192 protein-coding genes, 2 tRNA genes, 1 pseudogene and 1 riboswitch (1 of these 196 cut by a window edge) are annotated in these 228,734 nt (G+C 73.3%); of the genes and pseudogenes, 111 read left to right on the top strand and 84 right to left on the bottom strand.

Annotated elements, in window-relative coordinates:
- From mca to ACYP53_RS05075, 4 genes are all read left to right on the top strand, one after another.
- A protein-coding gene (mca, locus tag ACYP53_RS05090; RefSeq protein ID WP_189915486.1) for a mycothiol conjugate amidase Mca crosses the window boundary here: on the top strand, positions 1-451 show its 3' portion. The gene continues 455 nt to the left of window position 1, outside the view; the window shows 451 of its 906 coding nt (coding positions 456-906); its start codon lies beyond the left edge, outside the window; the stop codon is at positions 449-451.
- Positions 452-500: 49 nt separating this feature from the next.
- Positions 501-692 carry a hypothetical protein gene (locus tag ACYP53_RS05085; RefSeq protein ID WP_189915487.1) on the top strand — a complete coding sequence of 64 codons (192 nt, stop codon included), beginning with the start codon at positions 501-503 and terminating at the stop codon, positions 690-692.
- An 83-nt stretch (positions 693-775) separates the two neighbouring features.
- Positions 776-2,830: a thioredoxin domain-containing protein gene (locus ACYP53_RS05080; RefSeq protein WP_459646726.1), complete on the top strand. Its 2,055-nt coding sequence runs from the start codon at positions 776-778 to the stop codon at positions 2,828-2,830.
- Between the two features lie 78 nt (positions 2,831-2,908).
- A complete protein-coding gene (locus ACYP53_RS05075; protein ID WP_459646725.1) occupies positions 2,909-3,799 on the top strand; it encodes a GNAT family N-acetyltransferase in 891 nt (296 codons plus the stop codon).
- Between the two features lie 54 nt (positions 3,800-3,853).
- On the opposite strand, the gene ACYP53_RS05070 is transcribed toward ACYP53_RS05075, so the two are convergent.
- On the bottom strand, positions 3,854-4,786 hold the full coding sequence (locus ACYP53_RS05070) for a hypothetical protein (protein ID WP_189915827.1): 933 nt from the start codon (positions 4,784-4,786) through the stop codon (positions 3,854-3,856).
- A gap of 260 nt (positions 4,787-5,046) precedes the next feature.
- Here ACYP53_RS05070 and ACYP53_RS05065 point away from each other — a divergent pair, with 260 nt between their 5' ends.
- Both ACYP53_RS05065 and ACYP53_RS05060 read left to right on the top strand, forming a co-directional pair.
- Positions 5,047-5,739 (top strand): papain-like cysteine protease family protein, encoded by a 693-nt coding sequence (locus tag ACYP53_RS05065; protein ID WP_459646724.1) that lies wholly within the window; start codon positions 5,047-5,049, stop codon positions 5,737-5,739.
- An 8-nt stretch (positions 5,740-5,747) separates the two neighbouring features.
- Entirely contained in the window at positions 5,748-6,650 is a 903-nt protein-coding gene (locus ACYP53_RS05060) for a hypothetical protein (RefSeq protein ID WP_459646723.1), read from the top strand.
- A gap of 132 nt (positions 6,651-6,782) precedes the next feature.
- On the opposite strand, the gene ACYP53_RS05055 is transcribed toward ACYP53_RS05060, so the two are convergent.
- Both ACYP53_RS05055 and ACYP53_RS05050 read right to left on the bottom strand, forming a co-directional pair.
- Positions 6,783-7,439 (bottom strand): TetR family transcriptional regulator, encoded by a 657-nt coding sequence (locus ACYP53_RS05055; protein WP_189915493.1) that lies wholly within the window; start codon positions 7,437-7,439, stop codon positions 6,783-6,785.
- An 8-nt stretch (positions 7,440-7,447) separates the two neighbouring features.
- Positions 7,448-8,920 (bottom strand): MFS transporter, encoded by a 1,473-nt coding sequence (locus ACYP53_RS05050; RefSeq protein WP_459647953.1) that lies wholly within the window; start codon positions 8,918-8,920, stop codon positions 7,448-7,450.
- Positions 8,921-9,348: 428 nt separating this feature from the next.
- Between ACYP53_RS05050 and ACYP53_RS05045 the strand changes: the two genes are divergently transcribed.
- Positions 9,349-10,101, top strand: coding sequence for a hypothetical protein (locus ACYP53_RS05045; protein WP_459646722.1), 753 nt, complete (start codon positions 9,349-9,351; stop codon positions 10,099-10,101).
- Here the strand turns inward: ACYP53_RS05045 and trhA are convergent.
- Positions 10,072-10,764 carry a PAQR family membrane homeostasis protein TrhA gene (trhA, locus tag ACYP53_RS05040; protein WP_229928504.1) on the bottom strand — a complete coding sequence of 231 codons (693 nt, stop codon included), beginning with the start codon at positions 10,762-10,764 and terminating at the stop codon, positions 10,072-10,074. The genes ACYP53_RS05045 and trhA overlap by 30 nt on opposite strands.
- Before the next feature lie 284 nt (positions 10,765-11,048).
- Between trhA and ACYP53_RS05035 the strand changes: the two genes are divergently transcribed.
- Positions 11,049-12,890: a phosphoenolpyruvate carboxykinase (GTP) gene (locus tag ACYP53_RS05035; RefSeq protein ID WP_189915504.1), complete on the top strand. Its 1,842-nt coding sequence runs from the start codon at positions 11,049-11,051 to the stop codon at positions 12,888-12,890.
- Between the two features lie 232 nt (positions 12,891-13,122).
- Here the strand turns inward: ACYP53_RS05035 and ACYP53_RS05030 are convergent, their stop codons facing one another.
- Both ACYP53_RS05030 and ACYP53_RS05025 read right to left on the bottom strand, forming a co-directional pair.
- The gene (locus tag ACYP53_RS05030; RefSeq protein WP_459646721.1) at positions 13,123-13,686 is read right to left on the bottom strand and encodes an RICIN domain-containing protein; all 564 of its coding nucleotides are present in this window, start codon (positions 13,684-13,686) and stop codon (positions 13,123-13,125) included.
- Positions 13,687-13,869: 183 nt separating this feature from the next.
- Positions 13,870-15,084, bottom strand: a complete 1,215-nt coding sequence (locus tag ACYP53_RS05025) for a pyridoxal phosphate-dependent aminotransferase (protein WP_459646720.1) — start codon at positions 15,082-15,084, stop codon at positions 13,870-13,872.
- A gap of 276 nt (positions 15,085-15,360) precedes the next feature.
- Between ACYP53_RS05025 and ACYP53_RS05020 the strand changes: the two genes are divergently transcribed.
- Positions 15,361-16,101, top strand: coding sequence for a prepilin peptidase (locus ACYP53_RS05020; protein WP_459646719.1), 741 nt, complete (start codon positions 15,361-15,363; stop codon positions 16,099-16,101).
- 172 nt (positions 16,102-16,273) lie between these two features.
- Here ACYP53_RS05020 and ACYP53_RS05015 read toward each other — a convergent pair whose 3' ends face one another.
- The gene (locus tag ACYP53_RS05015; RefSeq protein ID WP_459646718.1) at positions 16,274-17,881 is read right to left on the bottom strand and encodes a chitinase; all 1,608 of its coding nucleotides are present in this window, start codon (positions 17,879-17,881) and stop codon (positions 16,274-16,276) included.
- Positions 17,882-18,328: 447 nt separating this feature from the next.
- Here ACYP53_RS05015 and ACYP53_RS05010 point away from each other — a divergent pair, with 447 nt between their 5' ends.
- The 4 genes from ACYP53_RS05010 (at position 18,329) to ACYP53_RS04995 (ending at position 24,134) form a co-directional block, all read left to right on the top strand.
- Positions 18,329-19,123 carry an isoprenyl transferase gene (locus ACYP53_RS05010; protein WP_189915514.1) on the top strand — a complete coding sequence of 265 codons (795 nt, stop codon included), beginning with the start codon at positions 18,329-18,331 and terminating at the stop codon, positions 19,121-19,123.
- Between the two features lie 365 nt (positions 19,124-19,488).
- Positions 19,489-20,823 carry a PhoH family protein gene (locus ACYP53_RS05005; RefSeq protein WP_189915516.1) on the top strand — a complete coding sequence of 445 codons (1,335 nt, stop codon included), beginning with the start codon at positions 19,489-19,491 and terminating at the stop codon, positions 20,821-20,823.
- A gap of 450 nt (positions 20,824-21,273) precedes the next feature.
- On the top strand, positions 21,274-22,011 hold the full coding sequence (locus ACYP53_RS05000; RefSeq protein ID WP_459646717.1) for an aggregation-promoting factor C-terminal-like domain-containing protein: 738 nt from the start codon (positions 21,274-21,276) through the stop codon (positions 22,009-22,011).
- A gap of 536 nt (positions 22,012-22,547) precedes the next feature.
- Entirely contained in the window at positions 22,548-24,134 is a 1,587-nt protein-coding gene (locus tag ACYP53_RS04995) for an AI-2E family transporter (protein WP_459646716.1), read from the top strand.
- A gap of 83 nt (positions 24,135-24,217) precedes the next feature.
- On the opposite strand, the gene ACYP53_RS04990 is transcribed toward ACYP53_RS04995, so the two are convergent.
- Both ACYP53_RS04990 and ACYP53_RS04985 read right to left on the bottom strand, forming a co-directional pair.
- A complete protein-coding gene (locus tag ACYP53_RS04990; RefSeq protein WP_189915527.1) occupies positions 24,218-24,760 on the bottom strand; it encodes an alkyl hydroperoxide reductase in 543 nt (180 codons plus the stop codon).
- Between the two features lie 3 nt (positions 24,761-24,763).
- On the bottom strand, positions 24,764-25,315 hold the full coding sequence (locus ACYP53_RS04985) for a peroxiredoxin (RefSeq protein WP_189915529.1): 552 nt from the start codon (positions 25,313-25,315) through the stop codon (positions 24,764-24,766).
- A 192-nt stretch (positions 25,316-25,507) separates the two neighbouring features.
- Between ACYP53_RS04985 and ACYP53_RS04980 the strand changes: the two genes are divergently transcribed.
- Positions 25,508-26,461, top strand: coding sequence for a LysR substrate-binding domain-containing protein (locus ACYP53_RS04980; RefSeq protein ID WP_459646715.1), 954 nt, complete (start codon positions 25,508-25,510; stop codon positions 26,459-26,461).
- A gap of 64 nt (positions 26,462-26,525) precedes the next feature.
- Here the strand turns inward: ACYP53_RS04980 and ACYP53_RS04975 are convergent, their stop codons facing one another.
- Positions 26,526-27,149 (bottom strand): TetR/AcrR family transcriptional regulator, encoded by a 624-nt coding sequence (locus ACYP53_RS04975; RefSeq protein WP_459646714.1) that lies wholly within the window; start codon positions 27,147-27,149, stop codon positions 26,526-26,528.
- 151 nt (positions 27,150-27,300) lie between these two features.
- Between ACYP53_RS04975 and ACYP53_RS04970 the strand changes: the two genes are divergently transcribed.
- A complete protein-coding gene (locus ACYP53_RS04970) occupies positions 27,301-29,484 on the top strand; it encodes an MMPL family transporter (RefSeq protein ID WP_459646713.1) in 2,184 nt (727 codons plus the stop codon).
- Positions 29,485-29,603: 119 nt separating this feature from the next.
- Here the strand turns inward: ACYP53_RS04970 and ACYP53_RS04965 are convergent, their stop codons facing one another.
- From ACYP53_RS04965 to ACYP53_RS04955, 3 genes are all read right to left on the bottom strand, one after another.
- Positions 29,604-31,508 carry a SpoIIE family protein phosphatase gene (locus ACYP53_RS04965; protein ID WP_459646712.1) on the bottom strand — a complete coding sequence of 635 codons (1,905 nt, stop codon included), beginning with the start codon at positions 31,506-31,508 and terminating at the stop codon, positions 29,604-29,606.
- An 80-nt stretch (positions 31,509-31,588) separates the two neighbouring features.
- Positions 31,589-32,353: a class I SAM-dependent methyltransferase gene (locus tag ACYP53_RS04960; protein WP_308437548.1), complete on the bottom strand. Its 765-nt coding sequence runs from the start codon at positions 32,351-32,353 to the stop codon at positions 31,589-31,591.
- 478 nt (positions 32,354-32,831) lie between these two features.
- The gene (locus tag ACYP53_RS04955) at positions 32,832-35,792 is read right to left on the bottom strand and encodes an AfsR/SARP family transcriptional regulator (protein WP_459646711.1); all 2,961 of its coding nucleotides are present in this window, start codon (positions 35,790-35,792) and stop codon (positions 32,832-32,834) included.
- 215 nt (positions 35,793-36,007) lie between these two features.
- Here ACYP53_RS04955 and ACYP53_RS04950 point away from each other — a divergent pair, with 215 nt between their 5' ends.
- Entirely contained in the window at positions 36,008-36,292 is a 285-nt protein-coding gene (locus ACYP53_RS04950; RefSeq protein WP_459646710.1) for a hypothetical protein, read from the top strand.
- A gap of 758 nt (positions 36,293-37,050) precedes the next feature.
- On the opposite strand, the gene ACYP53_RS04945 is transcribed toward ACYP53_RS04950, so the two are convergent.
- The gene (locus tag ACYP53_RS04945; RefSeq protein ID WP_189915541.1) at positions 37,051-37,254 is read right to left on the bottom strand and encodes a hypothetical protein; all 204 of its coding nucleotides are present in this window, start codon (positions 37,252-37,254) and stop codon (positions 37,051-37,053) included.
- Positions 37,255-37,391: 137 nt separating this feature from the next.
- Here ACYP53_RS04945 and ACYP53_RS04940 point away from each other — a divergent pair, with 137 nt between their 5' ends.
- Positions 37,392-38,150, top strand: a complete 759-nt coding sequence (locus ACYP53_RS04940) for a GntR family transcriptional regulator (protein ID WP_459646709.1) — start codon at positions 37,392-37,394, stop codon at positions 38,148-38,150.
- Positions 38,151-38,165: 15 nt separating this feature from the next.
- Here the strand turns inward: ACYP53_RS04940 and ACYP53_RS04935 are convergent, their stop codons facing one another.
- Both ACYP53_RS04935 and ACYP53_RS04930 read right to left on the bottom strand, forming a co-directional pair.
- Positions 38,166-38,384, bottom strand: coding sequence for a hypothetical protein (locus ACYP53_RS04935; protein ID WP_308437549.1), 219 nt, complete (start codon positions 38,382-38,384; stop codon positions 38,166-38,168).
- A gap of 94 nt (positions 38,385-38,478) precedes the next feature.
- Positions 38,479-40,146 carry a fumarate hydratase gene (locus tag ACYP53_RS04930; protein ID WP_189915545.1) on the bottom strand — a complete coding sequence of 556 codons (1,668 nt, stop codon included), beginning with the start codon at positions 40,144-40,146 and terminating at the stop codon, positions 38,479-38,481.
- 203 nt (positions 40,147-40,349) lie between these two features.
- Here ACYP53_RS04930 and ACYP53_RS04925 point away from each other — a divergent pair, with 203 nt between their 5' ends.
- On the top strand, positions 40,350-41,036 hold the full coding sequence (locus ACYP53_RS04925) for a DUF1707 SHOCT-like domain-containing protein (RefSeq protein ID WP_459647952.1): 687 nt from the start codon (positions 40,350-40,352) through the stop codon (positions 41,034-41,036).
- Between the two features lie 314 nt (positions 41,037-41,350).
- Positions 41,351-41,719: a WhiB family transcriptional regulator gene (locus tag ACYP53_RS04920; protein WP_373313704.1), complete on the top strand. Its 369-nt coding sequence runs from the start codon at positions 41,351-41,353 to the stop codon at positions 41,717-41,719.
- Positions 41,720-41,852: 133 nt separating this feature from the next.
- Here ACYP53_RS04920 and glpX read toward each other — a convergent pair whose 3' ends face one another.
- On the bottom strand, positions 41,853-42,893 hold the full coding sequence (gene glpX / locus ACYP53_RS04915) for a class II fructose-bisphosphatase (RefSeq protein WP_189915547.1): 1,041 nt from the start codon (positions 42,891-42,893) through the stop codon (positions 41,853-41,855).
- Between the two features lie 214 nt (positions 42,894-43,107).
- Between glpX and ACYP53_RS04910 the strand changes: the two genes are divergently transcribed.
- On the top strand, positions 43,108-43,644 hold the full coding sequence (locus ACYP53_RS04910) for a DUF4245 domain-containing protein (RefSeq protein ID WP_459646708.1): 537 nt from the start codon (positions 43,108-43,110) through the stop codon (positions 43,642-43,644).
- 85 nt (positions 43,645-43,729) lie between these two features.
- Here the strand turns inward: ACYP53_RS04910 and ACYP53_RS04905 are convergent, their stop codons facing one another.
- The 4 genes from ACYP53_RS04905 to ACYP53_RS04890 form a co-directional block, all read right to left on the bottom strand.
- Complete coding sequence (locus ACYP53_RS04905; RefSeq protein ID WP_189915551.1) at positions 43,730-44,332, bottom strand: malonic semialdehyde reductase; 603 nt, start codon at positions 44,330-44,332, stop codon at positions 43,730-43,732.
- Between the two features lie 109 nt (positions 44,333-44,441).
- Positions 44,442-44,699, bottom strand: a complete 258-nt coding sequence (locus ACYP53_RS04900; RefSeq protein ID WP_189915552.1) for an exodeoxyribonuclease VII small subunit — start codon at positions 44,697-44,699, stop codon at positions 44,442-44,444.
- Positions 44,700-44,761: 62 nt separating this feature from the next.
- A complete protein-coding gene (xseA, locus tag ACYP53_RS04895; RefSeq protein WP_459646707.1) occupies positions 44,762-45,994 on the bottom strand; it encodes an exodeoxyribonuclease VII large subunit in 1,233 nt (410 codons plus the stop codon).
- 10 nt (positions 45,995-46,004) lie between these two features.
- On the bottom strand, positions 46,005-47,360 hold the full coding sequence (locus tag ACYP53_RS04890) for an APC family permease (RefSeq protein WP_459646706.1): 1,356 nt from the start codon (positions 47,358-47,360) through the stop codon (positions 46,005-46,007).
- 109 nt (positions 47,361-47,469) lie between these two features.
- Between ACYP53_RS04890 and ACYP53_RS04885 the strand changes: the two genes are divergently transcribed.
- Together ACYP53_RS04885 and ppgK are read left to right on the top strand one after the other, a co-directional pair.
- Entirely contained in the window at positions 47,470-48,444 is a 975-nt protein-coding gene (locus tag ACYP53_RS04885; protein WP_189915555.1) for a 4-hydroxy-3-methylbut-2-enyl diphosphate reductase, read from the top strand.
- A gap of 189 nt (positions 48,445-48,633) precedes the next feature.
- Complete coding sequence (gene ppgK / locus ACYP53_RS04880; protein WP_189915556.1) at positions 48,634-49,380, top strand: polyphosphate--glucose phosphotransferase; 747 nt, start codon at positions 48,634-48,636, stop codon at positions 49,378-49,380.
- A 50-nt stretch (positions 49,381-49,430) separates the two neighbouring features.
- Here the strand turns inward: ppgK and ACYP53_RS04875 are convergent, their stop codons facing one another.
- Positions 49,431-50,045: a DUF6542 domain-containing protein gene (locus tag ACYP53_RS04875; RefSeq protein ID WP_189915557.1), complete on the bottom strand. Its 615-nt coding sequence runs from the start codon at positions 50,043-50,045 to the stop codon at positions 49,431-49,433.
- A gap of 231 nt (positions 50,046-50,276) precedes the next feature.
- Between ACYP53_RS04875 and ychF the strand changes: the two genes are divergently transcribed.
- Positions 50,277-51,350 (top strand): redox-regulated ATPase YchF, encoded by a 1,074-nt coding sequence (gene ychF / locus ACYP53_RS04870; protein WP_189915558.1) that lies wholly within the window; start codon positions 50,277-50,279, stop codon positions 51,348-51,350.
- Positions 51,351-51,460: 110 nt separating this feature from the next.
- Here the strand turns inward: ychF and ACYP53_RS04865 are convergent.
- Positions 51,461-52,605: pseudogene (locus ACYP53_RS04865) on the bottom strand (dihydrofolate reductase family protein).
- A gap of 164 nt (positions 52,606-52,769) precedes the next feature.
- On the opposite strand from ACYP53_RS04865, the gene ACYP53_RS04860 reads away from it, so the two are divergent.
- From ACYP53_RS04860 to ACYP53_RS04770, 19 genes are all read left to right on the top strand, one after another.
- A complete protein-coding gene (locus tag ACYP53_RS04860) occupies positions 52,770-53,588 on the top strand; it encodes a methyltransferase domain-containing protein (protein ID WP_189915561.1) in 819 nt (272 codons plus the stop codon).
- Positions 53,589-53,737: 149 nt separating this feature from the next.
- On the top strand, positions 53,738-55,222 hold the full coding sequence (locus ACYP53_RS04855) for a DUF4190 domain-containing protein (RefSeq protein ID WP_459646705.1): 1,485 nt from the start codon (positions 53,738-53,740) through the stop codon (positions 55,220-55,222).
- 167 nt (positions 55,223-55,389) lie between these two features.
- Positions 55,390-55,602 (top strand): hypothetical protein, encoded by a 213-nt coding sequence (locus tag ACYP53_RS04850; protein ID WP_189915563.1) that lies wholly within the window; start codon positions 55,390-55,392, stop codon positions 55,600-55,602.
- 18 nt (positions 55,603-55,620) lie between these two features.
- Positions 55,621-56,097, top strand: a complete 477-nt coding sequence (locus ACYP53_RS04845) for an NUDIX domain-containing protein (protein ID WP_189915564.1) — start codon at positions 55,621-55,623, stop codon at positions 56,095-56,097.
- Positions 56,098-56,291: 194 nt separating this feature from the next.
- Positions 56,292-59,051 (top strand): SpoIIE family protein phosphatase, encoded by a 2,760-nt coding sequence (locus tag ACYP53_RS04840; protein ID WP_459646704.1) that lies wholly within the window; start codon positions 56,292-56,294, stop codon positions 59,049-59,051.
- 259 nt (positions 59,052-59,310) lie between these two features.
- The gene (locus ACYP53_RS04835; protein WP_373313699.1) at positions 59,311-61,920 is read left to right on the top strand and encodes a SpoIIE family protein phosphatase; all 2,610 of its coding nucleotides are present in this window, start codon (positions 59,311-59,313) and stop codon (positions 61,918-61,920) included.
- 93 nt (positions 61,921-62,013) lie between these two features.
- A complete protein-coding gene (locus ACYP53_RS04830) occupies positions 62,014-63,759 on the top strand; it encodes an ABC transporter family substrate-binding protein (protein ID WP_459646703.1) in 1,746 nt (581 codons plus the stop codon).
- 275 nt (positions 63,760-64,034) lie between these two features.
- The gene (gene typA, locus ACYP53_RS04825) at positions 64,035-65,939 is read left to right on the top strand and encodes a translational GTPase TypA (protein ID WP_189915567.1); all 1,905 of its coding nucleotides are present in this window, start codon (positions 64,035-64,037) and stop codon (positions 65,937-65,939) included.
- A 432-nt stretch (positions 65,940-66,371) separates the two neighbouring features.
- A complete protein-coding gene (locus ACYP53_RS04820) occupies positions 66,372-68,012 on the top strand; it encodes a peptide ABC transporter substrate-binding protein (RefSeq protein ID WP_459646702.1) in 1,641 nt (546 codons plus the stop codon).
- A gap of 144 nt (positions 68,013-68,156) precedes the next feature.
- Positions 68,157-69,083 carry an ABC transporter permease gene (locus tag ACYP53_RS04815; protein WP_189915569.1) on the top strand — a complete coding sequence of 309 codons (927 nt, stop codon included), beginning with the start codon at positions 68,157-68,159 and terminating at the stop codon, positions 69,081-69,083.
- Positions 69,076-70,020, top strand: coding sequence for an ABC transporter permease (locus ACYP53_RS04810; protein ID WP_189915570.1), 945 nt, complete (start codon positions 69,076-69,078; stop codon positions 70,018-70,020). Before ACYP53_RS04815 ends, ACYP53_RS04810 begins: the two co-directional genes overlap by 8 nt.
- 19 nt (positions 70,021-70,039) lie before the next feature.
- Positions 70,040-71,089 carry an ABC transporter ATP-binding protein gene (locus tag ACYP53_RS04805; protein WP_189915571.1) on the top strand — a complete coding sequence of 350 codons (1,050 nt, stop codon included), beginning with the start codon at positions 70,040-70,042 and terminating at the stop codon, positions 71,087-71,089.
- Positions 71,082-72,098, top strand: a complete 1,017-nt coding sequence (locus tag ACYP53_RS04800) for an ABC transporter ATP-binding protein (protein WP_189915572.1) — start codon at positions 71,082-71,084, stop codon at positions 72,096-72,098. The genes ACYP53_RS04805 and ACYP53_RS04800 overlap by 8 nt, the downstream gene beginning before the upstream one ends.
- A 207-nt stretch (positions 72,099-72,305) precedes the next feature.
- The gene (locus ACYP53_RS04795; RefSeq protein WP_189915573.1) at positions 72,306-73,928 is read left to right on the top strand and encodes a peptide ABC transporter substrate-binding protein; all 1,623 of its coding nucleotides are present in this window, start codon (positions 72,306-72,308) and stop codon (positions 73,926-73,928) included.
- Positions 73,929-74,038: 110 nt separating this feature from the next.
- Positions 74,039-74,965, top strand: a complete 927-nt coding sequence (locus ACYP53_RS04790; protein ID WP_189915574.1) for an ABC transporter permease — start codon at positions 74,039-74,041, stop codon at positions 74,963-74,965.
- A 76-nt stretch (positions 74,966-75,041) separates the two neighbouring features.
- Positions 75,042-75,956, top strand: a complete 915-nt coding sequence (locus ACYP53_RS04785) for an ABC transporter permease (RefSeq protein ID WP_229928543.1) — start codon at positions 75,042-75,044, stop codon at positions 75,954-75,956.
- Positions 75,957-75,972: 16 nt separating this feature from the next.
- Positions 75,973-77,025, top strand: coding sequence for an ABC transporter ATP-binding protein (locus ACYP53_RS04780; RefSeq protein WP_229928508.1), 1,053 nt, complete (start codon positions 75,973-75,975; stop codon positions 77,023-77,025).
- The gene (locus ACYP53_RS04775) at positions 77,015-78,175 is read left to right on the top strand and encodes an ABC transporter ATP-binding protein (protein ID WP_459646701.1); all 1,161 of its coding nucleotides are present in this window, start codon (positions 77,015-77,017) and stop codon (positions 78,173-78,175) included. Before ACYP53_RS04780 ends, ACYP53_RS04775 begins: the two co-directional genes overlap by 11 nt.
- 165 nt (positions 78,176-78,340) lie before the next feature.
- Positions 78,341-79,390, top strand: coding sequence for an ABC transporter ATP-binding protein (locus tag ACYP53_RS04770; protein ID WP_459646700.1), 1,050 nt, complete (start codon positions 78,341-78,343; stop codon positions 79,388-79,390).
- Positions 79,391-79,432: 42 nt separating this feature from the next.
- Here the strand turns inward: ACYP53_RS04770 and ACYP53_RS04765 are convergent, their stop codons facing one another.
- From ACYP53_RS04765 to ACYP53_RS04745, 5 genes are all read right to left on the bottom strand, one after another.
- Complete coding sequence (locus ACYP53_RS04765) at positions 79,433-81,154, bottom strand: ABC transporter family substrate-binding protein (protein ID WP_459646699.1); 1,722 nt, start codon at positions 81,152-81,154, stop codon at positions 79,433-79,435.
- Between the two features lie 122 nt (positions 81,155-81,276).
- Positions 81,277-83,658 (bottom strand): peptidoglycan binding domain-containing protein, encoded by a 2,382-nt coding sequence (locus tag ACYP53_RS04760; RefSeq protein WP_459646698.1) that lies wholly within the window; start codon positions 83,656-83,658, stop codon positions 81,277-81,279.
- 243 nt (positions 83,659-83,901) lie between these two features.
- On the bottom strand, positions 83,902-84,360 hold the full coding sequence (locus tag ACYP53_RS04755) for a DUF6113 family protein (protein WP_229928510.1): 459 nt from the start codon (positions 84,358-84,360) through the stop codon (positions 83,902-83,904).
- Positions 84,357-85,265 (bottom strand): N-acetyl-1-D-myo-inositol-2-amino-2-deoxy-alpha-D-glucopyranoside deacetylase, encoded by a 909-nt coding sequence (mshB, locus tag ACYP53_RS04750; RefSeq protein ID WP_459646697.1) that lies wholly within the window; start codon positions 85,263-85,265, stop codon positions 84,357-84,359. The genes ACYP53_RS04755 and mshB overlap by 4 nt, the downstream gene beginning before the upstream one ends.
- A 31-nt stretch (positions 85,266-85,296) precedes the next feature.
- The gene (locus tag ACYP53_RS04745; protein WP_030062563.1) at positions 85,297-85,491 is read right to left on the bottom strand and encodes a DUF2304 family protein; all 195 of its coding nucleotides are present in this window, start codon (positions 85,489-85,491) and stop codon (positions 85,297-85,299) included.
- A gap of 311 nt (positions 85,492-85,802) precedes the next feature.
- Between ACYP53_RS04745 and ACYP53_RS04740 the strand changes: the two genes are divergently transcribed.
- The 5 genes from ACYP53_RS04740 to ACYP53_RS04720 all read left to right on the top strand — a co-directional run bounded on the left by ACYP53_RS04740 (position 85,803) and on the right by ACYP53_RS04720 (position 91,528).
- Positions 85,803-87,956, top strand: coding sequence for a S9 family peptidase (locus ACYP53_RS04740; RefSeq protein ID WP_459646696.1), 2,154 nt, complete (start codon positions 85,803-85,805; stop codon positions 87,954-87,956).
- Positions 87,957-88,137: 181 nt separating this feature from the next.
- On the top strand, positions 88,138-89,097 hold the full coding sequence (locus ACYP53_RS04735; protein WP_189915582.1) for an ABC transporter ATP-binding protein: 960 nt from the start codon (positions 88,138-88,140) through the stop codon (positions 89,095-89,097).
- The gene (locus tag ACYP53_RS04730; protein ID WP_459646695.1) at positions 89,094-89,816 is read left to right on the top strand and encodes an ABC transporter permease; all 723 of its coding nucleotides are present in this window, start codon (positions 89,094-89,096) and stop codon (positions 89,814-89,816) included. Before ACYP53_RS04735 ends, ACYP53_RS04730 begins: the two co-directional genes overlap by 4 nt.
- Before the next feature lie 8 nt (positions 89,817-89,824).
- Positions 89,825-91,099 (top strand): sensor histidine kinase, encoded by a 1,275-nt coding sequence (locus tag ACYP53_RS04725; protein WP_189915584.1) that lies wholly within the window; start codon positions 89,825-89,827, stop codon positions 91,097-91,099.
- Between the two features lie 78 nt (positions 91,100-91,177).
- Complete coding sequence (locus ACYP53_RS04720) at positions 91,178-91,528, top strand: hypothetical protein (RefSeq protein ID WP_189915585.1); 351 nt, start codon at positions 91,178-91,180, stop codon at positions 91,526-91,528.
- 7 nt (positions 91,529-91,535) lie between these two features.
- On the opposite strand, the gene ACYP53_RS04715 is transcribed toward ACYP53_RS04720, so the two are convergent.
- Both ACYP53_RS04715 and ACYP53_RS04710 read right to left on the bottom strand, forming a co-directional pair.
- Complete coding sequence (locus tag ACYP53_RS04715; RefSeq protein ID WP_189915586.1) at positions 91,536-92,021, bottom strand: GNAT family N-acetyltransferase; 486 nt, start codon at positions 92,019-92,021, stop codon at positions 91,536-91,538.
- Positions 92,015-92,968, bottom strand: a complete 954-nt coding sequence (locus ACYP53_RS04710; protein ID WP_459646694.1) for a MerR family transcriptional regulator — start codon at positions 92,966-92,968, stop codon at positions 92,015-92,017. Before ACYP53_RS04710 ends, ACYP53_RS04715 begins: the two co-directional genes overlap by 7 nt.
- Before the next feature lie 64 nt (positions 92,969-93,032).
- Between ACYP53_RS04710 and ACYP53_RS04705 the strand changes: the two genes are divergently transcribed.
- Positions 93,033-93,662, top strand: a complete 630-nt coding sequence (locus ACYP53_RS04705; RefSeq protein ID WP_459646693.1) for a response regulator — start codon at positions 93,033-93,035, stop codon at positions 93,660-93,662.
- 46 nt (positions 93,663-93,708) lie between these two features.
- Here ACYP53_RS04705 and ACYP53_RS04700 read toward each other — a convergent pair whose 3' ends face one another.
- Both ACYP53_RS04700 and ACYP53_RS04695 read right to left on the bottom strand, forming a co-directional pair.
- Complete coding sequence (locus ACYP53_RS04700; protein ID WP_459646692.1) at positions 93,709-94,617, bottom strand: transglutaminase family protein; 909 nt, start codon at positions 94,615-94,617, stop codon at positions 93,709-93,711.
- Positions 94,618-94,654: 37 nt separating this feature from the next.
- The gene (locus ACYP53_RS04695; protein WP_189915590.1) at positions 94,655-95,668 is read right to left on the bottom strand and encodes a GNAT family N-acetyltransferase; all 1,014 of its coding nucleotides are present in this window, start codon (positions 95,666-95,668) and stop codon (positions 94,655-94,657) included.
- A gap of 130 nt (positions 95,669-95,798) precedes the next feature.
- On the opposite strand from ACYP53_RS04695, the gene fdxA reads away from it, so the two are divergent.
- Positions 95,799-96,125 carry a ferredoxin gene (gene fdxA, locus ACYP53_RS04690; protein ID WP_030061559.1) on the top strand — a complete coding sequence of 109 codons (327 nt, stop codon included), beginning with the start codon at positions 95,799-95,801 and terminating at the stop codon, positions 96,123-96,125.
- Positions 96,126-96,151: 26 nt separating this feature from the next.
- On the top strand, positions 96,152-97,294 hold the full coding sequence (gene dapC / locus ACYP53_RS04685) for a succinyldiaminopimelate transaminase (protein ID WP_459647951.1): 1,143 nt from the start codon (positions 96,152-96,154) through the stop codon (positions 97,292-97,294).
- Positions 97,295-97,396: 102 nt separating this feature from the next.
- Here dapC and ACYP53_RS04680 read toward each other — a convergent pair whose 3' ends face one another.
- The gene (locus ACYP53_RS04680) at positions 97,397-98,200 is read right to left on the bottom strand and encodes a hypothetical protein (protein ID WP_459646691.1); all 804 of its coding nucleotides are present in this window, start codon (positions 98,198-98,200) and stop codon (positions 97,397-97,399) included.
- 303 nt (positions 98,201-98,503) lie between these two features.
- Positions 98,504-99,502 carry a hypothetical protein gene (locus tag ACYP53_RS04675; RefSeq protein WP_444542939.1) on the bottom strand — a complete coding sequence of 333 codons (999 nt, stop codon included), beginning with the start codon at positions 99,500-99,502 and terminating at the stop codon, positions 98,504-98,506.
- Between the two features lie 348 nt (positions 99,503-99,850).
- Here ACYP53_RS04675 and dapE point away from each other — a divergent pair, with 348 nt between their 5' ends.
- Positions 99,851-100,927, top strand: coding sequence for a succinyl-diaminopimelate desuccinylase (gene dapE, locus ACYP53_RS04670; protein WP_189915592.1), 1,077 nt, complete (start codon positions 99,851-99,853; stop codon positions 100,925-100,927).
- A 165-nt stretch (positions 100,928-101,092) separates the two neighbouring features.
- Positions 101,093-101,902: an LOG family protein gene (locus ACYP53_RS04665; RefSeq protein ID WP_189915593.1), complete on the top strand. Its 810-nt coding sequence runs from the start codon at positions 101,093-101,095 to the stop codon at positions 101,900-101,902.
- Between the two features lie 66 nt (positions 101,903-101,968).
- Here ACYP53_RS04665 and folP read toward each other — a convergent pair whose 3' ends face one another.
- Entirely contained in the window at positions 101,969-102,781 is an 813-nt protein-coding gene (folP, locus tag ACYP53_RS04660; RefSeq protein ID WP_189915837.1) for a dihydropteroate synthase, read from the bottom strand.
- 181 nt (positions 102,782-102,962) lie between these two features.
- On the opposite strand from folP, the gene ACYP53_RS04655 reads away from it, so the two are divergent.
- Both ACYP53_RS04655 and ACYP53_RS04650 read left to right on the top strand, forming a co-directional pair.
- Positions 102,963-103,439 carry a DivIVA domain-containing protein gene (locus tag ACYP53_RS04655; RefSeq protein WP_459646690.1) on the top strand — a complete coding sequence of 159 codons (477 nt, stop codon included), beginning with the start codon at positions 102,963-102,965 and terminating at the stop codon, positions 103,437-103,439.
- Positions 103,436-104,035, top strand: a complete 600-nt coding sequence (locus tag ACYP53_RS04650; protein WP_459646689.1) for a DNA-3-methyladenine glycosylase I — start codon at positions 103,436-103,438, stop codon at positions 104,033-104,035. The genes ACYP53_RS04655 and ACYP53_RS04650 overlap by 4 nt, the downstream gene beginning before the upstream one ends.
- 27 nt (positions 104,036-104,062) lie before the next feature.
- Here the strand turns inward: ACYP53_RS04650 and ACYP53_RS04645 are convergent, their stop codons facing one another.
- A complete protein-coding gene (locus ACYP53_RS04645; RefSeq protein WP_189915595.1) occupies positions 104,063-104,863 on the bottom strand; it encodes an enoyl-CoA hydratase-related protein in 801 nt (266 codons plus the stop codon).
- 299 nt (positions 104,864-105,162) lie between these two features.
- On the opposite strand from ACYP53_RS04645, the gene ACYP53_RS04640 reads away from it, so the two are divergent.
- Positions 105,163-105,330: a DUF3117 domain-containing protein gene (locus tag ACYP53_RS04640; protein ID WP_014137929.1), complete on the top strand. Its 168-nt coding sequence runs from the start codon at positions 105,163-105,165 to the stop codon at positions 105,328-105,330.
- Between the two features lie 165 nt (positions 105,331-105,495).
- Here ACYP53_RS04640 and ACYP53_RS04635 read toward each other — a convergent pair whose 3' ends face one another.
- Positions 105,496-106,128 carry an O-methyltransferase gene (locus ACYP53_RS04635; RefSeq protein ID WP_189915839.1) on the bottom strand — a complete coding sequence of 211 codons (633 nt, stop codon included), beginning with the start codon at positions 106,126-106,128 and terminating at the stop codon, positions 105,496-105,498.
- A gap of 288 nt (positions 106,129-106,416) precedes the next feature.
- Here ACYP53_RS04635 and sigE point away from each other — a divergent pair, with 288 nt between their 5' ends.
- The 4 genes from sigE to ACYP53_RS04615 all read left to right on the top strand — a co-directional run bounded on the left by sigE (position 106,417) and on the right by ACYP53_RS04615 (position 109,643).
- A complete protein-coding gene (gene sigE / locus ACYP53_RS04630; protein WP_459647950.1) occupies positions 106,417-107,148 on the top strand; it encodes an RNA polymerase sigma factor SigE in 732 nt (243 codons plus the stop codon).
- Positions 107,145-108,170 carry a zf-HC2 domain-containing protein gene (locus ACYP53_RS04625; protein ID WP_189915596.1) on the top strand — a complete coding sequence of 342 codons (1,026 nt, stop codon included), beginning with the start codon at positions 107,145-107,147 and terminating at the stop codon, positions 108,168-108,170. Before sigE ends, ACYP53_RS04625 begins: the two co-directional genes overlap by 4 nt.
- A 146-nt stretch (positions 108,171-108,316) precedes the next feature.
- A complete protein-coding gene (locus ACYP53_RS04620; protein WP_459646688.1) occupies positions 108,317-108,754 on the top strand; it encodes a sec-independent translocase in 438 nt (145 codons plus the stop codon).
- A gap of 220 nt (positions 108,755-108,974) precedes the next feature.
- Positions 108,975-109,643 carry a hypothetical protein gene (locus ACYP53_RS04615; RefSeq protein ID WP_189915598.1) on the top strand — a complete coding sequence of 223 codons (669 nt, stop codon included), beginning with the start codon at positions 108,975-108,977 and terminating at the stop codon, positions 109,641-109,643.
- Positions 109,644-109,834: 191 nt separating this feature from the next.
- Here the strand turns inward: ACYP53_RS04615 and ACYP53_RS04610 are convergent, their stop codons facing one another.
- From ACYP53_RS04610 to ACYP53_RS04595, 4 genes are all read right to left on the bottom strand, one after another.
- Entirely contained in the window at positions 109,835-110,995 is a 1,161-nt protein-coding gene (locus ACYP53_RS04610) for an Mrp/NBP35 family ATP-binding protein (protein ID WP_189915599.1), read from the bottom strand.
- 56 nt (positions 110,996-111,051) lie between these two features.
- Entirely contained in the window at positions 111,052-111,648 is a 597-nt protein-coding gene (locus ACYP53_RS04605) for a DUF1003 domain-containing protein (RefSeq protein WP_373313706.1), read from the bottom strand.
- 49 nt (positions 111,649-111,697) lie between these two features.
- Positions 111,698-113,011 carry a magnesium transporter MgtE N-terminal domain-containing protein gene (locus ACYP53_RS04600; RefSeq protein ID WP_189915600.1) on the bottom strand — a complete coding sequence of 438 codons (1,314 nt, stop codon included), beginning with the start codon at positions 113,009-113,011 and terminating at the stop codon, positions 111,698-111,700.
- A 138-nt stretch (positions 113,012-113,149) separates the two neighbouring features.
- Positions 113,150-113,689, bottom strand: coding sequence for a hypothetical protein (locus tag ACYP53_RS04595; protein ID WP_189915601.1), 540 nt, complete (start codon positions 113,687-113,689; stop codon positions 113,150-113,152).
- A 94-nt stretch (positions 113,690-113,783) separates the two neighbouring features.
- Here ACYP53_RS04595 and ACYP53_RS04590 point away from each other — a divergent pair, with 94 nt between their 5' ends.
- Positions 113,784-114,758, top strand: a complete 975-nt coding sequence (locus tag ACYP53_RS04590) for a DMT family transporter (RefSeq protein WP_189915602.1) — start codon at positions 113,784-113,786, stop codon at positions 114,756-114,758.
- A 67-nt stretch (positions 114,759-114,825) separates the two neighbouring features.
- Here ACYP53_RS04590 and corA read toward each other — a convergent pair whose 3' ends face one another.
- Positions 114,826-115,947 carry a magnesium/cobalt transporter CorA gene (corA, locus tag ACYP53_RS04585; protein ID WP_189915603.1) on the bottom strand — a complete coding sequence of 374 codons (1,122 nt, stop codon included), beginning with the start codon at positions 115,945-115,947 and terminating at the stop codon, positions 114,826-114,828.
- 429 nt (positions 115,948-116,376) lie between these two features.
- Between corA and ACYP53_RS04580 the strand changes: the two genes are divergently transcribed.
- Positions 116,377-117,018 carry a suppressor of fused domain protein gene (locus tag ACYP53_RS04580; protein WP_189915604.1) on the top strand — a complete coding sequence of 214 codons (642 nt, stop codon included), beginning with the start codon at positions 116,377-116,379 and terminating at the stop codon, positions 117,016-117,018.
- 142 nt (positions 117,019-117,160) lie between these two features.
- Here ACYP53_RS04580 and ACYP53_RS04575 read toward each other — a convergent pair whose 3' ends face one another.
- The 5 genes from ACYP53_RS04575 to ACYP53_RS04555 form a co-directional block, all read right to left on the bottom strand.
- The gene (locus ACYP53_RS04575) at positions 117,161-118,021 is read right to left on the bottom strand and encodes a PHP domain-containing protein (protein ID WP_459646687.1); all 861 of its coding nucleotides are present in this window, start codon (positions 118,019-118,021) and stop codon (positions 117,161-117,163) included.
- 94 nt (positions 118,022-118,115) lie between these two features.
- On the bottom strand, positions 118,116-118,754 hold the full coding sequence (locus ACYP53_RS04570; RefSeq protein WP_189915606.1) for a DUF6758 family protein: 639 nt from the start codon (positions 118,752-118,754) through the stop codon (positions 118,116-118,118).
- 307 nt (positions 118,755-119,061) lie between these two features.
- The gene (locus ACYP53_RS04565; RefSeq protein ID WP_157849739.1) at positions 119,062-119,220 is read right to left on the bottom strand and encodes a hypothetical protein; all 159 of its coding nucleotides are present in this window, start codon (positions 119,218-119,220) and stop codon (positions 119,062-119,064) included.
- 402 nt (positions 119,221-119,622) lie between these two features.
- Positions 119,623-120,498, bottom strand: a complete 876-nt coding sequence (locus tag ACYP53_RS04560; RefSeq protein ID WP_189915607.1) for an alpha/beta fold hydrolase — start codon at positions 120,496-120,498, stop codon at positions 119,623-119,625.
- Between the two features lie 398 nt (positions 120,499-120,896).
- The gene (locus ACYP53_RS04555) at positions 120,897-122,960 is read right to left on the bottom strand and encodes a DEAD/DEAH box helicase (RefSeq protein ID WP_459646686.1); all 2,064 of its coding nucleotides are present in this window, start codon (positions 122,958-122,960) and stop codon (positions 120,897-120,899) included.
- A gap of 696 nt (positions 122,961-123,656) precedes the next feature.
- Between ACYP53_RS04555 and ACYP53_RS04550 the strand changes: the two genes are divergently transcribed.
- Positions 123,657-124,388, top strand: a complete 732-nt coding sequence (locus ACYP53_RS04550) for a ferritin-like fold-containing protein (protein WP_189915609.1) — start codon at positions 123,657-123,659, stop codon at positions 124,386-124,388.
- An 18-nt stretch (positions 124,389-124,406) separates the two neighbouring features.
- Here the strand turns inward: ACYP53_RS04550 and ACYP53_RS04545 are convergent, their stop codons facing one another.
- From ACYP53_RS04545 to ACYP53_RS04535, 3 genes are all read right to left on the bottom strand, one after another.
- Positions 124,407-124,733 (bottom strand): hypothetical protein, encoded by a 327-nt coding sequence (locus ACYP53_RS04545; RefSeq protein ID WP_189915610.1) that lies wholly within the window; start codon positions 124,731-124,733, stop codon positions 124,407-124,409.
- A gap of 140 nt (positions 124,734-124,873) precedes the next feature.
- Positions 124,874-125,101 carry a DUF3107 domain-containing protein gene (locus ACYP53_RS04540; protein WP_189915611.1) on the bottom strand — a complete coding sequence of 76 codons (228 nt, stop codon included), beginning with the start codon at positions 125,099-125,101 and terminating at the stop codon, positions 124,874-124,876.
- A gap of 130 nt (positions 125,102-125,231) precedes the next feature.
- Positions 125,232-125,891, bottom strand: coding sequence for a TetR/AcrR family transcriptional regulator (locus tag ACYP53_RS04535; protein WP_189915612.1), 660 nt, complete (start codon positions 125,889-125,891; stop codon positions 125,232-125,234).
- Positions 125,892-126,109: 218 nt separating this feature from the next.
- Between ACYP53_RS04535 and ACYP53_RS04530 the strand changes: the two genes are divergently transcribed.
- The 5 genes from ACYP53_RS04530 to moeZ all read left to right on the top strand — a co-directional run bounded on the left by ACYP53_RS04530 (position 126,110) and on the right by moeZ (position 132,787).
- Positions 126,110-127,012, top strand: coding sequence for an alpha/beta fold hydrolase (locus ACYP53_RS04530; RefSeq protein ID WP_459646685.1), 903 nt, complete (start codon positions 126,110-126,112; stop codon positions 127,010-127,012).
- Positions 127,013-127,450: 438 nt separating this feature from the next.
- Complete coding sequence (locus ACYP53_RS04525; protein WP_459646684.1) at positions 127,451-129,124, top strand: DUF3492 domain-containing protein; 1,674 nt, start codon at positions 127,451-127,453, stop codon at positions 129,122-129,124.
- The gene (locus ACYP53_RS04520) at positions 129,124-130,212 is read left to right on the top strand and encodes a hypothetical protein (RefSeq protein WP_459646683.1); all 1,089 of its coding nucleotides are present in this window, start codon (positions 129,124-129,126) and stop codon (positions 130,210-130,212) included. Before ACYP53_RS04525 ends, ACYP53_RS04520 begins: the two co-directional genes overlap by 1 nt.
- A 144-nt stretch (positions 130,213-130,356) precedes the next feature.
- On the top strand, positions 130,357-131,376 hold the full coding sequence (locus ACYP53_RS04515) for an NAD-dependent epimerase/dehydratase family protein (protein ID WP_189915616.1): 1,020 nt from the start codon (positions 130,357-130,359) through the stop codon (positions 131,374-131,376).
- Between the two features lie 232 nt (positions 131,377-131,608).
- Entirely contained in the window at positions 131,609-132,787 is a 1,179-nt protein-coding gene (gene moeZ, locus ACYP53_RS04510) for an adenylyltransferase/sulfurtransferase MoeZ (RefSeq protein ID WP_189915617.1), read from the top strand.
- 76 nt (positions 132,788-132,863) lie between these two features.
- Here the strand turns inward: moeZ and ACYP53_RS04505 are convergent, their stop codons facing one another.
- Complete coding sequence (locus ACYP53_RS04505) at positions 132,864-135,611, bottom strand: flippase-like domain-containing protein (protein ID WP_459646682.1); 2,748 nt, start codon at positions 135,609-135,611, stop codon at positions 132,864-132,866.
- Between the two features lie 134 nt (positions 135,612-135,745).
- Here ACYP53_RS04505 and ACYP53_RS04500 point away from each other — a divergent pair, with 134 nt between their 5' ends.
- The 4 genes from ACYP53_RS04500 to ACYP53_RS04485 all read left to right on the top strand — a co-directional run bounded on the left by ACYP53_RS04500 (position 135,746) and on the right by ACYP53_RS04485 (position 144,651).
- Positions 135,746-136,123: an MGMT family protein gene (locus ACYP53_RS04500; RefSeq protein WP_189915618.1), complete on the top strand. Its 378-nt coding sequence runs from the start codon at positions 135,746-135,748 to the stop codon at positions 136,121-136,123.
- A gap of 82 nt (positions 136,124-136,205) precedes the next feature.
- Positions 136,206-139,733, top strand: coding sequence for an ATP-dependent helicase (locus ACYP53_RS04495; RefSeq protein WP_459646681.1), 3,528 nt, complete (start codon positions 136,206-136,208; stop codon positions 139,731-139,733).
- A gap of 206 nt (positions 139,734-139,939) precedes the next feature.
- Positions 139,940-143,272, top strand: coding sequence for a UvrD-helicase domain-containing protein (locus tag ACYP53_RS04490; protein ID WP_459646680.1), 3,333 nt, complete (start codon positions 139,940-139,942; stop codon positions 143,270-143,272).
- Between the two features lie 194 nt (positions 143,273-143,466).
- Positions 143,467-144,651 carry a PP2C family protein-serine/threonine phosphatase gene (locus tag ACYP53_RS04485; protein ID WP_189915621.1) on the top strand — a complete coding sequence of 395 codons (1,185 nt, stop codon included), beginning with the start codon at positions 143,467-143,469 and terminating at the stop codon, positions 144,649-144,651.
- On the opposite strand, the gene ACYP53_RS04480 is transcribed toward ACYP53_RS04485, so the two are convergent.
- Positions 144,648-145,619: an endonuclease/exonuclease/phosphatase family protein gene (locus ACYP53_RS04480; protein ID WP_189915622.1), complete on the bottom strand. Its 972-nt coding sequence runs from the start codon at positions 145,617-145,619 to the stop codon at positions 144,648-144,650. The two genes, ACYP53_RS04485 and ACYP53_RS04480, sit on opposite strands and share 4 nt — an antisense overlap.
- Before the next feature lie 97 nt (positions 145,620-145,716).
- Between ACYP53_RS04480 and ACYP53_RS04475 the strand changes: the two genes are divergently transcribed.
- The 6 genes from ACYP53_RS04475 to ACYP53_RS04450 all read left to right on the top strand — a co-directional run bounded on the left by ACYP53_RS04475 (position 145,717) and on the right by ACYP53_RS04450 (position 153,641).
- On the top strand, positions 145,717-146,346 hold the full coding sequence (locus tag ACYP53_RS04475; RefSeq protein ID WP_459646679.1) for a PadR family transcriptional regulator: 630 nt from the start codon (positions 145,717-145,719) through the stop codon (positions 146,344-146,346).
- Between the two features lie 68 nt (positions 146,347-146,414).
- Complete coding sequence (locus ACYP53_RS04470; protein ID WP_459646678.1) at positions 146,415-147,179, top strand: ABC transporter ATP-binding protein; 765 nt, start codon at positions 146,415-146,417, stop codon at positions 147,177-147,179.
- The gene (locus tag ACYP53_RS04465; RefSeq protein ID WP_459646677.1) at positions 147,176-150,046 is read left to right on the top strand and encodes an FtsX-like permease family protein; all 2,871 of its coding nucleotides are present in this window, start codon (positions 147,176-147,178) and stop codon (positions 150,044-150,046) included. The genes ACYP53_RS04470 and ACYP53_RS04465 overlap by 4 nt, the downstream gene beginning before the upstream one ends.
- A 134-nt stretch (positions 150,047-150,180) precedes the next feature.
- Positions 150,181-151,584, top strand: a complete 1,404-nt coding sequence (locus tag ACYP53_RS04460; RefSeq protein WP_459646676.1) for a dipeptidase — start codon at positions 150,181-150,183, stop codon at positions 151,582-151,584.
- A gap of 66 nt (positions 151,585-151,650) precedes the next feature.
- Positions 151,651-152,592 (top strand): NAD(+) diphosphatase, encoded by a 942-nt coding sequence (gene nudC / locus ACYP53_RS04455; protein WP_189915627.1) that lies wholly within the window; start codon positions 151,651-151,653, stop codon positions 152,590-152,592.
- Between the two features lie 209 nt (positions 152,593-152,801).
- Entirely contained in the window at positions 152,802-153,641 is an 840-nt protein-coding gene (locus ACYP53_RS04450) for a GntR family transcriptional regulator (protein ID WP_189915628.1), read from the top strand.
- Positions 153,642-153,668: 27 nt separating this feature from the next.
- Here ACYP53_RS04450 and ACYP53_RS04445 read toward each other — a convergent pair whose 3' ends face one another.
- A complete protein-coding gene (locus ACYP53_RS04445) occupies positions 153,669-153,926 on the bottom strand; it encodes a mycoredoxin (RefSeq protein ID WP_030236313.1) in 258 nt (85 codons plus the stop codon).
- Positions 153,927-154,088: 162 nt separating this feature from the next.
- Between ACYP53_RS04445 and ACYP53_RS04440 the strand changes: the two genes are divergently transcribed.
- The 4 genes from ACYP53_RS04440 to ACYP53_RS04425 all read left to right on the top strand — a co-directional run bounded on the left by ACYP53_RS04440 (position 154,089) and on the right by ACYP53_RS04425 (position 158,009).
- Entirely contained in the window at positions 154,089-156,356 is a 2,268-nt protein-coding gene (locus ACYP53_RS04440; protein WP_459646675.1) for an ATP-dependent DNA helicase UvrD2, read from the top strand.
- Between the two features lie 272 nt (positions 156,357-156,628).
- A complete protein-coding gene (locus ACYP53_RS04435; protein ID WP_459646674.1) occupies positions 156,629-157,075 on the top strand; it encodes a hypothetical protein in 447 nt (148 codons plus the stop codon).
- A gap of 170 nt (positions 157,076-157,245) precedes the next feature.
- Entirely contained in the window at positions 157,246-157,614 is a 369-nt protein-coding gene (locus ACYP53_RS04430) for a WhiB family transcriptional regulator (RefSeq protein WP_373313700.1), read from the top strand.
- Complete coding sequence (locus ACYP53_RS04425; RefSeq protein WP_189915632.1) at positions 157,611-158,009, top strand: hypothetical protein; 399 nt, start codon at positions 157,611-157,613, stop codon at positions 158,007-158,009. Before ACYP53_RS04430 ends, ACYP53_RS04425 begins: the two co-directional genes overlap by 4 nt.
- Before the next feature lie 100 nt (positions 158,010-158,109).
- Here ACYP53_RS04425 and ACYP53_RS04420 read toward each other — a convergent pair whose 3' ends face one another.
- Positions 158,110-159,570 carry an ABC1 kinase family protein gene (locus tag ACYP53_RS04420; RefSeq protein ID WP_189915633.1) on the bottom strand — a complete coding sequence of 487 codons (1,461 nt, stop codon included), beginning with the start codon at positions 159,568-159,570 and terminating at the stop codon, positions 158,110-158,112.
- Between the two features lie 251 nt (positions 159,571-159,821).
- Positions 159,822-160,544, bottom strand: a complete 723-nt coding sequence (locus ACYP53_RS04415; protein WP_459646673.1) for a TetR/AcrR family transcriptional regulator — start codon at positions 160,542-160,544, stop codon at positions 159,822-159,824.
- Positions 160,545-160,697: 153 nt separating this feature from the next.
- On the opposite strand from ACYP53_RS04415, the gene ACYP53_RS04410 reads away from it, so the two are divergent.
- The gene (locus ACYP53_RS04410) at positions 160,698-162,221 is read left to right on the top strand and encodes an MFS transporter (protein WP_189915635.1); all 1,524 of its coding nucleotides are present in this window, start codon (positions 160,698-160,700) and stop codon (positions 162,219-162,221) included.
- Positions 162,222-162,364: 143 nt separating this feature from the next.
- On the opposite strand, the gene ACYP53_RS04405 is transcribed toward ACYP53_RS04410, so the two are convergent.
- Entirely contained in the window at positions 162,365-163,453 is a 1,089-nt protein-coding gene (locus ACYP53_RS04405) for a TOMM precursor leader peptide-binding protein (RefSeq protein ID WP_189915636.1), read from the bottom strand.
- Between the two features lie 255 nt (positions 163,454-163,708).
- On the opposite strand from ACYP53_RS04405, the gene ACYP53_RS04400 reads away from it, so the two are divergent.
- Positions 163,709-164,434: a M48 metallopeptidase family protein gene (locus ACYP53_RS04400; protein ID WP_189915637.1), complete on the top strand. Its 726-nt coding sequence runs from the start codon at positions 163,709-163,711 to the stop codon at positions 164,432-164,434.
- A 79-nt stretch (positions 164,435-164,513) separates the two neighbouring features.
- Here ACYP53_RS04400 and ACYP53_RS04395 read toward each other — a convergent pair whose 3' ends face one another.
- Positions 164,514-165,101: an NUDIX hydrolase gene (locus ACYP53_RS04395; RefSeq protein ID WP_189915638.1), complete on the bottom strand. Its 588-nt coding sequence runs from the start codon at positions 165,099-165,101 to the stop codon at positions 164,514-164,516.
- Positions 165,098-166,630, bottom strand: a complete 1,533-nt coding sequence (locus ACYP53_RS04390; protein ID WP_459646672.1) for a zinc-dependent metalloprotease — start codon at positions 166,628-166,630, stop codon at positions 165,098-165,100. Before ACYP53_RS04390 ends, ACYP53_RS04395 begins: the two co-directional genes overlap by 4 nt.
- A 197-nt stretch (positions 166,631-166,827) precedes the next feature.
- Between ACYP53_RS04390 and ACYP53_RS04385 the strand changes: the two genes are divergently transcribed.
- The 4 genes from ACYP53_RS04385 (at position 166,828) to ACYP53_RS04370 (ending at position 170,188) form a co-directional block, all read left to right on the top strand.
- Positions 166,828-167,976, top strand: a complete 1,149-nt coding sequence (locus tag ACYP53_RS04385; protein WP_373313701.1) for an NAD-dependent epimerase/dehydratase family protein — start codon at positions 166,828-166,830, stop codon at positions 167,974-167,976.
- Between the two features lie 157 nt (positions 167,977-168,133).
- Positions 168,134-168,574, top strand: a complete 441-nt coding sequence (locus tag ACYP53_RS04380; protein WP_229928514.1) for a molybdenum cofactor biosynthesis protein MoaE — start codon at positions 168,134-168,136, stop codon at positions 168,572-168,574.
- Between the two features lie 267 nt (positions 168,575-168,841).
- Positions 168,842-169,033, top strand: coding sequence for a hypothetical protein (locus ACYP53_RS04375; protein ID WP_189915641.1), 192 nt, complete (start codon positions 168,842-168,844; stop codon positions 169,031-169,033).
- A gap of 42 nt (positions 169,034-169,075) precedes the next feature.
- On the top strand, positions 169,076-170,188 hold the full coding sequence (locus tag ACYP53_RS04370; protein WP_189915642.1) for a YlbL family protein: 1,113 nt from the start codon (positions 169,076-169,078) through the stop codon (positions 170,186-170,188).
- A gap of 38 nt (positions 170,189-170,226) precedes the next feature.
- Here the strand turns inward: ACYP53_RS04370 and ACYP53_RS04365 are convergent, their stop codons facing one another.
- Positions 170,227-170,799, bottom strand: coding sequence for a PPA1309 family protein (locus ACYP53_RS04365; RefSeq protein ID WP_189915643.1), 573 nt, complete (start codon positions 170,797-170,799; stop codon positions 170,227-170,229).
- A gap of 235 nt (positions 170,800-171,034) precedes the next feature.
- Here ACYP53_RS04365 and ACYP53_RS04360 point away from each other — a divergent pair, with 235 nt between their 5' ends.
- From ACYP53_RS04360 to ACYP53_RS04345, 4 genes are all read left to right on the top strand, one after another.
- On the top strand, positions 171,035-174,034 hold the full coding sequence (locus ACYP53_RS04360) for a UPF0182 family membrane protein (protein WP_189915644.1): 3,000 nt from the start codon (positions 171,035-171,037) through the stop codon (positions 174,032-174,034).
- Positions 174,035-174,098: 64 nt separating this feature from the next.
- A tRNA-Met gene (locus tag ACYP53_RS04355) sits at positions 174,099-174,172 on the top strand.
- Positions 174,173-174,322: 150 nt separating this feature from the next.
- Positions 174,323-174,396 (top strand) — tRNA-Met (locus ACYP53_RS04350).
- Positions 174,397-174,783: 387 nt separating this feature from the next.
- Positions 174,784-176,757, top strand: coding sequence for a tetratricopeptide repeat protein (locus ACYP53_RS04345; RefSeq protein WP_229928515.1), 1,974 nt, complete (start codon positions 174,784-174,786; stop codon positions 176,755-176,757).
- Between the two features lie 19 nt (positions 176,758-176,776).
- Here ACYP53_RS04345 and ACYP53_RS04340 read toward each other — a convergent pair whose 3' ends face one another.
- Positions 176,777-177,190, bottom strand: coding sequence for a Fur family transcriptional regulator (locus ACYP53_RS04340; RefSeq protein ID WP_189915645.1), 414 nt, complete (start codon positions 177,188-177,190; stop codon positions 176,777-176,779).
- A 106-nt stretch (positions 177,191-177,296) separates the two neighbouring features.
- Between ACYP53_RS04340 and ACYP53_RS04335 the strand changes: the two genes are divergently transcribed.
- Positions 177,297-178,775, top strand: coding sequence for a catalase (locus tag ACYP53_RS04335; RefSeq protein ID WP_189915646.1), 1,479 nt, complete (start codon positions 177,297-177,299; stop codon positions 178,773-178,775).
- A 330-nt stretch (positions 178,776-179,105) separates the two neighbouring features.
- On the opposite strand, the gene hisN is transcribed toward ACYP53_RS04335, so the two are convergent.
- From hisN to ACYP53_RS04310, 5 genes are all read right to left on the bottom strand, one after another.
- Entirely contained in the window at positions 179,106-179,903 is a 798-nt protein-coding gene (gene hisN / locus ACYP53_RS04330; RefSeq protein WP_189915647.1) for a histidinol-phosphatase, read from the bottom strand.
- Between the two features lie 259 nt (positions 179,904-180,162).
- Entirely contained in the window at positions 180,163-180,486 is a 324-nt protein-coding gene (locus ACYP53_RS04325) for a DMT family transporter (RefSeq protein ID WP_459646671.1), read from the bottom strand.
- 122 nt (positions 180,487-180,608) lie between these two features.
- On the bottom strand, positions 180,609-181,661 hold the full coding sequence (gene rsgA / locus ACYP53_RS04320; RefSeq protein ID WP_189915649.1) for a ribosome small subunit-dependent GTPase A: 1,053 nt from the start codon (positions 181,659-181,661) through the stop codon (positions 180,609-180,611).
- Positions 181,662-181,676: 15 nt separating this feature from the next.
- Positions 181,677-183,008, bottom strand: a complete 1,332-nt coding sequence (gene aroA, locus ACYP53_RS04315) for a 3-phosphoshikimate 1-carboxyvinyltransferase (RefSeq protein WP_189915650.1) — start codon at positions 183,006-183,008, stop codon at positions 181,677-181,679.
- A 66-nt stretch (positions 183,009-183,074) separates the two neighbouring features.
- Positions 183,075-183,797, bottom strand: a complete 723-nt coding sequence (locus ACYP53_RS04310) for a M50 family metallopeptidase (protein ID WP_189915651.1) — start codon at positions 183,795-183,797, stop codon at positions 183,075-183,077.
- A gap of 153 nt (positions 183,798-183,950) precedes the next feature.
- On the opposite strand from ACYP53_RS04310, the gene ACYP53_RS04305 reads away from it, so the two are divergent.
- The 8 genes from ACYP53_RS04305 to def all read left to right on the top strand — a co-directional run bounded on the left by ACYP53_RS04305 (position 183,951) and on the right by def (position 191,950).
- The gene (locus ACYP53_RS04305) at positions 183,951-184,703 is read left to right on the top strand and encodes an SOS response-associated peptidase (protein ID WP_459646670.1); all 753 of its coding nucleotides are present in this window, start codon (positions 183,951-183,953) and stop codon (positions 184,701-184,703) included.
- A 96-nt stretch (positions 184,704-184,799) separates the two neighbouring features.
- Positions 184,800-185,435 (top strand): alpha/beta hydrolase family protein, encoded by a 636-nt coding sequence (locus ACYP53_RS04300; RefSeq protein WP_189915653.1) that lies wholly within the window; start codon positions 184,800-184,802, stop codon positions 185,433-185,435.
- A 316-nt stretch (positions 185,436-185,751) separates the two neighbouring features.
- A complete protein-coding gene (locus ACYP53_RS04295) occupies positions 185,752-186,495 on the top strand; it encodes a sigma-70 family RNA polymerase sigma factor (RefSeq protein WP_308437554.1) in 744 nt (247 codons plus the stop codon).
- Positions 186,492-186,905, top strand: coding sequence for a mycothiol system anti-sigma-R factor (rsrA, locus tag ACYP53_RS04290; RefSeq protein WP_189915654.1), 414 nt, complete (start codon positions 186,492-186,494; stop codon positions 186,903-186,905). Before ACYP53_RS04295 ends, rsrA begins: the two co-directional genes overlap by 4 nt.
- 308 nt (positions 186,906-187,213) lie before the next feature.
- Positions 187,214-188,647: an HD-GYP domain-containing protein gene (locus ACYP53_RS04285; protein WP_459646669.1), complete on the top strand. Its 1,434-nt coding sequence runs from the start codon at positions 187,214-187,216 to the stop codon at positions 188,645-188,647.
- Positions 188,644-189,993 carry an HD-GYP domain-containing protein gene (locus ACYP53_RS04280; RefSeq protein WP_459646668.1) on the top strand — a complete coding sequence of 450 codons (1,350 nt, stop codon included), beginning with the start codon at positions 188,644-188,646 and terminating at the stop codon, positions 189,991-189,993. Before ACYP53_RS04285 ends, ACYP53_RS04280 begins: the two co-directional genes overlap by 4 nt.
- Positions 189,994-190,252: 259 nt before the next feature.
- Complete coding sequence (locus tag ACYP53_RS04275; protein WP_189915656.1) at positions 190,253-191,245, top strand: tetratricopeptide repeat protein; 993 nt, start codon at positions 190,253-190,255, stop codon at positions 191,243-191,245.
- Positions 191,246-191,296: 51 nt separating this feature from the next.
- Positions 191,297-191,950: a peptide deformylase gene (gene def / locus ACYP53_RS04270; protein WP_189915657.1), complete on the top strand. Its 654-nt coding sequence runs from the start codon at positions 191,297-191,299 to the stop codon at positions 191,948-191,950.
- 163 nt (positions 191,951-192,113) lie between these two features.
- On the opposite strand, the gene ACYP53_RS04265 is transcribed toward def, so the two are convergent.
- The 5 genes from ACYP53_RS04265 to ACYP53_RS04245 all read right to left on the bottom strand — a co-directional run bounded on the left by ACYP53_RS04265 (position 192,114) and on the right by ACYP53_RS04245 (position 200,248).
- Positions 192,114-193,130, bottom strand: coding sequence for a ribonucleotide-diphosphate reductase subunit beta (locus ACYP53_RS04265; protein WP_189915658.1), 1,017 nt, complete (start codon positions 193,128-193,130; stop codon positions 192,114-192,116).
- A complete protein-coding gene (locus ACYP53_RS04260; RefSeq protein ID WP_189915847.1) occupies positions 193,130-195,529 on the bottom strand; it encodes a ribonucleoside-diphosphate reductase subunit alpha in 2,400 nt (799 codons plus the stop codon). The genes ACYP53_RS04265 and ACYP53_RS04260 overlap by 1 nt, the downstream gene beginning before the upstream one ends.
- Positions 195,530-195,719: 190 nt before the next feature.
- A riboswitch (cobalamin riboswitch) is annotated at positions 195,720-195,849 on the bottom strand.
- 75 nt (positions 195,850-195,924) lie between these two features.
- Entirely contained in the window at positions 195,925-197,739 is a 1,815-nt protein-coding gene (locus ACYP53_RS04255) for a glycosyltransferase family 39 protein (RefSeq protein ID WP_459646667.1), read from the bottom strand.
- Positions 197,736-198,824, bottom strand: a complete 1,089-nt coding sequence (locus ACYP53_RS04250) for a glycoside hydrolase family 26 protein (protein ID WP_189915660.1) — start codon at positions 198,822-198,824, stop codon at positions 197,736-197,738. The genes ACYP53_RS04255 and ACYP53_RS04250 overlap by 4 nt, the downstream gene beginning before the upstream one ends.
- 5 nt (positions 198,825-198,829) lie before the next feature.
- Entirely contained in the window at positions 198,830-200,248 is a 1,419-nt protein-coding gene (locus ACYP53_RS04245) for a glycosyltransferase family 2 protein (RefSeq protein ID WP_229928551.1), read from the bottom strand.
- Positions 200,249-200,684: 436 nt separating this feature from the next.
- Between ACYP53_RS04245 and ACYP53_RS04240 the strand changes: the two genes are divergently transcribed.
- The 3 genes from ACYP53_RS04240 to ACYP53_RS04230 all read left to right on the top strand — a co-directional run bounded on the left by ACYP53_RS04240 (position 200,685) and on the right by ACYP53_RS04230 (position 205,257).
- On the top strand, positions 200,685-201,905 hold the full coding sequence (locus ACYP53_RS04240) for a ricin-type beta-trefoil lectin domain protein (protein WP_459646666.1): 1,221 nt from the start codon (positions 200,685-200,687) through the stop codon (positions 201,903-201,905).
- 107 nt (positions 201,906-202,012) lie between these two features.
- The gene (locus ACYP53_RS04235; protein ID WP_459646665.1) at positions 202,013-203,434 is read left to right on the top strand and encodes a LamG domain-containing protein; all 1,422 of its coding nucleotides are present in this window, start codon (positions 202,013-202,015) and stop codon (positions 203,432-203,434) included.
- 131 nt (positions 203,435-203,565) lie between these two features.
- Positions 203,566-205,257, top strand: a complete 1,692-nt coding sequence (locus ACYP53_RS04230) for a glycosyltransferase family 39 protein (protein WP_189915663.1) — start codon at positions 203,566-203,568, stop codon at positions 205,255-205,257.
- A gap of 40 nt (positions 205,258-205,297) precedes the next feature.
- On the opposite strand, the gene ACYP53_RS04225 is transcribed toward ACYP53_RS04230, so the two are convergent.
- From ACYP53_RS04225 to ACYP53_RS04205, 5 genes are all read right to left on the bottom strand, one after another.
- Complete coding sequence (locus tag ACYP53_RS04225; protein WP_459646664.1) at positions 205,298-205,792, bottom strand: GNAT family N-acetyltransferase; 495 nt, start codon at positions 205,790-205,792, stop codon at positions 205,298-205,300.
- Positions 205,793-205,933: 141 nt separating this feature from the next.
- Positions 205,934-206,758: a histidine phosphatase family protein gene (locus ACYP53_RS04220; protein ID WP_189915665.1), complete on the bottom strand. Its 825-nt coding sequence runs from the start codon at positions 206,756-206,758 to the stop codon at positions 205,934-205,936.
- 154 nt (positions 206,759-206,912) lie between these two features.
- Positions 206,913-208,523, bottom strand: coding sequence for a monocarboxylate uptake permease MctP (mctP, locus tag ACYP53_RS04215; RefSeq protein WP_459646663.1), 1,611 nt, complete (start codon positions 208,521-208,523; stop codon positions 206,913-206,915).
- Positions 208,520-208,783, bottom strand: coding sequence for a DUF3311 domain-containing protein (locus tag ACYP53_RS04210; protein ID WP_189915667.1), 264 nt, complete (start codon positions 208,781-208,783; stop codon positions 208,520-208,522). The genes mctP and ACYP53_RS04210 overlap by 4 nt, the downstream gene beginning before the upstream one ends.
- Before the next feature lie 307 nt (positions 208,784-209,090).
- Positions 209,091-209,882, bottom strand: a complete 792-nt coding sequence (locus ACYP53_RS04205; protein WP_189915668.1) for a GntR family transcriptional regulator — start codon at positions 209,880-209,882, stop codon at positions 209,091-209,093.
- Positions 209,883-210,219: 337 nt separating this feature from the next.
- Between ACYP53_RS04205 and ACYP53_RS04200 the strand changes: the two genes are divergently transcribed.
- The 7 genes from ACYP53_RS04200 to ACYP53_RS04170 all read left to right on the top strand — a co-directional run bounded on the left by ACYP53_RS04200 (position 210,220) and on the right by ACYP53_RS04170 (position 220,137).
- On the top strand, positions 210,220-211,509 hold the full coding sequence (locus tag ACYP53_RS04200; RefSeq protein WP_189915669.1) for an extracellular solute-binding protein: 1,290 nt from the start codon (positions 210,220-210,222) through the stop codon (positions 211,507-211,509).
- A gap of 89 nt (positions 211,510-211,598) precedes the next feature.
- Positions 211,599-212,627: a carbohydrate ABC transporter permease gene (locus ACYP53_RS04195; protein ID WP_459646662.1), complete on the top strand. Its 1,029-nt coding sequence runs from the start codon at positions 211,599-211,601 to the stop codon at positions 212,625-212,627.
- On the top strand, positions 212,624-213,451 hold the full coding sequence (locus ACYP53_RS04190; RefSeq protein ID WP_189915671.1) for a carbohydrate ABC transporter permease: 828 nt from the start codon (positions 212,624-212,626) through the stop codon (positions 213,449-213,451). Before ACYP53_RS04195 ends, ACYP53_RS04190 begins: the two co-directional genes overlap by 4 nt.
- A 6-nt stretch (positions 213,452-213,457) precedes the next feature.
- Positions 213,458-215,011 (top strand): glycoside hydrolase family 3 protein, encoded by a 1,554-nt coding sequence (locus tag ACYP53_RS04185; protein ID WP_189915672.1) that lies wholly within the window; start codon positions 213,458-213,460, stop codon positions 215,009-215,011.
- A gap of 476 nt (positions 215,012-215,487) precedes the next feature.
- Complete coding sequence (locus ACYP53_RS04180; protein ID WP_459647949.1) at positions 215,488-216,765, top strand: extracellular solute-binding protein; 1,278 nt, start codon at positions 215,488-215,490, stop codon at positions 216,763-216,765.
- 238 nt (positions 216,766-217,003) lie between these two features.
- The gene (locus ACYP53_RS04175) at positions 217,004-218,062 is read left to right on the top strand and encodes an SIS domain-containing protein (protein ID WP_459646661.1); all 1,059 of its coding nucleotides are present in this window, start codon (positions 217,004-217,006) and stop codon (positions 218,060-218,062) included.
- 554 nt (positions 218,063-218,616) lie between these two features.
- Positions 218,617-220,137, top strand: coding sequence for a sensor histidine kinase (locus tag ACYP53_RS04170; RefSeq protein WP_229928517.1), 1,521 nt, complete (start codon positions 218,617-218,619; stop codon positions 220,135-220,137).
- A gap of 509 nt (positions 220,138-220,646) precedes the next feature.
- On the opposite strand, the gene ACYP53_RS04165 is transcribed toward ACYP53_RS04170, so the two are convergent.
- Both ACYP53_RS04165 and ACYP53_RS04160 read right to left on the bottom strand, forming a co-directional pair.
- Entirely contained in the window at positions 220,647-220,898 is a 252-nt protein-coding gene (locus ACYP53_RS04165; RefSeq protein WP_014138019.1) for a WhiB family transcriptional regulator, read from the bottom strand.
- A 367-nt stretch (positions 220,899-221,265) separates the two neighbouring features.
- Complete coding sequence (locus ACYP53_RS04160; RefSeq protein WP_189915675.1) at positions 221,266-222,237, bottom strand: diacylglycerol/lipid kinase family protein; 972 nt, start codon at positions 222,235-222,237, stop codon at positions 221,266-221,268.
- A gap of 50 nt (positions 222,238-222,287) precedes the next feature.
- Between ACYP53_RS04160 and ACYP53_RS04155 the strand changes: the two genes are divergently transcribed.
- The gene (locus ACYP53_RS04155) at positions 222,288-222,716 is read left to right on the top strand and encodes a hypothetical protein (protein ID WP_459646660.1); all 429 of its coding nucleotides are present in this window, start codon (positions 222,288-222,290) and stop codon (positions 222,714-222,716) included.
- Positions 222,717-222,795: 79 nt separating this feature from the next.
- Here the strand turns inward: ACYP53_RS04155 and ACYP53_RS04150 are convergent, their stop codons facing one another.
- The 7 genes from ACYP53_RS04150 to ACYP53_RS04120 form a co-directional block, all read right to left on the bottom strand.
- Positions 222,796-223,734 (bottom strand): RNA polymerase sigma factor SigF, encoded by a 939-nt coding sequence (locus ACYP53_RS04150; RefSeq protein ID WP_373313707.1) that lies wholly within the window; start codon positions 223,732-223,734, stop codon positions 222,796-222,798.
- Between the two features lie 297 nt (positions 223,735-224,031).
- Positions 224,032-224,442, bottom strand: a complete 411-nt coding sequence (locus tag ACYP53_RS04145; RefSeq protein ID WP_189915678.1) for an ATP-binding protein — start codon at positions 224,440-224,442, stop codon at positions 224,032-224,034.
- A 216-nt stretch (positions 224,443-224,658) separates the two neighbouring features.
- Positions 224,659-225,147 carry a GNAT family N-acetyltransferase gene (locus ACYP53_RS04140; protein WP_189915679.1) on the bottom strand — a complete coding sequence of 163 codons (489 nt, stop codon included), beginning with the start codon at positions 225,145-225,147 and terminating at the stop codon, positions 224,659-224,661.
- A gap of 10 nt (positions 225,148-225,157) precedes the next feature.
- Entirely contained in the window at positions 225,158-225,541 is a 384-nt protein-coding gene (locus ACYP53_RS04135; RefSeq protein WP_189915680.1) for a nuclear transport factor 2 family protein, read from the bottom strand.
- Between the two features lie 89 nt (positions 225,542-225,630).
- Complete coding sequence (locus tag ACYP53_RS04130; RefSeq protein ID WP_189915681.1) at positions 225,631-226,623, bottom strand: ABC transporter substrate-binding protein; 993 nt, start codon at positions 226,621-226,623, stop codon at positions 225,631-225,633.
- A gap of 67 nt (positions 226,624-226,690) precedes the next feature.
- Positions 226,691-227,464, bottom strand: coding sequence for an ABC transporter ATP-binding protein (locus ACYP53_RS04125; protein ID WP_373313709.1), 774 nt, complete (start codon positions 227,462-227,464; stop codon positions 226,691-226,693).
- A gap of 134 nt (positions 227,465-227,598) precedes the next feature.
- Entirely contained in the window at positions 227,599-228,678 is a 1,080-nt protein-coding gene (locus tag ACYP53_RS04120; RefSeq protein WP_459646659.1) for a FecCD family ABC transporter permease, read from the bottom strand.
- Positions 228,679-228,734: the final 56 nt, after the last annotated feature.

Below are 228,734 nucleotides of genomic sequence, written 5' to 3'. Positions count from 1 at the left end.
GCTGGCGTTCGACGCCGCGGGCGACCCGGACGCCTACCCCGAGGCCGGCGAGCCCTGGCAGCCGCTGAAGCTGTACTACAACCACGGCTTCCCGATGGGCCGCATCCGCGCCCTGCACGCCTACCTCACCGAGCACGGCCAGGAGTCGCCGTACGGGGAGTGGATCGCGGGCTGGGAGAAGAGCGGCCGCAAGGAGCGCGAGATCACCACTCGGGTCCGCTGCGACGACTGGTTCGAGACCCGCGACCGCGCGCTGATCGCCCACGCCACCCAGATCGACCCGGACGGCCCGTGGTTCCGCGTGCCGCTGGAGGTCCAGCGCGAGGTCTGGCCCACCGAGGACTACGAGCTCGCCCGTACCCTGGTCGACGTGGACCTGCCGGAGGACGACCTCTTCGCCGGCCTGCGCACCCCCACCCTGGCGGCCGAGGCCGCCGACACGCGCGACTGAACCACCCCCCGATGGCCCGGCTCCTTGTGAGCCGGGCCACCATAGAGATATGAGCGCCTCCGTGAACCTCGTCCAGCTCGCCGCTGACCTCGCCGTCGACGACGCCAAGGTCACCCCCGGCCTCCTCGGCTTCGTCGTCTTCGCCGCCCTCGGTGTGGCGACCTGGTTCCTGGCCAAGTCGATGAACCGCCAGTTCAAGAAGGTCGACTTCGTGGAGGAGCCGGAGGCCCCGAAGGAGTGACCCCGGGGCGTGCCCGGTGATTCCCGCCGGGCACGCGACGCCCCGGCGCCCCCGCCGGCCGCCGATGCGCGAGGATGGGGGTCATGCCGAACCGTCTCGCGGACGCGACCTCGCCGTACCTGCTGCAGCACGCCGACAACCCGGTCGACTGGTGGCCCTGGGGGCCGGAGGCGTTCGAGGAGGCGCGGCGGCGCGGCGTGCCGGTGCTGCTGAGCGTCGGCTACGCGGCCTGCCACTGGTGCCACGTGATGGCGCACGAGAGCTTCGAGGACGCCGGGCTCGCCGGGTACCTGAACGAGCGGTTCGTGGCGGTCAAGGTGGACCGGGAGGAGCGCCCGGACGTCGACGCCGTGTACATGGAGGCGGTGCAGGCCGCGACCGGGCAGGGCGGGTGGCCGATGACGGTCTTCCTCACGCCCGACAAGGAGCCGTTCTACTTCGGCACGTACTTCCCCCCGCGGCCCCGGCACGGGATGCCGTCCTTCCGGCAGGTGCTGGAGGGCGTGGACGCCGCCTGGCGGGACCGCCGCGAGGAGGTCGCCGAGGTCGCCGGGCGGATCCGGGCCGACCTGGCCGAACGGGCCGCCGTCTACTCGGCCGGCGCCCACAACCCGCCCGGTGAGGCGGACCTGCACCAGGCGCTGGTGGCCCTCAGCCGGGAGTTCGACCAGGCCCGCGGCGGCTTCGGCGGAGCGCCCAAGTTCCCGCCGGCCATGGTGGTCGAGTTCCTGCTGCGCCACCACGCGCGCACCGGCTCCGCGGCGGCGCTGGAGATGGCCGTCCGCACCGGCGAGGCGATGGCCCGCGGCGGCATCCACGACCAGCTCGGCGGCGGCTTCGCCCGCTACTCGGTGGACGCCGACTGGGTGGTGCCCCACTTCGAGAAGATGCTGTACGACAACGCCCTGCTGCTGCGCGCCTACCTGCACCTGTGGCGGGCGACCGGCTCCGGCTCCGCGCGTCGGGTCGCACTGTCGACGGCGGACTTCCTGCTGCGCGAACTGCGCACCCCCGAGGGCGCGTTCGCCTCCGCGCTGGACGCCGACAGCCTGGACGAGGAGACCGGGCAGTCCGCCGAGGGCGCCTACTACGTGTGGGAGCCCGGCCAGTTGGTCGACCTGCTCGGCCCCGCCGACGCGGCCACCGCCGCCCGGCTGTTCACCGTCACCGCCGACGGCACCTTCGAGCACGGCACCTCCGTCCTCCAACTCCTCGCCGAGCCCGAGGAGTCCACCGAGGACTTCGCCGAGTACGAGTCGATCCGCGCCCGGCTGCTCCAGGCCCGGGCGGCCCGGCCCGCACCCGCCCGGGACGACAAGGTCGTCGCCGCCTGGAACGGCCTCGCCATCGCCGCGCTCGCCGAGACCGGCGCCCTGCTGGAGCGGCCCGACCTGGTCGAGGCCGCCGAGCGCGCCGCCGACCTGCTGCTCGCCGTCCACCTCACCTCCGACGGGCGGCTGCTGCGCACCTCCCGGGACGGCCGGGCCGGGGCCAACGCGGGCGTGCTGGAGGACTACGCGGACACCGCCGAGGGCTTCCTCGCCCTGTACGCCGTCACCGGCGAGGCCGAGTGGCTGCAACTGGCCGGCGGCCTGCTCGACACCGTCCTCAAGCACTTCACCGACGAGGCCTCCGGCGCGCTCTACGACACCGCCGACGACGCCGAGGAGCTGATCCGCCGCCCGCAGGACCCGACCGACAACGCCACCCCGTCCGGCTGGACGGCCGCCGCCGGAGCCCTGCTCGGCTACGCCGCGTACACCGGCTCCGACCGGCACCGGACGGCCGCCGAGCGCGCCCTCGGCGTGGTCGGCGCGCTCGCCGGACGGGCGCCGCGGTTCATCGGCTGGGGCCTGGCCGTCGCCGAGGCGCTGCTCGACGGGCCGCGCGAGGTGGCCGTGGTCGGCGCGCCCGGGGACCCGGCCACCGGCGCGCTGCGGCGGGCGGCGCTGCTCGCGACGGCCCCGGGCGCGGTGGTCGCGGTCGGCACGCCCGGGGAGACCGAGGTGCCGCTGCTGGCGGACCGGCCGTTGGTCGACGGGGCGCCCACGGCGTACGTCTGCCGGCACTTCGCCTGTGACGCGCCGACCACCGACCCGGCGGCGCTGGCGGCGCGGCTGGGCGTCGAGGTCGGGTAGCGGAGCCGGGTGGGGGACCGGGCAGCGGCGGCCGGATAACCGTTGGCGGGATCGGCCGGGTCAGGGTGAACATGGGCCATGACCTGGACCTTCAGTACCTCCCTCGACGATTTCCGCGACTGCGCGGGCGCCTTCCTCGCGGCCCGGCCGGCCGAGAACACCGTGCTGATCACCATCGCGCACCGGCTGGCCGAGTCCGGGCTGGACGTGTTCGGCGATCCGCCGGTCTTCGGCTGGTGGCGGGCCGGGGAGGGCGCTTCGGTCGAGGGCGGTCCGGTCGAGGACGGCCCGGTCGAGGGCGCCTTCCTGCAGACGCCGCCGTTCGACCCCCGGCTCTCCGCCATGCCGGAGACCGCCGCCGCCGAGCTGGCGGTCGCCCTGGCCGCGGCCGGCCCCGGGTTCACGACCGTGAACGGGATCGCCGGCGGCGCCGACGCCGTCCGGGCCTTCGCCACCGCGTGGACGGCGGCCACCGGCACCCGGCAGTCCGTCCGCTTCGACGAACGGCTCTACCGGCTCGGCCGGCTGACCGACCCGCCGCGCCCGGCCGCCGGCCGGCACCGGCTGGCCGGGCCGGCCGACCGCGAGCTGGCGATCCGCTGGTACGAGGCGTTCCTGGCCGAGGCCCGGGTCGAACTGCCGGACGTGCCCAGGGCGGTGGACGACAAGATCGCGGCCGGCGGCCTGCACCTCTGGGAGGCCGGGGGCGAGCCGGTCGCGCTGGCCGGCACCAGCCCGGTGCTCGCCGGGATGTCCCGGATCGGTCCGGTCTACACGCCGGCCGACCGGCGCGGCCACGGCTACGGCAGCGCCGTCACGGCGGCCGCCTCGGCCCATGTGCTGACCTGCGGCGCCGACGAGGTGCTGCTCTACACGGACCTGGCCAACCCGACCAGCAACTCCATCTACCGGCAGATCGGGTACCTGCCGGTGGAGGACTGCCTGATCCTGGACTTCGACGCGCCGTAGCGGGACCCGGGACCCGAGGCCCCACCCCGGTCCCGCGCCCGACCCCGGGGCCCGTCACTCCCAGTCCCAGCGGATCCCCAGGAGGCACGGCCGCAGCGCGGTGGCGACGAGGTGCACGCAGCGGTGGCCGTCGAGGGTCAGCTCCTCGGTCTCGTACGGGTCCCCGCCCGGCGCGTGCAGGGCGAAGCGGTGGCAGCGCACCGGGAGGGCGTCGGGGTGGAAGGTGACCTGGAGGACGTACTGGCCGGCGCCGGAGTTGAAGCCGCGGACGTACTCGCAGCTCGGGTCCGGGGAGGGCGCGTCGTCGAAGCCGTAGCCGAGCAGGTGGGTGTCGCCGGCGCGCAGCCGGCGGTCGAGGAGGAGTTCGGCGGCGAGCAGGTGGTGGGTCCGGTCGCGGCGGATGCGGCCGGGGCGGCAGTTCTCCTCGGCCCGGACGCCGACCCGCGTGATGTCGCTGCCCGGGTCGCCCTGGTAGAGCGCGAGGTAGCGGTCGATGCCGTCGCGGTGGGCGCGCAGCGCGTGCTGGGAGTCGCGGCTCGCCTGCTGGCGGTCGGGGCCGATCCGGATGCGCTCGATGTGGGTGACGGTGTGCAGGCCGCTGTCGCGCGGCCCGGAGAGCGCGGTGAGCAGGTCGTCGACGGCGGCGGCGGGGGAGATGAGGTCGCGGTACGGCCGCACCGGCGGGCCGGTCGGGGCGGTGCCGACGGCCTTGCGCGGGCCGAGCAGCCGGGTGAGGGAGTGTTCGGGCAGGTCGAGGACGTCCTCCAGGGCGGTCACGGCGCGCAGTGACTCGGGGCGTTCGGGGCGGCGACGGCCCTGCTGCCAGTAACTGAGGCTGGTGAGGCCGACGTTGACGCCGCGCAGCGCGAGGTGGCGGCGGATCCGGTGCAGTGCGAGGCCCCGGGTGGCGATGGCGGTGCGCAGGGCGTGGTGGAACGGGCCGGTGCGCAGGGCGGCGGCGAGCTCGGCTGGGTCGCTCCGGTGGATGGCGGCCTCCTGAGGGGCGCGGGCGGACCGGCTTTTGACCGTGAATATTCACACCGGCACGGCGGTTTGTCACCGGTCCGGGCCCGTCGCGCGGGGGTTTCCCGGACGGTGTTCACACCTGCGCCCGGGCGTTCACACCGCGACCGGGGCCCCGCCGGACCCCGTTGACCGCCTCCGGGAGGCGGCGCGATGCTCAGGGCGCGATCCGGACCGCACCCCCACAGCACCTCAGCTCCGTTCGCGCAAGGAGGCATCCCCACATGCCAGTTCCACGGATACGGCTGCGCCGTGCCGTCTCACTGCTCGCCCTCGGCGTCCTGGGCCCCGCGCTCACCGCCGCGGTGGCCGCGCCGGCGGTGGCCGCCCCCACGGCCGCCGCCACGGCCGCCGCCCCCACGGTCGACCAGGGCTGGGCAGCCCCGCACCAGGTCCGCCAGGCCGCCGCGCCCGGCAGCACGGCCGATCTGGCCGGCACGTACAAGAAACTCAACATCACCATGCAGCAGCAACAGCAGACCAACTGGTGCTGGGCGGCGAGCGGGAACACCATCGCCACCTGGTTCGGCTACAACTACAGCCAGAACCAGTTCTGCAACGCCGCGTTCGGCCGCGCCGCCAACTCCAGCTGCCCCAACAGCCAGGCCACGCTGGCCGATGTGCAGAACGGCCTGAACCGGTTCGGCATCAGCCCGGGCTCGTACGTCACCGGCTACCTGCGCTACAGCACGGTGCAGGCCGAGGTGGACGCCGACCGGCCGGTCGAGACCCGCATCCAGTGGAGCTCGGGCGGCGGGCACATGCACGTCCTGTACGGCTACGACACCGGGAACAACTGGGTCTACTGGGGCGACCCGTGGCCGTCCAACTACCGCTACAACTGGGCGGACTACTGGTACTACGTGAACAACGACACGTTCTCGTGGACCCACTCCCTGTACCGGATCGGCGCGTGAGGACGACCATGACCGAGAGCCGAATCCTCCGTCGGGCCGCCGCCGGCGCCCTGCTCACCGCCGGCCTCGCGCTGGCGCTCGCCCCGGCCGCGCACGCCGCCGGGCCGGCCCCGACTGCCGGGGCCCCCGCCCCGCTGCCCGCCGCCGAACTGGCCGGGGCCCGGGGCGCGGTCCAGGACCCGGCCGTCCTGGACAAGGTCGGCCACTTCTTCGCCCGCAAGGGCGTCCCGCCGACCCGGCAGCTGACCATCGGCGCCGCCGAGGAGGCGCGGGCGGCGAGCGAGTCCGCGCCGAGGCTGGCCGGCGACACCGTGCCGGTGTACCTCCTGGACGCCGGCTTCGTGGCCGGCACCCCGGGCGCACCGGTGGCGAAGGCCGAGTTCACCGCCAGCAAGGTGGTCGCGGCGGACGGGCAGACCGCCTCGGTCTGGACGGTCCGGCAGGGCGACGCCTGGCGGGTCGTGAACATCGCCTCGGGCGGTGACGAGAGCGACTACGCGGCGAAGGCGGCGAGCGGCGGCGGTGGCACCGCCTTCCGCGAGCCGCAGGTCAACGCCTGGTACGTGCTGCGCGACGGCCGGGTGCTGCCGCTGGACGACGAGGCCCGGCGCTCGGTGGGCGCGGACGGGGTGTCGCTGGCCGCGTACCAGCAGCTGGTGCACCAGCGGTACGGGGACAAGCTGCCCGGCTCGGCCTACGACCGGGCGGGCAAGGGCGGCGGCTACCAGGCGGACGCTGCGGGCTCCGCGGAAACGGCGGACGTCGCCGCGGCACCGGTGGCCGCGCCCGAGCCCGCGGCGGGAGGTGGTCCGGTGCTGCCGGCCGTGACGGCGGCCGCGGCCCTGGGCGCCACCGCGCTGGTGGGCGCGGGCGCCGTCCTGCGGCGGAGGACGGGCGCCCGCCGCGGGTGAGGGGGGAGCGGGGCCCGGCCGAGCGGACCGGGCCCCGCTGTTCTCCCCTGTGCCGCGCTGCTCTCCCCTCTCTAGGGGTCACGTCTACAGGGGCCACACCCGGAGCAGGGGCCACACCCGGACGTACCGGGGTCAGACCCCGGCGAAGCCGCTCCCCAGCACCGCGAAGGTGTGGTCGACCAGGTCCGCGATGTCCTCCCGGCCGTCGCTCGCGGCCCACCGCAGGAGGGCTTCGGTGGTGGCGGCCGCGACGGCGGCGGCGGTGAGGCGCATCTCGAAGGTGGGCTCCTCGACGCCGGCCCGCCGGGTGAGCACGGTGAGGAACAGCTGCTGCGGGTTGTTGCTGCTGCGGTAGACCCCGGCGCGCAGCGCGGGGACCTCCGTGACCAGCCGCATCCGGGTGAACAGCTCCTCGCGCTCGTGCTCGAGCAGCTGGTGGATCAGGTCACCCATGGCCTTCCGGCAGGAGGTGAGGAAGGGCTCCCCGGCGGGCCGTGCCAGCAGGGCGGTGATGATCGCCGGGTCGTACTCGTCGGAGAGGACCAGGTCCTCCTTGGTGGCGAAGTACCGGAAGAAGGTGGACGGCGAGACCTCGGCGGCGGCGGCGATCTGCTCCACCGTGGTGTTCTCGTAGCCCTGTTCGTCGATCAGCCGGTACGCCTCGCGGCGGATGGTCTGGCGGGTCTTCAGCTTCTTGCGCTCGCGCAGCGACAGCGGCGCCTCCAGTATCGCCTGGACCGGGTTGGTCGGGGCGTCCGGAGGGGCCGCGGTCGGTCGCTGGGGCGTCATGCCTCCGATTATCCGTGATCTCCGGCGGCGGTAGGGGGATCCGAGTGGGCGGGGCCGCCGCGACCGCGGGCGGCGGTGGCGCCGTCCCCGGGCATCCGGGCCGCGACCAGCACCGCCGAGACCACCGCGACCAGCCCGGAGACCAGCAGCACCACCCCCATGCCGTGCACGTACGCCGCGTGGGCGGAGGCGCCGAGCGCCGGCCCGCCCCCGGCCCGGGCGATCGCGTCGGCGGCGACCACCGACTCCCCGGCCCGGTGCGCGGCCTCGGCGGGCAGCCCGCCGGTGTCCAGCGCACCCCGGTAGACCCCGGACAGCAGACTGCCGAAGACGGCGATGCCGAGTGCGCCGCCGACCTGCCGCAGGGTCTGCAGCAGTCCGGAGCCGACCCCGGCCCGGGCGGCCGGCAGTGTGGCCAGGGCGGAGGCCTGGGCGGTGATCAGCGACAGGCCCATGCCGATCCCGAGCACGCTGAGCCAGAGCGCGGCCCGCCCGTAGCCGTCGTGGGCGCCGGTCCGGCTGCCGAACAGCAGGGCGGCGGCGAGCACGGCCAGGCCGAGGACGATCACCGTACGGGCGCCGAGCCGGTCGACCAGCGGGTCGGTGAGCTTGGCGGCCGCGATCAGTCCGAGCATCATCGGCATCAGCCGCAGCCCGCTGCCGAGGGCGTCGGTGCCGAGCACGCTCTGGAAGTAGAGCGGGAGCACGAAGAAGGCGCCGAACAGGACGAAGGAGATCAGCGTCGCCGCGCCGGAGGACCAGCGGAAGGTCCGGTCGGCGAGCAGGGCGAGGTCGAGCATCGGTTCCCGCCGGCGGCGGCTGCGCAGTACCAGGACGGTGAGGGCGAGCACCGAGCCGGCCAGGGTGGCGGGCACCAGCGGGTCGGTCCAGCCGCGTTCGGAGCCCTCGATGATGCCGTAGGTGAGTGCGCCGAGGCCGGTGGCGGAGAGCACGGTGGCGATCAGGTCGATCCGGGGCGCGGTGGGGTTGCGGCTCTCGGGCAGCAGCAGCACGCAGGCGACGATGCCGATCGCGGTCAGCGGGACGTTGATCGCGAAGACCGAGCCCCACCAGAAGTGCTGCAGCAGGAAGCCGCCGATCAGCGGGCCGAGCGGGGCCCCGGCGGCGAGCGCGGCGGCCAGGACCGAGGTGGCCCGGCGCTGTTCGGCGGGCGGGAAGAGGCCGGGGATCACCGCCAGGGACATCGGCATGACCAGCGCGCCGGCCAGGCCCATCCCGGCGCGGGCGGCGATCAGGGTGGCGGGGGAGTGGGTGAGCATGCCGACGACGGAGGCCAGGGCGAACAGCGCGAGCCCGGCGGTGAGCGTGCGGCGGCGGCCGAAGCGGTCGCCGAGCAGTCCGGCCGGGAGCATCGCGGCGGCGAAGACCACGGTGTAGGCGTCGACGATCCACTGCTGCTGGCCGGTGGTGGCCCGCAGCTGCGAGGCGAGCGTGGGCAGGGCGACGTTGAGGATCGTCATGTCGAAGCTGATCACCAGGACGCTCAGGGCGACGGCGATCAGGGCGAGCCGGCGGCGTGGGTCGGGTGCGGCGACGGCCGTGGTGTCGGTGACGGTGGCGGGCGGTGCGGCGGGCACGGTGGCCTCCAGGGCGCTTCTGTGGAAGTTCCTCTCAAATGACAGTAACTCTCAAAAGATGGCGACAGTCAACATGATGAGTGCGGTCGTCACCCCGTCACGCTCCGTGGTGTGTCCTGGAAGTGCTGCTTCAGCACAAGGAATTGACGCAACGTTGATCTGTCGTTCGCCCCCCGAGGGCGGTTCGGAGTGACTGACGGTAGATACGATGTGGCAATCGGTCAGTGCTGGCCGACACGTGCCGAGAGCGGAGAAGGGGTGGGGCGGCAGGAGCCGACCACGAGCCCGGCACCGGGGAAAGGGGAGCCGAAGTGGCCGACACGGACGACAGGCGGGCGAGCGCCCAGGTGTGGGGCGCGGCGGCGGTGGTGGCCTCCGCGCTGGCCGTGGTCGCGGCCTATCTGATCAACGGCGCCCTGCTGGTCCTGGGGGTCGCCGGGGTCGAGACCGTGCTGCTCATGGTCTACGTCGGCCGCCGCTGGCGGGCCCTGCACGGCAGGCCGGCCCCGGTCCGGCACCGTCCGCGCCGCGGCGTCCCGGACGCCGCGCACTGCGAGCGCTGCCGCCGGGCCCGCGAGGCGCTGGACGCCCGGCAGGCCCGCGGCGGCTCCGCCTCCGTGGTGCGGCCGGCGCCGGCGGCGCTGCCCACGCCGTCGTCGCCCGCGGAACACGCGGCGCGGGCGGCGCGGGCGGCGCGGGCGGCGCGGGCCGAGCACCAGGGGCGTCGGGAGCACGAGGCCTACGACCGGTACGACGCGTACGAGGAGCGCGGGGGGCGCGCCGGGTACCGGGTCCACGAGGGGCACGGCGGGAGCGAGTCGCCCGAGGCGCTCGAGTCGCCCGAGGCGCTCGAGTCGCCCGAGGTGCCGGAAGGGCACCAGGACGCCGCCCCGCATTCGGAGCCGGGCGCGGCCGACCACGCTCCGTACGCGCGCCGCCCGCAGATCCGGGCCCCGTACGAGCGGCCCTGGACGGCGGAACGGGCGGCCGCCCGGTCCGTGGACCGTGCGACCGCCCGTCGTGGAGCGCCGGGTTCAGCCGGCCGTGCTGTACGCCACCAGTGAGACGCCGACGTACTGCACGATGAACGCCCCGAGGGTGAAGGCGTGGAACACCTCGTGGAAGCCGAACCAGCGCGGTGACGGATCGGGCCGCTTGAGCCCGTACACCACGCCGCCGATGCTGTAGAGCACTCCGCCGACGATCATCAGCACCAGTACGGCGACCCCGCCGGCGTGCAGGAAGTCCGGCAGGAAGAACGCGGCGGCCCAGCCCAGCGCGATGTACACCGGGGTGTACAGCCAGCGCGGCGCGCCGACCCAGAACACCCGGAACGCGATCCCGGCGAGCGCGCCGCCCCAGGCCACCCAGAGCAGCAGCTGCTGGCTCGCGCCCTTGAGCAGCAGGATCGTGAACGGCGTGTAGGTGCCCGCGATGATCAGGAAGATGTTCGCGTGGTCCAGCCGGCGCAGCACGGCGTCGCCGCGCGGGCCCCAGTCGAAGCGGTGGTACACCGCGCTGACCCCGAACAGCAGCCAGGCGGTGGCCGAGTAGATCGCGCACGCGATCTTGGCAGGTGTGGAGTCGGCCAGGCAGATCAGCACGATCCCGGCGGCCACCGTGGCCGGGAACATCCCGGCATGCAGCCAGCCGCGCCACTTCGGCTTGCTCTCCCTGTGCTCGGCAGGGCCCTCCGCGAGGCTCTCGGCGAGAGCGGCAGCAGTCATGGGCAGCATGCTACCGGCTACCTACGCATCCGTAGGTTACTCGCGCGTAGGAAGTGGCGATCATCACTCTTAGACGTTTTGGAGTATTTGGAGTGTGGCCCCGCCCACTCCGTCCCGGACGTGAGTGACCTGCTACTGGCCAGTAATCATACTTACTGTAGTAAAAGATGCGTCAATTTCGACGCTGGGGGGCGTTCCGGCCTTGGGCCCGGAGCTACGCTGCAAGCACCCTCAGACCCCCGCAACGCCGTCTCTTCGCCGAGATGGCGTGAAACGGAGCGATCGTGTCGTACGAGATCTCTGCTCTCAGCGCATCCGCGCCCACCCGCCACAAGCAGCTGCTCGCTTGGGTGAGCGAGATCGCCGAGCTCACCCAGCCGGACCGCATCGAGTGGTGCGACGGTTCCGACGAGGAGTACCACCGCCTCGCGGACCTGCTGGTGGATCAGGGCACCTTCAAGAAGCTCGACGAGGACAAGCGCCCCAACTCCTACTACGCCGCCTCGGACCCGACGGACGTGGCGCGCGTGGAGGACCGCACCTACATCTGCTCCGAGCAGGAGAAGGACGCCGGACCGACCAACAACTGGAAGGCCCCCGCCGAGATGCGCGAGGTCTTCCAGGGCGAGCAGGGGCTGTTCCGCGGCGCGATGAAGGGCCGCACGATGTACGTCGTGCCCTTCTCGATGGGCCCGGTCGGCTCCCCGCTGGCCGCGTACGGCGTCGAGATCACCGACTCCGCCTACGTCGCCGTCTCGATGCGCGTGATGACCCGGATGGGCCGCGCGGTGCTGGACCAGCTCGGCGAGGACGGCGACTTCGTCAAGGCCGTGCACACCGTCGGCGCCCCGCTCGCCGAGGGCGAGGCGGACGTGCCGTGGCCGTGCAGCACCACCAAGTACATCTCGCACTTCCCGGAGACCAAGGAGATCTGGTCCTTCGGCTCGGGCTACGGCGGCAACGCCCTGCTCGGCAAGAAGTGCTACGCGCTGCGCATCGCCTCGACCATGGCCCGCGACGAGGGCTGGCTGGCCGAGCACATGCTCATCCTGAAGCTCACCCCGCCGGCCGGCCCCACGGGCGAGGCGCAGCCCACGTACGTCGCGGCCGCCTTCCCCTCGGCCTGCGGCAAGACCAACCTGGCCATGCTCCAGCCGACCGTCCCGGGCTGGAAGGTCGAGACGATCGGTGACGACATCGCCTGGATGCGCTTCGGCGCCGACGGCCGTCTGTACGCCATCAACCCCGAGGCCGGCTTCTTCGGCGTCGCCCCCGGCACCGGCGTGGACACCAACGCCAACGCCATCGAGACCCTCTGGGGCAACACGGTCTTCACCAACGTCGCCCTCACCGACGACGGCGACGTGTGGTGGGAGGGCCTCACCGAGGAGCCCCCGGCGCACCTGACCGACTGGCGCGGCAACGACTGGACCCCCGAGTCCGGCACCCCGGCCGCCCACCCGAACGCCCGCTTCGCCGTCCCGGCCGCGCAGTGCCCGACCATCGCCCCCGAGTGGGAGGACCCGGCGGGCGTGCCGATCTCGGCGATCCTGTTCGGCGGCCGCCGCGCCACCGCCGTCCCGCTGGTGACCGAGTCCTTCGACTGGCAGCACGGCGTCTTCCTCGGCGCCAACATCGCCTCCGAGAAGACCGCCGCCGCCGAGGGCACCGTCGGCGAGCTGCGTCGCGACCCGTTCGCGATGCTGCCGTTCTGCGGCTACAACATGGGCGACTACTTCGCCCACTGGCTGAAGGTCGGCGCCCAGGCGGACGCCGCCAAGCTGCCGAAGATCTACTACGTCAACTGGTTCCGCAAGAACGCCGAGGGCAAGTTCGTCTGGCCCGGCTACGGCGAGAACAGCCGCGTGCTGAAGTGGATCGTCGAGCGCCTGGAGGGCACCGGCGAGGGCGTGGAGACCCCGATCGGCGTGCTGCCGACCGTCGAGGGCTTCGACCTCGGCGACCTGAAGCTGTCCCAGGAGGACCTCGACCTGCTCTTCACCGTGGACGCCGACATCTGGCGCCAGGAGGCCGCCCTCGTGCCGGCCCACCTGGAGACCTTCGGCGACCACACGCCGAAGGAGCTGTGGGACGAGTACCGGAGCCTGGTCGCGCGCCTCGGCTGAGCCTGAGCCTCAACCGAGCGAGAGGCGGGCGCGCGGCACGAACCGCGCACCCGCCGAGCGACAGGACGGCCGGAGTTCCGCCGGACGATCTTTCCCCGACCAAGGAGATCGTCCGGCCAGGGACTCCGGCCGTAGTGCTTTCCGGACCAGCCCGCCCGCGCGGACCTCGGCCGCGTCGGGCCGGGGCCGACCCGGCCGCGGCGGGTGTCCGCGACGGCCGGGCGGCGAGGGATCAGGTGCGCTTGATCGCGGTGATCCAGGCCTTGTTCCCGTCCTGGACGTAAGGGGCCTGGCTGCGCCACTGGCGAGCGGGGGCGCCGTTGTCGGTGCGCCAGTCGGCGATCTCCAGCTTGGCGGCCGAGTTGAGGTTCTGGAGGCCGAGCTCGTTCTGCGAGCCGATGGAGCCGGCGTAGTTCCAGTGCTGGTTCCAGCCGCCGTGGCAGTCCCACTGGCGGGCCGGGGCACCGTCGTCCTGCGACCAGTCGGCGATCTCCAGGCACTTGCCGGAGAAGCGGTTGACCAGGGCGTAGCCGCCCTCGAGCGGCACGAAGTCCCACATCTGGTTGGCGCCGCCGTGGCAGTCCCACTGGCGGGCGGGGGCGCCGTTGTCGGTGCGCCAGTCGGCGATCTCCAGGCACTTGCCGCTGTGGGCGTTCACCAGGGTGCTGGCCTTGGGGGCGATGAACCCACCGTTGAGGGCGCTGGCCGGGGTGGCCGGCAGGGCGGCGAGCAGGGCGACGGCCGTACCGGCGACGGCGGCGGCCGCCCGGGCACGGGAGAGTCTGGTGCGAGGCATGTGGAGCGGTCCGTTCCCTTGCGTGAGTGGGGCACGGAGGGCAGGAAGGGGCCGCCGGCGGCGCCCGGATCCGCGTCGGCCCGGACCGCCGTCACGACCTGGCCGGTCCGCCCCCCAGGGCTCGGACGTGGGGCGCCGAGCCACCGACGCGCGCGAATCCTACACGCGTTCGACGGCCGTCGATCACGGCTGTGCGTAGCCCGAGAGGAAGTCGCCGATACGGGTCACGGCGTCGGTGATCTCCTCGGCGCGGGGCAGGGTGACCAGCCGGAAGTGGTCCGGCTCGGGCCAGTTGAAGCCGGTGCCCTGGACCAGCAGGATGCGCTGGGAGCGCAGCAGGTCGAGCACCATCTGGGCGTCGTCCTTGATCTTGTGGACCTTCGGGTCCAGCCGCGGGAACGCGTACAGGGCGCCCTTGGGTTTGACGCAGCTGACGCCCGGGATCTGGTTCAGCAGCTCGTACGCGGCGTCGCGCGAGGCGAGCAGCCGGCCGCCCGGGAGCACCAGGTCGCGGATCGACTGCCGGCCGCCGAGCGCGGCGGCCACCGCGTGCTGGGCGGGCATGTTGGCGCACAGCCGCATCGAGGCGAGCACGGTGAGGCCCTCGATGTAGCTGTGGGCCCGGCTCCGGTCGCCGGACAGCACCATCCAGCCGGAGCGGAAGCCCGCGACGCGGTACGCCTTGGAGAGGCCGTTGAAGGTGACGCAGAAGAGGTCCGGGGCCAGGGTGGCCAGCGGGACGTGCTCGGCGTCGTCGTAGAGGATCTTGTCGTAGATCTCGTCCGCGTAGACCACCAGGTCGTGCCGGCGGGCGATCTCCGCGATCCCCTCCAGCACCGCGCGCGGGTAGACCGCACCGGTCGGGTTGTTCGGGTTGATCACCACGATGGCCCTGGTCCGGTCGGTGACCTTGGCCTCGATGTCGGCGAGGTCCGGGTACCACTCGGACTGCTCGTCGCAGCGGTAGTGCACCGCGGTGCCGCCGGCCAGCGAGACCGAGGCGGTCCACAGCGGGTAGTCCGGCGCCGGGACGAGCACCTCGTCGCCGTCGTCCAGCAGCGCGGTCATCGCGAGCTGGATCAGCTCGGAGACGCCGTTGCCCAGGAAGACGTCGTCGACGGAGAGGCCGTGCAGCCCGCGGTCCTCGTAGTGCATGACCACCGCGCGGCGGGCGGAGAGCAGGCCCTTGGAGTCGCCGTACCCGTGCGCGGTGGAGAGGTTGCGCAGGATGTCCTGGAGGATCTCCGGCGGCGCCTCGAAGCCGAAGGTGGCCGGGTTGCCGGTGTTGAGCTTGAGGATGCGGTGGCCCTGTTCCTCCAGCCGCATCGCCTCGTCGAGCACCGGGCCACGGATGTCGTAGCAGACATTGGCGAGCTTGCTGGACTGGATGACCTGCATGTCTGACTACTTTAGGGGTACGGACGACCGCTGCGGCGGCTCTCCGGGAAGGTGATCCGAGGGGGTCCGAGGGGCCTCCTTGGATCGGCAGGCGGGGGCGTCGGCGGGCCTTCCAAAGGGTGCGTGCGGTGTCCGGAATGCTCCCGTACGCGAGGAACGCGGGCCGGTCGCGGCCCGGAACGAGACGGACGGCACACCGAGCGGCGCATTGCCCCGCGCTCGGACGACGCCTCCGGGAGCGGACGGCACACCGCCCGGCGCGGGAGGATGTGGCCGGTGCTCGATCGAGGAGGGGGTGCGCCGGTGGTACCGGTCGTGGTCGCGGCGGTGCTGGTCGGTCTCCTGGCGGCCGTGCCGCTGCGCGGGCTGGTCGCCAGGTTCGCCGTGCCGGAGGGCGAACCGTGGTGCGAGACCTGCCCGTCGTGCGGGCGCGGGGTGCTTCTGCTGCCGCCGACCGGGCGCTGCCCGGGCTGCCGGGAGCGGCTGGGCGTGGGCCCGTGGACGGTGGAGCCGGTCGCGGCGGCCGTCGCCGTCGCCGTGGCGTACGCGGCGGACGGGCCGGTCGCCGCGGCGCTGGCCTGGGCGGCCGCGCTCGGGGTGGCGCTCGGCTTCGTCGACGCCCGGGTGCGCCGGCTGCCGTACCGGCTGACCGTGCCGCTGCTCGGCGGGGTGGCCGTGCTGCTGTCGGTGGCCGCGGTCACCGAGGGGCGCCCCGGGGTGCTGCCGCGCTGCCTGCTGGTGGCGATCGCGGTCGGGGCGGTGCTCGAACTGGCCGTCTGGGCCCGGGCGTTGGGGCCCGGCGACTCCCCGCTCGGGTTCGCGCTGGGCGGGCTCCTCGGCTGGTACGGCTGGTCGGTGGCGCTCGGCGGGCTGTTCGCGGCGGTGGTGCTGGCCGGCGTCTGGGCGGTGCTGCGGGCCGCCGCCGCGCTGGTCCGTCGGCGCCCGGTGCGCGGACTCGACGTCCCGGTGGGCCCGTTCCTGCTGCTCGGGGCGCTCACCGCGGTGCTGGCCGGATAGCCCGCGCCCCGCGGCCCGCGGCCCACGGCGGTCGGCGGTCGGAGGGGACGGACGCGGAAGGGCCCGCCGTACCGGTCCGGTACGGCGGGCCCCGCCGCCGGCGCGCGGGCCCCACCCTCAAGGAGCGGCGCGCCGGGGGAGGTGAGTCCGAGAGGCGTGTCGTGCGGGGCGACTACGGCATCTTGTGGACGAACGGGCCGACCGCGTTGGAGAACGCGTTGCCGTTGTTGGCGTCCCAGTTGGTGGACCAGGTCATCGCGCCGCGGATGGTGGGCCACTTGGCCGGCGGCACGAAGCTCCCGCAGTTGTTGCCGGTGGCCAGGCAGTCCAGCGCGTTGTTCACCACGGCCGGCGGGACGTAGCCGCCGCCCGCCGCCCGGCTGGAGGCCGGGACGCCGATGCCGACCTGGTCCGGCCGCAGGCCGCCCTGGATCTGGGTGCAGACCTGCGAGGTGATGAAGTCGATGGTGCCCTGGTTGTAGACCTTGCCGTCGCAGCCGTTCATGCCGCCCGAGTTGTAGAACTGGGTGTTGACGACGGTGAGGATGTCCTTGGTCCTCAGCGCCAGCTGGAAGTAGGCGCCGGAGGTGTCGTACATCCCGATGGTCTCGGGCGCCATGGTCAGGACGAAGCCGGAGCCGGCCTTGGCCTGCAGGGCGTGCAGCGCGTCGCCGAGCGGACCGGCCTGGACGCCGTTCTCCAGGTCGACGTCGATGCCGTCGAAGCCGTAGTCCTTGATGATCGCGTAGGCGCTGTCGGCGAAGTTGGCGCCGGCGGTGGCGTCCCCGACGGTGATCGCGCCGTTCTGGCCGCCGATGGAGAGGACGACCTTCTTGCCCGCCGCCTGCTTGGCCTTGACGTCGGCGCGGAACTGGGCGTCGGTGTAGCCGCCGAGCGCCTTGGACAGGCCCGGGTCCAGGGTGAAGCTGATCGCGCCGGCCCGGGTCGGCACGGCGTCGGCGAAGGAGACCGCGATGATGTCGTACGCGCTCTGGACGTCGCTCAGGCGCTGCGGGGTCGAGTTGTTGTCGAAGTTCTGCCAGTAGCCGGTGACCGCGTGCGCCGGCAGGCCGGTGGCCGGCGGAGTGGTGCCGGTCGGGGTGGCGGTGGGCGTTCCCGTAGGAGTGACCGTGGGGGTCGGCGTCGCGGTCGGGGTCGCCGTCCTGGTGGGCGTGGCGGTGGCCGTCGCGGTCGGCGTGGGAGTGGGAGTGGACGTGGGGGTGGCGGTCGGCGAGGGGGTGCCGGTGCCGCCGGGGCCGATCAGCGCGACGTCGTCGGCGAGGTAGGCGCTCTGGCCGTACCAGCCGTGCAGGTAGAGGGTGACGCTGGTGGCGTTCGCCCCGGTGGTGAAGGTGGTGGACAGCTGGTTCCAGCTGTTCTGGTTCGACCAGGTCGACGGGTCGGTGCCGCCGGCGCCGCGCGCGCCGAGGTAGACGTACGGGCCCTGGACCCATGCGCTCAGCGTGTAGCTGGTGTTGGGCAGCACGCTGACGGTCTGGGTGCACTCGGCGGTGTCGCCGGCGCCCGGGGTGGCCTGCAGGGCGCCGGTGCCGGAGTGGACCGGCGAGGAGACGGCGGTCGCGGCGCCGGCGCAGCTCCAGCCGGCCAGCCCGCCGTCGAAGCCGCCGTTGGTGACGAGGTTGCCGACCGCGGCGCTGGCGCCGCCGGCGAACAGGGCCAGCCCGCCGCCGGCCAGGGCGAGGGCGGTGGCGCCGGCCGCGACGGCCGGGAGGGGGCTGCGCCGCCGCTTGTGCGAGGGCTGGTTCAGCGTACGGGCCATGGGGCGACGCTCCTGGGGGAGGAGCGGCCGCCGCGGTGGGGGGCGCGGCGGCCGCGTGTGGGGGAGGGCATTGCGTCAAGGACGAGCCGGTTCGGGACTGATCGGGGACCGGTTCGGGACCGGTGAGCGGATCGTTCCGTCCCGGATCAAAAGCTGGACTAGACCATTGCGGGTCGTCAAGCATCGGAACGTCGGCTTACGGTTCCGTTAAGGATTCGGAGACCGTTCCGTGTCCGCACCGCCGGGACCCCCGCGCGGCCCCTTCCCGACGCCCCCGCGGCCTCCGGAGGACCGCCTCGCGACCCCCGGCACGCCCCTCGCGACAGACTTCGCACAGGACCGTGACCAGACCGCTACCTGCGGCTTTACCGTGCACCTGCGTGCGGGAGTAGGCTGCGCCGGGGCGTTGACGCACCAGCTGAACGAGCACGGAGGGGTCCGGGAACCATGGGTCTGCGCGATGTCGTGGAACGGACGCCGGGGCTGCGCACCCTGCTCGGCGGGATGTACGGGCTCTACGGCCGCCGGGTCGAGGTCCACCTCGCGCGCACTCCGCACCACATCGGCGTGATCCTGGACGGCAACCGCCGCTGGGCCAAGGCCACCGGCGGGTCCACCGCGTACGGACACCAGCGCGGCGCCGACAAGATCACCGAGTTCCTCGGCTGGTGCGACGAGACCCACGTCAAGGTCGTCACCCTCTGGATGCTCTCCACCGACAACCTGGACCGCCCGGCCGACGAGCTGGTCCCGCTGCTCGGCATCATCGAGGACGCCGTCACCGGCCTGGCCGCCGCCCGCCGCTGGCGGGTCCACCCGGTCGGCGCGCTGGACCTGCTCCCGCAGCACACCGCCGACGTGCTCAAGCGCGCCGCGGACGAGACCGCCGACATCGACGGCATCACGGTCAACGTCGCGGTCGGCTACGGCGGCCGGCACGAGATCGCCGACGCCGTCCGCTCGCTGCTCCAGGAGCAGGCCGGGCGCGGCACCTCGATCGAGGAACTGGCCGAGGTCCTGACCGTCGAGCACATCTCCGAGCACCTCTACACCCGCAACCAGCCCGACCCGGACCTGATCATCCGCACCTCGGGCGAGCAGCGGCTGTCCGGCTTCCTGCTCTGGCAGAGCGCGCACAGCGAGTTCTACTTCTGCGAGGCGTACTGGCCGGCCTTCCGCAAGGTCGACTTCCTGCGCGCCCTGCGCGCGTTCGAGCAGCGCCACCGGCGGATGGGCCTCTAACCCCACGTCGGACCCACGTCGGTCCCGCAGGTCCCACGGCAGTCCCACAGCGGTCCCACGGCAGTCCCACAGCGGTCCTACGCCGGACCCGGGTCGGTCCTGCCCCGGGCCCACCCGTCCCGCGTCGGAGGCCCCGAGGCCGGGACCCCGGCCCCGGCCTCGGGGCGAAATGACCGCCGTAGGCCTGGCCTACCCGGCTCCGGGCCGAGGCCAAACGTTCACCGACAATGATCCGTCAGTTCTCCGGGGGCGCGAATGCACCGCCCCCCGCCTGGGAATACTCCAGTCAGTCCGGTCCCGAGGCCACCGGGGCAGCGGGGCCGGCTTGCCGCGGATGACGCAGGGTCATCCGCTCTGGAGGCCTAGTGGTCAGTTCCAAGAGCCGCCGGACACCAGACCGGCGCACGTACGTTCTCGACACCAGCGTGCTCCTGGCGGACCCGCTCGCCATGACCCGCTTCGAGGAGCACGAGGTCGTCCTCCCCGTGGTGGTCGTCACCGAGCTGGAAGCCAAGCGGCACCATCCGGAGCTGGGCTACTTCGCCCGCCAGGCGCTGCGGCTGCTCGACGACTACCGGATCCGCCACGGCCGGCTCGACGAGCCGATCCCGGTGGGGGAGCTCGGGGGCACCATCCGGGTCGAGCTCAACCACTCCGACACGTCGATACTGCCGGCGGGCTACCGCGCAGGCGGCGGCGAGGCGGACACCCGGATCCTGGCGGTCGCCCGCAACCTGCAGGCCGAGGGCTACGACGTCACCGTCGTCTCCAAGGACCTGCCGCTGCGGATCAAGGCCAGCTCGGTCGGTCTGCTCGCCGAGGAGTACCGGGCCGAGCTGGCGATCACCTCCGGCTGGACGGGCATGTCCGAACTGCACGTCCCGGCCGACCAGGTGGACGCGCTGTTCTCGGCCGGGCACGAGGCCGGGGTGGACGTCGACGGCGCCGACGAGCTCCCGGTCCACACCGGGCTGGTGCTCACCTCGGAGCGCGGCCGCGCGCTCGGCCGGGTCACCGGCGACGGCCGGGTCCGGCTGGTGCGCGGGGAGCGCGAGGCGTTCGGGCTGCGCGGGCGCAGCGCCGAGCAGCGGGTGGCGCTGGACCTGCTGCTGGACCCGGACATCGGCATCGTGTCGATGGGCGGCCGGGCCGGCACCGGCAAGTCGGCGCTGGCGCTGTGCGCGGGTCTGGAGGCGGTGCTGGAGCGGAGGCAGCACCGCAAGGTGATGGTCTTCCGGCCGCTGTACGCGGTCGGCGGCCAGGAGCTCGGCTACCTGCCGGGCTCCGAGGCGGAGAAGATGGGCCCCTGGGCGCAGGCGGTCTTCGACACCCTCTCCGCCGTCACCACGCCGGACGTGATCGAGGAGGTCATCTCCCGCGGGATGCTGGAGGTGCTGCCGCTGACCCACATCCGGGGGCGCTCGCTGCACGACGCCTTCGTGATCGTGGACGAGGCGCAGTCGCTGGAGCGCAACGTCCTGCTGACGGTGCTGTCCCGGATCGGCCAGGGCTCGCGGGTGGTGCTCACCCACGACGTGGCGCAGCGGGACAACCTCCGGGTGGGCCGGTACGACGGGGTGGTGGCCGTGGTGGAGAAGCTGAAGGGCCACCCGCTCTTCGCCCACATCACGCTCACGCGCTCGGAGCGTTCGCCGATCGCGGCGCTGGTCACGGAGATGCTGGAGGACATCCACCCGTGATCCGTCCCTGATCGGGACATAGTCGGACAATACGGTCAACTGGTGCCCCGGGGCCCGCTCCTGACGGAGCGGGCCCCATCCGTTTCATCACATCGAGTGGCTTTCCGTCCGGGGAACTCCCGGGCGGTGAATGTGACATGCGCCACGCGGGCGGGAATTGCGTCGACAGCGCCCGGTGCGGCATGGTGAGGGTTCTGTCAGGCCCCGCGTACGGCGCGGCAGGGCTTCCGGACTCCGGAAGTCAGGCCCGGAAGGTCCGCCAACTCCGGTCGGTGGACGCACAATTGAAAACCGATGAGCCGTACGCCGCCCGATTCCAACGCCCGGTCGCCTCACCTCGGCCGGACGCCGGGCCAGCACCTCCCGTGACCAGAGCACTGTGGGAGGTCCGTGCCAAGGGGCATGTAACGCCCGTACGGTCACGCGTGGGCGATGCTGGAAGGAATCCATGTGACTCGGATCTCGGTCCGGGGAGTTGCTGTGGCCTCCGCCACCGCCGTCACCGCAGTCGGTGCCGTCGTGGGCATGGCCTCGGGCAGCGAGGGCAAGACCACGCAGACGGTCGATGTCGCCGCCGGCGCGACCCTGCTTGCCGAAGTCCCCTCTGGCGCCCAGGCGCAGACCATCAGTGACAACATCGGCCAGCAGGCATCCGCCCAGCAGGCCTCCGCCGACGCCGCCGCCAAGGCCGCCGCGGAGCAGAAGGCCGCCGAGGAGGCCGCGCGCCAGAAGGCCGCCGCGGACGCCCAGGCGAAGGCCGATGCCCAGGCCAAGGCCGACGCGGAGAAGGCTGCCAAGGCTGCCGACGACCAGCGCAAGGCCGAGGCCGCCAACCGGTCGAAGGCCCGTTCGGCGATGACCGCCGTCGACGACAGCGCGCCCCCCGTCTCGGTCAGTCCCGGCTCCGTCCAGGACATGGCGCGGCAGATCGTCGGCAACGACGCCCAGTTCCAGTGCTTCAGCCAGATCGTGAAGCGCGAGAGCGGCTGGGACTACACCGCGACGAACAAGAGCTCCGGCGCGTACGGCCTGGTCCAGGCGCTCCCGGGCACCAAGATGGCCTCGGCCGGTGCCGACTGGCGCACCAACCCGGCCACCCAGATCAAGTGGGGCCTCAGCTACATGAACAGCCGCTACGGCAGCCCCTGTGGCGCCTGGTCGTTCTGGCAGGCCCACAACTGGTACTAGGAGCGACCGCCGCCACGGCGGCGTGACTCCGGACGGCCCCCGGCCGCTCGCCCTCGCGGGGCGGGTGACCGGGGGCCGTCGTCATTTCCCGCCTCTCCCGCATCTCCCGCCCGGGCCCGAGCATTTCCCGCCCGGGCCCCGGCCGTCCGTGGGGCCGGTCCGGCGAAGGCGAACCGCGCCGCCCGGGCCGCGCTGACCAGTGCGCGCTCGGGCGGTGCGGTTCTGGTGCGGACGCGGGGACGGGAAGGGGTCCTGGATGCTTCCCGCACCGGCCGGTCCGCCGGCGGTTGGCTCCCGAGGCGTCCGGAGACGAAGCCTCCGGGCTCTCGTCCCGACTCCTCCCCAGGAAATCGCGCCCGAAACCACCCGGAACAGGGTGATTTGCCCGTGTTCTCGCGGCAGGACGCTCGAATCGAACCCACCGGCGACCGGACTCGCCGCGCCCCCGCCGGGTAGCGTCATCCCTGACGGCCGCGGTGTGACCCGCGGCGTACCGCCGGGCACGGCGGGCGGGCAGGGGAGCGGTGGTAGCGAGGATGGCGCGGGGCGGAAAGGCCTTCAAGGCCGTGGCCAAGGGGATGGCCGTGGTGGCGAGCGCGGCCGCCGTGATCGAACGGCGCCGACGCGCCGCGATGGCGGCCGACCCGCACGAACTCGCCGTCCCCGCACTGGCCGACGGGCACCCGCTGGCCCACGAACAGGCAGTGGCCGAGGGGCGCGTACCGGCGGTCGTCGAGACGCCCGGCCCGGCACCGGCGCCCTTGACCGAACCCGCTCCGGCAGCCGCGGTGCCGACGGGCCCGGCGGTCGCCGGGGTGCCCGCGCCCGCCGCCGCGGCCCCGGTCGCGCCCACCGCGCACGCGGGCCTCGGACGGGAGTACCACCCCGGCCGGCCCGCCACCCCCGCCGAGGCGCTGCCGTGGGGGCTGCGGGTCGCCGCCGAGTCGACCTGGCGGCTGCTGCTGCTCGGCGCCGCGCTCTACGTCGTCTTCTACGTGGTCGACATGCTGCGGCTGGTCGCCTTCTCGGTGCTGGCCTCGCTGCTGATCGCCGCTCTGCTGGAACCCTCGGTGTCCTGGCTGCGCCGGCGCCGGGCGCCGCGCTCACTGGCGGCGGGCGTGGTGTTCCTGAGCGGCCTGGCCGGGATCGGGCTGGTCGGCTGGTTCGTGGTCTGGCAGGTGAGCACCAACCTGCCGGACGTCACCGCCCAGGTCAAGGACGGTGTCAACCAGCTGCGGGACTGGCTGATCACCGGGCCGCTGCACCTGACCCAGCAGCAGATCAAGGACTTCGCCGACCAGATCACCAAGGCGATCACCACCAACACCGATCAGCTCACCTCGGCCTCGATCACCGGCGCGCAGATCGCCGTCGAGGTGCTGACCGCGCTGCTGATGACCTTCTTCACCACCTTCTTCCTGCTCTACGACGGCGAGCGGATCTGGAACTGGGCGCTGCGCGGCCTGCCCCGGCAGTCCCGGTTCGCGATGGCCGGCGCCGGCCCGAAGGCCTGGGCGACGCTCACCGCGTACGTGCGCGGCACCGTGTGCGTGGCGTTCATCGACGCGGTCTGCATCGGGATCGGTATCGACCTGCTGGGCGTGCCGCTGGCGATGCCGCTGGCCGTGATCATCTTCCTGGGGGCCTTCGTCCCGCTGGTCGGCGCGCTGGTCACCGGCACTGTCGCGGTGCTGATCGCCCTGGTCACCCAGGGACCGTGGACGGCGCTGATGGTGCTGGTGGTGCTGATCGCGGTGATGCAGGTCGAGAGCCACATCCTGCAGCCGCTGATCCTCGGCCGGGCCGTCCGGGTGCACCCGCTGGGCGTGGTCCTCGGCGTCGCGGCCGGCGGCATCATCGGCGGTATCGGTGGCGCGGTCGTGGCCGTTCCGCTGATCGCCGTCACCAACACCGTGATCACCCACCTGCGCCGCCGCAACGAGGCCGGGCAGGCCGTCTTCACCGCGCTCGAAGCCGCCCGCGAGGCCGCCGAACGCACCGCCGCCGGACGGCCGGGCGCGGCTGCGACGGCGTCGGCGCCCGCGAACGCGACCACGTCCACGAACGCGACCACGTCCACGACCCCGCTCACGAAGCCGGCCGCCCAGCCGGTCACGGACTGACCGGAAACGACGACGGCCGGAAACGACGACGGGCCCCTCGCGGACGTGATGTCCGGGAGGGGCCCGTCGGGTGCCGGGTGGGGTCAGGCGGTGACGCCGACCAGGGCGGCCTCGGCGTCGAGGACGCCGGCCACGGCCTGCAGGACGGCGGCGATCTTCATCGACGCCTGGATGACCTCACGGTCGACGCCGGCCTTGCGCAGCACGGCCTCGTGCGAGTCGAGGCACTGGCCGCAGCCGTTGATGGCGGAGACCGCGAAGCACCAGAGCTCGAAGTCGATCTTCTCGACGCCCGGGGTGCCGATGATGTTCATCCGCAGACCGGCCCGCATCGTGCTGTACTCCTTGTCGGAGAGCAGGTGCAGCGTCCGGTAGTAGACGTTGTTCATCCCCATGATCGCGGCCGCGCCCTTGGCGGCGGTGTACGCCTCCGGGGAGAGGTTGGCCTTGGCCTCGGGCTCCAGCTCGCGCAGCAGGCCGGGGCTGCGGGTGGCCATCGCGCAGGAGAGCACGGTGCCCCAGAGCTGCTGGGCGGGGAGGTCGGAGTTGCCGATGACCGAGCCCAGGTTGAGCTTGAGGTCCTTGGCGTAGTCCGGGAGGGCGGCCTTCAGGTCGTCGAGGGCCATGGGTCAGCCCGCCAGCAGGGCCTGGGCGTCGAGGGTGTCCTCGCCCTTGGTCCAGTTGCACGGGCACAGCTCGTCGGTCTGCAGGGCGTCCAGCACCCGCAGGACCTCCTTGGGGTTACGGCCGACGGAGCCGGCGGTCACCATGACGAACTGGATCTCGTTGTTCGGGTCGACGATGAAGACGGCGCGCTGGGCGGTGCCGTCCTCGGCCTCGACGCCGCAGGCGCGCATCAGGTCGTGCTTGACGTCGGCCAGCATCGGGAAGGGCAGGTCGCGCAGGTCCTTGTGGTCCTTGCGCCAGGCGTGGTGCACGAACTCGGAGTCGCCGGAGACGCCGAGGATCTGGGCGTCGCGGTCGGCGAACTCGTCGTTCAGCTTGCCGAACGCGGCGATCTCGGTCGGGCAGACGAAGGTGAAGTCCATCGGCCAGAAGAAGACGACCTTCCACTTGCCCTCGTAGGACTTGTGGTTGATGTCAGCGAAGGCGCTCGCGGCCTCCAGGTCGACACAGGCCTTGAGGTCGAACTCGGGGAACTTGTCACCGATCGTGAGCACGTTCGCTTCTCCTGAAATGAGGTGTGGGGAGCGTTTGTCCGGAATCCGGACACGCATCACGATTCCACATCGTGGACTGATCGGGGAAATAGCTAGACTTGATGTGTCTGATCGGAGATTGCTATCAGTACCGAATCCCCCACGTCGCGGCCGGGCTCCCGCCGGACGGCCGCCGCCAAGGCCGGCGCGACTGTGGCGAGCGCCACAGCCCGCGCCCCCCGCACCCCGACCGTCGCCCAGCTGAGGGCCTTCGTCGCGGTGGCCGAGCACCGGCACTTCCGGGAGGCCGCCGCCGCCACCGGGACCAGCCAGCCCGCGCTGTCCGGGGCCGTCGCGGCGCTGGAGGAGTCGCTGGGCGCGCAGCTGGTCGAGCGTACGACGCGCAAGGTGATTGTCACCCAGCTGGGGGAGCGGGTGCACCAGCACGCCCGGCGGGTGCTCGCCTCGCTGCAGGCCCTCACCGAGGAGGTCGAGGCCGCCCGCCGGCCGTTCACCGGGCCGCTGCACCTGGGCGTCATCCCGACCGTCGCGCCCTACCTGCTGCCCGATGTGCTGCGGCTGGTCCGTGACGGCTTCCCGGAGCTGGAGCTGCACGTCCACGAGGAGCGCACCCCCTCGCTGCTGGAGGGCCTGGCTGCCGGGCGCCTGGACGTCCTGCTGCTCGCGCTCCCGGCCGGCGGGACCTCGCCGACCCTGGACATCCCGCTGTTCGACGAGGACTTCGTCCTGGTCACCCCGCCCGGCCACCCGCTGGCCGGCCGGATCGACGTCCCGCGCGACGTGTTGCTCGACCTCGACGTGCTGCTGCTGGAGGAGGGCCACTGCCTGCGGGACCAGGCGCTGGACATCTGCCGCGAGGTGGGCGTCGACCCGGCGGGCTCGACCACCAAGGCGGCCGGCCTGTCCACCCTCGTCCAACTGGTCGCCGGCGGCCTCGGGGTGACCCTGCTGCCCGCCACCGCGCTGGACGTCGAGGCCGGACGCACCGACCGGCTGGCCGCCGTCCGCTTCGCCGCCCCCGCGCCGGGCCGCCGGATCGGGCTGGCCGTCCGCCCGGGCTCGGCCCGCGGCGCCGAGTACGAGCGCTTCGCGGCCGCGCTGCGCGAGGTGCTGGCCGAACTGCCGGTGCGGATCGTCGAGCCGTAGGGACCGCCTGGCGGCTCTCCGGGTGGAACGGCTCCGCTGGACGTCGGCGGGTGGAACGGCTCCGCTAGACGTCGGCGGGCGCGGCCAGGCAGAGCCCGACGGTGGTCGCCACCAGCACGTCCAGGGCCCGCAGGGTGTCCGGGCCGGGCCGCTCGCCGGGGGCGCGCAGCGACAGGTAACGGTCGGTCAGGCCGTTGAAGCCGCTCAGGAAGTGGACGGCGATCTCCTCGGCGGGCACGGCGAGCCGGAGGTCGTGCACCCGGGCGAGCGCGGTGATCATCTCGGCCGCGGTGCCCTCGGTCTCGTACTGCAGGGCGCGCATGATCTCCTGCAGGTCGGGGTCGCGCATCGCCAGCGCCGCGAACTCGGTCAGCAGCATGCAGCGCCCGTCCTCGCCGGTGGAGCTCTCCCAGAGGGCGTGGACCAGCGTCCTGACCTGCTCGCCGAACGGGCCGTCGCCGGGGGAGACGGCGCGCACGGAGCCGATGAACTCGGCGGTCAGCTGCTCGATGACGGCCCGGTAGAGGTCCTTCTTGGTGCCGAAGGTGTAGTGCACCGTCGCCTGTGCCACGCCCAGCTCGGCCGCGATCGCCCGGGTGCTGCCGGCGGCGACCCCCTCCCGGGCCATCAGGTCGATGGCGGCCTGGACCAGCTGCGGGCGGCGTTCGGAGGCGGGGACATGAGCCATCCCGCCAGGGTATCGCCACGGTCGGGCAACTGTGTCGAACGATTCCGTCGATCGCCCCTGTCACACGCACATGTCGCCCGACTTTGTCACCTGACAAAGTTGCGCGTACGGTGGGACGAGACCTGTCCTGACCGAACCCGAGGGACCGCCCATGGCCACGTACCTGTACCGACTGGGCCGCTTCTGCTTCCGGCGGCGGCGCGCCGTCCTGGCCGTCTGGATCGCCGTGCTGATCGCCGTCGGCGGGGCCGCGGGCGCCTTCGCCGGCAAGACCAGCGACGAGTTCACCGTGCCCGGCACCGAGGCGCAGAGCACCCTGGACCGGATCAAGGACACCTTCCCGGCGCAGGGCCACGGCTCCGCCCAGGTCGTCTTCGCGGCCCCGGCGCCCGGCGGTGCCACCGCGCCCGAGGCGGCCGCGGCCGTCGGCGAGGCGGTCGAGCGGATCGCCCGCGTCCCCGGCGTGGCCGCGGTGCCCGACCCGTACGCGACCGGCGCCGTCTCGCCCGACGGCCGGGTCACCATCGCCCTGGTCTCCTTCGACCACAAGCTCGCCGAGGTCACCGACCAGCAGCGCGAGGCGGTCAAGGCGGCGGCCGAACCGGCCCGCGCGGCCGGACTGGACGTGGCCTTCGGCGGCGACGCGTACAACAAGCTCGCCCAGATCGAGGGCGCCTCCGAGTCGATCGGCCTGGTGGTGGCCGGGGTGGTGCTGGTGATCACCCTGGGCACGCTGGTCGCGGCCGGGCTGCCGCTGCTGACCGCGCTGGTCGGCGTCGGCGTGGCGATGGCCGGACTGCTGGCGCTCACCGGCTCGTTCCAGATCATCACCACCGCGCCGGTGCTGGCCCTGATGGTCGGCCTCGCGGTCGGCATCGACTACGCGCTGTTCATCCTGTTCCGCACCCGCCGCCACCTGGACGAGGGCCTGGAGCCGGAAGAGGCGGCCGCCCGGGCCACCGCGACCGCCGGCAGCGCCGTCGTCTTCGCCGGCCTGACCGTGGTCGTCGCGCTCGCCGGGCTCGCCGTCGCGGGCGTCCCCTTCCTCACCGTGATGGGCCTGGCCGCCTCCGCCGCCGTCGTGGTGGCCGTCCTGGTCGCGATCACCCTGCTGCCCGCGGTGCTGGGCTTCGTCGGCCGCGGCATCGACAGACTGCCCGTCTGGAAGCGGGCGCTGCGCACCAACGGCAGGACCACCATGGGCGAGCGGTGGGCCCGCTTCGTGGTCCGCCGGCCGCTGCCCGTCCTGCTGGTCGGCCTGGCCGGGCTGGGCGCCATGGCGGTGCCCGCGGCGAGCCTGGACCTCGGCCTGCCGGGCGGCGGCTCACAGGCCGTCGGGACGGACGCGCGCAAGGCGTACGACCTGGTCAGCGGGAGCTTCGGGCCGGGCTTCAACGCACCGCTGGTGGTCGTCGTGGACGCCCACGGCGCGCCGCGGCCGGAGCAGGCGGTGCAGGGCGTGGCGGCCGAGCTGCAGACCCTGAAGGGCGTCCGGACGCTGCTGCCGCCGCAGGCCGACCAGAGCGGCCGGACCGCCCTGGTGCCCGTCATCCCGACGACGGGCCCGGACGACGCGGACACCAAGGCGCTGGTCAACGAGATCCGCGACCAGCGCGACCGGCTCAAGTCGGCGACCGGCGCGGACATCGCCGTCACCGGCACCACGGCCGCCAACATCGACGTCTCCACCAAGCTCGGCCAGGCGCTGCCCCCGTTCGTCGCGGTGATCGTCGGCATCGCGCTGGTGCTGCTCGCGCTGGCCTTCCGCTCGGTGCTCGTACCGCTCAAGGCGGTGCTCGGCTTCCTGCTCAGCATCGGGGCCTCGCTCGGCGCGGTGGTCGCGGTCTACCAGTGGGGCTGGCTGGACGGCCTGATCGACGTGCCGAAGGTCGGCCCGGTGGTCAGCTTCGTGCCGATCCTGCTGATCGGGGTGCTGTTCGGGCTGGCGATGGACTACGAGCTCTTCCTGGTCTCCGGGATGAAGGAGCAGCACGTCCACGGCAAGGCGCCGCGCGAGGCGGTCGTCGGCGGGGTCAAGGGCGGCGCCCGGGTGGTGACGGCGGCCGCGCTGATCATGGTCGCGGTGTTCGGGGCCTTCGTCTTCGGCCACGACCCGATCGTCCAGCCGATCGGCTTCGCCCTCGCGGTGGGCGTGCTGGTCGACGCCTTCGTGGTGCGGATGGCGCTGGTGCCGGCCGCGATGGCGCTGTTCGGCAGGGCCGCCTGGTGGTTCCCCAGGTCGCTGGAGAAGGTCGTGCCCAAGGTGGACATGGAGGGCGAGCAGCTGATCGCCCGGCTGGAGGAGCGGCCGGCGAAGGAGCCGGTCGCGGTCTGACCGCCCGTTCGAGGCGCCCGGTGGACCCCGTCCGCCGGGCGCCCGCCCGTGTCCGGGGCGTGCGTGTCCGGGGCCGGGCGGGGCCGGGGCCGTTGGGGTTGGGGCCGTTGGGGCAGGGCCTACCGCTGCGGCAGCCGCTGCTCGAACCAGACCACCTTGCCGGTGCCCAGCCGGGTCGCGCCCCAGCGGTCCGCGCACCTGGCCACTATCTGCAGCCCGCGCCCCCGCTCGTCCTCCGGCCCGGTGCGGCGCGGGCGCGGCAGCAGCGGGCTGTCGTCGCCGACCTCGCAGCGCAGCCGGGTGGTGCGCACCAGGCTCAGGGTGATCGGCCGGGTCGCGTGCTGGACGGCGTTCGTCACCAGCTCGCTGACCATCAGTTCGGTGGCCTCGCCGAGCTCGTCCAGCCCCCAGCGGCGCAGGGTGTGCGCGGCCAGCCGGCGGGCCCGGCCCGGCGTCTCGTTGCGCGGCTGCAGGTACCAGTGCGCGACGTCCCCGGCCGGGATGCCGTCGAAGCAGGCGCCCAGCAGGGCGATGTCGTCGCCGCGGTCGCCGGGCGGCAGGATCCGCAGCGCCTCCTGGCAGAGCTGTTCGGGGGACTGCCAGCGGGCGGCGGCGATCCGGGCGCGCAGCACCTCCAGGCCGTCCATGATCGGACGGCTGCGGGTCTCCACCAGGCCGTCGGTGAACAGCAGCAGCGCCGAACCGGGCGGGGCGGGCAGTTCGACCGAGTTGAAGTCCACCCCGCCGACCCCGATCGGGGCCCCGGAGTCCAGCTCCACCAGCTCGGCGGTCCCGTCCGGGCGGACCAGCACCGGCGGGACGTGCCCGGCGTTCGCCAGCACCACCCGGTTGGCGATCGGGTCGTAGACCGCGTACACGCAGGTGGCCAGGTGCTGCTCGCGGCCGAGCCGCTGGGCCTGCTCGTCCAGGTGGTAGAGCACCTCGTGCGGCGGCAGGTCGAGGGCGGCCAAGGTCTGGGCGCTGGTGCGCAGTTGGCCCATGATGGCGGCCGAGGTGAGCGAGTGCCCCATCACGTCGCCGACGATCAGGGCGACCCGGTTGCCGGGCAGCGGGACGGCGTCGTACCAGTCCCCGCCGACCTGCGCGCCGCGCTCGCCGGGCAGGTAGCGCTGGGCGAGCCGGACGCCGTGCGGCTGCGGCAGCCGCAGGGGCAGCATGCTGCGCTGGAGCTCGTTGGCTATCTCCCACTCGCGGGCGTACCGCAGGGCGGTGTCCACGGCCAGCCCGGCCTGGGTGGCGAGGTGCGCCGCGGTCGCGGTGTCCGCGGCGTCGAAGGCCGGACGGCCGGTGCGTTCAGGAGGGCGGCGGATCAGCACCAGCAGCCCGAGGACGGCCTTGCGGCCGCGCAGCGGCAGCGCGAGGACGGACGTGCCCGCGGCCAGCCGGGCCACCCCGCGGGTGCCGTACAGCTCGCGCAGCAGCACCTCGGTGCGCTCGGCGCCGGGCTCGCCGAGGACGGCCACCTCGGCGGGACGGCGGCTCAGCAGGGCGTGGGCGAGCGCCCCGCCGCGGGTCACCGGGGTGGCCGGGCCGCTGTCGGCGGTCGAGCGGGCGCCGTAGCGGGAGCGGCGCCGGTCGTCGAAGCCGCCCGGGCGGCCGCGCCGGCCGATCCGGGTGCCGGTGCTGTGGTGGATCCGCAGCTCCTCCGGGAAACCGGGCTCGCGCTCCACGTTGGGCAGCGGGTCGCGCAGGTGGACCACGGCGGCGTCGGCCAGCGTCGGGACCAGCACCCGGCCGATGTTGCGCAGCGTCGCGGCCAGGTCGAGGGCGCTGTTGATCCGCCGGGTCGCAGAGTCGAGGTACGCGAGGCGGTCCGCCACGTCGGCGCGCTCCGGCCGCGCGGGCGACGGCCGCGCCGAAGACGGTCGCGCCGACGACGGCTTCGCGGACGACGGATCCGCCGACTGCGGCTTCTCGGGCGCCGGTGCCAGGGCCGGGACCTGACGGCGCTGGCCCGGGACGGCGGGCGGCTGCTCCGCCTCGGTCTTGAGCTGGTCGCGCACGGCTGCCTGTCCTGGATTCGGTGTGGTCAGTGGGTGTTCTCTGGTCGATCGGTCGTTCGGTCGTTCATCCGCTCATCCGTTCAGCCGACGCGTCGACAGCACAGGAACAGCTGTTCCTCCGGCGGCAGCGAGGTACTGGCCGGCGCGTACGGATGCCCCGAGCACTCCTCGACGGCGAAGCCGGCCGCGACCAGAACCCGTTCCAGATCCTCCCTCAGATACCCGCTGATCCGCAGCTCTCTGCCAAGGAACGGAAGCGGAACGTGATCCAGGTCCGCCTCGACCATACCGAGTGCCAGCAGTCCGCCCGGCCGCAGGAGTTCGCGCAACCGCCGGAGCACGGTCGGGATCTCGTCCTGCGGCAGCAGGATCAGCGAGAAGAACGCGGTGACGGCGGCGAACCCGCCGTGGCCGTCCGGCCCCAGCCCGGGGGCGTTCCAGACCCGGCCCGCGCGCTCGGTGGCCAGATCGTACAGGTCGATCCGATGGAACTCCGGCGGGAAAGCGCCGGGGAACGCCGCCCGCCGGGCCAGGGCGAGCATCACGTCGGAGAGGTCCACGGCGGTCACCCGCAGCCCGGCCGCGGTCAGCTGGCGGACGGTCGGCTCACCGGTGCCGCAGCCCACGTCCAGCACCCGGGCACCCGGTTCGAGCCCGGCCAGCAGCCGCCGGCCGCAGGCCAGCTGCCCGTCCTTGGCGGGGAAGGCCTCGCCGTACCCCTCGCCGATGGTGTCGAAGGCGACCGCCTGCAAGGCCCGGGCCGCCCGGCGTCGCCGTACCTCGGGCTCGTCGTCCCCAGCGTCCTCGCCGACGGGGAACGCGTCGGATATCCGTCCGGTCGTCACGTTGAGAGGCACCCTTCCACCCGTGGCCTCCGGTCGGCTCCTCGGCCTCGCGGCCGCGGCCGGTGGCGGCGTGTCACGCTCCCCGCAGCACACGGACGGACTGCACCCCGACGCGTTTCCGGCAGACACTCGTGCGCGTACTGGCATGAGAATATGCGTGATCACTGCGCCATGGGGTCCCTTTCCGGCCAACTCGTCATGCTTGGGCCGATGTGGCCGGGGTTGCGGAAGCACGACGGTGCGGGCCGGGGTGGTGCGCGAGAGCCCGCACGCCGCACAGCGCGCCGGGGGCGATGGCGCTGACCTGCGATTTCTCCGCTCCGCAGGCTGACTATCGGACGTTTATCGAACGTCAATCGGCCCGGTGCACAGTGGAGACCAGCGCCGGGGAAGCGTTGAGGGCGCTCCCGCAGCCGGGGGGCTGCGGGAGCGCCGACGCGCGAATCGGGGGAGGCACTCCGCTGGGGAACGGAGGCCTTTACGGCGCGGGGGGAGAGAGGGGCTCGGTGTGCTGCTGGGAGATGAGGTCCGCCACGGGGGAGGCCTCGGGCACACCGAGCCGAGTGAAGATCGCGTGCGCCTCCTGAAGGCACGCCAGTCCGCGCGCGGGCTGGGCGAGCGCCAGCAGAGCCTCACCCAGCGCGGCGTTGGCCAGGCCCTGGCAGAACGGGGAGTCGAGTTCTTGGGCGATCGCCAGCGACCCGCCGGCCGCCTCGGCGGCCTCGGTGTGCTGCTCCGAGACGAGCAGGGCGGAGGCCAGTCGGGCCAGGGTGTACCCCTCCCAGAGCGGGTTCCGCTGGGACTGGTAGAGCCCGTGCGCCTCGCGCAGGTGCGGGACGGCCTCGATGCCGGAGAGCACCACGCCCAACTGGTAGAGGGTCTGGGCGAGCAGCGGTCCGTTCTTGGACGCGCGCGCGGCCGCGACACCGTCCTCGGCGGACCGGATCGCCGTCTCGGTCATGCCGAGGCGATGCTGGACCCGCGCCATGTTGCTGACGACCCGCGCCTCGAGGATGGGTGAGTCGACCGCCTGGCTGGTGGCCCGGGCCTGTTCGAGGAACGGCAGGGCCTCGGCCGGACGGTTGCCGACGTTCAGCATCACGCCCAGCATGTTGGCCGTGGCCACGAGCAGGACGGTCGGGTCCGTCGGCGCTTGGTGGTCCAGGCTCCGCCGGAAGGACTGTCCGGCCCCCTGGAAGTCGCTGGTCACGGACTGCAGGGTGCCGCGGGCGAAGTGCACCCGGGCGAGCGCGGCCGAGTCGTCACGGCGCTCTGCGTCCTTGCCGACGGCCTCCAGGGTGCGAAGCGCTCGGGGGCCGCGCGTCGGGTCGGGGTCGATGCTGATGAGGTAGTTCAGCAGGTCGACGGCCGCACGCTGCAGGGTGCCGGGGCCGCTCGCGGCGGCCTCGACCGTGCTGAGCAGCAGACCACCTTCGGTACGCAGCCAGTCCTGTGCGGCGTGGCTCGTGGGCAGGTCGAGTCCCGGCGACGTGAGCGCGGCCAGCTGCTCGAGCACAGGTTCGTCCGGCTCGATGATCTGGGCCGCGGTGCGCACGGTCGGGATCAGCAGGTCGAGCAGTCGCATGACGGCTCTTTCCTGCTCACCGGTGTCCCCGATCCGCTCGTTCTGCCGCTGGGCGTAGAGCCGGAGCAGGTCGTGGTAGCGGTAGCGGCCGGGGGTGAAGCACTCCAGCATGTTCGCCTCGACCAGCGCCTCGGCGAGGTCCTCGGCGGTGTACTCGTCCACGCCGAGCAGTGCCGCGGCGGCCGCCAGCGGGATGTCGGGGGAGTCGATCAGGGCGAGGAGCCGAAAGGCGCGGGCCTCGTCCGTGGACAGCTGTCCGTAGCCGAGGCCGATGGTGGTTTCCACAGCGAGGTTGCCGAGCTGGAGTTCGTCCAGGCGCCGGCGCTGGTCGGCTAACCGACTGGCCAGGTCGGAGACGCTCCACCGCGGACGGCTGGCCAGCCGTGCGGCGGCGATGCGGACGGCCAGTGGGAGGAAGCCGCAGGCGGTGACCACCTTCATGGCCGCTTCCGGCTCGGCGGCGACCCGCTGCTCGCCGACGATGGCCGAGAACAGCGCCAGCGCCTCGTCCGGGGTCAGCTCCTCGACGTCGAACAGGTGCGCACCCGGGATGCCGGCCAGCCGGGAGCGGCTGGTGGCGAGCACGGCGCAGCCCGAGACACCTGGGATGAGCGGTCGGAGCTGCTCGGCGTCACGCGCGTTGTCGAGCAGGATGAGCATCCGGCGGCTGGCGAGCAGTGAGCGGTAGAGGGCCGCGCGCTGTTCGAGCGAATCGGGGCTCTCGGTGACGCCCAACGAGTGCAGGAAGTCTCCCAGGACAGCCACTGGGTCGGCCGGTGAGGCCCCGGCGCCGCGCAGGTCGACGTAGAGCTGTCCGTCCGGGAACTCGGCGCGGACGCGGTGGGCGACGTGCACCGCGAGGGTGGTCTTCCCGACACCGCCGATGCCCGCCAGCGAGGTGACCACCACGGCCTGGCCGGTGGCGTTCATCAGGATCGCCGAGAGGTCGCCGACGAGCTCCGATCGTCCGCTGAAGTCCGATACATCGGCCGGGAGTTGAGCCGGGGCCGGGGGCGTGCTGGGGCCGTCCTCCTGGGTCACGGGTACGACTGCGGCCGGGACGGCGAGTGAGGGGTCCGCTGCGAGGATGCGGTTGTGCATCGCGGAGAGGCCCGAGCCGGGCTCGACCCCGAGCTCCTCGATGAGGATCTTGCGGGTGTCGGTGTAGACGCCCAGCGCCTCGGCCTGGCGTCCGCAGCGATACAGGGCCAGCATCAGCAGCTCGCGCAGGCGCTCGCGCAGTGGATGCTCGGCCGTCAGGCTGTTGAGCTCACCGACGATCTCGGCGTGCAGGCCGATGTCGAGGGCGGTGGCACACAGTTCCTCGGCGGCGGCCACCTGGCGCTCGGCGAGCCGCTGGCGCTGGGTGTCGGCATAGGGGCCGGGGATGCCGGTGAGCGGGCGGCCGCTGAAGAGATCCAGTGCCCGAGCCAGGAGCCGGTGCGCCTCGTGCTTGTCACCCGAGGTCCGGGCGGCCGCTGCCTCGGTGGCGAGCCGCTCGAAGACCGTCAGGTCGAGGGCCTCGCCCGGGATGCGCAGCGCGTAGCCGTCGGCGACCGAGACCAGCAGCTCAGCGGGGCGGCGTACCTCACGCCGGGGCTCGATGACGGAGCGCAGTCGGGAGACGTAGGTGCGGAGCGCGGCCACCGCTTGGGTCGGGGGACGATCGCCCCAGAGCGCGTCCACCAGGTCCTGTGTGGCGACCGGGCGTCCGGAATGCAGCAGGAGGGTGGTCAGAACGGCCTGCTGCTGGGGGGATCCGAGGGAGAGGGGCTTGCCGTCGAGCCAGGCCTGGACCGGACCGAGGACTTGGAAGCGCAACGCAGAGGTCTGCGGCGTCTCCCGAAACTCCATGAAGTCCCCCGATGGCCTGTGGTGTCGATTCCGTGGAAAGGGCTCTCGGCGGTCCGCCGCGGTGCTTCAGCTTAGGCGGACGCCCGACTCTGCCGGACAGCGCCGCAAGCCACACGATGTTTATCGGACATTTAATCAACCCTACGATACTGTCCGCGCGCCCGCGCCACGGAGGTCGGGCTGAACACAATTGATGACCGAAAGGCGGCCGCCCAATGGCCAACGACCAGAGCGAGACCCCGGTGGCGTCGGCGCCCGACAACGCGGCGAAGACCGAGGCCCCGGCCGCCGCTGTGGAGGCGGGCAAGGCTGTCGAGGGCGCGGTGACCGCGTCCCCGAACCCGACCGAGTACACCGCGCCGACCGGCACGGAGAAGACAGCGTTCGAGGACGGGCCGTTCGGCGACGAGGGTCAGTACATAGCTGAGCCCGCAGCGCCCGCCACCGGCGAGCCCGGCGGCCCCTACAAGCCGGAGAGCGCCGTCGGCGGCCACCCGTAAGTCGGGTCGGCCGAGCGCCCCGCGCCCCGTTCGGCGCGGGGCGCTCGCGCGTGGTCCGATGGGCGGAGTCTGACGACGTGTAACCTCGAACTGGTGTTCACCCGTTGGGGTGGGCCTGACAAGTTGGAGGGGTTGTATGAGCAAGCTTCGTCGGGTTGCTGTCGTGGCGGTGTCGACCGTCGTTGTGACCGCCGGCTACGTGGCGACCGCCGCGGGTGCCTTCGCGAACGTGATCGGCGGCCACCCGTAAGTCGCTCCTGCCGAGTTTCCCCGTCGCCCCGTTCGGGCGCTGGGGTGCTTGCGCCAGGGGCTCGGAAGGGCCGTGTCCAACGGCATGCGGTTGTGAATCGGTGTTCGCCCGCAGGGGGTTCACCTGACAGGTTGGAGGGGTTGTATGAGCAAGCTTCGTCGGGTTGCTGTCGTGGCGGTGTCGACCGTCGTTGTGACCGCCGGCTACGTGGCGACCGCCGCGGGTGCCTTCGCTAGCGTCATCGGCGGCCACCCGTAAGTCGCTTCCGCCGAGTGCCGTGCCCCCGTGCCCCTGGGCGCGGGGGCACGATGCGCATGCGTGCGTGCCAATTCGAGTGTGACTGCTCCGGTGGCCGATTTCGCCCCCTTGCACGCATGGTGACCGGCGATATCCGTAACGTGCCCGGCGGCGTGCGCGGGGCGTTCCGGAATTCCGGATTCACCGGCGGGATTGCCGGCTCGGGAATGTAGTAGTTTGCGTGGTTTTTGCCGCAATTCCCGGGTTGAACTCATTCAGCCGGATCGCGGGGCCCGGGAACGGGTGAGACGTGGTTCGGTTCGGCGGTCCATTCGCGGCCGCCGCCCTCGGGGCGCAGGTAGCACTCGCCGCCGATGGTGTCCATGTAGATGCCGGTGCGTCCGGTCCTCCGGTCGAGGACCAGTTCGCCCGCTCGCGGTCGGTAGGCCGGGGCGTTGCGCTGTCGGATGTTCACCGCTGTGCTCCTCGCTCTGGTAGGCGACTGGCCAGCATCTCTAGAGAAGCTAATATCTCTAGAGATGTCAACGGTCGTATCGGCTTACTAGCGGGCGCGGGCGCGCCTACGATTTGTCCGAGGCAGAGGGAGCGGCGATGACCGGCAGCAGTGGCGACAAGCAGCCCAAGTACCAGCGGATCGCCGACGCCCTGAAGTCGGCCATCGACACCGGCCGGTACCGCGCGGGCGACCGGCTGCCCGGCGAGAACGACCTCATGGACGAGTACGGCGTCGCCCGGATGACCGCCCGCCAGGCGCTGGGGGTGCTGCAGAGCGAGGGCATCGCCGAGGCGCGCCGCGGTGCCGGGGTGTTCGTCCGGGACTTCCGGCCGCTGCGCCGGCGCGGCATCCAGCGGCTGGCGCAGGGGCAGTGGGGGTCCGGCCGGTCGATATGGTCGGCGGACATCGACAAGCGCTCCCTGGTGGTCGACCAGGTGTCGGTCACCGAGCGGGGCGCGCCGGAGCACGTGGCCCGGGTGCTCGGGGCGGACCCGGGGTCCCCGATGTGCGTACGGCACCGCCGCTTCGTCCTGGACGGCAAGCCGGTGCTGCTCTCCACCTCCTACCTGCCGGCCGGCCTGGTCGCGGGCACCGCCATCACCCGCGAGGACACCGGCCCCGGTGGCACCTACGCCCGGCTGGCGGAGATCGGCGCCAAGCCCGTGCACTTCCGCGAGGAGGTCCGCTCCCGGATGCCCAGCGGGGAGGAGTCCACCCGCCTGGAGCTGTCCGCCGGCACCCCGGTGATCCTGATCTGCCGCACCGCCTTCGCCGACGAGGGCCAGGTGGTCGAGCTCAACGAGATGATCCTGGACGCCGCCTCCTACGTCCTGGAGTACGACTTCGACGCGTGAGCCGGACCAGGGCCGTCAGCGGCCCGGATCCGCCTGTGACGCCAGGTCTTCCACGGCCCCGGCGACGCCGAGGCGGTCGGCCCTGTCACGAGCGATGGCGGCCATGAGCCGTTCGGCGTTCGCGGGCGAGCGCAGCAGGTATCTCGTCTCCTGCCAGGCGTCGAGGTCCGCGGCCTCCTCGCGCCGTCCACTCGCGGGCCTCGTGTCGTCGGGTGCGCCCTTCGTGGTCTCCACGGGAGGAACGCTAACCACCTACGGTCCGTGTCGGCCCGTGAAACCGCCCCGGTCGCGGGGCGGCCGGGGCGGTCAGGGGGCGTGCGGGGAGTGGTTACTCCTTGGAGCGCACCCGGAGGTTGGTGATCAGCGGGCCTTCGGTGGTCTCGCGGAAGAAGTCGTTGCCCTTGTCGTCCACCACGATGAACGCCGGGAAATCCTCGACCTCGATGCGCCAGACGGCCTCCATGCCGAGCTCGGCGTACTCCAGGACCTCGACCTTCTTGATGCAGTCCTGGGCGAGGCGGGCCGCCGGGCCGCCGATGGACCCGAGGTAGAAGCCGCCGTGGGTGGCGCAGGCGTCGGTGACCTGCTTGCTGCGGTTGCCCTTGGCGAGCATGACCATCGAGCCGCCGGCCGCCTGGAACTGGTCGACGTAGGAGTCCATCCGGCCGGCGGTGGTCGGGCCGAAGGAGCCGGAGGCGTAGCCCTCGGGGGTCTTGGCCGGGCCCGCGTAGTAGACCGGGTGGTCCTGGAGGTACTTGGGCATGCCCTCGCCGGCGTCCAGGCGCTCCTTGATCTTGGCGTGGGCGATGTCGCGGGCGACGACCAGGGTGCCGGTGAGCGAGAGGCGGGTCTTCACCGGGTACTTGGAGAGTTCGGCGCGGATCGCGGACATCGGCTGGTCGAGGTCGACGCGCACCACGTCGTCGTCCAGGTGCTCGTCGGTGGTGTCCGGCAGGTACTTCGCCGGGTCGGTCTCCAGCTGCTCCAGGAAGACGCCCTCGGCGGTGATCTTGCCGAGCGCCTGGCGGTCGGCGGAGCAGGAGACGGCCATCGCGACGGGCAGCGAGGCGCCGTGGCGGGGCAGGCGCACCACGCGCACGTCGTGGCAGAAGTACTTGCCGCCGAACTGGGCGCCGATGCCGATCTTCTGGGTCAGCTCGGTGACCTTGGCCTCCAGCTCCAGGTCGCGGAAGCCGTGGCCGGTCTTGGCGTCGCCGGAGGTGGGCAGGTTGTCCAGGTAGTGCGCCGAGGCGTACTTGGCGGTCTTCAGCGCGAACTCGGCGCTGGTGCCGCCGATGACGATGGCGAGGTGGTACGGCGGGCAGGCCGCGGTGCCGAGGGAGCGGATCTTCTGCTCCAGGAACGAGAGCATGCTCGCCTCGTTCAGGATGGCCTTGGTCTCCTGGTACAGGTACGACTTGTTGGCGGAGCCGCCGCCCTTGGCCATGAAGAGGAACTTGTAGGCGTCGCCGTCGGTGGCGTACAGCTCGATCTGGGCCGGCAGGTTGTTGCCGGTGTTCTTCTCGTCCCACATGGTCACCGGGGCCATCTGGGAGTAGCGCAGGTTGAGCTTGGTGTACGCGTCGTACACGCCGCGGGCGATGGCGGACTCGTCGCCGCCCTCGGTGAGCACGTTCTGGCCGCGCTTGCCCATGACGATCGCGGTGCCGGTGTCCTGGCACATGGGGAGGATGCCGCCGGCCGAGATGTTGACGTTCTTCAGCAGGTCGAGCGCGACGAAGCGGTCGTTGGGGCTGGCCTCCGGGTCGTCCAGGATGCGGCGCAGCTGGGCGAGGTGGGCGGGGCGCAGGTAGTGCGAGATGTCGTGCATCGCCTCGGCCGTGAGCAGGCGCAGGGCCTCGGGCTCGACCTGGAGGAAGGTGCGGCCGCCCGCTTCGAAGGTGGAGACACCCTCGGAGGTCAGCTTGCGGTACGGGGTCGGGTCGGCGCCCAGGGGGAGGAGGTCGCTGTACTCGAAGTCTGGCGTGGGAGCCATCGGGGCGGTCCTTAGGTTTCCAGTGGTCCGGCTGCGTCGGCGAAGCACCATCCAGGGTAGGACCCGGCCGGGGGCGTCGTGCGGACAGGTCAGCCTTGCGTGACGGGGCTCACTCGGGCTGGAGTGCGAGCGACTAGGCTGACCCCGTGGACAACTCGCCGTCGCACGACGACCGGGGGCAGCCGGTGCCGGCGCCCGTACCGATGACCAAGTCCGAACTCGAGCCCGAGGCCAGGCCGGAGGCCGGGCCGCCGTCGAACGCGCCGGTGGCGGAGACGCAGATGCGCGTCTCGGACGCCGACCGCGAGCGGATCGCGGAGCTGTTGCGGGACGCCTATGCCGAGGGCCGCCTGGACGCGGACGAGCACGCGGAGCGCATCGAGGCCGCGTACGCCGCCAAGACCTTCGGTGAGCTGGCGCCGCTGACCAGGGACCTGCCGGCCCGCCCGCTCTCCTTCGAGAAGGCGCCGTTGGGCGCGGCGGCGCCGCCGCAGCCGCCCGCGCGCCAGGAGTCGCCGGCGGTGGTGGCGATCTTCGGCGGCGCGTCCCGCAAGGGCCGTTGGCGGGTGGGGTCGCACCTGAAGGCCTTCGCCGCGTTCGGCGGGGTGGAGATCGACCTGAGCGACGCCGTGTTCGAGTCTCCCGAGGTGGAGATCGTGGTCATGGCGATGTTCGGCGGGGTCGAGGTCCGGGTGCCGGAGAACGTCACCCTGCAGGGCGGTGGCGTCGGCCTGTTCGGCGGGTTCGACGTCCGCGAGCAGACCGCGGCGGACCCGTACGCTCCGGTTGTCCGGGTCAAGGGCCTTGCGATGTTCGGGGGTTGCACCGCGAAGCCGCGCCGCGGCAAGAAGCTCAAGGAGTGGGTGCGCCGCCAACTCGGCACCGACTAGAAGCTGTTGACCGGCACAGCGCCCGACCGGGAATCAACTCCCGGCCGGGCGCTCGACGTTGCGGCCGGTGCACTCCGTAGTCGATTGCGTGCAGTGTGCATGAATCGGCGCGTGGCGGGGTAGTTCCTTCCGCACATCGCTTCTTGTACGGCTGCGCACCGGAGGCGGCCGAGGGGCCGTTCCGGGGGTTGGACAGCGGGGGCTCGCAGCCGGGCAGGTGAGCGGGGTTCCCCGTGTCCGAGAGCCTCGTCAGGAGTACGGCCGTGCTGCATCCGATCGAGTCCCGCACCACTTCGCCAGTCGCCGCCGCGCAGTTGCTGGAGCGCCGTCCAGGTGTCCGTCCGCAGCCGCAGCCCCCGGGCGGCCCGGCGGGTGCGCCCGCGGGCGAGGACAACCCCTGGCACACCGGAGCGGCGTGCCGGCGGGACGAGGTGGGGCTGTTCTTCGCGCCCTCCAAGGAGCCGACCGCGGCCCGGCTGTCCCGGGAGGAGCAGGCCAAGCAGGTCTGTGCCCGCTGCCCGGTGCTGCTGGAGTGCCGGGAGCACGCGCTGGCCCAGCCGGAGCCGTACGGCGTGTGGGGCGGGCTGACGGCCGCCGAGCGGCGGGTGGTGCTGGCCCGGCGCCGCCGCCGGGACGCGGAGCTGATCGAGGCGGCGGCGCCGGCGCGCCGGATAGCCGGGTGACGGCGGGTCGAAGACCCGGGGGCGGGCGCCGGGGCGCCGAGGACCCGGGGCAGGACGCGCCGCGGCCCCGGCGGGGTGTGGATCCCGCCGGGGCCGCTGTCTGCTGTCCGCAGGGTGCGCCGTGCTCGTGGCGTCAGTTGGCGCGGTCGAAGTCGATCGCGCTGTAGGCCCGCAGCTTCGAGAGCTTGTGGGTGGAGTGGATCTCGCGGATCGTGCCGCTCTTGGAGCGCATCACCAGCGAGCTGGTGGTGGCGGTCTCGGAGCGGTAGTGCACGCCGCGCAGCAGCTCGCCGTCGGTGATGCCGGTGGCGACGAAGAACACGTTCTCGCCGCTGACCAGGTCGTCGGTGGTGAGGACCCGGTCCAGGTCGTGGCCGGCGTCCAGGGCCTTCTGCCGCTCGGCGTCGTCCTTGGGCCACAGGCGGCCCTGGATGACGCCGCCCATGCACTTCATGGCGCAGGCCGCGATGATGCCCTCCGGGGTGCCGCCGATGCCCATGAGCAGGTCGACGCCGGTGCCTTCGCGGGCGGCCATGATGGCGCCGGCCACGTCGCCGTCGGAGATGAACTTGATCCGGGCGCCCGCCTCGCGGATCTCCCGGACCAGGCCGTCGTGGCGGGGGCGGTCGAGCACGACGACGGTGACGTCCTCGACGGCGCTGCCCTTGGCCTTGGCGACCCGGCGGATGTTGACGGCGGCGGGGGCGGTGATGTCGACGAACTCGGCGGCCTCCGGTCCGGCCACCAGCTTGTCCATGTAGAACACGGCGCTGGGGTCGAACATGGTGCCGCGGTCGGCCACGGCCAGCACGGCGACGGCGTTGTTCATGCCCTTGGCCGTGAGGGTGGTGCCGTCGACCGGGTCCACCGCGACGTCGCACTCGGCGCCGGTGCCGTCGCCGACCCGTTCGCCGTTGTAGAGCATCGGGGCTTCGTCCTTCTCGCCTTCGCCGATGACGACGACGCCGTTCATCGACACGGTCGAGACGAGGGTGCGCATGGCCTTCACGGCCGCGCCGTCCGCGCCGTTCTTGTCGCCACGGCCGACCCACCGGCCGGCGGCCATGGCGGCCGCCTCGGTGACCCGTACGAGCTCGAGCGCGAGGTTCCGGTCCGGAGCCTCGGGCGCGACCTCCAGGGCACTGGGAAGGTGGTGCGGGTACTGCGTGGTCATCGTCGTTACCTCTCTGTACGCGACGGCCAGTAAGCGCCCGACTACTGCCTGGTCGAACGCCGTGGTGAGGGTTCTGCGATCGTATCTGCCCACGAGATGACTGTCTGTGGCGCGGGTCGCCGTCCGCCGGCGAAAACCACCGTTTCGTCCGCTTCACCCGTACGTGGGCACCCCGGGTGGACGGGCCGGGATGTGGATGAGTCACCATGTGGGGGTGGCTGCAGAGAGCAAGGGCATGAGGGGTCGCCAGACCGTACGGGACATGGTCCTGTCGATGCTGGCGGTCGGTTTCGTCGTCTGGATCGGGTACCTGTTCCTCCCGCACGACGCCGACGGCGACCCGGTGCACGTGGTCGAGTACAAGGTGGCCGCGGCCACCGCCAAGCGCGCCGCGCCGTACCCGCTGCTCTCGCCGGAGGGGCTGCCCGACAAGTGGCGGGCCACCTCGGTCAGCTACCGCTCCTCGGACCAGAGCAACGGCAAGGGCAACGCCTGGCACCTGGGCTTCGTGACCCCCTCCGGCCAGTACGCGGCGGTCGAGCAGAGCGACGCGCCGCGCGACTCGCTGCTGTCCGACAAGGTCGCCGGCGGCAAGCCGGACGGCAGCTCCGACGTGGCCGGCCGCACCTGGGAGCGGGTCCAGGGCGAGAAGGCCCGCGCGCTGACCGCGCCGACCGGCTCCGGGACGACGGTCCTCACCGGCACCGCCTCCTACGAGGAGCTGGCCGAGCTGGCGCAGGCGCTCAAGTAGTGCCGGGGCCCGCGAGGGCCTCCCGGGAACGCCGAAGGGCCCCGCGCCGGACGAACCGGTGCGGGGCCCTTTCGCGCGGGCGGAATCAGACGGTGGTGACGACCTCGTCGTACTCCAGGCGCGGCGAACGCGGGAACCAGGCGTCGTCGCCCGGCTTGCCGATGTTGACCACGGCCAGCACCGAGTGCTCGCCGTCGCCGAAGAACTCCTTGTTCAGGCCGTCGGCGTCGTAGCCGGTCATCGGGCCGGCGGCCAGGCCGGCGGCGCGCACGCCGATGATGAAGTAGGCGGCCTGCAGGGCGCCGTTCAGCGTGGCGGACTGCTCGCGGACGCTGCGCTCCGAGAAGAACATGTCCTTGGCCTGCGGGAAGTGCGGGAGCTGGGTCGGCAGCTCCTCGTGGAACTCGTTGTCCGCGGCCAGGATGGCGACCAGCGGGGCGCCGGCGGTCTTGGCCTTGTTGCCGTCCGCCATGTGCTGGACGAGGCGCTCGCGGCCCTCGGCGGAGCGGACCAGGACGACGCGCAGCGGCTGCTGGTTGAAGGCGGTCGGGCCGAACTTGACCAGGTTGTAGATGGCCTGGATCTGCTCCTCGGAGACCGGCTCGTCGGTGAAGGTGTTCGCGGTGCGGGCCTCGCGGAACAGCAGGTCCTGAGCGGCGGCGTCGAGTACCAGGGCGTCGGTGGTCATGCTTCTGCACCTCATGCGGGAGGGGGTTCGTCGGAGTGAGCGGCCGGGCCGTTCACTTCCTCCAACATAGGTGAATATTCAACGATTCCCCAAGGGGATGTGACCCGCATCACTCCCCGCGCGGGTCCCCGCCCTCCTCGGCGGCGAGCGCGGCGTCCAGTCGGGCCCGGGCGCCGTCCAGCCAGCGCTGGCACACCTTCGCCAGCTGCTCACCACGCTCCCACAGAGCCAGCGACTCCTCAAGGGAGGTCCCGCCGTTCTCCAGCTGCCGGACGACGTCCAGCAGCGCGTCCCGGGCGTGCTCGTAGCCCAGCGCGTCGTCCGGGTTCGGTGCCGCCGCGTCCTGCTGCTCCTGCTGCTCTGCCATGCGTGCCAGCGTAGGGGCTCGGACCGACAGCGCTACCCCGTCTCCGGGCCGCGCCGACCGTGCTACCCCTCTCCGGCCGCCGCGGCCGCCCCGGCCGCGGTGACGTCGAGGCTGCCGCCCGCCACTCGGGCGTGCAGCCCCTCGCCGGGCGCGACCTGCGCCGGATCGGTCACCACCGTGCCGTCCGCCCGCTGGAGCACCGCGTAGCCGCGCTCCAGGGTGGCCGCCGGGGAGAGCGCGACCACCCGGGCCAGGGTGTGCCCGAGGTCGCTCTGCGCGTGGTCCAGCCGGTGCCGCAGGGTGCGCCGGGCCCGCTCCAGCAGGCCGTGCACCTCCTGGCCGCGCCCGTCCAGCATCCGGTGCGGGGCGGCCACCGCGGGGCGGCTGCGCAGCCCGTCCAGCCCGTGCTGCTCGCGCTCGACCCGGGCCAGCACGTGCCGACGGGCCCGGTCGCGCAGCTGACGGACCTTGGCCAGCTCCTCGCCGACGTCCGGAACCACCCGTTTGGCGGCATCGGTCGGGGTGGAGGCGCGCAGGTCGGCGACGAAGTCCAGCAGCGGCTGGTCAGGCTCGTGCCCGATCGCGCTGACCACCGGCGTACGGGCGGCCGCGACCAGCCGCACCAGCCCCTCGTCGGAGAACGGCAGCAGGTCCTCCACGCTGCCGCCGCCGCGGGCCACCACGATCACGTCCACCTCGGGGTGCTCGTCCAGCTCCCGCACCGCCGCGCTCACCCGCTCCACCGCGCTGACCCCCTGCACCGGGACGTTGCGCACCTCGAAGCGGACGGCCGGCCAGCGCCGCCGGGCGTTCTCCAGCACGTCCCGCTCGGCCGCCGAGCCCCGCCCGGTGACCAGCCCCACGCACTGCGGCAGGAACGGCAGCGGCTTCTTGCGCTCGGCCGAGAACAGGCCCTCCGCGGCGAGCCGCCGCTTCAGCTGCTCCAGCCGCGCCAGCAGCTCGCCCAGCCCCACCGGCCGGATCTCCGAGGCGCGCAGCGACAGCTGCCCGCGCGCCGCGTACCACTCCGGCTTGGCGTGCACGACGACCCGCGCGCCCTCCTGCACGACGTCCGCGACCTGCTCGAAGACCGAGCGGAAGCAGGTCACCGTGAGCGACACGTCCGCCTGCGGGTCGCGCAGGGTCAGGAACACCACGCCCGCCCCCGGCCGGCGGCTGAGCTGGGTGATCTGCCCCTCCACCCACACCGCGCCGAGCCGGTCGATCCAGCCGCCGATCAGCGCGGAGACCTTGCCGACCGGGAGCGGGGCTTCGGGGGAGCTGGTGTTGGCCATGCCTATGAGGCTAGCGGCGCGGGCCGACAGTTCCCGGGGAACCCTGCACGCCGAGCACCACCAGGCCGGCCGCCAGCCACACCAGTCCGACCAGCTGCGCGGTGGTCGAGGCCTCGTGGATCACGGCGCCGATCACCACGATCCCCAGTGCCGGCACGACCAGGTGCCGCAGCCGGTCCCGGGAGCCGTGCCGCACCGTGTACCAGCCGATCACCGAGGCGTGCAGCAGCGCGAAGGCGGTCAGGGCGCCGATGTTCACCACCGAGGTCAGCTGGTCCAGCCCGTCGTCCCGGTTCGCCGCCCAGACCGCCGCCGCCATGGTGATCACCGCGGCCGCCAGCAGCGCCCGGCGCGGCACCGCGCTGGCCGGGTCGACCGAGCCGAGGACGCGCGGCAGCCGCCCCTCCCGGCCCATCGCGTAGACCAGCCGCCCGGCCGCGGCCTGCCCGGCCAGCGCCGCGAAGGCCGCGCCGATCGCCTTGCTCGCCGCCACCAGCACGTGCAGCCAGTGCCCGACGCCGGTCTCCACGGTGTCGTAGAAGGCCGAGCCCTGCGCCACCGGGTCGGCGGCCAGCTGCCGCGGGCCCAGCGGCTCCAGCAGCGCCGCCAGGTAGGTCTGCGCGACGAACAGCACCCCGGCCAGCACCAGGCACCAGAGCACCGCCCGGGCCACCGCGGCCGAGGAGCCGACGGCCTCCTCCACGAAGGTCGCGATCGCGTCGAAGCCCAGGTAGGAGAGCACCGCGACGGACACCGCCGAGATCACCGCGGTCAGCGAGAACTCGCCGACCGCGGTGAACGGGGTGTCCCAGCCGCGCCGGGCGCCGTCCTGGACGAGCGCCACCACGGCCGCCGCCACGAACACCGCCAGCACCGCGATCTCCAGCGCCAGCACCGCGAAGCCGACCGTCGCCGCGGTCCGTACCCCGAGCAGGTTGAGCGCGGTGGTCACGACGACCGCGATCGCCGTCCACACCCAGCGCGAGACGCCCGGCACCAGCGAGTGCAGCGCGATGCCGGAGAACAGGTAGGCCACCGCCGGGATCAGCAGGTAGTCGAGCATCGCCATCCACCCGGCGATGAACCCCGGCCCCTCGCCGAGCCCGGCCCGCGCGTAGGCGAACACCGAGCCGGTCTGCGGCACCGCGCGCACCATCTGGGCGTACGAGAAGGCGGTGAAGCCCATCGCGACGGTCGCGGCCAGGTAGACCGTGGCGACGGCGCCGTGGCTCTTGGCGTCCAGCACGCCGAACACGCCGACCGGGGCCATCGGGGCGATGAACAGCAGCCCGTAGACCATCAGATCGCGGACGCCCAGGCTGCGGCGCAGGCCGCTCGGCGTCGCCTGCCCGCTCACAGAGCTCATAGGCACCACATTTGAGCATTCGTGACCGGGATCGCACGGAACGTGCCCGCCTTCGGCGCGGCTCCCCGCCGCGGGCGGCGGCGCCCCCGGTCGCCCGTACGATGGAGCCATGTCCAACACCGCGCAGCGCCGTGTCCTGCTCGCCGCCCCCCGGGGCTACTGCGCGGGTGTCGACCGCGCCGTGATCGCCGTGGAGAAGGCCCTGGAGCAGTACGGGGCGCCCATCTACGTCCGCAAGCAGATCGTCCACAACAAGTACGTGGTGCAGACCCTGGAGAAGAAGGGCGCGATCTTCGTCGACGAGACGGAGGAGGTGCCCGAGGGCTCGATCGTGGTCTTCTCCGCGCACGGCGTCGCCCCGGCCGTCCACGACGAGGCGCGGGCCGGCAAGCTCGCCACCATCGACGCCACCTGCCCCCTGGTCACCAAGGTGCACAAGGAGGCCGTGCGCTTCGCCGACGAGGGCTTCGACATCCTGCTGGTGGGCCACGAGGGCCACGAGGAGGTCATCGGCACGATGGGCGAGGCCCCGGACCGGATCCACCTGGTGGACGGTGCCGAGGACGTCGCCAACGTGAAGGTCCGGGACGAGTCCCGGGTCGTCTGGCTGTCCCAGACCACCCTGTCGGTGGACGAGACCATGGCCACCGTCGGCGAGCTGAAGAACCGCTTCCCGGCGCTGGTCAGCCCGCCCAGTGACGACATCTGCTACGCGACCCAGAACCGCCAGGTCGCGGTCAAGGAGCTGGCCCCCGAGACCGACCTGCTGATCGTGGTCGGCTCCAAGAACTCCTCCAACTCGGTCCGCCTGGTCGAGGTCGGCCTGGAGTACGGCGCCAAGGCCGCCCACCTGGTGGACTTCGCCGAGGAGATCCGCGAGGAGTGGCTGGAGGGCGTCTCCACCGTCGGCCTGACCAGCGGCGCGTCCGTCCCGGAGATCCTGGTCGACGGCGTGCTCGAGTTCCTGGCCGCGCGCGGTTACGACACGGTCGAGACGGTCAAGACCGCCGAGGAGCACCTGATCTTCTCGCTGCCCAAGGAACTGCGCCGCGACCTGCGCGCCGAGGCGGCCGGCAAGCTCTGACCCGTCCGGAGGAGCCGGCACCCCCTCGCGGGGTGCCGGCTCTTTCGCTGTGTGCCTCCTGCCGTGCGGCTTCCTGCCGCGCGCCTCCGGCTGTGTGGCCTTCTGCTGTGCGCGCCCGTGCGCCCTCTCGTAGTTTTGTGCACAGGCTGTGGACAAGCGGGTCCGCGGCCACGGCGGAGGGTGGACGTGATGACGGCGGTATTCGGCGTGGACATCGGCGGCTCCGGGATCAAGGGCGCGCCGGTCGACCTCGCCCGGGGCGCGCTCGCGGAGGAGCGCCACAAGGTGCTCACCCCGCAGCCGTCCGCCCCCGAGGCCGTGGTCGCCGCCGTCCGTGAGGTGGTCCGGCACTTCGACCACCAGGGCCCGGTCGGGCTGACCTTCCCCGGTGTGGTGGTCGGCGGCCGCACCAGGACGGCGGCCAACGTGGACAAGGGCTGGATCGGCCTGGACGCCGAGGGCCTGTTCCGCGAGGCGCTGGACCTGCCCGCGACCGTCCTCAACGACGCCGACGCGGCCGGACTCGCCGAACTCACGCACGGCGCGGGCCGGGAGCAGTCCGGGGTCGTGATGGTGCTCACCTTCGGCACCGGCATCGGCAGCGCGCTCTTCGTGGACGGCGCGCTGGTGCCCAACACCGAGCTGGGCCACCTGGAGCTGCGCGGCAAGGACGCCGAGCGCCGGGCCTCCTCGGCCGCCAAGGAGCGGCACGGGCTGGACTGGGAGCAGTGGGCCGGGCGGGTCGACGAGTACCTGGACCTGGTCGAGATGCTGTTCTCGCCGCAGCTGATCGTGATCGGCGGCGGGGTGAGCCGCAAGCACGAGAAGTTCCTGCCGCTGCTGAAGGACCGCGAGGCGCGGGTGGTGCCGGCGGAGCTGCGCAACGACGCGGGGATCGTCGGAGCGGCCATGGCGGCGGCCCGGGCGGCGGGCTGAGGCCCGCCCCCGGTGGGCCCCGGCGGGGCGGTGAGGGCTCCCGCCGGGGCTCAGCGGGAGCGGTGGATCCGGCGCTGGGCGATGAAGCGGGCGAGCACGATCAGTGCGGCCAGCCCGGTGCCGGAGAACAGCCAGCCGGCCCGCAGCGCCAGCCCGGTCGCCAGCGAGACCACCTGGGCGGTGACGCCCGAGGAGCCGACCGGGGCGAGCAGCAGCAGCGCCAGCGCGAAGGCGATCGGCCCGCTGATCGGCGCGGCCAGCAGGTCGGCGTAGCGGACCCGCACGGCCAGCTGGAAGCAGACCACCAGGTAGCCGAGGCCGAACAGCCAGTTCAGGTCGTCGAACAGCAGCCGGTCCGCGCCCGCCACCGCGAGCGTGGCCAGCACGGCGACCACGCCGGTGCCGACGGCCGTCAGCCGGGTCGGCCGACCGGTTCGGCGCCGTCCGTACAGCCGCTCGTCGGCGCGCCCGCGCAGCGGCAGGCGCAGCCGCGGGGCAGCCGGGCGGTCGGCACCGGACGGGCCGGCCACCGGGCGCAGCCGGGAGGCGGGGGCGGCCCCGGCGGTCTCGGGAGCCCGGCCCGGGCCGGGGACGGCGGCTGCGGCCGCGCGGTTCGGCGGACGGCGTCTGGGCCCTGGCGGCTGGGTTCGAATGCTCTGCTCCACCTGCCCAACGTACGGTCCGATCATCGCCACACTGTGTAATGGACCGTTCAGGTCCCGCCCCGTGTCTCCGGACGGCGTAGTCATGTGATCGTCGTCCGGGAGGGCCGACCCGTCCCGCCGGGCCGCCCGGACGTCCCGGTGGCCCCGGAGCCGCGGACGCTTGCCCGTAGACTTGGGGGTCGGCCCGTACGGTGCCGACCCAACTCCTCCAAGCCCCCGGGACTGCGCTTCATGTCGCTCACGATCGGAATCGTCGGCCTGCCGAACGTCGGCAAGTCGACCCTGTTCAACGCCCTGACCAAGAACGACGTGCTGGCGGCCAACTACCCGTTCGCCACCATCGAGCCGAACGTCGGCGTGGTCGGCGTCCCGGACGCGCGGCTGGCCAAGCTCGCCGAGATCTTCGGTTCCCAGCGCATCCTCCCGGCCACCGTCGACTTCGTCGACATCGCGGGCATCGTGCGCGGCGCGAGCGAGGGCGAGGGCCTGGGCAACAAGTTCCTCGCCAACATCCGGGAGTCGGACGCGATCTGCCAGGTCGTGCGCGCCTTCACCGACCCCGACGTGGTGCACGTGGACGGCAAGGTGTCCCCGAAGGACGACATCGAGACCATCCACACCGAGCTGATCCTGGCCGACCTCCAGACCATCGAGAAGGTCCTGCCGCGTCTGCAGAAGGAGGCGCGCCTCAAGAAGGACACCGCGCCCGTGCTGGCCGCCGCCGAGGCCGCGCAGGCGGTCCTGGAGACCGGCAAGACCCTCTTCGAGGCCGGCTTCGACACCGCCCCGATCCGCGAGCTCCACCTGCTGACCGCCAAGCCCTTCCTCTACGTCTTCAACGTGGACGAGGACGAGCTGGCCGACGAGGACTTCAAGAACGCCCAGCGCGAGCTGGTCGCCCCGGCCGAGGCGATCTTCCTCAGCGCCAAGATCGAGTCCGAGCTGATCGAGCTGGACGACGCCGAGGCCCTCGAACTCCTCCAGTCCATGGGCCAGGAGGAGCCCGGCCTCGCCACCCTCGCCCGGGTCGGCTTCGACACCCTCGGCCTGCAGACCTACCTGACGGCCGGCCCCAAGGAAACCCGCGCCTGGACCATCAAGAAGGGCGCCACCGCCCCCGAGGCCGCCGGTGTCATCCACACCGACTTCCAGAAGGGCTTCATCAAGGCCGAGGTCATCTCCTTCGCCGACCTCGTCGAGACCGGCTCGATCGCCGAGGCCCGCTCCAAGGGCAAGGCCCGCATCGAGGGCAAGGAATACGTCATGCAGGACGGCGACGTGGTGGAGTTCCGCTTCAACGTCTGACCGCCCTGTGTCGGCTCGATCTGCCGACCGCGCAGGTCGAACGGGGCCCGCCTCTCCGGAGGCGGGCCCCGTTCTCCTTTCCGTGCCGGCTCTGTGCTGGCTCCGCCGGGTCAGTGGCCGAGCAGGTGGGCGTTGACCGCGCGGGCGGCGTCGGCCAGCTCCGGGAGCTCCACCACCTCGACTCCGGCCGCCTCCAGCAGGGCGGTGCCCTGGCAGTCGGTGACGAACAGGTCCGGCTCGCGCCAGGCGACCACCACGCGCGGCACGCCCGCCGCGATCAGCAGCCGGGCGCACGGCACCGGTCGTGAGGCGCGCTGGCCGCAGGGCTCCAGCGAGCTGTAGACGGTCGCCCCGCGCAGTCGGGGGTCGCCGGCCGGCAGCTTGGCCAGGGCGGCCTCCTCGGCGTGGTCGTGCGCGTCCGCCTCCCGGCTGTAGCCCTCCGCCAGGACCTCGCCGTCGGCGCCGACGATCACCGCGCCGACCGAGAAGGCCGTCTCGGACGGCGGGCAGCTGCGGGAGAGCTCGACGGCCCGGCGCAGGTGGTCGAGGTCGGTGGTCGCGGGGCGGTTCACGGCGCGGGCTCCTTCGGGGCGTACCTGAGCAGGACGACGTCGCCCACGGTACGTGCCTCCAGCAGCCGCATCCGCCGGGCCGGGCCGCCGGGGAAGGCGGCCGGGCGGACGAACCGGGGCGCCCGCTCCTGGCCGACCAGCAGCGGGGCGACGGCCAACTGCAGCTCGTCCGCGAGGCCCTGGGCCAGGAACTGGGTGTGCACGCCCCCGCCGCCCTCGACCATCAGCCGGCGGACCCCGCGCGCACCCAGGTCGTCCAGCACCGCGCCGAGGTCCACCGTGTCGCCGAGCGCGACCACTTCGGCCAGGCCGTCCAGCCGGGGGCGCAGCACGGCCGCCCCGGTGTCGGTGGTGTAGGCGAGCCTGGTGCCGCCGGTGTGCCAGAAGCGCAGGTCGGCGCCGAGCTCGCCGCTCGCGCTGAGCGTCACCTTCAGCGGGTGCTCGGGCCGCCCCGAGGCCAGCCGGGCGGCCCGGCGCGCGGGGTCGTTGACCAGCAGGCGCGGGTTGTCGGCGCGCAGGGTGTTGCCGCCGACCAGGATCGCGTCGGCGGCCGCCCGTTCCTCGTCCACCCGGTCGAAGTCCGCGGCGTTGGAGAGCAGCAGCCGGTCGGGGGAGGCGTCGTCGAGGTGGCCGTCGAGCGAGACGGCGGCGCTCAGCAGGACGAAGGGGCGCTGGCCGGGCATGGGCGGGGACCGTTCTGTCGGGGGCGCCTCCACGGTACGGCGGGCGGGTGCGGCCGGGGTGTCCGGTGTTCGACATGTGAGACAGAACTTCTCGCCATCCGGGACGGGGAGTAGCGTCGAGGCGTCGAGGAGAACGGAAAGCCGACCACGTCCAGGGGGATCCCATGTCCGCACCGCAGCCCTCCACCGTCTACACCCACGGCCACCAGGAGGCCGTGCTGCGCTCGCACCGCTCCCGTACCGCCGCCGACTCGGCCGCCTACCTGCTGCCCGAACTGCGGCCGGGACAGGCCCTGCTGGACATCGGCTGCGGGCCCGGCACGATCACCGCCGACCTGGCCGCGCTGGTCGGTCCGAGCGGCCGGGTGGTGGCCGTGGACGCCTCCGCCGAGGTGCTGGAGCAGGCTGCGGGGCACCTGGCCGGGCGCGGCCTGGCGAACGTCGTCCTGGAGTGCGCCGATGTGCACCGACTGCCGTACCGGGACGGCGAGTTCGACGTCGTGCACGCCCACCAGGTGCTGCAGCACGTGGCCGACCCGGTGGCCGCGCTGCGCGAGATGCGGCGGGTGACGGCCCCCGGCGGCGTGGTCGCGGTCCGGGACGTCGACTACGCCTCGATGACCTGGTTCCCCGAGGTGCCGGCCCTGGACCGATGGCTGGAGCTGTACCGGCGGACCGCCCGCGCCAACGGCGGCGAACCGGACGCCGGACGGCGGCTGCTGTCCTGGGCCCGCGCGGCCGGCTTCGCCGAGATCACCGCGAGCGCCACCACCTGGACGTACGCGACACCCGAGCGGCGCGACTGGTGGGGCGGGATGTGGGCGGACCGGATGACCGGCACCGCGCTGGGCCGGACGGTGGTCGAGCGGGGCTTCGCCGAGCCGGACGAACCGGGGCGGATCGCGGCCGCCTGGCGGGAGTGGAGCGCCGCCGGGGACGGCTGGTTCTCCATGCTGCACGGCGAGATCCTGGCGCGCGGCTGAGCCGCCGGACGGGGCGCGCGCCGAGGTGGGCAGGCGTTCGGAATGATCGGGTAAAGTCGCGCGACCGTTCACATTCGGGCCCGTTCGGGTCCGAGCCATGCTGCCGTACGCCGAGCCGATGCCCGCCCCGGCGGGTTGGGGGAGTCCACGTGTCCAAGCCTGAGTCCGAGCTGCCCGCCCCCGGGTCGGAGCCGCCCGTGCGGACCGGGACGGACGCGGACGTGGACGCGGCGACGGGCACGGACGCCGGCGCGGCCCCGGCCGCGGGCCAGGACCCCCGGGTGGACTTCCGCAAGGAGGCCGACGAGCCCGAGCCCACCCCGGCGGGCCCCGCGCCCGAGCCGGAGCCCGCGACCCCCGCCGCCCCCGCCGACCCCTGGGCCGCGCCCGATCCCTGGGCCGCCCCGGCCCCCGCCCCGGCCGCCGCGCCCCCGCAGGCCGTCCCGGTGCCGTCGGCGGCCCCGCCGCAGCCGCCGCACCCGCTGCCCGCCGGCGGCTGGGCCTCCGTCACGCCCTCCGCCCAGTCCGGCTTCCAGCCCAACGGCCTCCCCCCGGGCCTCCCGCCCGGCTTCCCGCAGCCCGGCCACCCGTACCCGCAGCCCTTCGCCCCCGCCCCGACCAACGGTTTCGCGGTCGGCTCCCTGGTGACCGGCCTGGTCCTGGTGGCGCCGCTGGCCCTGGTGTTCGGCATCGTCGCCCTGGTCCAGATCAAGCGCCGCAGGGAGCGCGGTTCCGGCATGGCGGTGACCGGCGTGGTGCTCGGCACGATCGGTACGGTGCTGCTCTCGCTGCTGCTGGGCGCGGCGGACTTCAGCGGGGCGCGCGACGGCCGCTTCGCGGGCCCCAAGGCCCCGGCCGGGTCGGTCCACTGGTCCGAGCTGAAGGCCGGCGACTGCTACAGCTCCCCGGCCGGCGGGTCGGTGACCAACGGCGCCGGAGACGAGACGGTGTACTGGGTGCGCCGGGTGGCCTGCGCAGAGCCGCACCACGGCGAGGTGGCCGGCACCGCCGCGCTCCCCACGGGCACCGGCGCCTACCCGGGTGAGAGCGCGGTCCGCGAGTCGGCCGCCCGGCTGTGCCACGCGGTGCTGAACGAGTACGCGCTGGACCAGTGGGTCATCCCGGACGGCATGGACGACGTCTACCTCTACCCGACCGCGCGCAACTGGGCGATCGGTGAGCGGTACGCCACCTGCGCCTTGGAGGACCGCGACGACCAGCACCGGGGCACGGTCCGCACCGACCGGAGCCGTCTGACCGCGCCCCAGCTGACCTACCTGGAGGCGGTCCGGAGCTTCGACCTCGCCTACCTGGACGAGCCGAAGGACGGCGCCTCCGAGACCGAGCTCCGGCTCTGGGCCCGCCGGGTGTCCGGCGCCTCCCGGACGGAGGCCGCCGTGCTCGGCGCGCCCACCGCGAACTGGCCGGCCGAGGTCGGGCCGCAGATCGCCAAGCTGGTCGAGGCCCAGTCGCAGGCGGCCGCCGTCTGGGACGCCGCGGCCTCCGGCGACGACGTGGAGGGCGGCATCCGCCGGGCCAGGGCGCTGGTGGCCAAGACGGTGCCGACGAGCGTGGAGATCCGGCGCGGGCTCGGCCTGTCCACCGGGGAACAGGCGCCGGACCTGCGGGTCTGAGCGCCGCACACGAGGTTACCGGCCGTTAACAACAGCTGTACCTGCCGGTAGCCATCGGCGCGTAGCGTCGCGGGTGTGCCCCCGGCCCGACCCCCACGCGAGCCGGGGGCACGAGGACGTCCGCCGTACCGGCCCCCGGCCCGGCGTGCGCCGGATAGCCTGCCGTCATGGGCGGCTACCGGGTGATGCGGCAGGACGACAACGGCAACCGCTTCCTGGTCGCCAAGGACCTGGACCGGGCCGAGGCGCAGCGGCTGGCCGCCGAGTTCGAGGCGCGCGGCCACAAGCAGCTGTACTGGGTCGAGGAGACCGCGGGAGCCGGCGGAGATGAGAAGAGGACCGGCACCGGCACGGGGACCGACGCGGCCCGGAACGCCTGAGGCCGTAGGGTCGCCACCATGGACGCCACCCACGCCGCACACCCCCAGGACCGCTCCGCCGACGGCCCCGCCGAGCCCCGGATCGTGGTCGGCGGCGCGCTGGTCCACGACGGCCGGGTGCTCGCGGCCCGGCGCAGCGCCCCCGAGGCGGTGGCCGGCCGGTGGGAGTTCCCCGGCGGGAAGGCCGAGCCCGGTGAGACCGAGGAGCAGGCGCTGGAGCGCGAGCTGCTGGAGGAACTGGGCGTACGGGCGCGGGCGCTGACCCGGCTGCCCGGCGCGTGGGCCGTGCGCCCCGGCTTGGAGTTGCGTTTCTGGGCCGCCGAACTGCTGGCCGGCGAGCCGCGTGCGCTCCAGGACCACGACGCGCTGCGCTGGCTGGGCCCGGACGAGCTGGACGCCGTCGACTGGATCGACCACGACCGGGAGGTGCTGCCGTACGTCGCCCGGCTGCTCACCGGGCCGGGAACGGCGGGCGACGCGCAGTCCGCCGGGTAGGTCGGACGACGTGCGGGCCGTCGCCCGGGTCGGACGACGCGCCGTCCGCCGGGTAGGTCAATCGGACAAGACGACCCAGCCGCCGGGATAGCCTGGGTTCTGCTGGGTATGTCACTTTTCGGCACCATTCGTCACCATCGGTGAGCCGCCCCAGCCGGCGACGCCGATCCCGACCAGAGCCGGAGGCCCCGTCGGTGTCGAGTACCGGGAACGACGGCGGGGGAGAGCGGCGGGCAGGTCCCGCGGGCAGCGCCGCCGCGCGCGCCCGGCTGCGGCGCGCCGCCCGTCCGGCTGCCGCCCGTCCGACCACCCCCCAGCCGCCGGCCGGGCGCCGCCGGGGCACCGTCGCCGCCCCCGACGCCGAGCGGCCCGCCGAGCCCGCGCCGACCCTGGCCCTCCCCGAGCCGGGCGACCGCACCGGCCTGCGCAGCCGCCCCGGCCGCCCGTTCCCCGGTGGTCCCGGCGACGCCCCGGGCGGGCCCGGAGCGCCCTCCGAGGGCAGCCTGCTCGACATGCTCAAGGTCGCCATCGCGATCCTCGACACCGCGGGCCGGGTGGTGCTCTGGAGCCCCGCCGCCGAGGAGCTGCTCGGCTGGCCGAACGAGCTGCTGGTCGGCCGCCGGATCGAGGAGCTGATCCCCGACCAGGAGCAGGTCGTCCGGATCCGGGCCGCGATCCAGGACACCCTGCGGCACGGCCGCTGGGCCGGCTACGCGGAGCTGCGCGACCGGGAGGGCGTGCCGGTCGCCGTGGAGGCCCGGATCTCCCTCCTGGTGGACGGCGACGGCACCCCGTTCCTGCAGGTCAACCTGGCCGAGTCGGCCGCCGTACGGGCCGTCGAGCGCGACCTCGCGGTGCGCGACGCGCTGTTCGAGCAGTCCCCGCTGGGCATCGCCATCCTGGACACCGACCTGCGCTACACCGCCGTCAACCAGACCCTCGCCGAGATGAACGGCGTCGCCCTGGAGGACCACGTCGGCCGCACCACCGGCGAGACCCTCCCCGAGCGGGCCGCCGACGAGATCACCTCCATCCAGCGCCAGGTGCTGGCCACCGGCGAGCCGGTCATCGACGTCACGCTGGCTTCCCCGGTCACCACCCGGGCGGGCTACCGCTCGATCTCCTACAGCCGGATGACCGACCGCTCCGGCCGGGTGCTCGGCATCTCCGGCACCGTGATGGACGTGACCGAGCGTTACCGGGCGGTCGCCAAGGTCGAGCACGCCCGGCGCCGGCTCTCGCTGCTCAACGAGTTCGGCTCCCGGGTCGGCGACCTGCTGGACGCCTCGCGGATCGCCCAGGAGCTCGCCAGCTCGGTCGTCCCCCGGCTCACCGACCACTCGGCGGTGATCCTGCTGCAGGCCGTCGCGCACGGTGACGACCTGCCCCGGCACGGCCACGACCGGCGCACCTCGCTGCTCCAGCTCGGCACCGCCTCCGTCCAGGACGGCCCCGAGGTCGACGTGATGCTGCGCCGCGGCGCCCGGATCACCTTCGCCGAGGACTCCGCCTGCGGGCGGGTGCTGCGCACCGGCGTGCCCGAGCTGCTCTCCGGTGCCGACCAGCTGGACGACGTCACCTACCCCGGCGACCCGAAGATGCAGGCTGCCCGGGACCTCGGCGTGCACTCGATGCTGGTCGTGCCGCTGCGCGCCCGCGGCATCGTGATCGGCCTGCTGCAGGTCAGCCGGGCCGGGTACCGCGAGGGCTTCGACCGGGACGACCTGGCCTTCACCGTCGAGCTCGCCGACCGGGCCGGCAGCTCGCTGGACAACGCCCGCCTCTACGCCCGCGAGCGCACCGCCGCGCTCACCCTCCAGCGCACCCTGCTGCCGCAGCAGGTCCCGCAGCCCACCGGCGTCGAGGTCGCCTACCGGTACGTGCCGGGCAGCAGCGGCACCGAGGTCGGCGGCGACTGGTTCGACGTCATCCCGCTGCCCGGCGACCGCACCGCCCTGGTGGTCGGCGACGTGATGGGCCACGGCCTGCGGGCCGCCGCCACGATGGGCCGGCTGCGCACCGCCGTCCGGGTGCTGGCCGCCCTGGACCTGCCGCCGGACGTCCTGCTGCGGCACGTCCACGAACTGGCCGACGACCTCGCCCAGGGCCCGGACGAGGCGCTGCTCGCCACCTGCGTCTACGCGGTCTTCGACCCGGCGACGGCCCGGCTGACCGTCGCCAAGGCCGGGCACATCCCGCCGGTGCTGGTGGTGCCCGGCGAGGAGACCGAGGAGCCGACCCGCACCGGCGGCCCGCTGCCCGGCGGCGCCGGCCGGATCCTCGACCTGCCCTCCGGCGCCCCGCTCGGGGTCGGCGGCGTCCCGTTCGAATCGGTCGAACTGAAGATCCCCGAGGGCAGCCTGCTCGCCCTCTGCACCGACGGCCTGGTGGAGTCCCGGGACAAGGACCTGGACGTCGGCCTCGGCCGGCTGCTCACCGTGCTCCAGCAGCCCCACGCCTCCATCCAGGCCGCCTGCGAGGCGGTGCTGGACACCATGGAGCAGGGCCGCGAGCCGGACGACGTCGCGCTGCTGCTGGCCCGGCTGGGCCACGGCCAGGCCGGTACCCCGACGGCCGGCTGGACGCTGCCGGCCGAGCCCACCGCCGTCTCCCGGGCCCGCCGGCTGGTCCGCGCCACGCTCGCCGAATGGGGCGTCGAGGCGCTCACCGACACCTCCGAGCTGCTGGTCAGCGAGCTGGTCACGAACGCCGTCCGGTACGCCAGCGCCCCCATCGGGGTACGGCTGACGCTCGGTGAGACGCTGCTGGTCGAGATCTCCGACCCGCTGCCGGACCCGCCCCGGGAGCGGCACGCGGCCGAGGCCGACGAGGGCGGCCGGGGCCTGGAACTGGTCCGCCGGCTGGCGCTGCGCTGGGGCGCCCGGGCCGAGGGCATCGGCAAGGTGGTCTGGTTCGAGCAGGCGCTGCCGGGTAATCAGGCGGGGGAGTCGTGACTCGGTCGAACGCCGAGGACTCGATCGAACGCCGGAAGAAACGCCAGGAGAGCGGTGCCGCATATGCCATCGGAGGCCCGGGGGGAGCGCGCGTCCCGGAAGGGGGCGCGAGCGTGGCATTGTGGTTGCGCGGGCGGTAGGACAAAAACCTTCGCCCGATCTGATGTTGTGATGTTGAGGGCGTGTGAACGCACCCCTCGATGATGAATACTCGGTCTTCTCGACATCCGGACGGTCGCGGGTTGGAGGGGTCGGTCCGTTGAACAGCACTCCGGCGCGGAACGCGCCGAGCAGCAGCGGTCATGTCGCGGTGCCCGGGCAGGCCGGCTCGTTGCACCTGCCCGTACCGGCGACACCGCCGGGCGGCGACACGGCGAGCCGCGGCGCCCACCCCGTCGCCGAGACCCAACCGTGGGGCGTCGGCGACCCGGGCTCGATCTACGACTACATCCGGGTCGCCACCTTCGCGATCGGCCCGGACGGCCGGATCAGCCAGTGGAGCGAGCGCGCCGCCGAGTTCTTCGGCGTCCCGGCCGCCGACGCCGTCGGCGCGGACCCGATCTCCACCTTCGTCCCCCGCGAGCTCTGGCAGCGCGGCCGCGCCCGGCTGGAACGCACCCTGGCGGGCGAGGAGTGGGTCGGCACCACCCCCTACCGGGACGCCGGCGGCGGCGAGGGCCTCGCCGAGCTCTACCTGATGCCCGACAGCGCCCTGCCCACCGCGGGCGCCACCTGCCTGGCCGTCGACCTCGGACGGCTGCGCCGGATCGAGACCGACCTCGCCGCCTCCGAGGCCGTCTTCGGACAGACCCCCACCGGCTTCGTGCTCTTCGACGACCGGCTGCGCCTGCAGCGGGTCAACGACGCCTTCGCCTCCGGCATGGGCCTGGTCCCCACCGACCTGGAGGGCCTGACCCCGCACGACCTCTTCCCGCCGTCCGAGGCGGACCGGCTCAGCGCCGCCCTGCGCAAGGTCCTCGCCACCGGCGAGCCCGTCTTCGACCTGCGCTTCCACGGAGCCGTCCCGACCCGCGAGGGCAACCGGCTCTGGGCCGTCTCGCTGTACCGCCTCAACGGCGCCGCCGGGCAGCCGATGGGCGTGGCCGGGCAGGTCTCCGACGTCACCAGCCGGCACGTCGCCGAGCGCGAGGCGGACGGCGTGCGCCGCAACCTCGCCCTGCTCAACGAGGCCAGCGCGCACATCGGCTCCACCCTCGACCTGGAGACCACCGCCAAGGAGCTGCTGGACGTCGTCGTCCCGCCGTTCTGCGACCTGGCCACCGTCGACCTCTACACCGCGCTGCTCTCCGGCGAGACCGTCCCCAGCGCCGGCCGGCTCGGCGACACCGTGCTCACCGACGGCAGCGGCGAACTGCGCCGGGTCGCCGTCTCCAGCGTCGTCGGCGGCGCCTCCTCGGTGCTCGGCTCGGTCACCGGCCTGCCGATCGCCGAGGCGGGCGGCACCCTCTGTTACCCGCGCCGCTCCCCGCACGCCAGGGCGCTGCGCACTGGCCGCAGCGTCGTGCCCGAGCCCGGGCCGGACCCGCTGCTGCGCTCCACCCTGATCGTCCCGCTGGTCGCCCGCGACCAGGTGCTCGGCCTCGTCCAGCTCTCCCGGGCGATCGGCAGCGAACCCTTCGACGCCCGCGACGTCGCGATCGCCGAGGAGCTCGTCGCCCGCGCCGCCGTCTGCATCGACAACGCCCGGCTCTACCGCCGCGAGCACGAGCGCGCGCTGATCCTCCAGCGCAGCCTGCTGCCCCCGGGCAACCCGGCCGCCAGCGGCCTGGAGATCGCCTGCCGCTACCTGCCCAGCAACAACAACACCGAGGTCGGCGGCGACTGGTTCGACGTCATCCCGCTGCCCGGCAACCGCACCGCGCTGGTCATCGGCGACGTGATGGGCCGCGGCCTGCGCGCCGCCGTCGCCATGGGCCAGCTGCGTACCGCCGTCCGCACCCTGGCCATGCTCGACCTCGAACCCGCCGAGGTGCTCACCGCCCTGGACGAGATCGCCCGCGGCCTCGGCGACGACTCCGTGCCGGCCGGGCCGCCCACCCCGTACGGGCGGCTCACCTCGACGGCCGACGAGGAGGCCCGCGAGATCTACCTGGCGACCTGCGTCTACGCGGTCTACGACGCCGTCACCCGCCGCTGCTGGATCGCCAACGCCGGCCACCTGCCGCCGGTGCTGCTCAGCCCCGGCGAGGGCGCCCGGATGCTCGACGTGCCGCCCGGCCTGCCGCTCGGCGTCGGCGGCGAGCCCTTCGAGGAGGTCGAGGTGGACCTCCCGGACGGCGCGGTGCTCGGCCTCTACACCGACGGCCTGGTGGAGAGCCGCAAGCACCAGCTGGACGAGGGCCTGCGCGCCTTCCGGGTCGCGCTGTCCGCCGAGGGCAAGGGCCTGGAGGAGCTCTGCGACCACGTGCTCGGCGAGCTCAACCCGCACCACGGCGAGGACGACATCGCCCTGCTGATGGCCAAGGTGCACGCCTTCCCCGAGGACGCCGTCGGCCAGTGGTTCCTGCCGCCCGAGCCCACCTCCGTCGCCAAGGCCCGCGAACAGGCCTGCAGCTGGCTGCTGGCCCGGGGGCTGGAGGAGCTGGTCGACACCACCGAGCTGCTGGTCAGCGAGCTGGTCACCAACGCGCTCAAGCACGGGCGCGGCGAGATCCGGCTGCGGTTGCTGCGCGAGCGCGGCCTGGTCTGCGAGGTCTGGGACGACGGCTACGCGCAGCCCCGCCAGCGGCGCGCCCAGGAGACCGACGAGGGCGGGCGCGGCCTGCAGCTGGTCAGCCTGCTGGCCGAACGCTGGGGCAGCCGGCGCACGCCCAAGGGCAAGATCGTCTGGTTCGAACTGGCGCTGTAGGGCCTTCCGGCGGCTGGGCCGTAAGGGTGCAGTCACCCCCGGCCCGCCGTGTCGGCGCGGGCCGGGCCGGACCGGCGGCGTTCGATGGCCGCCATGCGCGTCCGCCAGCTCACCGCCGCAGCCGCCGCCCTGCTGCTCGCCGCCGGCCTCGGCGGCTGCTCCGGCCACCCCGCCCCCGGCCGCACCCCCGCCCCGGTGCCCGCCTCGGCCGACCCGACCGCGACCACCGGGGACGTCCGGCCCGCCGACCGCACCGCCGTCCGGGACGGCGGGGTGCTGCGCTGGGCGGTGGACGGCGTCCCGGCCACGCTGAACGTCTACCAGGGCGCGGCGACCGCCGACTCGGCGCTGATCGCCCACGCGCTGTACCCCTCGCTGTTCCGCCCCGACGAGCACGGCCGGCTCGTGCCCGACCCGGACTACCTGGAGTCCGCCGAGTCCACCCCGCCCGGGCAGCGGCCGCAGGTGGTCACCTACCGGCTCAACCCGCACGCCGTCTGGAGCGACGGCAGCCCGCTCTCGGCCGCCGACCTCGCCGCCCAGCGGGCCGCCCTCTCCGGCCTGGACCCGGCCTACCGGGGCCTGCGGCCGGCCGGGTACGACGCCGTCGACTCGGTCGCCCAGGGCGCCGGCCCGCACGAGGTCCGGGTCACCTTCCGGCAGCCGTACGCCGAGTGGCGCTCGCTGTTCGGGCCGCTCTACCCGGCGGCCGAGACCGGCCGGCCGGACGTCTTCAACCGGGCACTGACCGGTGACGGCCACCTCGGCGCGGGGCCGTACGCCCTCTCCCGGTACGACGCCGGGGCCGGGCGGGTCACCGTCGTGCGCAACCCGCGCTGGTGGGGCGACGTACCGAAGACCGACCGGATCGAGTTCCTCGCCACCCCGCCGGAGCAGCGGCTGGACGCGCTCGACCAGGACCGGCTGGACATCGCCCCGCTCACCGCGGCACTCGACCGGGCCGTGCCCTCGCCCGAGGCGGCGGCGACGGCGCTGCGCCGGGCCGAGTCACTGCCCGGCGTCACCGTGCACCGGGCCGCCGCGGCCTCGCTCACCCAGCTCACCGTCAACGCCGCCCGCACCCCGCTCACCGACCCGGCCGTACGGCGGGCGCTGGCCCGGGCGGTCGACCGGCGCCGGATCGCCGAGGCCGCGCTCACCCCGCTCGGCCTGCCCGCCGCCCCGCTCGGCAGCCACCTGCTCGCCGGGGACCAGGAGGGCTACCGGGACAACAGCGCCGCGGCCGGCCCGGCCGACGCGGCCCGGCTGCTGGACGACGCGGGCTGGAAACGGCCGAACGGCGGCACCCGGGTCAAGGACGGCAGGGCGCTCACCCTGACCCTGCTCGTCCCGGCCGGCTCGGTGACCGCCAGGCGCACCGCCGACGCGCTCACCGCCGACCTCGCGGAGTCCGGCATCGCGCTGAAGCCGGTGACCTCGCCCGCCGAGACCTTCGTCAAGGACCACCTGGCCGCCGGGGACTACGACCTCGCCCTGTTCTCCTGGCCGGCCGGCCCCAGCCCGGTGGGCGAACAGCGCCCTGCCTACGCCAAACCCCGGCCCGGCCCCGACGGCGCGCTCGACCCCGGCACCAACTACGGCCGCAGCGGCACCGAGGAGATCGACCGGCTGTTCGACCGGGCCGCCACCGAACTGGACCCGGCGGCCCGACTGGACCTGCTGCAGGAGGCGGACGTACGGATCTGGCAGCTCGGCCACTCGGTCCCGCTCTACCAGCGCCCCGAACTGGTCGCCGTCCGCGACGGCGTCGCGGGCGCCGGCGCCTTCGGCTTCGGCCGCCCCCGCTTCCAGGACACGGGGTGGATCCGGGAGCGGTAGCGGAGGCCTGCGCGGGGGAGTCCGGGGCCTGGCCCCGGGGCGGCCGTCGGGTGAAGAGTGTGTGACCCACCTGTGATCTTGGTCCCGCCCCACCTGCCCGTTTCTGCTCACCTGGGCCGTTCCCCGTACGATAGGAGGAAGCCGAGGCATGTCCATTGCCCGGCGGGTGGACCGGTAGTAGCAGGCGGAACGGGCGGCGGCGATCGACAGGGATCGCAAGTGCGCGTCACGCAGCCGGGCGCCGCAACCCACGATTCCGGGAGAATCCGCAAGGCATGCCCACGCGCAACGACATCCGTAACGTCGCCATCGTCGCCCACGTCGACCACGGCAAGACCACCCTGGTCGACGCCATGCTGAAGCAGGCCGGCGCCTTCGCCGCCCACCAGCAGCTCGACGACCGTATGATGGACTCGAACGACCTGGAGCGCGAGAAGGGCATCACCATTCTCGCGAAGAACACCGCGGTCAAGTACCACCCGAAGGATGGTGGCGCGCCGATCACCATCAACATCATCGACACCCCGGGCCACGCCGACTTCGGTGGTGAGGTCGAGCGCGGTCTGTCGATGGTGGACGCGGTCGTCCTGCTGGTCGACGCCTCCGAGGGCCCGCTGCCGCAGACCCGCTTCGTGCTGCGCAAGGCGCTCACGGCCCGCCTGCCCGTCATCCTCTGCATCAACAAGACGGACCGCCCGGACTCCCGGATCGACGAGGTCATCAACGAGACCTACGACCTGTTCCTGGACCTGGACGCGGACGAGGACCAGATCGAGTTCCCGATCGTCTACGCCTGTGCCCGTGACGGCGTCGCCTCGCTGACCAAGCCGGAGAACGGCACCGTCCCGGCGGACTCCACCAGCCTGGAGCCGTTCTTCTCCACTCTGCTGGAGCACGTCCCGGCGCCGAGCTACGACGCGGACGCGCCGCTGCAGGCCCACGTGACCAACCTGGACGCCGACAACTTCCTCGGCCGCATCGCGCTGCTCCGCGTCGAGCAGGGCGAGCTGCGCAAGGGCCAGACCGTGGCCTGGATCAAGCGCGACGGCAGCATCTCGAACGTCCGCATCTCCGAGCTGCTGATGACCGAGGCGCTCACCCGCAAGCCGGCCGAGGTGGCGGGCCCCGGTGACATCTGCGCCGTCGCCGGCATCTCCGAGATCATGATCGGCGAGACCCTGGCCGACCCGGAGAACCCGATCGCGCTGCCGCTGATCACGGTGGACGAGCCGGCCATCTCGATGACCATCGGCACCAACACCTCGCCGCTGGTCGGCCGTGGCGGCAGCGGCAAGGGCGCGGACGCCAAGTCCGGCGCCAAGGTGGACCGCAAGGTCACCGCCCGCCAGGTGAAGGACCGCCTGGACCGCGAGCTGATCGGTAACGTCTCGCTGCGCGTGCTGGAGACCGAGCGGCCGGACGCCTGGGAGGTGCAGGGCCGCGGTGAGCTGGCGCTGGCCATCCTGATCGAGACGATGCGCCGGGAAGGCTTCGAGCTGACCGTCGGCAAGCCCCAGGTGGTCACCAAGGAGGTCAACGGCAAGACCCACGAGCCGGTCGAGCGCCTCACGGTGGACGTCCCGGAGGAGCACATGGGCGCGGTCACGCAGCTCATGGGCATCCGCAAGGGCCGGATGGACAACATGTCCAACCACGGCTCGGGCTGGGTCCGGATGGAGTTCGTCGTCCCGTCCCGCGGTCTGATCGGCTTCCGGACCGAGTTCCTGACCAACACCCGCGGCACCGGCATCGCCCACTCGATCCACGAGGGCCACGAGCCGTGGTTCGGCCAGCTGACCACCCGCAACAACGGCTCCCTGGTCGCCGACCGGGCCGGCGTGGTGACCGCCTTCGCGATGACCAACCTGCAGGAGCGCGGCGTGCTCTTCTGCGAGCCGGGCACCGAGGTGTACGAGGGCATGATCGTCGGCGAGAACTCGCGCTCCGACGACATGGACGTCAACATCACCAAGGAGAAGAAGCTCACCAACATGCGTTCCTCGAACGCTGACGTGGCCGAGTCGATCGTCCCGCCGCGCAAGCTCTCGCTGGAGCAGTCGCTGGAGTTCTGCCGCGAGGACGAGTGCATCGAGGTGACCCCGGAGACGGTTCGCATCCGTAAGGTCGTCCTGGACCAGAAGGACCGCGGACGCACTGCTTCGCGCGCCAAGAAGGTCTGATCCGGTCGCTCCGAACGGCCATTGGCCGGAATGATTCGCCCCCCTTTCCAATGGAGAGGGGGGCGAACTTTTTCAACTACTCCAAGTTGCCAGGGCCGCTATTAACCGAATAACGCTCATCACACCGTGGTGTCCGCTGAGCGGACACCACGGTTCGTCATGCATGACGACTGTCCGTTTGGTACCTGTCTGGCTATGTCTCAAATGTCCGGTTTTCGAAACTTACCGACTGTTCATGTGACCTAATTGAGATCGTCACTGGTCACTTTCGTGTCCGTGCGTGACGGATAGTGGGTGCAGTCAGGCTCGGGTCAAGGGTGAACGCGCAGGGGTGCGCGCCGAAACCACGAGCGCGGACGGCACAGCGGGTCCGGTGAACAGCCGTTCCGCGGTGCTCTCCTCGTTGCAACGTCGAATTCAGGAGGCACACCGATGCGTGGTGGGAGCCAGGCCAAGTGGGTTGTCGCAGCTGTTGCGGTCGCCCTTGCCGCGACTGCTTGTAGCAGCAGCAGCGACTCCTCCAGCGGGGGCAGCTCCGATGGTGCGGTCAACGCCCAGGGCGTCTTCAGCTACCAGAGCGCCGAGCCGCAGCGTCCGCTGCAGCCGGCGAACGCCATGGAGAACCAGGGCGGCCGTATCGTCAAGCAGCTGTTCACGGGCCTCGTCGACTACGACCCCGCGACCGGTGCCCTGCGCAACCAGGTGGCCGACAAGATCGAGACCACCGACTCCAAGACCTACACCGTCACGCTGAAGTCCGGCTGGACCTTCCACGACGGCACCCCGGTCACCGCCTCGTCCTTCGTCAAGTCCTGGAACTGGTCGGCCAACCCGGCCAACAACCAGATCAACTCGGACTGGTTCTCGGACATCGTCGGCTACGACGCCGTCCACCCGGACAAGGACAAGGGCGCCCCGACGGCGAAGGAGATGTCGGGCCTCAAGGTCATCGACGACACTCACTTCACCATCGAACTGAGCGACACCGTCTCGTACTTCACGTACAAGCTCGGCTACTCGGCGTTCTTCCCGCTGCCCGAGGGCTTCTTCTCCGACCCGGAGGGCTACGGCCAGAAGCCGGTCGGCAACGGCCCCTACAAGTTCGTGTCGTGGGAGCACAACAAGGCCATCACCCTGGCCGCCTACGACAAGTACACGGGCACCAACAAGGCGAAGAACGGCGGCATCGTCTTCCGCGCCTACACCTCGCCCGAGGCCGCGTACAAGGACCTGATGTCCGACACGCTGGACGTGCTGGACCAGGTCGACTCGACCGACCTGCCGAAGTACAAGGACGACCTGGGCAAGCGCGCCGTCGACCAGGCGCAGGGTGCCATCCAGAACATCTCCTTCGCGCTGTACAACGCGGAGTGGACCGACCCGGCCAAGGCCAAGGTTCGCCAGGGTCTCTCGATGGCGATCGACCGCGACACCATCACCAAGACCGTGCTGAACAACAGCCGTCAGCCCGCCGACTCGTTCGTGGCGCCGGGCGTCATGGGCTACAAGGCCGGCACCTGTGGTGACGCCTGCAAGTACAACCCGGAGAAGGCCAAGCAGCTGATCACCGAGGGCGGCGGCGTCCCCGGTGGCAAGATCGGCATCATCTACAACTCCGACGGTGGCCACAAGGAGTGGGTGGACGCGGTCTGCAACTCGATCCGCCAGGCGACCGGCGTCGAGTGCCTCGGTGACCCGAAGCCCGACTTCAAGACCTCTCGTGACATCATCACGAAGAAGGCCGTCCCGAGCATGATGCGTACCGGCTGGGTGCAGGACTACCCGCTGAACGCCAACTTCCTGCGCGACGTCTACGGCACGGGTGCCTCGGCCAACGACGCCGGCTACTCGAGCGCCGAGTTCGACAAGCTGTCGCACGAGGCCGACGCCGCCACCTCGGTCGAGAAGACCGCGGACCTGTACCAGCAGGCCGAGGCCGTTCTGGCCAAGGACATGCCGGCGATCCCGCTCTGGTACTACAAGACGAACTCGGGCTACTCCAAGAAGGTCCAGAACGTCAAGTTCAACTCCTTCGGCGACCCGGTCTACACCGACGTCGAGGTCAAGAAGTAGTAATCGGTCGGCACCGCCTGACCCGGTGACAACGGCCGGTGCCCGTCCCATCCCCACAAGGGCGAGGACTGGCACCGGCCGTTGGCACGCCGACTTATCTCTGGCCGGGTTGACGGGCCCGGCAGAGTCATACATGGAGGCACGATGGGGCGCTTTGTCGCAAGGCGACTGCTCCAGATGATCCCGGTGTTCCTCGGAACGACCGCACTCATCTTTTTCATGGTGCACTTGCTGCCCGGTGACCCGCTGGCAGCGTTGTGGGGCGACAAGGCGCCGGACCCGGTGCAGCTCGCAGCCCTGAAGCACCAGCAGGGACTCGACCAGCCGCTGCTGCAGCAGTACCTCTCCTACATGGGGAACCTGCTCACCGGCGACTTCGGCACCTCCCTGGACGGACGTCCGGTGCTCGACAAGATCACCGATGCCCTGCCGGTCACGGTCCGGCTGGCGCTGTTCGCGTTCGCCATCGAGATCGTGGTCGGTATCGCCATCGGCCTGTTCTCCGGCCTGCGCCGCGGCAAGCTGTTCGACAAGGGCACCCTGGTCCTCACCCTGCTGCTGATCGCGATCCCGGTCCCGGTGCTCGGCTTCGTCGTCCAGACGGTCTTCGGGCAGAACCTCAAGTGGGTCACCCCGACCGTCCAGGACAGCAACGACATCACCCAGCTGGTGCTGCCGGCCGTCGTGCTCGGCTCGCTGTCGCTGGCCTACGTCGCGCGCCTCACCCGTACCTCCATAGCCGAGAACATCAAGGCCGACTACGTCCGCACCGCGGTGGCCAAGGGCCTGCCGCGACGCAAGGTCATCGGCACCCACCTGCTGCGCAACTCGATGATCCCGGTCGTCACCTACCTCGGCACCGACCTCGGCAACCTGATGGCCGGCGCGATCGTCACCGAGGGCATCTTCAACGTCCAGGGTGTCGGCCACGCGCTGTACCAAGCGATCAACATGAAGGAGGGTGCGACCGTCTCCGGCTTCGTCGCCTTCCTCGTGCTCGTGTACCTGGCCGCCGGCCTGATCGTCGACCTGCTTTACGCGGTCCTGGACCCGAGGATCCGGTATGCCTGATCTGACCGAGAAGAAGACCTCCGGGGACATCCCGGCGCAGCGCACCGCGGACGCCCCGGCGCCGAAGCAGGAGAAGGCCCGCAGCCTCGGCTCGGACGCCTGGCACGACCTGCGCCGCAAGCCGATCTTCGTGATCTCCGCGCTGCTCATCCTGCTGCTGGTCGTCATCGCGATCGCGCCGGGCCTGTTCACCTCGGTGGACCCGCGCGCCGGCGACCTGCGCAACCACTACCTGACGAAGCCGAACTACGGCAGCTTCTTCCAGGCCGACTGGTTCGGCTACGACCTCCAGGGCCGCAGCATCTACGCCCGCGTCATCTACGGTGCCCGCGCCTCGGTCGTGGTCGGCATCTGTGTCACCGCCGGTGTGACCATCCTCGGTGGCATCACGGGCATGCTCGCCGGTTACTTCGGCGGCTGGATCGACACGATCATCTCCCGGGTCACCGACATCTTCTTCGGCATCCCGCTGCTGCTCGGCGCCCTGGTGATCCTGAACGCCTTCACCGAGCGCACCATCTGGAGCGTGGTCTTCGCCCTGGTCGCCCTGGGCTGGACCCAGATGACCCGTGTCATGCGCGGCTCGGTCATCACGGTCAAGCAGGCCGACTTCGTGACCGCGGCCAAGGCGCTCGGCGCCGGCACCACCCGGATCCTGTTCAAGCACATCCTGCCGAACGCGATCGCCCCGGTGATCGTCGTCGCCACCATCGCGCTCGGCGGCTACATCGCCACCGAGGCGACGCTGAGCTTCCTCGGCATCGGTCTGCAGGACCCGACCATCTCCTGGGGCATCGACATCAACTCGGCCCAGAAGGTGATCCGGACGGCGCCGTTCGCGCTGTTCTTCCCCGCCGGCATGCTGAGCTTGACCGTGCTGGCCTTCATCATGCTCGGCGACGCGGTGCGCGACGCCCTCGACCCGAAGCTCCGCTGAGAGAAGAGGTGACGACCCGATGACCACCGTGATCGAGAACAACCAGAAGAACGATCGTCTCGAAGTCGGAACCCCGCTCCTCGAGGTCAAGGACCTCCACGTGGAGTTCCACACCCGGGACGGGATCGCCAAGGCCGTGAACGGCGTCAACTACTCCGTCGCGGCGGGCGAGACGCTCGCCGTGCTCGGTGAGTCCGGCTCCGGCAAGTCCGTGACGGCGCAGACCATCATGGGCATCCTGGACATGCCCCCGGGCAAGGTGACCCAGGGCCAGATCCTGTTCCGCGGCCAGGACATGCTCACGATGGGCAACGAGGAGCGCCGGAAGATCCGCGGCCAGAAGATCGCGATGATCTTCCAGGACGCGCTCTCCGCCCTCAACCCGGTGCTCAGCGTGGGCTACCAGCTCGGCGAGATGTTCCGGGTGCACCAGGGCGCCTCCAAGAAGGAGGCGAAGGAGAAGGCCATCGAGCTGATGGACCGGGTGCGCATCCCCGCCGCCCGGCAGCGGGTGAACGACTACCCGCACCAGTTCTCCGGCGGCATGCGCCAGCGCATCATGATCGCGATGGCGCTCTCCCTGCAGCCCGACCTGATCATCGCCGACGAGCCCACCACCGCCCTGGACGTCACCGTCCAGGCCCAGGTGATGGACCTGCTCGCCGAGCTGCAGGCCGAGTACAACATGGGCCTGATCCTGATCACCCACGACCTCGGCGTGGTCGCCGACGTCGCGGACAAGATCGCCGTGATGTACGCGGGCCGGATCGTGGAGACCGCCCCGGTGCACGAGCTGTACGCGAACCCCGCGCACCCGTACACCAAGGGCCTGCTCCGCTCCATCCCGCGCCTGGACCAGAAGGGCCAGGAGCTCTACGCGATCAAGGGCCTCCCCCCGAACCTGCTGAAGGTCCCGGCCGGCTGCGCGTTCAACCCCCGTTGCGACGTCGCCACCGACCTGTGCCGCACCGAGATCCCGGCGCTGCACCACGTGACCGACAAGGACGGCAAGGAGCTCACCGGCCGCCGCAGCGCGTGCCACCTTTGGAAGGAGACCCTCCATGGCTGAGAACATCCTGGAGGTCAAGGACCTGGTCAAGCACTACCCGCTGACCCAGGGCGTCCTGTTCAAGAAGCAGGTCGGCGCCGTCAAGGCCGTCGACGGCATCTCCTTCGAGCTGAAGAAGGGTGAGACGCTCGGCATCGTCGGCGAGTCCGGCTGTGGCAAGTCCACGCTGGCCAAGGTGCTGATGAACCTGGAGCGGGCCACCTCCGGCCAGGTCCTGTTCAAGGGCGAGGACATCTCCCAGCTGTCCGGCGCGGCGCTCAAGTCCGTCCGCCGCAACATCCAGATGGTGTTCCAGGACCCGTACACCTCGCTGAACCCGCGCATGACGGTCGGCGACATCATCGGTGAGCCGTTCGAGATCCACCCGGAGGTGGCGCCCAAGGGCGACCGCCGCAAGGCCGTCCAGGACCTGCTGGACGTCGTGGGTCTGAACCCGGAGTACATCAACCGGTACCCGCACCAGTTCTCCGGCGGCCAGCGCCAGCGCATCGGCATCGCCCGCGGCCTCGCGCTCAAGCCCGAGATCATCATCTGCGACGAGCCGGTCTCCGCCCTGGACGTGTCCGTCCAGGCGCAGGTGATCAACCTGCTGGAGCAGCTGCAGAGCGAGTTCGAGCTGTCGTACATGTTCATCGCGCACGACCTCTCCATCGTCCGGCACATCTCCGACCGCGTCGGCGTGATGTACCTGGGCAAGATGGTCGAGATCGGCAGCGACGAGGAGATCTACGACAACGCCACCCACCCGTACACCCAGGCGCTGCTCTCCGCGGTGCCGGTGCCGGACCCGGCGGCGCGCGAGTCCCGCGACCGGATCATCCTCAGCGGTGACATCCCCTCGCCGGCCAACCCGCCGTCCGGCTGCCGCTTCCGCACCCGCTGCTGGAAGGCGGAGGACCGCTGCGCCGAGGAGATCCCGCTGCTCGCGGTGCCCACGGTGCTGAAGGGCGCGGCCGCGCACGACTCGGCCTGCCACTTCCCCGAGGTCCGGGTGCAGGCCGCGGCCTGACCCCCGCTCTCCCCGGAAGGGCCCGTGGCTTCCCGCCACGGGCCCTTCCGTCGTTGTGCTGATACGAGGAGACGCTGCGTCGATGCGGCGCCTCGTCAACTCGGCAGGGGGGTCACGGCACCCATCCGGGTGCACCCGACTCGCGCCGTCGCCGGGGCGCGCTTCTCATGGGGTGTGATGCGACACACACCTTGAGGAGGGACCTCCATGCCCGTAGCCGCCCGCGCTCGTTGGGTCCTCGCCGTTGCGACGTCCGTGGCCCTGGTGGCCACCGGGTGCAGCAGCAGCGGCGGAGGAGGCAGCAGCTCGTCGGACGCCAGCAAGACCTTCAGCTACCAGAGCAGCGAGCCGCAGAACGCGCTGCAGCCCGCCAACGCGAACGAGGTCGGCGGTGGTCGCATCATCCAGAACCTCTTCAAGGGGCTGGTCGACTACGACCCCACCAACGCCAAGATCCGGATGCAGGTCGCCGACAAGATCGAGACCAGCGACTCGCAGACCTTCGCCATCACGCTGAAGGACGGCTGGAAGTTCCACGACGGTACCCCGGTGCACGCCAAGAACTTCGTCGACGCCTGGAACTGGGGCGCCAACCCCGCGAGCAACCAGATCAACAGCTCCTGGTTCTCCGACATCGAGGGCTACCAGGACATCCACCCGGCCACCGGCAAGCCGACCGTCGACAAGATGTCCGGCCTGACCGTCACCGACGACCTGCACTTCACCGTGAAGCTGAGCCACAAGGTCTCGTACTTCGAGTACAAGCTCGGCTACATCGCCTTCTCACCGCTGCCGGACGGCTTCTTCAAGGACCCGGCCGGGTACGGGCAGAAGCCGGTGGGCAACGGCGCCTACCAGTTCGTCAGCTGGGCGCACAACAGCCAGGTGGTCACCAAGGCCTTCCCGGACTACCAGGGCGTGGACAAGCCGAAGAACGGCGGCATCGTCTTCAAGATGTACACCACGGCCGAGGCCGCCTACGCGGACCTGCAGTCCAGCAACCTGGACGTGATGGACCAGGTGCCGCCGTCCGCGCTGGCGACGTACAAGAACGACCTCGGCGACCGGGCGGTGGACGCCCCGCAGGGCGCCATCCAGAACATCGGCTTCACGCTCTACCAGGCCGACTGGGCCGCGCCGGACAAGGCCAAGGTGCGCCAGGGCCTGTCGATGGCGATCGACCGCGACGTCATCACCAAGACGGTGCTGCAGGGCTCCCGCAAGCCGGCCACCGCCTGGGTGGCCGAGGGCGTCGAGGGCTACAAGGACGGCGCCTGCGGGGACTTCTGCAAGTTCGACCCGGCCAAGGCCAAGCAGCTGATCCAGGACGGCGGCGGCGTCCCCGGCAACAAGCTGCTGATCACCTACAACGCGGACGGCGGCCACAAGGAGTGGGTCGACGCGGTCTGCAACTCGATCCGGCAGAGCACCGGCGTCGACTGCCTGGGTGACCCGAAGCCCGACTTCAAGACCGCGCGGGCGGCGATCACCGGGCACCAGATCAACGGCGCCTTCCGCACCGGCTGGGTGCAGGACTACCCGCTGAACGCCAACTTCCTGTCGGACGTCTACCGCACCGGCGCCGCCTCCAACGACTTCGGCTACAGCAGTCCGCAGTTCGACGAGGCCGCCACCAAGGCCGACGAGGCCCCCAGCGTCGCCGACACGGTGACCGGCTACCAGCAGGCCGAGGCCGTGCTGCCGAGCGGCATGCCGGCGATCCCGCTCTGGTACTACCGCACCAACTCGGGCTACTCCTCCAAGGTGCAGAACGTGAAGTTCGACTCCTTCGGCAACCCGGCCTGGACCCAGGTCGAGGTCAAGGGCTGATCCCCGGGCCCTGATCCCCAGCGCCGGCCCCGCCCTCCCCGCACGGAGGGCGGGGCGCGGTCTCCCGGCCGGCCGGCCCGGCCGGTCGGGCACCTAGGAAGGAGGCTCGGATGGGCAGTTACGTGCTGCGGCGGGTGCTGCAGATGATCCCGGTGTTCTTCGGCACCACGCTGCTGATCTTCGTGATGGTCTACTCGCTGCCCGGTGACCCGGTGACGGCGCTGTTCGGCGACAAGGCCGCGGACCCGGCCGTGGTGGCCAGCATCAAGCACACGTACTACCTGGACCAGCCGATCTGGAAGCAGTACCTGCACTACATGGGGAACCTCTTCCAGGGGGACTTCGGCACCAGCTTCACCGGCCGCCCGGTCTCCGACATCATGGCGGACGCCTTCCCGGTGACCATCCGGCTCGCGCTGATGGCGTTCGTCTTCGAGATGGTCCTGGGCCTGGCCCTCGGCGTGCTCTCCGGGCTCAAGCGCGGCAGCATCGCGGACACCCTGGTGCTGATCCTGACCCTCGTGGTGATCTCGATCCCGGTCTTCGTGCTCGCCTACATCGCCCAGACGGTGTTCGCCACCAACCTCGGCTGGGTCACCCCGACCGTGCAGGACAGCTACGACCTCACCCAGCTCGTCCTGCCGGCCACCGTCCTGGGCTCGCTCTCGCTCGCGTACGTCGCCCGGCTCACCCGGACGTCCATCGGCGAGAACCTGCGGGCCGACTACATCCGCACCGCGGTCGCCAAGGGGCTGCCCCGGCGGACCATCATCTCCCGTCACCTGCTGCGCAACTCGCTGATCCCGGTGGTCACCTTCCTCGGGACCGACCTGGGCGCGCTGATGGGCGGGGCGATCGTCACCGAGGGCATCTTCAACGTACAGGGGATCGGCAACGTCCTGTACCGGGCGATCAACCAGAAGGAAGGCCCGACCGTGGTCGGCATCGTGACCGTCCTGGTGATCGTCTACCTGGTCGCCAGCCTGCTCGTAGACCTGCTCTACGCGGTCCTGGACCCGAGGATCCGCTATGCCTGACATCCACGACGAGGACTCGTACGAACCGCACCCCAAGCCGGGCGTCTCGCACCTCGACTACGCGGGCGAGCAGGGCATGGCGGTCGAGCAGGAGACCCTGGTCGAACGCGACCCGGTGAAGCGGGAGGAGGCCCGCAGCCTCTGGGGCGACGCCTGGCGCGACCTGCGCGGGCGGCCGATCTTCCTGATCTCCGCGGTGCTGATCCTGCTGCTGGTCGTGATGGCGATCTTCCCCTGGGCCTTCACCGACACCGACCCGCGCAAGGCCGACCTGGTCAACGACTACCTCAGGCGGCCGAACTGGGGCGACGTGTTCGGGGGCGGCTGGTTCGGCTACGACGCCCAGGGCCGGTCCATCTACGCCCGGGTGATCTACGGCGCCCGGGCCTCGATCACCGTCGGCATCTTCGTGACCGCCGCGGTGACCGTGCTCGGCGGGCTGACCGGGATGGTCGCCGGGTACTTCGGCGGCGCCGTGGACGCGGTGGTCTCCCGGATCACCGACATCTTCTTCGGCATCCCGCTGCTGCTCGGCGCCCTGGTGCTGCTGAACGCCTTCGCCACCCGCACGGTGTGGAGCGTGGTCATCGCGCTCGGCGTGCTCGGCTGGACCCAGATCGCCCGCGTGATGCGGGGTGCGGTGCTGACCGTCAAGCAGGCCGACTTCGTGGTGGCGGGCCGGGCACTCGGCGCCGGCACGGGCCGGCTGATGTTCCGGCACATCCTGCCGAACGCTATCGCCCCGGTGATCGTGGTGGCGACCATCGCGCTCGGCGGTTACATCGCCACCGAGGCGACGCTGAGCTTCCTCGGCATCGGCTTGCAGGACCCGACCATCTCCTGGGGCATCGACATCTCCTCCGCCCAGAAGGTGATCCGGACGGCGCCCTATGTGCTGTTCTTCCCGGCCGCGGCACTCTCCGTCACCGTGCTGGCCTTCATCATGCTGGGCGACGCGGTACGCGACGCCCTCGACCCGAAGCTTCGCTGAGCGAGGGGAGCGCAACGTGAACACAGCGGTGGACACCGCCAAGCGGGAGCGGGAGGCGCCGTACGAGGGGCCGCTGCTCGACGTGCGGGACCTGCACGTCGAGTTCGTCACCCGGGACGGCGTGGCCAAGGCCGTGAACGGCGTCGACTACTCGGTGTCGGCGGGCGAGACGCTCGCCGTGCTGGGGGAGTCCGGCTCCGGCAAGTCGGTGACGGCCCAGGCGATCATGGGCATCCTGGACATGCCGCCGGCCCGGATCCCGCGCGGCGAGATCCGCTTCCGGGGCCGGGACATGCTCACGATGGGCAAGGAGGAGCGCCGGAAGATCCGCGGCCAGAAGATCGCGATGATCTTCCAGGACGCGCTCTCCGCCCTCAATCCGGTGCTCAGCGTGGGCTACCAGCTGGGCGAGATGTTCCGGGCCCACCGGGGGGTCTCCCGGGCGGAGGCCCGGGAGAAGGCCGTCGAGCTGATGGAGCGGGTGCGCATCCCGGCGGCCAAGCAGCGGGTGAACGACTACCCGCACCAGTTCTCCGGCGGCATGCGCCAGCGCATCATGATCGCGATGGCGCTGGCCCTGGAACCGGACCTGATCATCGCGGACGAGCCCACCACCGCCCTGGACGTCACCGTCCAGGCCCAGGTGATGGACCTGCTCGCCGAGCTGCAGGCCGAGTACAACATGGGGCTCATCCTGATCACCCATGACCTCGGCGTGGTCGCCGACGTCGCGGACAAGATCGCGGTGATGTACGCGGGCCGGATCGTGGAGACCGCCCCGGTGCACGAGCTGTACGCGCGCCCGGCCCACCCGTACACCCGGGGCCTGCTGGACTCGATCCCCCGCCTGGACCAGAAGGGCCAGGAGCTCTACGCGATCAAGGGCCTGCCGCCCAACCTGCTGCGGATCCCCCCGGGCTGCGCCTTCAACCCGCGCTGCCCGCGCGCGCAGGACGTCTGCCGGGCCGAGGTGCCGGACCTGTTCCCGGTCACCGAGGAGGACGGGACGCCGCTGGAGGGACGCGGCAGCGCCTGCTTCTTCTGGAAGGAGACCCTCCATGACCGCTAACGGGGCCAGCGCACTGGGCGCGGCGGTGCCCGAGGAGGCCGCCTTCACGCAGGAGGTGCCGCGCGGCGAGCCGATCCTCGAAGTCCGGGACCTGATCAAGCACTTCCCGCTGACCCAGGGCGTCCTGTTCAAGAAGCGGGTCGGCGCGGTCAAGGCGGTCGACGGGGTCAGCTTCGACCTGATGCAGGGTGAGACGCTCGGCATCGTCGGCGAGTCCGGCTGCGGGAAGTCCACGCTGGCCAAGGTGCTGATGAACCTGGAGCCGGCCACCGGGGGCTCGGTCCGGTACAAGGGCGAGGAGATCTCCCGGCTGTCCGGCGCGGCGCTCAAGGCCGTCCGGCGCAACATCCAGATGGTGTTCCAGGACCCGTACACCTCGCTGAACCCGCGGATGACGGTCGGCGACATCATCGGCGAGCCGTACGAGATCCACCCCGAGGTGGCGCCCAAGGGCGACCGCCGCAAGGCCGTGCAGGACCTGCTGGACGTGGTCGGGCTCAACCCGGAGTACATCAACCGGTACCCGCACCAGTTCTCCGGCGGCCAGCGCCAGCGCATCGGCATCGCCCGCGGTCTCGCGCTCAAGCCCGAGATCATCATCTGCGACGAGCCGGTGTCGGCGCTGGACGTCTCGGTGCAGGCGCAGGTGATCAACCTGCTGGAGCAGCTGCAAGGCGAGTTCAACCTGTCGTACATGTTCATCGCCCACGACCTCTCCATCGTCCGGCACATCTCCGACCGGGTCGGCGTGATGTACCTCGGGAAGATGGTCGAAGTCGGCAGCGACGCGGAGATCTACGACCACGCCACCCACCCGTACACCCAGGCGCTGCTCTCCGCGGTGCCGGTGCCGGACCCGGCGGCGCGCGAGTCCCGCGACCGGATCGTGCTCACCGGGGACGTGCCCTCGCCGGCCAACCCGCCCTCCGGCTGCCGCTTCCGCACCCGCTGCTGGAAGGCGCAGCAGCGGTGCGAGGTGGAGGTGCCGCTGCTCGCCGCGCCGTCCTGGCTGGACGGGGCGGCCTCGCACGACTCGGCGTGTCACTTCGCGGCGGAGCGCGAGATCGGGCAGAGCGCGGCGGAGCGCGAGATCGGGCAGGCCGGGCAGAGCGGGCAGGCCGGGGAGAGCGGGCAGGGCGGTACGGAGTAGCCGGTCGGCGGTCTCCAGGGCGCGTCCCCGCGATGGGGGCGCGCCCTCGCCGTTCGTCCCGTGATGGAAAAGAGATCTCCTGCGGGCTCGCCAAGTCCGGCCCTGTCCTTGATAGTTGCTCTGCGCCCATCGATGGTCGCTGCTGTGCTGAGGAGGGCTGCTCACATGGACGCGGTGGAGGTGGTCGGCGGCGGACGGGAGAGCCTGGCGCCCGGGACGCCGTTGCTGGAGGTCGAGGACCTGCATGTGGAGTTCCACACCAGGGACGGCGTGGCGAAGGCCGTCAACGGGGTGAGCTACGCGGTGTCGGCGGGCGAGACGCTGGCGGTGCTGGGGGAGTCCGGCTCCGGCAAGTCGGTGACGGCGCAGGCGATCATGGGCATCCTGGACATGCCGCCGGGGCGGATCACCGCGGGGCGGGTGCTGTTCCGGGGCGAGGACCTGCTGACCATGAGCGCCAACGCCCGGCGGGCCGTCCGGGGCCGGCGGATCGCGATGATCTTCCAGGACGCGCTGTCCGCGCTCAACCCGGTGCTCAGCGTGGGCTACCAGCTGGGCGAGATGTTCCGGGTCCACCACGGGGTCACCCGCAAGGAGGCCCGGGAGAAGGCCGTCGAGCTGATGGAGCGGGTGCGCATCCCGGCGGCCAGGCAGCGGGTCGGCGACTTCCCGCACCAGTTCTCGGGCGGTATGCGCCAGCGCATCATGATCGCGATGGCGCTCTCGCTGGAGCCGGACCTGATCATCGCGGACGAGCCCACCACCGCCCTGGACGTGACGGTGCAGGCCCAGGTGATGGACCTGCTGGCCGAGCTGCAGGCCGAGTTCAACATGGGGCTGATCCTGATCACCCATGACCTCGGTGTGGTCGCGGACGTCGCGGACAAGATCGCGGTGATGTACGCGGGGCGGATCGTGGAGACCGCGCCGGTGCACGAGCTGTACGCGCGCCCGGCCCACCCGTACACCCGGGGCCTGCTGGACTCCATCCCGCGGCTGGACCAGAAGGGCCAGGACCTGCACGCGATCAAGGGGCTGCCGCCCAACCTGCTGCGGATCCCGGAGGGCTGCGCCTTCAACCCGCGCTGCGAGCGGGCGCGGGACCGCTGCCTGGCCGAACTGCCGTCGCTGGTACCGGTGGTGGGCGAGCACGGGGAGGAGCTGGTGGGCCGTCGCAGCGCCTGCCACTACTGGCACGAGACGCTGCACGGCTGAGCCCGCCCGGCGGTTTTCGCCGGCCGCCCCCGCCGGCGCCCGCTACTTCAGGAAGCCGACGTTCTCCCAGACGATGTCGGACAGGCCCTGCGCGCCGATGTTGGCGAGGTCGGCGCGGGCGCCGTACAGCTGCGGGCGCTGGTAGAGCGGCAGGACGCCGGCCACCTTCCAGAGCTCGCCGTCGGCCTGGTTGGTGGCCTCGGTGGCCGTGGCGGCGTCGCCCGCGGCGGCGGCCCGGTCGAGCGCGGCGTCGACCGCCGGGCTGCCCGCGCCGACGTGGTTGGTGCCGCCGTTCTGGACGAAGTTGGCGCGGTTGCCGCTGGCCGGAAAGGGCGTGCCGAGCAGCGAGTAGGCGGTGATGTCGAAGTCGTTGCGGTTGACGTACTTGTCGAAGAACTCGTTGACGGGGGCGGTCACCGTACTGACCTTGATCCCGACGTCCTTGAGCATCCTGGTGGTGTTCGCGGCCTCGTTCTGGGCCTGGGTGACACCGGCCGGGATGACCATGCGCAGGTTCAGCTCGTGGCCGTCCTTCCTGCGCACGTCGCCGTCGAGCTTCCAGCCGGCCGCGTCCAGCTTGCGGGCGGCCTCGGCGGGGTCGTAGCGGGCCAGGCCGAGGGAGTTGTCGCGGTAGCCGTTCTGGTTGGCGACCAGCAGGTGGTTGTTGAGCGGGACGGCCGGCCAGTCCAGGCCGTTGAGGTCGGAGCGGATGACGGTGTCCCGGTTGATCGCCTGGAACACGGCCTGGCGCACGGTCGCGTCGCTCAGCGCGGGGGTGCGGGCGTTCAGGGTGATCTGGCGGAAGTCCGGGCCGCCGGCCCGGCGCACCACGGCGCCCTTGGTGGTCCGGATGGTCTGGTAACCGGCCACGTCGGGGCCGTTGTTGACCAGGTCGAGCTGGCCCTTGGCGAAGGCGGCGGCCATCGCGTCGGGGAGCATCGCGCGGAAGACGATCCGGTCCAGCATCGGCTTGTCGCCCCACCACGCGGGGTCGGCGACCAGGGTGACGGTCTGCGCGGCGCGGTCCAGCTGCTCGACCTTGAACGGGCCGGCGGTGACCGGGATCGCGTCCAGGTAGGCGGTGTTGAACAGCTCCGGGGTGGCGATCCGGCCGGCCGGCAGCAGCGGGGCGTTGCCGGCGCCGTTGAACATCGACTGCCACTCGGAGAACGGCCGGTCGAAGGTCATCACGGCCTGGAAGTCGTCCTTGCCGCGTTCGACGGAGGAGACCTGCTCGAAGCCGGAGGTGCTGGACGCCTTGTAGGCCGGGTCCTTGCCGTTCAGGGCCCGCCAGTTGGCCTCGATGTCGCGCCAGGTGATCGGGGTGCCGTCGGACCAGTGCGCCTTCGGGTTGAGCGTCCAGGTGACCACCTGCTTGCCGTCCCTGAGGTCGGCGTGGGCCTCCTGCAGGTAGGCGGGGTTGACGGTCTGGGTGCCCGCCGCGTCCGAGCGGAAGAAGGTCGGCAGCAGCGGCTTGGTGACGGCGATGGTCGAGGACTCGCTGCCGTCGGTCTGGATCGGCGACCACTGGCGGGAGAACTGGGTGATCGCCAGGTTCAGGGTGCCGCCCTGGCGGAGCCGGCCGCGCTCCTGCGGGTTGGTGTCGACCGAGGTCAGCTTGGGCGTCACGGGGGAGGACGGCAGGCCGTCCGCGCCGTCGCCGCCGCCCTGCCCGGAGGCGCAGGAACAGAGCGCGAGCGAGAGGGTGAGGGCGGTGAGACCGGCGAGCAGGGCCGTCCCGTGGTGCTGGAGGCGGCGGCCCATCGGCGTGCTCCCGGAGGTGGATGTGACGGTAGGTGTGGCGTCACATCTTGCTGACCGGGGGGTGGAGTTGTCGAGGGGCGGGACCGGATGCGGCCCCGCCCCCCCCGACGGAAGGCGGTACGTCAGACGGCGAACTTGAAGGTGCGGTCCTTGTCGCCGGTCTTGTCGAAGACCGAGGCGATGCCGTCCGCGACGTCCTGCGGGGTGATCGCGACGAGCTGGCCGTTCTTCTTGAACTTCACCTTGTCGAACACGTTGCCCAGCTGGCCGGAGAGCGCGTCGAGGTCCCACTTGGGCACGATCTTGCCGGAGGCGTCCGGGACGAGCGTGAGCGCCTTGGCGGCGGTCTTGCCGCCGAAGTCCCAGGACTTGGCGCCGGCCACGACGTGCACCTTGCCGGCGGCCACCTGCTTGCCGAGGCTGTCGGCGGCGGCCTGCAGGGCCTGGGCCGAGACCTTCGGCTGGGCGGCCGTGACGGCGAGGGCGACCGGCTGGTCGGGCTTGCCGGCCGCACGGTCGCGGTAGGCCTGCTCGACCACGTCCAGGGCGCTCGCCGAGTCCACCGCCTGGCCGGCCCGGCCGGGGACGACGATCGGCTCGCCGTTGGGCTCGCCGAACTTGACGTAACCCTCCTGCAGGCCCTGGCCCGAGCCGGCCGCGAGCGAGTCGAGGGCGGCCTTCAGCTTGGCCCGGTCGACCTTGACCTCCGGCGCGACGGCCTTGGTGCCGCCCTGGAGCGACTTGATGACGTCGACCGGGTTGTAGCTGTGCTGGGCCAGGCCGTCCACGGTGGCGGTGGTGTCGAAGCCCAGCCCGGCGACCGTCGGGTCGAGGTCCACCGTCTGGTCGCCGATCTTCAGCTTGAGCGGCTGCTGGCCGGCCTTGCCGACCGACTCGTCCAGCGAGTGGATCGCCTGGTCACGGCTGTTGCCGCCGATGTCGGTGCCGAGCACCACGGTGCCCTTGGGCACGTCGGACTGGTTGAGCATCAGGCCGGTGCCGTACGCGGCGGCGCCGAGGAACAGCACCCCGCCGACGGCGTACACGGCCAGCTTGACGACCTTCTTGCCGCCGCCGCCCTTGGTCTTGGCCTTTCCCTTGCCCTTGGCCTTGCCGGACGCGGGCTCGGCCTTGGCGGGCGCCGGGGGAGGCGTCGGGGTGGGCACGCGCTGGGCGCCCTGTCCGGCCTCGGGCCCGGAGCCGGGGGCCGGCAGCGGGGTGACCGCGGTGGCCTCGGGGTCGGGGCCGGGCTGCTGGGGGCGGCCGGGCTGCGGGCCCGCGCCGGGGGCGCCCGGGAAGAGCCCGCCGGGGCCCGTCGGGGCGGTGGGGCCGTCCTGGCCGGGGCCGGCCGGGCGCTGGGTGGCGAACGGGTCGGCGCCGGTCGGCGCCGAGGCGAACAGGCCCGGCTGCGGACGGCCGTCGGCACCGTGCGGGGCGCCGTTGCGGGGCCGGCCGGATATTCCGGCGGGCGGCGGGGTGTTCTCGCGGATCGGCGCGAAGCCGTCGACGGAGGTGTCCTCCGGGTTCGGCTCGCCGCCCGGCCGGCCCTGCGGGAGCGGGCCGTTCGGGTGGCCGTTCGGCTGGAAGCCGTTCTGCGGGCCGTTCTGCTGCGGGCCGCCCTGACGGGGGCCGTTCTGCTGCGGCCGGTTCTGCCTCGCGCCGTTCTGCTGCGCGCCGTTCTGCTGGGGACGACCGCCGCGCGGGCCGCGGGTGCCGGCGTCGGGGCCCGGCGTCGGGGCCGGGGCGAACGGGTCGGCGACGGGCGCGAAGGGGTCGGCGGCCTCGTAGACGCCGGGCTCCTCGGTCGGGGCCTCGGCGCGGCGCGGCGCGGCGGGAGCCGCCTGGGCGCCCGGGTTGGGCGCCTTGCCCTGGGCGGGCACCGGGCGGCCGTTCGGGACGCCGTTGGCGCGGGCGGCGGCGCCGCCCTGACGGGCACCCTGCGGCCGGGGCTCGGCGGCGGCACCGGTCGCGGCCGGGGCGCTCGGGGCACCGGCCGGCACGGCGGCCGGGGCGGGCTCGGCGGCCTTCTTCTGCCGCGGCCGGAACCAGGCGCCGGTGGACTCGGACTCCGAGGTCGCCGGCGGGATCGCCGGGATCTCCCACTCCGGCGGCAGGTCGGGCGGGGTGGCCGTGCCGCCGCCGCCCTCCATCACGCCGAGGACCGGCGAGGCCGGCGCCGAACGGTGGCGCGGGTTGCCCTGCTCGGGGGTGGCGGACGGGGCCTCGTCGGCCGTGCCGTCCTCGTTCTTGACGGTGCTGCGGACGACGACCGGCGGGATCGGACGCGAGCCGGGGATGTTGATCCGGACCCGGGTGGTCAAGGTGGTCTCGGTCTTCGGACCGTCGTCCTCGCCGCCCGACGCGGCGCCCTGTCCGGCACCGGCCGCGGCCCGGTCGCCGCCGGGGAGCCCGGGCGTGCCGTAGGGCGGCGTGCCCGACGGGTAGGCGTCCGGACCCGTGCGCCGGGGCGTCGGGTGGGCGTTGTCAGATTCGCGGCTGCTCAATGCTGCTCTGCTCCGGGTTCGCGGGCGGGCCGTGAGGCGCGACCGCGGTTCGTGGTCGCCGGGCCCGGCTGGGGCGGGCGGCGGTCGGGTACGGCGTTCTGCGGGACCACCATACTGGGAAGAACTGAGCGGTGAACGGCTTCGGACAGATCCTGATACGTCCGGTTCCTCCGGTATGAGAGTAAGGCCGTGTGCTCCTGACTGCGCGTCGTGCGCGGTGCGGTACGGCGTGCTCCGACGGGGTCAGCGGGGCGGGCCGGGCACCCCGGGGAACCAGCTGGTCCGGGTGGGCAGGGTGGCGCAGATCACGCCCAGCACCGAGCCGCCGAACAGCCAGGCCAGCGAGGTGGCGTTGGACCACAGCACGTTGTCGCCCTCCGGCCGGGGCACGATCAGCAGCAGCATCGCCAGGAACCAGCCGGCCACGGGCATGCCCGCGCCGAGCCGGGTGCCGGTGACCCGCAGCCCGCCGTAGAAGGTGGCGCAGCTCGCGGCGAGTGCCAGCAGGACTCCCACGGGCGGCCACAGGGCCTGCACAAAGGATCCGCACACCGACACCGCGATGCCCAGCAGGAAGAACAGGACATACGCCGCGATCCGGGCGGCGCGCGGGGGTTGGGGCTCGGCCAGCCGCTCGTCGCGGGTGCCGAGGACGGTCGCCGGGATCGAACGGTGCGGTGGCCGGTCGGCGGTCTTGCTCATCGGGTGTCCTCCCCGGTGCTCGCGGCCGCGTCGTCGAGGCCGGCGAACAGGTCGTCCTCCGGCTCGCCGGGCCCGGCCTGGCCGTGCGCCAACTGGTAGTACTCGGTGGCGAGCAGCGGCTGGCCGAGGTCGTTGGAGAGCGCGAAGAAGGCGCCGTCCACGGTGATCTGGGTGGCGTGCGCGGCCATCGCGGCCGCCTTGCGCCCGGCGTATCGGGCGCCGTCCAGCACGGTGGTGACCACCTCGTCGGCGACCACGCCGGGGATGTCGGACGGCCGGGCGACGCCCGGGAAGGACGCCTTGGCGGCGGTCTCGGCGAGCCCGGCCTCGATCACCGAGCGGGGCATCCGGTTCCAGTACACCTTGGCGATCCGCCAGGCCGGGCCCAGCTCGGGGCGGTGCGCCGGGTCGGCGGCCAGCTCGTACGCGCGCACCGCGACCCGGTGCGCCTGGATGTGGTCCGGGTGGCCGTAGCCGCCGTCCTCGTCGTACGTGACCAGCACCTGCGGCCGCACCTCGCGGATCACCGCGACCAGGTGGCCGGCCGCCTCGTCCACGTCCGCCCGCCAGAAGCAGCCGGGCACGTCGTTGTCGGGCACGCCCATCATCCCGGAGTCGCGGTAGCGCCCCGGGCCGCCGAGGAAGCGGAAGTCGGTGACGCCCAGGGCGGCCATCGCCTCGGTGAGCTCGCCGATCCGGTACGCGCCGAGGGTGTCCTCCCGATCGGCCGTCAGATGGGCCAGCTCCGGGGGGATCACCTCGCCGCCCTCGCCGAGGGTGCAGGTCACCAGCGTGACCCGGGCGCCCTCGGCGGCGTACCGGGCCATGGTTGCGCCGTTGCCGATCGACTCGTCGTCGGGGTGCGCGTGCACCAGGAGGAGTCGGCGGCCGGTAGTCGCGGTCATGGGAGGAAGCCTAACCACCGGCCGGGTGACCCTAGAGCTTCAGGCCGTTGATCATCCCGGCGAGGTTGCTGGTGACCTGGCTGATCGACGGTGCGATCGAGCTGGACGCCAGGTAGAAGCCGAGCAGCGCGCAGACGATCGCGTGCGCCAGCTTCAGGCCGGAGCGGCGGATCAGCACCACCACGATGACCAGCATCAGCACGGCGGCGGAGATGTTCATGGCCATGTCGGCTCACACCCCTTCTCGGGCGCGCCGCCCCGGGAGGGCGGCGGTGGGACGGTGCGGGACTGGGGCTGCGGGTGGCCGGGGCCCGGGACGGGGCCGACGACCACCTGCCCGACAAGTCATACCCGATGGGTAAGGGGAGCATTACATTCAGTGAGTCCCGGCGTGCCGGGGTGCGGCGGCGCCCGCGGGGCGCCCGGGCCGGTCGGAGGCCGTTTGGGCCCCTTTGGGGCGCCCTCGGGGGTGATGCTCCGAACGAGTGATCACCAGCCTCCCGGCAGCGGCAGTTCGGCGTCGTAGGGTCTGGTGCCATGACCTCCCACACCCCTGCGGACACCTTCCCCCGGCAGTACGCGCGGACCCTGCGCTACACCGTCGGCGCGCCCCGCTCCTTCTCCGTCGCACCGGACGGCTCGCGGGTCGTCTTCCTCCGCTCGCGCTCCGGCAACGACCGGGCCAACCTGCTCTGGAGCCTCGACACGGCCACCGGCGAGGAGCGGATCGCCGCCGACCCGGCGGTCCTGCTCGGCGGCGGCGAGGAGGACCTCTCCCCGGCCGAGAAGGCCCGCCGGGAGCGCAGCCGCGAGAGCTCGGCCGGCATCGTCGGCTACGCCCTGGACGCGACCGGCGCGCTGGCCGCCTTCGCCCTCTCCGGCCGGCTCTTCACGGCCGACCTCGCCACCGGCGCCACCACCGAACTGCCCGCCCGCGGCCCGCTGCTGGACCCGCGCCCGGCGCCGGACGGCTCCTGCGTCGCGTACGCCAACACGGCCGGCGAGCTGCGGCTGACCCGGGCCGACGGCAGCGGCGACCGGGTGCTCGCCGAGCCGGACGGCCCGAACGTCACCTGGGGCCAGGCCGAGTTCATCGCCCAGGAGGAGATGGACCGCGCCCGCGGCTTCTGGTGGTCCCCGGAGAGCGACCGGCTGCTGGTCGAGCGCGCCGACGACAGCCCGGTGGGCCGCTGGTGGATCGCCGACCCGGCCAACCCGGACCGCGAGCCCGCCGAGATCGCCTACCCGGCGGCCGGCACCGCCAACGCCGAGGTCGGCCTCTGGGTGCTCGACCTGCACGGCGGGCGCACCGAGGTGGTCTGGGACCGCGCGGCCTTCCCCTACCTCGGCCGGGTGCACTGGTCGAAGGGCGGCGTGCCGCTGCTGCAGGTGCAGTCCCGCGACCAGCGCCGCCAGCGGATCCTCGGCCTGGACGTGACCACCGGCGCCACCGAGGTGCTGCACGAGGAGGAGGACGCGGCCTGGCTGGAGCTGTTCGGGGGCGTCCCGGCGTGGACCCCGGGCGGCGAGCTGGTGCGGATCAGCGACGAGGGAGGGGTGCGGGCGCTGGTCGTCGGCGACCGGACCGTCACCGGGGCCGACCTGCACGTCAGGTCCGTCGTCGCCGTCACCGAGGACGAGGTGTTCTTCAGCGCCTCCGGCGGCGCCGCCGAGACCGACCCCGAGCCCGGCTGGATCGCCGTCGGCCGGATCAGCCACGACGGCAAGCGGCTCGGCTGGGAGTCCGCCAACGGGCGGCCGTTCACCTCGGTGACCAGCGCCGTGCACGGCGGCGGGATCACCGTCCGGGCCACCGCCGAGCCCGACCTGCCCGGCACCCTGGTCCAGGTCGCCCGCGACCTGCCCGAGGGCCTGGTGGTCGACGACGTCGCGACCATCGCCTCCTACGCCGAGACCCCGGCCATCACCGCCCGTCCGGTCTTCCGCTTCGCCGGCGAGCGCCGCATCCCGGCCGCCGTCTTCCTGCCCACCGGCTACGACCGGGAGCGCGACGGCCTGCTGCCCGTCCTGATGGACCCGTACGGCGGCCCGCACGGGCAGCGCGTCGTCCAGGCGCACAACCCGCACCTCAACTCGCAGTGGTTCGCCGACCAGGGCTTCGCGGTGGTCGTCGCCGACGGGCGCGGCACCCCGGGGCGCGGGCCGGCCTGGGAGAAGTCGATCGCCTTCGACTTCGCCGGGGCCACCCTGGACGACCAGGTCGAGGCGCTGCGGGCGCTCGCCGGGGAGTTCCCGCTGGACCTCGGCCGGGTCGCCATCCGCGGCTGGTCGTACGGCGGCTACCTCTCCGCCCTGGCCGTGCTGCGCCGCCCGGACGTGTTCCACGCGGCGGTTTCCGGCGCGCCGGTGACCGACTGGGCGCTGTACGACACCCACTACACCGAGCGCTACCTGGGCGACCCGGCCGAGCGGCCCGAGGTGTACGCGGGCAACTCGCTCAGCGGGTACGCGGCCGGGCTGGAGCGCCCGCTGATGATCATCCACGGGCTGGCCGACGACAACGTGGTGGCCGCGCACACCCTGCGGCTCTCCTCGGCGCTGCTCGCCGCCGGGCGCCCGCACACCGTGCTGCCGCTGTCCGGCGTCACCCACATGACCCCGCAGGAGGAGGTCGCGGAGAACCTGCTGCTGCTCCAAGTCGACTTCGTGAAGCGCTCGCTGGGGCTGTAGGACCCTCCTGACCAGCACGTTCGGCGGCCGGTACCCGTGACCTCGGTACCGGCCGCCGGCATGACATCCGTCATGTCGAAGGCACGACGGCGGACACTGCCGCCGCGAACCGCCCGCGCGGGACCCTGAGGTGGTGCGAACAGCACCGGACGCGACAGCACCAGGGAAGAGGAGCCGGGCGATGGACACCGAGGTGGCCGCCTTCCGCGGCGTGGGAAAGAGCTACGGGCGGGTACGCGCCGTGGACGGACTGGACCTCGTGCTGCGGCCGGGCGAGACCGTCGCCCTGCTCGGCCCGAACGGCGCCGGCAAGTCCACCAGCCTGGACCTGCTGCTCGGGCTGCGCGAGCCCGACCAGGGCGGGGTGACGCTCTTCGGCGGCACCCCGCGGGCGGCGATCGAGGCCGGCCGGGTCGGCGCGATGCTGCAGAGCGGCGGGCTGATGTCCGACGTCAAGGTACGCGAGATCGTCCGGCTCGCCTGCGACGTGCACCCGCGCGGCCGGTCGGTCACCGAGGTGCTGGCCGACGCCGGGATCACCGAGCTCGCGGAGCGCCGGGTCGACAAGCTGTCCGGGGGCCAGGAGCAGCGGGTCCGCTTCGCCCTGGCGATCGCGGGCGACAACGACCTGATCGTGCTGGACGAGCCCACCACCGGCATGGACGTCAGCGTCCGGCAGTCGTTCTGGGCGAGCATGCGGGCGCAGGCCGACGCCGGGCGCACGGTGCTGTTCGCCACCCACTACCTGGAGGAGGCCGACTCGATCGCCGACCGCGTCCTGGTGCTGCACCGGGGCCGGCTGATCGCCGACGGCAGCTCCGCCGAGATCAAGGCCCGGGCCGGCGCCCGCCGGATCGCCTTCGAGCTCCACGACGGGGACCTCCCGGACACCGGGCGGTTCGACGAGGGCCTGCTGCGCACCCTGCCGGGCGTGCGGTCGCTGGACGTCACCGCGCGGGTCCCCGGGGTGCGGACGGTGCGGATCCGGACCTCGGACGCCGACGCGAGCGTCGCCGGGCTCTACCGGGCGGGCCTCTACCCGCGCGGGCTGGAGGTCACCGGCGTGGGCCTGGAGCAGGCCTTCCTGACCATCACCGGAGAGCTGGACCGGAACGACGCGGCCCTGGAGAGTGCGCGATGACCACCCTGATCACGCTGGAGATCCTGCGGACCCTCCGCAACCGGCGCTACCTGTTCTTCACCGTGGCCTACCCGGCGCTGATGTACGTCTTCTTCATCCACGCCTACGGGGCCGCCAACCAGGCGGGCGGGTTGCCGGTGAAGACGTACTTCATGGTCTCGATGGCCACCTTCGGCGCGGTCGGCGCGGTGCTGACCGGCAGTGCGCAGCGGATCTCGCTGGAGCGCAAGAGCGGCTGGACCCGGCAGCTGCGGCTGACCGCGCTGCCCGGCCGGGCCTACACCATGGGCAAGATCGCGGCGAGCGCGGTCACCACGCTGCCGGCGATCCTGGTGGTCTTCGCGGTCGGCGCGGCCCAGGGCGTCTCGCTCACCGCGGCGCAGTGGGCCGGGCTGGTCGTCGCGCTGTGGCTGGGCAGCTTCGTCTTCGCGGCGCTCGGGGTGGCGCTCGGGTACGCGGCGGCGCCGGACGCGGTGCAGCCGATCGTGATGATCGTCTACATGGCGATGGCGCTGCTCGGCGGTACCTGGTTCCCGGTGAGCGGCTCGCTGGAGAAGTTCGCCCGGCTCAACCCGGTGTACCTGTACAACCACCTGGCCACCTTCACCCGGCCCGGGCAGTCCCTGGACACCGTCGCGGTCGCCGGACTGGGCGCCTTCCTGGTGGTGTTCGTGGTCGCCGCCGCGGCCCTGTACCGCCGCGACACCCGGCAGGCATGATGATCGACATGAGTGACACGCGCCAGGTCCACGGCCCCGACGAACACCCGGACGCGGGCCCGGCGCGTGCCTCGTTCATGAACGTCCCCGGCTCCCCGGTGGAGACCAGGCGGCAGCTGCTGGTCAAGGTCACCTGGATGCTGCTCTGGATGATCTACCTGGCCTACCCGGTGAGCCGGCTGCTGAACGGCGTGCACAGCACGGGCGCCCTGGTGCTCGGCTGGAGCTGCCTGGCCTTCTTCGTGGCCGGCTACGTGCTGCTGGTGATCTTCCGCTCCACCGAGGGAATGCGGCCGCGCGCCTGTCAGGTGGTCGTCGCGATGATGGTGGTACTCGCGATCGCCTGCGCCTTCGTGCTCGGCGAAGCCTTCCTGACCCTGTTCATCTACACCTCGGTGTGCGTCGCGATCGTCACCCCGGCGCGGTACGCGCTGCGCGCCCTGGCCGGCATGGCCGCGCTGATCACCGCCGTCGGCCTGCTGATCCACGCGGGCATGGACAACATCGCCACCTTCGCGCTCAGCGGGTTCCTCTCCGGCGTCGCGATGACCGGCCTGCAGCGGCTGGTCGCCACCATGAGGGAGCTGCGCGAGGCCCGGGCCGCCGTCGCGCACCTGGCCGCCTCCGAGGAGCGGCTGCGGCTCGCCCGCGACCTGCACGACCTGCTCGGGCACTCGCTCTCGCTGATCACGCTGAAGAGCGAGCTGGCCGGGCGGTTCATGGACGCCGGCAAGGACGAGGCGGCGCGGGCGCAGGTCGCCGACATCGAGCAGGTCGCCCGGCAGTCGCTGATCGACGTCCGGGAGGCGGTGACCGGCTTCCGCCGCCCGACCCTGCCGGTCGAACTCGCCGCCGCCCGTACCGCCTTGGCCGCCGCACAGGTCCGGCTGGAGGCCGCGCCGGAGCTGGTGGACAGCTGGCCGGGGCTGGCCAACGAGGAGGCGGGCGCGCTGGCCTGGGCGCTGCGCGAGGCCGTCACCAACGTGGTCCGGCACGGCGAGGGCGCCACCGTCTGCACGGTCACGGCGGACGAGAGCTGGGAGGCGAGCGGTGAGCGCTACGCCGTGCTGGAGATCGTCGACGACGGGCAGGGGCCGGGCAAGTCCCAGCCGGGGAACGGGCTGTCCGGGCTGGACGAGCGGCTGGCGCTGGTCGGCGGACGGCTGGAGACCGGACCGGGGGAGCGCGGCAGGGGCTTCCGGGTCCGGGCCTCGGTGCCGCTGCGGACGGTCGCCGCCCCGGAGCCCGAGGCCGGCTCCTCGCCGAAGGCCGGGCCGCGGTGAACCGGTACGGGTGAACGCCGGGGCCGGCCGCCTCCCGTGAGGGGAACTCGTGGACCCGTACCGATCGTCGTTCGGGACATGCCCACTGTTCTCGTTCTCGGCTTCGACCCGCACACCATCCCCGGCATGGACGGCGACGGCATGCGGGCCGTCCTCGACGCCGAACTCGCCCGCTTCGCCGACCACGGCATCGACGCCGCGATGACCCTGCTGGCCCCCGACGACACCGCCGAGCCCGCCGTCGTGGCGGCGCTCTCCTCCCGCCCCTGGGACGTCGTCGTCATCGGCGGCGGCATCCGCAAGCCGGAGCCCGCCCTGGTGTTCTTCGAGCAGGTCGTCAACCTGGTCCGCCGGCACGCCCCCGGGGCCGCCATCGCCTTCAACAGCAGTGGCGCGGACAGCGTCGAGGCCGCCCGACGGCACCTCTGAACGGGCCCTACGGCACCAGGTCGCGGCGGTAGGCGAGGGCCGGGCGGTCGTCGAGCAGGAACTCGTGCCCGAACCGGAAGCCGTTGCGGGCCAGGACGGTCTGCGAGGCGGGGTTGTCCACGGTGGTGACCGCGGTCAGGGCGCGGAGCCCGTAGCCGTCGGCCGCGAGCCGGCAGACCTCCGCGACCGCGGCCGTGGCGATCCCGCGCCCGGCGGCGGACGCGGCGATCCGGTAGCCGACCTCGGCGGAGCCGTCGACGAGGTCGACCAGGTTGACCCGGCCGACGAGTTCTCCGTCCGCGTCCCGGACGACGTGGAACCGGCAGGTGCCCGCGGCCTGTTCGGCGAGCAGCGCGGCGTGGCGGGCGGGGAACTCGGCGAAGTAGGCGTCGCCGCGGTCCGGGACGCTGCGCGCGAAGTACGCGCGGTTGGCGCGCTCGAAGGCCAGCAGGGCCTCGGCGTGGTCGGGACGGAGGGGTTCCAGGCTCAGCATCCCGTCAGTCTGGCCCGCAGGGCCTCGGAGAACCACTCGAATACGTCCCGCAGGCCCTCCGGGACCGGCCAGCCGTTGACGGTCGCCAGCAGCTGCCAGTAGCGCTCGGCGCGCGGGTCGTCGGCCGCCCCGAGGCGGTCGAGCAGCCACCGCCGCAGCTCCTCGTCGTCCGGGCGCCCGAAGGTCTCGGCGTACGCGGCGGACAGGCGCGCGACGACCGGGTCGGCCCCGGGGGAGGCGGGGGCGATCCCGGCGGCCAGCGCGGCGCGGACCTCGGAGGTCACGGTCTCGGTCAGGGCGTGGTGCAGGCCCGTGCGGTCCCCGTCCGCCCGCTCCGCGGCCTGGTGCTCGGCCATCTTCCGCACGGCCGCGCGGAAGTCCCGGTCCTGGACGAGTTCGCCCAGCTCGACCCAGGCCTCGACCTGCTCCGGCCGCGGCTCGTCCGGCAGTTCGGGCATCGCCGAGCGCATCATGGCGACGAACTCGGGGTTGGCGTCCAGTCCGCCGAACACCTCGTCGATGAAGTCGTGGACGAGGCGCCGGCGTTCGGCGTCCGAGAGCTTGGCGAGCTTGTGCATGAGTCTCATCTCCTCAGGGGTGGAACCGCGTTGGGCGACGGCCAGCAGCACCGCCCGGCGCAGCCGCAGGGTGCGGATCTGCACCTCCAGCGCCTCGGCGTGCGCGGCGGCGACCTCGGGGAGCGGGGCCTCCCGCTCCAGCACCCGGCGGATCGCGGGCAGGTCGAGGCCGAGCTCGCGCAGGGTGCGCACCAGGTCGAGCCGGGCGAGTGCGCGGACGTCGTACAGCCGGTAGCCGGCCGGGGTGCGGCCGGTCGGCGGGACGAGGCCGGTGTCGGCGTAGAACCGGATGGTCTTGACCGTGAGCCCGGTGCGCCGGGCGAGGTCGCCGATCGAGTAGCGGATGCCGTCCGCGGGGCTGCCGTCCATGGGGACCACTGTGGACTCTCCCCTTACCGGAGACTCAAGCCCGTTGCCCTCTAAGGTCATGGCCATGAACGACACTGACAACGGGGCCCCGATCCGCGTGCTGCTGGCCGAGGATCAGGGGATGGTCCGGGAGGCGCTGGCCGCGCTGCTCGGGCTGGAGGGGGACATCGACGTCGTCGCGCAGGTCGGGCGGGGGGACGAGGTGGTGGCGGCGGTGCTGGCCAACGACGTGCGGGTCGCCGTGCTGGACATCGAGATGCCGGGGATGACGGGCATCGACGCGGCCGCCGAGCTGCGCCGGGCGGCGCCGGTCACCAAGGTGGTCATCGCGACGACCTTCGGCCGGCCCGGTTACCTGCGCCGGGCGATGGAGTCCGGCGCGGACGCCTTCCTGGTGAAGGACGCGCCCGCCTCCGAGCTGGCCGAGGCGATCCGCCGGGTGCTGCGCGGCGAGCGGGTGATCGACCCGGCGCTGGCGGCGGCCGCGCTGGCCGAGGGCGCCAACCCGCTGACCGCGCGCGAGCGGGACGTGCTGGGCGCGGCCGCCGACGGCGCGGTGAACGCGGACATCGCCGAGCGGCTGCACCTGTCCGAGGGGACGGTCCGCAACTACCTGTCGATGGCGATCCAGAAGACCGAGGCCCGCAACCGCACCGAGGCGGTCCGGATCGCCCGCGAGAAGGGCTGGCTGTAGCCGCCGCGCCCAGTCCGCCCAGTCCGTCCTGTCCGCCCAGTCGCGCTCAGTTGAGCCGGTGCCGGGCCGCCCGGGCCTCCTGCCGGACCTTGGCGGCCCCGTCCGGGTCGAAGGCGTCCAGGATCTGCGCGTAGGCGTCCATCTCCGCCGAGCCGCCGAGGAAGTCCCCGGTGCGGACGAGGAGTTCGGCCCGCTCCAGGCGGAGCTGGGCCGGGTGCCGGGGCAGCAGCAGGGCGAGTTCGGTGGCCCAGAGCTGGGTGCGGGCGTGCTCGGGGCGGTCGGCGGCCCAGGCGCGGATGTTGCCGAGCACCCGCAGGACGACGTCCAGCGGCTGCGCCGGGGTGAGCAGCGCGGGCGTGAAGTCGTGCCCGGAGGCGGCGACCAGGCGCTCGACGTCCCCGGGGTCGAGCAGCCGCCCGCCGTGGAACGGGTCGGCCAGTACGTAGTCCTCGCCGCCGGCCGGCCCGCCGACGGCGACGATGAAGTGGCCGGGCAGCGCGATGCCGTGGACGGTGAGCCCGGCCCGCTGCCCGACCGCCGTCCACACCAGCGAGAGCATGATCGGCAGCCCCCGGCGGCGCCGCAGCACCTCGGGCAGCAGCGAGGACTCCAGCCGCCGGTAGTCCGCCTGCCGCCCGTGGAAGCGCTCCCGCCCGCCGAGGACGGCCGCGAGCAGCGCGGCGGTCTCCTCCGGTCCGGCGGGCGCGCGCTCCGCGACGGCCACCCGGACGGCGGCCGCGTGCCGCTCCAGCGCGGCCTCGCAGGCGGCGAGCAGGGCGTCCGGGCTGGGGGGTTCGCCGGGGTCGTCGGGGTCGAGCGCCGGGCCGTGTTCGGCGGCGGCGAGCAGGCAGAGCAGCACCGGGTCGGGGTGCTCGGCGCGGGCGGCGGTCCGGAAGCGGTCTCTGCTCTGCTCGGTCACGGTGACGGCGACGGCTTTCGTACGGCGGGCGGACAAACGGGCAAGACGAACGGCAAGACGAACGGGCGGGCTGCTACCCCTGGGGAAGCAGGGCGTAGTGGTAAGTGTGACTGGTCGTGAAGCCGAGTCCGTCATAGAGCGCGATCGCCCCGGTGTTCTCCGCCTCGACCTGCAGGTAGCCGCCGCTCGCCCCCTCCTCGGCCGCCCGCGAGGCGAGCACCGCCATGACCGCCGTCGCCAGTCCGGCCCGCCGGGCGTGCGGCTGCACCTCTATGGCGCCGAAGCAGGCCCAGGGCCCCTCGATGACGCAGCGTCCGATGGCCAGCGGCGGCTGCCCGGGCGCTCCCGGCACGGTGGCGAACCAGACCGACGGCCCGCCGTGCAGGACCTGCCGGGCGGCCTCCTCGACCGCCGGATCCCCGCTCACCCGCCGGTACAGCGACAGCCAGGCCGCGTCGGCCGTCCGCGCCAGCCGTACCCGGTCGTGCCCGCGGCCGGTCCGGGCGAGCCCGGCCAGCGGGGCGGTGCGGACCAGTGTGGGCGCGTACCCGGCGCCCAGCCGGTCGAGTTCGGCGCGCAGCTCCTCCGGGGACCCGGGGGTGATCACCTCGACGTACGAGGGCAGTCCGCGCTCCGCGTACCAGGCGCGGACGGCCGCCAGCGCCCGCGGCAGCGGCATCCCCGGGTCCCCGAGGGCCTGGACGGAGTTGGCCCGCCGGGTGAACCCGGCCGAGGCGCGCAGCGTCCACTCGCCGAGCGGCTCCTGTTCGACGGCCGGCCAGCCGCGCCCCGCGATCCGCTGCAGTTCGACCGGCGAGGTGACCGGCAGCGGAGCGCGCCGGGCGGGAAACGGCGGCACGACCTTGCCTGCGACCAGCAGCTTCTCCGGCAAGAAGACCGGGTCCCCGGACCGGGGCACGACCGTCAACCCATGATCGTCCCACGATGTGAGCACGCCGATCGAATCCCGGAACACCGGCCGGTCGTCCACGAACTCGGAGAGGCGCCGGACGGACACGCGAAGTCCCACGTCAGAGCGGTCTATCCGGACCTCTGGACGGCCGTCCACCGGGTTGCCTGGCGTCATCTGGCCACCTCCTGTGCATTTGCGGTCTCCGACCCGCGATACTAGGGGCGGGCATCGACGACGCCGCGCTCACCGCGCACGCGAGCAGAACAGAACGGGCCACCAGGCCCTTCCGAGGAGGAAAGACAGCGTGACTTACGTCATCGCGCAGCCTTGTGTCGACGTGAAGGACAAGGCGTGCATCGAAGAGTGCCCGGTTGACTGCATCTACGAGGGCGAGCGATCGCTCTACATCCACCCGGATGAGTGTGTCGACTGTGGCGCGTGTGAGCCGGTCTGCCCGGTCGAGGCGATCTTCTACGAGGACGACACTCCGGAGGAGTGGAAGGACTACTACAAGGCCAACGTCGAGTTCTTCGACGACCTGGGTTCGCCCGGCGGCGCCTCGAAGCTGGGCCTGATCGAGCGCGACCACCCGTTCATCGCCGCTCTGCCGCCGCAGAACGCCGACCACTGACGATCGGTGGCATCGAAGCTGTGAGCATCGACAGCACGCGCGCGCCGTTCCCGGGCCACCCGGGGGCGGCGCGCCGCGTTTCCGACCTCCTGCCGGTCTTCCCCTGGGACAAGCTGGAGCCGTACAAGGCGACCGCCGTGGCCCACCCGGGCGGCCTCTGCGACTTCTCCGTCGGCACCCCGGTGGACCCGGTCCCCGAGCTGATCCAGAAGGCGCTGGCCGCGCACACCGACACGCCCGGCTACCCGACCGTCTGGGGCCCGCTGGAGCTGCGCGAGGCGATCGCCGGCTGGCTGCACCGCCGCGTCGGCGCCGGGATCGGCCCGCAGGCCGTCCTGCCGACCGTCGGCTCCAAGGAGCTGGTGGCCTGGCTGCCGACCCAGCTCGGCCTCGGCCCCGGCGACCAGGTCGCCTACCCGCGCCTGGCCTACCCGACGTACGAGGTGGGCGCGCGGCTGTGCGGCGCCGAACCGGTCGAGTACGACTCGGTGGACGAGCTGGACGGCTCCCGGGTGCGCCTGATCTGGGTGAACTCGCCGTCCAACCCGACCGGCCGGGTGCTGGGCGCGGACGAACTGCGCCGTACGGTCGAGTGGGCCCGCGAGCACCGGGCGCTGCTGGTCAGCGACGAGTGCTACCTGGAGCTGGGCTGGGAGGCCGACCCGGTCTCCGTCCTGCACCCCGACGTGTGCGGGGGGAGCCACGAGGGCCTGCTGGCCGTCCACTCGCTCTCCAAGCGCTCCAACCTGGCGGGTTACCGCGCCTCCTTCGTCGCGGGCGACCCGGTGGTCGTCCGGGAGCTCCTGGAGGTGCGCAAGCACGGCGGCATGATCGTGCCCGCCCCGGTCCAGGCGGCGACCGTCGCCGCGCTCGCGGACGACGCGCACGTGGCCGAGCAGCGCGAGCGGTACGCGGCCCGGCGCTCGGCGCTGCGGGCGGCGCTGGAGGCCTACGGCTTCCGGATCGAGCACTCGGAGGCGAGCCTCTACCTGTGGGCGACCCAGGACCGTCCGTGCTGGGAGACCGTCGCCGAACTGGCCGGACTGGGCATCCTGGTGGCGCCCGGTGACTTCTACGGGCCGGCCGGCGGCCGCTTCGTCCGGGTCGCGTTCACCGCGACCGACGAGCGGGTCGCCGCGGCCGTGGAGCGGCTGCGCGCGGCGCGCTGAGCGGACGTCGAAGGGCCGGCGTTCCGAGGAGGAACACCGGCCCTTCGACATGCGGCACGGCCCGTGCGGGCCGGTGTCCGCACGGACCGTGCCGCGCGCGGACTACACCGGCAGGCCGCTGATGCTGCCGCCGTTCACGCCGCCCAGCAGCCCGCCGATCGGGCCGAGCGAGCCGGTGAGGCCGGACAGCGGGTTGTTCGGGCCGAGGTCGGCGCCGCCGAGGCGGTTGGCGGAGCCGTGCTCGGCCAGGCCCAGGACGTCGGCGCCGGGCAGGCCGCCGGGGACGGCGTGCTCGACCGAGCCGAGCGGCAGCGCGCGCTCCACCGAGCCCAGCGGCAGCGCGTCGGTGACGGCGTTGGTGCCGGGGACGGCGCCGGAGAGCTTGTCGGCGCCCGGCAGGGCCTGCGCGACGCCGCCCGCCTGGGCGAGCCCGCCGACCGGGCTGGAGCCGGCGTTGGCGCTGCGGGTGCCCATGCCCTTGCCGGTGACGGCCTCGCCGAGCTTGCCGGCCAGCGCCGAGGCGACCTTCGGGGTGACGGCGGAGAGCTGGCCGGTGGTGGCGGCGGTCTGGTCGACCGGGGCGGTCAGCGAGCTGGCCTTCTCGTTCGCCTCGGGGAGCTGGTGGGCGACGATGTTGCCGGCCGCGTCGGCGGAGGCCGGTACGCCAGCGGCGACGGTGGCCGCGCCGGTGGTGCCGGCCGCCTGGCCGAGCTGGTGGGTGGTGTGCTGCAGGGTGGAACCGGTGTCGGTGTTGGTCAGCTGGCCCAACGGCGCCGCGAGGTCGCTCTTGGGCAGCAGGGCGTCCCCGCCCAGTGCGGACGCGGAGCCGGCCGCGACCAGCGGGGTCGCTCCGGCCGCCACGACGAGCGCGGCCTGGGCGATCCGACGCGTGAGGGGGTGAGACATGGGGCTCCTCGAAGGGGTCTGGGTCCGTCCCGTCCGCCCCTGGGACCGGGCGTGGACGACCGGGCGGACGACGTTGTTACCGCTTGAGAAGCCAGAAGGTTTCGGTCGGTGCAAGGAAACTTCCTGACCGACCATCGGATCGTAGGACTGCGGCGATGGTGCTCGCCGGACCCCGCCGGACGCCACCGGACCGGCCCCGGCCAAGGGGAGTGACGGTTCTCCGGCCGGGTCGCCGGAACGGGCGGCCGGTCCACCGGGGTTGACCGGAATCACCCGTCCGGCGGCAACCCGAACGTCAGTGCGTCATCCCTTGTCGGACGGGGCCAGGGTGACCTGGACGAGCTTGGTCGAGGTGCCCGAAGGCTGCGGCTGCCAGCCGTCCCCCGACTTCGTCTTGCGCCAGATCTTGCCGTCGTACGCGACCGTCGCGATGCCCAGCTGCTGGGCCTGGGCGACCGCCCAGTGGGCCACCTCCCAGCCGCTGGCCCGCTCGGCGTTCGCCCCGCCGTCGGCACCGGCGCCGGCGTCGGCGGAGGTCAGCGCGGCGGTCGCCGGGTCCGGGGTCAGCGAGACGGCGTTCTCGGCGCCCTTGATGGTCGAGGCGTAGCCGGTGGCCGGCGTGACCGTGCGGCCGAACTCCCGGCGCACCCGCTCGGACAGCACCTGGGCCCGGTCCGGTGCCGCCGCCGGGGTGGCGGAGGCGCCCGCGGTGGGGGAGCCGCCCGGGGTGGCGGAGGAGGAGTCCTCCGGGTCCGGCTTGGCGTAGTCGTGCACGATGCAGGAGAAGGACCCGGGCTCCCGGCCGGCCAGCGCCGAGGTGAGCAGCGTCGCCTTGGTCTCGTGCTTGGCGTAGGCCTGCGGGTAGCCGCTCTTCTGCACCGCCTGCGCGGCGTCGGTCAGCGGCAGCCGGGTGTAACCGGGGACCTTGACCAGGCCGTCCAGGAACTTGTTCGTGGCGTACACCGGGTCCGCGATCTGCGCCGGGGTGCCCCAGCCCATCGACGGCCGCTGCTGGAACAGGCCGATCGAGTCCCGGTCGCCGCCCGCGAGGTTGCGCAGCTTGGACTCCTGCATGGCGGTCGCCAGCGAGATCGTGGTGGCCCGGTCCGGCAGCCCGCGCGAGCGCGCCACCGCGGCGATCGTGGCGGCGTTGGCGGCCTGCGGCAGCTCCAGGGTGCCGTTGCCGGCGGCGGTCTTCACCGTGCAGCCCTCGGACTCGCCCGGCTTGAAGCCGAACCACCAGATGCCGACCACGGCCAGGCCCGCGACCAGTGCGAGCCCGAGCAGCCCGACGATCACCATCAGCAGCGCGCGCAGCGGCCCGCGGCGGCGGGCGGGCGTCTCGTCCTCGCCCTGCTCCTCGCTGCTCCTTCTCCTGGCCACCGTCGCCCCTCTCGCGCCTGCACCTTGATCCGACACCGTACCCACTCGGACGGATGTGCGGCGCCCCCCGGTTGCTGCTATTCGCCCGCTCGCCTCCGGGCCGCTCGGATCCGGTGCCGACGGTCGGCGCTCCAATGCCCTCGTTCCTCGGGCCTCCTCGCTTCTCCCTTTCGGCACCGGCGCGGCCCTTCGGCTCGGGGCGGGGAAGCCGACCCGTGTCACAGAGCGACCACGGAGGGCGTCCGCGGCGCGGACTAGGCTGGCGCCATGAGCAGCCCGAACCCGACGCCCCTGGACCTCACTCTCGACGGTGGCGCGCTGACCGCCCGCCTGGTCGACTTCCCCTCGGTGAGCGGCGACGAGCAGGCGCTCGCCGACGCCGTGGAGGCCGCGCTGCGCGGCTACCCGCACCTCACGGTGGACCGGTACGGCAACAACGTGGTCGCCCGGACGACCCTGGGCCGCGCCGAGCGGGTCCTGCTGGCCGGCCACCTGGACACCGTGCCGATCGCCGACAACCTGCCCTCGTACGTCGACGGGGACCTGCTCTACGGCTGCGGCACCTCGGACATGAAGTCCGGCGTGGCGGTCCAGCTGCGGCTCGCCGCCACCCTGCCCGAGCCCAACCGGGACCTCACCTTCGTGTTCTACGACTGCGAGGAGGTGGAGGCCCACCGCAACGGCCTCGGCCACCTCGCCAAGGAGCGCCCGGAGTGGCTGGCGGCCGACTTCGCGGTGCTGATGGAGCCCAGCGGGGCGATGGTCGAGGGCGGCTGCCAGGGCACCCTGCGGGCGCAGGTCCGGCTCACCGGGGTGCGCGCCCACGCGGCCCGCAGCTGGCTCGGCGACAACGCGATCCACCACGCCGCCGAGGTGCTCGGCCGGCTCGCGCGGTACGAGCCGCGCCGGGTGGAGATCGACGGCCTGGAGTACCGCGAGGGCCTGAACGCGGTGCGGATCGACGGCGGCGTGGCCGGCAACGTGATCCCGGACGAGTGCGTCGTCACGGTCAACTTCCGGTACGCGCCGGACCGCAGCGAGGCGGAGGCGGAGAAGCACGTGCGCGAGGTCTTCGACGGCTTCGAGCTGACCGTCACGGACTTCGCCCCGGGCGCCCTGCCCGGCCTCTCACAGCCGGCCGCGCAGGCCTTCCTGGCGGCCACCGGCGGCCAGGCCCGGGCCAAGTTCGGCTGGACGGACGTCGCCCGGTTCAGCGCGCTGGGCGTCCCGGCGGTCAACTACGGCCCCGGCGACCCGAACCTCGCGCACAAGCGGGAGGAGCACTGCTCGCTGAGCGCCATCGCCGAGACCGAGCAGCGGCTGCGCGACTGGCTCACCGGCTGAGCGCCTGGCCGAGCCCGCGGCTGACCGGCTGAGCGCCCGGCCGACCGGCTGAGCCCGTGGCTCCGGACAGCTGATCCGATCACCGGTCGAACGCCACCTTCCGGTTGCCGAACCGACCTTCCCCCGTTGCCTGAAATCGGGGGAAGGCGGGCGTAGGGTTCCGTCATGACAGGCACAGGAGACGAAAAGCAGTACGGGCACGGCCCCGAGCAGGTCGGCGTGCCGCGGAAGAAGAAGGCCTGGCCCGAGAAGCAGAAGGGCCCGGTGCTGGTGCGCCGGGACCAGGTCGGCACGAGCACCACGGACCAGCGGCTGCTGGACACCACCGGCCCCACCGACTGGCTGCACACCGACCCGTGGCGGGTGCTGCGGATCACCTCCGAGTTCGTCGAGGGCTTCGGTGCCCTCGCCGAACTCCCTCCCGCGATCAGCGTCTTCGGCTCCGCCCGGACCCCGGCCGACTCGCCCGAGTACGAGGCCGGCATGGCCATCGGCCGGGCCCTCGCCGAGGCCGGCTACGCGGTGATCACCGGCGGCGGCCCGGGCGCGATGGAGGCCGCCAACCGGGGCGCCTCCGAGGCCGGCGGCCTCAGCGTCGGGCTCGGCATCGAGCTGCCCTTCGAGCAGGGCCTCAACGAGTTCGTCGACCTCGGGCTGAACTTCCGTTACTTCTTCGTCCGCAAGACGATGTTCGTGAAGTACGCGCAGGGCTTCGTGGTCCTGCCCGGCGGCCTCGGCACCCTGGACGAGCTGTTCGAGGCGCTCACCCTGGTGCAGACGAAGAAGGTCACCCGCTTCCCGGTGATCCTCTACGGCACCGCGTACTGGGGCGGCCTCTTCGAGTGGCTGAAGAACACCCTGGTCGCGCAGGGCAAGGCGGCCCCGCACGACCTGGAGCTGTTCCACATCACCGACGAGCTCGACGAGGTCATGAAGATCCTGGCCGACGCCCGTCGGCCCGCCAACGAGATCTAGGCGCTTCCCGGGCCACGCGCGCGAGCGAGCGTCGTCACGAGGCGAGCCGAGCGCCGTCAAAGGGGTTCAGGCCAGCCCCCGGCGGGCGACCGCCGGGGGGCGGGTACCCCGGATCGAGGCGACCATGTCCAGCACCTGGCGGGTCTCCGCGACCTGGTGCGCCCGGTAGACCCGTGCGCCGAGCCAGGCGGAGACCGCCGTGGTCGCCAGGGTGCCGAGCAGCCGCTCGTTCACCGGCTTGTCCAGGGTCTCGCCGACGAAGTCCTTGTTGGAGAGCGAGACCAGCACCGGGAAGCCGGTCGCGGTCATCTCCGGCAGCCGCCGGGTCGCCTCCAGCGAGTGCCGGGTGTTCTTGCCGAAGTCGTGGCCCGGGTCGATGATCACCGCGTCCCGCCGTACGCCCAGCTCCACCGCGCGCTCGGCCAGTCCCACGGTGACCCGCAGGATGTCCGCCATCACGTCCTCGTACCCGGTCCGGTGCGGACGGGTGCGCGGCTCGGCGCCGCCGGCGTGGGTGCAGACCAGCCCGACGTCGTGGCGGGCGGCCACCTCGGCGAGCTTCGGGTCCACCCCGCCCCAGGCGTCGTTCAGCAGGTCCGCGCCCGCCTCGCAGACCGCCTCGCCGACCTCGTGCCGCCAGGTGTCCACGCTGATCACGGCCTCGGGGTGGCGCTTGCGCAGCTCGGCCACGAAGGGCACCGTGCGCCGCAGCTCCTCCTCGACCGTGACCTCGTCGCCCGGCCCGGCCTTCACCCCGCCGATGTCCAGGATCGCCGCGCCCTCGGCCACCGCCCGGTCGGCGGCCGCGAAGGCGGCCTCGTCGGCGAAGGTCGCGCCCTTGTCGAAGAACGAGTCCGGCGTCCGGTTGACGATCGCCATGATCACCAGTTCGTCGTCACCGAATTCCCGCGGTCCCAGGCGCAGTGCCACCGATGTCTCCTCCAGAGCTCCTGCGGGTGCGATGATGGCCCCCGGCCTCACTAAGGGACCATGCTGTCATGATCAGTCTGGTTCCCTGGCACCTCGACGAAGGCCGACCGGGAGTTCGGGAGGACAGCTCGTGTTCTGGGTGATCGTGGTCGCCATGGCCGTGGTGGTCGGCGGCGCCGCCCTGGTGGCGCTCGGCGGGGGCGGCTCGATGCCGGAGGCGGTCCCGGACCGCATCTCCGCACGGCTCCCGCAGGACCGCCCGCTGGGCAAGGCGGACGTGGACGAGCTGCGCCTGCCGATGGCGCTGCGCGGCTACCGGATGGACGAGGTGGACGACGTCCTGGACCGCCTGGGCGCCGAACTCGCCTACCGCGACGCGCGGATCGCCGAGCTGGAGGCCGCCGCCCACCTGCGCGGCGCGGTCGAGGCGACCGGCGCCCCCGACCCGGCGGCCGAACCGCTGCCCGGCCTGGAGCAGTTCGCCAAGGTCGTCGAGCCGGCCGTCGCCCTCACCAAGCCGTCCTTCACCGAGTCGTCCTTCACCGAGTCGTCCGCCGACGAGCCGGTCCCGGCCCCCGAGGACGCGAAGCCGGTGACGGAGCAGTGACGGCCCCGGCGGACGGCGCGGTGCTCGGCGCGGACGGGCTGCGGCGCTGCGCCTGGGGCGATTCCACCGACGACTACCGGGTCTACCACGACACCGAGTGGGGCCGCCCGGTGCACGGTGACGACGCGCTGTTCGAGCGGGTCTGCCTGGAGGCCTTCCAGTCCGGCCTGTCCTGGCTGACCATCCTGCGCCGTCGCGAGGGCTTCCGGGCCGCGTTCGCCGGCTTCGAGATCGCCAGGGTCGCCGAGTTCGGCGAGGCCGACAAGGAGCGGCTGCTCGCCGACGCCGGGATCATCCGCAACCGGGCCAAGATCGAGGCGGCGATCGCCAACGCGCGGGTCGCCCGCGACCTGGACGGTGGTCTGGATGCGCTGATCTGGGGTTTCGCCCCTGAGCCGGACCGGCCGGCCCCCCGCCGGCTGAGCGAGGTGCCGGCCGTCACGCCCGAGTCGACGGCGCTGGCCAAGGCGCTGAAGAAGGCGGGTTTCCGCTTCGTCGGCCCGACCACCGCCTACGCCCTGATGCAGGCCTGCGGCCTGGTGGACGACCACCTGGCGGACTGCCACGTCCGCACCGTCCGCACCGGCGCGAAGTAGCCGGGGGCCGACGGGCCCCCGGCGGTCTCAGCGGCCCACGTACTTCGGCTTCTCCTTGGCGATGAAGGCGCGCACCGCGATCCGGTGGTCCTCGCTCTCGCCGGCCAGCGTCTGCAGCTCGTCCTCCTTGTCGAGGAGTTCGGACAGCGAGTGCGAGGCGCCGTACGCCAGCGACTCCTTGATGGCGCCGTAGGCGACGGTCGGGCCCTCGGCCAGCTCGCGGGCGAAGACCCGTGCGGTGGCGGCGAGTTCCTCGGCCGGCACCACCTTGGTGGCCAGGCCCAGCTCCATCGCCTCGGCGGCCTTGACCGTCCGGGGCAGCATCAGCAGTTCGGTGGCCTTGGCGTGCCCGACCAGGCGGGGCAGGGTCCAGGAGGCGCCCGAGTCGGCGGTGAGGCCGATCCCGGCGAAGGCGGTGTTGAAGCCGGCCCGGTCGGACAGGATCCGGAAGTCGCAGGCGAAGGCCAGCGAGGCGCCCGCGCCGGCCGCCACCCCGCCGACGGCGGCGACGGTCGGCTTGCGCATCCCGGCCAGCGCCCGGGTCAGCGGGTTGTAGTGCTCGGCGACGGTGCGCAGCGCGCCCTCGCCGGTCTCCTCGGCGCGCTTCAGCAGCGCCAGGTGCTCGTTCAGGTCCTGCCCGACGCAGAACGCGCGCTCGCCCGCCCCGGTCAGCAGCACCGCCCGCACCGCCGGGTCCTCGGCAGCGGCGACCACGGTGTCGCGCAGCGCGACCTTGGTGGCGACGTCGAGGGCGTTCATCGCCTCCGGACGGTTGATGGTGATCACGGCCAGGCCGCCGTCGAGCTCGTACAGCACGGAGTCGGACATGGGTGAGGGCTCCCTGGTGATCGTCGTGGTGTCGGTGTCGTGTGTCAGGATGCCGGAGCATGCGGTGGCCTGGGGAGTGTGAGGTATCGCACCTTCCGGCCGCGTCCACACCGCCGCCACGCCGGGGCTTATGACGTGAATTGGGGCGGTTGGGTGCGGTCCGGCCGAGGTTGCACCGAGAGTGATGTTGGTCATCAGCCCGTGGCATGCGGGATAATGGCTTCCGATCAATGCGTTCGATACCGGCGGTGGACGGACTGCCGGTGCGTAGCTGAGCGGTTGCAGGAAGGGGAACGAGCATGGCGGCCATGAAGCCGCGGACGGGTGACGGCCCGCTCGAAGTCACCAAAGAGGGACGGGGCATCATCATGCGCGTTCCGCTCGAAGGCGGCGGGCGCCTTGTGGTGGAGCTCACGCCTGACGAGGCCGACGCCCTGGGCGAGGCCCTGAAGAAGGCCTGCGGCTGACCGCAGCGGGTGCTCACCATCTCCCTGGAGATGTGCTGCCGGGCCCGGGTACGACGTCATGTCGGCCCGGGTCCGCGCGTTTTCCGGCCCGCCCGGACCCGCTCGCGGCGGTGGACCGGCGTCTGACGGCCCCCCGGCGCCCGGCGGGGCCCGGCGGGTCGTCGCCTAGCGTTTGACCGCGCAGAGCAGGCCGTCCGAGACCGGCAGCAGGGCCGGCAGCAGCGCCTCGCTCTCCCGTACGTCCCGGACCAGGTCCCGGACCGCGCCGGTCTGCGGGTCCTGCAGCTCCGGCTCGGCCAGCCGGCCCTCCTGGAAGACCCCTTCGAAGCAGACCATCCCGCCCGGCCGCAGCAGCCGCAGCGACTCCAGCAGGTACTCGCGCGACTCGGCCGGATCGCCGTCGCAGAACACCAGGTCGTACTGGCCGTCGGCGAGCCTGGGCAGCACGTCCAGGGCCCGGCCCGGTATGAACCGGGAGCGGTTGGCCGCGAACCCGGCCGCCTGGTACGCCTCGCGGGCCAGCTGCTGGCGCACCGGCTCCGAGTCGACCGTGGTGAGCACACCGTCCGGCCGCATCCCGCGCAGCAGGTAGACGCCGGACACCCCCGTGCCGGTGCCGATCTCGGCCACCGCCTTGGCGTCCAGCGCGGCCGCCAGGAGGCGCAGACAGGCCCCGCCGCTGGGGCCGATCGCGCGTATGCCGGTGCGCGCGGACTGGGCCCGGGCGTAGGTGAGCACCGCGTCCTCGCCCACGTAGGTGTCGGCGAGGGCCGCTCGCGCGGGCCCGAACTCGCTGATGGCTGCCTCTTTCGGAGCCCCGGGTGGCGGCCCGGTGCCGGGGGATGTCGATATTTCCTGCCACAGATTACTGGCCGGGCGGGAACCGCGTACTGCGGCGGGCCGTTGTGATGAAGGACCGGGTGCGGGAGACCTCCCGGGCACTTTTATCCGGGCTTGACGGGTGAGGTGGATATGGTGGTGGCCCTGCTGGGCAGAAGAGCCGACCGAGGAGGTGTGGCCGAGGGCGACGTCCCCGTGCGGCGGCACTCCCGCGGCACCGCGTCGATCCGTACGCCGAAGCCCGTGATGAACCAGCCTGCGCACTCCGACCTGGACCAGCCCGCCGCCGTGACGCCGGCCGCCGGGACCGCCGAGGCCCCCGCCCTCGCCACGTTCGCCGAGGGGCCTGACGCGCAGACCTGGACTCCGCCCTCCTGGGAGGAGATCGTCGAGGCGCACAGCGCCCGCGTCTACCGGCTCGCCTACCGTCTGACGGGCAACCAGCACGACGCCGAGGACCTCACCCAGGAGGTCTTCGTCCGGGTGTTCCGTTCGCTGTCCACCTACACCCCCGGCACGTTCGAGGGCTGGCTGCACCGGATCACCACCAACCTCTTCCTGGACATGGTCCGCCGCCGCCAGCGCATCCGTTTCGACGCGCTCGGCGAGGACGCGGCCGAGCGGCTCGCCTCCCGCGAGCCCAGCCCGGCCCAGCACTTCAGCGACACCCACTTCGACGCCGACGTGCAGCAGGCCCTGGACACCCTGGCGCCGGAGTTCCGCGCCGCCGTGGTGCTCTGCGACATCGAGGGCCTGTCGTACGAGGAGATCGCCGCCACGCTGGGCGTCAAGCTCGGCACCGTCCGCAGCCGCATCCACCGCGGCCGCTCGCACCTGCGCGCCGCGCTCAAGCACCGCGCCCCCGGCTCGGCCCCCGGCCGTGAGCGCCGCGGCGGCTCGGAGGAGCCGGTGCCGGTCGGCGTCGGCGCGGTCGAGGCCGCGGTCGCGCCCGGTGGGAGCGGACGGAGGCGATCGTGAGCGGAACCAGCCGGTCCGGCTCGGACCGTCCGGACACGTCCGGCCGGTCCCTGTCCCGGCGGAGCTGGGCGCTGCCGGGCCGTCGCGGTGCCGACGACCCCGGTGAGCCCGTGCTGCCCGCACTGGCGCTGCCCGCCGACACGGCCCTGCACGCGCTGCCGGTACGGCCGGTGGAGCCCGCCGCCGAGGAGCACCACCTCGGGGACCGCCTCTCCGCGTTCCTGGACGGCGAACTCGGCCACGACTCGCGCGAGCGCGTCCAGGCGCACCTGGCGACCTGTCCGCAGTGCCTCGCCGAGGCCGACGAGGGCCGGGGCGTCAAGCACCTGCTGACCCGCACCGCCCCGCCCGGCCCCTCCTCCGCGCTGATGGCCCGGCTGATGGCCGTCGGCAACCTCCCCGAGGACGACCCGGCGGGCGGCGACTGGCCGTCCGGGCGCGGGCGCCGCGATGACGACGACGACCTGCCCGGCGGCGGGGTCGCCGCCACCGGCACGCTCGGCGGCAGCCGGCTCACCGGCGGCTCCTTCGGCCGCGGCGCCGGGGCCTCCTTCGGCGCGGGCGCGCTGGGCGCCGACGCGCCCGTGCCCGGGGTCGACCCGCGGGCCTTCGGCCGCGGCGCGGTGCTGCGGCCGCTGATGGGCCGGCGCACCGCCCGTCCCGAGCCGGACGCCGGACCGGACCCCGGGGTCCGTACGCAGCCGTCCGCGGCCGCCCTGCGCCCCCCCGCGCGCGGGCGCCGCCTGGTCTTCGCCGCCGCGGGCGCCTTCTCGGTCGCCGCGGTCACGCTCGGTGGCGTCGGCGGGCTCTCCCCGCAGGGCGAGGAGCGGCACGGCACCACCGTCAGCCCGGCCGGCGGCAACGTCGGCACCGGCCGCGGTGGCGGGCTCGTCCCGATGAACGCGCAGGTCCCGGTGGACTTCCCCGGCCGCCCGGTCGCCGCGACCCGCGGCGCCTCCCCGCCGCCCACCCCGGAGCGCTTCCTCGGCGGCATCGCCGCCCTGCGCCAGCAGACCCGCTAGAGCGCCCCCGGAGGGCGCCGGCACCCGGGCTCGACGCACCAGGCCACCGGCAGGTCTTTACCACGGCTTCATCGCAGCGTGGACCAGGGACTCGCCGGTGGCCATTACCCTGTAGGAACCGTCGTCCGGCGAGCTAGGGAGCAAAGGTGTTCAGCGACGTAGGCGGGCTGGAGATCCTCACCCTGATCGTCATGGCGATCATCATCTTCGGCCCGGACAAGCTCCCGAAGCTGATCCAGGACACCATGGGCTTCATCCGGAAGATCCGTTCCTTCGCCGACAACGCGAAGGAGGACATCCGCAGCGAGCTCGGCCCCGAGTTCCAGGACTTCGAGTTCGAGGACCTCAACCCCAAGACCTTCGTCCGCAAGCAGCTCATGGGCGGCCAGGAGGACCCGCTGGGCCTCAAGGACATGAAGGACTCGCTGGACATCCGCTCCGTCCTGGACGACAAGCCCGCGGCGCCGGTGAACGGCCGCACCGGCAGTGTCAGCTTCGAGAAGTCCGCCGCCCCGGCACCCGCCTCCGCGGGGGTCCCGCTGACGGCCGGCGAGCGGCCCCCGTTCGACCCCGACGCCACCTGACCCGTCCTCCAGGGCGCTCCGGCAGCGCGCCACCGCCCCGCCCGGCCGCCCGGCTGAGCGGGGCGGTGGTGCGTGCGCCGCTATTGTGCTGATTGTTCCCGCTGAGCCGTCCGTCACATTCCGCACTGTCGCGGACCAGGAACGGCCCCCGGGAACGCCGCGGTACGCCACCATGGGAGCGCGCCACGGCAGGCAAACGTGCGTTTGAGGAGGCCCGGGGATGGACGCGACGAGTCAGACGGGAGGGGCGACGGCCACGGCCGGCGGCCCGGTGGTCGGCGGACAGGCCGGCCCGGCGGACCCGCTGGTGCCCTACCTGTCCGCCGACTTCCCCTGGTACGGGCTGGACGACGGCTGGACCGGCCGCCGCTACCTGATGCAGGCGGGCGCCGGCACCCGCGCCACGGGCAGCGTCGACTACGGCTCGCTCGGCCACGGCGACGAGCCGGCCAAGCAGTACGAGCCGCGCGACATGCGGAAGTTCGCGGCCGTGGTCACCGTCGCCCGCCGCGACAGCCGGCGCAGCGCCGACAACACCGGCACCCTGGAGGCGACCAGCGCCTCCTCCGCGGCCTGGCTGGCCGGCTCCGGCCTGCTCGCCGCGACCTGGCCGGGCCAGCTGGACCGCGCGCTGCGCCAGGACTGGCTGGACCAGCAGAGCAGCCTCGCCTGGGACCTCGCCGACGACCTGGCGGGCCCCGGCTGGTCCACCCTCAGCCTGCCGGTCAACGGCCTGCCGCAGCCCTTCCGCTACCGGGAGTCCGAGTACGGCTGGGTGCTGGCGGGCGAGGCCCCCGGTGTCCTGCTCGGCGCCTACGGCCGCGGCGTCAGCGCCTACGGCGTCGGCTTCTGCACCGTCCCGGACCTGGGCAGCTACACCAGGCCGTAGCAGGCGCGGGCACGACGAAGGGGGCCGGTGATCATCACCGACCCCCTGCTGTCACTCGCCCGCTCGCCTCCGGGGCGCCGGGGAGCCGGTGCCGACGGTCGGCGCTCCAAGGCCCTTCGTTCCTCAGGGCCTCCTCGCTTCTCCTTTTCGGCACCGGCGCGCCCCTTCGGCTCGGGGCGGGCGTCACCGCCTCAGAACTTGTTCTTGGGCGTCAGTCCGAGCGACATCCCGGACAGTCCGCGCTGGCGGCCGCCGAGCTTGCCGGCCACCGCGCGCAGGGCGGCGCCGGCCGGGGAGTCGGGCGCGGCGAGCACGACCGGGCGGCCGTCGTCGCCGCCCTCGCGCAGGCGCACGTCGATCGGGATCGAGCCGAGCACCGGGACGGTCGCACCGACCGTGCGGGTGAGCGCGTCCGCGACGGTCTGGCCGCCGCCGGTGCCGAAGACGTCGATCATCTCGTCGCAGTGCGGGCACGGCATGCCGGACATGTTCTCGATCACGCCGACGATCTTCTGGTGGGTCTGCACCGCGATGGTGCCGGCCCGCTCGGCCACCTCGGCGGCGGCCATCTGCGGGGTGGTGACGATCAGGATCTCCGCGTTGGGGACCAGCTGGGCCACCGAGATCGCGATGTCGCCGGTGCCGGGCGGCAGGTCCAGCAGCAGCACGTCCAGGTCGCCCCAGTACACGTCGGCGAGGAACTGCTGGAGCGCGCGGTGCAGCATCGGGCCGCGCCAGACCACCGGGGCGTTGCCCGGGGTGAACATGCCGATCGAGATGACCTTCACGCCGTTCGCCTGCGGCGGCATGATCATGTCCTGGACCTGGGTCGGCTTGCCCTCGACGCCCAGCATGCGCGGCACGCTGTGGCCGTAGATGTCGGCGTCCACGACGGCGACCTTCAGGCCGTCCGCGGCCATCGCGGCCGCCAGGTTGACGGTCACCGAGGACTTGCCGACGCCGCCCTTGCCGGAGGCGACGGCGTAGACGCGGGTCAGGGTGCCCGGCTTGGCGAACGGGATCTCCCGCTCGGGGGCGCCGCCGCGCAGCAGCTGGGAGAGCTCCTTGCGCTGCTCGTCGCTCATCACGTCGAGCTCGACCTCGACGCCGGTCACGCCGGCCACCTTGCCGACCGCCTCGCGGACCCGGGTGGTGATGGTGTCGCGCATCGGGCAGCCGGAGACCGTCAGGTAGACCGCGACGCGCACCGCGCCGCCCTCGGCGATCTCGACCGATTTCACCATGCCGATCTCGGTGATCGGGCGGTTGATCTCCGGGTCGTTGACGGTCGCCAGCGCCTGGCGTACGGACTCCTCCGTGACGCCGGCCGCGACCTCTGTCTCGTTGGCCATGCCTTGATGGTACGGCGCCGGGCGAACCGCTTAACCCGCCGGTAGCGTGCCGCCGGTCACAGCGGCTCGGGGGCGTCCCGGCGCTCCTCGATCTCCCTGAGCAGGGACTGCAGTTCGGAGCGGATACCGCTCATCTCGGAGGCGATGAAGGCGCGGGTGGCCACCTCGCCGAGTCCGTGCCGCAGGGCCGCGACCTCCCGGGTGAGGTACTCGGTGTCCGCGATGTTGCGGTCGCTGCGGGCCCGGTCCTGCTCCATGTTGACGCGGTCCCGGTTGTCCTGGCGGTTCTGCGCCAGCAGGATCAGCGGGGCCGCGTACGAGGCCTGCAGCGACAGCGCCAGGGTCAGGAAGATGAACGGGTACTCGTCGAAGCGGACGGTGGCCGGCAGCAGGGTGTTCCACGCTATCCAGACGACCACCACCACCGTCATCCAGACGATGAACCGCCCGGTGCCGAGGAAGCGGGCGATCCGCTCGGAGAGGACGCCGAAGGCCTCCGGGTCGTAGGAGGGCAGCGAGAGCAGGCCGGGCCGTTCGGTGCGCGGCTGGTCGAGCCGGGTGCGGCCGGTGCCGGTGATCGGGGTGGTCTCGGCCCGCCGTTCGCGGCCGCCCTCGCGGGTGCGCAGCTCGCGCAACTGGCGGAGCTGGCGCAGCTCGCCCTGGAGGCGCCGGCGCGCCGAGTCGTCCGGGCGGCCGTTGCGGTCACCGTCCACCGGTCACCCCTTCCCTGTGGTCCTGCCGGTCGTGCCGGTCCTGCCGGTCGTCGTCGGCGTGCAGTGCGGCGTCGCGCCAGTCGTCCGGCAGCAGGTGGTCGAGGACGTCGTCGACGGTCACCGCGCCGAGCAGGTGGTCCGCCTCGTCCACGACCGGCGCGGCGACCAGGTTGTAGGTCGCCAGGTAGCTGGTGATCAGGGACAGCGGGGTGTCCGGCGGCAGCGGGTCCAGGTCGTCGTCGACGAGCGAGCCGACCAGGACGTACGGGGGTTCGCGCAGCAGCCGCTGGAAGTGCACGGTGCCCAGGTAGCGGCCGGTCGGGGTCTCGTTCGGCGGGCGGCAGACGAAGACCTGGGCGGCGAGCGCGGGCTTGTGGTCCCTGATCCGGACCCGGGCCAGCGCCTCGGCGACCGTCGCGTCCGGCTCCAGGACGACCGGCTCGGTGGTCATCAGACCGCCGGCGGTGTCCTCCTCGTAGGTCAGCAGGCGGCGCACCGGCGCGGCCTCGTCCGGCTCCATCAGCTGGAGCAGCCGTTCGGCCTCGTCGCCGGGCAGTTCGGAGAGCAGGTCGGCGGCGTCGTCCGGGTCCATCGCCTCCAGGACGTCGGCGGCGCGCTCCTCCTTGAGCTTGCCGATGATCTCGACCTGGTCGTCCTCGGGCAGCTCCTCCAGGACGTCGGCCAGCCGCTCGTCGTCCAGCGCGGCGGCCACCTCGGCGCGGCGCTTGGCGGACAGGTGGTGCATCACGCTGGCGAGGTCGGCGGGGCGCAGCTGCTCGAACGTGGCGAGCAGGTTGGCCGCGCCCTGGTCCTGCTCGGGCAGCGAGAAACCGGTGACGTCCTGCCAGTCCAGGGTGAGCCGCTCGCCCTTGCCCTTGCGCAGCCGGCCGGCCCGGCCGAGCTGGACGAAGACCTTGCTGATCTCCCACTCGCGCAGCCGGGTCTGCACCATGCCGACGTCCAGCACGGTGACGTCCTCACCGGTCTTGGACCAGGTGACGGTGCGGTCGAGCAGTTCGGCGAGGACCAGGGTCTCGGACGGGCGCTGCTCGAAGCGGCGCAGGTTGATCACGCCGGTGGTGAGCACCTGGCCGGACTCCAGGCTGGTGATCCGGGTCATCGGCAGGAAGATCCGGCGCCGGCCGACCACTTCGACCACCAGACCGAGCACGCGCGGCGGGCGCCCGCCGAGCCGCAGCGAGACGACCACGTCCCGGACCCGGCCGACCTGGTCGCCGTTCGGGTCGAAGACCGCGATGGTGGACAGGTGGGAGATGAAGACCCGGGTGCTTGGCCCTGCCATGAACTCCCTCGACTCGCTCGACGCCGTTCGCGGTGCGCGGGTGTCGCCGGGGCGCACCCGGGGCCAAATCTACCCGCGAGTGCGGAGCCCGGCCCGACGAGGCACCGTAGCGGTCCTCGGCGACCTCGGCGTGAACCTTTAACGGCGCTTGAACAGCAGTTTGGGCAGGCCGGCCGGGATCGGGCGGCGGGTGGTGGCCCCGGTGGGCATCGGCTGGGCGGCGTGCGAGCCGTCCGGCATCGCGCCGGGGTGCTCGGTGAGCGGCCCGGTGGGCTCCAGCCGCAGCACCCGGCACTCGCGGGCCCAGCGCTCGGTGATCGTGTCGGTGTCGGGCGCGTTCAGCCGCTTGCCCTTGAGCTCCTCGACGGCGCCCAGCCAGGCCTCGCCGCCCGGCGGCAGTTCGACCACCCGGGCGCTCCAGCCGGTCAGCCGGCCGCCCTTGTCCTTGCTGCGGACGGTCACCACGGCCCCGGCGCCGGGGGTCAGACCGTGCAGCGGCTGCTCGCCGCCCTCGCCGACCACCACGACCGCGCCGTCGTGCCAGGCGTGCCACAGCGGCCGGGCCTGCTCCTGCCCGTCCGCGCGCACCCAGAGCAGACCGGACTTCTTCGCGGCCTCCTCCAGCAGGGCCTGGTCGAGGAAGGCGTCGGCGGGCGCGGCGGCGGGCGTACGGTCCATGGCCGACAGCGTACGGGTTTCCGCCCCTTTCCCGTCCGCCGGACGTCTCAGCCCCCGGGCGACAGTTCCATTGGCGCGCCACGGGCCTTACCGTATGAGCCGCCCCAGCCACCGCGACCAGCAGAGGAGCGCCGTGCCCGCCGCCCGGCCCGCGACCGCCCCCGCCCCCGCTTCCGCACCCGCCGCCGACGCGCGCCCGACGCACCCGCTCCCCACCCTCGACCTGCTGCTGCTCGCCGTCTCGATCGGCGGCATCTCGCTGTCCGGCCCGCTGATCAGCGCCACCGCCGCGCCCGCGCTGGCGATCGCCTTCTGGCGCAACGTCATGTCGGTGGGCGTCCTCGGCCCGTACGCGCTGCTGCGCCACCGTGCCGAACTGCGCGGGATCGGCCGCCGGGCGTTGCTGCTCGCGATCGCCGCCGGGACACTGCTCGGCGTCCACTTCGCGCTGTGGATGCCCAGCCTGCGGATGACCTCGGTGGCCTCGGCCACCGCCCTGGTCACCACCACCCCGCTGTGGACCATCCTGCTGATGCGGCTGATGGGCGTCCGGGCGCCCCGAATGGTCTGGCTGGGCACGGTCGTGGCCTTCGCCGGCGTGCTGGTGCTGACCGGGGTCGACCTGTCGCTCTCCCCCCGCGCGCTGCTCGGCGACGCGCTCGCGCTGGCCGCCGGACTGGCCGCGGCCGGGTACATGCTGCTGGGCGCCGAGGTCCGCAAGACCGTCAGCACCACCGGGTACACCCTGGTCTGCTACGCCACCACGGCGGTGGTCCTGCTCGGCATCTGCCTGGTCGCCGGGACCCCGCTGGCCGGGTGGCCGGCCGGGGTGTGGTGGCAGATCGTGCTGCTGATGGTCGCCGCCCAGCTGCTCGGCCACTCGCTGAGCAACCGGGTGGTGCGCACCCTCGGACCGTCGGTCACCTCCACCGCGATCCTGCTGGAGACCCCGGGGGCGGCGCTGATCGCGGCCCTCTGGCTGGGGCAGTGGCCGCCGGCGGCCGCGTACCCGGCGGTGGTGGTGATCCTGCTCGGGCTGGTCCTGGTCGCCCGCGGCGGTCGGCGCTGACGCCTGCCGCGGTCGGCGCCGACGCCTGCCGCGGTCGGCGTGAGAGCCCGCAGAGCCGTCGGAGCCGTCAGAGCCAGCCGTTGCGGCGGAACCCCCGGTACATCCCGACGCAGATCAGCACGATCGCGCCGAGCACCGTCGGGTAGCCGTACTTGTGGTGCAGCTCCGGCATGTACTCGAAGTTCATGCCGTAGACGCCGGTGATCATGGTGGGCACCGCGAAGATCGCCGCCCAGGCGGTGATCTTGCGCATGTCCTCGTTCTGCGCCACCGAGACCTGCGCCAGGTTGGCCTGCAGCAGCGAGTTCAGCAGCTCGTCGAAGCCGTGCACCTGCTCGGCGACCCGGGCCAGGTGGTCGGCGACGTCCCGGAAGTACTTCTGGATGTCCGGGTCCACCAGGCGCTGCAGCGGCTCGGACAGCTGCTGCATCGGGCGCAGCAGCGGTACCACGGCGCGCTTGAACTCCAGGACCTCGCGCTTGAGTTGGTAGACCCGGCCGACGTCGGAGCTGCGGCCGCCCTTGGCCGAGAAGACGCCGTACTCGATCTCGTCCACGTCGTTCTGCAGCCGCTCGGCGACCAGCAGGTAGTTGTCCACCACGTGGTCGGCGATCGCGTGCAGCACCGCTGCGGGGCCCTTGGCGAGCAGCCCGGTCTCGTCCGCGTCGGCCTCCAGGCGGTGGCGCAGCTCCTGGAGCGAGCCGTGGCCGCCGTGCCGGACGGTGATCACGAAGTCCCGCCCGGCGAACACCATCAGTTCGCCGGTCTCCACCACCTCGCTGGTGGGCGTGAGCTGGTCGTGCTCGACGTAGCGGATGGTCTTGAAGACGGCGAACAGCACGTCGTCGTAGCGCTCGACCTTGGGCCGCTGGTGCGCGTGCACCGCGTCCTCGACCGCGAGCGGGTGCAGCCCGAAGCGCTGGGCGATCCCCTCGAACTCCGCCTCGGTCGGCTCGTGCAGCCCGATCCAGCTGAACGAGCCGGTGCCCTCCGGGAGTTGCTGCTCGGCCTTGACCCGGCGGGCGGCCTCGCGCGGGCTGCAGGTCACGCCCTTGCGCTTGCCGTGCTGGTAGACCGCGCAGTCGACGACCGCCGAGCCGGCGCCCTCGGGGAGGACGTCGTACACCCCGGACGCGCCGCGGCGGCGGTTGGTGCGGACGGCGGCACGCAGGCTGTTGATCATCGACATGGCAGGCTCCCAGGGGCAGGGAGCCGTCGCAGGGCGGCGCGGAAGGAGAAACGTTCGGCCGCAGTACGACGGCGAAGAACACCGGTGACAGGGGGATGAATGTGCTCTCCCGGCCGGTCCGTCCGCCGTGGGCCTGCGCCCGGGGCTACCGCGGCTGAATCAGCCGATTGGGCCTGCGGGGCGCGGGGTACGGGGAAGTCGGGGCCGGGCAGAGCTGCCGGTACTGCATGGTCGGCCGGTATCCACCGCAACCACCTCCTTCGCGCCGCCGCCCCGGAACGGAAGAATTCCGGTGGCCAGTCGCTCACCCTAACATCTGACCGGCCATCGGCGCCGAGGGGTTCCCCAGGCTTTACTGGTCCTTGACGGGCCGACCCTCCGGGACGCCCGCACGCGGCCCCCGTGCCCCCGCGGGTTACGCTCACCGGCATGGCCCACGACTTCCCGCTCTTCGGCGATCCCCACGGCGGCAGCTCCCCGGAGCTCTCCCGGGAGGCGGTGCTGGCCGCCGTCGAGGCCCGGCTGATCGCCACCTTCGGCGAACCGAGCGGCCGCGCCGCGGTCACCTTCCTCGGCACCGACCGGATCGAGGTGCTGCGCTTCGGCCCCGACGCCGAGGGCCTGGTGCGGTACGCCACGCTCGGGATGGCCGCCGCGCCGATGGCCGACCCGACCGCCGCGGTCGCCGACCAGCTGCGCGGCCCGCGCGTCGAACTGCTGCTGACCGTGCGCGGCGGGCGCGACGGCGTCCTGCGCAGCCTGGCCACCTTCGCCGCGACCCCGCAGGTCGAGGGCCTGGTGGTGGCCCCGGGCGGTTCGCTGGACCTCGGCGCCCCGCTCTGGGACGGCGCGCCCTTCACCTCGGTGCTGGCCGCCGAACCGGGCGGTCTGGTCGAGGACCTGGAACTGGCCGAGCCGGCCGAGCCGGTCCGCTTCCTGCCGCTGCTGCCGATGACGCCCAACGAGGCGGGCTGGAAGCGGGTGCACGGCGCGGCCGCGCTCCAGGAGCGCTGGCTGAACCAGGGCACCGACCTGCGCGATCCGGAGCGCCGGGGCGTCCGGCTGGACTGACGGGGGCCGGCGGCGTTCCTTGCTGACGACCGCTCAGGCAGGTCGTGGGCGGGTCCCGTTCAGCGGGACCGGCCAGGGCGTGCGGGGTGCGCCCACACGCCCCCGCCGCGCCCCGCGCACCGGAGCGCGGCGGTCCGTACGCTCAGCGCTCGATCGGCTTCGCGCCGGTGGCCTGCGCCAGCAGCGCCTCGTACACCGCCGGGTCGGTGGTGTGCTCGCCGAGCCGGACGGTCTTGCGGGTGCCGTGGTAGTCGCTGGAGCCGGTGACCAGCAGGCCCAGCTCGCCGGCCAGACCGCGCAGCCGCACCCTGGTCTCCTCGTCGTGGTCGGTGTGGTCGACCTCCAGCGCGGCCAGCCCGGCCGCCGCGAGCTCGGCGATCACCGCGTCCGGGACCGTCCGGCCGCGCTTCACCGCGCCGGGGTGCGCGAACACCGGCACCCCGCCGGCCGCCCGGACCAGCCGGATCGCCTCGATCGGGTCCGTCTCGTGCTTGCGGACGTCCGCCCGGCCGCCGTTGGCCAGCCACTGCGGGGTGAAGGCGTCCGAGACGGTGGCCACCACGCCCGCCTCGACCAGCGCGCTGGCGATGTGCGGCCGGCCGACCGAGCCGGCGCCCGCGATCCGTCGCACCTGGTCCCAGTCGATGTCCGCGCCGAGCTCCCGGCAGCGCTCGACGATCGCCCGCCCGCGCCGGAACCGGTCGGTGCGCACCAGTTCCCGCTCGGCCGCGAACTCCGACTCCTCGGGGTCGAACAGGTACGCCAGCAGGTGCATGCTGACGCCGTCCACCACGCAGGACAGCTCGGCGCCCGGGACGACGGTCAGCCGGGCGCCTTCGGGCAGCGCGTGCACCGCCCCGGCGGCCTCGGCGTGGCCGGCCACGGTGTCGTGGTCGGTGAGCGCCACGACGTCGAGGCCCGCGGCGACCGCCGCCGCGACCAGCTCGGCCGGGCTGTCGGTGCCGTCGGAGGCGTTGCTGTGGGCGTGCAGGTCGATGCGCACGGGGCGGCTCCTGGGGGCTCGTGGGTGCCGCCAGGATAGGCCGTCCGGGCGAGCCCGGCCGGGGTCGGCCGAGCCGCCGGGCAGCCGCAGGGGGTCAGCCGAGCAGCCGGGGGGAGAGCGCCCCGCAGGGCAACAGGTCCAGTTCGGCACCGGCCTCCCGCAGATCGGTCAGCACCAGCTCGTCGTACATCACCAGCGCGGACTGCTCGGGCCAGGCGATCGCCCAGAGCCACAGTCCGCGGGCCTCGCCGACGAACACCGCGCGGTCGGCCGGGGCGTCCGGCACGTGGAACATCGGGGTGGGGCGCCCGGCGGCCATCAGCTTGGCGTCGGCGGGCTTGTAGAGGCCGACGGAGTCCCCCGGGTCCGGCCCGGGGAGCCCGGCGTAGCGGGCGCCGAGCCCGACCCCCAGCTCCTCGGCCACCAGTACCAGCTCGCCGAAGCCGCCGAGCGGCGCCGGACCGGAGCAGGCGACGGCGGTGGCCCTGGCCCCTGAGACGTCGTCCCCGACGTGGGCGATCCCGGTGTACAGCCAGCCGACCGGGAGCGGCCAGGGCAGCCAGACGGGGACCTGCGAACGGACGACGGCGACGCCGAGGGCCTCGACACTCGGGGGCAGCACGGGCTGCATCGGGTGCACCGCTCCGTGCCGGTCACACTGCCAGGTGTCGGAGAACAGACCGGGGGCGCGGACCCGACCGGCGCACCTCGGGCAGCTTGGCTCGCCCCTCATAGCCGACAACGCTCCTCCCTCCGGACCGCCGCGTCAAGGACGATCACCCGTACGGAGGGCTCGGCGGAACCTGTCGGTGGCGGACGCCCGGCCGGTGCCGGGTGGGCGCGGCGCGGACGGTTCCCGTTGGGGGAATGTCCCGTGACGGGCGGCGGCAAACGTCCGGACGCCGACCCCGGACGCACTGACGCCCCGTCATCGGCGATCGCGGTGACGGGGCGTCAGTCGGGTATCGGAACGTCCGGATCGGACGCTCCCGGCTCGTCTGCGGCGGGTGGGGCCTCCCGGTCGGAGCCGCCGCGCGGGGTCAGACGGTCGGGCACGGCCGGATGAGCAGGCGTTCGCCGGTACGGGCGGCGGCCTGGACGTGCTCGCGGACGGTCGCGGCGTCGGCGATCAGACGGTCGGTGGCGGAGCCGTTGGCGTCGTCCAGTCGGACGATCTCGAAGCGCATGGTCTTCGTCATGGGCGTCTCCTTTCCTGGCCCCGCGGGGCGGGGCGATAGCGGCTGAGTGGGTATCAGCCCTTTCGGGGTCTTGCGGGTCCGGCGGAACGGCCGGACCGGCCGGGTCGTACGTTCGGCGGCCTGCTGCGGCAAGGGCTCCCCCTGCTTGCCTGGTGCGTCCAGTGCCTCATGAACCACGGTGTCGCGGTGGTGCTACCGGACCGTTGCCCATCCGTGAAGTCCAGGTTTCGGGTGATGCGCGTCGGCGTCGAGGCCGACGATGATTCCCGGACAGAATCAAAGATTACCGTAACTAACGACTTTTGTCCTGTGTTGAAGGTGGTCGAAGTTCCAAGAGTGGTACAGACCACGCCCAGGTGGGGGGCTTGACGAGGGCCGGTCGGGCCCGGGGTCGGGTGCCGGTCAGGCCCAGAACGCGGCCAGAGCGTCGGCGGTCACGGCCGGCTGCTCGGCGTTGGGGGAGTGCCCCGCGTCCGCGACCACCACCCGGCGGGCACCCAGGCGCTCGGCCATCACGCTCTGCTCCGGGACCGGCCAGGCGTAGTCCCGCACCCCCGACAGCACCAGCACCGGCAGCCCGGCGGTGACCGCGGCCAGCTCGTCCACCCGGTCCGGCGCGGCCACCAGATGGGCGCCGGTGACGGACAGCGCCCGCGGCACATTGGCCAGCCAGCGGCGGTGCAGGAACTCGGCGACGGCCGGCTCCAGGCTCGGCCGCGGCTGCCCGCTGTCCGCCTCCAGCTGCCGCATGACCTGCCAGATCTCCTCCAGGCCCATCATCCCCAGCGCGTCCACCAGCAGCTTGGTGCGGGCCGCCTCGGCCGGGTCGATCGCGCCCGGCCCGGTCGACATCAGGGTCAGCGAGCGCCACGGCAGCGGGCCGTCCGCGGCGGCGGCGAGCACCGCCTCCCGCACCACCTGGCCGCCGAAGGAGTGCCCCAGCAGGTGCAGCGGCCCGCCGTCCGCCGCCAGCGCCGCGGTCAGCGCCCGCACGTCCGCGCCCAGCTCGCCGACCGCGTACGCGGCCGGGTCGTCCGGCCCGCCGGTCTCGTACTGCCCCCGCTGGTCCACGGCGGTCACCCGGTACCCGGCCGCGGCCAACGGCTCCAGCAGCCCGATGAAGTCCTCCTTGCTGCCCGTGAACCCCGGCACCAGCAGCGCCGACCCCCGCACCGCCCCCACCGGCTCCGCCCGCAGCGCCGCGAACTCCCCGCGCCCGGTCACCACCCGCTCGGCCCGCGCACACCCGGGCAACCTCAGAAACGGCGGCGTGCTCATGGCCTGTTCTCCCTGCTCTCCTACCTACGACTCCCCGACGCCCCCGAGCTTAGGCCGTCCCGTGGCAGCCGCCCGGGCCCTGGCCCTGCGGGGGAACGGCAGGCGGGTCCAGGCGGTCGGCCGCCCGCCGTTGCCTGTCAGGGCCGCGCGGCACTGCCTCGCCGGCGGTGTGGCATGTGGCGTCTGCCGACGGTGCGGCGGGGTGGGGACCCGGCGGGGTGCGGTCGGTGCTCGGTTGTGCTCGGGGCGGGTGGCGCGCGGTCCGGCCCGGGGTGCGGTGCCTGCCGGTTGTGGCAGGTGGTCGGGGAGGGCCGGGTGTTCCCGGGGCGGGAACGCCCGAGGGGGCGGGCCGGGCCGGTGGCCTGGCTCGCCCCCTCGGGGGTGGTGGTGCGCCGGTGTCAGCTCTCCGGGGTCGCCTCGACGGTCGCGGCGGCCTTGCGGGCGCGGGTGCGCTTGCGCGGGGCCGGGACCTCGGCGGCGGCGTCGGCGGCCGGGGCCTCCGGCGCCTCCGGGGCGGCCTCGGCGGCCTTGCGGGTGCGGGTCCGCTTGCGCGGGGCCGGCTTCTCCTCGGCGGCGGCCTCGGCCGGAGCCTCGGTGACCGCGGCCTCGGCGACGGCCTCCGCGGCCTCCGCCTTCGGCTTCCGGGCCCGCGTCCGGGTGGCGGGCTTCTCGGCGGCCGCCTCGGCGGGGGCCTCGACGACCTCGGCCTTCGGCTTGCGGGTCCGGGTGCGGGTGGCGGGCTTCTCCTCGACCGGGGCCTCGGCCGCAGCCGGGGCCTCGACCGCGGCCTCGGTGACCGCGGCCCCGGCGACGGCCTCGACGGCCTCCGCCTTCGGCTTGCGCGTCCGGGTACGGGTCCGGGCGGCGGGCTTCTCCTCCGCGGGCGCCTCGGCGACGACGGCCGGAGCGGCCTCGACCACCGGGGCGGCCTCGACGACCGGGGCGGTCACGTCGGCCGTCGCGGTCTCGACGGCCGGGGCCGCCTCGCCCGCGGCGCCGCGCGAACGGCGGCGGCGGCGACGCGGCGCGGCCTCGCCCTCGGCGCCCTCGACGGCCGGGGCCGGAGCCGCCACGGCGGTCTCGGCCACGGTGCCGGCGGCCTCGCCCTCGGCGAGCGTCGAGCCCCGCCGGGTGCGGCGGCGCTCACGGGTGCGGCGCGGCTTCTCCTCGGTCTCGACCGGTGCGGCGGCGGCCGGACGGCCCGGGCCGCCCGGCTTGCCCTGCCCGGCGCGGCCGCGGTCGGAGCGGCCGGAACGGCTGCCGCGTCCGCCGGTCTCGCCGAGGTCCTCGACCTCTTCGGCGTTGAGTCCGGCACGGGTGCGCTCCGAGCGCGGCAGGACACCCTTGGTGCCCGGCGCGATCTTCAGCAGCTCGTACAGGTGCGGCGAGGTGGAGTAGGTCTCCTCCGGGTCGTTGAACGACAGCTCCAGCGCCTTGTTGATCAGCTGCCAGCGCGGGATGTCGTCCCAGTCGACCAGGGTGACGGCGGTGCCGGAGGCGCCGGCCCGGCCGGTGCGGCCGATCCGGTGGAGGTAGGTCTTCTCGTCCTCGGGGCACTGGTAGTTGATGACGTGCGTGACGCCCTCGACGTCGATGCCGCGGGCGGCCACGTCGGTGCAGACCAGCACGTCGACCTTGCCGTTGCGGAAGGCCCGCAGGGCCTGCTCGCGGGCGCCCTGGCCGAGGTCGCCGTGGACCGCGCCGGCCGCGAAGCCGCGCTGGGTCAGCTGGTCGGAGACGTCGGCGGCGGTGCGCTTGGTGCGGCAGAAGATCATCGCGAGTCCGCGGCCGTCGGCCTGCAGGATGCGCGAGACCATCTCGACCTTGTCCAGCGAGTGGGCGCGGAAGATGTGCTGCTCGGTGTTGGCGACGGTGGCGCCGGTGTCGTCCGGGGCGGTGGCCCGGATGTGGGTCGGCTGGCTCATGTACCGGCGGGCGAGGCTGATGACCTGGCCCGGCATGGTGGCCGAGAACAGCAGGGTCTGCCGCTTGGCCGGCAGCATGGTGATGATCTTCTCGACGTCCGGCAGGAAGCCGAGGTCGAGCATCTCGTCGGCCTCGTCGAGGACCAGCGCGCGGACCTTGGACAGGTTCAGCTTCTTCTGCCCGGCGAGGTCGAGCAGTCGGCCCGGGGTGCCGACCACGATGTCGACGCCCTTCGTGAGCGCCTCGACCTGCGGCTCGTACGCCCGGCCGCCGTAGACGGCGAGGACGCGCACGTTGCGCACCTTGCCGGCGGTCTGCAGGTCGTTGGTGACCTGGGTGCAGAGCTCGCGGGTCGGGACGACGATCAGCGCCTGCGGGAAGTCGGAGAGCTGCTCCTCGGTGGCGCGGCCGGCGTCCACGTCGGCGCGCACGATGGCCCGCTCGATCAGCGGGAGGCCGAAGCCGAGGGTCTTGCCGGTGCCGGTCTTGGCCTGGCCGATGACGTCGTGGCCGGTCAGCGCGACCGGGAGGGTCATCTCCTGGATGGGGAAGGGATGGACGATGCCGACGGACTCGAGCGCCTCGGCGGTCTCCGGGAGGATCCCGAGGTCCCGGAAGGTCGTCTTGATGGGTTCAGCGGTGGTGGACAGGGTGCTGCCTCTTCCGTGTGGAGGGGCCGAGAGCGAGCGGCGGGCGGGCAGCCGCGCGGCTGCGTACGGGCCTGGGCGGCCCTGATGACAGCTGCGCGGACGCACAACCGCGCCGGTCCCTGCGGCCGGCCGGTGCGCGCTGCCCTGATGCGGGGCGCGTCGCCGGCGGCGTCGGGGAGGATTCCCTTGAGGGACCTGCGCGGGACCTTCGCCAGGGGGCGTGGTCTCGGCGGCCCTCGCTCGGCCACTGATGCGGTGCCAAGGCTTGAGGTCCAAGCCATGGTCGGAGCCGATCGGCTCTCCGACCGGGCATCCGCGTACGTGAGTCCCCGTGCCTCCGGTGCGGACACGTCCGGCTGGACGGTGCCGCTTGGGAGCGGGCTTGCGCGGGGTACCGAGACGGCGGTGACTCCGTGCGAGCACGACGGGGCTCCGTACCACCATACAGTCAGGCGACGACTCGAACACGTGACGCGTCTGACATTGCCCCGGGCAAGCACCGCGAGACGGGCCGGTCCGGCCGGTCACCGGGGTACGGCCGGTGGTGGGGGAGCGGGCCGTACGGGACTAAGCTGGCAGGTCATGGAGACCCAAGGTGAGACGCAGGACGACGCCGAGCCCGGCTCGATCGGCGACTGGGCCGCGTGCTCGGCCGACCCCGGCTACCGGGCGGCGGTGCTGGATCTGCTCGGTGCGCTCGCGTACGGCGAGCTGAGCGCCTTCGAGCGGCTCGCCGAGGACGCCAAACTGGCGCCGGACCTCGCCGACAAGGCGGCCCTGGCCCGGATGGCCTCCGCCGAGTTCCAGCACTACCAGCGCCTGCACGACCGGCTGGCCGAGGTCGGTGCCGATCCGCAGGAGGCGATGCGGCCGTTCGTCGAGCCGCTGGAGCTGTTCCACCGGATGACGGCGCCCTCGGACTGGCTGGAGGGCCTGGTCAAGGCGTACGTCGGCGACGCCATCGCGACCGACTTCTACCGCGAGGTGGCGGTCCGGCTGGACGACGACACCCGTGACCTGGTGCTGGGCGTCATGTCCGACACCGGGCACGCGCAGTTCGCGGTGGACAAGGTTCGTGAGGCGATCGAGGCCGACCCGCGGTCGGGCGGCCGGCTGGCGCTGTGGGGCCGGCGGCTGATGGGCGAGGCGCTCAGCCAGGCGCAGCGCGTGGTCGCGGAGCGTGACGCGCTGTCCAACCTGCTGGTCGGCGGGGTCCGGGTGCAGGGCTTCGACCTGGTCGAGGTCGGCAAGATGTTCAACCGGATCACCGAGGCGCACACCAGGCGGATGGCCGCCCTGGGCCTGGCCAGCTGATCGAGCTGATCGACCGCGTCACGCGGGCCGGTGCCGCCGCGGTGCGCGGTGGGCGCCGGCCCGGTGCGGGTGGTGCCGGTGCGCCGGGGCCCGCCCGGCGGCCAGGTCGGGCCGGGCCAGCAGCGAGGTGAGCACGCCCGAGGCCAGCGCGGCGGCCGCGACCGAGGCCGCGGGGTAGTGCCCGTCCAGGCAGAAGTGGGCCACCGCGCCGCCGGCCAGGGCCGCTGCGAGCGCGGTGCCGAGGGTCAGGCCGCGGGCGGCCCGGAAGTACGAGGGCAGGGCGAGCAGCGCGGTGGCGCCCGTGACCAGGCCGACGAGGGCGAAGGCGATCGACTCGACCAGCAAGACTGCCTCCCGGGGGGACGGGGCTGCGGCTCCGTCGCCGCACTCGTCGCCGTACCCAGTCGCACCCGGCCGTACACGCAGCGGTGCCCCGCTCCCCGGTGAGGGGGCGGGGCACCGGTCGTGACTGTGCGGGCGGCGCCTCAGAGGGTGCCGAAGCCGACCTTGCGGACGGCCTGCTCGCCGATCTCCACGTACGCCAGGCGCTCGGCCGGGACGATGACGCGGCGGCCGTGCTCGTCGGTCAGCGCGAAGAGCTTCTCCGTGCCGTCCAGGGCCTTCGCGACCGCGTCCTGGACCTCATCGGCAGTCTGCGAGCTCTCGATCACGATCTCGCGCGGTGCGTTCTGCACACCGATCTTGACCTCCACGGCTTCCGTCCCTCCGGGTTGCAGCCTCTACGCGCGGACACCGGACCGCCTGGGACAAGCGTTCGTGGCGACCGCGCCGTACGGCTTCACCATAGAGCACCGGATCACGGAGCAGACGAAGGTCGGCGGATCACCCCTGGTGGGCACCCTCGCCGGGCTGGTCGGTGGGGTGCATCGGGAAGCCCTTCAGGCCGCGCCAGGACAGGCTGGCGACCAGCCGGACCGCCTCGTCGCGGGGGATCTCCAGGCCCTGCGAGAGCCAGTAGCGGGCGGTGATCTGGGCCAGGCCGCAGACGCCCGCGGCGAGCAGCTTGGACTCGGCCTCGGGCAGGTCGGTGTCCTCCTGGATCACCTTGCTGACCAGCGTCGCGCTCGCCTCGGAGGCCCGCTCGACCCGCTCACGCACGGCCGGCTCGTTGGTCAGGTCCGACTCGAAGACCAGGCGGAAGGCGCCGGACTCGCTGGAGACGTAGTTGAAGTACGCCTCCATGGTGTTGGCCACGCGCTGCTTGTTGTCGGTGGTGGTCGACAGGGCGTCGCGGGTCGACTCGACCAGGGCGTCGCAGTGCTTGTCCAGCAGCGCCAGGTAGAGCTCCAGCTTCCCGGGGAAGTGCTGGTACAGCACCGGCTTGCTGACCCCGGCACGGTCGGCGATGTCGTCCATGGCGGCCGCGTGGTAGCCCTGCGCGACGAACACCTCCTGGGCGGCACCGAGCAGTTGTTCACGGCGGGCGCTTCGCGGCAGGCGGGCACCGCGCGGGCGCTCCTGCGCCTCCTGGATGGCCGTCACGGCGCTCCTCACTTCGGGTCTGTTCGGGGCTGGCAAGGTGGCCGATTCTACTTTTCGGTAACCGCGCCCGCGTTCGGCGTGGGCGAGAAAAGACGGCGGCCTGGTTGTCAGGAGCCCACAATACGGCGCTGACCTCGGCATCGGCAGTGGTGTGACGGGGGAAGGAACGGCCGGACCGCCGGGGGTCCGCGGGCCGGGGCTCACTACCATCGTCCTCCATGAGCAGCGCTGAGCAGCAGGTACGCACGGTCGAGGTCCCCGGCGCGGTGCTCGCGGTGCACCGCCCCGCTCCCGACGGCGTCGCCGACGGGCGCGAGCCCGGCCTCTTCGTGCACGGTCTCGGCGGCTCGGCCGCCAACTGGACGGCGCTGATGGACCGGCTCTCCGGCCTGGTCGACGGCGAGGCCGTGGACCTGCCCGGCTTCGGCCGTTCCGCCCCGCCCACCGACGGCAACCTCACCGTCTCCGGACACGTCCGCGCGGTGATCGGCTACCTGGAGGCGGCCGGCCGCGGCCCGGTGCACCTGTTCGGCAACTCCCTGGGCGGCGCCGTCGCCGTCCGGCTCGCCGCGCTCCGCCCGGACCTGGTGCGCAGCCTCACGCTGGTCTCGCCCGCCCTGCCCGAGCTGCCCCCGCAGCGCTCCGCCTGGCCGACCGGCCTGCTCGCGGTGCCCGGGGTGCCGGCGGTGCTGCGCCGGCTGGCCGCGAACGGGCGGGACGTCGAGGCGGCCACCGAGGACCTGCTGCGGCTGGTCTACGGCGACCCGAGCGGGCTGAGTCCGGTGGCCCGGGCCGAGGCGGTCGCCGAGTACCGGCGCCGGCTGGAGGTGCCGCACGCGATGCCGGCGCTGGTCGGCTCGGCCCGCGGCATCGTCTCGGCGTACACCGAGCGCGGCGACCAGGCGCTGTGGCGGCAGGCCGAGCAGGTGGCGGCGCCGGTGCTGCTGGTGTACGGGCTGCGCGACAAGCTGGTCGCCTACCGCTCGGCCCGCCGGGCCTGCGCGGCCTTCGCGGACGCCCGGCTGCTGGTGCTGCCGGACTCCGGGCACGTGGCGATGATGGAGCACCCCGACGAGGTCGCCCGCGCCGTACGGGAGCTGATCGCGCACACCGCGGCCTGAGCGGGCTGAGCGGGCGGGGTCGGCGGAGGCGGCGGAGCGCGGGCGGCCGCGGGTAGCGCCCGGTAACGGCCCGGTCGGGGCCGAGGTCACGGCGGTTCACTCGTTCAGGTGGCAGCCAGGCATGTGACCGATGGATTGCCCGGGGCCGGTCCTACCTTTCTGCTGTCGGACCGAACAGGTGTGGGGGAGCCGTGCCGCCGGAGGCCCCGGCGGGCCGGGCCCGGCCGCCGGAGCGGGCGGTCGCCCGGGGGTACGGAACGCGGCGCGGCCGCGCCCGGGCCGTCGGACCGCCGCACGGGGTGCCGCGGCGCGGGCCCGGCCGACGCACTCCCCGGCCGTCCCCGCCGGGCGGGCCCCGGCCACCGTCCGGGCCGCTCGGCCGTCCGTCGATCCCGTCCGTGATCCGCCCGTGGATCCGCTCTGTCCTGGAGGTCTCCCGTGCGCGTTGCCCTGCTCACCGAGGGTGCCCGTCCGCATCCCCCGCGTGGCGCCGGAGGCTGGTGCGACCGGCTGGCCGAGGGCCTCCCGGAGCACGACTTCGAGCTGTACCTGCTGACCGGACCGCAGGGACCGACGGCCGGGGCGCGGCCGTCGCCGGTCTGGCGCGGGGTGCGGGAGACGGCGCTCTGGGGGCGCCGGCCGGGCGGCCGGGCGCCGGGCGCGCTGCGCAGACGCCGGTACGCCGGGGCGTACGAGGAGCTGGTGCGGGCGCTGGTGCTGCCGGGGGAGCGGGCCGGGTTCGGGCCGGGGCTGTACCGGCTGGCGGCGTCGGCCCGGGAGGACGGCGCCCTGCCCGCCTTCCTGGCCTCCGCGCACGCCCGCCGGATCCTGGAGCGGACCTGGCGGCTGCCCGGCGCGGACACCTCGGCCGGGCAGCCGCTGGTGCGCGACGTGCTGGTCGCGGCCGACCTGCTGGAGCAGTGCCTGCGGCCGCTGTCCGCGCCCTGGTACGGCACCGGCCCGGGCGGCCTCGGCGCGGCGGACCTGTGCCACGTGGTCGGCGGCGGGCCCGCCGCGCTGCCCGCCCTGGTGGCCAGGCAGCTGCACGGGGTGCCGTTCGTGGTCACCGAGCACGGCCTGCACCTGCGCGAGCAGTACCTCGGCCACCCGCCCCGAGCCGACGGGCGCGCCGGTGCCGGGAGCAAGGAGCGGCCGACGGGCGACGACCGGCGGCAGTGGGCGGGCCACGAGGCGCCGTACCGGTGGCCGGTGCGGGCGCTGCTGCTGTCCTTCTTCCGGGCGCTCACCGGGGAGACCTACCGGCAGGCCGCCGTGCTGACCCCCGGCAGCGTCCACGACCAGCAGTGGCAGCGCCGCTGCGGGGCCGACCCGGCGCGCACCCGGGTGGTGTACGAGGGGACGACGGCGGTGGAGCGCCCGGCCGCCGGCCCGGAGCCGGCCGTGCCGACCCTGGTGTGGGCGGGCGCGCTGGAGCCCGGCCGGGACCCGGAGCTGGTGCTGCACGCCTTCGCCCGGGTCCGCGCCGAACTTCCGGGCGCCCGGCTGGTGCTGTACGGCGAGGAGACGGCGCCCGGCTACCGGGCGCACTGCGCGGCGGTGGCGGAGCGGCTGGGGGTGGCCCCGGCGGTGGACTTCGCCGGGCGTCCCGCCGCGCTCGCCGAGGTCTGGGAGGCCGGCACGGTGGCGGTCTTCTCGGCGCTCTCCCAGCGCCGCCCGCGGCTGCTCGCGGACGCGATGCTCAGCGGCCGGGCGGTGGTGTCCACCGACGTCGGGGTGGCCCGCGAGGTGGTCGGGCCGACCGGGCTGCTGGTGCCCGCCCGTGACCCGGGCGCCCTCGCCGGTGCCTGCCTGGCGCTGCTGCGCGACGAGGAGCGGCGGGCCCGGCTCGGGCTGGCCGGGCGGCTGCGGGCGCAGGAACGCTTCGGCGTCGAGCGGGTGACCGGTGCCTTCCGGGAGATCTACCTGGAGCTGGTCTCGCAGTACCCGGCCTTCCCGGACGGCGGGGGTGGCGGCGAGGGCGGCCCGGCGCCGCGCCCGTTCGCCCGGCCCGCCGAGTACTGGCTGGCGGACGGCCGGGCCGGCGCCCCGGAGGACGGCGGCGGCGACACCGCCGGCGCCCGGGGCCCCGCCGAGCTCGCGGAGGCGGTCTGATGTCCGGCACCGCCTCGCTCGGCGGCAGCGCGGACCCGGTGCGCGAGGTGATGGCCGAGCACCGGGAGCTGTGCGAGCGCGCCGTCGACCCGCTGGAGATCGCCGCCGGGCTGGAGGAGGCCGGGCTCGGCCCGGACGCCGCCGCCCGCTGCCGGCACGCCGACCTGTTCTCGCTCGCCGAGGAGCTGTACGCCCGGGTGCCCCGCCGCCCGCCGCCGCCCGGGCCGGTCGGGCCGCGGCGGCGCGGGGCCGCCGCCCGGGCCGCGCTGACCGCCGCCGCGCTGGCCGTGCTGCCCTGCGCGGGGGTGGCCGCGCTCGGTGCCCGCTGGCCGGTGCTGCTGCCCGCCGCGGTGCCGCTGGTGCTGCTGCCCGTGCTGACCGCGCCGCCGGCCGGGTCCGTCCCGCCGTTCGTCCTGCCGCGCCGCCCGGCGGACCCGCTCGGGCCGGTGCCGCTGCCGCGGTGGCCCGCCGGCTCCCGGTGGCGCCCGGCCGCGTTGGGGTACGGGCTGGGGCTGGCCGCGCTGCTGCTGCTCCCGCTGGCCGCGCCGGGCGGGGACCGGTCGACGGCCGTCGCGCTGGCGCTGGCGGCGGCGGTGTCGGCCGGGTCCGCCGAGCGCGCCGCCCGCTGGTACCGGCAGGTCGGCCACGGGCACCTGGGCGCGGCGGCGACCCTGGCCGAGTTCCGCTCCCGGATGCGGCCGGTGCTGCCGGTCGCGGTCGCCCTGCACCTGGCGGTGCTCGGGGCGCTGAGCTTCGCCGCGCTGGCGGTGTCGGCCGTGGTCGCGCCGCGCCCCGGGCCGGGCCACGGCGGCGGGCTGCTGCACCTGGCGGCCGAGCGGGCCGGCCCGGTGCCGTGGGCGGCGCAGGGCGTGCTGGGCCTGCTGCTGGTGCTGCCCGCGCTGCTGGCGCGCTGCGGCCGGCCCGGGGCCGCGGCGCTGGGCGCGCCGGCCGGGGCCGCCGCGACGCTCGGGCTGCTCGTCCTGGGCCGGCCGCTGCCGTCGGCCCTCCTGCTCGGCGGCGGTGCCGTCGCGGCGGCGCTGCTGGCGTACGCCGGGGCGGTGCTGGGCCGGGCCGGCTCGCACCGCTGATCCGCCGCGCGCGATCCGTCCCGTGCGGTCCGCGCTCCCGTGCGGTCCGCCCCGGTGCGGGCCGCCGCCGGCCCCGTTTCGTCCGTTCGTTGATTTCAGTCCGCCAGGTCGTCCCCGACCTAGCTTCGTGGAAGGACGCCCCCGATGAGGGTGCTGCTGCTGGGCGCCGACGGCTTCATCGGCCGCCGGGTCACCGACCGTCTGCTGATGGACCAGGAGTTGCAGGTGACGGTGCTCGGCCGGCGCGACTCGGCCGACATCCGCTTCGACCTGACCACCGGGAGCCCGGGCGCGCTGGCCCGCTTCCTGGACGCGGTCGCGCCGCAGGTGGTGATCAACTGCGCGGGCGCCACCTACGGCAGCTCGCGCACCCTGATCCGGTCGAACACGCTGGCCGTCGCCACGGTCTGCGAGGCGATCCGGCGCAGCCGGGAGCCGGCCCGGCTGGTGCACGTCGGCTCGGCCGCCGAGTACGGGCCGGTGCCCGGCGGGGTGCCGGTCTCGGAGCAGGCCGAGCCGCGGCCGGTCGGCCCGTACGGGGTGTCCAAGCTGGCCGGGACGGAGCTGGTGCTGGCCTCCGGGCTGGACGCGGCGGTGCTGCGGGTCTTCGACGTGGTGGGGCCGGGGGCGCCGACGGCCTCGCTGTTCGGGCGGCTGGCGGAGGGCCTGCGGCGGGCGCTGGAGCGGGACGAGCACCAGGTGCGGATGCCGGACCTGTCCGGATACCGGGATTTCGTCGACGTCCGGGACGTCGCGCGGGCCATCCAGGCGGCGGCGGTGTCGGCCGCCACCGGGGTGGTCAACATCGGCAGCGGCCACGCCGTCCGGGCCCGGGACGCGGCCCAGCTGCTGGTGCGGGCCTCGGGCTTCGAGGGGTCGATCGTCGAGGAGAACCGGCAGGTCCTGCTGCCCGCGCAGGTCGGCGGGCCGGTCGGCGACCACCTCCCCGGCCACCACCACCCGCCCGGCCAGTACCTGCCGGGCCACCTGCCAGGGCACCGCGCGGAGGGCCAGCGGCCGGAGGGCCGGGCGGTGCCGGGCGAGCCGGTGCCGTGGCGGCAGGCGGACGTGCGCACCGCCAGGGACCGTCTCGGATGGCGGACGCAGGTGCCGCTGGAGGAGTCGCTGGGGGACGTCTGGCTGGAGACGGCCTGCCGGGTCTGAGTCCGCTCCGGGGGTGCCCCGGGGCCCGGGAAACCGGGGCTCGGGGCACCTGTGGGCGGCCGCGGGCCGGTTCCACGATCCGGCGCGGCCCGTCTCGCCCACCGGACGGGCTGTCTCGGAATAGTGGTGGGGCGTGACACTGTTGGCCTAGACAGCCACCCGAGTGGCGGTGCACCAACCCCACATCGCGGCTGGCCATGGCCATCCGAACAAGACACCCATCGGAGTCCCCGTGTCGTTGCCACCCCTGGTCGAGCCGGCCGACGAGCTCAGCGTCGATGAGGTCCGCCGGTACTCCCGCCACCTGATCATCCCCGACGTGGGCATGGCCGGGCAGAAGCGGCTGAAGAACGCCAAGGTGCTGTGCGTCGGCGCCGGCGGTCTCGGCTCGCCCGCCCTGCTGTACCTGGCCGCGGCCGGTGTCGGCACGCTGGGCATCGTCGAGTTCGACGTGGTCGACGAGTCCAACCTGCAGCGCCAGATCATCCACGGGCAGTCGGACGTCGGCCGTTCCAAGGCGGAGTCGGCGCGGGACTCGGTCAAGGAGATCAACCCCTACGTCGACGTGGTGCTGCACGAGGAGCGCCTCGACAACTCCAACGTCATGGAGATCTTCTCCGGCTACGACCTGATCGTGGACGGCACCGACAACTTCGCCACCCGCTACCTGGTGAACGACGCCGCGGTGCTGCTCGGCAAGCCGTACGTGTGGGGCTCGATCTACCGCTTCGACGGCCAGGCCAGCGTGTTCTGGGCCGAGCACGGCCCCTGCTACCGCTGCCTGTACCCGGAGGCCCCGCCGCCGGGCATGGTCCCTTCCTGCGCCGAGGGCGGCGTGCTGGGCGTGCTGTGCGCGTCCATCGGCTCGATCCAGGTCAACGAGGCGATCAAGCTGCTGGCCGGCATCGGCGAGCCGCTGGTCGGCCGGCTGATGATCTACGACGCCCTGGAGATGAACTACCGCCAGGTGAAGGTCCGCAAGGACCCGAACTGCGCCGTCTGCGGTGAGAACCCGACGGTCACCGAGCTGATCGACTACGAGGCCTTCTGCGGCGTCGTGTCGGAGGAGGCGCAGGCCGCCGCCGCCGGCTCGACCGTCACCTCGGCGCAGCTCAAGCAGTGGCAGGACGACAAGGAGGACATCTACCTCATCGACGTCCGCGAGCCCGGCGAGTACGAGATCGTCAACATCCCCGGTGCGGTGCTGATCCCCAAGAACGAGTTCCTGATGGGCGACGCGCTGGAGAAGCTGCCGCAGGACCGGAAGATCGTGCTGCACTGCAAGTCGGGCGTGCGCTCGGCCGAGGTGCTGGCCGTGGTGAAGGCCGCGGGCTTCGCCAACGCCGTCCACCTGGGCGGCGGCGTGCTCGGCTGGGTGAACCAGATCGAGCCGCACAAGCCGGTCTACTAGACCCCGTGTGACATGACGGAGGGCCCCGCCGACCGGCGGGGCCCTCCGTCATGTCCGGCGCCGGGCCCGGGGCGGCTCAGAGCGCCTGCCGGCGCTGCAGCACGTTGTAGGCGATCCAGCCCGGCAGGACGGGCAGCCAGAAGGTGAGCGCCCGGTAGAGGAAGACCGCCGGGGTGGCGACCGCGGGGGACACGTCCGCGACGGTCAGGGCGCCGATCAGGGCGACCTCGACCGGGCCGATGCCGCCCGGGGTGGGGATCGCCGAGCCGGCCGCGTTGGCGGTCAGGAAGACCACCGCCACCGCCGAGAAGCTGATGTTGCCGCCGAAGGCCTGCACCGAGAAGTCCAGGCAGGCGGTGAACGACAGGGTCAGCAGCAGGATGCCGCCGAAGCCGGTGAACAGCTTGCTGGGCGTCTGCATCAGGTCGAGCATCCGCGGCACCACGCCGAAGAACAGCGAGCGCAGCCGGCCCAGCACGAACCGGCGCAGCGGGGCGACGGCGGCCACCACCAGGGCGAGCACCGCGGCGGTCAGCACGCCGATGATCACCGCGCGGGAGGCCGAGAGGTCGCCGTTGGTCTGGCTGCCGGTGATCAGGCCGAAGCTGAACAGCAGCAGCAGGTGGCCGGCCAGGCCCGCCAGCTGGGAGGCGCCGACCGAGGCGACCGCCTGCCCGGAGCGGATGCCCGCCTTCTGCAGGTAGCGGGTGTTGAGCGCGATGCCGCCGATCGCCGCGGGCGCGACCAGCTTGACGAAGGAACCGGCCAGCTGGGCGGCGACGGTGCGCCGGAACGGCAGCCGCTCCGGGACGAAGCCGGTCAGGCTCATCGCGGCGGCGACGTAGCTGAAGGCCGCCGCGAGCAGGGCGGCCGCCGCCCAGGCCCAGTTCATCTGGGAGAGCTTGAGCTGGGCCGGCTTGATGGTGGTCAGGGCCAGGTAGGCGGCGAAGGTGAGCGCGATCACCATGATCAGGCTCTTCGGCTTCAGCCGCTCCAGCTTGGCCGGCTCCATCGGCGCCTCGGGGGCGATCTGCAGGATCTGGCCGCGGATGCGGCTCAGCAGGTCCTCGCCCGCTACCGCGATGTCCTCCTCGGCCTGCTGCTGGGTGCGCTCGCCGGCCGCGACCTGCTCCAGCGCCCTGGCCCGGGCGGTGGCCTTGCGCTCCTTGCCGAGCTTCGCCAGGTCGACCCTGGTGGAGCGGCTCATCCCGACCGGCTGGAGCAGCGGCAGCGCCTGGGCGACCCGCTCGGCGCCGAGCACCGCGTTGGCGGTGGCGACGGCCCGCTCCGGGCCGATCCGCAGGGCGAAGGTGGTGAGCAGCTGGGCGACGTCGATGCGCAGGGTCAGGTCGGTGGCGGCGATGTCCCCGCCGGAGAGGTTGACCAGGCAGCCGGTCCGGTCGTCCACCACCAGCAGCGACTCGCCGGTCAGCCGGCGGTGGGCGATCCGGCGCTCGTGCAGGGCCGCCACCGAGCGCCAGATCGAGGCCATCACCGGGTCGGTGACCTCCTCGTCGGCCAGCTCGTCCAGGGTGCGGCCCTCGACGTTCTCGTACACCAGGATCGCCGCGTCCGGGCCGAGCTCGGAGGTGGCGACCAGCTGCGGCGCGTGGGCGCCCGAGGCGGCCGCCGCGTACGCGATCAGGGCCTCCTGCTCCAGCGCCTGGCGCAGCGACTGCGGGCTGCGCCGGACCGCGACCGAGCGCAGCCGCAGCCGCCGCCAGGCCCGGTAGAAGAAGCCGGAGGCCTGCTGCTCGCGGTCGATGATGTGGACGTCCAGGGGCGGGCCGCCCTGCTGGGTGACGAAGTAGCGGCGGGTGCCGCCGGGGGCGTCGGGGGCCCGGTGGGCGCCGTCCGGGGTGAAGCCGACCTTGCGCAGGCCGATCATCAGGTGCTGGCCGGTGGGCCGGATGTTGGGGGAGCCGATCGCGTACAGCGTGCCGTAGGCGACGGACCAGCCGATCAGCACGGTGAGCATCAGCGACAGCGGGGTGGTGTAGCCGCCGAGGAGCTCGGTGACGCCGCTGAAGACGACCACCACCCACAGGGCGACCCGCCAGCGCGGTCTGCTCGACATGCCGACGGCGGTCATGTAGGCGATCACCGGCGCCAGGTAGCCGTGCACCGGGTCGGTGAGGGTGCCGTTGCTGTCCAGCGGCAGCCGGGTCAGCGCGTCGCGGATGTGCTCGGAGGCGCCCTCGGCCACCCACCAGTCGATGCCGAGCGAGACGCCGTACGCGAGCACCGAGGCGAGCACGCCGTCGGCGACCCGCAGGCCGTCGCGTTTGATCAGCCGTTCGACGGCGAAGGCCAGCGGCACGGCGAGCACCGCGACGCTGGAGACCAGGCCGGTGATGGTGGAGAGCACCGCGGAGAAGTGCGGCGCGTTGGTGGCGATGTCCTGTTCGATGCCGGTGGTGGTCGAGGTGGCGATGCCGGCCAGCACGAAGACGGCGACTATCCCGAAGACGCCGGCCAGGAAGCGGATCAGGTCGGACGGGCGGTGCGCGCGGGCGGCGAGCAGCGGCTCGTCGACGTCCAGGTGCGGGGCGTCGTCCAGCGGGTCCTGGTCGTGGTCCTGGGCGTCGGGCAGCGGCCGTGGGGCGGACGGTGCCGGGACGGCCGGCGGCGGGGCGGCGGCCTCCGGCGGTTCGGCGGCCGGCGCGGGTACGGGGGGCTTGATCGTCCGGTCCTTGACCAGGGAGACTTCCGGTACCGGGCCCTGCTCGGGCCGGTCCTCGGCCCCGCCGTCGGGCGGCGGGGGCACGGCGGCAGCGGACTCGTCGGAGTCCTTGTCCACGCCCACGTCAGCCGTCCCGGTCATCTGGTCTTGTCCTCGTATCACCACTCACCGCCCCGAAGATGGTGGCATGCCCCGGCCCCCCGTGCTGGACAGGGGGCGGATCGGGCGCGGCGTTGCGTTCGCACCGGACCGCGGGCGGGCCCCCGTGAGGAAGAATGCCGCAGGTGACGGACGCAACAGACGACGGCCTCCCGGACGCCCTGCCGCCCTTCGCCGAACTCGTACTCGACCTGACCGAGCGGATTCCACCCGGCAGGGTGATGACGTACGGCGACGTCGCCGAGTACCTCGGCCAGGGCGGGCCCCGGCAGGTCGGCCGGGTGATGGCCCTGTACGGCGGCTCGGTGCCCTGGTGGCGGGTGATCCGCGCCGACGGCCGCTTCCTGCCCGGGCACGAGCACCGCGCCCTCGCCCACTACGGCGAGGAGGGCACCCCGCTGCGCGAGCTCGCCGACCCGCCCCGGGTCGACCTCCGGCGGGCCCGCTGGGACGGGCGGGAGATTTCCCCGAACCCTCCGCGCGGACGGGAATGACGGGGGAGGATCGTAGGCTCGATGAGGGCGGGCCCCGGCGGGCCCGCCCCGCCATGCCCTGTCCGACCCCCAGGATCAGCTGTTGACTTCCCCCTACCGGCTCGTGCGCAACCCGCTCGTCCAGCCCGACCCGCCCGTGCTGGACGCCTACCAGCGTGCCGTGGTCGAGCACGCCGACGGGCCGCTGCTGGTGCTGGCCGGGCCCGGGACGGGCAAGACCACCACTCTGGTCGAGGCGGTCGCCCGGCGGATCACGGACGGCACCGACCCCGAGCGGATCCTGGTCCTCACCTTCAGCCGCAAGGCCGCGATGGAGCTGCGCGACCGGATGTCGGGCCGGCTCGGCGGCGCCGCGGCCGCCCCGCAGGCCACCACCTTCCACTCCTTCTGCTACGCCCTGCTGCGCGCCCACCAGGACCCGCACGACTACGCCGAGCCGCTGCGGCTGCTCTCCGGCCCCGAGCAGGACGTCATGGTCCGCGAGCTGCTGGCCGGCGGCGCCGAGGACGCCCGGCTCGGCAGCTCCCGGATCGCCTGGCCGCTGGACCTGCGGGCCTGCCTGACCACCCGCGGCTTCGCCGACGAGGTCCGCGCCGTCCTCGCCCGCAGCCGCGAGCTCGGCCTCGGCGAGGCCGAGCTGGAGCGCTTCGCCGAGGGCGTCCAGCGCCCCGACTGGGCGGCCGCCGCGCACTTCCTGGCCGACTACCTCGACGTGCTCGACCTGCGCGGCGTCCTCGACTACGCCGAACTCGTCCACCGCGCGGTGCTGCTCGCCGAGCGGCCCGAGGTCGAGGAGGAGCTGAGGCAGCGCTACGACGTGGTCTTCGTCGACGAGTACCAGGACACCGACCCCTCCCAGGTCCGGCTGCTGCGCCGGCTCGCGGGCGACGGGCGCGACCTGGTCGCGGTCGGCGACCCCGACCAGTCGATCTACGCCTTCCGCGGCGCCGACATCAACGGCATCCTCGACTTCCCGCAGACCTTCCGGCGCACCGACGGCGAACCCGCCGAGGTCAAGGTGCTGCGGGTCTCCCGCCGCTCCGGCGCCCTGCTGCTCGCCGCCACCCGGGAGCTCGCCCGGCGGATGCCGATGGGCCGGCTGCCCGCCGACAAGCTCGCCCAGCACCGCGCCCTGCTGCCCTCCCGCGAGGGCGGCCGGGCCGAGGTCTACACCTACCCGACCCCCGGCGCCGAGCTCGACTCGATCGCCGACCTGCTGCGCCGCGCCCACCTGGAGGACGGCGTGCCCTGGGGCGAGATGGCCGTGCTCGTCCGGGCCGGCGCCCGCTCGATACCGGGCGTGCGGCGGGCGCTCGGCGCCGCCGGCGTCCCGCTGGAGATCGACGGCGACGACCTGCCGCTGCGCGAGGAGCCCGCCGTCGCTCAGCTGCTGCTCGCCCTGCGGGCCTGCGCCGAGCAGGCGGCCTGGCAGGCCGCCCGCGACCGGCAGGGCGAGGACGACGACGCCGACAGCGCCGGTACCCCCGACCCGCTGACCACCGAACTGGCACACGCCCTGCTCACCGGCCCGCTCGGCGGCCTCGACGGCTCCGACCTGCGGCGCCTCGGCCGCGCCCTGCGCGAGGAGGAGCGGGCCGCGCTGCGTGCCGAAGGTCTCAGGGCCCGTCGGCAAACTCCCGCCTGCGGGGCGACGCCAGGGCACGCACCTCGCGGCGTTGTCGTCGGTTGCCAATGCTCCGCAGTGGCGCCCTCCTCCGCCTTGCGATGCACGCACCCTGACGCCGCCCCGCCCACCCTCCGGGCGAACGACGGGAGTTTGCCGACGGGCCCTCCCACCACCACCCCGCGCCCGGCCGGCGAGCTGATCCGCGAAGCCCTCGCCGAACCCGAGCGGCTGGTCGCCCTCGACCCCGCGTACGCTCGCCGCGCCCGCGACCTCGGGACCCTGCTGCGCAAGGTCCGGGAGCTGCTGGCCGGCGGCTGCACGGCCGAGGAGGCGCTCTGGGAGCTGTGGGACGGCAGCCGCCGCTGGCGCGAGCGCCTGGAGCGGGCCGCCCTGCGCGGCGGCGCCGCCGGCCGCAACGCCGACCGCGACCTGGACGCGCTCTGCGCCCTGTTCGAGACCGCCGCCCGCGCCGAGGAGCAGGTCACCGGTCACCGCAGCGCCCTCGACCTGCTCGCCGAGCTCGAAGCCCAGGACATCGCCGCCGACACCCTCACCGTCCGGGCCGTCCGCCCCGAGGCCGTCCGGCTGATGACCGCCCACCGCTCCAAGGGCCTGGAGTGGCGCCTGGTCGTCGTCGCCGGGGTCCAGGACGGCCTCTGGCCCGACCTGCGCCGCCGCGGCTCCCTGCTGGAGGCCGACCGGATCGGGCGCGACGGCCTCGCCGAACCGCTCTCCCCGGCCGCCCTGCTCGGCGAGGAGCGCCGCCTCTTCTACGTCGCCGTGACCCGCGCCAAGGAACGGCTGATCGTCACCGCCGTCAAGGCGCCCGCCGACGACGGCGACGAGCCCTCCCGCTTCCTGCGCGAGCTCTACCGCGAGGACGTCGTCCCCGCCACCGGCAAGGTGGTGCGCCGCACCCCGCCGGTCGTCGTCGAGGACGTCACCCACCGGCCGCGCCGCCCGCTGTCCGTCGCCGCGCTGGTCGCCGAGCTGCGCGCGGTCACCGTCGACCCGGCCCGCTCGCCCGAGCTGCGCCGCGCCGCCGCCGAACGGCTCGCCACCCTCGCCGCCGCCACCGACGAGGACGGGCTGCCGCTGGTGCCCGCCGCCCACCCGGAGCGCTGGTGGGGCCTGGACGACCCGACCGCCGCCCCCGAGCCGCTGCGCGGCGCCGACCTGCCGGTGCGGCTGTCCGGCAGCGGCCTGGAACAGCTGGAGAGCTGCTCGCTGCAGTGGTTCCTGGACAAGGAGGTCAAGGCGCGCGGCGTCGGCTCGGCCGCCCAGGGCTTCGGCAACGTGGTGCACGCGCTCGCCGACGAGGTGGGCTCCGGCCGCACCCCCGCCGACCTCGCCGTGCTCATGGAGCGCCTGGACACCGTCTGGGACGCGCTGGCCTTCGACGCGCCCTGGAAGTCCCAGCAGGAGAAGACCGAGGCCCGGTCCGCCCTGGAACGCTTCCTCAACTGGCACGTCCTGGAACGCGGCCGGGACCTCGTGGCCACCGAGCACGGCTTCGACGTCACCCTCGACGTCGGCGGCGTCTCGGTGCGCATCCGCGGCTCGATGGACCGGGTGGAGAAGGACGCGGCCGGGCGCGCCTACGTGGTCGACTTCAAGACCGGCAAGCAGATCCCCACCGACAAGTCCCTGCCCGACCACAAGCAGCTGGCCGTCTACCAGCTCGCCGTCCGGGCCGGCGCGCTCAACGAGCTGCCCGGCTTCGCCGAGCACCCGCCGGCCACCGGCGGCGCCGAGCTGGTCCACCTGCGCGAGCCCGCCGCCAAGGCCGCCCAGGACACCCCCAAGGTGCAGCACCAGGAGCCGCCCGAGGGCGGCGAGCCGTGGATCGAGAACCTGCTCGCCGAGGCCGCCGGGAAGGTCCTCGCCGAACGCTTCGTCCCGCAGACCGGCGGCGGCTGCGACCGCTGCACCTTCCGCCGCAGCTGCTCGGCCCAGCGGGACGGCGCGCAGCTGGTGGAGTAGGGGCTGCTCTGAACGTGCGCCCGCTCGCCTCCGGGCCGCTTCCGGCCCGGTGCCGACGGTCGGCGCTCCCTCGCTCCTGCGTCGCTCCCTCGCGCTCTCCCTTTCGGCACCGGCGCGGCCCTTCGGCTCGGGGCGCAGCCGGTGCGTAGCCAGGGTCACCCCGGCCGGGCGTCCGGGTTGTCGGTCCGGCCCGTTAACGTTGCGGGGTGACCGCCGTGCTCAGCCATCCCGACCAGCTCAAGGAGCTGCTGGGGATCCCGTTCAACCGGGAGCAGATGGCGGCCATCGGCGCGCCCTTGGAGCCGGCCGTGATCGTGGCCGGCGCCGGCTCCGGCAAGACCACGGTGATGGCCGCCCGGGTCGTCTGGCTGGTCGGCTCCGGCGCCGTACGGCCCGAGGAGGTGCTCGGCCTCACCTTCACCAACAAGGCCGCCGGCGAGCTCGCCGAACGCGTCCGCACCGCGTTGCTGCGGGCCGGGGTGACGGACCGGGACGCCGCCGAGCCGCTCGGGGACCCGGAGATCTCCACCTACCACGCCTTCGCCGGCCGCCTGCTCAAGGAGCACGGCCTGCGGATCGGCATAGAGCCGGACGTCCGGCTGCTCGCCGACGCCACCCGCTTCCAGCTCGCCGCCAAGGTGCTGCGCTCCGCCCGCGGCCCGTTCCCCGCGCTCACCGGCACCTTCGCCAACCTGGTCGCCGACCTCACCGCGCTGGACGGCGAACTCGCCGAGCACCTGGTCGAGCCGCAGGCCCTGCGCGACTTCGACGAGGAGCTGCTGGACACCCTCGCCACCGTCAAGCTGACCAACGACGACCTGCGGGCCGTCCCGGCCGCCGCCCGGGCCCGGCAGGAGCTGCTGAGCCTGGTCGAGGACTACCGGCGCCGCAAGCGCTCCGCCGGGCTGATGGACTTCGGCGACCAGATCGCCGCCGCCGCCCGCCTGGCCCAGCAGCGCCCCGAGGTCGGCGAGCTGCTGCGCGACCAGTTCCGGGTGGTCCTGCTGGACGAGTACCAGGACACCTCGGTCGCCCAGCGGCTGATGCTCGCCGGGCTGTTCGGCGCCGGCCCGGACGGTACGGGCAGCGGCCACCCGGTGACGGCCGTCGGCGACCCGTGCCAGGCGATCTACGGCTGGCGCGGCGCCTCGGTCGCCAACCTCGACGAGTTCCCCCGGCACTTCCCCAAGGCCGGCGGCCGCCCCGCCGACCGCTACGCGCTGAGCGAGAACCGCCGCAGCGGCGGGCGCCTGCTCGCCTTCGCCAACGAGCTCGCCGCGCCGCTGCGGGAGATGCACGAGGGCGTCGAGGCGCTGCGCCCGGCGCCCGGCGCCGAGCAGGAGGGCTTCGTACGGACGGCGCTGCTGCCCACCCACGCCGAGGAGGTGGACTGGCTCGCCGACTCGATCGCCCACCTGGTGCGCACCGGTACCGCGCCCGGCCGGATCGCCGTGCTGTGCCGGGGCGGCGCCGCCTTCCCGGACATCCACGCGGCGCTGGTCGCCCGGGAGGTGCCGGTCGAGGTGGTGGGCCTCGGCGGGCTGCTGCAACTGCCCGAGGTGGCGGACCTGGTGGCGGTCTGCGAGGTGCTGCAGGACCCGACCGCCAACGCCGCGCTGGTGCGGCTGCTGATCGGCCCGCGCTGGCGGATCGGCCCGCGCGACCTCGCGCTGCTGGGCCGCCGGGCCACCGAGCTGGTCCGTACCGCCCGGCCCGAGGGCGTCGAGGCGCTGGCCGCCGCCGTGGCCGAGGCCGATCCGACCGAGGTGGTGTCGCTGGCCGACGCGGTGGAGACCTTCGTCGACCCGGACCAGCCCGACGAGCTGCCGTTCTCCGCCGAGGCCCGGGTGCGCTTCGCCCGCCTCGCCCAGGAGCTGCGCGAGCTGCGCCGCTCGCTGGCCGACCCGCTGATGGACGTGCTGCACCGGGTGCTCACGGTCACCGGCCTGGAGGTCGAACTCGCCGCCTCCCCGCAGGCGCTGGCCGCCCGGCGGCGGGAGACCCTGCACGCCTTCCTGGACGTCGCCGCCTCCTTCGCCGACCTGGACGGCGACCCGGGCCTGGCCGCCTTCCTCGGCTTCCTGCGCGCTGCCCAGGAGTACGACCGCGGCCTGGACAGCGGTCTGCCCGGCGGCGAGGACACGGTGAAGGTGCTCACCGCGCACAAGTCCAAGGGCCTGGAGTGGGACGTGGTGGCCGTGCCGGGCCTGGTGCGGGGCGCGTTCCCCTCCTCGACCCCGCGCGAACGCTGGACCAGCGCCAAGCGCGTGCTTCCGCACGCCCTGCGCGGAGACGCGGCCACCCTGCCCGATGTGCGCGGCGGGTGGAACGGCAAGTCGATGACGGCCTTCAAGAAGGAGCTGGCCGAGCACTCCGGTATCGAGGAACTGCGCCTCGGCTACGTCGCGTTCACCCGCCCGCGGGAGCTGCTGCTGGCCTCCGGGCACTGGTGGGGGCCGAGCCAGAAGACCGTCCGCGGGCCGTCCGCGTTCCTGGAGGGGCTGCGCGAGCACTGCGAGCGGCCCGGCGCGGGCGAGGTCGAGCGCTGGGCGGAGCAGCCGGAGAAGGGCGCCGAGAACCCGGCGCTGGCCTCCCCGGTCGAGCACCCCTGGCCGCTCCCGCTGGATCCGGCCGCGCAGCACGCCCGCCGGCGGGTCGCCGAGGTGGTGCGCGGCCGGATCGCCGGGGCTGTGACTCGCCCGTTCGCCTCCGGGCCCTCGGATCCGGTGCCGACGGTCGTCGCTCCGGCGATCCCTCCTTCGTCGGTCGCTGGTCACCTCTCGCTTTCGGCACCGGCGGGCCCTTTGGCTCAGGGCGGGCCCGAGCCGGAGCCGATGACCCCCGAGGACCAGCGGCAGGTGGCCTCCTGGGACCGCGATCTGACCGCGCTGCTGGGCGAGTTGGAGCGGTCCCGGCGCACCTCGCGGGAGGTGCCGCTGCCCGCCGCGCTGTCCGCCACCCAGCTGATGCGGCTGGCCGCCGACCCGGACGGCTTCGCGCACGACCTGGCCCGCCCGATGCCGCGTCCGCCGCAGCCCGCGGCCCGGCGCGGCACCCGCTTCCACGCCTGGGTGCAGTCCCGGATCGAGCCGCTGCTGCTGGTCGAGCCCGGCGCGCTGCCCGGCGCCGACGACGACGGCATCGAGGACGAGCAGGACCTGGAGCGGCTCAAGGAGGCGTTCCTGCGCACCCCGTACGCGCAGCGCAAGCCCTTCCGGGTCGAGGCGCCGTTCCACCTGGTGCTGGCGGGGCGGGTGGTGCGCGGCCGGATCGACGCGGTCTACCGGGACGGTGACGTGTTGTCAGGATCCGGTGGTGTGTCACGCTACGAAGTGGTGGACTGGAAGACCCACCGCGAGGAGACCGCCGACCCGCTGCAGCTCGCGGTCTACCGACTGGCCTGGGCCGAGCAGATGGGCCTCGACCCCGAGCTGGTCACGGCTTCGTTCCTGTACGTCCGCAGCGGTCGGATCGTCCGTCCGGCAGGACTTCCCGGCCGAAAAGAGTTGGAACGGCTCCTGATCGGGAACAGTGACTAATGAGTCACGCAGAGCATCCAAGTCATCACGCCAGTGCCCGAAACCTGTGCGTCGTGCACGTTTCGCGCCTATTGTGGGGTCGGTAACCGGTCAACCCCCGTGCTCCGGCCGCCAGCGAGGCCCGCATTCCCTAACCCTCAGTCATCACCGCAGGTGCCCCCGGGCATCGGCGTCTTCTGCTGGAGAAACCGACGTTGAGCGCGACCGGATGGATCAGAGAGCGGTTCACCGGGCCGACCCCGGGGCCCGCTCCGGGCACGACCGGCACCTGGCCGAGGACGGCGCTCGCGCTGCCGTTCATCGTCATGGCGCTGATCGTCGTCCTCGACTACCTCAGTGGCACCGGCGTGACGGTCGAACCGGCCCTCACCGCGGTGCCCGCGCTGGCCGCCGTGGTCAGCCGACGCACCTGGTACCCGTTCGTCATCGGCCTGTGCACCGAGGCGGCGGCCTTCCTGATGGCCTTCCGCAGTGACACGCTCGGCTCGTCCGTGCACGCCGCCAGCGTCATCGCCGTCCTGCTCGTCGCCGCGATCGGCTGGGTCAGCGCGACCCTGCGGCTGCGTCAGGAGCGGGCGCTGGCCGACGCCCAGCTGGTCGCCTCGATCGCCCGCCGGGTCCTGCTGCGGCCCGTCCCCGAGCGGGTCGGCACCGTCCGGGCCGCCGTCCACTACGAGGCCGCCGCCGCGCACGCCCGGATCGGCGGCGACCTCTACGAGGTGGTCAACACCCGGCACGGCGTGCGGGCCGTGGTCGGCGACGTGCGCGGCAAGGGCCTCGGGGCGGTCGAGACGGCCGCCGCGGTGCTCGGCGCCTTCCGCGAGGCCGCCCACCAGGAGCCGGCGCTGGACCGGGTGGCGGGCTGGCTGGCCGTCAGCCTCGACCGCGCCCTGCACGAGAACGACCACCCGGGCGTGGAGGAGGAGTTCGTCACCCTGGTGCTGATCGGCGTCGGGCCCGACGGCGCCGCGGAGATCGTCAACTGCGGCCACCCCTCGCCGCTGCTGCTGCGCGGCGACGAGGTCAGACCGCTCGAACTCGCCGAGACCGTACCGCCGCTGGGCGTCCTGGACCCGGCCGACGTCCGTCCGCCGGTCCACCGGGTGCTGCTCCAGGGCCAGGACCGGGTGCTGCTGTTCACCGACGGGGTGATCGAGGCCCGCGACCGCGCGGGCGCCTTCTACCCGCTCGCCGAACGGTTCCCGCGCTGCGCCGACGGCCGCCCCGCCGACGTCCTGCAGCGGCTGCACGAGGACGTGGTGCGGCACGTCGGGCGCCAGCTCGGTGACGACGCGGCCATGCTGCTCCTGCAGTACGACCCCGCGCCGGCGGCCGGCGTCCACGTCCCCCAGCAGGCCGGGGTCCTGGCCCGAAACTAGAGCGACACCTCGACCAGCAGCGGCCGGTGGTCCGACACCGCCGCGCGGGGCGCCGCCGCCGGGCCCACCGCCGTGCGCGGCACCCCGACGGCCAGCACGTGGTCGAACTGCACCGCCGGCCGGTGCGAGGGGTACGTCGGTGTGCGCGCCAGGTCGTACCAGCCCTGCAGTCGGGCGCGGGGCTCGCGCACCCGGCGCCGGCGCGGCTCGGCCAGCTGCGGCCGGGCCCGCCGGGCCGCCCGCAGCTCCCGGACCCGCGCCCGCGGCGCGGTGCGCTCCAGTGCGGTGGCCCCGCCGAGCACCGTGCGCGGCACCGCGCCGATCAGGTTGAAGTCGCCCAGTACCAGGTACGGCTGCGGCAGGTCGGCGATCCACCGCCGGATGCCCGCCAGCTGCGCCATGTTCCAGCCCGGGACGAAGGACAGGTGCGCCGCCACCACGGTGAACGGCCCGCGGTCGCCCTCCAGCACCGCGGCCAGCGCGGCCCGCGGCTCGTCCGGCACCGGTGTCAGCCCGCGCCGCCCGGCTACCCGCAGCGGCAGCCCGAACGGCGCGGGGGCGAAGCGCCGGGCCCGCCAGTGCCGTACCGGGAGCCGGGTCAGCAGCGCCGTCCCGTACGAGGGCACCGCGCCGTCGCCGACCTCGCCCGGGCCGTACACCCGCAGGCCGTTCGGCCCGGCCGGGTCCGGCAGCCAGCCGGCCACCGGCGCCGGTCGGCCGTGCAGCGCGGCGGCGAAGCGCCAGTCCTTGGCGCCCATCGCCGCGGCCGCGACCGCGGCCTGGTCGGTGCCGCCGGAGCGGGCCTGGTGCCGGTCGACCTCCTGCAGTGCCAGGACGTCGGCGTCCAGTGCGGCCACCGCCTCGGCGAGCGGTTCCCCGGCGTCGGAGGGGTAGGGCAGGGGCGCGCCGTCGGGGGCGAGCGGCTGACCGTGCAACAGGTTGAAGGTGGCGATGCGCAACTGGCTCACACCGCACGACGGTACCCGGTCGCCGGGGGCGGGGGACCCTCCGGCGGGGGAAGGGTCGGCTTGAGGCGATAGGGCATACCGGGTATACATACTCGGTATGTCCATCCGTCACGGTCTGCTCGCCCTGCTCGACCAGGGCCCGCGCTACGGCTACCAGCTGCGCACCGAATTCGAGGCGCGCACCGGCGCCACCTGGCCCCTCAACGTCGGGCAGGTCTACACCACGCTGTCCCGGCTGGAGCGCGACGGCCTGGTCGAGGCCGCGGGGGAGGACGACGAGGGGCACCAGTTCTACGCCGCCACCGACGCCGGCCGCGCCGAGCTGCGGGCCTGGTTCGGCACCCCGGTGCCCCGGACCAACCCCCCGCGCGACGAGCTGGCGATCAAGCTCGCCATGGCGGTCACCGTGCCCGGGGTCGACGTCTCCGCGGTCGTCCAGGGCCAGCGCCGGCACAGCATCAAGGCGCTCCAGGACTACACCCGGCTCAAGGGCCGCGCCCTGGCCGGCGAGTCCCGCCCGGGGGTCGTGCCGTCGGCGAGCAACGACCTCGCCTGGCTGCTCGTCCTCGACCAGCTGATCTTCCAGACCGAAGCCGAGATCCGCTGGCTCGACCACTGCGAGACCCGGCTCGCCCAGCAGGCCGAACTCCTGCAGGCCCGTACCGCCGAGGCCACCCGCGACGGCGGCCCCGCGCCGGCCAAGCGCGGCCGGCGCCTGCGCGCCTGAGAGCCCGGCACCCGAACCACCGGCCCGGTCCCCGACCCCGGGCCCACACCCAGCACAAGGGGGGAATCGTGTCCCACACCCAAGAGTCCCGGCAGACGCCGGTGCTGCACCTGGAGAACGTCACCCGCGTCCACGGCCACGGCGCGGCCGAGGTCCAGGCCCTGCGCGGCGTCGACCTCAAGGTCCACCCCGGCGAGTTCGTCGCCGTCATGGGCCCCTCCGGCTCCGGCAAGTCGACCCTGCTCACCCTGGCCGGCGGCCTGGACACCCCGAGCGGCGGCCGGGTCCTGGTCGAGGGCGTCGCCCTGGGCGACCTCAACCGCAAGCAGCTCGCCCAGGTGCGCCGCCGCTCCGTCGGCTACGTCTTCCAGGACTACAACCTGATACCGGCGCTCACCGCCGCCGAGAACATCTCGCTGCCGCGGGAGCTCGACGGGCTGTCCGCCCGCGCGGCCCGCCGCGAGGCCCTCGTCGCCCTGGAGGAGCTCGGCATCCCCGAGCTCGCCGACCGCTTCCCCGACGACATGTCGGGCGGTCAGCAGCAGCGCGTCGCCATCGCCCGCGCGCTGATCGGCGACCGCCGGCTGGTCCTCGCCGACGAGCCCACCGGCGCCCTGGACTCCACCACCGGTGAGGCCGTCCTCGCCGTCCTGCGCGCCCGCTGCGACGCCGGCGCCGCCGCCATGATGGTCACCCACGAGGCCCGGCACGCCGCCTGGGCCGACCGCGTGGTCTTCCTGCGCGACGGCCGGATGGTCGACGAGTCCGTCAGCCAGGACGCCGCCAGCCTGCTCGTCAGCGCCGCCACCAACAGCATGAAGGTGGACGAGTGAAGCTCAGCGCCTGGCGGGTCGCCCTGCGCATCGCCCGCCGTGACGCCCTGCGGGCCAAGGGCCGCAGCGCCCTGGTCATCGCGATGGTCGCCCTGCCCGTACTCGGCGTCACCGGGGCCGACGTGGTCTTCCGCAGCGCCGACCTCTCGCCCGCCGAGAAGTCCGTGCGGATCATGGGCCAGGCGGCCGCCGAACTGGAGATGGTCGAACGCGGCTCCGCCGTCCTGCAGGCACCCGACCCGTCCGACGGGCTCAGCGTCGAGAACCCCAAGGACGACCCCAAGGCCGGCGCCGTCCCCCAGTACACCGCCGAGCAGCAGCGCTCCCTGGACACCCCGCCCGCGGAGCTGGCCAAGCAGCTGCTCCCGGCCGGCACCGTCCTGGTGCCCGAACGCCAGGGCCCGTACACCGCGGCGAGCAGCGTGGACGGTCTGCTGGCCACCCGCGCCAACGAGATCGACCTGAACGACCCGGTCTGGCGGGGCCGCCTCGACCTGGTCAAGGGCCGGGCACCCGCGAACGGCCACGAGACCGCCGTCACCCCGGACTTCCTCAGGCGGTCCGGCCTCAAGATCGGCGACCGGACGGCCGTCCGCGGCCTGGAGGCCGACCCGTTCACCATCACCGGCGTCTACGAGTACCCCGGCGACCTCGGCGCCACCGAACTCTTCGCGCCGCCCGGCACCCTGATCGACCGGCTCGCCGCGGCCTCCGGCGGCTCCCGCGGCAAGGCGGCCGGCACCGACGAGCCGGTCCGCTGGCTGGTCAAGCTCCCGGCCGGGGCCGGGCTCGACTGGCACAAGGTCGTCGAACTCAACCGGTACGGCTTCGACGCCACCTCGCGCGCCGTCCTGATCGACCCCCCGGCCCGCGCCGACGTGCCCTTCTACACCAAGACGGAGGGGCGGTCGGAGTTCCAGACCTCCTACTTCGACAAGACCAGCGTGGTCATCCTGGCCACCGTGGTCGGCATGGCGCTGCTGGAGATCGTCCTCCTCGCGGGCCCCGCCTTCGCCGTCGGGGCCCGGCGCTCCCGGCGGCAGCTCGGCCTGCTCGCCGCCGCCGGAGGTGACCGCGCCAACGTCCGCGGCGTCGTGCTCGGCGGGGGCATCGTCCTCGGCGTCACCGGTGCCGTCGTCGGCCTCGGCCTCGGCGTCGGCCTGGTCGCGCTGCTGCGCACCCAGGCCGAGGAGTACTCCGGCCGGCGCTTCGGCCACTTCGCCCTCCAGCCCTTCGACCTGCTCGGCGTGCTCCTGGTGGGCCTGGTCACCGGTCTGCTCGCCGCGGTCGTCCCCGCCGTCCAGGCCTCCCGCCAGGACGTCGTCTCCGCGCTCACCGGCCGTGACTCGCTCAAGCCGCCGAGCCGCAAGCTCGCCGTGCTCGGCCTGCTGATGCTGGGCGGCGGCGCCGCCCTGGCCCTGTACGGCGCCACCAGCGGCGTCGGCAACCGCAGCCTCGCCGTGCTGGGCGGCTCGGCCTTCGCCGAACTCGGCATGGTCGCCCTCACGCCCTTCCTGGTCGGCCTGTTCGGCCGGCTCGGCCGCTGGCTCTCGCTCGGCCCCCGGCTCGCCCTGCGCGACTCGGTGCGCCACCGCGGCCGCACCGCGCCCGCCGTCGCCGCCGTCATGGCCGCCGTGGCCGGCGCCGTCGCGGTCGGCGTCTACACCGCCAGCTTCGAGGAGCAGGGCCGGCGCGAGTACGTCGCGCACGGCCCCTCCGGTTCCGTCCTGCTCGGCCGGGGCTGGCTGGCCGGCGCCGACGGCAAGCTGCTGCCGCAGATGCGGGAGGCCGTCGAGCGCAGCATCCCCGACCTCGGCCCGCGCGCCGACGTGCAGAACGTGCACTACAAGGGGGACTGCTCCGAGAACTCGTCGTGCGGGTACATCAGCGTGGACCTGCCCAAGGAGATCCGCTGCCCCGTCCTCGACTCGGACCGCGAGTTCGCGCCCGGCGAGGCCGAGCGGATCCTGTCGACCGACAAGCGCTGCCAGAGCAACAACCGCCGGGGCAACCCGTACGGCGCGCTGACGGCCGGGGACGCCACCCTGCTGCACAACCTCTACGGCGTCACCGACCCCGCCCCGGGGCAGGCCCTGGCGGCCGGCAAGGCCGTGGTCTTCGACCCCCGGTACCTCAAGGACGGCAAGGTCGCCGTGCGGTTCAGCGAGCCGGCCGACCTCAACGGCGGCGGCCCCGCCGGCCGGAAGCAGGTCACCCACGAGATCGCCGTCGACGCGGTCCTCGCGGACACCGCGGTGCCCTCGCCCGGGCAGGCCGTGATCAGCCCGGCCACCGCGGCCGGGCTGGGGTTCACCACCACCTCGGTCGGCTCGGTCTGGCTGCCCGGCGAGGCGCCCTCGGACAGCTCCCAGCAGAAGGCCGACGGCGCGCTCGCCAGGATCACCGACCGCGACCTGCTCACCGTCGAGCGCGGCTACAGCTCCCAGGCCTCTCTCGTCACCCTCGGCCTGACCGTGTTCGCCGGCCTGGTCGCCCTCGGCGCGGCGGGCATCGCCACCGGCCTGGCGGCCGCCGACTCCCAGCGCGACCTGACCACCCTCGCGGCGGTCGGCGCCGAGCCCCGCATCCGGCGCTCGCTGTCCGGCTTCCAGTGCGGTGTGATCGCCGCCATGGGCGCCGTGCTGGGCGTGGTCTGCGGCATCGTGCCGGGCGTGGCGCTGCGCAAGGTGGAGAGCGCGGGGAGCAACTACCCCGGCATGAGTCCGGAGGAGCTCGCCAACAACGCGATCGTGGTCCTCCCGTGGCCGACCATCGCCGCCGCCGTCGTGGTGCTCCCGGTGCTCGCGGCCGCCCTCGCGGCGGGGCTGACCCGCTCCCGGATCACGATGCTGCGCCGCTCCGGCTGACGGCCCGGCACCGGCCTCCGGCACCCCCGTCCGCGCCCGTGCGCGGCGGGGGTGACGGAGGTTACAGCCCCGGGAGGGCCCGGCAGCCGGACGGCCGGGGCGGGCACCCGCACGGGCGAACTACAGTCGTCGGTATGACGAGAACCCCGGACAGCGCCGTCCGTTCCTACATCGACTCGCACCAGGCCGCCTTCCTCGCCGACCTCTCCGAGTGGCTGGCCATCCCCTCGGTCTCCGCCGACCCGGACCGCGCCGGCGACGTGCGGCGCTCGGCCGAGTGGCTGGCGGCCAAGCTGCTCGACACCGGCTTCCCGGTGGCCGAGGTGTGGGAGACCGACGGCCTGCCGGCGGTGTTCGCCGAGTGGTCCTCCGGGGATCCGTCCGCGCCGACCGTCCTGGTCTACGGCCACCATGACGTGCAGCCCGCCGCGAAGGAGGACGGCTGGGACACCGAGCCGTTCACCCCGACCGTGGTCGGCGACCGGCTGTACGCGCGCGGCGCCGCCGACGACAAGGGCCAGGTGTTCTTCCACACCCTGGGCGTGCGCGCCCACCTGGCCGCGACCGGCCGCACCGCGCCGGCCGTCAACCTCAAGCTGCTGATCGAGGGCGAGGAGGAGTCCGGCTCGCCGAACTTCGCCGACCTGGTCCGCCGCGAGGCCGACCGGCTGGCCGCCGACGTGGTCGTCATCTCCGACACCGGCATGTGGTCGGCGTCCACGCCGACCGTCTGCACCGGCATGCGCGGCCTCGCCGACGCCCAGATCGACCTGTACGGGCCGGACACCGACATCCACTCCGGCTCCTTCGGCGGCGCCGTCCCCAACCCGGCCCAGGTCGCGGCCGAGCTGGCCGCCGCCCTGCACGACGCCGACCGCAAGGTGGCGGTCCCGGGCTTCTACGACGGCGTGATCGAGCTGACCGACCGCGAGCGCGAGCTGTTCGCCGAGCTGCCCTTCGACGAGGAGCAGTGGCTGCGGGTGGCCAAGTCGTACGGCACCCGCGGCGAGGCCGGCTACTCCACCCTGGAGCGGATCTGGGCCCGCCCGACCGCCGAGGTCAACGGCATCTGGGGCGGCTACACCGGCCCCGGCGGCAAGACCATCGTCCCGGCGTCGGCGCACCTCAAGCTGTCCTTCCGGCTGGTCGCCGGACAGGAGGTGGAGAAGGTCCGCGACGCGGTCCGGGCCTGGGTGGCCGAGCAGGTGCCCGAGGGCGTCCGGTACGAGCTGGTCTTCCCCGGCGCGACCCGGCCCTGCCTGACCCCGCTGGACCACCCGGCGCTGCAGTCCACCGTCCGGGCGATGGGCCGGGCCTTCGGGCAGAAGATCCTCTTCACCCGCGAGGGCGGCTCCGGCCCCGCCGCCGACCTGCAGGACGTGCTGGGCGCGCCGGTGCTGTTCCTCGGCATCTCGGTGCCCTCGGACGGGTGGCACTCCGTCAACGAGAAGGTCGAACTCGACCTGCTCGCCAAGGGCGTGGAGACCGCCGCGTACCTGTGGGGCGACCTGGCCGAGAACTTCCGGCCGGGCGCGTGAACGGGGCCCGCCGCGAGGCGGTCAGATCACTCATCCGGATGATTCACCACGTGGGGATGGAACGACGTGAGCACCGTGCCTGAGACCGAGCGCCCGACGCACCTGGCACTGGCCCGGGCCGGGGTGGACCGGGCCGCCGAGCACCGGTTCGACGAGCCCTGGCTGGCGGCCGCCTGGAGCCACCCGGCCACCCGGGTGCTGCCGATCGCCGGCGGTGAGGCGTTCGTGGTCGACACCGCGCAGGGCACCGAGCTGGTGCTGCTGCCCTCCTTCGAGGCGCCGCAGACCGGGGACCGCTACTTCCTCGGCACCGACGAGGACGGCGTCTCGTACTTCGCGCTGGCCGGCGAGAGCCTGCCCGGGCGGCTGGACGGCGACGCCCGTCCGGCCGGGCTGCGCGAGGTCGGCGCGATGCTGTCCGACCGCGACGCCGGGCTGCTGGTGCACGCCGTCGCGCTGGAGCACTGGCACCGGCTGCACAGCTTCTGCTCCCGCTGCGGCCACCCGACCGAGAAGGCCGGTGCCGGGCACGTGCGGCGCTGCACCTCCTGCGCGGCCGAGCACTACCCCCGCACCGACCCGGCGGTGATCATGGTGATCACGGACGAGCAGGACCGCTGCCTGCTGGGCCGTCAGGCGCTGTGGCCGGAGGGCCGCTGGTCGACCCTGGCGGGCTTCGTCGAGCCGGGCGAGTCCATCGAGCAGGCGGTGGCCCGCGAGGTGCACGAGGAGGCGGGCGTGCGGGTGGGCGAGGTGCGGTACGTCGCCAGCCAGCCGTGGCCGTTCCCGTCCAGCCTGATGCTGGGCTTCTCGGGCAAGGCGCTGCCTGGCGGCACCGAGATCACCGTGGACGGCGAGGAGCTGGCCGAGGCGCGCTGGTTCTCCCGGGAGGAGCTGCGGGCCGGGATGGAGGCGGGCGAGATCCTGCCGCCGTCCGGCATCTCGATCGCGCGGCACCTGGTGGAGCTCTGGTACGGCGAGCCGCTGCCGTCGGCGGCGCGCTGGTAATTCGGCGGGAAAGGGGGCGTGCGGCCTATGCCGTGCGCCCCCTTGTTCCTTTCCAATCCCTTTCCGAATTCCTCACCACCGGATGTTCGTATCCGGACGGGCCAGTTCTGCTACCGGGAGGCACTCGGTCGGCCCCGTCGTCAACCCACACGGACGACATTGCCGGAAACGGCTGAAACCGTGTCACCGCGCTCGCTAGATTCACTCGGGTGACAATCCCCCGGGGCACCGCCCAATCCCCCAAATACCAGCGCCTCGCCGCCGACCTCCGCCGTCGGATCGCCGAGGGCGAGTTCACCGCCGCAGCCGCCCTGCCGGTCGAGAGCGAACTGGAGCGCCAGTACGGCGTCGCCCGCAACACCGTCCGCCTCGCCGTCGACGTCCTGGTCAACGAGGGCCGGCTGGTCCGCCTCCAGGGCAAGGGCACCTACCTGCGCGAACACCCCGTGCTGGACCACCGGGCCTTCGGGCCCGCGCCGGCCCCCGCGCCGCGCGACTGCCTGGCCGGGCCCTCCGCCGTCTACCTCGGCGAGGCGGCCGAAGCCGGGCGGGAACTCGGCACCGACTTCGAGATGATGATCGTCCGGGCCCGGGTCGACATCGCCGAACGGCTCGGACTGCGCCCCGGCGAGGCCATCGTGGTCCGCCGCCAGCTGCGGCTGCTCGACCGGGAGCCGTACTCCATCGAGGAGAGCCACTACCGGGCCGGCCTCGCCGCCGGCACCCCGCTGATGGAACCCGACCCCGTCGAGGGCGGGGACGAGGCCGTGCTCGCCGCCCTCGGCCGGGTCGAGATCGGCGCCGTGGACCACCTGGTGGCCCGGATGCCCGGCCCGGAGGAGGCCCAGTGGTTCCAGGGCGGCCCCGGCGTGCCGCTGATGGTGCAGACCCGCGTCACCTACGACCGGCGCGGGCCGGTGCGGGTCATCGAGACCCGCTACTCGGCCGACCGCAGCCGGCTGGTGTACGGCGTCGGCGACCTCGGCGCGCGCACCACCCTGCCCGCGCCCGCCGCGCCCGTCGACCCCGCCCGGGCCGACGCGCCGTGACGCGCCGGCCGGGACGGACCGGCCGGCTCAGGCCGCCAGGGCCTTCTTGACCTGCAGCAGGCTCGGGTTGGTCATGACGACCCGCTCGCCGCCGCCCACCGGCGTCACCAGCACGGTCGGCACCGTCTGGTTGCCGTTGTTCACGGACTCGACGAAGGACGCCGACGCCGGGTCCTCCTCGATGTTGATCTCGGTGTAGCCGATGCCTTCACGGTCCAGCTGGCTCTTGAGCCGGTTGCAGTAGCCACACCAGGTCGTGCTGTACATCGTCACGGTGCCCGACATCGAGGGGACTCCTTCGAAAGAGAGGTGCGAACGGTCTCCGGAGGGAACGTCCACCGGACGGCGGGCATTCCGGCCCGCCGGACCGCGCTGCGGAGCGATCATCCTGCGATCACACCGGGCCTGTGGACAACCCCGCCCGCGTTGTCCCACCGGGCTGAGAAGATGGAACGCATGCAGGAAGACCTCTTGAGCGGCAGCCCCTACGACGGCCCCCACGCCTCCCAGTGGGCCGACCCCGGCGCCGCCACGGGCCCGGACGCCGTGCTCGCCGGGCTCGACCCCGAACAGCGCGCCGTCGCCACCGCCCTGCACGGCCCGGTCTGCGTCCTCGCCGGCGCCGGCACCGGCAAGACCCGGGCCATCACCCACCGGATCGCCTACGGGGTGCGCAGCGGCGTCTACACCCCCCAGCAGGTCCTCGCCGTCACCTTCACCGCCCGCGCCGCCGGCGAGATGCGCGGCCGCCTGCGCCAGCTCGGCGCCGACGGCGTCCAGGCCCGCACCTTCCACGCCGCCGCCCTGCGCCAGCTCCAGTACTTCTGGCCCCGCGCCGTCGGCGGCCCCGTCCCCCAGCTCCTCGAACGCAAGGTCCAGCTCGTCGCCGAGGCCGCCGGCCGCTGCGGCCTGCGCGTCCAGCGCACCGAACTGCGCGACCTCACCGCCGAGATCGAGTGGGCCAAGGTCACCCAGATCGCGCCCGAGGACTACCCGGCCGCCGTCGCCAAGTCCGGCCGCGAGGCCCCCCGGGACCCGGCCGAGACGGCCCAGGTCTACCGGGTCTACGAGGAGGCCAAGAGCCGCCGCGGCAGCATGGACTTCGAGGACGTGCTGCTGCTCACCGCCGCCATCCTGGAGGACCGCCCGGACATCGCCGACCAGGTCCGCTCCCAGTACCGGCACTTCACCGTCGACGAGTACCAGGACGTCTCCCCGCTCCAGCAGCGCCTGCTCGACCGGTGGACCGGCCCCGACGGCGGCGCCAGCCTGTGCGTGGTCGGCGACGCCAGCCAGACCATCTACTCCTTCACCGGCGCCACCCCGGACTACCTGCTGAACTTCCGCGGCCGCCACCCCGACGCGACGGTGGTCAAGCTCGTCCGCGACTACCGCTCGACGCCGCAGGTCGTCCACCTCGCCAACGGACTGCTCGCCCAGGCCCGCGGCGAGGCCGCCCGCCACCGCCTCGAACTCGTCTCCCAGCGGGAGGCCGGCCCCGAGCCGGTCTACACCGAGTACGAGGACGAGCCGACCGAGGCCGAGACCACCGCCCGCCGGATCAAGGACCTCCTCGCCGCCGGCGTGCGGGCCAGCGAGATCGCCGTCCTGTTCCGCACCAACGGCCAGTCCGAGGTCTACGAGCAGGCGCTCGCCGACCTCGGCCTCCCGTACCAGCTCAAGGGCGCCGAGCGGTTCTTCGAGCGCCCCGAGGTCCGCGACGCCGGGGTGCTGCTGCGCGGCGCCGCCCGCGCGGCCTCCGACCCGCTCACCGACGGCGCCCCCGACCTCGCCGGACAGGTCCGCGCGGTGCTCGCCACCCGCGGCTTCACCGCCGAGCCCCCGGCCGGCTCCGGCGCCGTCCGCGACCGCTGGGAGTCCCTGGCGGCCCTCGTCCGGCTCGCCGAGGAGTTCGAGCGCACCCGGGCCGCCGAGGGGCGGGACACCGACCTCGCCGCTTACGTCGCCGAGCTCGACGCCCGCGCAGCCGCCCAGCACGCCCCCGCCGTCGAGGGCGTCACCCTCGCCTCCCTGCACGCCGCCAAGGGCCTGGAGTGGGACGCCGTCTTCCTGGTCGGCCTCACCGAGGGCACCCTGCCGATCATCTACGCCAAGACCGACGAGCAGGTCGAGGAGGAGCGCCGGCTGCTCTACGTCGGCGTCACCCGGGCCCGCAAGCACCTCAGCCTCTCCTGGGCCCTCTCCCGCTCCCCGGGCGGGCGCGCGAGCCGCAAGCCCACCCGCTTCCTCGACGGGCTGCGCCCCGGCTCCGCCGCCCCCGGCGCGCGGACCGGCGCGCGGGGCGGGCGCGGGGGCGTCGAGCCCGGCGAGCGCTCCGCCGCCCGGCGGGTCCGCGGCCCGGTCAAGTGCCGGGTCTGCGACAAGGCGCTCACCGACGCCGTCGAGCGCAAGCTGCGCCGCTGCGAGGGCTGCCCGTCCACGATGGACGAGGGGCTCTACGAGCGGCTGCGCGAGTGGCGCGCCGGCCAGGCCAGGAAGCAGGGCGCCCCGGCCTACGTGGTGTTCACCGACGCGACGCTCATGGCGATCGCCGAGGACGTGCCGGCCAGCCGCGGCGAACTGGCCTCGATCTCGGGGGTCGGTGCGATGAAGCTGGACAAGTACGGGGCAGCCGTGCTCTCGTTGTGTGCGGGGGAGGAGCCCGAGGAGGATCCGGACGGCGTCGAGGACGACGGTCCGGTCGATCCGGCGTGAGCCGGCACGGGCGCGGTCCAGGGGACTGCTCGGGGACTTCGAATCCGGCTGTGGAGCACGCCGTGGAACTCGCCGCGAAAAATAGTTTGCGCGGCGTACCGGGAGCGCAATAGCCTGCCGGGGCGGTCAAGGGGACGCGATCGCACGGGGTCACACCTGTGCCGAATCCCCTGCGCCCAACAGCTTCACCGAGACAGACATCCGAACATTCGGGGCCGGGGAAACCTGGCTCCGCGAGACGCCGAGAGGAGGCGAAGACAGTGGGAAACATCATGATCACCAAAATGACTGGCCAGACCGTTGTCGCTGCCTCCCTGCGTGCCGCCCGTCTGCGGGCGCTCGCCGAGCTCGGTGGAACCGGTCTGGGTCTCGACACCACCGGTGTCTCCGTCGCCCCCGTTGTCAGTGGTCTTGGACACACTGATCTGTGCCTCACGGGCAGCGGAAGCGTCGAAGCCACCGTTGTCGAGACCGGTCTGTCCGGCGACTGGGCGTCGTTCGGCACGCCGCGCTCCCCGCGCGACGAGCGACCGACCCAGGCACCGAAGGCGGCCGTAGCCGCTGCCATTCATGGCGGCTATGCGCGGGTCATCGGTGCCGGAAACCCCCAGAAGCAGAACGAGCAGCTGATCAACCAGGCCATGGCCGCCTTCGCCGGCGCCGAGGCCATCCGGATGCGGGCCTTCCGCGGGCCTGAACCCTGGAGAGAACGAACCTGAGCCAACCTCAGGTCGGACCCTCCAGGGCCGCGGAACCCGTCACCACCGGGATCTGCGGCCCTTCTGTTTTGTCCGGTACGCAAGACCAACCCAGGCCCTCCGGGGCCTCCGGCCCAGCACCACCAGTCCACTGGGCCGGAACCACTGAGAAGACGAGGAAGACGCCCACAGTGTCCACGGTCATCACACCGCCCACCCCGTCCGTACCGCCGACAAGCCAGATCACCAAGGCCGACCAGGCCGACCCCCCGGAGGTTCCTTCCATGCAGATCAGCTCCATCGAGCAGGCCGAGGCTCTCGGTCTCCCCATCCCGTGCCGCGCCTTCGACCCCGAGGTCTTCTTCGCCGAGACGCCCGCCGACGTCGAGTACGCGAAGTCCCTCTGTGGCACCTGCCCGGTGAAGGACTCCTGCCTGACCGGCGCGCTGGAGCGGCGTGAGCCGTGGGGCGTCTGGGGCGGCGAGCTGTTCGTCCAGGGTGTCGTCGTGGCCCGCAAGCGGCCGCGTGGCCGCCCGCGCAAGACCGAGGTCATGGCGTGAACCCCGCCGAGCAGGCCAGGGTCGTCCGCCGGGGAGAGCAGCCCCCGCTGGACAGCGCCCTCCGCCGTTCCGTGCGGATCGCCGCCGCCAAGGCCGACGCCGCAGCCCGTACCCCGTTCCCGAGCACGCACCACGAGCAGGACCACGACATGATCCCCGCCGCCGCCGATCCCACCGCCCGCGCAACGCAGGCCACCGAACGTCAGACCCAGAACAGGATCCTCGAAATGCAACTCATCCATGAATCCCTGGCCCGGGCCCATATGCAAGACAGGCTCCACGAGGCCGAGAACCAACGGCTCGTCAGCCGGGTCGTCCGGGCCCGCAGGCTCAAGCAGCGGGCCGAGCGGGCCTCGATGCGGGCCCGCAAGGCCCTCGCCGTGGCGTTGATGTAACGCCCGCGGGCCTCCGGGCCCTCCCGCTTCACCCCCGTCGTGCCGCAGGCCGCCCCCCGTCATCGGGGAGCGGCCTGCGGCCGTTGGCGCGGGAGGTCCGTCAGCTCTCGGCGCCGCCGGTGCCCTTGCGGGCCCTCGGCTGCCGCGGCGGCTGCCCGGCCTGCTGCGGCTGTCGGGCCTCCTCGGTCTTCCGGGCCTGCGGGGCCTTCCGGGCGCCGCGGGGCCGCTGCGGCCGGTCGGAGAACTCGGGGAGCCACTCCAGCATCTCCGCGCGGAACGGCGCCTGGGCGCCCAGCTGGCAGAGCACGCCGATGGTGCTCAGCGTCACCCGGTGGATCAGCAGGTACGCGGGCGGCAGGTTCAGCTGCTTGCCCAGGTTGTAGGCGGGCGAGCGCGGATCGGCGATCCGGGCCGCCTGGGCGCGCATCCAGGCCCGGGTGAAGTGGAAGTTCTCCACCGCGGCCGGCTCGATGATCGGCAGCAGGTAGTCCAGCACCGCGTCCGGGTCCAGCTGGATCGCGGGCTTCACGAAGCCCTCCTCGCGCAGCATCTTCAGCACGCCCGCCGCGTCCCCGGCCAGCGCCATCCGCAGCGAGGCCCCGATCGGCGCGGGCAGCCCGCCGGGCAGCCGGTCCACCGTGCCGAAGTCCAGCACGCCCAGGCGCCAGCCGGACACCGGGCCGTCGTCCTTCAGCAGCCGGAAGTTGCCCGGGTGCGGGTCGGCGTGCAGCAGACCGGTCCGGGACGGGCCGGCGAACAGGAACCGGGCCAGCAGCTGCCCGGCGCGGTCGCGCTCCTCCTGGGTGCCGCGCGCGATCACCTCGGCCAGCGGGGTGCCGCCCATCCACTCGGTGACCAGCACCTGGTCGGCCTGGGCCACCACGACCGGCACCAGGATGTCCGGGTCGCCCGCGAACTCCTCGGCGTGCCGGCGCTGGGCCTGCGCCTCCAGCTCGTAGTCCAGCTCCTCCGAGACGCGCTCGCGCAGCTCGGTGATCAGCGGCTTGATGTCCAGCCCGGGGATCAGCGGGCCCAGCAGCCAGGCCACCCGGCTCAGCTGTGAGAGGTCCGCGAGCAGCGCGTCGCCCGCGCCCGGGTACTGCACCTTGACCGCGACCTGCCGGCCGTCGTGCCAGACCGCCCGGTGCACCTGGCCGATCGAGGCCGCGGCCGCGGGCCGGTCGTCGAACTCCAGGAACAGCTCGCGCCAGTCGTTCCCGAGCCGCTGGGCGAGCGCGGTGTGCACCTTGGCGGCGGGCATCGGGGGCGCGGCGTCCTGCAGCTTGGTGAGCGCCGCCCGGTACGGACCGGCGACCTCCTCGGGCAGCGCGGCCTCGAAGACGGACAGCACCTGCCCGAACTTCATCGCCCCGCCCTTGAGCTCGCCGAGCACCTTGAACAGCTGGTCGGCGGTGGCCTGTTGGAGCTCGGCCGTGACCACCTCGGCGGAGCGGCCGCCGATGCGCCTGCCGAGGCCGAGCGTGGCGCGACCGGCTATCCCCAGCGGCAGGGCGGCGAGCCGTGCCGTGCGGGTCACTGCCTTGCGCGGAAGATCGCTCACCCGGGCCTCCAATTCATGGCCCCCCGACACCGGACGGCCGACCATCACTACGCCATTGTGCCCGTTCCCCGCCCCGGGCCCGCCGGAATTCCGCGAGGCGGGGCGGGGAACGGGGTCCCATTTGCGAGGACTTGGGCGGCTTGGGCGTGTCTTGTGGATCTTGTCGGATCAGGCCGCGGCGAGGTGCGTGCCCCAACGCCGTGGACCCGGCACGGATCCGCGAGACGCGCCCCAGGTCCGGCCGGCCGGGATCAGCGGGGCAGGCGCAGGGCGAGGCCGTCCAGGACGACCTCCAGGCCGTAGGTGAACTTGGCGTCGCGTACCTCGACCGGATCGGGGATCGCGGCGGCGGCCGCGTAGGCGTCGGCGAGGTGGGCGTAGTCGGCGCTGGCCTGCTGGGCGGCGGGCATCAGGCGGGCGATGAACTCGGCCTCGGTCTCGCCGGAGCGCGCGACGGTGGTGAGCCAGGCCGCCTCGGTGGTGCTCACCCCGACGACGTAGGAGATGAGCGTGTCGATCGCCCGGATCGGATCGGGGAATCCGACGGCGTCGAAGAAGGCGGTCAGCCGCTCGCCGTAGGACGCCAGGTTGGGGCCGAGGTAGGCGAGGCCGGCCTGGCCCAGTACGGAGGAGAGCCAGGGGTGGCGCAGGGCCGTCGCCCGGAACGCCTCGGCGGCCTCGGTGGCGGCGGCGCGCCAGTCGGGGCTGTCGGCGGGCGGCAGGGCCATCTCGCCGAAGACCTCGTCCACGGCGAGCTCCATCAGCTCGTCCTTGGTGGCCACGTGCCGGTAGAGCGAGGTGGCGCCCGCGTTCAGCCGGGCGGCGAGCTTGCGCATGCTCAGGGCCTCGACGCCCTCGGCGTCCAGCATCACGACCGCCTCGCGGACGATTCCGTCCCGGCTGAGCGCGGGCTGGTCGGGCTCGCGCTGCTGACGGGCCCAGACGGACGGGACCGGGGTGCTTCGGGTGGCCATGGGCGACTCCTCCTCTGTGGTGCGTACACCGTTCGCATCGAGCGTACAGGAGTCGATGGTTGCGCACACCGTTCCGCTGTGCGTACAGTGTTCGCATCGACGGAACGCAGTGCGCACCGAAGGAACGGTGTGCGCCGATGGGAGGGGTGACTGATGTCAGTCGACGATGTGACCGGGTCCGGGGTCCGGAACCCGCACCGCTGGTGGATCCTGATCGTGCTCTGCCTGAGCTCGCTGGTGCTGGTGGTCGACAGCATGGCCCTGACCGTGGCGGTGCCCGCGATGACCGCCGACCTCGGCGCGACCGCCCAGGACACCCAGTGGATCCTCGACTCCTACGTCCTGGTCTTCGCCGGCCTGCTGCTGACCTCCGGCAGCCTCGGTGACCGCTTCGGGCGCCGGAAGATCATGATCATCGGCCTGCTGCTCTTCGGGGCGGCGTCGTTCGCGGCGAGCTTCTGCACCAACCCCGGCGAGGTCATCGCCGCCCGGGTCGCGATGGGGGTCGGCGGGGCACTGATCATGCCCTCGACGCTGTCGATCCTCATCACCGTCTTCGACGAGGACGAGCGCAACAAGGCGATGGCCGCCTGGAGCTCGGTGGCGATGCTGGGGCTGGTCGGCAGCCCGGTGCTCGGCGGTGTGCTGATCGACCACTTCTCCTGGCACTCGATCTTCTTCATCAACGTCCCGGTGGTGGCGCTGGCGGTGCTGGCGGGCCTGCTGCTGATGCCGGAGTCCAAGGGCCCGTGGCAGAAGCCCGACCCGCTCGGCGCGGTGCTGTCGGCCGTCGGCATGACCGCCCTGGTCTGGTGGATCATCGAGATCCCGCAGCACGGCGCCTTCGCCGGCCGCTCGCTGGTCACCCTGGTCGTCGCGGTGGCCTCGATCGTCGGGTTCGTGGTCTGGGAGAACGTGACAGCCGCGCCGATGGTGCCGCTGGCGCTCTTCAAGGCCCGCAACTTCAGCGGGGGCTCGCTCTCGCTGACCCTGGTGCAGATCGGCAACGGCGGGCTGCTGCTGGTGCTCACCCAGTACCTGCAGTTCGTGCTCGGGTACTCGCCGGTCAAGGCGGGCCTGGCGTTCCTGCCGCTGGCCGTCGCGGCGCTGCTCGGCAACGGGGTCGGCGCCAAGCTGGCGGCGACGCTCGGCAACCGGCTGCTGATCCTCGCCGGGATGCTCGTCATGGCCTCCTCGTTCGCGCTGCTGACCACCGTCTCGGCCGACACCGGCTTCACCGTCCCGGCGGTCGCGCTCGGGCTGCTCGGCCTCGGCGCGGGCCTGGCGATGCCGGCCGCGGTGGGCGCGCTGATGGGGACGATCCCGCCGGAGCAGGCGGGCGTCGGCTCGGCGCTGAACGACACCATCCAGCAGGCGGGCACCGCCCTCGGCATCGCGATCCTGGGCTCGCTGCTGTCGAGCGGCTTCGCGGGCGGGATGCCGGCCGGGACGCCGGAGCAGGCCAAGCACTCCATCGCCGGGGCGCTGGCGATCGCCGGCGGGGACGCCGGGTTGGTCCGCACCGCCCGGGAGGCGTTCACCGGGGCGATGACCACGACCTTCACGGTCAGCGCGATCGGTGTGCTGGCGGCGGCCCTGCTGGCCACCCTGGTGATGCGGGACCGCAAGGTAGCGCGGGCCGAGGAGCCGGCCGAGCAGGCGGTGGCCGCCGGGTGAGGCCGGCGGTGAGGCCGGCGGTGAGGACGACCTGGAAGGCCGGTGCCCGTGGGGGCGCCGGCCTTCGGCGTTCCCCGGCGGCGAGGCCCGCCCCGGCGGCGCGGCCCCACCTCGGTAGCGCGGCCCCACCGCGGCCGGGCGGCTCACCCCGGCGGGGCCGGCTGCCACAGGCACCCGCAGTCCGGATGCCCCCGCAGCCGCAGCCGCCGGGCCATCCCGTCGCTCGCCGACACCTCGCACCAGCCGTCCACGCTCGGCGGGCGGCCGCCGTCCAGGTGCAGCTGGACGTGCAACGCGGCCAGCCCGGCGACCGCCGTCGCCAGGGCGGTGTCGCAGGCCGGCGTCGGGGCCCGCCCCGGGCCCTCGTGGGCCAGCTGGGCCAGCACCCGCGGCCAGGCCGCGTCCTCGTCCTCCCGCCGCAGCACCAGGCAGTGCCCGCAGGCGGACCTCCCCGGGACCACCAGCGGCCCGACGACGCCGAACTCCTCGACCACGCCCACGTACAGGTGCGGCACCCCGGCCCGGAGCAGCAGCCGGGCCTCGTACGTCCCGCCGGCGAAGGCGGCGCTGCCGTCCCGGGGCGCGAGGACGACGAAGTCCGGCGGTGGGTCGCCCGGCCGGCGGCGCGGGGCGGGCCCCGGGGGACGGCCCGCGGCCCGGTGCACCGCCTCCCGGGCGGCCGTCGCGCGCAGCCGCCCGACGTCCCCGGGCGGCAGGCCCGCAGGCGAGCAGTCGCCCGGTGCCACCCGGCCGCCGTCCGTGACGGTGACCGTGCCGGTGCCCCCGGCGGCCAGGACGGCGGCCACGGCGGCGCCGACCCGGCCCGCGCCGCGCACCTCGATCCGGGCGTCGGCCCGGCGGGCCAGCACCGCCGGTGCGGCGCCCGGGCCGGAGTGGACCAGGGAGAGCGAGGCGAGGTCGGGCCCGAGCAGCTCCCGGTGCGGCTGGGGGAAGCGGGCCAGCGCCCGGTCGGCGGCCTCCGCGTCGTCCAGCAGGCCGGTCTCCGCGAGCTCGGTCAGCAGGGTGTCGGCCGGCTCGCGGCCGAGCCCGATCCGCTCACCGGCCTCGACGAGCGCGGGCCGGTCGCGCGTTCCGTCGAGCAGTCCGAGGAACTCGCACAGGGCCGGGTCGGCGTTGCCGAGCACCCCGGCGTGGCTCGTGACGGTGCCGAACTGCAGGGTCTCGGAGTCCCGCCAGCTGCGGGACAGGGCGGGCTTCAGAGCGAGGCGCACGGCGATCTCCCTTCCGATCGTTTCCGGACGACTGACCGCAGCATGCCCCATCGCCCGGACGGTGTGCCGAAAGTTGTCCACAGGCCCGTACGCATGATCAGAACATCGGTTCGCACGCCCTGTGGATAACTGGGGATCCTCCCCGGCGTCGGATTCCGGACACCCGCCGTCGACTTTTCGTTCGCGATCACTCCATGAAAGATTCCGGCCATGGCAGCGGACTTCTGTCCGTGCCACCGGGTAACGTCGTGTGCCATGGCAGCCGAGCGGGACTCCCATCCACCGGCGTCGCGTCGGCGTGCCCGTGCCGCGTCCGGGTCACAGATCGCGGCGCCGAACACGCGCGGGCGTCCGGACCAGCGGTACGCCGAGCAGCAGCCGCCGCAGCACCCGCCCGTCGGGGCGGTCTCCCCGGAGCCGCACGACCGCGGCCGGGTCGAGGTGCGGCGCAGCGCCCGCCGCAGCCGTACGGTCTCCGCCTACCGCGAGGGCGACCGCACCGTCGTGCTGATCCCGGCCCGGATGTCGCACGCCGAGGAGCAGCGCTGGGTCGCGCAGATGCTGGAGAAGCTCGCCGCCCAGGAGTCCCGGCGGATCCCCGGGGACGAGGCCCTGATGGCCCGGGCCCGCGAGCTGTCGGCCGCCTACCTGGACGACCGCGCCCACCCCAGCCAGGTCCGCTGGGTCACCAACCAGAACTCCCGCTGGGGCTCCTGCACCCCGAGCGAGGGCACGATCCGCCTCTCCCACCGCCTCCAGGGCATGCCCGAGTACGTGCTGGACTACGTGCTGCTGCACGAGCTGGCGCACCTGCTGGTGCCGGACCACGGGCCCGCGTTCTGGGCGCTGCTGGAGGCCTACCCCCGCACCGAGCGGGCCCGGGGCTACCTGGAGGGCGTGGTCTCGGCGGCCCGGCTGCCGCACATCCCGGGCGCCCGGCACGCCGACCCCGGGCCGGACCCGGGCGCCTCCTGCGGCTGAGGACCGGCGGGACCGACCGGAGGACGACGCGAAGGGGGCGCGGGCCGATGCGGCCCGCGCCCCCTTTCGACGTCACACCTCAGCCGGTCAGCCGCCGGGCCCGGGCCACCAGGTCGCGCACCGAGTGGTCGGTGAGCTCCGGCAGCCGGTCGTAGTCGAACCAGCGCAGGTCCAGCGACTCCTCGCTGATCAGCGCCTGGGCGCCGGCCGGGGCCAGCGCGATGTACTGGACGTCCAGGTGGGTGTTCTCCGGCCGGTCCTTGCCGGTGCAGCGGACCTGGTGGCGGTCCAGCTTGACCGGCACCGGGGCGCCGTCCTCCGTCAGCAGGACCAGGTCGGGGATGCCGGACTCCTCGACGGCCTCGCGCAGCGCGGCCGAGGCGAGGTCGCGGTCCTCCGGTTCGCAGTGCCCGCCCATCTGCAGCCACATGCCGACCTTGGGGTGCAGGGTGAGCAGTACCCGCCCGGCCGCCGGGTCGACGACCGCCGCGCTCGCGGTGATGTGCGCGGGCAGGCAGGAGCGGTAGAGGCCCTCGGGCTGCGCGGTCAGGTGGTCCAGGTAGTCGAGCCGCAGCAGCTCCTGGTCCTCGTCGGCCGGCCGCCACCCGGACAGGGTGCGGACGGCGTCCGCGTGCAGGGTGGACGCGGACGTCCCGGTGTCGGTCATGCGGTGGGCTCGCCCTTCCCGTCGGTGTCGGTGCCGTCGTGCTCCGGCCGGTCGCCGCCCTCGGTGCGGTCGGGACCCTTGGTGAGGTCGGGCTTGCCGGCCGCGGCCTCGCCGAGCAGCTTGTCGAGCGCGTCGAAGTCGAACCCGCCCTCCAGGTCGCCCGCGGCACCCCGGTGCACGAAGGCGTCCGGGTCGTCCAGGTCGGCGGCGGTGGGCAGCATGTCCGGGTGCTCCCAGAGCGCGTCGCGGCCCTCGACGCCGCGGGCGTCGGCGAGCAGCGCCCAGAGCCGGGAGGCGTCGCGCAGGCGGCGCGGGCGCAGCTCCAGGCCGACCAGGGTGGCGAAGGTCTGCTCGGCGGGCCCGCCGGCCGCGCGGCGGCGGCGGACGGTCTCGCGCAGCGCCCCGGCCTGCGGCAGGTGCGGCTCGGCGGCGGCGTGCACGACGGCGTCCACCCAGCCCTCGACCAGCGCGAGCGCCGTCTCCAGGCGGGCGAGCGCGGCCTTCTGCTCGGGGGTGTCCTCGGGCTGGAGCAGGCCGCCGGCCAGTGCCTCCTGCAGGGCCTCGGGGTTGCTCGGGTCGAGCTGGCCGACCAGCTCCTCCATCCGGGAGGTGTCGACCTTGATGCCGCGGGCGTAGGCCTCCACGGCGCCCAGCAGGTGGGCGCGCAGCCACGGCACATGGGCGAAGAGCCGCTGGTGGGCGGCCTCGCGCAGGGCGAGGTAGAGGCGGACCTCGTCGGCGGGCACGCTCAGGCCCTCGCCGAACTCGGCGACGCTCTGCGGCAGCAGCGCGGCCTTGCCGGCCGGGGCGAGCGGCAGGCCGACATCGGCGGAGCCGACCACCTCGGCGGCGAGGGCGCCGAGCGCCTGGCCGATCTGGGTGCCGAACATGGCGCCGCCCATGGAGCGCATCATGCCCATCAGCGGGCCGGCCATGGCCTGCATCTCCTCGGGCAGCACGCCGCCCATGGCGTTGCCGACCCGCTCGGCGACCGGGTCGACCAGGTCCTTCCAGACCGGGAGGGTGGCCTCGATCCACTCGGCCCGGCTCCAGGCGACGGCGGTGCCGGCGCCGGAGGGGAACTCGGTGGCGCCGTCGAGCCACAGGTCGGCCAGGCGGACGGCCTCGGCGACGGCGGAGCGCTCGGAGGCGCTGACCGAGCGGTCCTTGCTCTTGCCCTCGGCGGGCTCGGCGACCACGGTCTGGCGGGCGATGTTCTGGGCGAGGTCCCAGTTCACCGGGCCGCCCTCGAACGAGAGCATCTGCCCGAGCTGCTGGAAGGCGGCGCCGAGGTCGCCCGGGTTCATGCCGCCGAACATCGCGGCGAAGGGGTTGTCGCCGCCGGCGCCGCCCGGGGCGCCGGGCAGGCCGAACATCGCGCCGAAGGGGTTGCCCCCGCCGAAGCCGAACGGCTGCGGGCCGGAGCCGGACTGCTCCTGGTCCTTCTTCTTCTGCGCGTCGTCGGGCTTGGCCTTGCCGTCCTCGGGCTCCTCGGGCGGAACGCCGAATCCGAAGGGAAGGTCGCTCACGGGGTCCTCGATCCGGTCGGCCGTCATGCGGTGTGGCGGGGAAATCAGCGCCCGGGGCGGTGGCGGAGTCGGGGACTCGGGGGCGGCTCCCGCGCGGCTGGCCCGCGCCGGGTGCACCGCCGGGCCTTCGCCTCGGGCAGGATGGACGTACGTGACACACGTCCGTACGCACATAAGCTAACCGTGGAGGATGGCCGGTGAGTTCCCCGCCCTCGGACGTTCGCTCTGGGCTGACCGGAGGAGAGGAGGCGTCGGACACCACGGCGTCGCCGCCTCCAGCCTACGGCGGACGGCCGCTGACCGTGGCGGTGACCGGCGCCGCGGGAGTGCTGGGGGAGCGGGTCGCGGCGCGACTGGTCGCCTCCCCGCACGTGAAGAAGGTCCTGGCGGTGGACGACCGCCGCGGCGAGGTCCCCGGCGTGCAGTGGCGGGTGCTCGACGTGCGCGACCCGGCGGTGGCCGAGCGGCTGGCCGGGGTCGACGTGGTGGTGCACCTCGCGATGGACTTCGGCATGGAGTCCGATCCGCGGGCCCGCAGCGCCTACAACGTGCGCGGCGCCCAGACGGTGCTGACCGCGGCCGCGGCCGCCGGGGTGCACCGGGTCGTGCTGTGCACCTCCGCCATGGTCTACGGCGCGCTGGCCGACAACGAGGTGCCGCTGGCCGAGGACTCCGAGCTGCGGGCGACCGAGGAGGCCTCGCTGGTCGGGGACCTGCTGGAGATCGAGCGGCTGGCCCGCCGCGCGCCACGCGCCCACCCCGGGCTGCAGGTGACGGTGCTGCGCCCGGCCGTGGTGGTGGGCCCCGGTGTGGACACCGTGCTGACCCGGCACTTCGAGGCGCCCCGGCTGCTGGTGGTGGCCGGCTCCCGCCCGTGCTGGCAGTTCTGCCACGTGGACGACCTGGCGGCGGCGCTGGAGTACGCGGCGCTGGGCCTGGTCGAGGGCGAGGTGACGGTCGGCTGCGACGGCTGGCTGGAGCAGGAGGACGTGGAGCGGCTGTCGGGGATCCGGCGGATGGAGCTGCCGGCCGCGCTGGCGCTCGGCACCGCGGCCCGGCTGCACCGGCTGGGCCTGACCCCGGCACCGGCCGGGGACCTGGCGTACACGATGTACCCGTGGGTGGTGTCCGGCAGCCGGCTGCACGAGGCGGGCTGGCGTCCGGCGCACACCAACGAGCAGGTGCTGGCCGAGTTGCTGGCCCAGGTGTCCGGCAAGCACGCGGTGGCCGGGCGCCGGCTGGGCGGCAAGGAGGCCGCGACCAGCCTGGGGGCGGCCGGGGCGACGGTGGCGCTGGTCGGTACGGCGGCGCTGGTGCGCCGGGCCCGCAAGCGGCGCCGGTTCTGACCCGGGCCGGGGGAGGGTTCCGGTCCTGCCCCGGGTCGGCGGAGCACGGCGTCGATCGATCGGCCGATCGGGCGCCTTTTCTCACGATGCGAAATTTCCACATCGTGATGCGGAAGACACTTGCCTCCGACCGTCCCCGATGAGGAATCATGGGGTCATGTCCGAGAACCACGACCCCATCCGTCTGCTCGCCATCCGCGACACCCCGCTCTCGCTGGACGAGGTGTACGAGGCGGTCGGCGACGACGCGGCCGGCGGCACCACCGTCTTCGTCGGGACGGTCCGTGACCACGACGGCGGCAAGTCGGTGTCCGCGCTGGAGTACAGCTGCCACCCCACCGCCGAGCAGGAGATGCGGCGGATCGCCGAGAAGGTGGTCGCCGACTTCCCGGTCCGGGCGCTCGCCGCGGTCCACCGGGTCGGCCGGCTGGAGATCACCGACAAGGCCGTGATCGTCGCGGTCTCCTGCGCCCACCGCGGCGAGGCCTTCGCGGCCGCCCGCCGGCTGATCGACGACCTCAAGCACGAGGTGCCGATCTGGAAGCACCAGGTCTTCGCCGACGGCGAGGAGGAGTGGGTCGGCGCCGGCGGCTGCTGAGACCGGCCCGCGCACCGCGGAACCGTCCGCACGTCCCGCGCACCGCGGAACCGTCCGCACGTCCCGCGCACCGCGGAACCGTCCGCACATCCCGCGCGTCCGTCGGGGCAGGCTCGCCGGTGCCTCACTCGAACGGGTTCGCGGCGACGCCCCGAATACTCCCTGGAAGTGAGCCGATCGGCCGTCCCGTAACCCGGACGGCGCCGTCCGCGTTGTCCGCCGGGGTGGTTAATCTGCTCATAGACACGACGAGCTGGGAGTACTGACATGGGTGCGCTCGCCTGGCTGATCATTCCGGTTGTCGCCGTCCTGGCCGCGGCCCTCTGGGCGGGGTGGGCCCAACGGGCCCCGCGGGCCACCGGGGACCCGGCCTCACTCGCCGAACACCGGCGCTTCATGGCCGCGATGGAACGCACCACCGCCGGGGCCGCGGGCCCGGGCGAGCCTTCCGGCCGGTAGCCCGCCGGGCGCCCCGTCACCCGCGTCCCGTACTGTCGAGGCATGCCACGCCGCTCCGCGACGATGCTCGCTGCCACCCTGCTGCTCATAGCGCTGCTCTGCGTCTCGGTGCTGATGAAGGTGCCGTACACGGAGATGAGCCCGGGGCCGACGTACAACACGCTCGGCAACCAGGGCGGCAAGCCGGTGATCAGCGTCTCGGGGCACGAGTCCTACCCGACCACCGGGCACCTCAACATGACGACCGTCCAGGTCACCGGGGCCAAGTACGAGCCCAGCCTGGTCAACGCGGTGGTCGGCTGGCTGCGCGACGACGTGCTGGTGGTGCCGCACGACAACGTCTACCCGAAGGGGCAGTCGGACGCCGAGGCCAAGAAGCAGAACGCCGAGGAGTTCGCCTCCTCCGAGGACAGCGCCCGCACCGCGGCCCTGAAGCAGCTCGGCGTCCCGGTCGGCAGCGATCTGATCGTCAAGTCGGTCACCGCCGGAGCCCCGGCCGAGGGCAAGCTGCACGCGGGCGACCAGATCGTCGCCGTCGACGGCGCCCCGGTCGCCTCGGTGGACCAGGTGGTCGCGGCGGTCGTCAAGCACAAGCCGGGCGAGTCGGTGGTCTTCACCGTCGTGCCGCGGGTCAAGGACGCGGCCGGAAACGTCGCCGCGACGCCGGGCACCAGGACGGACGTGGCCGTCCCGACCGTCCGGGCCAAGGACCTCGACCCGAAGGCCCCGGCCGAGCGGGCCGAGCTCGCGGTGGTCGGCATCGGCACCGGGATCCGGCACACCTACCCGTTCCAGATCGACATCGGCCTGCAGGACGTCGGCGGCCCGAGCGCCGGCCTGATGTTCTCGCTCGGCATCATCGACAAGCTGACCCCGGGCGGCGACCTGACCGGCGGCCGGTTCGTCGCGGGCACCGGCACCATCGACGACGACGGCAAGGTCGGCCCGATCGGCGGCATATCGATGAAGCTGATCGCCGCCCGGGACGCCGGGGCCGAGTACTTCCTCACCCCGTCCTCGAACTGCGCCGAGGCCACCAAGAACATCCCGTCCGGGCTGACCCTGGTCAAGACGGACACCCTGGACGGCGCGCTGAAGTCGCTGGAGCAGATCCGCTCCGGGCAGGCCTCCGCGCTGCCCTCCTGCGCCAAGTAGCCCTCGGCGCAAGGGCGCGCGGAGGCCCCCGAGAGGCGTTACGAGAAGGTCGCCAGCAGCGCTTCGGTCAGGCCGGGCACCAGGTCCGGGCCGGTCAGCACCTCGCGGGCGACGTCCTTGGAGCGCAGCCGCAGGGCGATCTCCTTCCGGCCGTCGCGCAGCACGGCGGCGGTGATCCGCACCTCCTCGCGCTTGGGGTGGTTGGCCACCCACTCGGCGAGCTGGGCGTCGCTGGCACCGCGCGGACGGGACTGTTCGGCGCCCGGGGGCAGCATCAGACGCTCGACGACCAGCGCGCAGCCGGCCACCGCGGCGGGCCAGGCGATGGTGCCGAGGAACTTGTCGAGCTCCATGCCGGCCGGCAGCTCGTCCTGCTCGACCGGGGTGAGGCCGGGCTCGTCGCTGTCGGCGAGGCCGAGCTGCTTGGCGATCCGCGGGTCGGCCTTGCGCAGGGCGGCGCTGTCCACCAGGGCGAACAGCCGGGCCGGGAGGTCCCAGCCGAGGGTGGCGGCGTACTCGTCGATCTCCAGCGCGGCCCGGGTGAGCGGGGAGGCGGCCGGGAGCTTGGAGACGTCGTCGGGGGAGTTGTTCAGATCAGGCGCGTCGGACATGCCTCAATCCTCACACGCCGGGCGGGGCGCGCTCGCCGGGCGGCCCGGCCGGAGGTGGGGTGGCGCGGGCCGCACCGGGGTACGGCTGGGGTACGGCCCGGGGGAGACGGCCGGGGGAGGGGCTGCGTCGTAACCGTCTGCTAACGGTGGGAACTCGGCCAAAGCCTGGTTAAGTTGCTCTGACGACCGACCGATATCCAGACGACACAGCTGAGGTGCCACCGTGGTATTCCAGATGCCGGAACGCTCAGGGCCGGGTTTCCGGCGAAGGGTGGGTCCGCCCTCGCGGCGGGCGCGGGTGGCCCTGCTGACCCTGGGCGTACTCGCGGTGCTGTTCCTGCTGTTCGTCATGTTCGCGGGCTTCTGGACGGACTGGCTGTGGTTCAGGTCGGTCCACTACTCCTCGGTGTTCACCACCCAGCTGTGGACGAAGATCGGGCTGTTCGCGGTGTTCGGCCTGCTGATGGCGGCGATCGTCGGCTTCAACATCTGGCTGGCGCACCGGCTGCGGCCGCCGCTGTCCGCGATGTCGGTGGAGCAGCAGAGCCTGGACCGCTACCGCGCGGGCCTGGCGCCGTTCAAGCGCTGGGCGCTGATCGGCGTCTCGCTGGTGATCGGGCTGGTGGCGGGCGCCGCGGCGTCCGGCCAGTGGCGGACCTGGCTGATGTGGACCAACTCGACGTCCTTCGGGGAGAAGGACGCCCAGTTCGGCATGGACGTCTCCTTCTACGCCTTCGACCTGCCGTTCTACGAGTTCGTGCTCGGCTTCGCGTTCAGCGCGGTGATCGTCTCGCTGCTGACCTCGGCGCTGGTGCACTACCTGTACGGGGGCCTGCGGCTGCAGGGACCGGGCCGGCGGGCGAGCGCGGGGGCGCAGGGGCACCTGGCGGTGCTGCTGGGCGTCTTCGTGCTGCTGAAGGCCGTCGCCTACTGGCTGGACCGGTACGCGCTGGCGGTCAAGACCGGTTCGTACAAGGGCGTCTCGGGCTGGACGGGCCTGCGCTACGTGGACGCCAACGCGTTCCTGCCGGCCAAGACCATCCTGTTCTTCGTCGCGATCATCTGCGCGGTGCTGTTCTTCCTGACCCCGATCCGCCGCACCTGGGCGCCGGCCCTGATCGGGCTGGGCCTGATGGTGCTCTCGGCGGTGCTGATCGGCGGCCTGTACCCGGCCATCGTGCAGCAGTTCCAGGTCAAGCCGAACGAGCAGGCCAAGGAGACGCCGTACATCCAGAAGAACATCGACGCGACGCGGCAGGCGTACGGGATCGCCGACGCGCAGACCACGCCGTACAGCCCGCAGGGGTCGACCACCGCCGACGCGCTCAAGCCCGACGCGCAGACCATCGCTGACGTCCGGCTGCTGGACCCGAACATCGTGTCGCAGACGTTCCAGTCGCTGGAGCAGCAGCGCAACTACTACGCCTTCCCCAGCACGCTGGACGTGGACCGCTACGGCAGCGGCGCGACCAAGCAGGACACCGTGATCGGCCTGCGCGAGCTGGACCTCAACGGCGTGCAGCGCAACTGGATCAACGACCACTTCAAGTACACCCACGGCTACGGCGCGGCCGTCGCCAAGGGCAACCAGGTCGACGACAAGGGCGGGCCGGTGTTCACCGAGTCCGGCCTGCCGGCCACCGGCGGGCTCGGCGACTACCAGCAGCGGGTCTACTACGGCGAGAAGACGACGACGTACTCGATCGTCGGCGGCTCGAACAAGGAGATCGACTACACCGACACCAAGACCGGTCAGAACGTGGAGTACACGTACACCGGTGACGGCGGTGTCTCGCTGGACAACCCGATCACCCGGGCCGCGTACGCGGTGCGCTTCGCCGAGCCGCAGATCCTCTACGCGGGGGCGATCACCGACGGCGCCAAGGTGATCTACAACCGGACGCCCAAGGAGCGGGTGGAGAAGGTCGCGCCGTGGCTGTCGATCGACGCCGACCCGTACCCGGTCGTGCAGAACGGCCACGTGGTGTGGGTGGTGGACGGCTACACCACCTCGGACGGCTTCCCGTTCTCCTCGAAGACCACCCTGGGCACCGCCACCAAGGACTCGCTGACCAACCAGCGCGGTGAGCTGCTGACCGTCGCCAACCAGGTCAACTACATCCGCAACTCGGTCAAGGCCACGGTGGACGCCTACACCGGCGAGGTGAAGCTCTACCAGTGGGACGAGAAGGACCCGGTGCTGAAGACCTGGATGAAGGCCTTCCCCGGCACCGTCGAGCCGAAGGCGGACATCCCGCAGTCGCTGCTGCCGCACCTGCGCTACCCGCAGGACATGTTCAAGGTGCAGCGCGACCTGCTCGGCCAGTACCACGTGACCGACTCCAACTCCTTCTTCAACGGCAGTGACATCTGGCAGGTCCCGGTGGACCCGACCAGCGACACCAAGCAGGTCCAGCCGCCGTACTACGTGACGGTCCGGATGCCCGACGCCGCCGGCGCGAGCTTCTCGCTCACCAGCACCTTCGTGCCCAACGGCCGTCCCAACCTGGCGGCGTTCCTGGCCGTCAACGCGGACCCGGGCGACGACTACGGGAAGATCCGCCTGCTGAAGATGACCGGCGAGTCGGGCGCCCCCGGCCCCGGCCTGGTGCAGTCGAAGTTCAACTCCCGCCAGGAGGTGGCCAACCAGATCTTCGCGCTGAAGAGCGGCGGCGACACCGAGCTGGAGTACGGCAACCTGCTGACCCTGCCGGTCGGCGGCGGCCTGCTCAACGTCGAGCCGGTGTACGTGCGTGGACGCGGCGCCAAGTACCCGACGCTGCAGAAGGTCCTGGCGGTGTACGGGGACGACAACGTGGCGTTCGAGGACACCCTGGAGGCCGCGCTGAAGAAGCTGTTCGCCGGGCAGGCCCCGCCGGCCACGCCGGTGGCGCCGTCCAACCCGGGCAGCGGCACCGCCCCGACGGCCCCGACCACGCCGACCTCGCCGACCTCGCCGGTCACGCCCGCGCCCACCTCGCCGGCCACTCCGGCGCCGGGCGGGACGATCTCGCCGGAGCTGCAGAAGGCGCTCACGGACGCGGGGAAGGCCTACAACGACAGCCAGACCGCGTTCAAGAACGGCGACTGGGTGGCCTACGGCAACGCCCAGAAGGCGCTCGGCGACGCGCTGAAGGCGGCCGAGGCGGCCCGCGGCGGCAGCCCGGCGCCCGCCCCGGCCGGCACCCCGAGCCCGGGCGCCACCGGCACCGGATCGCCCGCTCCGCAGCCGTAGCCCGCTGAGCTGCGGCAACCGTTTTCCGTTCCACCCCGCGTTCGTGCTACTGTTCAGTCACCGACGCGGGGTGGAGCAGCTCGGTAGCTCGCTGGGCTCATAACCCAGAGGTCGCAGGTTCAAATCCTGTCCCCGCTACAAAGGCCAGAGGCCCGGAGGATCCTTCCTCCGGGCCTCTGGTGTTTCTGCGGTTCCGGGCGTCTTCCGGCCTCCTCCGGCTCCCTCCGGGCGTCCGCCGTTCGGTGGTTTCGGGTCCACCCCGCATTCGTGCTACTGTTTAGTTACCGACGCGGGGTGGAGCAGCTCGGTAGCTCGCTGGGCTCATAACCCAGAGGTCGCAGGTTCAAATCCTGTCCCCGCTACAAAGGCCAGAGGCCCGGAGGATCCTTCCTCCGGGCCTCTGGTGTTTCCGCGGACGCTTCCGTACCGAAGCGGGCGGTTCCGTACCGAAGCGGTGGGAACCGCTCCGGTACTATCGACCGTCGCCAAGGAGGACGACAGCGGGGTTTGTGGGGTGGATGTGTCGGGAAATCGACAAAGCGCCGAAGCAATTTCGTCGGCTTCGGGTCGGCCCCGCTCGAATTCGGCCGGGGCAGGTGTACGCGGGTAGCAGGTGATGCGACGATGGGACACATGGGGGACGGTGTACGGCTGCTGATCGGCCGTCGGGTCCGGCACCTCTCCTGGGAGTCCCCCCGGCCGCACGCCGGGGCACGATGCCGCGACACTCTGGGGGAGCGGGAGTCGGCATGAGGCTGATCGGCAAGTCAGGCGCCAAGTCCGCGGCGGCAGCCGAGGCTGACACCGACGCCTGGGCGGAGAGTGCCGAGACCCCCGAGGGCCGCCCCGGAGCCCTGCCCGCCCAGCGCACCAGCGGACTCTCCGAGCGCCCCGCCCCGGGCAGCGGCCCGGACAGCCTGGTCCACGTGTCCGCCCGTCAGTTCGCCGCCGCCGTCGGCCCGTACGGGGACCGGCCCGACGGGGAGCCGGGCCCCGCCGCCGCGCTCGACCCGGCCGCCCTCGACCCGACCAGCTTCGAGACCGCGCTGGCCGCCCGCGAGTCCGCCGCCCTCGAAGCCCGGCACCGGCAGGCCGCCGACGGTGGCGACGCGGACGCCGCCGGCCGGCTGGGCACCCTGCTGCTGCGCCGCGGCGACCTGGAGGACGCCGAACCGTACCTGCGCGCCGCCGCGGCCGCCGGGCTGCGCGCCGCCGCCAACAACCTCGGCGTGCTGCTGCACCAGCAGGGCCACCGGGCCGAGGCCGGCCAGTGGTGGCGCCAGGCCGCCGTCGCGGGCAGCGCCCCGGCCGCGCACGCGCTCGGGCTGCAGCTGCGCGACCAGGGCGAGGAGGAGGCTGCCGAGTACTGGCTGCACTTCGCCGCCGACCACGGACACCCGCTCGGCGCCTACGCGCTCGGCGATCTGATGGAGCACCGCCGGGACGTACGGGCCGAACGCTGGTTCAAGGTCTCCGCCGACGCCGGGCACCGGGAGGCCGCCTACCGGCTGGCCCGGATGCGCGAGGCCGCCGGGGACAAGGAGACCGCCGAGGCCTGGTACCGCACCGCTGCCGCCCGCAGCCACGCCCGCGCCGCGCTGCGCCTGGGCGTCCTGCTGGAGGAGCGCGCCCGTACCGAGCAGTCGCTGCTGGACGAGGCCGCCCGCTGGTACCGCCAGGCCGCGCAGAACGGCGAGCCGCGCGCGGCCTGCGCGCTCGGCTTCCTGCTGCGTGACTCCGGCGAGATCGCGGCCGCCGCCGAATGGTGGCAGGAGGCCGCCGAGGCCGGCGACGGCAACGCCGCCAACGCGCTCGGCGCCCTGCACGCGAGCCGCGGCGAGGCCAAGGAGGCCGAGCGCTGGTACCGCGTCGCCCTGGACGCGGGCGACCAGAACGGCGCCTTCAACCTCGGCCTGCTCTGCGCCGGCACCGGCCGCGAGCAGCAGGCCGAGCAGTGGTACCGCCGGGCCGCGTACGCCGGGCACCGGGAGGCCTGCAACGCGCTGGCCGTGGTGCTGCTGCAGCGCGGCGACGAGTCCGGCGCCGAGCCGTGGTTCTCCAAGGCCGCCGAGGCCGGCAGCGTCGACGGCGCCTTCAACCTCGGCGTGCTGCACGCCGGGCGCGGCGAGCAGCGCCAGGCCCAGGAGTGGTACGCGCGGGCCGCCGCCGAGGGCCACGGCGAGGCCGCGCTGCAGCTCGCGGTCGCCCAGGAGCAGCGCGGCAACCTGGCCGGGGCGCTGGAGCGCTACCGGCAGTCGGCCGCGGGCGGCTCCGCCGAGGGGGCCTTCCGGCTCGCCTCGCTGCTGGACCGGCGCGGTGACGCGGACGCCGAGGCCGAGCACTGGTACGCGCTGGCGGCCGACGCCGGGCACCGGCGGGCCCAGGTGCGGATGGGTGTCCGGGCGGCCGAGCGGGGGGCGCTGGAGATCGCCGAGAGCTGGTACCGGCGGGCCGCCGGGGCGGGCAGCCGAAGCGCCGCGTTCAACCTGGGCCTGCTGCTGGCCCGGCAGGACAGCGAGGCCGAGGCGATGCTCTGGTACACCCGGGCCGCCGACGCCGGGCACGGACGGGCCGCGCTGCGCCTGGCGCTGCTCGCGCTGCGCCGGGGCGAGCCGGTGCAGGCGGAGAACTGGTGCCGGCGGGCGATCGACTACGGGCCGGCCGAGGTCGCCGAGCGCGCCGGGCGGCTGCTGGGCGCGCTGCACGCCGAGCTGAGCGCGTAGCGGCTCGCCGGGGAGTGCCCTACGCGCGGCAGTCGGGGCACAGGCCGCGGTAGGTGACCTCGGCGGTGGTGACGGCGAAGCCGAACCGCTCGGCGGCGGGCAGCGCGGCGAGCGGGTCGCCCTGCGGGTGGACGTCGCGGATCGCCCCGCAGCCGGAGCAGACCAGGTGCTGGTGGGCGCGGTGCGCGTTGGGGTCGTACCGCCGGGCGCGGCCGTCGGTGGCGACCTCCAGGACCTCGCCGAGGGCGACCAGCTCGCCCAGCGTGTTGTAGACGGTGGCCCGGCTGATCTCGGGCAGCCGGGCCACCGCCCGGGCGTGCACCTGGTCGGCGGTGAGGTGGACGTGCTCGCCGTCGAGGACCTCGGCCACGACGCGGCGCTGCGAGGTGAGCCGCCAGCCGCGCCCGCGCAGTCTCTCCAGCAGGTCGTTCATGTCCACCAGATTAAGTCAGAGTCCGGGATTGATTCCAGTGTTGACTTAGACAAAGTCCAAGTTAGGATCGTGTCATCACGACCGGACATCCGTGGAGGCACCCGTTATGACCACGCAGGACGAGCTGCGCCCGACCCTGACCACGGAGGCGGGTGCCCCCGTCGCCGACAACCAGAACACCGAGACCGCGGGCATCGGCGGCCCCGCCCTGATCCAGGACCAGCTGCTGTTCGAGAAGCTCGCGCACTTCAACCGCGAGCGGATCCCGGAGCGCGTGGTGCACGCCCGCGGCGCCGGGGCCTACGGCACCTTCACGGTCACCGCCGACGTGACGCCCTGGACCCGGGCGGCCTTCCTCTCCGAGATCGGCAAGGAGACCGAGGTCTTCCTGCGCTTCTCCACCGTCGCGGGCAACCTCGGCGCGGCCGACGCGGTGCGCGACCCGCGCGGCTTCGCGCTGAAGTTCTACACCGAGGAGGGCAACTACGACCTCGTCGGCAACAACACCCCGGTGTTCTTCATCAAGGACGCCATCAAGTTCCCCGACTTCATCCACACCCAGAAGCGCGACCCGTACACCGGCTCGCAGGAGGCCGACAACGTCTGGGACTTCTGGGGCCTGTCCCCCGAGGCCACCCACCAGGTCACCTGGCTGTTCGGCGACCGCGGCATCCCCGCCTCGTACCGGCACCTCAACGGCTACGGCTCGCACACCTTCCAGTGGCAGAACGAGGCCGGCGAGCACTTCTGGGTCAAGTACCACTTCAAGACCGACCAGGGCATCCGCAACCTCACCCAGGCCGAGGCCAACGCCCTCGCCGGCGAGGACCCGGACAGCCACCAGCGCGACCTGCGCGAGTCGATCGAGCGCGGCGAGTACCCCAGCTGGACGGTGCAGGTCCAGATCATGCCGGCGGCCGACGCGGCGAACTACCGCTTCAACCCCTTCGACCTCACCAAGGTCTGGCCGCACGCCGACTACCCGCCGGTCGAGATCGGCCGGCTGGAGCTCAACCGCAACCCCGACAACGTCTTCGCCGAGGTCGAGCAGTCGGTCTTCTCCCCGTCGCACTTCGTGCCCGGCATCGGCCCGTCCCCGGACAAGATGCTCCAGGGCCGGCTGTTCGCCTACGCCGACGCCCACCGCTACCGGGTCGGCATCAACGCCGACCACCTGCCGGTGAACCGCCCGCACGCCACCGAGGCCCGCACCAACGGCCGCGACGGCCACCTGTACGACGGTCGCCACGGGCGGCAGAAGAACTACGAGCCGAACAGCTTCGGCGGCCCCGTGCAGACCGGCCGCCCGCTGTGGGCCGCCACCGCCGTCGACGGGAGCACCGGCACCCACGTGGCGCCCTCGCACGCCGAGGACGACGACTTCGTGCAGGCCGGCACCCTGTACCGGCTGTTCTCGGAGGACGAGAAGCAGCGGCTGATCGCCAACCTGGCCGGCTTCATCGCCAAGGTCTCCGCCGACCGCGAGGACATCGTGGAGCGGGCGATCGACAACTTCCGCAAGGCCGACGCCGACTACGGGCAGCGGCTGGACGCGGCGGTCCGGGAACTGCGCAAGCAGCGCTGACGCACCCCGGAGCGGGGCCCGGTGAGGGGCCCCGACGAAACGCGGGCCCCGAGTGCCGATGGAGAACCGGCACTCGGGGCCCGCGCTGTTACTCGCCCGCTCGCCTCCGGGGCGCTCGGATCCGGTGCCGACGGTCGGCGCTCCAAGACCCCTCGTTCCTCAGGGCCTCCTCGCTTCTCCCTTTCGGCACCGGCGCGCCCCTTCGGCTCGGGGCGGGGGCTCGCCCGCTCGCGAGGTGCTGGCTCGGGGCGGGGGCTCGCCCGCTCGCGAGGTGCTGGCTCGGGGCGGGGGCTCGCCCGCTCGCTTCCGGGGCGCTCCGGCCCGGGTGGCTCAGACGCTCAGGCGGCGGAGGGCTTCGTCGTGCAGCAGGCCGTTGGAGGCGACGGCGTCGGCGCCGCCGGGGCCGGGGACGCCGTCCAGGCCGGTGAAGCGGCCGCCGGCCTCCTCGACGATGACGGCGTTGGCCGCCATGTCCCAGAGCGACAGCTCGGGCTCGGCGGCGATGTCGACGGCGCCCTCGGCGACCATCATGTAGGACCAGAAGTCGCCGTACGCGCGGGTGCGCCAGCAGGCGCGGGTGAGGTCCAGGAACGGGTCGAGGCGGCCGCGCTCCTCCCAGCCGGTGAGCGAGGAGTAGGAGAAGGACGCGTCCTCGATCCGGGAGACGCCGGAGACGTGGATCCGGGAGGCCTTGGCCAGGCTGCGGCCGGCGAAGGCGCCCAGGCCCTTGGCCGCCCACCAGCGGCGCTGCAGCGCGGGCGCGGAGACGATGCCGACCACCGGGCGCTCGACGCCGTCCGGGCCGTCCTCCAGCAGGGCGATCAGGGTCGCCCAGACCGGGACGCCGCGGATGTAGTTCTTGGTGCCGTCGATCGGGTCGATCACCCAGCGGCGCGGGCCGGAGCCCTGCAGGCCGAACTCCTCGCCCAGCACCGCGTCGCGCGGGCGGGCGCGCTGCAGCACGCTGCGGACGAGTTCCTCGGCGGCCTTGTCGGCGTCGCTCACCGGGGTGAGGTCGGGCTTGGTCTCGATCTTCAGGTCGAGGGCGCGGAAGCGTTCCAGGGTGACCGAGTCGGCCGAGTCGGCGAGGACGTGGGCGAGTCGGAGGTCGTCGTGGTAGTCGGCCATGTCCAAGACCCTAGCGAGCCCGCCCCGATCGGCACAGCCGGGCTCGCGGAGCGGGACGGAGCCGTGCCGGTCCTGGCCGTGGAGCCGGGGCGCCGTCCTAGGGCGTGTCTGACAATTCCCGCCGGGCGCGCGACGCCGGGGCACGCACCTCGCCGCGTTGTCGTCGGTCGCCGATGCTCCGCATGGACTCCCTCCTCCGCCTTGCGATGCACGCACCCCAACGCCGCGCGCTGATCCGACGCGAATTGTCAGACACGCCCTAGTGCGCGGTGCCGCTCAGCTGCAGGCCGATGACGCCGGCGATCACCAGGGAGATCGAGACCAGCTTGAGCACCGAGCTGGTCTCGTCCAGGAAGACCATGCCGTAGATGGCGGTGCCGGCCGCGCCGATGCCCGTCCACACGGCGTAGGCGGGGCCGACCGGCAGGGTCTTGAGGGAGAGGGTGAGCAGGCCGAAGCTGCCGAGGGCGAACACGCAGAAGCTGACGGTGGGCCAGAGCTTGGTGAAGCCCTCGCTGAGCTTGAGGTTGATCGCGAAGCCGGTCTCCAGCAGGCCGGCCAGGACCACCAGGGCCCATGCCATCGCGTGCCCTCCCAGTCGATCGACGGTCGGACCGTGCCCGGCCTGACCTTCCTATGATCACCAGGTGGGCCCGGTCCGACACCTCGGACGGGCCACCAACCCCGGGGCACGGAGCCCCGGGCTCAGTCGGCCTCGCCCTCCTTGCTGGCCAGCAGACGGCGCAGCGAGTAGAGCCGGGCGGCCTCGGCGTGGCCGTCGGCGACCCAGGCGTCCAGCGCGCAGTCCGGCTCGTCGTGGCTGCACGCGCGCGGGCAGTCGACGGTGCCGGGCTCCAGGTCGGGGAAGGCGAGGATGACCCGGGACGGGTCGATGTGCGAGAGGCCGAAGGAGCGGAAGCCCGGGGTGTCGATCACCCATCCGGTGTCCAGCGCCTTCTTGGAGCCCGGCTTGGCGCCGGGCGGCGGGGGCAGCCGCAGCGCGAGGGCGGACACCGTGGTGTGCCGGCCGCGGCCGGTCACCGCGTTGACGTGGCCGGTCTGCCGCCGGCGGTCCGGGACGAGGGCGTTGACCAGGGTGGTCTTGCCGACGCCGGAGTGGCCGATGAACACCGTGGAGCGCCCGCGCAGGTGCTCGCGGACGGCCTCGGCGCCGGCGGTCTCCAGCTCGTCGCGGCGGGTCACCACGTACCGGATGCCGAGCGGGGCGTAGGAGTCCAGCACCGGCTCGGCCGGCGCCAGGTCCGCCTTGGTGAGCACCAGCAGCGGCTCCATGCCCGCGTCGTAGGCGGCCACCAGGCAGCGGTCGATCAGCCGCGGGCGCGGCTCCGGGTCGGCCAGGGCGGTGACGATGGCCAGCTGCTCGGCGTTGGCGACGACGATCCGCTCGTACGGGTCGTCGTCGTCCGCGGTGCGCCGCAGCACCGAGGTGCGCTCCTCGACCCGGACGATCCGGGCGAGGGTGTCGGCGTCCCCGGAGAGGTCGCCGACCAGGTTGACGATGTCGCCGACGACGACGCCCTTGCGGCCCAGCTCGCGGGCCTTCATGGCGACGATCTGGCGCTCCTGCTTGGTGCCCTGGTCGACCAGACAGGTGAGCCGACCGCGGTCGACGGTCAGCACCATCGCCTCGGCGGCGTCCTCGTGCTTGGGCCGGATCCGGGTCCGCGGCCGGGAGCCCCGGCGGGCCGGGCGGTTGCGGATGTCGTCCTCGTCGGCGTCCTTGCCGTAGCGGCGCATGTGCTCAGTCTCCGCTCAGTGGTCCGCCGCCGCTTCGCCGAGCAGCTCGGACCACATCCCGGGGAAGTCGGGCAGGGTCTTGGCGGTGGTGGCGACGTTCTCCACCCCGACACCGGGCACGGCGAGGCCGAGCACCGCGGCGGCCGTGGCCAGACGGTGGTCCTCGTAGGTGTGGAAGACGCCTCCGCGCAGCGGGCGCGGGCGGATCCGCAGGCCGTCCTCGGTCTCGGTGACGTCGCCGCCGAGGTCGTTGATCTCCTTGGCGAGCGCGGCGAGCCGGTCCGTCTCGTGCAGGCGCAGGTGGGCGATGCCGTACAGGTGGGACTCGGAGTCGGCGAGCGCGGCCACCGCGGCGATCACCGGGGTGAGCTCGCCGACGTCGTGCAGGTCCGCCTCGATGCCGTGGATCCGGCCGGTGCCGGTGAACTGCAGGCCCTCGTCGGTGAACTCGCAGGCGCCGCCCATCCGGGTGTAGATCTCGCGCAGCTGGTCGCCGGGCTGGGTGGTGTGCTTCGGCCAGTCCCGCACGGTGACGCGGCCACCGGTGACCAGCGCGGCGGCGAAGAACGGCGCGGCGTTGGAGAGGTCGGGCTCGACCACCAGGTCGCGGCCGATCAGGGCGCCGGGGGTGACCCGCCAGACGTCCTTCTCGCCGCCGTCCTCGGGCGCGTCGACCTGGGCGCCGGCCAGACGCAGCATCTCGACGGTCATCCGGATGTGCGGCAGCGACGGCACCGGGCCGCCGACGTGCCGGACCTCGATGCCCTGGTTGTAGCGGGCGCCCGAGAGCAGCAGCGCGGAGACGAACTGGGACGAGGAGGAGGCGTCCAGCTCGACCGGGCCGCCGTCCAGCGAGCCGGTGCCGTGGACGGTGAGCGGGAAGGCGCCGCGGCCGCCGTCCTCGATCCGGGCGCCCAGCGCGCGCAGGGCGTTGATCACGCCGTGCTGGGGGCGCTCGTAGCAGCGCGGGTCGCCGTCGAAGTGCACCGGGCCGTCGGCGAGGACGGCGAGCGGGGGCAGGAAGCGCATGACCGTGCCGGCGTTGCCGACGTCGACGGAGGCCGGGCCGAGCAGCGCGGGGGCCGGGATGACCCGCCAGGCCTCGCCGCCGCCGGTGCCGCCCGCGTCGTTGTTGACCGTCTCCTCGATGGTGACCCCGAGGGCGCGCAGGCCGTCGGCCATCAGCTGGGAGTCACGGCTGCGCAGCGGGCGGCGCACCCAGCCGGGCTTCTCGGCGAGCGCGGCCAGCACCAGGGCCCGGTTGGTGACCGACTTGGAGCCGGGGATGGTGACGGTGGCGTCGACGGGGCTGGTGGCGACGGGGGCGGGCCACGGGGTCTCGGTCATGTGGGCAAGTCTAGGGCCGTACCGAAACCGCCCGGATCGTGGACGCGGACGGCCCCGCGCGGCGGGCTACTGCAGGGGCTGCAGCAGCCAGGTCGCGCCGAGGGCGAGGCAGGCGAGGGCGACGAGCAGGAAGACGGCGACCCAGGCGAGCGCGGGGACGTGGGTGAGCCGGGCGAGCTGGTCGGCGTCCGAGTCGCGGGCCCAGCCCATCCGGCGCTGCTGCTGGAGTTCGAGGACCGGGCGGACGGCGCCGAACAGCAGGAACCAGCAGCCGAGGTAGGCGAAGCCGGCCTGGACCTCGGCGCTGCCGAACCAGGAGACCAGGAAGAACGCGCCGCCGGCCACCAGCACGATGAACAGGCCGAAGGCGTTGCGGATGCGCAGGAGCAGGGCGAGCAGCAGGACGATCGCCAGCCACAGCAGCAGGGTGATCCGGTCGGCGGCGAGCAGGGCGGCGCAGCCGAGCCCGAGCAGGGCCGGGGCGGTGTAGCCGGCGGCGGCGGTGAGGACCATGCCGGCGCCGGTGGGGCGGCCGTAGGACACGGTGAGGCCGGAGGTGTCGGAGTGCAGCCGGATGCCGGCGAGCTTGCGGCCGGTGAGGCGTGCGACCAGGCCGTGGCCGCCCTCGTGGGCGATGGTGACGGCGTTGCGGGCGACGTGCCAGAGCGGCCGGGCGAGGACGGTGAGCAGGGCGACGGCGCCGGTGGCCAGCACCAGCCAGCCGGGCGGGGCGGTCTGGGAGCCGGTGACCTGCTCCCACAGGGCGCTCAGGGTCCGGTCGTCGGTCATCGTGCGGTCCTCCCCGTCTTCCGTTCGCTGCGGTGGGCCGTTCGGGGCAGCCTCCCATGCGGGGACGGCGGGGCGGGAGCGGTCGGTTCTGGTCCGGGCGTGAGGAAGCGATGAGGAAGTGGCGGGGGCGGGCGGCATGGCAAGCTGGCCCGCATGTGCGGTCGGTTCGCAGCCAGCAGCAAGCCCGAGGACGTCGTCGAGCTGTTCGACGTCGAGCAGTGGGATCCCGAGGAGACCCTGGACCCGAACTGGAACGTCGCGCCGACCAACAGTGCCTTCGTGGTGCTGGAGCGGATGGCCGAGGACCGGCCGCGGCCGGTGCGGCAGCTGCGGGTGCTGCGCTGGGGGCTGGTGCCGCAGTGGTCGAACACCGCGGAGACGGCGGTGAAGATGATCAACGCCCGGTCGGACACGGTGCACGAGAAGCCCTCGTACCGGCAGGCTTTCGCCGCGCGCCGGTGCGTGCTCCCGGTGGACGGTTACTACGAGTGGCAGGCGGTGCCGGGCGAGCGGGGCAAGGCCCGCAAGAAGCCCTACTTCGTCTCCCGGGCGGACGGCACCCCGCTGGCGCTGGCCGGGCTGTACGAGTTCTGGCGCAACCGGGCGGTTCCGGCCGGGCACCCGGAGGCCTGGCTGGTGACCTTCACGATCGTCACCACGGACGCCGAGGAGTCGCTGGCACCGATCCACGAGCGGATGCCGCTGTTCCTCGACCCGGAGGCCTGGGACGAGTGGCTGGACCCGCGGCGGACCGACCCGGACGCGCTGCGCCGGCTGCTGGTACCCCCGCCGCCCGGCGCGCTGCTGGCCACCCCGGTGTCGCCGGCGGTCGGCAGCATCCGCAACAACGGCCCGGAGCTCAAGGAGCCGTGGACCGAGGTCGAATACGAGACCACGCTGTTCTGACCACCTGTTCCGACCACCCTGCTGTTCTGACCACCCTGTGGTGAGCACCCTGTTGTGAGCACGCTGTTCCGAAGACGCGCGGGAGAAGAAGCAGAGATGACCACCGAACCCGTCCCCACCGAGGCCGGCGAGGCCCGGATCACCCACCACCGGGCGGCCGCGCCGAAGGCCGTCCTGGCGCTCGGGCACGGCGCGGGCGGCGGGATCGAGGCCCGGGACCTGGTGGCGCTGGCCGCCGCGCTGCCGGAGCGCGGGATCTCGGTGGCGCTGGTCGAGCAGCCCTGGCGGGTGGCGGGCAGGAAGCTGGCCCCGGCGCCGAAGACGCTGGACGTCGGCTGGCGGCCGGTCGCCGAGCACCTGGCCGGACAGGGCCTGCCGCTGGTGGTGGGCGGGCGCAGCGCCGGGGCGCGGGTGGCCTGCCGGACGGGGGCGGAGACCGGGGCGGTCGGGGTGGTGGCGCTGGCGTTCCCGCTGCACCCTCCGGGCAAGCCGGAGAAGAGCCGGGCGGAGGAGTTGCTGGAGTCGGGGCTGCCGACGCTGGTGGTGCAGAGCGCGCAGGACCCGTTCGGCGGGCCGGAGGAGTTCCCGGAGCTGCCGGCGGGGCACGAGCTGCTGGCGGTGCCGTACGGCAGCCACGGGTTCGTGGTGCCCAAGCGGGCGCCGGTGGGGCAGGACGAGGTGCTGGACCTGATCTGCGCCGCGGTGGGGGACTGGGTGCTGGGGCTGGTGTGAGGCCGTGGCCGTGGATGCCGTGGAGGCCGCCGTGAGCGGGGAGTCTCCGGTCGCTCACTCGTGCGAGTGAACGGTGTCGGTGGGCGGGAATGCGGGCGGGGTCGCCGTGGTTGACACCCTCGTCAGCACGAGTCACCGGTGAGAGGCAGGGCAGATGGGTTCGATCGCGTGCCCCGAACGGCCTGAGGAGCGCGAGGCCGCTACGGCGCTCGTCCCCTCCTGGTCGGAGTGGATTGACGCGGGCGAGAAGCCCGTCAGCCCGATATCCTCCATTTCTGGGCGGCCCGCCGTGGGCCGTGCCCGTCATGCCGAGGAGGTGGGTCCGGTCGTCGGGACCGAGCACGAGGCCGAGCCGGGCCGTGGCCCGGACGAGGTCCGGCCTGCGGGCGAGGCGCTCACCGGTGAGGAACTGGCCGAGGCGATCGGTGAGGACACCTATCGGGTGTCGGCGGAGGAGAGCGAGGAGACCAGGCGGGAGCGCTTCGAGCGCGACGCCCTGGGCTTCCTGGATCCGATGTACTCGGCGGCGCTGCGCATGACGCGCAACCCGGCCGACGCGGAGGACCTGCTCCAGGAGGCGTTCGCCAAGGCGTACGCGTCCTTCCACCAGTTCCGCGAGGGTACGAACCTCAAGGCCTGGCTGTACCGCATCCTCACCAACACGTTCATCAACTCGTACCGCAAGAAGCAGCGGGAGCCCCAGCGCACCGCGGCGGAGGAGATCGAGGACTGGCAGCTGGCCAGGGCCGAGTCGCACATGTCGACCGGCCTGCGCTCGGCGGAGACCCAGGCGCTCGACCACCTCCCCGACAGCGATGTGAAGGACGCGCTCCAGGCCATCCCGGAGGAATTCCGGATCGCCGTCTATCTCGCGGACGTAGAAGGCTTTGCGTACAAGGAGATCGCGGACATCATGGGTACTCCCATCGGTACGGTGATGTCCCGGCTGCACCGCGGCCGCCGTCAGCTGCGCGGCATGCTGGAGGACTACGCCCGTGAGCGCGGGCTGGTCCCGGCCGGCAGCGGGGCAGGGCAGGAAGCGAAGGGCTCGGGCTCATGAGCTGCGGCGATCCGCACGACACCGAGTGTGGCGAGGTCCTCGACCACCTCTATGAATTCCTCGACAACGAGATGGCCGAGGGCGACTGCGCCAAGCTGCGCGTGCACTTCGAGGAGTGCTCGCCCTGCCTCAAGCAGTACGGGCTGGAGCAGGCGATCAAGGCCTTGATCAAGCGGTCCTGCGGGTGCGACGACACCCCGGCCGATCTGCGCAGCAAGGTGCTCGCCAGGATCGACTCGATCCGGGCCGGGCAGCGCTCGGGCGAGGAGCTGGTGGTCTCGGTGGAGACCTCGGTCGAGGTGCACGCCGAGTCCGCCCGGCCCGCGCCGAGGCCGGCCGGGGGCGGGGCGGACGAGGAGTCCGCCGGGCGCCCCGGCGCACCGGTCGAGGCCGGCGCACCGGCGGAGTGACCTGCCGGCCGGTCGCCCGTCGGCCGGCCGCATCAAGGAGCCGAACGGCCCCGGGAGCACGCGCTCCCGGGGCCGCTCCCGTTCTGCTCGCATGCGCCGTCACTCGTTCGGGTGAGTTGGCGGTGCGCCAACTGCGCCATTGCGCGATCATGCGTCCCCGCGCCCGGGTAGCGGCCTATCCTCCTGACGGACGCTCACCGTCGGTTCGCCCGACGCGCTGAGGCAACGCGGGCCCGGACGGCGGGGAGGTCGATATCGCTACCGACAGTGGAGGCGCGACCCTGCCGCCGGGAGCGGCGCGCTACCTGGTGGCCGTCCCGGTCGCGGCGCTGTGCTGCCTGGTGCCGCTGCTCCCCGCCGGCGTCACCCCCGGGGTGCCGCGCTGGCTCGGCGAGCCGGTCGACTGGCCCAAGGTCGGACTGCTGGCCTTCCTGCACGGCTGCTGGGAGTCGATGGCCCAGGGCCTGCCGACACCCTGCCTGGTGCTGGTGCGCCGGCTGCTGCGCCGCCCGGCGCTGCCCGAGCGGGTGCCCGCCCGGCCCGGGGTCAACGCCTTCTTCCCGGTGCTGTTCGCCGGGGTCCTGATGCTCCCTCCGGCCGCCGCCGCTCTGGTCGCCGCCCCGGCCGCGCTGCTCGGCGGGCCGAACGGACTCGGCTGCCGTCGGCGCCAGCTGTTCAACGGCTCCCAGCTCGCCCTGTGCGCCTTCGCCTCCTCGGTCGTCTTCCACCTGCTGTGCGGGCCGCAGCTGCTGCTGGGCTCCCGCTTCCCGGCCGCGCTGCTGCCCGGCTTCGCCGCCGTCGCCGCGTTCTGCCTGGTCAACGGGGTCGTGGTGGGCGTGATGGTGATGCTCAGCGAGAGCCGCGGGGCCGGTGTGCTGCTGCGCGGGGCCTGCTCGGTCTGCGGTCTGCCGGTGCTGGTGCACGCGGCCGGCGGGCTGATGGTCGCGGTGCTCTGGCAGGGCCCGTACGGCGCGTTCGCGGCCCTGCTGGCGCTGCTGCCGCTGTCCATCTCGGCCTGGGTGTTCGCCCAGGGGCAGCGCGAACAGGACGCCCACCAGGCCACCGTGCAGTCGCTGGTGCAGGCCGTGGAGATCAAGGACTCCTACACCCGCGGGCACAGCGAACGGGTCGGCCGGGCCTCGGTGCTGATCGCCGGTCAGCTCGGCATGGAGGAGGAGCGGCTGCGCACCCTGCGCTTCGCCGGGATCCTGCACGACGTGGGCAAGCTCGGGGTGGCCACCGAGCTGCTGCGCAGAAACGGTCCCCTCACCGAGGCGGAGCGCCGGGCCGTGGAGATCCACCCGGTGTACGGCTTCGAGCTGGTGCGCGGGATCGACTTCCTCGGCGAGGCGCACGCCGGGATCCTGCACCACCACGAGCGGATGGACGGCCGCGGCTACCCGAGCGGACTGGCCGGCGGGGAGATCCCCGAGTTCGCCCGGATCATCTCGGTCGCCGACGCCTTCGACTCGATGACCTCCACCCGCTCCTACCGGCGCGGCCGCCCGGTCACCGAGGCGGTGGCCGAGCTGGAGCGCTGCTCGGGCAGCCAGTTCGACCCGGTCATGGTGCGGGCGCTGATCGACGCGCTGGCCGTGCACGACTGGCAGCCGGTGGTGCACTCCGAGGACTGCGTCCGGGCCGTCCCGGACATCCCGCTCGGGGTGCCGGAACCGGTCCGGGCGGCGCCCGGCCGGGTGCCCGCCCAGGGCGGGAGCATCCCCGCGGCCGGCCAGTCGTGACGCCGCCCGGGCAGGCGGCCCCCGGCCGTACGGCCGGCGCCGGCGCGGCCCCCGGCGGGCCCCGGTGCGGGCCCACCGCCCGCGCGGTGCACGCGGCCGCCGCCGCGCTGCTGGCGCTCGCGTTCGGCGCCGCCGCGGTGCGCGGGGTCGCGGAGCCCGGGATCGCGCTGGCGTTCAGCCTGCTGATCGCGCTCGGCGAGTGCGTCCGGATCACCCTTCCGGGGGATCGCGAGCAGGCGCCCATCGGCGCGGCCGGCGCCCTCGCGTACGCCCTGCTCGGGCCGCTGCGCGGAGTGCCGACCGCGCACGGGACGCTGCAGGTGGTCGCGGTGACCGGGGTCGGCCTGGCGCTAGCCTGGCTGCCCCCGCTCGCCCTGCCGCACCGCCGCCCGCCCTGGGCCGACCCGGCCCGCCGCGACAGCGCCGCCCGTCGGCTGCTCGCCGTCGGCTTCGCCGCCGCCGTCTTCCAGCCGCTGTACAACGGCGGCCTGGTCGACCGCTTCTCGCCCGAGGGCCCCGCGTACGGCGCGTTCCTGACCGCCGTCGCCGCGCTGGCCGCGCTGTGCGACGCGACCCTGGCGGCCCTGCTGCGCCGCTCGGCGGGCGGGCTGCGGTTCCCCGCCGCGCTGGAGGACGAGCTGCGCTCGCTGTTCGGCATCGGCTCGGCGATCGTCGCCACCGGGATGCTGGTCAGCCTCGCGGCCGGCGAGGTGGGGCTCTGGGCGCTGCCGCTGTTCTGCACCCCGCTGCTGCTCGCCCAGGTGTCCTTCCGGCGCGCCGCCGCGGTGCGGGCCACCACCGGGCAGACCATCGCCAGCCTCGCCCGGGCCACCGAGGTGGCCGGTTACACCCCGCACGGGCACGCGCGCCGGGTCGCGGACACGGCGTGCGCGCTCGGCCGCGAGCTGGGTCTGGGCACCCGTGAGCTCGCCCTGCTGGAGTACGCCGCGCTGATGCACGACGTCGGCCAGCTGTCCCTGGTCGAACCGGTGCCGGACGGCGCCACCGCGGTGCTGCCCTGCGCCGAGCAGCAGCGGATCGCCCGGCTCGGCAGCGAGGTGATCAGCCGCACCGGGGTGCCCCGGCAGGTCGCCGAACAGGTCGCCCGGCTGGCCGACCCCTGCTCCGGGCCGGCCGGCGGTGAGGGCCCGGTGCCGCTCGCGGCCCGGATCATCCGGGTGGCCAACGCCCACGACGACCTGCTCACCGCGGCCCGCGGCCGGGGCGTGGGCGAGGCGGTCGGCCGGCTGGAGGCGCTGGAGGTGATCCGGCTGGGCCGCGGCCGGGTCTACGACGCCCGTGTGGTGGACGCCCTGGCCCGGGTCGGCGGCCAGGCCAGGGCCTGAGCACCGGGGCGGCGGGGCCCCCGGCGGGGCCCTGCGGCGGGGCTCCGCGCCGCCAGGGGTTGAGAGGCCGCGATCGGACGGGCAGGCTGGGGAGGGGCGGACCCCAACCTCGGCGGTGGGGAGCGCGGGCGGGGGCGGGCGTGGTTGGATGCGGTCGTAGCGTGGAACACCGATCCGGGGCACCGGGCCCGGTCCGCCGTCCGAGGCGGTAGGGCACGGTGGCACGGGACTTGAGCGGACGACGACGGCAGGGACGAACGTGAGGATCTTCCACCGGGCACGGCACCGGCCGTCCGCCACCTGGCGGCAGACGACCGACCGGGCCTTCACGCTGATCGGCGACGGCCGCTACGAGGACGCCGGCGCGCTGCTGGTGATGGCCGCCGACCTGGAGCCGTGGCTCTCCGACTCCTGGTTCAACCTCGCCCTGCTGCACAAGTTCCGCCGGGACTGGGAACAGGCCCGCTCGGCCGGCCTGCGCGCCGTCGCCCTGCTGGACCGCGAGCACGGCGCCCCCGACTGGTGGAACCTCGGCATCACCGCCACCGCCCTGCAGGACTGGCCGCTGGCCCGCCGCGCCTGGCAGGCGTACGGGCTGAAGCTGCCCGGCGGCCCCGGCGGGCAGCCCGACGGCCCGGTCAGCCTGGACCTCGGCACCACCCCGGTGCGGCTCTCCCCGGACGGCGAGTCCGAGGTGGTCTGGGGCCGGCGCCTGGACCCGGCCCGGATCGAGGTGCTCTCCATCCCGCTGCCCTCCTCCGGCCGCCGCTGGGGCGAGGTCGTGCTGCACGACGGCGCCCCGCACGGCGAGCGGGTCACCGACGGCGTCGCCTACCCCGTGTTCGACGAGATCGAGCTGTGGGCGCCCTCCCCAGTGCCGACCTACGTGGTGCTGCTCCAGGCCAACACCGCCGGGGACCGGGACGCGCTGGAGCGGCTGGTCGCCGACGCCGGCTACGCGGCCGAGGACTGGACCTCCTCGGTGCGGCTGCTCTGCCGCGCCTGCTCGGAGAGCCGGATGGCCTCCGACGACGGAGTCGCCGCCCACCACGACCCGCACGACGACGGCGACGCCGCCCACCCCGGCCACCTCAGCCACCTCAGCCAGGGCGGCGCGGCCGGGATGTCCTGGCTGGTCGAGCGCGAGTGCGGGATCGCCGCCCCCGCCCACCTGGTGCGCACCCTGCTGGACCGCTGGGTCACGGCGGCCCCGGGGACCCGCGCCTACCGGGATCTCGAAGAGGTCTGCTGAGACCGCTGAGTACCCTGGTGAGGTACGCGTAGACCTATGGAAGCGGAAGACATGGCGGATCAGTCCGAGCAGCACGGCCACTCGCACGAGCACGAGCACGACGTGGAGGGGGCGGCGCCCGAGACCCCCGTGAAGGTGGTCGGCGAGGAGCCCGACCTCAGCAAGGGCACCGCCCGTCCGATCACCGTCGTCGGCAACCCGGTCCTGCACCGTGAGGTCAAGGACGTCACCGCCTTCGACGGTGAGCTCTCCGCGCTGATCGACGACATGTTCCAGTCGATGTACGCCGCCGAGGGCGTCGGCCTCGCCGCCAACCAGATCGGCGTGGACCTCAAGGTCTTCGTCTACGACTGCCCGGACGACGAGGGCGTGCGCCACATCGGCCACGTGATCAACCCGAAGCTCGAGGAGTACCCGGCCGACCGGCGCCGCGTCCTCGACGACGGCAACGAGGGCTGCCTGTCCGTCCCGACCGCGTACGCCGAGCTGCCGCGCCCGGACTACGCCGCGGTGACCGGCGTCGACAAGGACGGCAAGCCGATCCGCGTCGAGGGCACCGGCTTCTTCGCCCGCTGCCTGCAGCACGAGACCGACCACCTGTACGGGTTCCTCTACATCGACAAGCTGTCGAAGCGCGACCGCAAGGACGCCCTGAAGCAGATGGCCGAGGGCACGCCGAAGTACGCGACCGTGCCGAACGCGTGACGGTGGAGCGGTAGCCGCTCCCGACGACGAAGGCCGGTACGGACCTGTTCCGTACCGGCCTTCGCGCTGACATGCCGCCGCCCCGCCCGGCGTGGACGCCGGACGGGGCGGGGGTGGCACTTCCGCGGTACGACTCTTCGGCTGGAAGTCGGCTGGAAGTCGCCTAGAAGTCGTCGTCGAAGGAGACCGAGCCCTCGACCGCGACCTGGTACGCCGACACGCGGCGCTCGAAGAAGTTGGTCAGCTCCTGGACGTTCTGCAGCTCCATGAAGCCGAACGGGTTGCTCGACCCGTAGCGGATCGGCAGGCCGAGGCGCGCGAGGCGCTGGTCGGCGACGGCCTGGAGGTACTCGCGCATCGAGGCGGTGTTCATGCCGGGCAGGCCGTCACCGCACAGGTCCTGGGCGAACTGGAGCTCGGCCTCGACGGCCTCCTCCAGCATCTCGGTGACCTGCTTGGCCATCTCGTCGTCGAAGAGGTCGGGCTCCTCCTCGCGGACGGTGTCGACCACCGAGAACGCGAAGTCCATGTGCATGGACTCGTCGCGGAACACCCAGTTGGTGCCGGTGGCGAGACCGTGCAGCAGGCCGCGCGACCGGAACCAGTACACGTAGGCGAACGCGCCGTAGAAGAACAGGCCCTCGACGCACGCCGCGAAGCAGATCAGGTTCAGGAGGAACGCGCGGCGGTCCTCCTTGGTCTGCAGCGAGTCGATGTGGTCGACCGCGTTCATGTACTTGAAGCAGAACTGGGCCTTCTGGTGGATGGAGGGGATGTTCTCCACCGCGGCGAAGGCCGCGTTGCGGTCCTCCGGGTCCGGAAGGTAGGTGTCCAGCAGCGTCAGGTAGAACTGGACGTGCACGGCCTCCTCGAACAGCTGACGGCTCAGGTAGAGCCGCGCCTCCGGGGAGTTGATGTGCTTGTAGAGGCTCAGCACGACGTTGTTCGCGACGATCGAGTCACCGGTCGCGAAGAAGGCGACCAGCCGGCCGATCATGTGCCGCTCGCCCTCGCTGAGCTTGGCGAGGTCGGCGACGTCGGAGTGCAGGTCCACCTCCTCGACCGTCCAGGTGTTCTTGATCGCGTCCCGGTACCGGTCGTAGAACGACGGGTAGCGCATCGGGCGCAGGGTCAGCTCGAACCCGGGGTCGAGCAGCATCTTCTCGCGGTCGTCGGACATCACTGGCAGGCCTCGCAGGACTCGGGGTTCTCCAGGGAGCAGGCGATGGCGTCCTGCTCGGCCTGGGTCATGGTGGGGGCGGGCACCGGTACGGCGGTGCGGGCGGCACCCGACGCGGCCTGGGCGATGCGGGTCGCCGGGCGCGAACGCAGGTAGTAGGTGGTCTTCAGACCGACCTTCCACGCGTAGGCGTACATCGAGCTGAGCTTGCCGATGGTCGGCGCCGCCATGAAGAGGTTCAGCGACTGGCTCTGGTCCAGGTACGGCATGCGGGCCGCGGCCAGGTCGATCAGCGCGCGCTGCGGCAGCTCCCACGCGGTGCGGTAGAGCGAACGGACCTCGGCCGGCAGCCAGTTGAGCTCCTGGACGGAGCCGTTGGCGTCGCGCAGCGAGTCGCGGGTCTGCTGGTCCCAGACGCCCAGGTCCTTGAGCTCGCGCACCAGGTACGGGTTGACCTGGAGGAACTCGCCGCTCAGCGTCTCGCGCTTGAACAGGTTGGACACCTGCGGCTCGATGCACTCGTACACGCCGGCGATGGACGCGATGGTCGCGGTCGGCGCGATGGCCAGCAGCAGCGAGTTGCGCAGGCCGGTCTCGGCGATGCGGGCGCGCAGCGCGGTCCAGCGGTCGGCCCACTGCGGGGCGGCCGTCGGGAAGTGGTCGATGTGCAGCTCGCCGCGGGCGGCGCGGGTCTCGCCGTACGCCTCGTGCCGGCCGAGCTGCTCGGCCAGGTCGGCGGAGCGCTCGTAGGCGGTGAGCATGATGCGCTCGGCGATCATCGTCGACAGCTGCTTCGCCTCGGCCGAGTCGAAGTCGATCCGCAGCTTGAAGAAGACGTCCTGCAGGCCCATCACGCCGAGGCCCACCGGGCGCCAGCGGGAGTTGGACGTACCGGCCTCGGTGGTCGGGTAGAAGTTGATGTCCACCACGCGGTCGAGGAAGGTGACGGCGGTGCGCACGGTGGCGTCCAGCCGATCCCAGTCCATCGCGCCCAGCAGGTCGGCGGCGGTGGCGCCGGCGGCCACGTGGGCGCCGAGGTTGACCGAGCCGAGGTTGCAGACGGCGGTCTCGGAGTCGTCCGTGACCTCCAGGATCTCGGTGCACAGGTTGGAGGAGTGCACCGTGCGGCCCGGCAGCGCGGTCTGGTTGGCGGCGCGGTTGGAGGCGTCCTTGAAGGTCATCCAGCCGTTGCCGGTCTGCGCCAGGGTGCGCATCATCCGGGCGTACAGGGTCTGCGCGGGGATGGTCCGGACGGCCTTGCCGGCCAGCTCGGCCTTGCGGTAGGCCTCGTCGAAGTCGGCGCCCCACAGGTCGACCAGCTCGGGCACGTCGGCGGGGGAGAACAGCGACCAGTCCGCGTTGGCGTTGACCCGGCGCATGAACTCGTCCGGGATCCAGTGCGCCAGGTTGAGGTTGTGGGTCCGGCGCGCCTCCTCGCCGGTGTTGTCGCGCAGCTCGAGGAACTCCTCGATGTCGGCGTGCCAGGTCTCCAGGTAGACGCAGGCGGCGCCCTTGCGGCGGCCGCCCTGGTTGACGGCGGCGACCGAGGAGTCGAGGGTGCGCAGGAACGGCACGATGCCGTTGGACTTGCCGTTGGTGCCGCGGATCAGGCTGCCGCGCGAGCGGATGCGCGAGTAGGACAGGCCGATGCCGCCGGCGTGCTTGGACAGCCGGGCGATCTGCGCGTAGCGGTTGTAGATCGAGTCCAGGTTGTCCAGCGGGGAGTCGAGCAGGTAGCAGCTCGACATCTGCGGGTGCCGGGTACCGGAGTTGAAGAGCGTCGGCGAGGAGGTCAGGTACTCCAGGCGGCTCATCAGGCCGTACAGCTCGGACACCTCGCGCACCGACTGCTCGCTGTCCCCGACCGCCAGACCACAGGCGACGCGGAGCAGGAAGTGCTGCGGGGTCTCGACCACCTTGCGGGTGATCGGGTGGCGCAGCAGGTAGCGGGACTGCACGGTGCGCAGGCCGAAGTACTCGAAGCGGTCGTCGCCGGCGGCGTCGATCAGGGCGTCCAGGGCGGCGGCGTGCTTGGCGACGAAGGCCGCGGTGGTGTCGCCGATCAGGCCCTCGGCGTGGCCGACGGCGATCGAGGCGGAGAAGGACGTGGAGCCCTGGCTGTTCGCCTCGTCGACGATCTCCAGCGCGAGCAGGCGGGCGGCGAGCTTCGAGTACTGCGGGTCCTCGGCGATCATCGACGCGGCGGCGTCCACGGCCAGCCCGCGCAGCTCGGCGAAGTCCGAGCCGGCGTGGCGGCCGCGCAGCGCGGCGGCGGCGACATGGCCGGGGTCGACCTCGGTGAGGTCGGCGCTGCGGTCGGTGAGCAGCCGCAGCAGGGCGCCGCCGGGGTCGGAGACCTTCGGGTCGGTGAAGGCGGTACCGGAGCCCTGGGCGGGCAGGGTGGCTGAGGCAGCGGTGGTCAAGGCGCTCTCTCCTGGCGGCGATCGGCGGCGGTGATCGGGGGTACCGGGCCGGTCGGGGCAGGGGAGCACGGCACGAACGCAGACGGCGTCGCGCGAGGTGTCTCCCCGGCCCGCCCGCGAGGCCCGGAGGTGTACTGCTGGTGCTGGCGCGGCCTCTGCGGGAGGGCCGTGGCGCAGGCCGTCGGCAGGTACTCGGACTCGCGGGGAGGGCCGTTCCGGCCGCCCGCTCACCGCTGCGGGGCAGTCCCGGATTCGCACCGGGTTCCCCTGCGTCGACAGCAGGATTGAGCATACATGTAGTGGCGCCTGACTGTGGCGGCACCATATGTTGTGCCTGTCGTGTCGCCCGTGCGGACCGGCGGGGTCGGCCGTCAGTGCTTGAGATAGACCTTGTACGTACTCGAATCGCCGGTCGGCGAGGTGAATTGGGCGACCAGCCGGTACTGCCCGGAGGCCGCCAGGGCGGCGCCCAGCGCCCGGTCGGTGGCCCTCGGCGCGGTGCTGTCGAGGACGACCACGGTGAACCAGCCGTCGCGGATCGCGGCGGTGCTCCCGTCGTCCCCGTGGTGCTGCACGCCGGCCGCGTCGCGGTAGTCCGTACCGGTACGGGCGGAGACCCACTGCTCGGGTGTGCTGACGGCCCCGAGGTAGTACTCGGCGAGCCCGTCGACCTCGGTGAGGTAGCGGCCCTGCGGCACCGCGTGCATCCGCAGGACGGCCAGCAGGCGGCCGGAGTCGGGCCCGTTCTGGTAGCGCAGGGCGGACTGCTCCAGACCCAGGGCGAGCAGCGCGACCCAGACCAGGATGCCCAGCTGGGGGTGGCGGAAGTGGGCGCCGACCAGCCGGGTCAGGCCGACCCCGGCGAGCGGGGCGGCGAGCAGCATGCCGTAGCCGAGGTGGCGGAACAGCGCGCCGGAGGTGCCGGTCCACAGGTGGGCGGCCGGCACGAGCAGGGCGGTGGCGGTCAGCGCGGTGCCGAGCAGGGCGCGCCGGCCGCGGGTGACGGGGACGGTGTCCCGCTCGGGCGCGTCGTGCTCGTTCATCTGCTCGCGGCGGACGTAGGCGATCGTCCCGGCCACCGCGAGGACGGTGAACAGGCCGCTCCACTGGAGGGTGGAGAACAGGACGGAGCCGGCCGAGCCGGGGGCGTTGCCCTGCGAGGGAGACCACCCGGCGACCTTGCCGAGCGTGCCGTACGGGAGCAGCAGGACGGCGGTGCCGGCGGCCAGCAGCAGCGCGCGCAGGGCGGCCCGGACGGGCCGGCCCGGCGGCCGGGAGGTGGCCGCCGCGAGGGCGACCAGGGCGGGGACCGCGAAGGCCGCGGAGTACGCGACGGCGCAGGCGAGCGCGGCGGCCGGGGCGGCGGTCAGGACCAGCGCCGGATGGCGCCGGGCGGTGAACACCGTGGCCCAGGCCGCGAGGGCGACCAGCAGGACGGCGAGGGACTCGGGGGCGGCGTAGAAGCCGACCACGACGGTGGACTGCAGGACGGCGTAGACGCCTATCGCGCAGATCGCGACCCGCTCGTTGAACAGCCGCCGGGTCAGCGAGTACAGCAGCACCGTGGTGACCAGCGCGAAGCCGAGGCTGAGCAGCCGGGCCCCCCAGATGCCGTCGGCGTCGGCGGCGGCCCCGGCCAGCGGCGGGTAGAGCCAGGGCGAGCCGTGGATCCGCTCGACCAGGTCGGTGGTGACCGGGGTGCCGTGCGTCAGGTGGGCGAGCTGCTGGCGCCCGGCGACCATGGCGGCGGCCTCGTCGGGGTGCGCGGCGGCGAGCAGCCGCAGCGAGAGCGCGGCCTGGACGGCCAGGACGGCGCCGAGCAGGCCGCGGGCGATCCAGCGGCGGCGGGGGCTGGTGCCCGGGTCCCAGCCGATCGCGGGGACCGGCGGGATGCTGTACGGGGCCAGGTCGATGCCGTCGGGGTTGTCCACGGCCACGGCCACGGCGACGGCCGCGCGGTCCGCGCGGTCCGCGCGGCCCGCGCGGGGCGCCGGGACGCCGGGTTCCCGGGCCGGGCCGGCGGTGTTCCCCGGGGCGGAGGCGTTCTCCGGGCCGGCGGTGTTCTCCGGCGCGGGGGTCTCCCGGGCGGGGTGCTCCTGCGCGGCGTTCTCCGGGGCGGGGTTCTCCGGGGTGGCGTTCTTCGGGCTGGCGTTCTTCGGGCTGGGGGAGGAGTCGCTGTTCATCATGGGTTCCGGAGGTCGAAGCCGTAACGGGGGGCGGACACCCGCCGCTTGAAGGCGGTGAGGGTGTCCGGAACGGTCTCGACCCGCCAGTCCGCCCGCTTGATCATGTTGAACCAGATGAAGCCGACGATGTCGTCGTGCGCCTCCAGCCCGGAGAACAGCTGGTCGACGAAGGCCTGTTGGTGTCTGCCCTGCTCGGCGGCGGTCTCGCTGATGAAGAAGGGCTTCTTGCAGAAGGTGCGGATCTCGGCCATGGTCGGCCCGTACAGGGCCTCGAAGGTCTTGGGGCCGTCGTTGGTGAAGTAGCCGGTCATGCCGGCCCAGTCGACGTAGGTGTCGCCCGGGTAGTACGGCGCCAGGCGGGTGTTGGGCGCGGGGACGGTGATGTTGGGGCTCCAGACCCAGATCACGTTGGTCGCCCCGGCCTGGTCGAAGAGGTCGTGGACGTGGCGCCAGGCGGCGACGAAGTCCTCCGGGCTGGCGGCCTGGCGGCCCCACGGGTACCAGTCGCCGTTCATCTCGTGCGCGATGCTGATGGCGATCGGCAGGTTGAGCTTGGCGACGGCCTTGGCGACGCCGCGTACGTAGTCGTCGGTGTCGCCGGCCGCGATCGCGGCGAGCGAGGGGTCGTGCGGCTCCCAGGCCATGAAGGGCAGTGCGCCGGCCTCGTGGATCCGGCGGACGCCGGCGGTGTCGAAGCCGCCCTTCCAGTGGGCGTAGAACTCCAGGACGTTGGGCTGCTTGCCGACCGTGCCGCTGTAGGCGGGCAGCGCGTCCATGGTGGCGGGCACGCCGGGCAGGGCGGCGCCGAGGTACTTGTTCTTCGGCTTGAGCAGCGGTGTGACGTCGTACGGGACGCCGGTCGGCAGGGCCTGGGGCTTGGCGGCAGCGGCGGGGGCACCGGTACCCGCGGAAGCGGCCGCGGCGCCCGGGGTGGCGGTGGCCTGGGCGGGCCGGCCGAGGCCCTCCTGCATCGCGAAGCCCGGGTCCTCAGGCCCGCAGGCGGTGGTGAGCAGCAGACCGGCGGTCAGCAGCGGGAGCGCCAGCCGGCGACGGAGCCGGGCGGCCCGTCGGGGGTGGGCGGTCATGGCGATCACACTGCTTCCGTGGGGTGGGGCTGGACGAGGACCCGGCCCACGATGGTGGCGTAGAAGAGGCCGGAGGCGAGCACGAGGGCGAAGTTCAGCGGGCCCATGGTGAGCATCCGCCAGATGCTCAGCAGCACCCAGAGCAGGGCCGTCCCGCCGCCCCAGGCGATGACGCCGATCCAGAACCGGCGGGTCTTGTTCTTCTTGGCGCCGCTGGAGCCGGTCGGCTGCCAGGCCATCCGGTTGCGGCGCAGGATGTCCCAGATGGCGAAGACGTGCGCCCAGCCGTACATCATCCGGGCCGCCCAGGCCTCCAGCCGGTAGGGGTTGCGGTGCCAGAGCGGGAAGACGACCGTCGCGTAGAGCAGCCCGGGCAGCACCAGCGCGGTGTTCTGCCAGCGGATCAGGTCGGGCCGGGCGAGCAGCAGCACGATCGGGATGAGCGGCGAGACGAGGGTGAACAGCGCCGTGTGGATGTAGTAGAAGAACCCGGAGAGGTAGCAGGCGCGGGTGACCGGCCGCAGCTTGGTGGTCCAGAACTTCTTGCTGCCGAGCAGGCTCATCGAGCCGGTGCACCAGCGGTACTGCTGGTTGAAGAAGCCGCCGACGTTGTCGGGGCAGACCCCGGTGGCCAGCGCGACGGGTATGTACTGGAGGTCCCAGCCCAGGCGGCGCAGGTCGAAGCCGGTGTGCACGTCCTCGGAGTGGCCGATCAGCGTGGTGCCGCCGTTCTCCTCCAGCGCGGCCCGCCGGTATATCGCGCAGCTCCCGACGCAGATGGCGCCGTCGTTGCGCTGCCGGGAGACCTGGACGGTCCGGTAGAACAGCTCCTGGACGGCGCCGGCGCCGCGCTCGATCCAGTTCTGCGAGTCCAGGATGCGGAAGAACTGCGGGGACTGGACGATGCCGAGCCGGGGGTCGGCCTCCAGGTAGGGGACCATCTCGTTCAGCAGGTCCGGCCGGGGCGCGAAGTCGGCGTCCAGGATGAGGATGTAGTCGCTGTCGGAGTTGCGGAAGCCGAACTGCAGGTTGCCGGCCTTCTTGAACCAGCCGAGCTTGTCGCGGGTGCCGTAGACGAACTCGAAGTCGACGGCCATCTGCGCGAGCTGCGGGCTGTTGCTGTCGTCGAGGACGTACGGGGTGACCTCGCCCGGGTACTGGTCGCGCAGCCGGGCGACGTGCGTCCAGGTGTTGTGCAGCACCTCGATCGGCTCGCCGGCGACGGGCAGGAAGATGTCGACGGTCGGGTAGTGCTCGGGCTGCCAGCCCTTGACCAGGGCGCGGTGCGCGGCCAGGTCGAAGGTCTGGTTGAAGCCGTGCACCCACCGGGAGATCAGGTAGTAGACGATGGTGAAGGCGAGCGCCGGGACGAACACCAGGAACCACGGCGTCGCGCTCAGCAGGCCGATCTCGCTGGCGACCATGCAGGCGAAGCTGACGAGGGAGAAGCAGGTCAGCACCCAGAGGTTGGTGCGGGCGTACAGGTACTTCTCGGTGTTGTCCGGCGGCTGGGGGAGCAGGCCCCACTGGTTCCGGGCGGCCGGGTCCCGCCGGTTGCGGCGTCGTGAGACGGGCGCCTGACCGCTGCCCGCGAGTCGCGTGCCCTCGGTGACAGTCACGTGCTCTACTCCCCCGAAGCCGTATTGGGTCTGAACCGTCCCCGCGTGGCGGCCGTTGTCGGTCGGTCAGCGGGGGGACGCCAGGATCGTACGGGACCGGTCGCCGAGCGTTCGCTCCCCCCTTGTTCCGTCGGCCACCCGGAACCGATATCGAGCCCTGATCGTGATGTGAACGGAAGTGCGGGTGGAGCACTTGTGTACGGTGTCCGCCCAGCGGGTGAGGACGGTTCGGGGAAGAGTGATGATCATCGAGGACGGCGCGGCCGGGCGCCTGGCCCGGGGCCTGCGGGCGGTGGCCGCGTTCGGCGCGGTCGCGGCGCTGCTGGCCGGGTGCAGCGGCGAGGTCGGGGCGGCGGAGCAGCCGCCGGCCGCCACGGCGACGGCCGCGGTCGGGCCGGGCCTCTGCTCGACCGTGCAGGAGCCCTTCCCCAAGCTGGCGATGGACGGCGGGGCGAAGGTCCTCGAACCGAACCCGTGGAACACCGCGGGCACGGTCTGCGTCGAGCCGGTCGGGGAGAGCGGCTTCACAGTCGGCCTGATCCGCGACTTCGTCCCGAAGAACCCGCTCGCCCCGGGCGCCTACCCCAACGTCTCCACCGCCCCGGGCGCGAGCGGACTGCCCGTACCGGTCAGCGCGCTCGGCGACGCGACCGCCGACTGGGACGCCAACGGGCGGGTGAGCGGCTCCTTCAACCTCTCCTTCGACCTCTGGTACGGCTCCAGCCCGGACAACTGCCTGCCGGGCGAGAGCGCCGAGCTGATGGTCTGGCTGGACGCCACCGACAACGTGCGCCCGGCCGGTGACAAGGTCGCCGACTCCCAGCAGTTCGGGGACGCCAGCTACCACGTCTACCAGGCCCCGATCACCGGCCCGCACAGCGTGATCAGCTACGTGCGCACGGCGCCGACCCACACCACCCGCGGCCTGAACCTGCGGCTGCTCACCGCCGACGCGATGGCGCGCGGGTACGTCCCCAAGAGTTCCTACCTGTGCCGGGTGCAGGCGGGCTTCGAGGTGTGGAGCGGCGGGTCCGGCCTGCGCAGCGAGTCCTTCGCCTTCCACAACCGGGTCGGCCTGCCGGCCGGCGAGGTCCCGGCGGGGGCGCCCGGGATCTGCCTGCGGCACGGCGGCGGCGGGCTCGCGGGCACCCCGGTGACCGTCGGGGCCTGCGGCGACCAGGGCGTCTCGACCGGCTGGACGGTGGGCAACGACGGCTCGCTGCGCGGCGGCGCGGCCTGCCTGGCACCGGCCGCCGACCGCTCCTCGGTGACGCTGGCCGAGTGCACCGGCGGCTCCGGGCAGCGCTGGGTGGCCTCCGGGCAGCGGCTGCGGCACCCGGACTCGGGCCTGTGCCTGGGCACCGCGGGCGGGGCGCTCGCGGACGGCACGGCGGTGCTCCTGCGGCCGTGCGCGGACGCGGTCTCGCAGCGCTGGAAGCTGCCCTACAACGGGGTCGCGTGAGGTGACCGCGGGACAGGGCGCCGAACCGGCGGGACCGGGGCGGCCGTGACGTTCCGTCCGCGCACCCCCCATGGGCGAGTCGGGGCGGATGCCCTAGCATTCCGGCCATGAGCGATCGACCGGTACCGAGTGGCGAGCCGGGCCAGCCGCCCACGCCACCGCAGCAGGCACCGGCCGGGGGGGCCGCTCCGGCCACCGGTGTGCCACCGCAGTCTCCCAGCGGCGCCTTCGGCCCCGCGTCCGGCTACGGGCCGCCGCCCGGTGCGCCTGCACAGCAGCCCCAGCAGTTGACGCCGCACCCGGCCGCGCAGCCGGTGCCGCCGGTGCCGCATCCGGGCGGGCCCGCCCCGGTGGTGCCGGGGCCGGTGCAGCCCGGTCCGCTGGCGCCGCCGCAGCAGCCCGTCCAGCAGCAGCCTGTCCAGCCGCAGCCCGTCCCGCAGCCGCCGCAGCCGGTCCACCCCGGTCAGCCGCAGCCCGTCCAGCCGCAGCCCGTCCCGCAGCCGCCCGTGCCCGGGCCCGGCCCGCAGGCCTTCCCGGCCGCGGCGCAGCCGGCCCAGCCCGCGGCGCCGTGGCAGCAGCAGGGCGGCTTCCCGCCGCCGGCCGCCCCGTCCGGCACGCCGGACTGGGAGGCGCTGGCCGAGCGGAACGCGCATGCCGCCAAGCGCGGGCGCCGGCTCAAGCTGATCGGCGCGGTGACGGCCGTGGTGGTCGTCGCGGCCGCGGCCGGTGGCGGCTACTGGTTCTACAAGCACAAGTCCGGGAACGACACCAAGACCACGCAGAACACCGCCTCGGTGACCCCGACGGGCCCCTCGACCGGCCCGTCGACCACGTCGAGCGCACCGCCGGCCAAGGGCATCGACAGCCCGCCGACCGTCGGCAGCCTGCCGGCCAAGGCCGGCGCGGCGCCGCTGAACCTGGGCGCCGACGCCAAGCCGGGCACCATGGCCGGGTTCTCCGGCCAGGTCCTCAAGCTGCCCAGCGGCCAGGACTCCTTCGCCTCGACCGCCGCCGCGGCGGTCGACGTGAACAAGAGCTTCACGATCTCCGCCCGGGTGCTGGTCGACCTGCCCAACGGCAACCGCAGCGCGGTCAGCCAGGGCGACGGCCAGTACTACTCGTACGCGCTCGGCCGGGCGAACAACAACGGGCACGACCAGTGGTACTTCAAGGTCCAGGTCCCGGGCGGCGGTTCGGCGATCGCCTGGTCCAAGGGCGACGCGACGGTCAACCAGTGGGTGCTGCTCACCGGGGTGTACGACGACCCGTCGGGCCAGCTCACCCTGTACGTCAACGGCGCCCCGCAGTCCTCGGCCAAGTCGGCCGGGGTGCAGCCGAGCGGCACCAACTCCCTGCAGGTGGGGCGGCTGAGCTCCAACTCGCAGTGGGCCGACCCCTGGCACGGCGCGGTGGCCGACATCCAGCTCTGGAGCCAGGTGCTGCCCGAGGCCGACATCGTCAAGATCGTGGCCGGCCCGAGCTCGCCGCCGTCCGTCCCGCCGGTGGGTGCCTGGCTCAGCGGCGGCTGAGCCCGCCGCAGGTCTTCGTGAACGTCCGGCCGCCGCCCAGGAACCGTGGGGCGGCGGCCGAAACGCGCCCCGGGGCGTGCGCCCGCTCGGGGCGCGTCCGGGCGTGAAGTCCCAGATGAGGAGCAGCACTGATGAGTGCGGACGGCCGCTGGATCCGGCCCGAGTCCACCCGCAAGCCCGTCCTGGGCGGGGCCAGGCGGGGCGGGGTGGGCCTCGGCGAGCGTGAGCGCGACCGGGCCGCGGCCGTACCGGCCCAGCCGTCCCCGGGCGACCGGCGCCGTCGCAAGCCCGGGCCGCCCCGGGTGCCGCACCCGGCCCGGCCGGCCCTGCGGGCCGACTGGCTGCCGCTGCTGGCCGTGCTGCTGGTCCAGGGCGCGCTCTCGTTCCACCTGATCCTCAGCAACACCGCCTTCATCGACGAGGGCACCTACATCTACGCCGGCTACCAGGAGATCGCCCACCTGCGGCACGGCGCCCCGGTGTCGACGTACGAGACCTTCTTCTCCGGCTCCCCGCTGATCTACCCGGTCGTGGTGGCCGTCGCGGACTTCCTCGGCGGACTGAACGGCGCCCGGCTGCTGAGCCTGGTGTTCATGCTCTCCGCCACCGTGGCCGTCCACCTGACGACCAGGCGGCTGCACGGCTCGCTCGCGGCGTTCTGCGCGGCGGCCGCCTTCGTCGCGCTCGGGCCCACCCAGTTCCTGGGCGGCCTGGCCACCTACGACGCGATGGCGCTGGCGGTCCTCGCCTGGGCCGGGTACTTCGCGGTGCGGCTGACCACCGGCGGCGGGTACCCGAGCCTGGTCGCCGCCGGCCTGCTGCTGGCCCTGGCCGGCGCCACCAAGTACGCCGCGCTGCTCTGGGTGCCGGTGGTGGCGGGCCTCGCGGTGCTGGCCGGGCCGCGCGGGTCGCTGCGCTCCTGGGAGGCCTGGCGGCGCGGGCTGCTGGTGCTGCTCACCTTCGCGGTGGCGGTCGGCGCGGCGGCCCTGGCGGCCGGCGAGCGCTACGTCAACGGCTTCAACCACACCACGCTCAAGCGCGCCCCCGGCCACGACTCGTACGGGTACGTGGCCTCGGAGGCGGCCCGCTGGGTCGGCCCGCTGCTGGTGGTGGCGCTGATCGGGGTGGTGGTCCAGCTGGTGCGGGCGCGCCGGCGCGGCGGCGCCGCGTGGCCGGAGTTCTGGCTGGCGCTGCTGCTGCTCCTGGCCGGGCTGATGGCGCCGGTGAACCAGATCCGCATCCACACCTGGCTGTCGCTGCAGAAGCACGTCGACTTCGGCGGCTGGTTCTCCTGCGTCGTGGTGGGCCTGGTGCTGGCCCGCGCGGTGCTGTGGCTGCGGGGGCGCCTGCACCTGGCGGCCGGGGTGGCCGCCGCCGTGCTGGTGGTCGGCCCGCTGGCCTGGGTCGGCGCGGCCCAGGGCCGGGAGATGTACGGCGAGTGGTCGAACTCGAAGGAGTTCGTCGCCGCGCTGGAGCCGTACGTCGTCAAGGGCGAGGACAAGTACCTGGTCGAGAACTACAACGTCCCCGCGTACTACCTGCGCAAGCAGAGCAACTGGCAGCAGTGGCACGACCTGGTGGCGGTCTTCCGCCGTGACCCGGGCACCGGCCAGATGCAGAACGGCGTGCCCGCGATCCAGGCCGGGATCCAGGCGCACGAGTGGAAGGTCGTGGTCCTGGACTTCACCCAGACCGGGGCCACCGACAAGGCGATCCAGCCGACGCTGAAGGCCGCCGGGTACCGGGTGGTCACCGTCGTGAAGAGCGGCGAGCACGGCCGGTACACCGTCTACGTGGCGCCCGGGTACGACAAGAAGCCGTGACGGGCGGCGGCGGGCCGGCGCCCGGGGGAGTGACGGGCGGTCAGAACGCCAGGGTGTAGACCATCAGGTCCATCCCCGGGTACGGCGACCAGTCGCGCCCGGGGGTGCGCAGGAAGCCGACCCGCTCGTAGACCCGGTGGGCGGCGGTCATCTCCGGGCGGGTGGAGAACGCCATGCCGGCCAGGCCGAGCTCGCGGCTGCGGGCGAGGGAGGCGCGCACCAGGGCCTCGCCGACGCCGCGGCCGCGGGCGGCGGTGTCGGTGGCGAGCATCCGGATCTCGCCCTCGCGTTCGGTGGCGATGTCCGCCCACTCGGTGCCGCCGACCGCGAAGGTCACGCAGCCGAGGACCCGCTGGTCGGCCGGGTCGACCGCGACCAGCAGCTCGGCCTCCCTGGCCCGTCGGCCGGCGTCGCGCAGGAGCTCGACGTAGTTGCTCCCGGGCGAGGTGAAGCCACCGCCGACGAAGGCCTCGACGGTGATGCGGCCGGCGTCTTCGAGGTCCTCCGGAAGGGCCTGGCGGATGAGGTAGTCCATGCGGCCAGTGTGCCGGAGGGGGCCGGCGGGCGACGCTCCGGGGTCGAACGGACCGGACCGGACCGGACCGGGCCGGACCCGGTCCGGTGGCCGGGGCCGCCCCGGGCTTCCGGAACGGCGGCGGCACCCCTGGGGCGGAGGTCAGTTCGCCCCGGCCGTCAGGTGGTCGACGGTGTTCCAGCGGTCCGGGCGCAGCCGCCCCTCGTGGGCCCGCCAGAGGCTGGTGGAGCAGTTGTGCACCGGCCCGAGCGCGATGAGCCGCTCCTCGGTGAGCCGGTCCAGCACGTAGCGGAGCATGAGCACCGTGCAGTCGTGCGCGACCAGCAGGACGGGCCGGCCGGCCTCCTCCTCGCAGAGGTCCCGCAGCAGGCTGCGCACCCGCAGCGCGACGTCGGCCCAGGACTCGCCGCCGGGCGGCCGGTAGTACAGCTCGCCCATCTTGCGCCGCCGGGCCGCCTCCTCCGGGTGCTCGGCTTCGATGGCGGCCTTGGGCAGCATCTCCAGGACGCCGAGCTCGCGGTCGCGCAGCCGCTCGTCGTAGCGGACGGCCAGCGAGACCGGGACGGCGCCGAGTCCGGCGGCCTGGGCGAGCGCGATCCGGGCGGTCTCGGCGGTGCGCTCGTACGGCGAGCACCAGACGCTGCGCGGGCGGTCGGCGCTGGGCAGGGCGGCCCACCAGTGGCCGAGCGCCTGGGCCTGCTGCCGGCCGTGCATCGACAGCGGGATGTCGGCGTCGCGGCAGCTGATCGGGACGCTGAGCGCGCCGGAGGCCTCGGCCAGCTGGAACTCGACGTTGGCGGTGGACTCGCCGTGCCGGGTCGCGATCAGCACGGACGGCAGCCGGGTGGCCGCCGCCGGGCGGTGGCCGGTGACGTGGTGGTGCTGGCTCTGGGTGGGCTGGTGTTGGGCGGGCTGGTGCTGGGTGGACTGGTGTTGGCCGTTGAGGGTGGTGCCGAGTTCTGCCATGGCCGCGAGCTCCCCGTGGTCGATCAGGTTCCGGCCGGTTGCCGGTCCGGTCTGGTGGTGCCCGGCGTGCACGCCTGTTCATACATATGATCGCGCCGCCTTCTCCAGTGTTGACGGAGAAGGCGGCGCGATCACAGGGCGCGTACCGCGCGAATCAGTGCGCCGCTACGGGCTCCGGCGCGTTCTCCAGCTCGTCGTCGCCGGCGTCGGCGCTGTAGTCGGACGGCTTGGTCTCGTCCGGGCCGTCCGGCGCGTTGAACGCCCTCAGCACCAGGGTGAGCACCACCGCGACGACCAGGTTCAGCACGAAGGCGGTCAGGCCGATGTAGCCGATCTCGCCGATGCCGGGGATCTCGGCCGCGTTGCCGCCGAAGTGCTTGGTCTTCGGGCTGGCGATCCCGTACGCCTCCCAGGTGCCGTAGACCATGCCGGCCGCCCAGCCGGCGAACAGCGCCCAGTGGTGGAACCAGCGGGTGAACAGGCCGCCGACGATGGCGACGAAGGTCTGCAGGATCCACAGGCCGCCCAGCAGCTGGAGGTTGATCGCGGCCTGCTTGTCCATGCCGAGCACGAAGACCAGCGCGCCGACCTTCACCAGCAGCGAGACCGCCTTGGCGACCCGGGTCTCGTCGGCGGGGGTGGCGGCGGGCTTGAGCCAGTCCTTGTAGACGTTGCGGGTGAACAGGTTGGCGGCCGCGATGGACATGATGGCGGCCGGCACCAGCGCGCCGATCCCGATCGCGGCGAAGGCCACGCCGGTGAACCAGTCCGGGAACATGTTCGCGAACAGCTGCGGCACCGAGAGCTGGGCGTTGAAGCCCTTGTCGCCCTTGCCCACGCCGGCCGCGATCGCCATGAAGCCGAGCAGCGCCAGCAGGCCCAGCATCAGCGAGTAGGCGGGCATGATCGCCATGTTGCGGCGCACGGTGTTGCGGGACTTGGAGGCGAGCACGCCGGTCACCGAGTGCGGGTACATGAACAGCGCCATCGCCGAGCCGAGCCCGAGCGTGGCGTACGTCCACTGCTTGTTGTCCGGGACGGTCAGCGAGCCGGCCTTGGTCTGCTTGAAGTGGTCCGCGACCGAGTCGAAGATGTGCCCGTAGCCGCCCAGCCGGATCGGGATGTAGATCACCGCGACGATGATCACGATGTAGACCAGGGCGTCCTTGACGAAGGCGATCAGCGCCGGGGCGCGCAGGCCGGAGGAGTAGGTGTAGGCGGCCAGCACGCCGAAGGCGATGAACAGCGGCAGGTCCTTGACGAACCAGTTGGCGTTCTCCCCGCCGCCGACGCCCAGCACGTCCAGCACCGCCTGGATGCCGACGAGCTGCAGGGCGATGTACGGCATGGTGGCCAGGATCCCGGTCAGCGCGATCACCAGGGACAGCGGCCGCGAGCCGTACCGGCCGCGCACGAAGTCGGCCGGGGTCACGTAGCCGTGCACCCGGGAGACCGACCAGAGCCGGGGCAGGAAGAGGAAGACCAGCGGGTAGGCGATGATCGTGTACGGCACCGCGAAGAAGCCCGCCGCGCCGGTCGCGTAGACCGCGGCCGGGACGGCGACGAAGGTGTACGCGGTGTAGAGGTCGCCGCCGAGCAGGAACCAGGTCACCCAGGTCCCGAAGCTGCGTCCGCCCAGACCCCACTCGTCCAGGTGCGCGGCGTCGTCCGCGCGGCGCCAGCGCGAGGCGAGGAAGCCCATCACGGTGACCAGGGCGAAGAACAGCACGAAGACCACGAGGGCCGGCACGTTGACGTCCTTCATCGCGCACCGCCCTTCCGGGCCGCCTTGCGGGCCTTCTCGTCCCGGTTGATCAGCAGGTAGGCGGCGACGGTGAAGATCGCCGACGCCGGCACCCAGAGCAGCTGGTACCAGTAGAAGAACGGCATCCCGCCCGCCGCCGGCTCGGTCTTGTCGTACGAGGACACCCACAGCATCGCGACGATCGGCACGAGCAGGGCGAGGCCCGCCAGCACCCGCTCGGGCGTCACCGCCGGGACCGGGGCCCCGGCTGGCTCGGGCATGACATCTTCGAAAGCATCGGGATCAGACGGCATCTTCGGCTCCGCTCCGGAGGGTTATCCCCGTCGGCGCCGCAGCCCGGGAGGCGCGGTACGCCCCCGGACCCGCCGAGCAGCACCATCGGTGATCGGCAGTCAGTACGGCTGCGCAATCTAGGGCATGGGGTGATCCATGTCACCGGTATTGACGCAACTTCCCGCCATCCGGACGCGCGCGAAGCTCCGGGAACGCGAAAGGCACCGGCGCGCGGGTCGCGCGCGCCGGTGCCCGTGGCGCGATGAGGGCGTACGCCAGCCGTGGACGCTTCGGTTACTCCGGGCGCTTCAGCCGGGTGATGAACTTGTAGCGGTCGCCCCGGTAGATGGAGCGGACCCACTCGACCGGGTCGCCCTCGGCGTCGAAGGAGTGCCGGGACAGCTGCAGCATCGGCAGGCCGAGGTCGGAGCCGAGCAGCCCGGCCTCGCGCGGGTTGGCCAGGGTGGTCTCGATGGTCTCCTCGGCCTCGGCCACGGTGACCCCGTAGACCTCGCGCAGCGCCGCGTACAGCGAGTTGTGCTTGGCCAGGTTGCGCCGCAGGGCCGGGAAGCGCTTGGCGGACAGGTGGGCGACCTCGATGGCCATCGGGTCGCCGTTGGCCAGGCGCAGCCGCTCGATCCGCAGCACCCGGCCGCCGGGCTTGATGTCGAGCAGCGGGGCGAGCCGGTCGTCGGCGGTGATGTAGCCGATCTCGATCAGCCGGGAGGTGGGCTCCAGGCCCTGGGCCCGCATGTCCTCGGTGTAGGAGGTGAGCTGCAGGGCCTGGGCGACCTTGGGCTTGGCCACGAAGGTGCCCTTGCCCTGGATGCGCTCCAGCCGGCCCTCGACGACCAGCTCCTGCAGGGCCTGGCGGACGGTGGTGCGCGAGGTGTCGAACTGGGCGGCCAGCGCGCGCTCGGGCGGGACCGGGGTGCCGGCCGGCTGGGTCTCGGTGAGCTGCAGCAAGTGGCGCTTGAGGCCGTAGTACTTGGGGACGCGCGCGGTCGGGTCGGTGCCGGCCTGCGTCGGGAGGTTCTTCACCTCGGGGTCGTCGGCCTGGGCGGTGGTTCCCCCGTCGCTGCTCATCGGACCTGTTCTCCCGCTTCTCGCGGGGCCTTCACAAGCCCCGCCACATCGTTAACGGGTCACATCGTTGCATGTATGGCTACGGAACGAATACCTCATCACGCGATGAACGATGTGCGGTGTCGGCTTGATAACGGGTGGTCGAGATCGGTCGAACAGCCGTTGACAGGCCCATTGGTCTAGGCCAAGCTCCAGGCATCTGGTCTACACCACTAGACCGGTTACTACGAATCCCCCCACCCGTTCGAAGGGGTCCGCGGCACCAATTCTCCCGCTTCGCGTGGGTCTGCCGCTGCCGCCCGACGGGGGTAACCCAGGCATCCCTCAGGAGGATGGCGTGAAGCGTCAGCTCATCGCGGCGGTCGGCGTCGCAGCAATGGTCGTCGGCCTGGCGGCTTGCGGCTCGGACGGAAAGAAGAGCGACGGCGACTCGAAGTCGACGTCCGCCTCGGCCGCCGACAAGTACAAGGGCAAGACGCTGAAGGTGTGGCTGATGACCGGCTCGGCCCCGAAGGGCTGGACGGACGCGGTCAAGGGCGACTTCGAGACCGCCTACCCGGGCTCCAAGGTCGACTTCCAGATCCAGGAGTGGGACGGCATCGGCCCGAAGGTCACCGCCGCGCTCTCCGAGGGCTCGGTCGACGTCCTGGAGATCGGCAACACCCAGACCGCCGGCTACGCGGCCTCGGGCGGCCTGCTCGACATCACCAAGGACAAGGCCGCCCTGGGCGGCGACGGCTGGGCCGCCAACCAGAACGAGGCCGCCGTCCTGGAGGGCAAGCAGTACGCCGCCCCGTGGTGGGTCTCCAACCGCGTCGTCGCCTACAACAAGGACCTGTGGGCCAAGGCGGGCCTGACCGCCGCCCCGAAGACCCTGGACGAGCTCTACGCCGACCTCGACAAGCTCAAGACCACCGAGGGCGTCGTCGACCCGATCTACCTCCCGGGCCAGGAGTGGTACACCTACTTCGGTCTGCTCACCGGTGAGGGCGGCAAGATCGCCAAGAAGGACGGCGACAAGTGGGTCGGCGGCCTGTCCTCGCCCGAGGCGCAGAAGGCCTTCGAGACCTACAAGAAGCTCCAGGGCTACTCGGCCACCGGTCCGAAGGACAAGGACGAGGCCACCCCGCAGCAGAAGGACGTCTTCGCCAAGGGCAACGTCGGCGCGATGATCGGCCTCGGCTGGGAGCTGCCGGCCGAGAAGGACATGGCCAAGGACAAGATCGGCTTCTTCCCGCTCCCCGGCAAGACCGCCGACAAGCCCTCCGGCGTCTTCCTCGGTGGCTCGAACCTGGCGGTCGCCGCGCAGAGCAAGAACACCGACATGGCGAAGGACTTCCTGAAGGTCGCCCTCAACGACAAGAACGAGGGCCTGGTCGCCGCCGCGGGCAACATCCCGAACAAGGCCGCGCTGAACAGCCAGATCACCGGTGACTTCGCGAAGGCCGCCCAGACGGCCGCGGCGGTCGGCGGCATCACCCCGAACACCCCGAACTGGGCCAGCGTCGAGGACAAGCCGAACCCGATCAAGGACTTCCTGACCGCCGCCCTGCAGGGTGGCGACTACGCCGCCACGGCCAAGAAGTACGACGACGAGATCGCGAAGCGCCTCAACCAGAAGCAGTAGGAACCGAGCGGCGTCGCTCACCGGCCCCCGGCGGGGGGTCGGTGGGCGGCGCCTGTCCGTCGTGGTCGGGTTGTGAGGAAGTGAGAACGATGGCTGTGCATTCAGAGCGGGTGCAGGCACCGTCCCCGGACGCGGGGCAGGCCGTGGTGGCCGGCAGTGGGACGAGCGCCGCGGGCGGCGGCTCCAAGGGCGCCGGGCCGAAGCGCACCAGACCGGCGGGCGGCCCGGGTGCGGGCGCCCGCTTCGCCCCGTACCTGCTGCTGCTGCCGGCCGTCCTGGCGACCATCGGCCTGCTGGGCTGGCCGCTGGTCAAGACGGTGCTGCTGTCGTTCCAGAACCTCAACCGGCGCCAGCTGGTCATGCACTTGACCGAGTGGACCGGCTTCGACAACTACAAGGAGCAGCTGACCGACCCGGACTTCTGGGCGGTCACCGGTCGCACCGTCGTCTTCACACTGGTCAACGTGGTGCTGATCATGGTCGGCGGTACGCTCGTCGGCCTGCTGCTCAACCACCTCGGCAAGAAGATGCGGCTGGTGCTGTCGATCGGGCTGCTGATGGCCTGGGCCATGCCGGTGGTCGCCGCGACCACCGTCTACACCTGGCTGTTCGACCAGCAGTGGGGCGTCGTCAACTGGTTCCTGGACCAGCTGGGTTGGCACTCGATGGCCGACTACAACTGGCTCAGCTCGCAGTACTCGACCTTCTTCGTCGTCATCCTGCTGATCGTCTGGCAGTCGACCCCCTTCGTGGCGTTCAACATGTACGCCGGCCTGACCACCATCCCCAAGGAGCTCTACGAGGCCGCCCGGATGGACGGCGCCGGCGCCGGCAAGATCTTCAGCCTGGTGATCTTCCCCAACCTGAAGCCGTTCTTCCTCGCCACGACCTTCCTGGAGGTCATCTGGGTGTTCAAGTCCTTCACCCAGGTCTACGCGATCAACGGCGGCGGCCCCGAGAACCTGACCCGGACCCTGCCCGTGCACGCCTTCCTGGAGGGCTCGTCCGGCCAGCACTACGGCATCGGCTCCGCGATCGCGGTGCTCACCATCCTGATGCTGGGCGCCCTGATGGCGTACTACTTCCGCATCATGATCAAGCAGGAGGACGAGCTGTGAGGCGCTCTCTCTTCGGACGTACCTGGCCGAACGTGATCGCGGTCGTCCTCTTCGTCTTCTTCATCTTCCCCGTCTACTGGATGGTCGCGACCTCCTTCAAGCAGGACCGCGACATCATCAGCAAGACGCCGGTCTTCCTGCCGCTCGACGGCACGCTCGACCACTTCACCACCGCCGTCGACGCGCCGAACTTCTGGACGTACGTCCTCAACAGCGTCACCGTCACCGTCGGCGCGGTGCTGCTCTCGCTGGCGATCGCGACCCTGGCGTCCTTCGCCATCGCCCGGATGAAGTTCCGCGGCCGCAAGACCTTCGTGCTGATCATCATGGTGGCGCAGATGGCGCCCTGGGAGGTCATGACCATCGCGGTCTACATGATCTCCCGCGACAACGACATGCTGAACAGCCTGCTGCCGCTGACGCTCTTCTACATGATGATGGTCCTGCCCTTCACCATCTGGACGCTGCGCGGCTTCATCGCCGCCGTCCCGAAGGAGCTGGAGGAGTCGGCCATGGTGGACGGCTGCACCCGCACCCAGGCGTTCGTGAAGGTGATCTTCCCGCTGCTGGCCCCCGGTCTGATGTCGACCTCGCTGTTCGGCTTCATCACGGCGTGGAACGAGTTCCCGCTCGTCCTGATCCTGAACAAGGAGGAGGGCAAGACCCTCCCGCTGTGGCTGTCCTCCTTCAAGACGGCCTTCGGCAACGACTGGGGCGCCACGATGGCCGCGTCCACGATGTTCGCCATCCCCGTGCTGATCCTGTTCATCTTCCTGCAGCGCAAGGCGGTCGGCGGTCTGACCGACGGCGCCGTGAAGGGCTGAGTCACCGTGAGCATCCTCGTACCCACCGTGCCGGACAGCGACCAGCTGCACCGCGACGCCCTGACCGTCCTGCAGCCCGGCTTCGTCGGCACCGAGCCGCCGCAGTGGCTGCTGCGCCACCTCGCCGCCGGGCTCGGCTCGGTCGCGCTGTTCGACCGCAACGTGGTCGACCTCGACCAGCTCGCCGCGCTCACCCGGTCGCTGCGCGCCGAGAACCCCGACCTCCTGATCGCCATCGACGAGGAGAGCGGCGACGTCACCCGGCTGGAGGCGGGCTCCGGCTCCTCCTGGCCCGGCAACCTCGCGCTCGGCGCGATCGACGACCCGGCGCTGACCCGGGACGTCGCCCGCGAGCTCGGCCGGGCGCTGGCCGCGGCCGGCGTCAACTACAACTGGGCGCCCACCGCGGACGTCAACTCCAACCCGCGCAACCCGGTCATCGGGGTCCGTTCCTTCGGCGCCGACCCCGAGCTGTGCGCCCGGCACACCGCCGCCTGGGTCGAGGGCCTGCAGTCGGCCGGTGTGGCCGCCTGCTCCAAGCACTTCCCCGGCCACGGCGACACCGCGGTGGACTCGCACCACGGGCTGCCGGTCATCGACGTCGACCTGGACGTGCTGCGGGCCCGCGACCTGATCCCGTTCCAGGCGGCGATCGCGGCCGGCACCAAGGCGGTGATGACCGCCCACATCATGATCCCGGCACTGGACCCGAAGCTGCCGGCCACCCTGAGCCCGACCGTGCTGCGCGACCTGCTGCGCGCCGCCCCGGCCGACGGCGGCCTCGGCTACCAGGGCCTGATCGTCAGCGACGCGATCGAGATGGGCGCCATCGCCGACACCTTCGGGATGGGCGAGGGCACCGTGCTGGCCCTGGCGGCCGGCGCCGACGCGATCTGCGTCGGCGGCGGGCTGGCCGACGAGGAGACCGTGCTGATGCTGCGCGACGCCATCGTGGCGGGCGTGCGGGCCGGCCGGCTCGGCGAGGACCGGCTGGCGGACGCCGCCGCGCGGGTCCGGGCGCTGGGCAGCTGGGGCCGGATCTCGGCCCAGGGCGAGCGGCCGGAGCCGGACCTGGCGGTCGGCCTGCGGGCCGCGCGCCGGGCGCTGAAGGTGGTCCGGGCGCCGGGCCTGGTGTCGCCGCCGGTGAGCGAGCGCCCGTACGTGGCCTCGTTCTCGGACGAGCCGAACATCGCGGTCGGCGACGTCACCCCGTGGGGCGTGGCGGGCATGCTGGCCGACCGCTTCCCCGGCACCCGCACCCGCGAGGTGTCGGCGGCCGAGGCGACCCCGGAGCTGCTGGACGGCCTGGTCGGCGAGCTGGTGGCCGGCGCCGGGGGCCGCCGCCTGGTGCTGGTGGTCCGGGACGCGCACCGCTACCCGTGGATGTCCGCCGTGCTGGGGCGCCTGGTGGCGGCCCGTCCGGACGCCGCCGTGGTCGAGATGGGGCTGCCCCAGTCCGAGCCGGTCGGCGCGCTCTACATCGCCACCCACGGCGCCGCCCGGGTCTGCGGGCTGGCGGCCGTGGAGGTGCTCACCGGGCAGCCGGGAGCGGTCGGCTGAACGACCGGCGGAACGTCACCGGCGGTGTCCGGTGGCGTCGGCCGACGGGCTCGTCATGCGCATGTCGCATGGCGGGCCCGTTTCGTTTTCCCCGGTTTCCCCCGGCGTCCCCCTGGCTTCGCCCGGCGGGTCCGCCGGATGACCGTGTTCCCTCAAGAGAGCCTTAAATCCGGCTTAAGTCCTACTGATGGTGACAGGGTGGCGACTGATCGCCACGCGGTACAACGGCTCTGCAACGGCCTTGGCCACAAGGGCTTTTGGCCGTTGACACCACCATTGGTCTAGGCCAGAGTCCAGTCATCCGGTTCGAGATCGAACCTCGCCGGATGTGGTATCGGCCCACCCCGAAGCTCTTCGCCGCCCCCTGTCCGGACTCTCCGCTGCGGGCGCCAATCACGCTGCCGGCGGGCATCACGGCTCTAACACCCTCGGAGGACGGCGTGAAGAAGCGTCAACTCGTCTCGGCGCTCGGGACCATGGCACTGGCGGCGGGGCTGACGGCCTGTTCCTCGTCGGGCTCACCGTCGGGCGACGGCAGGAGCTCCGCCGCCGACCCGAAGGCCGCCACCGGCACCGTCACCGTCTGGCTGATGGACGACGCCCAGAAGAACTGGCCCGACCTGGTGCAGCGGGTCAATGACGAGTTCGCGGCGAAGTACCCGAAGGTCACCCTCAAACTCGCCTACCAGGGCTGGGCGGACAAGGTCGGCAAGCTGGACAAGGCCATCGCCGAGGGCAACGCCCCCGACGTGGTCGAGCTGGGCAACACCGAGACCATGAAGTACGTGCTGTCCGGCGCGCTGGCCCCGGTGGACCGCAGTACCTTCGACAACTCCGACAGCTGGATCAAGGCGCTCGCCAACACCTGCACCTACCAGGACAAGCTCTGGTGCGTGCCCTACTACGCCGGCTCCCGGGTCGCCATCTACAACTCCGCGGCCTTCCAACAGGCCACCGGCAGCGCCGAGTTCCCGAAGACGGAGGCCGAGCTGACGGCCGCCCTGGACAAGATCGCGGACAAGAACAAGGCCGACAGGACCTTCTCCCCGCTCTACCTGCCGGGCCCGTACTGGTACGCGGCGATGAGCTACGTGGCGGCGTCCGGCGGCAGCATCGCCAAGTTCGACAGCGCCGGCAACTGGCACGGCACCCTGCACGACCCCAAGTCCCAGGAGGGCATCGGCCACTTCGCCGACCTGGTGCGCAAGTACAACAAGGGCGACCAGTCGCTGAACGAGCAGAACCAGTACGAGGCGATGGCCCGCGGGCACGCCGCGTCCTTCTACGGCAACGGCTACGAGGCGGCCAGCGTCACCGCGCCGGTCACCGGCGACCCGGGCCTCAAGGACTCCGTCAAGGTGGCCACCATGCCCGGCCCGGACGGCAAGCCGCTGCCGACCTTCATCGGCGGCTCCGACCTCGCCGTCACCGCCAAGTCCCAGTCCACGGCGCTGGCCACCGACTGGGTCCGGATGTTCACCAGCACCAAGTCCGAGCAGGCGCTGGCCGACAAGGACATCCTGCCGAACAACCTCACCCAGCTGAACCCGCTGAAGAACAAGCCGTCCACCGCCGCCGCGGCCAACGCCGTCCCGGACGCCTGGTTCACCCCGCTGGCCCCGGGCTGGGGCGCGGTCGAGAAGCAGAAGATCATCCCGGACATGCTCACCGCGATCCTCAAGGGCAAGTCGGTGGACCAGGCCACCAAGGAGGCCGACGCCGCGATCGACCAGCTGATCAACAAGGCGTCCTGACCCGCGCCGCCGCCGTCCGCCCCGCCCGCTCCCGGAGACGGGACGGGGACGGGCGGGGCGGACGGGGGCGTGCGACGGGGCGCGTGGCAGGGCGTTCGGAGGTGCTCCGGGACGGGCGCGCCCGTAGGATTGCGGGGCACGAAGAACCGCAGCGAGTGTGCGGACTCGCCGCCGTAGAGGTCCCCCGTCGGGCAGCCGCCCGGGCGGGGTCGAACCATCTCATCGGAGGCAGACCCACATGTCCGACCCGCAGACCGTTTCCGTGCCCGGCCGGATCATGGCGGCGGAGATGGCCGAGCAGCCGGCCGTCCTCCAGCGCATCCTCGACGAGGGTGCCCCGAAGATCCGCGAGATCGCGGCCGAGATCGCCACCCGCAACCCGCGCTTCGTCCTGCTCACCGCGCGCGGCACGTCCGACAACGCCGCGCTCTACGCCAAGTACCTGGTCGAGATCCTGCTCGGCAAGCCGGCCGGGCTGACCTCGATGTCCACCACCACCGCGTACGGCGCCAAGCCCGACCTCACCGACGTCCTGGTGATCACCGTCAGCCAGTCCGGCGGCTCGCCGGACCTGGTCGCCTCCACGAAGGCGGCCCGCGAGGCCGGTGCGGTCACCCTCGCGGTCACCAACAACTCCTCCTCGCCGCTGGCCGAGGTCTCCGAGTTCCACATCGACGTGCTGGCCGGCCCGGAGAAGGCGCTGCCCGCCACCAAGACCTACACCGCCGAGCTGCTGGCGCTCTACCTGCTGATCGAGGGCCTGCGCGGCGGCGACGCTTCGGCTGCCAAGGAACTGCCGGCCCTGGCCGCCGGCGTGCTGGCCCGGCAGGCCGAGGTGAAGGCGCTGGCCGAGCGCTACCGCTTCGCCCAGCGCCTGGTCATCACCTCGCGCGGCTACGGCTACCCGACCGCCCGCGAGGCGGCGCTGAAGCTGATGGAGACCACCTACATCCCGGCCAGCCCGTTCTCCGGCGCGGACCTGCTGCACGGCCCGCTGGCCATGGTGGACAACGTCTCGCCGGTCATCGCGATCGTCCCGGACGGCAAGGGCGGCGAGGCGCTGCAGCCCGTCCTGGACCGGCTGCGCGGCCGCGGCGCGGACCTGGTCGTGATCGGCCAGCAGGCGCAGGTGGACGCCGCCTCGGCGGGCTTCGCCCTGCCGGCCGGGGTGCCCGAGGAGGTGCAGCCGATCCTGGAGATCCTCCCGCTGCAGCTGCTGGCGTACGAGGTCACCATCGCCCGCGGCCAGGACCCGGACGCCCCGCGCGCCCTGGCCAAGGTCACCGAGACGCGGTAACTCGCCCGCTCGCCTCCGGGGCGCTCGGACCCGGTGCCGACGGTCGGCGCTCCAAGACCCCTCGTTCCTCAGGGCCTCCTCGCTTCTCCCTTTCGGCACCGGCGCGCCCCTTCGGCTCGGGGCGGGCGGGACAACTCCCCACACAGACCGGCCCCCGTCCACAGGCTGTGGACGGGGGCCGGTCCGCTGAGCGGCGGGACGTGGTTCGGGGGAGGGCCGGTGGCCGGAAAGCACTACGGGCCACGGCGCCGACACGGGACCCTCAACCCATGCGGCACCGCAGCCCGGAGCTGTCGTCGGTCACCGGGGACGATCGAGGACTGTGCGGGGTCCTCGATCGGCGGCGTCCGACCGAGGAAAGGCCGCGCGCGGTCAGGGCAGTTGCGCGGGGGCCTCTCCTTGGTGCCCTTCCATTGTGGACTAGACCAATCTTGGTTGTCCAGGCCCGTCGGCACATTGGTCTAAACAACTCCTCCCCGTCGCGAGGCCTTCACGCCCGGTCCGTCCACCGGTCCGCCGCGCCCCGTCCGGACCGGCGGCGCTACCCTCGCCATGTGCCCTCGCTGAACGAACTCGTCCGCCGCCACACCACCCTCACCGGGGCCGACGTGGAATGGCTCCACATGCTGGTCTCGGAGTGGCAGCTGCTCTCCGACCTCTCCTTCGCCGACCTGGTGCTGTGGATCCCCACCTGGGACGGCATCCGCTACGTCTCGGTGGCGCAGATGCGGCCCAACACCGGGCCGACCTCCTACCAGGACGACATGGTCGGCCACCTCGTCCCGCGCGGCCGCCGTCCGCTGCTGGACGCCGCCTTCGACGAGGGCCGGATCGTGCGCGAGGGCGATCCGGAGTGGCGCGAGGAGGTCCCGGTCCGGGTCGAGTCGATCCCGGTCCGGCGGGAGGGCAAGGTGCTCGGGGTGATCGCCCGCAACACCAACCTGCTGACCGTCCGCACCCCCAGCCGGCTGGAGCTCACCTACCTGCAGAGCGCCTCCGACCTGGCCCAGATGATCGCGGCCGGCAGTTTCCCCTTCCCCGGTCACGAGCAGATGGACATGGACGCCGCCCCCCGGGTCGGCGACGGCCTGATCCGCCTGGACGCGGACGGCATCGTCACCTACGCCAGCCCCAACGCGCTCTCCGCCTACCACCGCCTCGGCCTGACCTCCGACCTGGTCGGCAGCCACCTCGGCCGCGCCACCGCCGACCTCGCCCCGCCGTCCCGGGGGGCGGTCCACGAGGCGCTGGTGAAGGTGGCCAGCGGCTGGGCGCCCCGGCAGACCGAGGTGGAGGCGCAGGGGGGAGTGGTGACCCTGCGGGCGATCCCGCTCAAGCCCAAGGGCACCCTGACCGGTTCGCTGGTGCTCTGCCGCGACGTCACCGAGCTGCGCCGCCGCGACCGCGAGCTGATGACCAAGGACGCGACCATCCGGGAGATCCACCACCGGGTGAAGAACAACCTGCAGACCGTCGCGGCCCTGCTGCGGCTGCAGTCCCGCCGGATGGAGTCGGAGTCCGGCCGGGCCGCGCTGGACGAGGCGGTGCGCCGGGTCGGTTCGATCGCGATCGTGCACGAGACGCTCTCCCAGGCGCTGGACGAGCAGGTGGCCTTCGACGAGATCGCCGACCGGGTGCTGGCGATGGCGATGGAGCTGTCCCAGGACGGCAGGGTGGCGACCCGCCGCTCCGGCAGCTTCGGCATCCTGTCCGCGGAGGTGGCCACCCCGCTGTCGATGGTGCTGACCGAGCTGCTGCAGAACGCCCTGGAGCACGCCTTCGGTCCGACGGCCTCCGGCAACCTGGAGATCAGTGCGCTGCGCGGCCGGGCCCCGGCGACCGGGATGGGCTGGTCGGACAGCTGGAACGGCGGTGCCCGCCCGGAGGAGTACCTGCTGATCACGGTGCAGGACGACGGCCGCGGCATGCCGGAGGACTTCGACCCGCAGACGGCGGGCAACCTCGGACTCCAGATCGTCCGGACGCTGGCCACCGGTGAGCTCGGCGGCACCTTCGACATGGTGGCCGGCCCGAACGGCGGTACGAAGGTGATCCTGGAGATCCCGGTCCGCTGAGGCACCACGTCGCGCACCTCGCACCACGGATTCTCAGCAGAATCTCACCGAGGTGGCGGACCGCTGACAGGTGCGTCGGTGCGCGGCGGGGGCGCGCGCTCGGCGGAAGCGCCGGGTGCGCACTCCGCCCGCCCCGGCCCGCTGCGGCCGAACGGGGAGGGGTGGGCCCGGACGGCCGGGCCCGGAAACAGAAACGAGGCCCTGTCGACCGGGGGGGGTGGGTCGACAGGGCCTCTCAACCCGTTCCGGCCGTCGGGGGGAGTCGGCCGGAGCGGGGGCTCTGGGTGGTGCGACACCTCGCCGGTGCATTGCACACGGTGAGCGCCTCAGCTCCACGATATTGCTCTAAGTGAACAGTATCAAGTGGCTGGACGGGTCCGGTGTCGCGGGACCGAGTCGAGCAAGGTCCTTTGTGCGGAAGGCTTCACCAGGAAGTGCAGGGAAGCCTTTGATCATGTGTTGATCGGTCTTACGGTCACTGCGGGTGCTACGGCGTGTGATCGGAGCGATCAGGCGGTGCGGGCGCGGTTGCGGGCGGCGCGGCGCTTCATCGCACGACGCTCGTCCTCGCTCATGCCGCCCCAGACGCCGGCGTCCTGGCCGGTCTCGAGCGCCCACTGGAGGCACTGCTCCATGACGGGACAGCGGCGGCACACGGCCTTGGCTTCCTCGATCTGCAGCAGAGCAGGACCGGTGTTCCCGATCGGGAAGAACAGCTCCGGGTCCTCTTCGCGGCAGACAGCGCGGTGGCGCCAGTCCATGGTCGTCCAACTCCTCCTGCCGACGGGGGTCACCCGGCGGCATAATCGATGGCTTTGTGAATGTGAACGCTTTCACGAATCCCGCAACAGCAAAAGAGACCAAAGGCCTACCGGGCCCGGGTGGTCTGTGCTAGGGGGGATTCGGCGATTCGAGGGACACCCCGCGGTCGGCGCTCCGTGGTTCCGGAGTTGCCGTCGCTGCGATGTGTCCCGATCGCCATGTAGAGGTTCGCAAACCTCGGGCTCGGATACAACCCCCTTCGGGGAGGAATTTTTGATTCTTCGGTGTCGCCTAGCTCACAGCCAGTACTTCTATGGAGTGAAGGGGGCTTGTGCGTTCGAGAAGAAGGGCGAACCCCACTTCCAGTCACACAATCACACGCAGTGCCCGCCGAACGCCTGTGAAACTGACGCGACTCCTGTCTCCAAGATGGTCGCCGTCCACCTGGAACGGGGTGGGTTCCTCTGAAACCAAGGTGAAGTGTCTGACGTCGTGATAGGAGACGACGTGCTTCCCGGACGGGCCGGCCGGCGGTGCGCCGTCGCTCGAAGGCGCGTACGACCGCAGGATCTGACGGATCGTTCGAGCCGTACCGAACGCCGTCATCCGGGTGATCCCGAAGACGTCCAGATCCGTGTCGAAGGAGGCGAGCGGCGAGGGGTAGACCGGACGGTTGCCGAGGAACGTCCACGGCGAGGTGTTGCTGACTATCGACAGCACGAGCCCCGGCACGGCCCCGTGGCCAGGCAGCTCTAGGGAAACGGGGCCCGAACGGCGCTGCTCACGCTGGGTGAAGTAGTGCCGGATCGCCTGCTGGACGTAGAGGGCGTGGGTGGACTTGCGCCCGGCCCGGCGCTGCTCCTCGACCCGGCCCACCACCCCGGCGTCGAAGCCGAGGCCGGCGGTGAAGGTGAACCAGCGGTCCGGGAGGCCGGCGGTCATCGCCTTCCCCAGCCCGATCGGGCGCTCCCGCTTGCGCTCCAGCGCGTGCAGCAGGGCTCCGGTGGCCTCCACCGGGTCGTTGGGCAGACCCAGCGCGCGGGCGAACACATTGGTCGAACCGCCCGGCACCACGGCCAGTCGCGGGACCTTCTCGCCCGGGCCGTGCGCCAGCAGCCCGTTCACCACCTCGTTGACGGTGCCGTCGCCGCCCAGCGCCACCACCAGGTCGACCGTGCCGTCCTCCGTCGCCTGGCGGGCCAGGTCGCGCGCGTGGCCCCGGTACTGGGTCTCGGCCACCTCCAGCTTGAGGTCGCTGCGCAGCGCGTGGATCAGGACGTCCCTGGTCCGGCCACTGGTGGTGGTGGCCTTGTGGTTCACGACCAGGAGAGCGCGCATGGGGAAAGCCTACGGGTCGGTACGGACCAACCGGCGGCTACCCTGCTGGAGTGACCGCAGAAACCTCCGCACCCGCACCCGTGGCCGGCTCCGGCCGTCCCGCGTCCCTGACCCTGGGCGCCGCCATCACGGCCCTGGAGGGCGCCGCGCTGGCCGTCGTCGGCGTCTGGGACATGGTGGCCGCGCTGTCCGGCCAGTCCAAGCAGCTGGCCCTGAACGAGTTCGGCGGCCTGGTCATCGTGGTGCTCGGCGTGCTGCCGGTGCTGGCCGCCCGCGCGCTGCTGAAGGAGCGCCGCTGGGGCCGCAGCCCGGCGGTGCTGACCAACTCGATCTGCCTGCCGGTCGCCTACTACATGGTCCAGAGCGGCGGCGCGATGGTCGCGGTCGGCGTGCTGGTCGGCCTGCTCGGGCTGGTGGGCATCGGCTCGCTGCTGAACCCGAGGTCGACGGCGGCCCTGTACGCCCCGTCCGAGGACTGAGCGCGCGGGACCGCCGGAGCCGGACGGCCGCCCGGCAGGAGCCGGACGGCCGTCGGGCGCGGGCCGGGCCGGCCCGGTCCTACTCCTCGACCAGGAGCTTCTCCCGCAGCTGGGCCAGCGTCCGGGCGAGCAGCCGGGACACGTGCATCTGGGAGATCCCCACCTCGGCGGCGATCTGCGACTGGGTCATGTTCCGGAAGAACCGCAGCACCAGGATCTTCTGTTCCCGGGGCGGCAGTTGGGCCAGCAGCGGCTTGAGCGACTCGCGGTACTCGACGCCCTCCAGCGCCTCGTCGGTGGCGCCCAGGGTGTCCGCGACGGCCGGCGACTCGTCGTCGCTGTCCGGCACGTCCAGGGACAGCGTGGAGTACGCGTTGGCGGACTCCAGGCCCTCCAGGACGTCCTCCTCGGAGATCCCCAGGTGCTCGGCCAGCTCGTGCACCGTGGGGGAGCGGCCGTGCCGCTGGGAGAGCTCGCTGGTCGCCGTGGTGAGCGACAGCCGCAGCTCCTGCAGCCGGCGCGGGACGCGCACCGCCCAGCCCTTGTCGCGGAAGTGCCGCTTGATCTCCCCGACGATGGTCGGCGTCGCGTAGGTGGAGAACTCGACCCCGCGCTCGTGGTCGAAGCGGTCCACCGACTTGATCAGGCCGATGGTGGCGACCTGGGTGAGGTCGTCCAGCGGCTCGCCGCGGTTGCGGAAGCGCCGGGCCAGGTGCTCGACCAGCGGGATGTGCATCCGCACCAGCTGGTTGCGCAGCTCGACCCGCTCCGGCGAGCCCTCGGGCAGCGCCGACAGGCGGACGAACAGCGCGCGGGCGGCCTCCCGGTCCGGGGCGCCGGAGCGGTGCGTGCCCTGGGCGGGCACGGCGCCGTGCGGCTCCGTCTCGGTCGTCCCGGCGGGCTCGGCCGTTTCGGACGTCTCGGCCGGCCCGGCCGTCCCGTCCGCCCGGTCCGCCGGATCCGGCGGGGGTACGGAGTCGGGCGTCGGCTCGGACGTCGGCTCGGTCGGGTGGCTCATCCGGTGGGCGTCCTTCGGGTGCGCTTCGTCGTTGGCGGCGAGGCCGGGAACGCTCGCCTGGGTCGGTACGGCGGGTCCCGCCGTCGCGAGGCCGGTACGGTCCAGATCACTCACGGCCATTCCCCCGTTCCGTTCCGGGAGCACCGGGGCCGGCGGCCCCGGAATCGTCTCGTTGGTCGTACCGCCCTGGGCGGTACCGGGAGCCGTCCGCCGGGCCCCGGGAGGGGTGGCGGCGGACGGCCCTTGAGCGGGTGCTGCTCGGTGCTGCGCGGTCCGCGCGGTGGGGTCCGGCGCCCGCTAGTGGGCGGTGGACCCGCCGCGCTTCTTGTGCAGGCTGATCGAAACGGTCTTGTCCTCGCCGACCGACGAGTCGACCTCGCCGGCCAGCGCGGAGAGCACGGTCCAGGCGAAGGTGTCCCGCTCGGGGGCCTTGCCGTCGGTGGTCGGGGCGGACACGGTCACCTTGAGCGAGTCGCCGACCAGCCGGAACTCGCAGGACAGGACGGAGCCGGGCACCGCCTGCTGGAGCAGGATGGCGCAGGCCTCGTCGACCGCGATCCGCAGGTCCTCGATCTCGTCGAGGGTGAAGTCCAGCCGGGCCGCCAGCCCGGCCGTCGCCGTTCGCAGCACGGAGAGGTAGGCCCCCGCCGCGGGGAGCCGGACTTCCACGAAATCCTGAACGCCGAGATCGCCGTCGATCTGGGACACCCTTGCCTCCTGGGTGACGCGCTGTGCTTGCTTGGTACCCCGCTTGTTACCCAGGCTCGTCGCTCCGCAAAGGAACACCGCGCCACCCCTTTCCAGGGGTACCGGTTCTGCGGGTCCGCCATCGCCGTGCCCTACCGCACCCCGGTTCGGGAGTTACTGATGGTAAGGCATTGCGACGCAGGGTGGCAGACCCTTTCCCGGACTGCTCCGGTCCGCTCAGCGGCGGCCGGCCGCCGCCAGCGCCTCGTCGGTGAGACGGTAGACGGTCCACTCGTCCATCGGCACCGCGCCGAGCGACTTGTAGAAGTCGATCGAGGGCCGGTTCCAGTCCAGCACCGACCACTCGACCCGGGAGTAGCCGCGCTCCACGGCGATCCGGGCGAGCTCCAGCAGCAGCGCCTTGCCGTGGCCGCCGCCGCGCGCCTCCGGGCGGACGTACAGGTCCTCCAGGTAGATCCCGTGGGTGCCTCGCCAGGTCGAGAAGTTGCGGAACCAGAGGGCGAAGCCGACCGGCTCGCCGGCCGTCCCGTCCGCCGCGACGTCCTCCGCGATCAGGCCGAACACCGCCGGGTCGGCGCCGAACAGCGCGTCGTGCAGCTGCTCCTCGGTGGCCACCGCCTCGTGCGCGGCCTTCTCGTACTCCGCGAGCTCGCGGATCATGGCGTGGATGACGGGAACGTCGGTGGCGACGGCGGTGCGGATCATGCCTGCGAGCCTACTGCTCGGGCCCCGTCTCGTCCCAGGCCTGGATGGACGTCTGATCGACGATCCGGCCGTCCCTGAGGTCCGCCATCGAGGCCATCAGCACCCGGACGCCGTCCGGGTAGCGGCAGGACTCCATGAAGGCGACGTGGTCGCCCTGGACGACCACCTGCTCCAGCTTGTGGGTCATCTCGCGGCCGTAGATGTCGCCCAGCATCGCGCCGATCTCCTCCAGCCCGTGCATCACCAGGGGGTGGCTGGGCTGGGTCTTCCGGTCGACCATGCGCAGTTCGGCGTCCTCCGCGTAGAGCGCCAGGAGGGCCTCGGCGTCGCGGCGCTCGATCCCCTCGCGCAGTGCGCGGGTGTCGAAGGCGGCGGGGGTCGCCGTGGTGGTCATGATCTCGCTCCTCCGGTCGGGGTCCGTCGGCTCGTACCTAGAGCGTACGCCCGGGGCCCGCGCACCGGAGGAGCGCCGGTCCCGGCCGGTCAGCGGGGTGTCACGGTGCGCAGGTAGTCGGCCAGGGCGCCGATCGCGGCGGGGTTGCGCGGGCTCTCCACCAGGTCGACGTAGTCCAGGACGAAGATCCGGTCGTTCTTGATCGCGGAGACGTTCGCCAGCGGCGGGAAGGACGTGAGGAACCTCCGCTTCTCCTCGGCGTTCGGGGTCGCGTAGTCGTTGATCACGATCACCTCGGGGTCGCGCCGCACCACGCTCTCCCAGCCGGCGGTGACCCAGGTGTCGGCGAGGTCGGCCATGATGTTGGTCCCGCCGGCCTTGGCGATGATCTCGTTCGCGGCGGCGAACTTCCCGGCGGTGTACGGCTTGTCCTGCCCGCTGTCGTACAGGAAGACGGACGGGCGGCGCTCGGGCTGCGGGACGGCGGCGATCCGGGCCCTGGCGTCGGCGATCAGCCGGTCGGCGCGGTCCTTGACGTCGAAGACCTCGCCGAGGTTGGCCAGGTCGGTGTAGAGCGCCTCCAGCGGGTCCATCACGCCGCGCTCGGTGCCCTTGCCGCTGCGGCAGGACTCGCTGAGCACGTACGAGCCGATGCCGAGGGCCTTGAACGCCTGCGGGGTGACGCCGCTGCCCTCGTCGAAGCCGTAGTGCCAGCCGGCCAGGACCAGGTCGGCCCCGGCGTCCAGCGCGATCTCCTTGGTGAGGGTCTTCTTGGAGAGCCAGGTGGTCTGCTGGTAGCCGTCCTTCCAGGGCACCTGGTCGACCTTGCCCTTGTCGTCCGGCATGACGTAGCCGGCCATCCGGTCGGCGAGGCCGAGGGCGAGCATCAGCTCGGTGATGTTGACGTCGTTGGTGACCACCCGGGCGGGCTTCTGCGCGAAGGTGAGCTTCTCGCCGCAGTTCTCCACGGTCACCGGGTAGTGGGCGGAGGCGGTGGCGGCTTCGCCCGGGGCGATCTCGGCGCCGCAGGCGGTGAGTCCGAGGACGAGCAGGGTGGCGGCGGCAACGGCCTTGGTGCGCACGGTGGTTCCTTCGGGGTCGGACGGCGGGGGAGGCGTCGGGCTCAGGCGTCGGGCCCGGGCGCAGGGCTCAGGCGTCGGCGGAGCGGTCGAGGCGGTCGGGACGGTCGAGGCGGTCGAACAGCAGCTGGACGGCGCCCGTCCCCGGGTGCCGGACCGGGGTGGCCCGGACGCCGAACACCTCGGCCAGCAGGGCGGGGCGGAGCACCTCGCCGGGTGGCCCGGAGGCCACGATCCGGCCCTCCCGGAGCACGTACAGCAGGTCGCAGTGGCCCGCCGCCAGGTTGAGGTCGTGCAGTGCCGTGAGCACCGTCGGCCCGGCCTCGCGGGCCAGCGCCAGGACCTCCAACTGGTGGGCGATGTCGAGGTGGTTGGTGGGTTCGTCGAGGACCAGCAGGCGCGGCTCCTGGACGAGCGCCCGGGCGAACAGCACCCGCTGCTTCTCGCCCCCGGACAGGCTCAGGAAGCCCCGTTCGGCGAGGTGCCCGGCCCGGACCTTGCGCAGGGCCTCGGCGCAGCGCTCCCGGTCCCCCTCGGCCGGGGCGCCGAAGCCGCGCCGGTGCGGCAGCCGGCCCATGGCGACGACCTCGGCCACCGTGAAGTCGAACTCGGCGGAGTGCTCCTGGGTCAGCGCGGCCACCCGACGGGCCGACTCGCGGGCGGTGAGCGCGTGCAGGTCGGCGCCGTCCAGCCGGACCGCCCCGCCGGCCGGCTTCAGCACCCGGTAGACGCAGCGCAGCAGGGTCGACTTGCCGCTGCCGTTCGGCCCGACCAGTCCGATCACCTGCCCGGCGGCGGCCGCCAGGCTCACCTCGTGGACCAGCCGGGTGCCGGCCAGCTCCACCGAGACGGCGTCGACGTCGAGGTCCTGCGCCCCCGCCGGACCGGTCCGGCCGGTCGGGCCGGTCACCAGGGTCGGGTCGGTCACCAGGGTCGGGTCGGTCACCAGGGCCGGGTCGGTCACCAGGGCCGGGTCGGTCACCGGTTGCCTCCGAAGGCGTGGCCGCGGCGGCGCATCATCAGCAGGAAGACGGGGACGCCGAGCACGGCGGTGAACACCCCGACGGGCAGTTCGGCGGGCGCGAGCAGGGTGCGGGAGGCGATGTCCACCCAGACCAGCAGCAGGGCGCCGGCGAGCGGGGCGACCAGCAGCACCCGGCGGTGCCCGGCGCCGACCAGCATCCGCACCAGGTGCGGCACCAGCAGCCCGACGAAGCCGATCGCCCCGCTGACCGCGACCACCGTGCCGGTGACGGCGGCGGTCACCACGAACAGTTCGCGGCGCAGCCGGTTCGGGTCCACCCCGAGCGAGGCGGAGGTCTCGTCGCCCATGGCCAGCGCGTCCAGCCGTCCGGCGGCGCAGGCCAGGTACGCGAGCCCGGCCAGGACGGTGGCGGCGGCGATCGGCACCGAGCCCCAGGTGGCGCCGCCGAGGCTGCCGAGCAGCCACATCATGGCGTCCCGGGCGGCCTCGCCGCGGTCGGCGGCGAAGACCATCAGGGTGGTGCCGGCCGAGAAGCCGTAGGAGAGGGCGGTGCCGGTGAGCACCAGCCGCAGCGGGGTGAGCCCGTACGCGGTGCGGGCGGCGAGGTAGACCAGCGCCATCGCGACCAGCGCGGAGCCGAAGGCGGAGGCGGAGACCGCCCACACCCCGAGCGAGGCGAAGGCGCCGAACAGCAGCACGGCGTTGGCGCCGACGGCCGCGCCGGAGGAGATGCCGAGGACGAAGGGGTCGGCGAGCGCGTTGCGCACCAGCGCCTGGACGGCGACCCCGGTGGCGGCCAGCCCGGCGCCGACCACGGCGGCCAGGACGGTGCGCGGCAGCCGGATCTCCCAGACGATGGCGTACCCGGCCGCCTCGCCGGCCTCCAGCCGACCGCCCGTCAGCCCGGCGCCCAGCAGCCGCAGCACGCGGGGGAGTCCGAGCTCGGAGGAGCCGAACGCGACCCCGCAGACCAGGGAGAGCAGCAGGGCCGCGGCGAGGCCGGCGGCGAGCGGGAGCGCGGGTATGCGGCTGACGGGCGGGCCGGCCGCTCGGTTCGCGGGTGCGCGGTTCACGGGTGCGCCTTGCCTCGGGCCGGGGGCGCGCCGGGGCGGGCGCGGTCCGCGGGCGT

The organism is Kitasatospora sp. Ki12 (assembly GCF_054601375.1).
The sequence above is the reverse complement of the archived record's forward strand: the minus strand, read 5'-3'. Positions and strand labels throughout refer to the sequence as shown.

What these genes read in the sequence shown, in the direction of transcription:
- ACYP53_RS05085 (WP_189915487.1), top strand. Translation starts at nt 501, where the DNA reads ATGAGCGCCTCCGTGAACCTCGTCCAGCTCGCCGCTGACCTCGCCGTC.
- ACYP53_RS05080 (WP_459646726.1), top strand. Translation starts at nt 776, where the DNA reads ATGCCGAACCGTCTCGCGGACGCGACCTCGCCGTACCTGCTGCAGCAC.
- ACYP53_RS05075 (WP_459646725.1), top strand. Translation starts at nt 2,909, where the DNA reads ATGACCTGGACCTTCAGTACCTCCCTCGACGATTTCCGCGACTGCGCG.
- ACYP53_RS05065 (WP_459646724.1), top strand. Translation starts at nt 5,047, where the DNA reads ATGCCAGTTCCACGGATACGGCTGCGCCGTGCCGTCTCACTGCTCGCC.
- ACYP53_RS05060 (WP_459646723.1), top strand. Translation starts at nt 5,748, where the DNA reads ATGACCGAGAGCCGAATCCTCCGTCGGGCCGCCGCCGGCGCCCTGCTC.
- ACYP53_RS05055 (WP_189915493.1), bottom strand. Translation starts at nt 7,439, where the DNA reads ATGACGCCCCAGCGACCGACCGCGGCCCCTCCGGACGCCCCGACCAAC.
- ACYP53_RS05050 (WP_459647953.1), bottom strand. Translation starts at nt 8,920, where the DNA reads ATGACGATCCTCAACGTCGCCCTGCCCACGCTCGCCTCGCAGCTGCGG.
- trhA (WP_229928504.1), bottom strand. Translation starts at nt 10,764, where the DNA reads ATGACTGCTGCCGCTCTCGCCGAGAGCCTCGCGGAGGGCCCTGCCGAG.
- ACYP53_RS05030 (WP_459646721.1), bottom strand. Translation starts at nt 13,686, where the DNA reads ATGCCTCGCACCAGACTCTCCCGTGCCCGGGCGGCCGCCGCCGTCGCC.
- ACYP53_RS05025 (WP_459646720.1), bottom strand. Translation starts at nt 15,084, where the DNA reads ATGCAGGTCATCCAGTCCAGCAAGCTCGCCAATGTCTGCTACGACATC.
- ACYP53_RS05015 (WP_459646718.1), bottom strand. Translation starts at nt 17,881, where the DNA reads ATGGCCCGTACGCTGAACCAGCCCTCGCACAAGCGGCGGCGCAGCCCC.
- ACYP53_RS05010 (WP_189915514.1), top strand. Translation starts at nt 18,329, where the DNA reads ATGGGTCTGCGCGATGTCGTGGAACGGACGCCGGGGCTGCGCACCCTG.
- ACYP53_RS04995 (WP_459646716.1), top strand. Translation starts at nt 22,548, where the DNA reads ATGGCGCGGGGCGGAAAGGCCTTCAAGGCCGTGGCCAAGGGGATGGCC.
- ACYP53_RS04990 (WP_189915527.1), bottom strand. Translation starts at nt 24,760, where the DNA reads ATGGCCCTCGACGACCTGAAGGCCGCCCTCCCGGACTACGCCAAGGAC.
- ACYP53_RS04975 (WP_459646714.1), bottom strand. Translation starts at nt 27,149, where the DNA reads ATGGCTCATGTCCCCGCCTCCGAACGCCGCCCGCAGCTGGTCCAGGCC.
- ACYP53_RS04970 (WP_459646713.1), top strand. Translation starts at nt 27,301, where the DNA reads ATGGCCACGTACCTGTACCGACTGGGCCGCTTCTGCTTCCGGCGGCGG.
- ACYP53_RS04955 (WP_459646711.1), bottom strand. Translation starts at nt 35,792, where the DNA reads ATGGAGTTTCGGGAGACGCCGCAGACCTCTGCGTTGCGCTTCCAAGTC.
- ACYP53_RS04950 (WP_459646710.1), top strand. Translation starts at nt 36,008, where the DNA reads ATGGCCAACGACCAGAGCGAGACCCCGGTGGCGTCGGCGCCCGACAAC.
- ACYP53_RS04940 (WP_459646709.1), top strand. Translation starts at nt 37,392, where the DNA reads ATGACCGGCAGCAGTGGCGACAAGCAGCCCAAGTACCAGCGGATCGCC.
- ACYP53_RS04930 (WP_189915545.1), bottom strand. Translation starts at nt 40,146, where the DNA reads ATGGCTCCCACGCCAGACTTCGAGTACAGCGACCTCCTCCCCCTGGGC.
- ACYP53_RS04925 (WP_459647952.1), top strand. Translation starts at nt 40,350, where the DNA reads ATGACCAAGTCCGAACTCGAGCCCGAGGCCAGGCCGGAGGCCGGGCCG.
- glpX (WP_189915547.1), bottom strand. Translation starts at nt 42,893, where the DNA reads ATGACCACGCAGTACCCGCACCACCTTCCCAGTGCCCTGGAGGTCGCG.
- ACYP53_RS04905 (WP_189915551.1), bottom strand. Translation starts at nt 44,332, where the DNA reads ATGACCACCGACGCCCTGGTACTCGACGCCGCCGCTCAGGACCTGCTG.
- ACYP53_RS04900 (WP_189915552.1), bottom strand. Translation starts at nt 44,699, where the DNA reads ATGGCAGAGCAGCAGGAGCAGCAGGACGCGGCGGCACCGAACCCGGAC.
- xseA (WP_459646707.1), bottom strand. Translation starts at nt 45,994, where the DNA reads ATGGCCAACACCAGCTCCCCCGAAGCCCCGCTCCCGGTCGGCAAGGTC.
- ACYP53_RS04890 (WP_459646706.1), bottom strand. Translation starts at nt 47,360, where the DNA reads ATGAGCTCTGTGAGCGGGCAGGCGACGCCGAGCGGCCTGCGCCGCAGC.
- ACYP53_RS04885 (WP_189915555.1), top strand. Translation starts at nt 47,470, where the DNA reads ATGTCCAACACCGCGCAGCGCCGTGTCCTGCTCGCCGCCCCCCGGGGC.
- ppgK (WP_189915556.1), top strand. Translation starts at nt 48,634, where the DNA reads ATGACGGCGGTATTCGGCGTGGACATCGGCGGCTCCGGGATCAAGGGC.
- ychF (WP_189915558.1), top strand. Translation starts at nt 50,277, where the DNA reads ATGTCGCTCACGATCGGAATCGTCGGCCTGCCGAACGTCGGCAAGTCG.
- ACYP53_RS04860 (WP_189915561.1), top strand. Translation starts at nt 52,770, where the DNA reads ATGTCCGCACCGCAGCCCTCCACCGTCTACACCCACGGCCACCAGGAG.
- ACYP53_RS04850 (WP_189915563.1), top strand. Translation starts at nt 55,390, where the DNA reads ATGGGCGGCTACCGGGTGATGCGGCAGGACGACAACGGCAACCGCTTC.
- ACYP53_RS04845 (WP_189915564.1), top strand. Translation starts at nt 55,621, where the DNA reads ATGGACGCCACCCACGCCGCACACCCCCAGGACCGCTCCGCCGACGGC.
- ACYP53_RS04830 (WP_459646703.1), top strand. Translation starts at nt 62,014, where the DNA reads ATGCGCGTCCGCCAGCTCACCGCCGCAGCCGCCGCCCTGCTGCTCGCC.
- typA (WP_189915567.1), top strand. Translation starts at nt 64,035, where the DNA reads ATGCCCACGCGCAACGACATCCGTAACGTCGCCATCGTCGCCCACGTC.
- ACYP53_RS04820 (WP_459646702.1), top strand. Translation starts at nt 66,372, where the DNA reads ATGCGTGGTGGGAGCCAGGCCAAGTGGGTTGTCGCAGCTGTTGCGGTC.
- ACYP53_RS04815 (WP_189915569.1), top strand. Translation starts at nt 68,157, where the DNA reads ATGGGGCGCTTTGTCGCAAGGCGACTGCTCCAGATGATCCCGGTGTTC.
- ACYP53_RS04810 (WP_189915570.1), top strand. Translation starts at nt 69,076, where the DNA reads ATGCCTGATCTGACCGAGAAGAAGACCTCCGGGGACATCCCGGCGCAG.
- ACYP53_RS04805 (WP_189915571.1), top strand. Translation starts at nt 70,040, where the DNA reads ATGACCACCGTGATCGAGAACAACCAGAAGAACGATCGTCTCGAAGTC.
- ACYP53_RS04800 (WP_189915572.1), top strand. Translation starts at nt 71,082, where the DNA reads ATGGCTGAGAACATCCTGGAGGTCAAGGACCTGGTCAAGCACTACCCG.
- ACYP53_RS04795 (WP_189915573.1), top strand. Translation starts at nt 72,306, where the DNA reads ATGCCCGTAGCCGCCCGCGCTCGTTGGGTCCTCGCCGTTGCGACGTCC.
- ACYP53_RS04790 (WP_189915574.1), top strand. Translation starts at nt 74,039, where the DNA reads ATGGGCAGTTACGTGCTGCGGCGGGTGCTGCAGATGATCCCGGTGTTC.
- ACYP53_RS04785 (WP_229928543.1), top strand. Translation starts at nt 75,042, where the DNA reads ATGGCGGTCGAGCAGGAGACCCTGGTCGAACGCGACCCGGTGAAGCGG.
- ACYP53_RS04775 (WP_459646701.1), top strand. Translation starts at nt 77,015, where the DNA reads ATGACCGCTAACGGGGCCAGCGCACTGGGCGCGGCGGTGCCCGAGGAG.
- ACYP53_RS04770 (WP_459646700.1), top strand. Translation starts at nt 78,341, where the DNA reads ATGGACGCGGTGGAGGTGGTCGGCGGCGGACGGGAGAGCCTGGCGCCC.
- ACYP53_RS04765 (WP_459646699.1), bottom strand. Translation starts at nt 81,154, where the DNA reads ATGGGCCGCCGCCTCCAGCACCACGGGACGGCCCTGCTCGCCGGTCTC.
- ACYP53_RS04755 (WP_229928510.1), bottom strand. Translation starts at nt 84,360, where the DNA reads ATGAGCAAGACCGCCGACCGGCCACCGCACCGTTCGATCCCGGCGACC.
- mshB (WP_459646697.1), bottom strand. Translation starts at nt 85,265, where the DNA reads ATGACCGCGACTACCGGCCGCCGACTCCTCCTGGTGCACGCGCACCCC.
- ACYP53_RS04745 (WP_030062563.1), bottom strand. Translation starts at nt 85,491, where the DNA reads ATGGCCATGAACATCTCCGCCGCCGTGCTGATGCTGGTCATCGTGGTG.
- ACYP53_RS04740 (WP_459646696.1), top strand. Translation starts at nt 85,803, where the DNA reads ATGACCTCCCACACCCCTGCGGACACCTTCCCCCGGCAGTACGCGCGG.
- ACYP53_RS04735 (WP_189915582.1), top strand. Translation starts at nt 88,138, where the DNA reads ATGGACACCGAGGTGGCCGCCTTCCGCGGCGTGGGAAAGAGCTACGGG.
- ACYP53_RS04730 (WP_459646695.1), top strand. Translation starts at nt 89,094, where the DNA reads ATGACCACCCTGATCACGCTGGAGATCCTGCGGACCCTCCGCAACCGG.
- ACYP53_RS04725 (WP_189915584.1), top strand. Translation starts at nt 89,825, where the DNA reads ATGAGTGACACGCGCCAGGTCCACGGCCCCGACGAACACCCGGACGCG.
- ACYP53_RS04720 (WP_189915585.1), top strand. Translation starts at nt 91,178, where the DNA reads ATGCCCACTGTTCTCGTTCTCGGCTTCGACCCGCACACCATCCCCGGC.
- ACYP53_RS04715 (WP_189915586.1), bottom strand. Translation starts at nt 92,021, where the DNA reads ATGCTGAGCCTGGAACCCCTCCGTCCCGACCACGCCGAGGCCCTGCTG.
- ACYP53_RS04710 (WP_459646694.1), bottom strand. Translation starts at nt 92,968, where the DNA reads ATGGACGGCAGCCCCGCGGACGGCATCCGCTACTCGATCGGCGACCTC.
- ACYP53_RS04705 (WP_459646693.1), top strand. Translation starts at nt 93,033, where the DNA reads ATGAACGACACTGACAACGGGGCCCCGATCCGCGTGCTGCTGGCCGAG.
- ACYP53_RS04695 (WP_189915590.1), bottom strand. Translation starts at nt 95,668, where the DNA reads ATGACGCCAGGCAACCCGGTGGACGGCCGTCCAGAGGTCCGGATAGAC.
- ACYP53_RS04680 (WP_459646691.1), bottom strand. Translation starts at nt 98,200, where the DNA reads ATGTCTCACCCCCTCACGCGTCGGATCGCCCAGGCCGCGCTCGTCGTG.
- ACYP53_RS04675 (WP_444542939.1), bottom strand. Translation starts at nt 99,502, where the DNA reads ATGGTGATCGTCGGGCTGCTCGGGCTCGCACTGGTCGCGGGCCTGGCC.
- dapE (WP_189915592.1), top strand. Translation starts at nt 99,851, where the DNA reads ATGAGCAGCCCGAACCCGACGCCCCTGGACCTCACTCTCGACGGTGGC.
- ACYP53_RS04665 (WP_189915593.1), top strand. Translation starts at nt 101,093, where the DNA reads ATGACAGGCACAGGAGACGAAAAGCAGTACGGGCACGGCCCCGAGCAG.
- folP (WP_189915837.1), bottom strand. Translation starts at nt 102,781, where the DNA reads ATGGCGATCGTCAACCGGACGCCGGACTCGTTCTTCGACAAGGGCGCG.
- ACYP53_RS04645 (WP_189915595.1), bottom strand. Translation starts at nt 104,863, where the DNA reads ATGTCCGACTCCGTGCTGTACGAGCTCGACGGCGGCCTGGCCGTGATC.
- ACYP53_RS04640 (WP_014137929.1), top strand. Translation starts at nt 105,163, where the DNA reads ATGGCGGCCATGAAGCCGCGGACGGGTGACGGCCCGCTCGAAGTCACC.
- sigE (WP_459647950.1), top strand. Translation starts at nt 106,417, where the DNA reads ATGAACCAGCCTGCGCACTCCGACCTGGACCAGCCCGCCGCCGTGACG.
- ACYP53_RS04615 (WP_189915598.1), top strand. Translation starts at nt 108,975, where the DNA reads ATGGACGCGACGAGTCAGACGGGAGGGGCGACGGCCACGGCCGGCGGC.
- ACYP53_RS04610 (WP_189915599.1), bottom strand. Translation starts at nt 110,995, where the DNA reads ATGGCCAACGAGACAGAGGTCGCGGCCGGCGTCACGGAGGAGTCCGTA.
- ACYP53_RS04600 (WP_189915600.1), bottom strand. Translation starts at nt 113,011, where the DNA reads ATGGCAGGGCCAAGCACCCGGGTCTTCATCTCCCACCTGTCCACCATC.
- ACYP53_RS04595 (WP_189915601.1), bottom strand. Translation starts at nt 113,689, where the DNA reads ATGGACCGTACGCCCGCCGCCGCGCCCGCCGACGCCTTCCTCGACCAG.
- ACYP53_RS04590 (WP_189915602.1), top strand. Translation starts at nt 113,784, where the DNA reads ATGAGCCGCCCCAGCCACCGCGACCAGCAGAGGAGCGCCGTGCCCGCC.
- corA (WP_189915603.1), bottom strand. Translation starts at nt 115,947, where the DNA reads ATGTCGATGATCAACAGCCTGCGTGCCGCCGTCCGCACCAACCGCCGC.
- ACYP53_RS04580 (WP_189915604.1), top strand. Translation starts at nt 116,377, where the DNA reads ATGGCCCACGACTTCCCGCTCTTCGGCGATCCCCACGGCGGCAGCTCC.
- ACYP53_RS04570 (WP_189915606.1), bottom strand. Translation starts at nt 118,754, where the DNA reads ATGAGGGGCGAGCCAAGCTGCCCGAGGTGCGCCGGTCGGGTCCGCGCC.
- ACYP53_RS04565 (WP_157849739.1), bottom strand. Translation starts at nt 119,220, where the DNA reads ATGACGAAGACCATGCGCTTCGAGATCGTCCGACTGGACGACGCCAAC.
- ACYP53_RS04560 (WP_189915607.1), bottom strand. Translation starts at nt 120,498, where the DNA reads ATGAGCACGCCGCCGTTTCTGAGGTTGCCCGGGTGTGCGCGGGCCGAG.
- ACYP53_RS04555 (WP_459646686.1), bottom strand. Translation starts at nt 122,960, where the DNA reads ATGACCCTCCCGGTCGCGCTGACCGGCCACGACGTCATCGGCCAGGCC.
- ACYP53_RS04550 (WP_189915609.1), top strand. Translation starts at nt 123,657, where the DNA reads ATGGAGACCCAAGGTGAGACGCAGGACGACGCCGAGCCCGGCTCGATC.
- ACYP53_RS04530 (WP_459646685.1), top strand. Translation starts at nt 126,110, where the DNA reads ATGAGCAGCGCTGAGCAGCAGGTACGCACGGTCGAGGTCCCCGGCGCG.
- ACYP53_RS04520 (WP_459646683.1), top strand. Translation starts at nt 129,124, where the DNA reads ATGTCCGGCACCGCCTCGCTCGGCGGCAGCGCGGACCCGGTGCGCGAG.
- ACYP53_RS04515 (WP_189915616.1), top strand. Translation starts at nt 130,357, where the DNA reads ATGAGGGTGCTGCTGCTGGGCGCCGACGGCTTCATCGGCCGCCGGGTC.
- ACYP53_RS04505 (WP_459646682.1), bottom strand. Translation starts at nt 135,611, where the DNA reads ATGACCGGGACGGCTGACGTGGGCGTGGACAAGGACTCCGACGAGTCC.
- ACYP53_RS04500 (WP_189915618.1), top strand. Translation starts at nt 135,746, where the DNA reads ATGCCGCAGGTGACGGACGCAACAGACGACGGCCTCCCGGACGCCCTG.
- ACYP53_RS04475 (WP_459646679.1), top strand. Translation starts at nt 145,717, where the DNA reads ATGTCCATCCGTCACGGTCTGCTCGCCCTGCTCGACCAGGGCCCGCGC.
- ACYP53_RS04460 (WP_459646676.1), top strand. Translation starts at nt 150,181, where the DNA reads ATGACGAGAACCCCGGACAGCGCCGTCCGTTCCTACATCGACTCGCAC.
- ACYP53_RS04445 (WP_030236313.1), bottom strand. Translation starts at nt 153,926, where the DNA reads ATGTCGGGCACCGTGACGATGTACAGCACGACCTGGTGTGGCTACTGC.
- ACYP53_RS04440 (WP_459646675.1), top strand. Translation starts at nt 154,089, where the DNA reads ATGGAACGCATGCAGGAAGACCTCTTGAGCGGCAGCCCCTACGACGGC.
- ACYP53_RS04435 (WP_459646674.1), top strand. Translation starts at nt 156,629, where the DNA reads ATGATCACCAAAATGACTGGCCAGACCGTTGTCGCTGCCTCCCTGCGT.
- ACYP53_RS04415 (WP_459646673.1), bottom strand. Translation starts at nt 160,544, where the DNA reads ATGGCCACCCGAAGCACCCCGGTCCCGTCCGTCTGGGCCCGTCAGCAG.
- ACYP53_RS04410 (WP_189915635.1), top strand. Translation starts at nt 160,698, where the DNA reads ATGTCAGTCGACGATGTGACCGGGTCCGGGGTCCGGAACCCGCACCGC.
- ACYP53_RS04400 (WP_189915637.1), top strand. Translation starts at nt 163,709, where the DNA reads ATGGCAGCCGAGCGGGACTCCCATCCACCGGCGTCGCGTCGGCGTGCC.
- ACYP53_RS04395 (WP_189915638.1), bottom strand. Translation starts at nt 165,101, where the DNA reads ATGACCGACACCGGGACGTCCGCGTCCACCCTGCACGCGGACGCCGTC.
- ACYP53_RS04380 (WP_229928514.1), top strand. Translation starts at nt 168,134, where the DNA reads ATGTCCGAGAACCACGACCCCATCCGTCTGCTCGCCATCCGCGACACC.
- ACYP53_RS04375 (WP_189915641.1), top strand. Translation starts at nt 168,842, where the DNA reads ATGGGTGCGCTCGCCTGGCTGATCATTCCGGTTGTCGCCGTCCTGGCC.
- ACYP53_RS04370 (WP_189915642.1), top strand. Translation starts at nt 169,076, where the DNA reads ATGCCACGCCGCTCCGCGACGATGCTCGCTGCCACCCTGCTGCTCATA.
- ACYP53_RS04365 (WP_189915643.1), bottom strand. Translation starts at nt 170,799, where the DNA reads ATGTCCGACGCGCCTGATCTGAACAACTCCCCCGACGACGTCTCCAAG.
- ACYP53_RS04360 (WP_189915644.1), top strand. Translation starts at nt 171,035, where the DNA reads ATGCCGGAACGCTCAGGGCCGGGTTTCCGGCGAAGGGTGGGTCCGCCC.
- ACYP53_RS04345 (WP_229928515.1), top strand. Translation starts at nt 174,784, where the DNA reads ATGAGGCTGATCGGCAAGTCAGGCGCCAAGTCCGCGGCGGCAGCCGAG.
- ACYP53_RS04340 (WP_189915645.1), bottom strand. Translation starts at nt 177,190, where the DNA reads ATGAACGACCTGCTGGAGAGACTGCGCGGGCGCGGCTGGCGGCTCACC.
- ACYP53_RS04335 (WP_189915646.1), top strand. Translation starts at nt 177,297, where the DNA reads ATGACCACGCAGGACGAGCTGCGCCCGACCCTGACCACGGAGGCGGGT.
- hisN (WP_189915647.1), bottom strand. Translation starts at nt 179,903, where the DNA reads ATGGCCGACTACCACGACGACCTCCGACTCGCCCACGTCCTCGCCGAC.
- ACYP53_RS04325 (WP_459646671.1), bottom strand. Translation starts at nt 180,486, where the DNA reads ATGGCATGGGCCCTGGTGGTCCTGGCCGGCCTGCTGGAGACCGGCTTC.
- rsgA (WP_189915649.1), bottom strand. Translation starts at nt 181,661, where the DNA reads ATGCGCCGCTACGGCAAGGACGCCGACGAGGACGACATCCGCAACCGC.
- aroA (WP_189915650.1), bottom strand. Translation starts at nt 183,008, where the DNA reads ATGACCGAGACCCCGTGGCCCGCCCCCGTCGCCACCAGCCCCGTCGAC.
- ACYP53_RS04310 (WP_189915651.1), bottom strand. Translation starts at nt 183,797, where the DNA reads ATGACCGACGACCGGACCCTGAGCGCCCTGTGGGAGCAGGTCACCGGC.
- ACYP53_RS04305 (WP_459646670.1), top strand. Translation starts at nt 183,951, where the DNA reads ATGTGCGGTCGGTTCGCAGCCAGCAGCAAGCCCGAGGACGTCGTCGAG.
- ACYP53_RS04300 (WP_189915653.1), top strand. Translation starts at nt 184,800, where the DNA reads ATGACCACCGAACCCGTCCCCACCGAGGCCGGCGAGGCCCGGATCACC.
- rsrA (WP_189915654.1), top strand. Translation starts at nt 186,492, where the DNA reads ATGAGCTGCGGCGATCCGCACGACACCGAGTGTGGCGAGGTCCTCGAC.
- def (WP_189915657.1), top strand. Translation starts at nt 191,297, where the DNA reads ATGGCGGATCAGTCCGAGCAGCACGGCCACTCGCACGAGCACGAGCAC.
- ACYP53_RS04265 (WP_189915658.1), bottom strand. Translation starts at nt 193,130, where the DNA reads ATGTCCGACGACCGCGAGAAGATGCTGCTCGACCCCGGGTTCGAGCTG.
- ACYP53_RS04255 (WP_459646667.1), bottom strand. Translation starts at nt 197,739, where the DNA reads ATGATGAACAGCGACTCCTCCCCCAGCCCGAAGAACGCCAGCCCGAAG.
- ACYP53_RS04250 (WP_189915660.1), bottom strand. Translation starts at nt 198,824, where the DNA reads ATGACCGCCCACCCCCGACGGGCCGCCCGGCTCCGTCGCCGGCTGGCG.
- ACYP53_RS04245 (WP_229928551.1), bottom strand. Translation starts at nt 200,248, where the DNA reads ATGGTCGCCAGCGAGATCGGCCTGCTGAGCGCGACGCCGTGGTTCCTG.
- ACYP53_RS04240 (WP_459646666.1), top strand. Translation starts at nt 200,685, where the DNA reads ATGATCATCGAGGACGGCGCGGCCGGGCGCCTGGCCCGGGGCCTGCGG.
- ACYP53_RS04235 (WP_459646665.1), top strand. Translation starts at nt 202,013, where the DNA reads ATGAGCGATCGACCGGTACCGAGTGGCGAGCCGGGCCAGCCGCCCACG.
- ACYP53_RS04230 (WP_189915663.1), top strand. Translation starts at nt 203,566, where the DNA reads ATGAGTGCGGACGGCCGCTGGATCCGGCCCGAGTCCACCCGCAAGCCC.
- ACYP53_RS04225 (WP_459646664.1), bottom strand. Translation starts at nt 205,792, where the DNA reads ATGGACTACCTCATCCGCCAGGCCCTTCCGGAGGACCTCGAAGACGCC.
- ACYP53_RS04220 (WP_189915665.1), bottom strand. Translation starts at nt 206,758, where the DNA reads ATGGCAGAACTCGGCACCACCCTCAACGGCCAACACCAGTCCACCCAG.
- mctP (WP_459646663.1), bottom strand. Translation starts at nt 208,523, where the DNA reads ATGAAGGACGTCAACGTGCCGGCCCTCGTGGTCTTCGTGCTGTTCTTC.
- ACYP53_RS04210 (WP_189915667.1), bottom strand. Translation starts at nt 208,783, where the DNA reads ATGCCCGAGCCAGCCGGGGCCCCGGTCCCGGCGGTGACGCCCGAGCGG.
- ACYP53_RS04205 (WP_189915668.1), bottom strand. Translation starts at nt 209,882, where the DNA reads ATGAGCAGCGACGGGGGAACCACCGCCCAGGCCGACGACCCCGAGGTG.
- ACYP53_RS04195 (WP_459646662.1), top strand. Translation starts at nt 211,599, where the DNA reads ATGGCTGTGCATTCAGAGCGGGTGCAGGCACCGTCCCCGGACGCGGGG.
- ACYP53_RS04180 (WP_459647949.1), top strand. Translation starts at nt 215,488, where the DNA reads ATGGCACTGGCGGCGGGGCTGACGGCCTGTTCCTCGTCGGGCTCACCG.
- ACYP53_RS04175 (WP_459646661.1), top strand. Translation starts at nt 217,004, where the DNA reads ATGTCCGACCCGCAGACCGTTTCCGTGCCCGGCCGGATCATGGCGGCG.
- ACYP53_RS04165 (WP_014138019.1), bottom strand. Translation starts at nt 220,898, where the DNA reads ATGGACTGGCGCCACCGCGCTGTCTGCCGCGAAGAGGACCCGGAGCTG.
- ACYP53_RS04160 (WP_189915675.1), bottom strand. Translation starts at nt 222,237, where the DNA reads ATGCGCGCTCTCCTGGTCGTGAACCACAAGGCCACCACCACCAGTGGC.
- ACYP53_RS04150 (WP_373313707.1), bottom strand. Translation starts at nt 223,734, where the DNA reads ATGAGCCACCCGACCGAGCCGACGTCCGAGCCGACGCCCGACTCCGTA.
- ACYP53_RS04140 (WP_189915679.1), bottom strand. Translation starts at nt 225,147, where the DNA reads ATGATCCGCACCGCCGTCGCCACCGACGTTCCCGTCATCCACGCCATG.
- ACYP53_RS04135 (WP_189915680.1), bottom strand. Translation starts at nt 225,541, where the DNA reads ATGACCACCACGGCGACCCCCGCCGCCTTCGACACCCGCGCACTGCGC.